207 protein-coding genes, 4 tRNA genes and 1 other annotated feature (2 of these 212 cut by a window edge) are annotated in these 230,686 nt (G+C 53.7%); of the genes, 173 read left to right on the top strand and 38 right to left on the bottom strand.

The annotated features are described in order from the left end of the window. From typA to NSQ46_RS21010, 4 genes are all read left to right on the top strand, one after another. Nucleotides 1–985, top strand: partial view of a translational GTPase TypA gene (typA, locus tag NSQ46_RS21025; RefSeq protein WP_007129439.1) — the 3' portion only. 857 nt of this gene lie to the left of the window's left edge; the window shows 985 of its 1,842 coding nt (coding positions 858–1,842); the start codon falls outside the window, past its left edge; it ends in the stop codon at nt 983–985. Between the two features lie 47 nt (nt 986–1,032). Continuing rightward, complete coding sequence (locus NSQ46_RS21020) at nt 1,033–1,326, top strand: YlaH-like family protein (protein WP_007129440.1); 294 nt, start codon at nt 1,033–1,035, stop codon at nt 1,324–1,326. 168 nt (nt 1,327–1,494) lie between these two features. Further along, nucleotides 1,495–2,598 (top strand): LCP family protein, encoded by a 1,104-nt coding sequence (locus NSQ46_RS21015; RefSeq protein ID WP_007129441.1) that lies wholly within the window; start codon nt 1,495–1,497, stop codon nt 2,596–2,598. Nucleotides 2,599–2,673: 75 nt separating this feature from the next. After that, nucleotides 2,674–2,973: a hypothetical protein gene (locus NSQ46_RS21010; protein WP_342574574.1), complete on the top strand. Its 300-nt coding sequence runs from the start codon at nt 2,674–2,676 to the stop codon at nt 2,971–2,973. A 71-nt stretch (nt 2,974–3,044) separates the two neighbouring features. On the opposite strand, the gene NSQ46_RS21005 is transcribed toward NSQ46_RS21010, so the two are convergent. Then, nucleotides 3,045–3,713, bottom strand: coding sequence for a YhcN/YlaJ family sporulation lipoprotein (locus NSQ46_RS21005; protein ID WP_040738499.1), 669 nt, complete (start codon nt 3,711–3,713; stop codon nt 3,045–3,047). Nucleotides 3,714–3,830: 117 nt separating this feature from the next. Here NSQ46_RS21005 and NSQ46_RS21000 point away from each other — a divergent pair, with 117 nt between their 5' ends. Together NSQ46_RS21000 and NSQ46_RS20995 are read left to right on the top strand one after the other, a co-directional pair. Then, on the top strand, nt 3,831–5,162 hold the full coding sequence (locus NSQ46_RS21000; protein ID WP_040738501.1) for a PhoH family protein: 1,332 nt from the start codon (nt 3,831–3,833) through the stop codon (nt 5,160–5,162). Nucleotides 5,163–5,539: 377 nt separating this feature from the next. Continuing rightward, nucleotides 5,540–6,799 (top strand): extracellular solute-binding protein, encoded by a 1,260-nt coding sequence (locus tag NSQ46_RS20995; RefSeq protein ID WP_210095265.1) that lies wholly within the window; start codon nt 5,540–5,542, stop codon nt 6,797–6,799. A gap of 222 nt (nt 6,800–7,021) precedes the next feature. Here the strand turns inward: NSQ46_RS20995 and NSQ46_RS20990 are convergent, their stop codons facing one another. Both NSQ46_RS20990 and NSQ46_RS20985 read right to left on the bottom strand, forming a co-directional pair. Continuing rightward, nucleotides 7,022–8,131: a hypothetical protein gene (locus NSQ46_RS20990; RefSeq protein WP_342574573.1), complete on the bottom strand. Its 1,110-nt coding sequence runs from the start codon at nt 8,129–8,131 to the stop codon at nt 7,022–7,024. A gap of 269 nt (nt 8,132–8,400) precedes the next feature. Next, on the bottom strand, nt 8,401–8,637 hold the full coding sequence (locus tag NSQ46_RS20985) for a DUF2626 domain-containing protein (protein WP_007129447.1): 237 nt from the start codon (nt 8,635–8,637) through the stop codon (nt 8,401–8,403). Between the two features lie 343 nt (nt 8,638–8,980). Here NSQ46_RS20985 and NSQ46_RS20980 point away from each other — a divergent pair, with 343 nt between their 5' ends. The 38 genes from NSQ46_RS20980 (at nt 8,981) to NSQ46_RS20795 (ending at nt 52,206) form a co-directional block, all read left to right on the top strand. Further along, nucleotides 8,981–9,631, top strand: a complete 651-nt coding sequence (locus tag NSQ46_RS20980) for an RsfA family transcriptional regulator (protein ID WP_342574572.1) — start codon at nt 8,981–8,983, stop codon at nt 9,629–9,631. A 152-nt stretch (nt 9,632–9,783) separates the two neighbouring features. Further along, nucleotides 9,784–10,743, top strand: a complete 960-nt coding sequence (locus NSQ46_RS20975) for a 2-dehydropantoate 2-reductase (RefSeq protein WP_210095267.1) — start codon at nt 9,784–9,786, stop codon at nt 10,741–10,743. A 13-nt stretch (nt 10,744–10,756) separates the two neighbouring features. Then, on the top strand, nt 10,757–11,143 hold the full coding sequence (locus tag NSQ46_RS20970; protein WP_007129450.1) for a DUF3397 domain-containing protein: 387 nt from the start codon (nt 10,757–10,759) through the stop codon (nt 11,141–11,143). Between the two features lie 148 nt (nt 11,144–11,291). Continuing rightward, nucleotides 11,292–12,953 (top strand): peptide ABC transporter substrate-binding protein, encoded by a 1,662-nt coding sequence (locus NSQ46_RS20965; protein WP_007129451.1) that lies wholly within the window; start codon nt 11,292–11,294, stop codon nt 12,951–12,953. A 263-nt stretch (nt 12,954–13,216) separates the two neighbouring features. Then, nucleotides 13,217–14,149: an ABC transporter permease gene (locus NSQ46_RS20960; protein ID WP_007129452.1), complete on the top strand. Its 933-nt coding sequence runs from the start codon at nt 13,217–13,219 to the stop codon at nt 14,147–14,149. A gap of 2 nt (nt 14,150–14,151) precedes the next feature. Next, a complete protein-coding gene (locus tag NSQ46_RS20955; protein WP_007129453.1) occupies nt 14,152–15,102 on the top strand; it encodes an ABC transporter permease in 951 nt (316 codons plus the stop codon). A 13-nt stretch (nt 15,103–15,115) separates the two neighbouring features. After that, the gene (locus NSQ46_RS20950) at nt 15,116–16,111 is read left to right on the top strand and encodes an ABC transporter ATP-binding protein (protein WP_007129454.1); all 996 of its coding nucleotides are present in this window, start codon (nt 15,116–15,118) and stop codon (nt 16,109–16,111) included. Beyond that, nucleotides 16,108–17,046, top strand: a complete 939-nt coding sequence (locus NSQ46_RS20945; RefSeq protein WP_007129455.1) for an ATP-binding cassette domain-containing protein — start codon at nt 16,108–16,110, stop codon at nt 17,044–17,046. The genes NSQ46_RS20950 and NSQ46_RS20945 overlap by 4 nt, the downstream gene beginning before the upstream one ends. A gap of 169 nt (nt 17,047–17,215) precedes the next feature. Further along, nucleotides 17,216–18,847: a bacillithiol biosynthesis cysteine-adding enzyme BshC gene (gene bshC / locus NSQ46_RS20940; protein ID WP_342574569.1), complete on the top strand. Its 1,632-nt coding sequence runs from the start codon at nt 17,216–17,218 to the stop codon at nt 18,845–18,847. 41 nt (nt 18,848–18,888) lie between these two features. Next, on the top strand, nt 18,889–20,157 hold the full coding sequence (locus NSQ46_RS20935) for an adenosylhomocysteinase (RefSeq protein ID WP_144878354.1): 1,269 nt from the start codon (nt 18,889–18,891) through the stop codon (nt 20,155–20,157). Nucleotides 20,158–20,366: 209 nt separating this feature from the next. Then, entirely contained in the window at nt 20,367–20,804 is a 438-nt protein-coding gene (gene mraZ, locus NSQ46_RS20930) for a division/cell wall cluster transcriptional repressor MraZ (RefSeq protein WP_007129458.1), read from the top strand. Nucleotides 20,805–20,888: 84 nt separating this feature from the next. After that, nucleotides 20,889–21,842 carry a 16S rRNA (cytosine(1402)-N(4))-methyltransferase RsmH gene (gene rsmH / locus NSQ46_RS20925; protein ID WP_007129459.1) on the top strand — a complete coding sequence of 318 codons (954 nt, stop codon included), beginning with the start codon at nt 20,889–20,891 and terminating at the stop codon, nt 21,840–21,842. A 31-nt stretch (nt 21,843–21,873) separates the two neighbouring features. Then, complete coding sequence (locus NSQ46_RS20920) at nt 21,874–22,284, top strand: cell division protein FtsL (protein WP_342574567.1); 411 nt, start codon at nt 21,874–21,876, stop codon at nt 22,282–22,284. A 17-nt stretch (nt 22,285–22,301) separates the two neighbouring features. Then, complete coding sequence (locus NSQ46_RS20915) at nt 22,302–24,602, top strand: penicillin-binding transpeptidase domain-containing protein (RefSeq protein ID WP_342574566.1); 2,301 nt, start codon at nt 22,302–22,304, stop codon at nt 24,600–24,602. 87 nt (nt 24,603–24,689) lie between these two features. Beyond that, the gene (locus tag NSQ46_RS20910; RefSeq protein WP_007129462.1) at nt 24,690–26,636 is read left to right on the top strand and encodes a stage V sporulation protein D; all 1,947 of its coding nucleotides are present in this window, start codon (nt 24,690–24,692) and stop codon (nt 26,634–26,636) included. A gap of 61 nt (nt 26,637–26,697) precedes the next feature. Then, nucleotides 26,698–28,182, top strand: coding sequence for a UDP-N-acetylmuramoyl-L-alanyl-D-glutamate--2,6-diaminopimelate ligase (locus NSQ46_RS20905; RefSeq protein ID WP_342574565.1), 1,485 nt, complete (start codon nt 26,698–26,700; stop codon nt 28,180–28,182). Next, nucleotides 28,182–29,600, top strand: coding sequence for a UDP-N-acetylmuramoyl-tripeptide--D-alanyl-D-alanine ligase (gene murF / locus NSQ46_RS20900; protein WP_342574564.1), 1,419 nt, complete (start codon nt 28,182–28,184; stop codon nt 29,598–29,600). Before NSQ46_RS20905 ends, murF begins: the two co-directional genes overlap by 1 nt. A gap of 4 nt (nt 29,601–29,604) precedes the next feature. Continuing rightward, nucleotides 29,605–30,570 (top strand): phospho-N-acetylmuramoyl-pentapeptide-transferase, encoded by a 966-nt coding sequence (mraY, locus tag NSQ46_RS20895; RefSeq protein ID WP_007129465.1) that lies wholly within the window; start codon nt 29,605–29,607, stop codon nt 30,568–30,570. 3 nt (nt 30,571–30,573) lie between these two features. Further along, nucleotides 30,574–32,007, top strand: a complete 1,434-nt coding sequence (murD, locus tag NSQ46_RS20890; protein ID WP_213614224.1) for a UDP-N-acetylmuramoyl-L-alanine--D-glutamate ligase — start codon at nt 30,574–30,576, stop codon at nt 32,005–32,007. A gap of 49 nt (nt 32,008–32,056) precedes the next feature. Then, nucleotides 32,057–33,154 (top strand): stage V sporulation protein E, encoded by a 1,098-nt coding sequence (spoVE, locus tag NSQ46_RS20885; protein WP_028406602.1) that lies wholly within the window; start codon nt 32,057–32,059, stop codon nt 33,152–33,154. Nucleotides 33,155–33,159: 5 nt separating this feature from the next. Then, a complete protein-coding gene (murG, locus tag NSQ46_RS20880; RefSeq protein ID WP_342574563.1) occupies nt 33,160–34,269 on the top strand; it encodes an undecaprenyldiphospho-muramoylpentapeptide beta-N-acetylglucosaminyltransferase in 1,110 nt (369 codons plus the stop codon). Between the two features lie 157 nt (nt 34,270–34,426). Then, on the top strand, nt 34,427–35,332 hold the full coding sequence (gene murB, locus NSQ46_RS20875; protein WP_213614222.1) for a UDP-N-acetylmuramate dehydrogenase: 906 nt from the start codon (nt 34,427–34,429) through the stop codon (nt 35,330–35,332). 16 nt (nt 35,333–35,348) lie between these two features. Then, nucleotides 35,349–36,632 carry a UDP-N-acetylglucosamine 1-carboxyvinyltransferase gene (gene murA, locus NSQ46_RS20870; RefSeq protein ID WP_342574562.1) on the top strand — a complete coding sequence of 428 codons (1,284 nt, stop codon included), beginning with the start codon at nt 35,349–35,351 and terminating at the stop codon, nt 36,630–36,632. A gap of 58 nt (nt 36,633–36,690) precedes the next feature. Further along, a complete protein-coding gene (locus NSQ46_RS20865) occupies nt 36,691–37,446 on the top strand; it encodes an FtsQ-type POTRA domain-containing protein (protein WP_007129471.1) in 756 nt (251 codons plus the stop codon). A gap of 213 nt (nt 37,447–37,659) precedes the next feature. Continuing rightward, nucleotides 37,660–38,943, top strand: a complete 1,284-nt coding sequence (gene ftsA, locus NSQ46_RS20860; RefSeq protein WP_007129472.1) for a cell division protein FtsA — start codon at nt 37,660–37,662, stop codon at nt 38,941–38,943. 57 nt (nt 38,944–39,000) lie between these two features. Further along, complete coding sequence (gene ftsZ, locus NSQ46_RS20855; RefSeq protein ID WP_007129473.1) at nt 39,001–40,119, top strand: cell division protein FtsZ; 1,119 nt, start codon at nt 39,001–39,003, stop codon at nt 40,117–40,119. A gap of 390 nt (nt 40,120–40,509) precedes the next feature. Then, a complete protein-coding gene (gene spoIIGA / locus NSQ46_RS20850) occupies nt 40,510–41,526 on the top strand; it encodes a sigma-E processing peptidase SpoIIGA (protein ID WP_342577011.1) in 1,017 nt (338 codons plus the stop codon). 144 nt (nt 41,527–41,670) lie between these two features. Next, a complete protein-coding gene (sigE, locus tag NSQ46_RS20845) occupies nt 41,671–42,393 on the top strand; it encodes an RNA polymerase sporulation sigma factor SigE (RefSeq protein WP_007129475.1) in 723 nt (240 codons plus the stop codon). Nucleotides 42,394–42,470: 77 nt separating this feature from the next. Then, a complete protein-coding gene (sigG, locus tag NSQ46_RS20840) occupies nt 42,471–43,253 on the top strand; it encodes an RNA polymerase sporulation sigma factor SigG (RefSeq protein ID WP_007129476.1) in 783 nt (260 codons plus the stop codon). Between the two features lie 162 nt (nt 43,254–43,415). Beyond that, nucleotides 43,416–43,757, top strand: coding sequence for a YlmC/YmxH family sporulation protein (locus NSQ46_RS20835; protein ID WP_028406598.1), 342 nt, complete (start codon nt 43,416–43,418; stop codon nt 43,755–43,757). Between the two features lie 113 nt (nt 43,758–43,870). Further along, nucleotides 43,871–44,728, top strand: a complete 858-nt coding sequence (pgeF, locus tag NSQ46_RS20830; protein ID WP_007129478.1) for a peptidoglycan editing factor PgeF — start codon at nt 43,871–43,873, stop codon at nt 44,726–44,728. An 8-nt stretch (nt 44,729–44,736) separates the two neighbouring features. Continuing rightward, nucleotides 44,737–45,426: a YggS family pyridoxal phosphate-dependent enzyme gene (locus NSQ46_RS20825; protein WP_040738455.1), complete on the top strand. Its 690-nt coding sequence runs from the start codon at nt 44,737–44,739 to the stop codon at nt 45,424–45,426. Between the two features lie 3 nt (nt 45,427–45,429). Then, nucleotides 45,430–45,876 (top strand): cell division protein SepF, encoded by a 447-nt coding sequence (locus tag NSQ46_RS20820; protein WP_007129480.1) that lies wholly within the window; start codon nt 45,430–45,432, stop codon nt 45,874–45,876. Nucleotides 45,877–45,884: 8 nt separating this feature from the next. After that, a complete protein-coding gene (locus NSQ46_RS20815) occupies nt 45,885–46,160 on the top strand; it encodes a YggT family protein (RefSeq protein ID WP_007129481.1) in 276 nt (91 codons plus the stop codon). Between the two features lie 6 nt (nt 46,161–46,166). After that, nucleotides 46,167–46,949 carry a YlmH/Sll1252 family protein gene (locus NSQ46_RS20810; protein WP_007129482.1) on the top strand — a complete coding sequence of 261 codons (783 nt, stop codon included), beginning with the start codon at nt 46,167–46,169 and terminating at the stop codon, nt 46,947–46,949. A gap of 172 nt (nt 46,950–47,121) precedes the next feature. Beyond that, entirely contained in the window at nt 47,122–47,616 is a 495-nt protein-coding gene (locus NSQ46_RS20805; protein WP_007129483.1) for a DivIVA domain-containing protein, read from the top strand. A gap of 64 nt (nt 47,617–47,680) precedes the next feature. Continuing rightward, nucleotides 47,681–47,960, top strand: a binding site (T-box leader). A gap of 65 nt (nt 47,961–48,025) precedes the next feature. Then, nucleotides 48,026–51,115, top strand: coding sequence for an isoleucine--tRNA ligase (gene ileS, locus NSQ46_RS20800; RefSeq protein ID WP_342574557.1), 3,090 nt, complete (start codon nt 48,026–48,028; stop codon nt 51,113–51,115). Nucleotides 51,116–51,864: 749 nt separating this feature from the next. Next, on the top strand, nt 51,865–52,206 hold the full coding sequence (locus tag NSQ46_RS20795) for a DUF5665 domain-containing protein (RefSeq protein ID WP_007129485.1): 342 nt from the start codon (nt 51,865–51,867) through the stop codon (nt 52,204–52,206). Nucleotides 52,207–52,295: 89 nt separating this feature from the next. Here NSQ46_RS20795 and NSQ46_RS20790 read toward each other — a convergent pair whose 3' ends face one another. Further along, on the bottom strand, nt 52,296–53,036 hold the full coding sequence (locus NSQ46_RS20790) for a TraR/DksA C4-type zinc finger protein (protein ID WP_342574556.1): 741 nt from the start codon (nt 53,034–53,036) through the stop codon (nt 52,296–52,298). 221 nt (nt 53,037–53,257) lie between these two features. On the opposite strand from NSQ46_RS20790, the gene lspA reads away from it, so the two are divergent. The 20 genes from lspA (at nt 53,258) to NSQ46_RS20690 (ending at nt 72,224) form a co-directional block, all read left to right on the top strand. Continuing rightward, nucleotides 53,258–53,767, top strand: a complete 510-nt coding sequence (gene lspA, locus NSQ46_RS20785) for a signal peptidase II (RefSeq protein WP_007129487.1) — start codon at nt 53,258–53,260, stop codon at nt 53,765–53,767. Beyond that, on the top strand, nt 53,767–54,735 hold the full coding sequence (locus NSQ46_RS20780; RefSeq protein ID WP_007129488.1) for an RluA family pseudouridine synthase: 969 nt from the start codon (nt 53,767–53,769) through the stop codon (nt 54,733–54,735). The genes lspA and NSQ46_RS20780 overlap by 1 nt, the downstream gene beginning before the upstream one ends. Nucleotides 54,736–54,924: 189 nt before the next feature. Continuing rightward, a complete protein-coding gene (locus NSQ46_RS20775; protein WP_007129489.1) occupies nt 54,925–55,077 on the top strand; it encodes an RAxF-45 family protein in 153 nt (50 codons plus the stop codon). Nucleotides 55,078–55,227: 150 nt separating this feature from the next. Further along, the gene (gene abc-f / locus NSQ46_RS20770) at nt 55,228–57,192 is read left to right on the top strand and encodes an ABC-F type ribosomal protection protein (protein WP_342574552.1); all 1,965 of its coding nucleotides are present in this window, start codon (nt 55,228–55,230) and stop codon (nt 57,190–57,192) included. A gap of 127 nt (nt 57,193–57,319) precedes the next feature. After that, nucleotides 57,320–58,573: an LL-diaminopimelate aminotransferase gene (locus NSQ46_RS20765; protein WP_342574551.1), complete on the top strand. Its 1,254-nt coding sequence runs from the start codon at nt 57,320–57,322 to the stop codon at nt 58,571–58,573. Between the two features lie 315 nt (nt 58,574–58,888). Further along, nucleotides 58,889–59,449: a bifunctional pyr operon transcriptional regulator/uracil phosphoribosyltransferase PyrR gene (pyrR, locus tag NSQ46_RS20760; RefSeq protein WP_007129492.1), complete on the top strand. Its 561-nt coding sequence runs from the start codon at nt 58,889–58,891 to the stop codon at nt 59,447–59,449. 1 nt (nt 59,450) lies between these two features. Further along, complete coding sequence (locus tag NSQ46_RS20755; protein ID WP_342574550.1) at nt 59,451–60,365, top strand: aspartate carbamoyltransferase catalytic subunit; 915 nt, start codon at nt 59,451–59,453, stop codon at nt 60,363–60,365. 123 nt (nt 60,366–60,488) lie between these two features. Further along, complete coding sequence (locus tag NSQ46_RS20750; protein ID WP_342574549.1) at nt 60,489–61,787, top strand: dihydroorotase; 1,299 nt, start codon at nt 60,489–60,491, stop codon at nt 61,785–61,787. Between the two features lie 59 nt (nt 61,788–61,846). Beyond that, nucleotides 61,847–62,983 carry a carbamoyl phosphate synthase small subunit gene (locus NSQ46_RS20745; protein ID WP_007129495.1) on the top strand — a complete coding sequence of 379 codons (1,137 nt, stop codon included), beginning with the start codon at nt 61,847–61,849 and terminating at the stop codon, nt 62,981–62,983. A 1-nt stretch (nt 62,984) separates the two neighbouring features. Beyond that, on the top strand, nt 62,985–66,191 hold the full coding sequence (gene carB / locus NSQ46_RS20740) for a carbamoyl-phosphate synthase large subunit (protein WP_213614212.1): 3,207 nt from the start codon (nt 62,985–62,987) through the stop codon (nt 66,189–66,191). Nucleotides 66,192–66,210: 19 nt separating this feature from the next. Beyond that, nucleotides 66,211–66,948, top strand: a complete 738-nt coding sequence (gene pyrF, locus NSQ46_RS20735) for an orotidine-5'-phosphate decarboxylase (RefSeq protein WP_028406171.1) — start codon at nt 66,211–66,213, stop codon at nt 66,946–66,948. Further along, nucleotides 66,945–67,586, top strand: a complete 642-nt coding sequence (gene pyrE, locus NSQ46_RS20730) for an orotate phosphoribosyltransferase (protein WP_342574547.1) — start codon at nt 66,945–66,947, stop codon at nt 67,584–67,586. Before pyrF ends, pyrE begins: the two co-directional genes overlap by 4 nt. A 339-nt stretch (nt 67,587–67,925) precedes the next feature. Further along, nucleotides 67,926–68,642, top strand: coding sequence for an alpha/beta hydrolase (locus tag NSQ46_RS20725; RefSeq protein ID WP_342574546.1), 717 nt, complete (start codon nt 67,926–67,928; stop codon nt 68,640–68,642). A 99-nt stretch (nt 68,643–68,741) separates the two neighbouring features. Further along, nucleotides 68,742–69,323, top strand: coding sequence for a TetR/AcrR family transcriptional regulator (locus NSQ46_RS20720; protein ID WP_342574545.1), 582 nt, complete (start codon nt 68,742–68,744; stop codon nt 69,321–69,323). Nucleotides 69,324–69,594: 271 nt separating this feature from the next. After that, nucleotides 69,595–70,359 carry a hypothetical protein gene (locus tag NSQ46_RS20715; RefSeq protein ID WP_342574544.1) on the top strand — a complete coding sequence of 255 codons (765 nt, stop codon included), beginning with the start codon at nt 69,595–69,597 and terminating at the stop codon, nt 70,357–70,359. A gap of 336 nt (nt 70,360–70,695) precedes the next feature. Then, a complete protein-coding gene (locus tag NSQ46_RS20710; RefSeq protein ID WP_007129503.1) occupies nt 70,696–70,860 on the top strand; it encodes a hypothetical protein in 165 nt (54 codons plus the stop codon). A gap of 82 nt (nt 70,861–70,942) precedes the next feature. After that, nucleotides 70,943–71,019 (top strand) — tRNA-Met (locus tag NSQ46_RS20705). A 54-nt stretch (nt 71,020–71,073) separates the two neighbouring features. After that, nucleotides 71,074–71,147: transfer RNA gene (locus NSQ46_RS20700), tRNA-Ile, on the top strand. Nucleotides 71,148–71,764: 617 nt separating this feature from the next. After that, on the top strand, nt 71,765–71,920 hold the full coding sequence (locus NSQ46_RS20695; RefSeq protein ID WP_007129505.1) for a hypothetical protein: 156 nt from the start codon (nt 71,765–71,767) through the stop codon (nt 71,918–71,920). A 115-nt stretch (nt 71,921–72,035) separates the two neighbouring features. Beyond that, on the top strand, nt 72,036–72,224 hold the full coding sequence (locus NSQ46_RS20690; RefSeq protein WP_028406165.1) for a hypothetical protein: 189 nt from the start codon (nt 72,036–72,038) through the stop codon (nt 72,222–72,224). A gap of 139 nt (nt 72,225–72,363) precedes the next feature. Here the strand turns inward: NSQ46_RS20690 and NSQ46_RS20685 are convergent, their stop codons facing one another. From NSQ46_RS20685 to NSQ46_RS20675, 3 genes are all read right to left on the bottom strand, one after another. Beyond that, nucleotides 72,364–73,572: a tetracycline resistance MFS efflux pump gene (locus NSQ46_RS20685; protein WP_007129507.1), complete on the bottom strand. Its 1,209-nt coding sequence runs from the start codon at nt 73,570–73,572 to the stop codon at nt 72,364–72,366. Nucleotides 73,573–73,745: 173 nt separating this feature from the next. Next, nucleotides 73,746–74,342 carry a TetR/AcrR family transcriptional regulator gene (locus NSQ46_RS20680; RefSeq protein WP_144866478.1) on the bottom strand — a complete coding sequence of 199 codons (597 nt, stop codon included), beginning with the start codon at nt 74,340–74,342 and terminating at the stop codon, nt 73,746–73,748. Between the two features lie 173 nt (nt 74,343–74,515). Beyond that, the gene (locus NSQ46_RS20675) at nt 74,516–75,283 is read right to left on the bottom strand and encodes a polysaccharide deacetylase family protein (protein WP_028406164.1); all 768 of its coding nucleotides are present in this window, start codon (nt 75,281–75,283) and stop codon (nt 74,516–74,518) included. A 191-nt stretch (nt 75,284–75,474) separates the two neighbouring features. Here NSQ46_RS20675 and NSQ46_RS20670 point away from each other — a divergent pair, with 191 nt between their 5' ends. The 4 genes from NSQ46_RS20670 (at nt 75,475) to NSQ46_RS20655 (ending at nt 77,888) form a co-directional block, all read left to right on the top strand. Continuing rightward, nucleotides 75,475–76,356: a glycoside hydrolase family 25 protein gene (locus NSQ46_RS20670; RefSeq protein WP_210095543.1), complete on the top strand. Its 882-nt coding sequence runs from the start codon at nt 75,475–75,477 to the stop codon at nt 76,354–76,356. A gap of 206 nt (nt 76,357–76,562) precedes the next feature. Continuing rightward, a tRNA-Leu gene (locus NSQ46_RS20665) sits at nt 76,563–76,648 on the top strand. 130 nt (nt 76,649–76,778) lie between these two features. Next, entirely contained in the window at nt 76,779–77,465 is a 687-nt protein-coding gene (locus NSQ46_RS20660) for a uracil-DNA glycosylase (protein ID WP_028406163.1), read from the top strand. Nucleotides 77,466–77,492: 27 nt separating this feature from the next. Beyond that, nucleotides 77,493–77,888, top strand: a complete 396-nt coding sequence (locus NSQ46_RS20655) for a hypothetical protein (RefSeq protein WP_007129512.1) — start codon at nt 77,493–77,495, stop codon at nt 77,886–77,888. A 102-nt stretch (nt 77,889–77,990) separates the two neighbouring features. Here the strand turns inward: NSQ46_RS20655 and NSQ46_RS20650 are convergent, their stop codons facing one another. Further along, entirely contained in the window at nt 77,991–79,067 is a 1,077-nt protein-coding gene (locus tag NSQ46_RS20650; RefSeq protein ID WP_342574540.1) for an AI-2E family transporter, read from the bottom strand. 116 nt (nt 79,068–79,183) lie between these two features. After that, nucleotides 79,184–79,522 carry a L,D-transpeptidase gene (locus NSQ46_RS20645; protein ID WP_007129514.1) on the bottom strand — a complete coding sequence of 113 codons (339 nt, stop codon included), beginning with the start codon at nt 79,520–79,522 and terminating at the stop codon, nt 79,184–79,186. A gap of 190 nt (nt 79,523–79,712) precedes the next feature. On the opposite strand from NSQ46_RS20645, the gene NSQ46_RS20640 reads away from it, so the two are divergent. The 10 genes from NSQ46_RS20640 to NSQ46_RS20595 all read left to right on the top strand — a co-directional run bounded on the left by NSQ46_RS20640 (nt 79,713) and on the right by NSQ46_RS20595 (nt 99,482). After that, nucleotides 79,713–81,536 (top strand): sensor histidine kinase, encoded by a 1,824-nt coding sequence (locus tag NSQ46_RS20640; protein ID WP_342574539.1) that lies wholly within the window; start codon nt 79,713–79,715, stop codon nt 81,534–81,536. Beyond that, nucleotides 81,529–83,040 (top strand): response regulator transcription factor, encoded by a 1,512-nt coding sequence (locus tag NSQ46_RS20635; protein ID WP_007129516.1) that lies wholly within the window; start codon nt 81,529–81,531, stop codon nt 83,038–83,040. The genes NSQ46_RS20640 and NSQ46_RS20635 overlap by 8 nt, the downstream gene beginning before the upstream one ends. Before the next feature lie 126 nt (nt 83,041–83,166). Further along, a complete protein-coding gene (locus tag NSQ46_RS20630) occupies nt 83,167–84,648 on the top strand; it encodes an ABC transporter substrate-binding protein (protein ID WP_007129517.1) in 1,482 nt (493 codons plus the stop codon). A 149-nt stretch (nt 84,649–84,797) separates the two neighbouring features. Then, nucleotides 84,798–85,727 carry an ABC transporter permease subunit gene (locus NSQ46_RS20625; RefSeq protein ID WP_167324103.1) on the top strand — a complete coding sequence of 310 codons (930 nt, stop codon included), beginning with the start codon at nt 84,798–84,800 and terminating at the stop codon, nt 85,725–85,727. A gap of 33 nt (nt 85,728–85,760) precedes the next feature. Further along, nucleotides 85,761–86,678, top strand: coding sequence for a carbohydrate ABC transporter permease (locus NSQ46_RS20620; protein ID WP_007129519.1), 918 nt, complete (start codon nt 85,761–85,763; stop codon nt 86,676–86,678). 28 nt (nt 86,679–86,706) lie between these two features. After that, entirely contained in the window at nt 86,707–89,004 is a 2,298-nt protein-coding gene (locus tag NSQ46_RS20615) for a glycoside hydrolase family 3 N-terminal domain-containing protein (protein ID WP_028406159.1), read from the top strand. A 5-nt stretch (nt 89,005–89,009) separates the two neighbouring features. Continuing rightward, complete coding sequence (locus tag NSQ46_RS20610) at nt 89,010–92,228, top strand: alpha-mannosidase (protein ID WP_342574537.1); 3,219 nt, start codon at nt 89,010–89,012, stop codon at nt 92,226–92,228. A 38-nt stretch (nt 92,229–92,266) separates the two neighbouring features. Further along, on the top strand, nt 92,267–93,586 hold the full coding sequence (locus NSQ46_RS20605; protein ID WP_007129522.1) for a glycoside hydrolase family 125 protein: 1,320 nt from the start codon (nt 92,267–92,269) through the stop codon (nt 93,584–93,586). Then, complete coding sequence (locus NSQ46_RS20600) at nt 93,583–96,720, top strand: alpha-amylase family protein (RefSeq protein ID WP_342574535.1); 3,138 nt, start codon at nt 93,583–93,585, stop codon at nt 96,718–96,720. Before NSQ46_RS20605 ends, NSQ46_RS20600 begins: the two co-directional genes overlap by 4 nt. Before the next feature lie 23 nt (nt 96,721–96,743). Continuing rightward, on the top strand, nt 96,744–99,482 hold the full coding sequence (locus NSQ46_RS20595) for an alpha-mannosidase (protein ID WP_342574533.1): 2,739 nt from the start codon (nt 96,744–96,746) through the stop codon (nt 99,480–99,482). Nucleotides 99,483–99,696: 214 nt separating this feature from the next. Here NSQ46_RS20595 and NSQ46_RS20590 read toward each other — a convergent pair whose 3' ends face one another. Then, on the bottom strand, nt 99,697–99,858 hold the full coding sequence (locus NSQ46_RS20590; RefSeq protein ID WP_007129525.1) for a hypothetical protein: 162 nt from the start codon (nt 99,856–99,858) through the stop codon (nt 99,697–99,699). 113 nt (nt 99,859–99,971) lie between these two features. On the opposite strand from NSQ46_RS20590, the gene NSQ46_RS20585 reads away from it, so the two are divergent. Beyond that, nucleotides 99,972–100,355, top strand: a complete 384-nt coding sequence (locus NSQ46_RS20585; protein ID WP_342574531.1) for a VOC family protein — start codon at nt 99,972–99,974, stop codon at nt 100,353–100,355. Between the two features lie 98 nt (nt 100,356–100,453). Here NSQ46_RS20585 and NSQ46_RS20580 read toward each other — a convergent pair whose 3' ends face one another. Beyond that, entirely contained in the window at nt 100,454–100,930 is a 477-nt protein-coding gene (locus NSQ46_RS20580) for a L,D-transpeptidase (RefSeq protein WP_007129527.1), read from the bottom strand. A gap of 227 nt (nt 100,931–101,157) precedes the next feature. Here NSQ46_RS20580 and NSQ46_RS20575 point away from each other — a divergent pair, with 227 nt between their 5' ends. From NSQ46_RS20575 to NSQ46_RS20560, 4 genes are all read left to right on the top strand, one after another. Continuing rightward, a complete protein-coding gene (locus tag NSQ46_RS20575) occupies nt 101,158–101,808 on the top strand; it encodes a TetR family transcriptional regulator (RefSeq protein ID WP_342574529.1) in 651 nt (216 codons plus the stop codon). 4 nt (nt 101,809–101,812) lie between these two features. Then, nucleotides 101,813–102,352 (top strand): GNAT family protein, encoded by a 540-nt coding sequence (locus NSQ46_RS20570; RefSeq protein WP_342574527.1) that lies wholly within the window; start codon nt 101,813–101,815, stop codon nt 102,350–102,352. 71 nt (nt 102,353–102,423) lie between these two features. After that, nucleotides 102,424–103,209: an ABC transporter ATP-binding protein gene (locus NSQ46_RS20565; RefSeq protein ID WP_028406152.1), complete on the top strand. Its 786-nt coding sequence runs from the start codon at nt 102,424–102,426 to the stop codon at nt 103,207–103,209. Nucleotide 103,210: 1 nt separating this feature from the next. After that, nucleotides 103,211–104,872 carry a hypothetical protein gene (locus NSQ46_RS20560; protein WP_028406151.1) on the top strand — a complete coding sequence of 554 codons (1,662 nt, stop codon included), beginning with the start codon at nt 103,211–103,213 and terminating at the stop codon, nt 104,870–104,872. On the opposite strand, the gene NSQ46_RS20555 is transcribed toward NSQ46_RS20560, so the two are convergent. Beyond that, nucleotides 104,838–105,128: a hypothetical protein gene (locus NSQ46_RS20555; RefSeq protein WP_342574524.1), complete on the bottom strand. Its 291-nt coding sequence runs from the start codon at nt 105,126–105,128 to the stop codon at nt 104,838–104,840. The two genes, NSQ46_RS20560 and NSQ46_RS20555, sit on opposite strands and share 35 nt — an antisense overlap. 801 nt (nt 105,129–105,929) lie before the next feature. Here NSQ46_RS20555 and NSQ46_RS20550 point away from each other — a divergent pair. Genes NSQ46_RS20550 through NSQ46_RS20540 form a run of 3 tightly spaced genes read left to right on the top strand, consistent with a single transcriptional unit; the run spans nt 105,930 to nt 107,215 of the window. Continuing rightward, the gene (locus NSQ46_RS20550; RefSeq protein ID WP_342574522.1) at nt 105,930–106,613 is read left to right on the top strand and encodes a hypothetical protein; all 684 of its coding nucleotides are present in this window, start codon (nt 105,930–105,932) and stop codon (nt 106,611–106,613) included. Next, nucleotides 106,549–107,112 carry an accessory gene regulator B family protein gene (locus NSQ46_RS20545; protein ID WP_342574520.1) on the top strand — a complete coding sequence of 188 codons (564 nt, stop codon included), beginning with the start codon at nt 106,549–106,551 and terminating at the stop codon, nt 107,110–107,112. The genes NSQ46_RS20550 and NSQ46_RS20545 overlap by 65 nt, the downstream gene beginning before the upstream one ends. Next, nucleotides 107,075–107,215 (top strand): cyclic lactone autoinducer peptide, encoded by a 141-nt coding sequence (locus tag NSQ46_RS20540; protein WP_077565134.1) that lies wholly within the window; start codon nt 107,075–107,077, stop codon nt 107,213–107,215. Before NSQ46_RS20545 ends, NSQ46_RS20540 begins: the two co-directional genes overlap by 38 nt. A 168-nt stretch (nt 107,216–107,383) precedes the next feature. Here the strand turns inward: NSQ46_RS20540 and NSQ46_RS20535 are convergent, their stop codons facing one another. Beyond that, nucleotides 107,384–107,623 (bottom strand): DUF5316 family protein, encoded by a 240-nt coding sequence (locus tag NSQ46_RS20535; RefSeq protein ID WP_232239379.1) that lies wholly within the window; start codon nt 107,621–107,623, stop codon nt 107,384–107,386. A gap of 927 nt (nt 107,624–108,550) precedes the next feature. Here NSQ46_RS20535 and NSQ46_RS20530 point away from each other — a divergent pair. Both NSQ46_RS20530 and NSQ46_RS20525 read left to right on the top strand, forming a co-directional pair. Next, a complete protein-coding gene (locus NSQ46_RS20530; RefSeq protein ID WP_342574518.1) occupies nt 108,551–109,408 on the top strand; it encodes an ATP-dependent DNA ligase in 858 nt (285 codons plus the stop codon). 329 nt (nt 109,409–109,737) lie between these two features. Next, complete coding sequence (locus tag NSQ46_RS20525; RefSeq protein ID WP_007129541.1) at nt 109,738–110,301, top strand: dihydrofolate reductase family protein; 564 nt, start codon at nt 109,738–109,740, stop codon at nt 110,299–110,301. 382 nt (nt 110,302–110,683) lie between these two features. On the opposite strand, the gene NSQ46_RS20520 is transcribed toward NSQ46_RS20525, so the two are convergent. Next, nucleotides 110,684–110,756, bottom strand: a tRNA-Val gene (locus tag NSQ46_RS20520). Nucleotides 110,757–110,897: 141 nt separating this feature from the next. Between NSQ46_RS20520 and NSQ46_RS20515 the strand changes: the two genes are divergently transcribed. Continuing rightward, nucleotides 110,898–111,161: a hypothetical protein gene (locus NSQ46_RS20515; RefSeq protein WP_007129596.1), complete on the top strand. Its 264-nt coding sequence runs from the start codon at nt 110,898–110,900 to the stop codon at nt 111,159–111,161. Between the two features lie 377 nt (nt 111,162–111,538). After that, nucleotides 111,539–111,982, top strand: a complete 444-nt coding sequence (locus NSQ46_RS20510) for a GNAT family N-acetyltransferase (protein WP_341033937.1) — start codon at nt 111,539–111,541, stop codon at nt 111,980–111,982. Between the two features lie 65 nt (nt 111,983–112,047). On the opposite strand, the gene NSQ46_RS20505 is transcribed toward NSQ46_RS20510, so the two are convergent. After that, nucleotides 112,048–112,281, bottom strand: a complete 234-nt coding sequence (locus NSQ46_RS20505; RefSeq protein ID WP_342574516.1) for a DUF3892 domain-containing protein — start codon at nt 112,279–112,281, stop codon at nt 112,048–112,050. Between the two features lie 142 nt (nt 112,282–112,423). Further along, the gene (locus tag NSQ46_RS20500) at nt 112,424–113,161 is read right to left on the bottom strand and encodes an MBL fold metallo-hydrolase (protein WP_341033936.1); all 738 of its coding nucleotides are present in this window, start codon (nt 113,159–113,161) and stop codon (nt 112,424–112,426) included. Nucleotides 113,162–113,389: 228 nt separating this feature from the next. Here NSQ46_RS20500 and NSQ46_RS20495 point away from each other — a divergent pair, with 228 nt between their 5' ends. Together NSQ46_RS20495 and NSQ46_RS20490 are read left to right on the top strand one after the other, a co-directional pair. Beyond that, nucleotides 113,390–113,944: a copper amine oxidase gene (locus NSQ46_RS20495; RefSeq protein ID WP_342574515.1), complete on the top strand. Its 555-nt coding sequence runs from the start codon at nt 113,390–113,392 to the stop codon at nt 113,942–113,944. 98 nt (nt 113,945–114,042) lie between these two features. Further along, the gene (locus NSQ46_RS20490; RefSeq protein ID WP_007129602.1) at nt 114,043–114,366 is read left to right on the top strand and encodes a DUF1292 domain-containing protein; all 324 of its coding nucleotides are present in this window, start codon (nt 114,043–114,045) and stop codon (nt 114,364–114,366) included. A gap of 170 nt (nt 114,367–114,536) precedes the next feature. Here NSQ46_RS20490 and NSQ46_RS20485 read toward each other — a convergent pair whose 3' ends face one another. The 3 genes from NSQ46_RS20485 to NSQ46_RS20475 all read right to left on the bottom strand — a co-directional run bounded on the left by NSQ46_RS20485 (nt 114,537) and on the right by NSQ46_RS20475 (nt 117,957). Continuing rightward, on the bottom strand, nt 114,537–115,373 hold the full coding sequence (locus NSQ46_RS20485) for an endonuclease/exonuclease/phosphatase family protein (protein ID WP_251536960.1): 837 nt from the start codon (nt 115,371–115,373) through the stop codon (nt 114,537–114,539). 315 nt (nt 115,374–115,688) lie between these two features. Continuing rightward, nucleotides 115,689–117,164: an aminotransferase class I/II-fold pyridoxal phosphate-dependent enzyme gene (locus NSQ46_RS20480; protein ID WP_342574512.1), complete on the bottom strand. Its 1,476-nt coding sequence runs from the start codon at nt 117,162–117,164 to the stop codon at nt 115,689–115,691. Nucleotides 117,165–117,327: 163 nt separating this feature from the next. Next, the gene (locus NSQ46_RS20475) at nt 117,328–117,957 is read right to left on the bottom strand and encodes a DUF1054 domain-containing protein (protein WP_007129605.1); all 630 of its coding nucleotides are present in this window, start codon (nt 117,955–117,957) and stop codon (nt 117,328–117,330) included. A gap of 267 nt (nt 117,958–118,224) precedes the next feature. Here NSQ46_RS20475 and NSQ46_RS20470 point away from each other — a divergent pair, with 267 nt between their 5' ends. Further along, complete coding sequence (locus NSQ46_RS20470) at nt 118,225–118,821, top strand: hypothetical protein (RefSeq protein WP_007129606.1); 597 nt, start codon at nt 118,225–118,227, stop codon at nt 118,819–118,821. Nucleotides 118,822–119,044: 223 nt separating this feature from the next. Continuing rightward, nucleotides 119,045–120,454, top strand: coding sequence for an NADP-dependent phosphogluconate dehydrogenase (gndA, locus tag NSQ46_RS20465; RefSeq protein WP_028405207.1), 1,410 nt, complete (start codon nt 119,045–119,047; stop codon nt 120,452–120,454). A 41-nt stretch (nt 120,455–120,495) separates the two neighbouring features. On the opposite strand, the gene NSQ46_RS20460 is transcribed toward gndA, so the two are convergent. Continuing rightward, complete coding sequence (locus NSQ46_RS20460) at nt 120,496–120,858, bottom strand: hypothetical protein (protein WP_007129608.1); 363 nt, start codon at nt 120,856–120,858, stop codon at nt 120,496–120,498. Between the two features lie 259 nt (nt 120,859–121,117). Between NSQ46_RS20460 and NSQ46_RS20455 the strand changes: the two genes are divergently transcribed. Then, nucleotides 121,118–121,594, top strand: a complete 477-nt coding sequence (locus NSQ46_RS20455; protein WP_083832612.1) for a shikimate kinase — start codon at nt 121,118–121,120, stop codon at nt 121,592–121,594. Nucleotides 121,595–121,718: 124 nt separating this feature from the next. On the opposite strand, the gene NSQ46_RS20450 is transcribed toward NSQ46_RS20455, so the two are convergent. Next, complete coding sequence (locus tag NSQ46_RS20450; RefSeq protein WP_007129610.1) at nt 121,719–122,024, bottom strand: rhodanese-like domain-containing protein; 306 nt, start codon at nt 122,022–122,024, stop codon at nt 121,719–121,721. A 176-nt stretch (nt 122,025–122,200) separates the two neighbouring features. Between NSQ46_RS20450 and aroA the strand changes: the two genes are divergently transcribed. From aroA to ptsP, 4 genes are all read left to right on the top strand, one after another. After that, nucleotides 122,201–123,493 carry a 3-phosphoshikimate 1-carboxyvinyltransferase gene (aroA, locus tag NSQ46_RS20445; RefSeq protein ID WP_342574510.1) on the top strand — a complete coding sequence of 431 codons (1,293 nt, stop codon included), beginning with the start codon at nt 122,201–122,203 and terminating at the stop codon, nt 123,491–123,493. A gap of 48 nt (nt 123,494–123,541) precedes the next feature. Continuing rightward, nucleotides 123,542–123,964: a CoA-binding protein gene (locus tag NSQ46_RS20440; RefSeq protein ID WP_007129612.1), complete on the top strand. Its 423-nt coding sequence runs from the start codon at nt 123,542–123,544 to the stop codon at nt 123,962–123,964. 198 nt (nt 123,965–124,162) lie between these two features. Then, nucleotides 124,163–126,046: a glucose PTS transporter subunit IIA gene (locus NSQ46_RS20435; protein WP_342574509.1), complete on the top strand. Its 1,884-nt coding sequence runs from the start codon at nt 124,163–124,165 to the stop codon at nt 126,044–126,046. Next, nucleotides 126,043–127,806 carry a phosphoenolpyruvate--protein phosphotransferase gene (ptsP, locus tag NSQ46_RS20430; RefSeq protein WP_007129614.1) on the top strand — a complete coding sequence of 588 codons (1,764 nt, stop codon included), beginning with the start codon at nt 126,043–126,045 and terminating at the stop codon, nt 127,804–127,806. Before NSQ46_RS20435 ends, ptsP begins: the two co-directional genes overlap by 4 nt. Nucleotides 127,807–128,063: 257 nt before the next feature. Here ptsP and NSQ46_RS20425 read toward each other — a convergent pair whose 3' ends face one another. Next, the gene (locus NSQ46_RS20425) at nt 128,064–128,594 is read right to left on the bottom strand and encodes a type 1 glutamine amidotransferase domain-containing protein (RefSeq protein ID WP_210095533.1); all 531 of its coding nucleotides are present in this window, start codon (nt 128,592–128,594) and stop codon (nt 128,064–128,066) included. A 297-nt stretch (nt 128,595–128,891) separates the two neighbouring features. Here NSQ46_RS20425 and NSQ46_RS20420 point away from each other — a divergent pair, with 297 nt between their 5' ends. From NSQ46_RS20420 to NSQ46_RS20405, 4 genes are all read left to right on the top strand, one after another. After that, nucleotides 128,892–129,329, top strand: coding sequence for a hypothetical protein (locus NSQ46_RS20420; protein WP_244152689.1), 438 nt, complete (start codon nt 128,892–128,894; stop codon nt 129,327–129,329). A 273-nt stretch (nt 129,330–129,602) separates the two neighbouring features. Continuing rightward, entirely contained in the window at nt 129,603–129,701 is a 99-nt protein-coding gene (locus tag NSQ46_RS20415) for a monothiol bacilliredoxin BrxC family protein (RefSeq protein WP_341341718.1), read from the top strand. A 170-nt stretch (nt 129,702–129,871) separates the two neighbouring features. Continuing rightward, nucleotides 129,872–130,882 carry a catabolite control protein A gene (gene ccpA / locus NSQ46_RS20410; RefSeq protein ID WP_007129617.1) on the top strand — a complete coding sequence of 337 codons (1,011 nt, stop codon included), beginning with the start codon at nt 129,872–129,874 and terminating at the stop codon, nt 130,880–130,882. A 117-nt stretch (nt 130,883–130,999) separates the two neighbouring features. Beyond that, nucleotides 131,000–131,701, top strand: coding sequence for a 5'-methylthioadenosine/adenosylhomocysteine nucleosidase (locus tag NSQ46_RS20405; RefSeq protein WP_210095532.1), 702 nt, complete (start codon nt 131,000–131,002; stop codon nt 131,699–131,701). 99 nt (nt 131,702–131,800) lie between these two features. On the opposite strand, the gene NSQ46_RS20400 is transcribed toward NSQ46_RS20405, so the two are convergent. Continuing rightward, complete coding sequence (locus NSQ46_RS20400; RefSeq protein ID WP_007129620.1) at nt 131,801–132,433, bottom strand: GNAT family N-acetyltransferase; 633 nt, start codon at nt 132,431–132,433, stop codon at nt 131,801–131,803. 295 nt (nt 132,434–132,728) lie between these two features. Between NSQ46_RS20400 and acsA the strand changes: the two genes are divergently transcribed. Beyond that, nucleotides 132,729–134,453, top strand: a complete 1,725-nt coding sequence (gene acsA / locus NSQ46_RS20395; RefSeq protein WP_028405213.1) for an acetate--CoA ligase — start codon at nt 132,729–132,731, stop codon at nt 134,451–134,453. A 344-nt stretch (nt 134,454–134,797) separates the two neighbouring features. Here acsA and NSQ46_RS20390 read toward each other — a convergent pair whose 3' ends face one another. Further along, nucleotides 134,798–137,872 (bottom strand): transglycosylase domain-containing protein, encoded by a 3,075-nt coding sequence (locus tag NSQ46_RS20390; protein ID WP_342574507.1) that lies wholly within the window; start codon nt 137,870–137,872, stop codon nt 134,798–134,800. 416 nt (nt 137,873–138,288) lie between these two features. After that, entirely contained in the window at nt 138,289–138,891 is a 603-nt protein-coding gene (rpsD, locus tag NSQ46_RS20385) for a 30S ribosomal protein S4 (protein WP_007129623.1), read from the bottom strand. Nucleotides 138,892–139,369: 478 nt separating this feature from the next. Between rpsD and NSQ46_RS20380 the strand changes: the two genes are divergently transcribed. From NSQ46_RS20380 to NSQ46_RS20360, 5 genes are all read left to right on the top strand, one after another. Beyond that, nucleotides 139,370–141,349: a diguanylate cyclase gene (locus tag NSQ46_RS20380; protein ID WP_007129624.1), complete on the top strand. Its 1,980-nt coding sequence runs from the start codon at nt 139,370–139,372 to the stop codon at nt 141,347–141,349. A gap of 224 nt (nt 141,350–141,573) precedes the next feature. Beyond that, nucleotides 141,574–142,428 (top strand): hypothetical protein, encoded by an 855-nt coding sequence (locus NSQ46_RS20375; RefSeq protein WP_342574506.1) that lies wholly within the window; start codon nt 141,574–141,576, stop codon nt 142,426–142,428. A 127-nt stretch (nt 142,429–142,555) separates the two neighbouring features. Beyond that, a complete protein-coding gene (locus NSQ46_RS20370; RefSeq protein WP_007129626.1) occupies nt 142,556–143,671 on the top strand; it encodes an aminopeptidase in 1,116 nt (371 codons plus the stop codon). A gap of 97 nt (nt 143,672–143,768) precedes the next feature. Then, nucleotides 143,769–144,014, top strand: a complete 246-nt coding sequence (locus NSQ46_RS20365; protein ID WP_007129627.1) for an HPr family phosphocarrier protein — start codon at nt 143,769–143,771, stop codon at nt 144,012–144,014. 148 nt (nt 144,015–144,162) lie between these two features. After that, nucleotides 144,163–144,450 (top strand): YlaN family protein, encoded by a 288-nt coding sequence (locus tag NSQ46_RS20360; RefSeq protein ID WP_007129628.1) that lies wholly within the window; start codon nt 144,163–144,165, stop codon nt 144,448–144,450. A gap of 135 nt (nt 144,451–144,585) precedes the next feature. Here the strand turns inward: NSQ46_RS20360 and cax are convergent, their stop codons facing one another. Continuing rightward, complete coding sequence (gene cax / locus NSQ46_RS20355; RefSeq protein WP_007129629.1) at nt 144,586–145,662, bottom strand: calcium/proton exchanger; 1,077 nt, start codon at nt 145,660–145,662, stop codon at nt 144,586–144,588. Nucleotides 145,663–145,852: 190 nt separating this feature from the next. Between cax and NSQ46_RS20350 the strand changes: the two genes are divergently transcribed. Further along, the gene (locus NSQ46_RS20350) at nt 145,853–146,239 is read left to right on the top strand and encodes an Asp23/Gls24 family envelope stress response protein (RefSeq protein ID WP_007129630.1); all 387 of its coding nucleotides are present in this window, start codon (nt 145,853–145,855) and stop codon (nt 146,237–146,239) included. 71 nt (nt 146,240–146,310) lie between these two features. Here the strand turns inward: NSQ46_RS20350 and ftsW are convergent, their stop codons facing one another. Next, nucleotides 146,311–147,528, bottom strand: a complete 1,218-nt coding sequence (gene ftsW / locus NSQ46_RS20345) for a putative lipid II flippase FtsW (RefSeq protein WP_028405217.1) — start codon at nt 147,526–147,528, stop codon at nt 146,311–146,313. A gap of 10 nt (nt 147,529–147,538) precedes the next feature. Continuing rightward, nucleotides 147,539–147,886, bottom strand: a complete 348-nt coding sequence (locus NSQ46_RS20340) for a YugN family protein (protein WP_007129632.1) — start codon at nt 147,884–147,886, stop codon at nt 147,539–147,541. A 257-nt stretch (nt 147,887–148,143) separates the two neighbouring features. On the opposite strand from NSQ46_RS20340, the gene NSQ46_RS20335 reads away from it, so the two are divergent. The 10 genes from NSQ46_RS20335 (at nt 148,144) to tnpA (ending at nt 157,879) form a co-directional block, all read left to right on the top strand. Further along, the gene (locus NSQ46_RS20335) at nt 148,144–148,647 is read left to right on the top strand and encodes an NUDIX domain-containing protein (RefSeq protein ID WP_342574504.1); all 504 of its coding nucleotides are present in this window, start codon (nt 148,144–148,146) and stop codon (nt 148,645–148,647) included. A gap of 33 nt (nt 148,648–148,680) precedes the next feature. Further along, the gene (locus NSQ46_RS20330; RefSeq protein WP_144866596.1) at nt 148,681–149,850 is read left to right on the top strand and encodes a M20 family metallopeptidase; all 1,170 of its coding nucleotides are present in this window, start codon (nt 148,681–148,683) and stop codon (nt 149,848–149,850) included. A 163-nt stretch (nt 149,851–150,013) separates the two neighbouring features. Continuing rightward, nucleotides 150,014–151,834 (top strand): DNA repair helicase XPB, encoded by a 1,821-nt coding sequence (locus NSQ46_RS20325; RefSeq protein ID WP_342574503.1) that lies wholly within the window; start codon nt 150,014–150,016, stop codon nt 151,832–151,834. Continuing rightward, complete coding sequence (locus NSQ46_RS20320) at nt 151,831–153,570, top strand: helicase-associated domain-containing protein (protein WP_251536956.1); 1,740 nt, start codon at nt 151,831–151,833, stop codon at nt 153,568–153,570. The genes NSQ46_RS20325 and NSQ46_RS20320 overlap by 4 nt, the downstream gene beginning before the upstream one ends. Nucleotides 153,571–153,666: 96 nt before the next feature. Next, nucleotides 153,667–154,104: a YlbF family regulator gene (locus NSQ46_RS20315; RefSeq protein ID WP_028405222.1), complete on the top strand. Its 438-nt coding sequence runs from the start codon at nt 153,667–153,669 to the stop codon at nt 154,102–154,104. A 47-nt stretch (nt 154,105–154,151) separates the two neighbouring features. Continuing rightward, a complete protein-coding gene (locus NSQ46_RS20310) occupies nt 154,152–154,415 on the top strand; it encodes a YlbG family protein (RefSeq protein ID WP_007129638.1) in 264 nt (87 codons plus the stop codon). A 363-nt stretch (nt 154,416–154,778) separates the two neighbouring features. Further along, nucleotides 154,779–155,216 (top strand): hypothetical protein, encoded by a 438-nt coding sequence (locus NSQ46_RS20305; protein ID WP_007129639.1) that lies wholly within the window; start codon nt 154,779–154,781, stop codon nt 155,214–155,216. 128 nt (nt 155,217–155,344) lie between these two features. Continuing rightward, the gene (locus tag NSQ46_RS20300) at nt 155,345–156,241 is read left to right on the top strand and encodes a selenium metabolism-associated LysR family transcriptional regulator (RefSeq protein WP_342574502.1); all 897 of its coding nucleotides are present in this window, start codon (nt 155,345–155,347) and stop codon (nt 156,239–156,241) included. Between the two features lie 65 nt (nt 156,242–156,306). Then, nucleotides 156,307–157,185: a PHP domain-containing protein gene (locus NSQ46_RS20295; protein ID WP_342574500.1), complete on the top strand. Its 879-nt coding sequence runs from the start codon at nt 156,307–156,309 to the stop codon at nt 157,183–157,185. Nucleotides 157,186–157,405: 220 nt separating this feature from the next. Next, a complete protein-coding gene (tnpA, locus tag NSQ46_RS20290) occupies nt 157,406–157,879 on the top strand; it encodes an IS200/IS605 family transposase (RefSeq protein WP_213613863.1) in 474 nt (157 codons plus the stop codon). 187 nt (nt 157,880–158,066) lie between these two features. Here the strand turns inward: tnpA and NSQ46_RS20285 are convergent, their stop codons facing one another. After that, complete coding sequence (locus NSQ46_RS20285) at nt 158,067–159,821, bottom strand: NFACT RNA binding domain-containing protein (RefSeq protein WP_342574499.1); 1,755 nt, start codon at nt 159,819–159,821, stop codon at nt 158,067–158,069. A 186-nt stretch (nt 159,822–160,007) separates the two neighbouring features. On the opposite strand from NSQ46_RS20285, the gene NSQ46_RS20280 reads away from it, so the two are divergent. From NSQ46_RS20280 to spoVM, 18 genes are all read left to right on the top strand, one after another. Beyond that, nucleotides 160,008–162,797: a calcium-translocating P-type ATPase, SERCA-type gene (locus NSQ46_RS20280; protein ID WP_007129643.1), complete on the top strand. Its 2,790-nt coding sequence runs from the start codon at nt 160,008–160,010 to the stop codon at nt 162,795–162,797. Between the two features lie 76 nt (nt 162,798–162,873). Further along, nucleotides 162,874–163,710, top strand: a complete 837-nt coding sequence (gene dapF, locus NSQ46_RS20275; protein ID WP_007129644.1) for a diaminopimelate epimerase — start codon at nt 162,874–162,876, stop codon at nt 163,708–163,710. 211 nt (nt 163,711–163,921) lie between these two features. Then, nucleotides 163,922–165,793, top strand: a complete 1,872-nt coding sequence (locus NSQ46_RS20270) for a bifunctional homocysteine S-methyltransferase/methylenetetrahydrofolate reductase (protein ID WP_007129645.1) — start codon at nt 163,922–163,924, stop codon at nt 165,791–165,793. Nucleotides 165,794–165,831: 38 nt separating this feature from the next. Beyond that, complete coding sequence (locus NSQ46_RS20265) at nt 165,832–166,719, top strand: YicC/YloC family endoribonuclease (protein WP_028405229.1); 888 nt, start codon at nt 165,832–165,834, stop codon at nt 166,717–166,719. A gap of 52 nt (nt 166,720–166,771) precedes the next feature. Further along, nucleotides 166,772–167,032: a DUF370 domain-containing protein gene (locus NSQ46_RS20260; protein ID WP_006209218.1), complete on the top strand. Its 261-nt coding sequence runs from the start codon at nt 166,772–166,774 to the stop codon at nt 167,030–167,032. A 13-nt stretch (nt 167,033–167,045) separates the two neighbouring features. Then, nucleotides 167,046–167,618 carry a guanylate kinase gene (gene gmk, locus NSQ46_RS20255; RefSeq protein WP_007129647.1) on the top strand — a complete coding sequence of 191 codons (573 nt, stop codon included), beginning with the start codon at nt 167,046–167,048 and terminating at the stop codon, nt 167,616–167,618. A gap of 60 nt (nt 167,619–167,678) precedes the next feature. Then, the gene (gene rpoZ, locus NSQ46_RS20250) at nt 167,679–167,879 is read left to right on the top strand and encodes a DNA-directed RNA polymerase subunit omega (RefSeq protein WP_007129648.1); all 201 of its coding nucleotides are present in this window, start codon (nt 167,679–167,681) and stop codon (nt 167,877–167,879) included. A 126-nt stretch (nt 167,880–168,005) separates the two neighbouring features. Continuing rightward, nucleotides 168,006–169,289 carry a bifunctional phosphopantothenoylcysteine decarboxylase/phosphopantothenate--cysteine ligase CoaBC gene (gene coaBC, locus NSQ46_RS20245; protein ID WP_007129649.1) on the top strand — a complete coding sequence of 428 codons (1,284 nt, stop codon included), beginning with the start codon at nt 168,006–168,008 and terminating at the stop codon, nt 169,287–169,289. Then, complete coding sequence (gene priA, locus NSQ46_RS20240; RefSeq protein ID WP_342574494.1) at nt 169,289–171,817, top strand: primosomal protein N'; 2,529 nt, start codon at nt 169,289–169,291, stop codon at nt 171,815–171,817. The genes coaBC and priA overlap by 1 nt, the downstream gene beginning before the upstream one ends. A 43-nt stretch (nt 171,818–171,860) precedes the next feature. Then, nucleotides 171,861–172,355: a peptide deformylase gene (def, locus tag NSQ46_RS20235; RefSeq protein ID WP_213617033.1), complete on the top strand. Its 495-nt coding sequence runs from the start codon at nt 171,861–171,863 to the stop codon at nt 172,353–172,355. After that, a complete protein-coding gene (gene fmt, locus NSQ46_RS20230) occupies nt 172,352–173,293 on the top strand; it encodes a methionyl-tRNA formyltransferase (RefSeq protein WP_342574493.1) in 942 nt (313 codons plus the stop codon). The genes def and fmt overlap by 4 nt, the downstream gene beginning before the upstream one ends. A 44-nt stretch (nt 173,294–173,337) precedes the next feature. Continuing rightward, the gene (rsmB, locus tag NSQ46_RS20225; protein ID WP_244869300.1) at nt 173,338–174,654 is read left to right on the top strand and encodes a 16S rRNA (cytosine(967)-C(5))-methyltransferase RsmB; all 1,317 of its coding nucleotides are present in this window, start codon (nt 173,338–173,340) and stop codon (nt 174,652–174,654) included. A gap of 158 nt (nt 174,655–174,812) precedes the next feature. Further along, nucleotides 174,813–175,853 (top strand): 23S rRNA (adenine(2503)-C(2))-methyltransferase RlmN, encoded by a 1,041-nt coding sequence (gene rlmN, locus NSQ46_RS20220; protein WP_007129654.1) that lies wholly within the window; start codon nt 174,813–174,815, stop codon nt 175,851–175,853. Between the two features lie 6 nt (nt 175,854–175,859). Next, nucleotides 175,860–176,636, top strand: coding sequence for a Stp1/IreP family PP2C-type Ser/Thr phosphatase (locus NSQ46_RS20215; RefSeq protein ID WP_007129655.1), 777 nt, complete (start codon nt 175,860–175,862; stop codon nt 176,634–176,636). After that, on the top strand, nt 176,633–178,786 hold the full coding sequence (gene pknB / locus NSQ46_RS20210) for a Stk1 family PASTA domain-containing Ser/Thr kinase (RefSeq protein ID WP_342574490.1): 2,154 nt from the start codon (nt 176,633–176,635) through the stop codon (nt 178,784–178,786). Before NSQ46_RS20215 ends, pknB begins: the two co-directional genes overlap by 4 nt. Nucleotides 178,787–178,883: 97 nt before the next feature. Beyond that, nucleotides 178,884–179,792: a ribosome small subunit-dependent GTPase A gene (rsgA, locus tag NSQ46_RS20205; RefSeq protein ID WP_007129657.1), complete on the top strand. Its 909-nt coding sequence runs from the start codon at nt 178,884–178,886 to the stop codon at nt 179,790–179,792. Between the two features lie 5 nt (nt 179,793–179,797). Beyond that, complete coding sequence (gene rpe / locus NSQ46_RS20200; protein WP_007129658.1) at nt 179,798–180,457, top strand: ribulose-phosphate 3-epimerase; 660 nt, start codon at nt 179,798–179,800, stop codon at nt 180,455–180,457. Between the two features lie 161 nt (nt 180,458–180,618). Then, nucleotides 180,619–180,699 (top strand): stage V sporulation protein SpoVM, encoded by an 81-nt coding sequence (spoVM, locus tag NSQ46_RS20195; protein ID WP_034273235.1) that lies wholly within the window; start codon nt 180,619–180,621, stop codon nt 180,697–180,699. Nucleotides 180,700–181,231: 532 nt separating this feature from the next. On the opposite strand, the gene rpmB is transcribed toward spoVM, so the two are convergent. After that, nucleotides 181,232–181,420 carry a 50S ribosomal protein L28 gene (gene rpmB, locus NSQ46_RS20190; RefSeq protein WP_007129659.1) on the bottom strand — a complete coding sequence of 63 codons (189 nt, stop codon included), beginning with the start codon at nt 181,418–181,420 and terminating at the stop codon, nt 181,232–181,234. A gap of 368 nt (nt 181,421–181,788) precedes the next feature. Between rpmB and NSQ46_RS20185 the strand changes: the two genes are divergently transcribed. From NSQ46_RS20185 to NSQ46_RS20170, 4 genes are all read left to right on the top strand, one after another. Further along, nucleotides 181,789–183,576: a DAK2 domain-containing protein gene (locus NSQ46_RS20185; RefSeq protein ID WP_040738474.1), complete on the top strand. Its 1,788-nt coding sequence runs from the start codon at nt 181,789–181,791 to the stop codon at nt 183,574–183,576. Nucleotides 183,577–183,623: 47 nt separating this feature from the next. Further along, nucleotides 183,624–184,481, top strand: coding sequence for a DegV family protein (locus NSQ46_RS20180; protein WP_007129661.1), 858 nt, complete (start codon nt 183,624–183,626; stop codon nt 184,479–184,481). Nucleotides 184,482–184,499: 18 nt separating this feature from the next. Beyond that, on the top strand, nt 184,500–186,551 hold the full coding sequence (recG, locus tag NSQ46_RS20175) for an ATP-dependent DNA helicase RecG (protein WP_007129662.1): 2,052 nt from the start codon (nt 184,500–184,502) through the stop codon (nt 186,549–186,551). Nucleotides 186,552–186,701: 150 nt separating this feature from the next. After that, nucleotides 186,702–186,989, top strand: coding sequence for a stage VI sporulation protein F (locus NSQ46_RS20170; RefSeq protein WP_007129663.1), 288 nt, complete (start codon nt 186,702–186,704; stop codon nt 186,987–186,989). A gap of 109 nt (nt 186,990–187,098) precedes the next feature. Here the strand turns inward: NSQ46_RS20170 and NSQ46_RS20165 are convergent, their stop codons facing one another. Beyond that, nucleotides 187,099–187,809, bottom strand: coding sequence for an SOS response-associated peptidase (locus NSQ46_RS20165; protein ID WP_028405240.1), 711 nt, complete (start codon nt 187,807–187,809; stop codon nt 187,099–187,101). 125 nt (nt 187,810–187,934) lie between these two features. Between NSQ46_RS20165 and NSQ46_RS20160 the strand changes: the two genes are divergently transcribed. From NSQ46_RS20160 to NSQ46_RS20125, 8 genes are all read left to right on the top strand, one after another. Then, nucleotides 187,935–189,236: an NCS2 family permease gene (locus NSQ46_RS20160; RefSeq protein ID WP_028405241.1), complete on the top strand. Its 1,302-nt coding sequence runs from the start codon at nt 187,935–187,937 to the stop codon at nt 189,234–189,236. A 219-nt stretch (nt 189,237–189,455) separates the two neighbouring features. Beyond that, nucleotides 189,456–189,839 carry a hypothetical protein gene (locus NSQ46_RS20155; RefSeq protein ID WP_007129666.1) on the top strand — a complete coding sequence of 128 codons (384 nt, stop codon included), beginning with the start codon at nt 189,456–189,458 and terminating at the stop codon, nt 189,837–189,839. Continuing rightward, a complete protein-coding gene (locus NSQ46_RS20150) occupies nt 189,836–191,107 on the top strand; it encodes a DNA polymerase IV (protein ID WP_007129667.1) in 1,272 nt (423 codons plus the stop codon). Before NSQ46_RS20155 ends, NSQ46_RS20150 begins: the two co-directional genes overlap by 4 nt. After that, nucleotides 191,104–191,442, top strand: a complete 339-nt coding sequence (locus tag NSQ46_RS20145) for a YolD-like family protein (protein WP_341341723.1) — start codon at nt 191,104–191,106, stop codon at nt 191,440–191,442. Before NSQ46_RS20150 ends, NSQ46_RS20145 begins: the two co-directional genes overlap by 4 nt. A 152-nt stretch (nt 191,443–191,594) precedes the next feature. Beyond that, complete coding sequence (locus tag NSQ46_RS20140; protein WP_341341724.1) at nt 191,595–192,185, top strand: YdhK family protein; 591 nt, start codon at nt 191,595–191,597, stop codon at nt 192,183–192,185. A gap of 426 nt (nt 192,186–192,611) precedes the next feature. Then, nucleotides 192,612–194,105: an arylsulfatase gene (locus NSQ46_RS20135; protein WP_342574486.1), complete on the top strand. Its 1,494-nt coding sequence runs from the start codon at nt 192,612–192,614 to the stop codon at nt 194,103–194,105. Between the two features lie 161 nt (nt 194,106–194,266). Next, the gene (gene dhaK / locus NSQ46_RS20130; protein ID WP_028405246.1) at nt 194,267–196,033 is read left to right on the top strand and encodes a dihydroxyacetone kinase subunit DhaK; all 1,767 of its coding nucleotides are present in this window, start codon (nt 194,267–194,269) and stop codon (nt 196,031–196,033) included. 332 nt (nt 196,034–196,365) lie between these two features. After that, entirely contained in the window at nt 196,366–196,554 is a 189-nt protein-coding gene (locus NSQ46_RS20125; RefSeq protein WP_007129672.1) for a hypothetical protein, read from the top strand. Nucleotides 196,555–196,753: 199 nt separating this feature from the next. Here the strand turns inward: NSQ46_RS20125 and NSQ46_RS20120 are convergent, their stop codons facing one another. The 4 genes from NSQ46_RS20120 to rocF form a co-directional block, all read right to left on the bottom strand. Next, nucleotides 196,754–198,190 carry a PLP-dependent aminotransferase family protein gene (locus NSQ46_RS20120; RefSeq protein WP_245256245.1) on the bottom strand — a complete coding sequence of 479 codons (1,437 nt, stop codon included), beginning with the start codon at nt 198,188–198,190 and terminating at the stop codon, nt 196,754–196,756. 177 nt (nt 198,191–198,367) lie between these two features. Then, entirely contained in the window at nt 198,368–199,288 is a 921-nt protein-coding gene (locus NSQ46_RS20115) for a TIGR01777 family oxidoreductase (protein ID WP_342574481.1), read from the bottom strand. A gap of 197 nt (nt 199,289–199,485) precedes the next feature. Further along, the gene (locus tag NSQ46_RS20110; protein WP_342574480.1) at nt 199,486–200,688 is read right to left on the bottom strand and encodes an ornithine--oxo-acid transaminase; all 1,203 of its coding nucleotides are present in this window, start codon (nt 200,686–200,688) and stop codon (nt 199,486–199,488) included. 93 nt (nt 200,689–200,781) lie between these two features. Beyond that, nucleotides 200,782–201,690, bottom strand: coding sequence for an arginase (rocF, locus tag NSQ46_RS20105; protein ID WP_340901013.1), 909 nt, complete (start codon nt 201,688–201,690; stop codon nt 200,782–200,784). Between the two features lie 700 nt (nt 201,691–202,390). On the opposite strand from rocF, the gene NSQ46_RS20100 reads away from it, so the two are divergent. The 7 genes from NSQ46_RS20100 to NSQ46_RS20070 all read left to right on the top strand — a co-directional run bounded on the left by NSQ46_RS20100 (nt 202,391) and on the right by NSQ46_RS20070 (nt 209,043). After that, nucleotides 202,391–203,374, top strand: coding sequence for a LacI family DNA-binding transcriptional regulator (locus NSQ46_RS20100; protein WP_251536944.1), 984 nt, complete (start codon nt 202,391–202,393; stop codon nt 203,372–203,374). Further along, complete coding sequence (rbsK, locus tag NSQ46_RS20095; protein WP_251536942.1) at nt 203,374–204,258, top strand: ribokinase; 885 nt, start codon at nt 203,374–203,376, stop codon at nt 204,256–204,258. The genes NSQ46_RS20100 and rbsK overlap by 1 nt, the downstream gene beginning before the upstream one ends. Continuing rightward, nucleotides 204,255–204,653 carry a D-ribose pyranase gene (gene rbsD / locus NSQ46_RS20090; RefSeq protein ID WP_007129679.1) on the top strand — a complete coding sequence of 133 codons (399 nt, stop codon included), beginning with the start codon at nt 204,255–204,257 and terminating at the stop codon, nt 204,651–204,653. The genes rbsK and rbsD overlap by 4 nt, the downstream gene beginning before the upstream one ends. Nucleotides 204,654–204,668: 15 nt before the next feature. Next, on the top strand, nt 204,669–206,150 hold the full coding sequence (locus NSQ46_RS20085; RefSeq protein ID WP_251536940.1) for a sugar ABC transporter ATP-binding protein: 1,482 nt from the start codon (nt 204,669–204,671) through the stop codon (nt 206,148–206,150). 1 nt (nt 206,151) lies between these two features. After that, nucleotides 206,152–207,120 carry a ribose ABC transporter permease RbsC gene (gene rbsC / locus NSQ46_RS20080; RefSeq protein WP_007129681.1) on the top strand — a complete coding sequence of 323 codons (969 nt, stop codon included), beginning with the start codon at nt 206,152–206,154 and terminating at the stop codon, nt 207,118–207,120. Between the two features lie 14 nt (nt 207,121–207,134). Then, nucleotides 207,135–208,052: a ribose ABC transporter substrate-binding protein RbsB gene (rbsB, locus tag NSQ46_RS20075; protein ID WP_210095682.1), complete on the top strand. Its 918-nt coding sequence runs from the start codon at nt 207,135–207,137 to the stop codon at nt 208,050–208,052. A 679-nt stretch (nt 208,053–208,731) separates the two neighbouring features. Continuing rightward, nucleotides 208,732–209,043 carry a hypothetical protein gene (locus NSQ46_RS20070; protein WP_213617041.1) on the top strand — a complete coding sequence of 104 codons (312 nt, stop codon included), beginning with the start codon at nt 208,732–208,734 and terminating at the stop codon, nt 209,041–209,043. Nucleotides 209,044–209,662: 619 nt separating this feature from the next. Here the strand turns inward: NSQ46_RS20070 and NSQ46_RS20065 are convergent. Together NSQ46_RS20065 and NSQ46_RS20060 are read right to left on the bottom strand one after the other, a co-directional pair. Beyond that, entirely contained in the window at nt 209,663–211,273 is a 1,611-nt protein-coding gene (locus tag NSQ46_RS20065; RefSeq protein ID WP_007133121.1) for a helix-turn-helix domain-containing protein, read from the bottom strand. Then, complete coding sequence (locus NSQ46_RS20060; RefSeq protein ID WP_007133120.1) at nt 211,270–213,018, bottom strand: sensor histidine kinase; 1,749 nt, start codon at nt 213,016–213,018, stop codon at nt 211,270–211,272. The genes NSQ46_RS20065 and NSQ46_RS20060 overlap by 4 nt, the downstream gene beginning before the upstream one ends. A 316-nt stretch (nt 213,019–213,334) precedes the next feature. Here NSQ46_RS20060 and NSQ46_RS20055 point away from each other — a divergent pair, with 316 nt between their 5' ends. The 4 genes from NSQ46_RS20055 to NSQ46_RS20040 all read left to right on the top strand — a co-directional run bounded on the left by NSQ46_RS20055 (nt 213,335) and on the right by NSQ46_RS20040 (nt 218,029). Next, entirely contained in the window at nt 213,335–214,261 is a 927-nt protein-coding gene (locus NSQ46_RS20055) for an ABC transporter permease subunit (RefSeq protein ID WP_007133119.1), read from the top strand. Between the two features lie 16 nt (nt 214,262–214,277). Continuing rightward, the gene (locus tag NSQ46_RS20050) at nt 214,278–215,198 is read left to right on the top strand and encodes a carbohydrate ABC transporter permease (RefSeq protein WP_007133118.1); all 921 of its coding nucleotides are present in this window, start codon (nt 214,278–214,280) and stop codon (nt 215,196–215,198) included. Between the two features lie 51 nt (nt 215,199–215,249). Continuing rightward, entirely contained in the window at nt 215,250–216,866 is a 1,617-nt protein-coding gene (locus NSQ46_RS20045; protein ID WP_007133117.1) for an extracellular solute-binding protein, read from the top strand. Nucleotides 216,867–216,970: 104 nt separating this feature from the next. Next, on the top strand, nt 216,971–218,029 hold the full coding sequence (locus NSQ46_RS20040) for a Gfo/Idh/MocA family oxidoreductase (protein ID WP_007133116.1): 1,059 nt from the start codon (nt 216,971–216,973) through the stop codon (nt 218,027–218,029). A gap of 52 nt (nt 218,030–218,081) precedes the next feature. Here NSQ46_RS20040 and NSQ46_RS20035 read toward each other — a convergent pair whose 3' ends face one another. Continuing rightward, complete coding sequence (locus tag NSQ46_RS20035; protein ID WP_007133115.1) at nt 218,082–219,056, bottom strand: hypothetical protein; 975 nt, start codon at nt 219,054–219,056, stop codon at nt 218,082–218,084. A 358-nt stretch (nt 219,057–219,414) separates the two neighbouring features. Between NSQ46_RS20035 and NSQ46_RS20030 the strand changes: the two genes are divergently transcribed. From NSQ46_RS20030 to NSQ46_RS19975, 12 genes are all read left to right on the top strand, one after another. Next, complete coding sequence (locus NSQ46_RS20030) at nt 219,415–221,025, top strand: cobyric acid synthase (RefSeq protein WP_040740386.1); 1,611 nt, start codon at nt 219,415–219,417, stop codon at nt 221,023–221,025. Between the two features lie 201 nt (nt 221,026–221,226). Further along, nucleotides 221,227–222,285 (top strand): hypothetical protein, encoded by a 1,059-nt coding sequence (locus NSQ46_RS20025; protein ID WP_342574473.1) that lies wholly within the window; start codon nt 221,227–221,229, stop codon nt 222,283–222,285. A gap of 17 nt (nt 222,286–222,302) precedes the next feature. Next, nucleotides 222,303–222,542: a glutaredoxin family protein gene (locus NSQ46_RS20020; RefSeq protein WP_007133112.1), complete on the top strand. Its 240-nt coding sequence runs from the start codon at nt 222,303–222,305 to the stop codon at nt 222,540–222,542. 298 nt (nt 222,543–222,840) lie between these two features. Further along, a complete protein-coding gene (locus NSQ46_RS20015; RefSeq protein ID WP_028407319.1) occupies nt 222,841–223,056 on the top strand; it encodes a hypothetical protein in 216 nt (71 codons plus the stop codon). Between the two features lie 26 nt (nt 223,057–223,082). Next, nucleotides 223,083–223,769: a hypothetical protein gene (locus NSQ46_RS20010; RefSeq protein WP_028407318.1), complete on the top strand. Its 687-nt coding sequence runs from the start codon at nt 223,083–223,085 to the stop codon at nt 223,767–223,769. Continuing rightward, entirely contained in the window at nt 223,766–224,965 is a 1,200-nt protein-coding gene (locus tag NSQ46_RS20005; RefSeq protein ID WP_341033901.1) for a glutathionylspermidine synthase family protein, read from the top strand. The genes NSQ46_RS20010 and NSQ46_RS20005 overlap by 4 nt, the downstream gene beginning before the upstream one ends. Beyond that, on the top strand, nt 224,966–225,643 hold the full coding sequence (locus NSQ46_RS20000) for a hypothetical protein (protein WP_007133108.1): 678 nt from the start codon (nt 224,966–224,968) through the stop codon (nt 225,641–225,643). It abuts the gene before it with no gap. After that, nucleotides 225,640–226,032: a DUF350 domain-containing protein gene (locus NSQ46_RS19995; protein WP_007133107.1), complete on the top strand. Its 393-nt coding sequence runs from the start codon at nt 225,640–225,642 to the stop codon at nt 226,030–226,032. The genes NSQ46_RS20000 and NSQ46_RS19995 overlap by 4 nt, the downstream gene beginning before the upstream one ends. A 38-nt stretch (nt 226,033–226,070) precedes the next feature. Further along, a complete protein-coding gene (locus NSQ46_RS19990) occupies nt 226,071–227,090 on the top strand; it encodes an ion channel (protein ID WP_342574471.1) in 1,020 nt (339 codons plus the stop codon). Nucleotides 227,091–227,181: 91 nt separating this feature from the next. Next, nucleotides 227,182–227,463 (top strand): HPP family protein, encoded by a 282-nt coding sequence (locus tag NSQ46_RS19985; RefSeq protein ID WP_342574470.1) that lies wholly within the window; start codon nt 227,182–227,184, stop codon nt 227,461–227,463. Nucleotides 227,464–228,244: 781 nt separating this feature from the next. Next, nucleotides 228,245–230,479 (top strand): hypothetical protein, encoded by a 2,235-nt coding sequence (locus NSQ46_RS19980; protein ID WP_341033899.1) that lies wholly within the window; start codon nt 228,245–228,247, stop codon nt 230,477–230,479. 48 nt (nt 230,480–230,527) lie between these two features. Then, nucleotides 230,528–230,686, top strand: the 5' portion of a protein-coding gene (locus NSQ46_RS19975) for a HEAT repeat domain-containing protein (RefSeq protein WP_342574468.1). It continues 1,035 nt past the right edge of the window; only the first 159 of its 1,194 coding nucleotides appear in the window; it begins with the start codon at nt 230,528–230,530; the stop codon falls past the right edge of the window.

Raw genomic sequence — 230,686 nt, 5'->3', positions numbered from 1 at the left:
CGGAGAGACGATCGCCGATCCTCAGCATCCGGAGGCACTGCCGGTGCTGAAAATCGATGAACCGACACTCCAAATGACATTCCTCGTGAACAACAGTCCTTTCGCCGGACGTGAAGGCAAATGGGTAACGTCCCGCAAGCTGCGCGACCGGCTGTTCAAAGAGCTTGAGACTGACGTCAGCTTGAGAGTGGAAGAAACCGACAGCCCGGATGCATATATCGTCTCCGGACGCGGTGAGCTCCATCTTGGCATCTTGATCGAGAACATGCGCCGTGAAGGCTACGAGCTTCAAGTATCCAAGCCGGAAGTTATCGTCCGCGAAATCGACGGCGTCAAAATGGAGCCGATCGAACGCTTGATGATCGACGTGCCGGAAGAAAGCATGGGTGCGGTCATGGAAAGCCTTGGAACACGCAAGGCAGAAATGGTGAATATGGTGAACAGCGGCAACGGACAGGTTCGATTGGAATTCCTGATCCCGGCCCGCGGATTGATTGGATACCGCACCCATTTCTTGACGCTGACTCGCGGCTACGGCGTGATGAACCACGCATTTGACAGCTATGGCCCGCTAGTGGGCGGCCAGGTCGGCGGACGCCACCAAGGCGTGCTCGTATCGACGGAGAACGGAACGTCGACCTTCTATGGCATGCTGTCTGTAGAAGATCGCGGAACACTGTTCCTTGAGCCGGGTACTGAAATTTATGAGGGCATGATCGTCGGGGAGCATACCCGTGACAATGACATCGTCGTTAACATCTGTAAGGAAAAGCAGCTGACGAACGTCCGCTCCGCAACGAAGGACGACACGGTGAAGCTGAAGACGCCTCGCATCTTCTCTTTGGAGCAGGCGCTCGAATATCTGAATGATGACGAATATTGCGAAATTACGCCGAAGTCTGTGCGTCTGCGGAAGAAGATCTTGAACAAGAGCGAACGCGAGCGTGCAGAAAAACATCGTAAAATGGCGCAAGCGAATCTATAATAGAGAATATGCTAAAGATTACTTGTCCTTAAAGGAGTGAGCCTGTCATGCAGGAATGGTTGGCCGCGCATCCGCTCATCTCGTATATTTTGATCTTTGTGATGATTACCTACGTGTACAACAAGGTGTTTCGGGTTAAACAGAAGCTCCCCTTGCTTAAGGAGATTCTGTTGTACTTCCTGATGCTGCTCGGATCGGCTATTCTGCTCGTGTTCCAAATCGATAAGCTGCCGATCATCCAATGTCTGCTTGTAGCGGTCGCCTTGATGTTCATGGTTCGGATACGCTATTTTGTGGAGGAACGCCAGAAGAAAAAGACGCAGGCGGAATCCAAATCGTAAAAAACGAGTGAACATTCGCGCGATTTTACGCTGATTTCGGCAACCTTTTGTCAGTCCCCGTCGTTTAATAAGAGAGAGAAGTAACCCATGGTCCGATGAATGCTCAGTCCTAAGGTCTGAGCGTTCATCGGACATTCATCTAATTTGAATGAAATCAGGTGCAATGATATGAATTCTAATCATACCAATCTCCCTCCAAGATCAAAAAGCGGGGGGAAGGGCAAGAAAACCTCTGCTCCAAAGCGAAAAAAAAGCGGTGTAAAAACATTTTTTAAAACGATTCTGATTATTTTACTGATCGCAATCCTATCCGCCGCAGGCTATGCAGGATTTTTGTTCTTTAAAGGCAATGAAGTTATCGAGAAGAGCGGAATCGACAAGCCGGTGCCTCCAGGGCAATCCGCCAAGGAAAAGCCGATCACGATGCTGCTTCTCGGAACGGACTACCGTCCGAAAACCGGAACTTATTTGACGGATGTTGTCATGGTGGTTTCGATGCATCCCGATACGAATACGGCGACGCTGGTATCGCTCCCAAGGGATACGCTCATCGAGCTTGAAGGATATGTGCCGAACAAGCTGAACTCGTATTATCCGAAGTTCAAAGCTGCCTTCAACAAGGCCGAGAAGAAGCAGCCGGGCAGCGGAATTAAGCCTGAGGATGAGATGAAGGTCATGATGAGCAAATACATGGGAGTGAACATCGATTACGTTACCGTGATCGATTTCCAGGGCTTCCGTGATATTGTTGATACCTTTGGCGGCGTTGACGTCAACGTAAAATACAATATGTGCCACAGGGACTCCGCCGATGGCACGGATATCAACCTGAAGGCAGGCCCGCAGAAGCTGGACGGCGCTAAGGCGCTGGATTATGTACGCTACCGGAAATCGATGAACTGCAACCCGAAAACCAAGGAATCCAACGATTTCGACCGCAATGCCCGTCAGAGCGAGGTGCTCCACTCCTTGCTGGACCGCATGAAGTCTTTAGGCGGGGTTACCAAGGTCGGCAACGCGCTGGATGCGGTATCGGACAATATGATCACCGATCTGGAGCAGGATCAGATCCGCAACCTGATCGCAACGTATTATGATATTAAGAAGGATGATGTACGGTTTATGCCGGTGACCGGCGAATGGCGAAGCCCGAATGTGTATATCAGTTCGGCTGAGCTCGAGAAGGCGAAGCAAGCGCTGCAGGAGGAGCTGGCCGGCAATCATAAAGCCGGGACAGCAGGGGAAGAAGGTACAACTCCTGTCTCACCGTGACAATTGAAGGCAAGTTTTACCGTGTGATATAATACAATGTAACAGATGGAGATCATTGTACAGGAGGCCTTATTTATGTCCTACCCAATGATGCACACGACACGCGCGCCGATCCGGCTTGATCAGGCTGCTGAAGCAGCTTGGGGATTTGTGCGGTCAACTTCCATCCGTATATACTCCGCAGAAGACGGCATCTGCTCCGTTTCGAAGCTCCTTCCGCCGCATGGGTCGGAATTGGATATCGAAACGGGCGGATTTTCGCTGCCGTTTCTTGAATACGCTGGCCGTTCTCCTCGATCGGCGGTTTTACTGAAGAAGGGGAAGCTATGGCCATGTAAAAAGCCCAGTGGGATTTCACTGGGCTTTTTTGTATGAAAAATGTGGAGTCTTGGCGGACAAACACGGATCTTCGTCCTAGTCTCGAATCGATTGCCGTCATGAAATGTCTATCTGCTGCGGTTGGTGTTTTGCGGTGCATTCCCTTGAGGACTGTTCGGCTGTACCGTTCGTCCTCCGTGATCTTGGGCATTACCGTTTCTAGGCGTGACATCTTTAGGCAGCTGCGGAATGATGCGTCCGACGATATCGGCAAGCTCGCTGGCCAGTCCGGCTATCGGGTGACCCTCCTGAATATGTCGGCCAAGATCGGCAATGCGGTTGGTAATGTCCAAATCGGCTGTAACGAGCGCGTTGGCTCCGGCAGGATCCTTCTGTAGAGCTTCGGCGACCGTGTATTTGATGGTACCCACTTCAGCACGGTCGAGATTTCCATCGACATTTAGTCCCACAACGGCCGTATTGCCCATGACCACACAATTGGCATTCTTGACGCCTGGTACACTTTCGGCCAACGCTTTCAAATGATTAGCGGTCGACGTATCCACACGCGCATTACCTTGGGTATTGTCAGCCGCGTCCCCCCTGTTCGTGATACCCGGGCCCCAGCCATCTACATTGTTGGTGGCAAGGCCTCTGTTACCATTCAAGCTCTGGGCTGTCGTGTTATTCGTCTGTCCATTCGTTTGATTACGAGGAGAGGGTGATGCATTGTTATTGGCAGTCCCGCAGCCTGCGAGAAGCACCATCGTCAGCACTAGGGATAGAGCAGCTTTCATATGAATCTGTCCTTTCGTCGTAAATTTCATTCGATTACTCCAGAGGCTAAGCTTATTATGTCCGGGACGAAATGGTTTAATGTGTACCTGATGATGAAGAAGCAGTGGAGGGATAAGATGAGTAAAATTTTTGTGCTGGATACGAACGTACTGCTGCATGATCCTCAATCCATTTATGCTTTTGAGGAGCATGAGGTCATCATTCCTGCGGTGGTTCTTGAGGAGATCGATTCGAAGAAGCGTAATGCCGATGAGATCGGCCGAAATGCCCGCACCGTGTCCCGGCTGTTGGATGGATTACGGGAACGGGGGCACCTGCATGACGGGGTGCTTCTGGAGAATGGCGGGACACTGAAGGTTGAGCTGAATCATCGCAGCTTCGTCAAGGTACAAGAACTGTTTAGTGAGGCTACCAACGACAATCGAATTTTGGCTGTCGCGTTAAATTATAAATTGGAGGAGGAACCGAAGGAGGACGGCAAGGCTGTCGTGCTCGTCAGCAAGGACGTATTGGTCCGGATCAAGGCGGATGTGCTTGGATTAACGACACAGGACTACTTGTCCGACCGGACGGCCGATCCGAGCGAATTGTTTCCCGGATATTCGACGATCAAGGTACACCCGTCGGTCATCGACGAGTTTTACAGCTACCGTTATCTTCCGATCAAACCGCTGCAGCTGCCTTATTTGTTGTACCCGCACGAATTCGTCATTTTGAAGGATGAAATGGGCTCGGCCAAGTCGGCATTGCTTCGCGTCAATGAGGATGCTACACGGCTTGAGCCGCTGCACTTGAGCAATGAACCGGTATGGGGAATAAGCGCCCGCAATGCCCAGCAGCGAATGGCGATCGAGCTGCTGCTTAACGACGATATCCCGCTCGTGACGATCACGGGGAAGGCGGGAACAGGGAAAACATTGCTGGCGCTTGCAGCCGGTCTGTCCAAAGTCGAGGATGAGCACCGATATAAAAAGCTGCTGATTGCCCGGCCTGTCGTTCCGATGGGCAAGGATATCGGTTATTTGCCCGGCGAGAAGGAAGATAAGCTGAGACCTTGGATGCAGCCGATATATGATAATCTGGAATTTTTGTTCGATACCAAGAAATCGGGCGATATCGATAAAATACTCATGGGGCTCGGCAGTATTCAGGTCGAAGCGTTGACTTACATTCGCGGCCGGTCCATTCCAGGGCAATTCATTATTGTGGATGAAGCGCAAAACTTATCGCGGCACGAAGTCAAGACCATTGTGTCTAGGGCCGGAGAAGGAAGCAAAGTCATTCTTATGGGAGATCCGGAGCAGATCGATCATCCGTATCTGGATGCGGTGAGCAATGGCCTGACCTATGTGGTAGAGCGGTTTAAGCAGGAGCGCCTGAGCGGTCATATCACATTAACGAAGGGCGAGCGTTCCAAGCTGGCCCAACTGGCGGCAGATTTGCTGTAGCTGATATTTCCCGAGAAATAAAGAAAAAGGGAACAAACGGCATCTCATATTTGAAAAAGGGGCGGTTCGGAAATCTTTATCATTTCCGGACCGTCTTTTCTAATATCTTCCGCAGCACTTGGGTGCGGTGCAAGAAGGGATCCCTCACTCTTGCTTGTATTGGGTTCATGCCGTATAGAGACTCCGGGGCAGTGAGCTTGCTTAATGCGTTCTGCATTCACTTGACAACATACTATACAGCTGCGCAGGGTACGGTTTCGTATAGTTCTATCTGTCTGTTCTTGCAAACCGGTGGTATAATCTATAAATGAGATAGGACAAGAGCACTAGAGGTTTGGTAAAATAAGGGCAAGTGGCTAAAGGAGTGAAGTGGGGATATGAAACGGAAAAAATATTGGTTCCTCTTTGCGGTCTTATTATTGTCTTTATCCAGTTTATCTCCCAGCTTCGACTTCACTCATTATACCAAGCGGGAGCCGCCCGGAGATGAGCCGATTCCGCCCGAACAGCGGCCGGAAACGCCGGAAGCCGACCAGGGCCCGATTCAGGTCGGGGTTCAGTTAAGCGGCGCCGAGCTGAGGAAGCTGAATGAGCTGAACGAACAGTTTATGCAGGAGTACGGCGCCGAGGTTAAGATAGTTCCTCTGGAATCGAATGATCCAGACGGGGAGGAATCCCTGGATTCCTTTATGATGCAGTTGAGCCTGGGAGAAGGGCCAGATATCCTTTTGACAGATTCGCATTATATAAAAGCGCTTGCAATGAACGGTTATTTGCTCCCGGTCGATGCCTCCCAAGCGGTTATGCCGGACGGCGAGGCCTTGAATGGCCTGCTCACGCCGCTGCAGTGGAACGGCTACCAATGGGGCTTGCCTTTCGACATCGATCCCTATGTCATGGTCTGGAACGGGCAAGGGAAGGACGAACCCTCCAAGAAGCTGCCCCGAAGCCGGAAAGAATGGAAAGAATATTTCGGCGTACATACATCCGGTGCGGTGCTGTCCTTTGACTTAAGGGACCCCTACGCCTTTGCAGCTGCGGTTCACCTCATGGAAGGAGATCCGTCCAGTCCGGATCGGGATGTTCTGGACTTGCTGCTGCGGGGCATCAGACCTGCTTCGGAGTCAATGAGCGGCGAGCAGCAGGTTCCCGGGGAAAATTCGGAACCGAGTGACGAGCCGGGAACCGTTCAGATCGGGCCCTATTCAGCCTTTGTCGATCAAGACACCGACGGTAGGACTCTTGCTCTCGCGATGGGGAATAATCATCCAAAGTCCCCTGTCGTTCGCACACGATGTCTTGCCGTAGCGGCCCAAACGGAATCTTCCGCACTCGCCATGAAATGGATAACGTACATGACGGAAAAAGAGCAGCAGCGCGAATGGAGCAAGTCGGCAGGAACGCTGCCTGTTTTGTCAGAGCTTTACGTGACCAGCAGTCACTTGCTTCATGACCAAGGCATCTGGCAAAAGGCCGCCGTTCCGGTTCAGCTGCTGCTTGCGGAGAACGAAGCTTCGGTGCTCGATTTTGGGGAGCCGGTGAACTTCCAGGCCTATGCCGAATCGGCCCGGAGCCTGTTGAGCGGAGAAATAACCATGGAGAAGTACCTGGAGCTGCATCCTCCTGAGGCGAAGTGAAACGCATAATTAGGATCAGCACGTCAAACAGCTGCCTGGAACGTTAGATTGCGAATGTTCCGGGCAGCTGTTTTTTTGTTCATCCTATGTAGTGGATAATAGAGGCGTCAATCTAATGGCAGTTAATCCATACAGCCTTAAAGATGATAGTGACCGGGGGGCGGGACTATCGGTACTGCGCTTAATTGCAGTGGTTTCTTAAGTTAAACAAGCTATAGCAAGCTATAAATCCAGCTCCATCGTAACCATGAGCCTCTGATTGGCGCTTGAAACCTCTGTTGCTTTCAGAAAGGACACCAGCTGTTTCGGATAGAAGTTCATGTCGAATTCTTCCTGGAGCGCCTGGCGCGTTGTGTCCGGCAGCTCGATCCGGTTGAATACAAGCTTGTCGACATGGAACATAATGGCGTTCTGCGGATCTTCGACAACCGTATACCGGCCTTCGATCAAAAGGGATAAATTGCCGCTTTCTCCGGATGCAATCACTTTGCCGTCATTGAAATGAAATGCGAACGAGTTGAAGAGCTCGTCCTCGGACCGGAGGAAGGCATTAAGCTCATCTTCATGAATGTTTATCGTATACACTTTCCCGTTTGTCTTCAATATGTTCTTGCTGCCCTGAACGAAATCCGGAAGATTCTCCATTGCGTTTGCCAGGGCCCGGAAATGGCGTTTCACCTCGTAGAGGCCGACGTTCTCCCAATATAAAGTAAACTCCTCAATCAGCTTTTTCATGGCTTCAGGATTGCTGCTTGTCGATACGGCGCTGTCCACCTGCTTCTCCAGCGCAAGCACACGTTCCCGCTGCCTGACCAGATTATCCTTCACTTCAACAAGCGCCGATGCATTCCGAGCGGCCTCAGCCTTGGAGGAGGCAAGCTCCTGATATTGGTTGTTATAGGCCGTTAACACGTCCCGGTCATTCTGAATGATCAAATCGTAAAAATCCAGTACACGGAAAAACCCGGCCAAGCTTTTAGCAGATAACAGCATGTAATATAACTGCTCGCGCTCGCCCATGTAATAGGAACGCAGCACAGCTCCGGCGCGCTCCTGGCGGTCACGAATCGTCAGCTCCAATTCTCCGATCTTCCCTTGAAGCTCGTCCTGCAGCGCTTCAAGCTCCACAATCCGGCTCGAAATCCGGGAAATCTCCTCATCGATCTCGACAATGGACAGACTGTCCTGCAAGATGCGGCGCGCCTCTTCCGAGTCCGGCATGACGGGGCTTGCATCCTGCTCGGAGTAAATCGCTGGAGTAAACATGAAACAGAACAACAGAAGCAGCGTGAGCATGAACGGGAGGATCGGCGTTTTTAATCGTTCAATCAACAGGAGTCCTCCTTGAATGGTTGTTTAGACGAAAGGAATCCGTCCGCTGTCCCTTCATTGTTAACCAATATATGATGATGACGTTATAAATATCAACCTTTTGGAAACTGAAAAAAAACGACCCGCAGCAAATGCTCCGGATCGCTTTTTTTTAAAGACACTGTTCACGAATCGCAAGGAAATCATCCGCACCCGTCCGCTTAGCCGGGTTGTCCAAGTTCAAGCGCCAGCGGGAGCGGATATTCGCCTGCTTGGTTTGTTGGCATTCATTAGAGCGGCTTGCCCATAACGAAGACCGTCCAGTAGCTGAAGCCTGTGAAGGTCACGATCATATAAGCCCAGAAGAGAAGAATATAGGTTCTCTCCGTGAATTTCAAATATCCCAGGATCACGAAAAATGCCGTCTGCAGGAAGAACAGCAGAGCCATTTCAATAAGATCACCGGCGAAGGCCATCAACCCGATCGTTAGGGTAAAAAAGCCCAGCACTCGAAACATCCGTGCCACGATATATCCTCCTCTCGTATGTACGCACATAATGCCGCTATTCCCATTATAGCGTTACGGGAAAATGGTGTAAACGCCTAACTCAAGAAAAACCTGCTTTATTTTTATTATGTGCCGAGAAGGCTTCGAAATAATCAGGAAGTTTTTCTAAGGTTTCGCACCATTTCCCCGCTCAAGCGTATGATCTGTAATCAAAATGGAAATACATTTTAGTATCAAATAGATTCTATGAACTCTATGAGAGGCATAGGAATGAATTAAGCAGTTTTTATACCCTATTCAGCAGCCGATTTACGGTATTGAAGACGGTTATTTTAGGATGTCGTTAGGAGGGTTTTATGGTATGTCAGCAGTAAGACAGGATGCTTGGAGCGCAGAGGATGATCTGATTTTAGCGGAGGTGACCCTGCGCCATATTCGGGAGGGCAGCACCCAATTGGCTGCCTTTGAGGAAGTAGGGGAGCGGATCGGCCGCACTTCGGCCGCCTGCGGATTTCGATGGAACAGCTGTGTGCGCAAAAAATACGAGGAAGCAATCAGCTTGGCGAAATCCCAGCGCCAGAAAAGAAGTTATTATAAGAAGCAGTCGCCGCTTAGCGGCCCGCAGGTTGCAGGCGTAGCTGCCCAGGAACTGGAACAGGAAGCCTATAAAAACGACGGAGCCACGGAAGAAACGCTGTCCATTGATGCCGTCATCCGTTTCCTTCGTCAATGGAAGGGCGGGTTGCAGGAAAGCTCACGCCAGTATAAGCTGCTGGAGAAAAATCTGCGCGAGAAAGAGGAAGAGCTTGCAAGACTTCGCAGCGAGAATGAGCGTCTCTTGAAGGAAGTCAGTGAAGTGAAAACCGATTACCATGTCGTCAATGATGACTATAAGGCGCTGATCCAGATCATGGATCGGGCGCGAAGACTGGCATTCCTGAATGAAGAGGACGAGGAGCTGAAAACTCGCTTCAAAATGGACGCCAACGGAAATCTGGAACGAATCGAATAGAAACAGGCTAGACATCCAGTGCCTAGCAGCCGTAACCCGCATTAGTGCATTTCATGCGCTTTGGCGGGTTATTTGTGCGTATATGAATTCTTTCTGATATATACTAGAGCTAGTACAGCATTTTGTTATTTCTAGCGATGATGGAGGTAAGGATGAACATACATATTTTGGGGGCCGGTTCCTTGGGCCTGTTATATGCCGCCAAGCTTGCGGCAGCCGGAAATGACATCACATTATGGTGCCGCGGCGCTCAGCAGGCGGAGAGAATCGGGACAGAGGGGATATCATTGGATAATACGGCCGGCGAACGGACGCTGGTCCAGCCGGACCGGATCAAGGCGTATCCGCTGTCTGCCTTTGCGGCTCGGGGCGGGGCGGAAGGAGCAGATGTTCTTTTTCTTATGTTAAAACAGCAGGGCATCGAGGATATGGCAAAGCAAGTGCTTCTTCCGTTCGGGCATGCGAAACGCCGGTTGATTTGCTTTCAAAACGGAACAGGCCATATGGAGCTTCTTAACCGCTACCTTCCGGCCTGGGAGCTTTACGCAGCGATAACGACGGAGGGCGCCAAGCGTACGGGTCCGGCCTCGGTGCTTCATGCAGGACATGGAACGACGACGATCGGGAGGCTGCCTCAAGCTGAGGGGTCCAGTGGGCAGGAGCAGGAAGACGAAGCCGAAATCGAGCTGGTGAAACAGCTTAACCGTGCAGGATTCGAGTCGTTTTTGTCGAAAGAAATGGAAGAGATGATCTACCGGAAGCTGCTCATGAATGCTGTCATCAATCCGCTGACGGCTTTGTGGCGGGTTCGAAACGGAGAGCTGCTGGCCTCGCCGCAGCGGGTGGCGATCATGAGGGCGCTTTACGATGAAGGAATGGCGGTATATAAGGCGGGTAATATCCCGTGCGGGAGCCATTTATGGGAGCAGATCGAGCAAGTCTGCCGGTCTACCTCGGACAACACCTCCTCGATGCTGAAGGATGTTCTCGAGGGACGCACGACGGAAGCGGCCTGGATTAACGGAAGTATCGTCCGCATGGGCAGAAGATATAGAGTAGCTACACCACACCACGAGCTCATTTTACAGCTTATTGAGGGAATGACTATATAGGAGGTACGATAGTATGGGTTTCTTGAACAATCTGCTCTTTTGGTTGAGTGTAATTCCATTCATTCCGTTTTTCCTGGTATACTTCATCGTCATTCGAAAGGGGAACAGCCGTAAGCAGGCGATTGAGCTCGCCATGGATGTGACGACCTTCTTTTTGATATTCTCGGTTTCGGCTTTGTTTAACATTATATTCCAGTCAAAATTTGGTTTTTATCTGGTTTTGCTCCTGCTGCTCATTGCGGCAGGGTTGATCGGGAGTGCGCAAAACCGCTGGAAGGGCCGGGTCAATGGGAAGAGACTCGTCAGGGCGGTGTGGCGCCTGGGGTTTGTCGCCTTAAGCGCTGGATACTTACTTTTTACATTTTTTGGACTGCTTACATACATAATTAAGGTTACATAGGGACAACTTAATCGTTAAGATAACACTTGGGGAATCTGCCAGATCTAGGATCAGGCAGATTTTTCAATTTTCTGATTTATGGATTTTTTTGACCACTGGTTGTATAATCGATAAGCATATACCTATTTTATGAGGGGGATAACGCAAGATGAAGAAACACAAGAAACTGCTGCTTCTCATGACACTGATTCTTGCCTTCAGTTCAGTGTTGGCCGCATGCGGAGCTGACAAGAATGATCAAAGTGCCAACAGCGGAACAGGGAACAAGCCGAAAGAACAAGTCTTTCGCATGAACCTTGCCTCCGACCCTCCGACATTGGATCCAGGATTGTCCCAGGACAATACATCGAATACGGTTATCAACGCTGTGTTTGAAGGTCTGGTTCGCAAAGGTGCCGACGGCACGGAAGAACCTGGCGTAGCGGAAAAATGGGACATCTCCGAAGATGGCCTCAAATATGTTTTCACCCTTCGCAAGGACGCCAAATGGAGCAACGGCGATCCGGTAACGGCCAAGGATTTCGAATTCGCGTGGAAGCGCGTGCTCGATCCTAACTTTACTCCTGCATCCCCTTACGCTTACCAGCTGTACTACATCAAGAACGCTGAAGCGTATAACAAAGGAGAAATGAAAGACGCTAACGAAGTCGGTGTAAAAGCAACCGATGACTACACGCTGGAAGTAACGCTGGAGAACCCGACGCCATACTTCCTGAGCCTCATGTCCTTCCAAACGTATTTCCCGGTTCATAAATCCGTTGAAGGCAACGCTTCTTGGGCGACGAAACCGGATACGTTGATCGGCAATGGTCCGTTCAAAGTTTCACAAATGACGAAGGGCCAAAAGATCGAGCTTGTGAAGAACGACCAGTATTGGGACAAAGCTTCCATCAAGCTTGAGAAAGTACAAATGAGCATCGTTAACAGCTCTGCGACCGAGCTTGCAAGCTACCGTAACGACGAGCTGGATTATGCCGGACATCCGACAGGAAACATTCCGACAGACCAGCTGAATGCGGTGAAGAAAGAGCTTGGCGATGAGCTTGTGATCAAGGGGATCGCCTCGACGTACTTCTATATCTTCAATACAACGGAAGAACCGTTTGATAACGTAAACATTCGTAAAGCCTTTGCGATGGCAATCGACCGCAAGGCGATCGTAGAGAAAATTACGCAAGGCGGACAGCTCCCGGCTTACGGCTTCGTTCCTCCGGGCATTAAAGGCGAGAAGGATGAATACCGTAAAGAAGTTCCGGACAACTACTTCAATGAGAATCTGGAAGAAGCGAAGAAGCTGCTCGAACAAGGCATGAAGGAAAAAGGCTATACGACTTTGCCGGAGGTTACGCTGATCCACAACTCCGATGACAACCACAAGAAGATTGCGCTGGCCATCGCGGATATGTGGAAGAACAACCTTGGCGTAACGGTTAAGGTTCAAAACCAAGAGTGGGGCGTATTCTTGAAGAACCGCACGGATCTCAACTACCAAATTGCACGTTCCGGATGGGGAGCCGACTACAACGACCCGATGACCTATATCGACATGTGGACATCGACCGGCGGCAACAACGATACCGGCTTCAAGAGCGAAGAGTATGACAAGCTTGTCAAGGAAGCTTATGCTACCAGCGACAATGCGAAGCGCATGGAATTGATGTCTCAAGCGGAGAAGATTCTCGTTCAGGACAACCAGGTTGTTATGCCGATCTACTACTACTCTAGCGTTTCCCTGGTTAAACCTTGGGTGAAGAACCTCCATCTTGATTATAAAGGCGATATCGATTTCACACGTGCGTATATCGAGTAGTCTTCTGTAATTCCTTTATAAAAGTGCATGTTCAAAAAGTCGGTTTAAAAGACGACTTTTTGAACAACCTCTAAAAGGTTGCAGTTCGGGATATATATGTGGGGCTTCTAACACCTCATATATATCCCGATTTTTTGTATGAGCGCCCGGTTACCAAATCCTGTGTCCCTTGGTGAAACTTATTGGATGCTCATTTGATTAGGGAAGACTACAATGAAATAGACGGCTTGGTATAGAACAACAGGAGCAGGAGGACGACAAGAATGCTGAGGTATGTGGCGAGTAAGTTTTTTTACATGCTTGTATCCTTGTTCATACTGATCTCAGCCACTTTTTTTCTTATGAAGGCCATACCGGGAGATCCGTTTATGGGAGAGAAAAAACCATCGCCTGAAATCTTGGCGAGGCTGATGGAGCAGTATGATTTGGATAAACCGGTTTTTCAACAATACACGAAATATTTAGGTAATATCATTCAAGGTGATTTCGGTTTGTCTATGAAGCATCAGGGGCAATCGGTCACCGATATTATAGTAGATACGTTCGGACCTTCGCTTCGGTTGGGTCTGATCGCGATTGTCGTCTCCGTAATCGTCGGTGTACTGCTGGGGATGCTGGCAGCACTTTATCACCGGAAGCTGATTGACAATCTAGCGATGATTATCTCGGTTCTCGGGATCGCGGTTCCGAGCTTCGTCCTGGCATCCATGCTGCAGTTCGTATTGGCGGAGAAAGCCGGCCTGTTCAATGTCATGGGCTTTGACGGTCCGCTCGATTATGTCCTGCCTGTCATGGCTTTGTCCGCACAGCCGATCGCGTTTATCGCCCGTTTGACACGCTCCAGCATGCTGGAAGTGCTTCATTCGGATTATATCAAGACAGCAAAAGCCAAAGGACTTAACTGGTTTGCAATCATGTTCCGCCATGTCATCCGCAACGGCATCCTGCCGGTGGTTACGTATGTCGGTCCAATGACTGCCAATATCATTACCGGTTCTGTCGTTATCGAGCAAATTTTTGGTATCGGCGGCATCGGCAAGCAGTTTGTGGAGAGCATTACGAACCGTGACTATACGGTGATCATGGGGATTACGATTTTCTACGGCATCCTGCTGATGCTGGCGCGTTTTGTTACAGACATCGTATACGTATTTGTGGATCCGCGCATTAAACTATCCGGCGGGAAGGAGGGGTAAACATGGCGACAGAACAGGGAATGCCTCATCCGGCCGCTCAGCAATTAACGCCTGAAGACTTCCGGAAGATCGGTCCGGATGAGAAGCAGTCCGAAGTCATCCAGCGGGAAAGCTTGTCTTCCTGGCGGGATTCCTGGGAACGATTGCGCAAGAATAAGCTTGCGATGACGGGCCTCGTTGTCATGATCCTGATTGTCATCATGGCGATCATCGGACCGATGATTTCGAATTATGACTATGAAACCAATGATTTGATGAATACGAACGCTCCGCCTTCCGCCGAGCATTGGTTCGGTACGGACGATCTGGGCCGCGACGTGTTTGTCCGCACATGGATGGGAGCTCGCATATCTTTGACGGTTGGCCTTGCGGCGGCAGCCATTGACCTGATGATCGGCGTTATTTACGGCGGCATTATGGGTTACTTCGGCGGGCGCGTCGACGAATTCATGAATAAATTTGCAGAAATTCTGTATTCCATTCCTTATTTGCTGGTAACGATTTTGCTTCTGGTCGTGTTTGAGCCGAGTCTTGGGACGATCATACTTGCCTTGACGATTACAGGATGGATCAACATGTCCTGGATCGTGCGAGGCGAAATTATGCAGCTGAAAAACAGGGAATTCGTGCTGGCTTCCCGGTCGATGGGCGCAAGCGCGCCGCGGCTGTTGTTCCGGCACTTGATTCCGAATGCGATGGGACCGATCATCGTTACATTGACGTTGTCGGTGCCGAGCGCGATTTTCTCCGAAGCGTTCCTGAGCTTCTTGGGTCTTGGCGTACAAGCGCCTGTCGCTTCGTGGGGCTCCATGATTAACGACGCTCTGTCGGGATGGATGTACTATCCTTGGCGGATGCTGTTCCCGGCTCTGTTTATCAGCTTGACGATGCTTGCATTCAACATTTTCGGTGACGGTTTGCGCGATGCGCTGGATCCGAAATTGAAAAAATAGGAGGTGGGAAGGTATGGAACCGATCTTGCAGGTTAAAGACCTCAACGTATCGTTTCGTGTCCGAGGCGGCGAGGTAAAGGCTGTGCGCGGCGTGAATTTTGAAGTCGGCAAGGGGGAGACGGTTGCCATCGTTGGTGAGTCCGGCAGCGGTAAAAGCGTTACCGCCCAGACCATTATGCGTTTGATTCCGTCGCCGCCCTCAGAGATCAAAAAAGGAGAGGTCATTTTCCAAGGACAGGACCTTCTCAAAAAAACGAATAAACAGATGGAAGCGATCCGCGGCAAGGATATCGGGATGATCTTCCAGGATCCGATGACCTCGCTGAATCCGACCATTAAAATCGGCAAGCAGATAACCGAGGTGCTCGTGAAGCATCAGCGCATGTCGTTCTCCGAAGCGAAGAAGCAGGCGATCGAAATGCTGAAGCTCGTCGGCATCAAGAATGCCGAGGAACGGTTTGATCAATACCCGCATGAATTTTCGGGCGGCATGCGTCAACGTGCGATGATCGCGATCGCGCTTGCCTGCAAGCCGACGCTGCTTATTGCGGACGAACCGACAACGGCGCTGGACGTGACGATCCAAGCTCAAATCATGGATGTCATGAAAGAAATGCAGCAGCGTCTCGGCACGTCGATTATTCTGATCACCCATGACCTTGGGGTCGTGGCCGGCATGTGCGATCGCGTGATCGTTATGTATGCGGGCGAAGTGGTAGAGACCGGAACGAAATGGGAGATCTTTAAAAATCCCCAGCACCCCTACACGAAAGGTCTGCTTCGTTCCATGCCGCGCCTGGATCAGAAGAAGGACGAGCCGCTCATTCCGATCATCGGAACGCCGCCGGATCTGATCAAGCCGCCTGTCGGCTGTCCTTTCTGCGCCCGCTGCGATGAGGCGATGAAGATTTGCGAACGGATCGACCCGGGAGCGACGGAATTCAGCGACACGCATATGGCGCGCTGCTGGAATTTGCATCCGATGGCGAAGGAGGCGCAAAGCTCATGAAGGATAACCATCTGATTGAAGTGAAAGGCCTCAAGAAATACTTTAATGTCGGCGGGGGCAATGTGCTCAAGGCGGTCGACAACCTGAACTTCTATATCCGCGAAGGCGAAACGCTCGGCATGGTCGGGGAATCCGGCTGCGGCAAATCTACGGCGGGTCGGACGATTCTGCGTTTGTACGAGCCGACGGCAGGCAGTGTTAACTTTAATGGTACGGACATTTACAAGCTGTCGCCGAAGAAAATGAAGGCGATGCGGCGCGATATGCAGATGATCTTCCAGGATCCGTATGCATCGCTGAATCCGAGATTTACGGTTTCGGATATTATCGGTGAAGCGCTGGATATTCACGGCATGGCCGGAAGCCGCGCAGAGCGCAAGAAGCGGATTGAGGAGCTGCTTGACATGGTCGGCCTGAACAGCGATCATGCAACGCGTTATCCCCACGAGTTCTCGGGCGGTCAGCGGCAGCGGATCGGCATTGCGCGCGCGCTTGCGGTCAATCCGAAATTCATCATATGCGACGAGCCGATCTCGGCGCTCGACGTATCCATTCAGGCTCAGGTGGTCAACCTGCTGAAGGATTTGCAGAACCGTCTCGGATTGACGTACCTCTTCATCGCTCACGACCTGTCGATGGTCAAGCATATCAGCGACCGCGTAGCGGTGATGTATCTCGGGAAAATGGTCGAGCTGGCGGACAGTGAAGAGCTGTATGCCAACCCGATCCATCCTTACACCAAAACGCTGCTGTCCGCCATTCCGATTCCGGATCCGGAAATCGAGGCGAACAAAACGCGTCTTAAAATGGAAAATGACATGCAGGGACCGATTTCGGCCGCCAAAGGAGAGGACGGAACGGTTCAGCTGGATGTGGATGATACCGAACTGGTCGAGGTATCCAAGGGCCATTGGGTTGCCAAGGCTTACGCATAATTCGGCCTTGACAAGTAGAAATAGCCGCAGGCAATCATGCCGGCGGCTATTCTTTTCCTTTGACGCACAATACCAACATTCGGTACAATCAAGAAAGGTTTTATTAGGTTAGAATAAATGATCGTACACATATTGGAATTTTGGCGACGAAAGAATAGGAGGCGACCTCATGAATATCGTTCCGGAACCATTACACCTCGCCTCGCGTCTTGCTCAGGACTATATTCACCGTTTCGATCAAGTCAGCGGATTATACGGTGGAGATTTCCGCAGCGAGCGAAGTTTTGCCGAGCGGGCAGCATGGCTGGACCTTTCGGAAGACAAGCGCACGCCGCGCAAGGCGCTGGTCAGTTGTCTTCGGGCATATAATAAGAAGCACAATAATCATCCTGCAGTACATACGTCGCTGGATTCACTGGAGCAGCAGGGTACGCTGGTGATGGTCGGCGGGCAGCAAAGCGGGTTGTTTACAGGTCCGCTGCTCGTTGTATACAAGGCCATCACGATCATCCAGTCTGCCCGGGAAGCACAGCGGCGGCTCAACCGACCGGTGGTGCCTGTATTTTGGATCGCTGGGGAAGATCATGATTGGGACGAGGTGAATCACACGTATTTCTTGTCCCCGGATCAGAGCCTTGCCAAGGTGAAGCTGGATCCGAAGGATGCACTGAGAACCTCTGTCAGCTATACGAAAGTAGACCGTGCGGATTGGGACGGGCTGCTGAACGAGCTGCAGCAGCAGCTACCTGACAGCGAACACAAGGGCGAGTTGTTGAGGCTGGTCAGCGAATCGGTCCAGGATGCCCCCTGTTTAAGCGATGCTTTTGCAAGGCTGCTCGGCGGGATGTTCGGCAAATACGGATTGATTTTACTCGATTCCGCCGACCCTGCGCTGCGGGAGCTGGAGGTTCCCGTATTCGAAGCGATGATCAAGCGTAATGAAGATTTATGCCGCTCCTACCAGGCTGCGGCTAAAGAAATCGCCGGACGGGGCTATGAAGTTCAGGCGGAGGCCGCGGAGAATGGGGCGAATCTCTTCTACGTGCATGAAGGCAGACGGCTTCTGCTGTTCCGTGAGGGGGATGTCTACACGGACCGGAAGGGCCTCGTATCCTTTACACGGCAGGAGCTTCTCGACGAGCTGCATAAGCATCCGGCCCGGTTCAGCAACAATGTGCTGACCCGTCCGATCATGCAGGACTCACTGCTCCCCGTACTCGGAACCATTCTCGGCCCAGGCGAGATTTCGTATTGGGCGATCACCCGCGACGCTTTTGCCGATCTGGGATTGCGGATGCCGCTGATCATCCCGAGAATGTCCTTTACGCTTCTGGATGGGACCGTTCATAAATACATGGATAAGTATGAGCTGACCTTCCAGGACGTGCTGCTCAATCTAGCGGAGAAGCGGGATGCGTGGCTGGCTGGCCAAGACAAGCTGAATTTGGATGAACGGTTTGCCCAAACGAAGGATGCGTTTGAGACGCTGTACCAGCCTTTGATAGAAGATATTGGTAAAATGCAGGCGGGACTGTTAAAATTAGGGGAAACGAACCGCGAGAAAATCTTGGAGCAGATGGATTTCCTGCTCAGCAGATCAAAAAGCGCATTGGCCCAGCAGCATGAAGCAGCTTTGGCGCAGTGGAAGCGGATCGAAGTGTCGCTTCTGCCTGAGGGCAGCCCTCAGGAAAGGGTGTACAACATCGTAGAATACATGAACCGCTACGGGCTGACTCTGGTGGACCGCCTGATGGAAATCCCGTATGAAGGTTCGGGCACCCATCGTGTCGTATTCATATAATAAGCCGGTATGCATTAAACAGACCATAGGAGGTTAGTTGTATGAGCTCATCTGCATTACAGAACAGCAGCATCGCCGACGTCAAGTTGGCGCCGGAGGGTCATTTGAAGATTGATTGGGTGAAGGCGCACATGCCGGTACTGAACCGGGTGCGGGAGCAGTTCGAACGGGAGCTTCCGTTCAAAGGCTTGAAGGTCGCCATCTCCTTGCATCTGGAAGCGAAGACCGCCTATCTTGCAAAAGTCATTCAGGCCGGGGGAGCCGAAGTGACCATCACCGGCAGCAACCCGCTGTCCACACAGGACGATGTGTGCGCGGCTTTGGTGGAGGACGGCATTACCGTGTTCGCGAAATATAATCCCGATCCGGAAGAATATAAACAGCATCTCATCTCGACATTGGAGACGAGACCCGATCTCATTATTGATGACGGCGGCGATCTCGTTACGATTTTGCATGCTGAGCGCACAGACCTGCTTGAAGGGGTTCGCGGCGGGGCGGAAGAAACAACGACCGGCATTCTGCGACTAAAGTCCCTGGAGAAAGAAGGGGCGTTAAAATTCCCGATGGTGGCCGTCAATGATGCATACTGCAAATATTTATTCGATAACCGCTACGGTACGGGCCAATCCGTATGGGACGGCATTAATCGGACGACGAATCTGGTCGTGGCTGGAAAAACAGTGGTTGTCGTCGGCTACGGCTGGTGCGGCAAAGGGGTTGCGATGCGGGCCAAAGGTCTTGGTGCCAATGTCATTGTTACCGAGGTGGATGCGATTAAAGCGGTTGAAGCCTATATGGACGGCTTCCGGGTGATGCCGATGCGCGAAGCGGCGAAGCTGGGGGATTTCTTCGTTACCGTAACCGGCAACCGCGACGTAATCAGCGGCGAGGACTTCGATGTCATGAAGGACGGAGCCATCCTATCGAATGCGGGACATTTCGATGTGGAGGTCAACAAGCCGGATTTGGCCGAGCGCGCCCAGTCGGTTCGCACCGTTCGCCGCAATATTGAGGAATATCATCTGAAAGACGGACGCAAAATTTACTTGCTGGCCGAAGGCCGCCTCGTCAATCTGGCAGCGGGCGACGGCCATCCGGCTGAAATTATGGATATGACCTTTGCGCTTCAGGCGCTGTCCCTGAAGTATGTAAATGAACAATATCAGCAGATCGGTACGCGGGTGCTGAACGTTCCTTATGAGTTGGATGAGCAAGTGGCGCTTTATAAGCTGGAAAGTCTAGGCATTCAAATCGACAGCTTGAGCGCTGAGCAGAAAGCTTACTTGGATAGCTGGGCCCAGCATTAAACCTATACGGCACCTTAACACTTGAGAACCTCCTTCCATTCCCGGCAGGGATTTGGAAGGAGGTTCTTTGGTGCGGTCATCTTGAGAGAAATAACCAAAAAAACAAAATCCCGCTTGAAGGAATTTGATTCTTGACGCCGAATCTATTATCCTAAAGTGGTGGAAAGTGGTGCAAAGTGGGGAAACGGGGTTAAGGGGTGGAATGCCTGATGTTTATGGGGGAGTTTCAGCATAGCATTGATGACAAGGGAAGAATCATCATCCCCGCTAAATTTCGGGAGCTCTTAGGCGCCTCGTTTGTTGTTACCCGCGGATTGGACCAATGCCTATTTGTATACCCCAGAGAAGAATGGTCCATTATGGAGCAGAAGCTCAAATCCCTGCCGCTCATGAAGTCGGATGCCCGCGCATTCACCCGGTTTTTCTTTTCCGGGGCAACCGAATGCGAATGGGATAAACAGGGAAGGGTAAATTTGCCGGGCAATTTGCGCGAGTTCGCCAAGCTGGAGAAGGAGTGCGTCGTTATCGGCGTATCCAACCGCGTGGAGATCTGGAGCAAGGAGCAGTGGCAGAAGTACTACGAGCAGTCGGAGGAGACATTCAACGACATCGCCGAGAAGCTGGTCGATTTTGATTTCGATCTTTAAACGGCTTGCAGTAGTACTTGACGATTGAGCAGCAAATGTAAACGACTAGAATGTTGAATTCAGACACAATGGAGGGCTGCAGCTTTGTTCCATCACATCACGGTGCTTAAGCAAGAAGCGACAGAAGGGCTGCGCATCAAACCAGATGGTATATACGTTGACTGTACGCTTGGAGGCGCGGGGCATAGCTCGCTCATTGCTTCCCAGCTAAGTTCGAAAGGCCGGTTGATCGCATTGGATCAGGACGATTGGGCATTGAATAATGCCCGGGAAGTAATGAAGCCTTACGCAGACCGGATTACGCTCGTCAAGACGAATTTTCGGGATCTGGAGGAGGTGCTCCGGAGCGAAACGACGCCAGGCGGGAACGAACAGCCGCAAGTTGACGGTATACTCTTTGATTTGGGCGTGTCTTCTCCCCAATTCGATGAGGGAGAGAGAGGGTTCAGCTACAATCACGATGCGCCGCTGGATATGCGGATGGATCAATCCGCCGAGTTGACCGCTGCAACGATCGTCAACGAGTGGCCGGAGCAGGAGATTTCGCGAATTTTGCACGAATACGGCGAGGAGAAATTTTCACGCCGCATCGCCAAGGTCATTGCGGAAAGAAGGGCACAGAGGCCTATTCAGACAACCGGGGAGCTTGTCGAATTAATTAAGGAAGGAATTCCGGCAGCGGCAAGACGTACGGGCGGCCATCCGGCGAAGCGCAGCTTTCAGGCGTTCCGGATTGCGGTCAATGATGAGCTTGGCGCATTCCAGGATGCGCTGCATCAGGCGGTGAGATGCCTCGCCCCGGGGGGAAGAGTGTCCGTGATCACGTTCCATTCGCTGGAAGACCGGATCTGCAAGCAGATTTTCAATTCGTATATTCCTAAATGCACTTGCCCTCCGGATTTTCCAATGTGCGTATGCGGAGGCGGCCAGGGGGATTTGAAGCTGGTGAACCGCAAGCCGATCATACCGTCGGCGGAGGAAATTGAGGGCAATCCGAGAGCAAGATCGGCGAAGCTGCGAATTGCAGAAAAACAGTAGCACACATTATACCTGAAGAAGGAGAATCGCCATGGCATACACACGCGGTAATTTGGCTGTACAGGAGAGACAGAAGGAAACGCAGTCCGCCTATCTCGAGAAGACGAAAGTCATCAAACGCCGTTCCCAATTACCCCAGAAAGAAAAGCTTCTGTATTTGTTGTCCGTGGTATTCATGGTTGTCGTCATGGGCGTGATCGGCATGAGCCATGTTCATTCCTATGACCTGAATCGGCAGATTCATGTAACGGAGAATAATATTCAGAAAGGGAAACGGACGGTTACACAGCTTCAAGTCGAGAAGCAGACGCTGGAGATGCAAATTTTGGACAAGGCAAAAGAGCTTGGCTACGTGCCCATTGATGAAACAGACGCCATTCATTTGTCGCCGGTTTCCGGACAATCCGGAACAGAGGCTTCGAAATCCGGACAAAATGATTAAAGTGTGAGGTTACGCCAATGGTTAAAAAAATCAAACTGCGCACCGTGCTAATAGGGGGATGTATAACCCTCTTTTTTGCTTTATTAATTGGTCGGGTGTTCTGGCTGCAGGTCATCGACAACGATTTCTGGAAGGCGCAAGCGATGAAGCGCTGGTCCCGCTCGCAGGATCTCCCGGCATCCCGGGGGACGATCATGGACCGGGACGGCGATATTCTGGCCATGGATGCGCCGGCCTATACCGTGGTCGTCAATCCGAAGGTCATTCAGGCGAACGGCCTGGAGGAGGATGTCGTTAAGGGGCTGCATGACATTCTCGGCAAGGATGAGGACGAGCTTCGGGAAATGGTCCGGGCCAAGAACGATAAGGGAGAATATCTGCATGGGCGCGAGGTCCGCAGCGAGGGCTGGAAGATCGACGAGGAGACCAAGGACAAGGTTGAAGAGCTGAAGAAGAGCCTGGAGCAGATGCTAAAGAAAGACGGTAAGATCGCCGATTCGGGCATCGACCTCCGGCTGGAACAGAAGCGCTACTATCCGAAAGATACGCGGGCAGCGCATGTTGTAGGATATACGGATCTCCAAGGAAAAGCGGTCGGCGGCATTGAGGCCTTTTACGACGACTACTTGCGGGGAAAGGACGGGTTTGCCTCCTACAAGAGCGACAAGAAGGGCGTCAAGCTGCCGAGCCAGGATGATTTATACCAGCCTGCCATAAATGGGAAAAATTTATTGCTGACGATCGATGATACAATCCAGTATTATATCGAGGACGCGATGCGCGAAACGTTTGACAAATACAAGCCGATCAGCATGACGGTGATCGCGGCGGATCCGAAGACCGGAGAAATCCTCGGCATGGCGAACCTGCCGACCTATAATCCCAATACATACTGGGAATCGGAATACAAGAACTTTTACAATCATGCGGTAAGATCGCGGTACGAGCCGGGGTCAACCTTCAAGATCGTCACCTTGGCCAGCGCCATCCAGGAGAAGCTGTTCAACCCGAATGCAGCTTACCAGTCAGGTACCATCCGGGCCGGGGGGCGAACCCACAAAGACATCCGTCCGGAAGGATGGGGGCCGATTACGTATCTGGAAGGCGTAAAGCGGTCGAGTAACGTGGCCTTCGTCAAGCTGGGGTACGAAATGCTTGGCAAGGAGCGGCTCACCAACTATATCAAGCAATTCGGCTTCGCGGAAAAGACCAACATCGACCTTCCGGGCGAAACCTCCAGCATCCTTAATATGACTTATGATGCGGATATCGCCTCCATGACCTACGGCTATGCCGTATCGGTCTCGCCGATCCAGCAAATTGCGGCCATCTCGGCCGTCGCGAACGGCGGCAAGCTGATGAAGCCGCATTTGGTGAAGGAGATCGAGGATCCGAACACCGGCAAGACCGAGAAGATCGAGCCGGAGATGGTCCGCCAGGTCATCTCGCCCGAGTCAGCCAGGGAAACCGGCAAATATCTCGAGCAGGTCGTTGCCGACGAAGACAAAGGTACGGGGCACGCGGCATATATCGACGGTTACCGGGTAGCAGGGAAGACAGGTACTGCCGTTAAATCCACTGGCGGTTATAAGGATACAACCAAGCAGGTTGTCTCCTTTATCGGTTACGCGCCGGTGGAGGATCCGAAGATCGCCGTCCTGGTCATTATCGACGAGCCGAACGAGGAAGTCGGTGGAGGTAAGCTCGCTGCCCCGATTTTCAAAGAGATCGTATCCAAGTCGCTGACTTACTGGGGCGTCCCGAAATCGAATGCAGAGGAGAAGGGCAAGTCGAAGGAGACCGTAATTCCCGACGGGGCTTATGAAGCTCCGAAAATGACGGGCATGAAGGTAAGCGAAGCGAAGGCCAAGCTGCTCGAGGAGGGCGTTGTATTCGAGACGCTCGGCAGCGGAAGCACCGTGAAGAAGCAGTTTCCGGAGCCAGGCACGCCGATCAGCGGCGCGCAGCGCATCTATCTCTTGACCGAGGATGAAGCAACGATGTCAATTCCGAATTTGCAGGGCGAGTCGCTTCGCGATGCGATGGAGGTTCTGACCCTGATGCGGGTCAAGGTCATGGTCCAGGGCGAAGGCTACGTTACCAAGCAAATGGAAACGAGTGAGAACGGCCAGCGGACCGTGCATCTGACACTGACGCCTGCCGAGGATAAGTCGGAGGCAAGCGACAGCGGAACCGGAGCTGAAATCGAAACCGAAACCGAAAACGAAAACGAAGCTGAATCCGGAACCGCAACTCAAGAAGAGAAGGCAACCGATGCCGCCGACCAGGCGGCGGGAAGCGAAGAGGACAAGGAATAGCTTGTTCTATCCCCGGTTTGTCCCGAATACTCATGTGATGAAGGCATTTCATGAGCTTTCGGGTTCAAACGGGGAGGGAAGCTTAAGGTGAAAGTATCCAAGGTATCACAGCGGCGCCGTCTGCTCTGGAGCCTGCTGCTGCTGCTCCTGCTGTTCTCGGCATTGATCGTCAGGCTGGGGTATGTCCAAATCGGAAAGGGCGCGGAGCTGTCAGCGAAAGCAGAGGAGCTGTGGCGCCGGGCCATTCCGTTTTCGGCGAAGCGGGGCGAGATTCTCGATAGAAACGGCACCGCGCTTGTAACCAACATCACGACGCCGACCATATGGGCCATTCCGGCGCAGATCCAAAACCCCGATGAAACAGCCAAGACGCTCTCCGGGATGTTGGGGGTAGGCGAAGCCGATGTGAAGAAGGCCATTACCAAACGGAAATCCATGGTGGAACAAATCAAACCCGGAGGGCGTAAAATTACGATGGAGCTGGCGCAGGAAATTCGTGATTTGAAGCTGCCGGGTATCGTTGTTGCCGAAGACAACAAGCGTTATTATCCATACGGCGATCTTGCCGCACATATTTTGGGATTTGCGGGAATTGACAATCAGGGACTTACCGGCTTGGAAGCGAAGCATGACGATAAGCTGAAAGGGTTCAACGGGAATATCTCGTACCTGTCGGATGCGGGGGGCAGGCTGATGCCGGGCTCCACCGAGACGTATAAGGAACCGCGTAACGGCTTGAATCTGGAGCTGACGATCGATAAATCGATTCAGTCCATTATGGAACGGGAGCTTGATCAGGCGATGGTGAAATACCAGGCCAATGGGGCTTGGTCCATCGCCATGAATCCGAAGACGGGCGAGATTTTGGCCATGGCCAGCCGTCCGAGCTACTCGCCAGCGAATTATCAGGAATTCTCCCCCGAGACGTACAATCGGAATCTTCCGATCTGGATGACGTACGAGCCGGGGTCGACCTTCAAGATCATCACGCTGGCCGCAGCGCTGGAAGAGGGGAAGGTGGATCTGAAACATGATCATTTCTTTGATTCAGGCGCAGTCGAAGTTGGGGGCGCTCGCCTCCGCTGCTGGAAGCGGGGCGGACATGGCAGCCAGACCTATTTGGAAGTCGTCCAGAACTCCTGCAACCCGGGCTTTGTGGCACTCGGCCAGAAGCTCGGCAAGGAAAGCCTGTTCCAATATATCCGCGATTTCGGCTTCGGCTCGAAGACGGGGATCGATTTGAACGGGGAGGAGAACGGCATCCTGTTCAAGCTGGACAACGTCGGGCCCGTTGAGCTTGCGACGACGGCCTTCGGCCAGGGGGTCTCGGTGACTCCGATCCAGCAGGTGGCCGCAGTATCTGCCGCCATTAACGGAGGCAAGCTCTACAAACCTTATGTGGCCAAGGCATGGATCCATCCGGAAACCGGCGAGGTGGTGGAGGAAGTGAAGCCGCAGATGGTGAGGCAGGTCATCTCGGAAGAGACGTCCAAGCAGGTCCGCGAAGCGCTGGAAAGCGTCGTGGCCAAAGGAACCGGACGGCCTGCCTTCATCGACGGCTACCGCGTCGGCGGGAAGACCGGGACGGCCCAGAAGGTCGTGAACGGACGTTATTCCTCCACCGAGCATATCGTATCCTTTATCGGCTTCGCGCCGGCGGACGATCCTGAGATCGTTGTGTATACCGCGGTCGACAATCCGAAGGGAATTCAATTCGGGGGCGTGGTTGCGGCTCCGATCGTGCAGAACATCTTGGAGGATGCGCTGCACTATATGAATATTCCGCCGCGGAAGGATCAGCTTCCCCGCGATTACAAATATGGGGAAGTGCCGACCGTAACCGTGCCGGATCTGGTTGGAGCGACGGTTCAGGAGCTCTACGAGGACTTGAACATGAACTTTAACCTGGCCAAGTCGGGGACCGGCAACACGGTCATTTCCCAGGCGCCGAAGCCGGGAAGCCGAGTGGAGCGGGGATCCACGATCCGTATCTACATGGGCGAGGCTCCGGACGAAGCGAAACACGAACATTAAGCCGTATCATCCGGATAGACGCCGTGCCGGATGATACGGATATATAGAGAGAGGGATATCCATGAAATTGAACGAATTATCATCCGTGCTGGCAGCCGCCGTGATCGACTGCGCCGGTGACGTTGAAATTACCGGAATCCAAGTTGATTCTCGGGAAGTAAAGCCGGGCGATCTGTTTATATGCCTTCCGGGTCATACCGTGGACGGCCATGACTTTGCCGCCCAGGCTGCCGAGCGGGGCGCAGTTGCCCTGGTCGTGGAGCGGAAGCTTGACATCCACCTTCCCCAGATCATCGTAAAGGACAGCCGGTTCGCGATGGCCGGGCTTGCCAATGCGTTCTTCAATCAGCCTAGCTCGCGGATGAAGATCATCGGCGTGACGGGAACGAACGGCAAGACAACGACCACCTATCTGATCGAGAAAATCATGAATGATCATGGTTTAAAGACCGGATTGATCGGAACCATTCAGATGCGATACGCCGGCAAGTCGTTCCCAATGCCGCGCACGACGCCTGAAGCGCTGGAGCTTCAGCGGAACCTGAACGAGATGGCCGAAGCAGGCATGCAGTGCTGCGTGATGGAGGTTTCCTCCCATGCGCTGGAGCAGGGACGCGTCAAGGGCACGGATTTCCGCACCGCGATATTTACGAACCTGACGCAGGATCATCTTGACTATCATCATACGATGGAAGAATACCGGGCGGCCAAAGGGTTATTTTTCTCCCGCCTTGGCAACGCTTTTCCCAAGGACGAACAGTCCCGCAAATATGCGGTCCTGAATGCCGATGACGAGGCTTCCGCATATTTTGCCAAGCAGACGGCTGCGGAAGTCATCTATTACGGCCTCGGCGAGCAGGCGGATGTGCGGGCCAGCAACATCGCGATTACTGCGCAGGGCACGTCGTTCCATGTGGATACCTTCCGAGGAAGCACGGATATATCCATCAAGATGGTAGGCAAGTTCAATGTATATAACGCGATGGCTGCCATTGCTGCAGCGCTGCTTGAAGGCGTTCCGCTTGAGGACATTAAGAGCAGCCTGGAATCCGTTCCGGGTGTCGACGGCCGGGTTGAGGTTGTCGATGAGGGCCAGCCGTATGCGGTGATCGTCGATTATGCGCATACGCCCGACGGGCTCGAAAACGTGCTGCGGACGGTCAATGAATTTGCGGAAGGACGGGTGCTGACCGTGTTTGGCTGCGGCGGCGACCGTGACCGCACCAAACGGCCGATCATGGGTAAGATCGCTGCCAAATACAGCGATATCGTGCTTGTTACTTCGGATAATCCGCGAACCGAGGACCCGGGAGCGATCCTTAAGGATATTGAGGCGGGATTGGTTGAGGACGGCGTGTCCGAAGACCGCTACAAGCTCATTGTCGACCGCCGCGAAGCCATTCAAAAGGCTATTGAAATGGCAAGCCCGGGCGATGTAGTATTGATTGCGGGGAAAGGTCATGAGACCTACCAGCTGATTGCGGGCGAAGTGCTTGATTTTGACGACCGCATCGTAGCCAAAGACGCGATAAGGGGCAGACAATAGTGATCCATAAATCATTGCGGAGCATTGCCGACATGTGCGGCGGTACGCTCTCACGAAACCAAGACAACGATATTGTAATTCAAGGAGTCGCAACCGACTCCCGCACGATACAGCCGGGCAATCTGTTTGTTCCGATTGTCGGCGAAAAATTCGACGGACATCAATTCGGGGCGGCTGTGCTTGCAGCTGGCGCCGGCGCGCTGCTATGGCAGCGGGATCATGACATGGTCCCTGACGGTCCTGTCATCCTTGTGGATGACACTCTGTCGGCTCTTCAGAAACTTGCAGCCGCTTATTTGGCAGAGAGCCGCGCCAAGGTGGTCGGCATTACCGGCAGCAACGGCAAGACAACCGTGAAGGACATGGTGACCGCGCTCCTCGAAACCCGTTACAAAGTTCATAAGACGCAGGGCAATTATAACAATCATATCGGTCTTCCGTTAACGGTGCTTGCGATGAAGGAAGATACGGATATCGCGGTGCTCGAGATGGGGATGAGCGGCCGGCATGAGATTGAGCTGCTCTCTTCGATTGCGCGCCCGGATATCGCGGTTATCACGAATATCGGCGAAGCGCATTTGCTTCAGCTCGGCTCGCGGGAAGAGATTGCCCGGGCCAAGCTTGAAATCGTGAGCGGCATGAAGCCCGGCGGATTGCTGGTATACCATGGTGATGAGCCGCTGATCGATCAGGTGCTGCAGGAGCCGGGAACGGTCAAGCCGGCGTCCATGAACACCTTTACGTTCGGCAGCCGGGACACCAATGACGCTTATCCGACAGGCATGATGTTTCACGCCCGCGGCATTGTGTTCACCTCGAACCGGTATGAGGGCGAGGGCTTCAGCCTTCCGCTGCTCGGACGCCATAATGTCATCAACGCTCTGGCTGCCATGGCGGTAGCGACCCATCTGGGCGTCAGCGACGAGGAGATTCGCCGCGGCTTCGCTGGTCTCAAGCTGACGAGCATGCGGATCGAGGCGATTGAGACGAACCATGGGGTGACGGTGCTGAACGATGCCTACAATTCCAGCCCGACGGCCGCGAAGGCTGCGATCGATGTGCTGGGCGACATGAAGGGATACCGGTGCCGCATTGCCGTTCTTGGGGACATGCTTGAACTTGGGCAGCGCGAGCGGGAATTCCACGAAGAGATCGGAAGCTACCTTTCGCCGGATCAAGTGGAGCTCGTATTGACCTACGGTCCATTGTCTCAGCACACGGCGGAGGCGGCAAAGGCGAATTACCCGGACGGGGCTGTTCTTGCGTTCACGGACAAGGAACAGCTTATAACGGAGCTGCTGAAGCGGGTGACCGAGAAGGACATCGTATTGGTGAAGGCTTCGCGGGGAATGAAGCTGGAGCATGTGGTCGATGCGCTTAAAGCCCTGCCTGGCGGCAACAACGGAGTGAGGGGGTGAGCTTATGGACTTTCAGCTGCTGTTATTGACCATCGGTGTAGCGTTTATACTGGCTGTCATTTCGGCCCCGCTGCTGATTCCGTTGCTTCGCAGGTTGAAGTTCGGACAGCAAGTGCGAAACGACGGTCCTCAAAGCCACCTCAAAAAAGCAGGTACGCCGACAATGGGCGGCGTCGTCATTCTGCTTGCGTTCACGCTGACGTTTATCAAGTTTTCGCCGGTCGATACCGATTTTTATGTGCTTCTAGTGGCAACATTGGGCTTTGGCCTGATCGGATTTCTGGATGATTATACTAAAATTGTATTCCGCCGATCGTTGGGACTGACCCCTCGGCAGAAGCTGTTCGGACAGCTTCTGTTCTCGGGGATCATGTGCTGGCTGCTCATTTCCAACGGACACAGCACGGCGATCGGGGTACCGGGGATGAACTGGTCATTCGACTGGGGGCCGTGGTTCTATTATCCGTTCATCGTTCTGATGATGATGGCCATCAGCAACGCGGTCAATTTCACGGACGGTGTGGACGGACTGTTATCCGGCGTCAGTGCGATTGCTTTCGGAGCCTATGCCATTGTGGCGATCCAGTCGACCTCTTTCGCGGCGGCCTTCTGCGCGGCGGCGATGATCGGCGCGGTGCTCGGGTTTCTGGTGTTTAACGCGCATCCGGCCAAGGTGTTCATGGGAGATACAGGCTCGCTGGGGATCGGGGGCGCGATCGGAGCCATCGCCATCGTGACGAAAAGCGAGCTGTTGTTCCTTATCCTCGGAGGCGTATTCGTCATCGAGATGCTTTCCGTCGTGCTCCAGGTCATCTCGTTCAAAACAAGAGGCAAACGCATCTTCAAGATGAGCCCGATCCACCATCACTTTGAGCTGTCCGGATGGTCGGAGTGGCGCGTCGTCATCACATTTTGGGCCGTGGGACTGGTATTGGCGGGACTCGGGCTCTATATCAACAAGGGGTTGTAGCATATGAAGCATCCAGATGAATACCGGGGAAAGACCGTCGTTGTACTCGGACTTGCCAGAAGCGGCGTCCAAGTAGCCAAAGTACTGCATAAAGCCGGGGCGGAGGTCACGGTGAATGATCGAAAAGAAAGAGAGCAGTGTCCCGAAGCGTCGGAGCTCGAAGCTTTGGGCATTTCTGTTATTTGCGGGGGGCATCCGGATGACTTGATTCATCCCGGCGTGGCGCTCCTCGTCAAAAATCCCGGCATTCCTTATTCGGTTCCGCCTGTTCAGAAGGCAATGGAGCTGGGAGTTCCGGTCGTAACCGAGGTAGAGGTCGCCTATCATATTTGTGCAGCGCCGATGATCGGCATCACCGGCTCCAACGGCAAGACAACGACGACGACCTGGGTCGGTCAGCTGCTGGAGGACGCCGGTCTGTCCCCGATCGTTGCGGGCAATATCGGCACACCGCTGTCGGAGGCCGCCCAGGAGGCGAATCCGGACAATTGGATGGTCGTGGAGCTCAGCAGCTTCCAGCTCAAAGGAACCGAGGATTTCCGGCCGCGCATCGCCGCGCTGCTGAATATAGCTGAAACGCATCTTGACTATCATGGCGGGATGGACGATTATATCGCATCCAAAGCCAAGCTGTTCGCGAATCAGACGGCGGACGATACCGCTGTGCTCAATTGGGATGATCCCGTGTGCAGGAGCCTCGTCCCGTATATCAAGGCCCGCATTTTGCCATTCTCGATGAACGAAGTCCTTCGTGAAGGTGTTTACGTGATGCCGCCATACGGGGCTGAGGGTCAAATGCCGGGTGGCGAGGAGCCGGAGAGGACTGTCGTCTATACGGACGAAAAAGGCTTTACGCATGAGATCATCCGTGTGGAGAACATCGGATTGCCCGGCAGATTCAATGTCGGGAACGCGCTCGCGGCTTCGGCAATCGCAATTACGGCCGGCGTGAGTCCGGATAGACTCGAGCCGGTATTGTCCAGCTTCCGCGGCGTAGAGCATCGGCTTGAATTCGTTGACGAGCGGGACGGCATTGCCTATTACAATAACTCCAAGGCGACAAACTCCAAAGCAACCAACATGGCGCTAACCTCGTTCAAGGAGCCCATCGTGCTCATTGCAGGCGGTCTTGACCGCGGCTCGGATTACGAGGAGCTCGTGCCTTCTCTTAGAGAGCGGGTGAAGGCTGTCGTCCTCCTAGGCCAGACGAAGGAGAAAATCGCGGCTGCGGCGGAAAAAGCCGGGTTAAAGCAAATTATCCTCGTCGATAATGGAAAGGACGCCGCCGATACATTGACTATGGCTGTCCAGGAGGCGGCCCGGCTTGCCGAGCCCGGCGATATTGTCCTTCTGTCGCCGGCATGCGCCAGCTGGGACATGTTCCCTTCCTTTGAAGTCAGAGGACGCATTTTTAAAGAGGCGGTGCATAACCTTTAAGTAGGGGGGTGGATAAGCCCCTACTAAGGATGTACGAGGTGGCCTTTCCATGAACAAGAACCGCCAGGCGCCCGATCTGTGGCTGCTTATATGCATTTTGGCCCTGCTGGCCATCGGGATCGTAATGGTATACAGCGCAGGCTCCGTGCTCGCCTTCCATGATTACGGCGATAAGTTTTATTTTGTGAAACGGCAGGCGTTTTTTGCTTGCCTCGGGCTTGCGGCCATGTATTTCACTTCCAAAATCGACTATAAAGTATGGATGAAATACAGCAAGCTGGTGCTGCTCGTCTGCTTCTTCCTGCTCGTTATCGTTCTGATCCCGGGGATCGGGGTCGTTCGGGGCGGCGCGAGAAGCTGGCTCGGCATCAGCTCGTTCGGCATTCAGCCTTCCGAGTTTATGAAACTAGGGATGATTCTGTTTCTATCTCGGTGGCTCAGCAAACAAGACTATGATATTACTTCATTCAGCAAGGGGCTGCTCCCGCCGCTAGGTTTGATCGGCCTTGCTTTCGGATTGATCATGCTGCAGCCGGATCTCGGCACCGGCGCGGTTATGCTCGGGGCTGCCATGATGATCGTGTTCACTGCCGGTGCGCGAATGAAGCATCTGGGATTTCTTGCTTTAGGCGGTGTCGCGGGCTTTGCCGGACTAATCCTTACGGCTCCGTACCGGTTGAAGCGGATTACGGGCTTTCTAGATCCATGGTCGGATCCGCTCGGGACCGGCTACCAGATCATTCAGTCGCTGTATGCAATCGGCCCCGGCGGCCTTGGCGGCCTCGGTCTTGGCATGAGCCGCCAGAAATATGCTTATGTGCCTGAACCGCAAACCGACTTTATCTTTTCCATCTTGGCCGAAGAGCTCGGCTTCATTGGCGGGCTGATCGTGCTGCTGTTGTTCGCGGCTTTGGTATGGCGAGGCATGAGGGTCGCCATGACGGTTCCGGACGGCTTCGGCAGCCTGCTCTCCGTAGGGATTGTCGGAATGGTCGCGATTCAGGTTGTCATTAATATCGGCGTTGTCATCGGAATGATGCCGGTAACCGGCATTACGCTGCCGCTGATCAGCTACGGAGGAAGCTCGTTGACACTGATGCTGACCGCGCTCGGCATTCTATTAAATATTTCCCGTTATGCGAGGTGAACAGTATGCGTGTCGTATTAACAGGCGGCGGGACGGGTGGGCATATCTACCCGGCTGTCGCCATTGCAAGGCAATGTGAATTGGAAGATCCGAAGACGGAATTTTTATATATCGGCGGGGAGCGGGGCCTGGAAAGCAAGCTGGTGCCCCAGGAGAAGCTCCCGTTTGAAAGCATTGATATTACGGGCTTTCGGCGCAAGCTGTCGTTTGAAAATGTGAAAACGATCATGCGCTTTTTCAAAGGCGTCCACCGATCGAAAGCGCTGCTATCGCAGTTTAAGCCCGATGTTGTGATCGGCACCGGCGGCTACGTATGCGGACCGGTCGTATACGCAGCTGCAAAATTAGGGATTCCGACCATGATCCATGAGCAGAATGCGATTCCCGGGCTGACGAATCAGTTTTTGAGCCGCTACGCGGATACGGTAGCGGTGAGCTTCGAGGGCTCCGAAAAGGCCTTCCCCAAAGCTAAAAGAGCGGTGTATACAGGGAATCCACGCGCGACGACGGTCCAATCCGCCAATCGTGAGCGTGGATTTGCTTCGCTTGGCATCCCGATGGACAGTCAGGTCGTTCTGATCGTCGGCGGAAGCCGGGGGGCCAAGGCGATCAATGATGCCATGATCGGCATGGCCTCTCATATCGGCCGTCTGCCAGGTATTCATTTTGTGTTCGTAACGGGCGATACTTATTTTGAGCGCACGCGTGAGGAGATACGCAGCCGCCTCGGCACGATGCCGAACCATCTTCATATCATGCCTTATGTTCATAACATGCCGGAAGTGCTTGCTGCGACTTCCCTGATTGTAAACCGTGCCGGAGCTTCCTTTCTGGCCGAAATCACTTCGCTCGGCATTCCTTCGGTCCTCATACCGTCACCCAATGTGACCAACAATCATCAGGAGGCCAATGCCAGACAATTGGAGGATGCAGGCGCATCGAGGATGATCCTTGAGAAGGACCTTACCGCGGAAACTTTGTTTGGGCGGCTTGAGGAAATCATGACAAGCCCCGATGTCCGGAAGTCGATGTCCGAGGCTTCCCGAAAGCTCGGGAAACCGGATTCCGCTGTCGTCATTGTGGAGGAAATCCGCCGGCTTACCGGTAAACGCTAAATCGGCTGGGCGATTGTCACACACCTATGGAGCCTGACATAAGATACTCTATAATCGTGACACACCCATGAGGCCGGCATTACAGACAGCGGCCATCTTCCCGCCAGTTTCGGGGGAATGGCCTTTTGTTTTGAAAGTCAAGGGAGGTTTATTTACAATGCAGCAGTGGAAATCGCTACTATCTGAAGCCAATGTCGGAGCCGTCTTATGGAATGAACCGCTGGCCAAATACACAACTTGGAAAATAGGCGGACCAGCCGATTGCCTAGTTGTTCCCGAGAATAAAGAGCAGCTCGCTGAGCTGGTCGCCCTTCTCCATGCCCATCGCATTCCTTGGACACAACTGGGACGCGGCTCGAACATGCTGGTATCCGATAAGGGCATTCGGGGAGCGGTGATCAAGCTGGGCCAGGGCTTCGAGGAGTTTCGTTTCGAGGGGGAGACGGTGACGGCAGGCGGCGGCCTGTCGCTCGTCAAGCTCAGTGTTCTGGCCGGGAAACAAGGATTATCGGGTCTTGAATTCGCCGGAGGCATCCCAGGATCGGTCGGAGGGGCCGTTTACATGAATGCAGGCGCTCACGGGTCTGATGTGTCACGCATATTTAAGTCCGCTGACATTGTACTGGATACAGGGGAATTGGTTACGTATGCTGCCAAAGATATGGCGTTCGATTACCGGCACTCCATTCTGCACGAACGAAAAGGGATTGTGACGGAAGCGGTATTTGAGCTCCAGTATGGGGACCGCAAAGAAATTTCAGCTCGGATGGCTTCCTATAAGGACCGCCGCCGGCGCACGCAGCCGCTCCAATCGGCAACGGCAGGCAGTGTATTTCGCAACCCGCCCGGCGACCATGCCGCGAGGTTGATCGAAGAAGCGGGTCTTAAGGGGCTGCGGATCGGAGGGGCGGAAATTTCGTTGCAGCATGCCAATTTCATCGAAAACACCGGTCAAGCGACAGCAGAGGACGTGCTCGCCTTGATTGAGCATATCAAGGAGACCATTGCGAAGAAGAACGGAATTCATATGGTACCCGAGGTGTATGTTCTAGGCGAGCGGTAAACTCGGAGGTGATACATTGGACAAATTGGTGATTGAGGGTGGAAGGCCCCTATCAGGAACCATACGTATCCATGGTGCGAAAAATGCAGCTTTGCCTATTTTGGCCGCAAGTCTGCTTGCAGAGGGGACCGTGAAATTAAGCAACGTCCCGCATCTGCTGGACATTGAAGTGATGCTCAGCATTCTCAGCCGTCTCGGTTCCAAATGCAAGCACGAGCTGGAGACGGTTACCGTGGATACCTCGTCTGCCAATTCGTTTCATGTCCCGGAAGATTTAATGAAGCAGATGCGATCCTCCATCTTCTTGATGGGACCTCTGCTGGCCCGTTTCGGTGAAGTTACCATTTATCAGCCAGGCGGCTGCGCGATCGGGGAGCGGAAGATCGACCTTCACCTGCAAGGGCTCCAGGCGCTGGGTGCGCAAATCGAGGAAAGCAGCGATAAAATCCATTGCAGAGCCAGCCGGCTGGTTGGAACGGATATTCATCTGGATTTTGCCAGCGTCGGAGCAACCGAGAATATCATGATGGCAGCGGCAACGGCGCACGGCACAACGGTCATTTCGAATGCCGCAAGGGAACCGGAAATTCAGGATCTTCAGCATTTTCTGAACAAAATGGGTGCTAACATCATCGGAGCGGGAACCGATACCATTACGATCCACGGCGTGGAGCGCCTGACGCCTTGCGAATACGAGATTATTCCCGACCGGATCGTGGCGGGAACCGTTATGATCGCCGCTGCCGTCACCCGGGGGAGCGTAACGCTGACGAAGACGAATCCGTCCCATCTGACCTCCCTTATGCATGTGCTGAAGCGCGCCGGTGTTCAAACCAGTATATGCAATGATATAATAAACATAAGCTGCATGAGCCGTCCAAAAGCGGTGGAACGAATCGTGACTTCGCCGTACCCTTCCTTTCCTACCGACCTGCAGTCCCAGGTGATGGTGCTGCTGTCTGTAGCGGATGGTTTCAGCGTGATGAAAGAAACGGTATTTGAAGGACGATTTAAGCATGTGGAGGAGCTTTCCCGGATGGGAGCCGATATCTCCACGGATATGAACTATGCCTTTATACGCGGTGTTCAGCGAATTTATGGAGCGACCGTAGAGGCAACCGACCTGCGGGCAGGTGCGGCTCTAGTCATCGCCGGATTGGCTGCGCAGGGGACGACGGTGGTTGAGCAAGTGCACCACATCGACCGCGGTTATGATCGGATTGAAAACATGTTCCAAGGCTTGGGAGCGCGTATTTACCGCCAGACTTCCGTACCGAAGCCGCTTGATTTAGCCAATTGAGGTCCTGGTCATCCCCTCCTTGCGGAGGGGGTGGCAGGTCTTTATGGAGAGAGAGGATATGTCTAATACTCATATACCTGTCCTGAAACAGGACAAGCCCAAACCGAGGGCGGCGAGAAAGATTATATGGATTCTGCTGCTATTGTTCATAGCCCTGCTGACGATTCTATTCTTTCGCTCGCCGATCAGCCAGGTTTCTGAGATTCAAATCAAGGGCAATACACTGAATACCAAAGAGCAGCTGATGGAGCAAAGCGGACTCCGGATCGGAGAGCAGTATTTCGGAGTCGATCCCGATGAGGTCAAGCAGCGATTAGCCGAGCTCGGCACGATTAAATCCGCTGAGGTGAATAAGAGCTTTCCCGGCGAGATCAGCATCGTGATCACCGAGTATCCTACAGTCGCCTATGAGCTGTCCGCCGACGGCGATTTTCAAGCTATCCTGTCCAGCGGGACTTCGGTTCCCGTTGCGGCCAGCGGAATCGCCGTAGAAAAGCCGATTCTGACCAAGTGGGACCCGGCCGATCCGAACAAGGCGAAGCTCAGCCAGGTGCTGGCCGAAATACCGAGCAGCATGACCTCCGACATTTCGGAGATTATGCCTTCGCCCACGCTTTCCTTCCCGGACAGGATCAAGCTGTACACGCGCTCCAAGTTCGAAGTCATCACCTCCATTTCGCTGCTTCGGGATAAGGTGGAGTATCTCAATCAAGTGACGGAATTGGAACAGCCGGGTATCATAACGATGCTGGAAGCTGACTCCTACGTGCCTTTCGAGGAAGAAGTTGAAGAAGAGGCTCCGGAAGGGGAATAACCCCCTACTCAGGCGTAGGAATAAATGGTACAATTGAAAGTATTGACAACATTGGGCTCTCATTTATATTTTATGTGTTTTACGGCTCTCAATAGTAAATGTTGGCAGTAAAAATAATGTAGAAAAAAGAGGGATAGCCCCTTCCATGTTGAATAAGTAAAAATGTAAATCTTGAATGACGACTTTATTTTGTTAAACAGGAGGTGCCAGAGCTTGAGCAACAATGACATCATTGTTAGTTTGGACATCGGTACATCCAAAGTTCGTGCTATTATTGGGGAAGTTAATAATGGAACCTTTAATATTATTGGAGTTGGATCTGCCGACTCGGAGGGAATTCGTAAGGGTGCAATCGTAGATATCGACCAGACCGTACAATCCATTCGCAACGCTGTTGATCATGCGGAGCGTATGGTCGGTATTCAAATATCCGAAGTATATGTCGGCATATCCGGTAATCATATCGGACTTCAATCCAGCCACGGCGTTGTGGCAGTATCGAACGAGGATCGCGAGATTGGGGAAGAAGACATCGACCGCGTGCTGAAAGCCGCGGAGGTTGTGGCGCTTCCTCCCGATCGGGAAATAATCGATGTAGTGGCAAAGCAATTCGTAGTAGACGGGTTAGAAGGAATCTCCGACCCTCGAGGCATGATTGGTGTAAGGCTTGAGGTTGAAGCGACGATCATTACCGGCGCGAAGACGGCAATACATAATCTGCTCCGATGCGTGGAGAAATCAGGCTTGAAGGTCAAGGATCTTGTGCTGATTCCGCTAGGCGCCGGCCAATTGGCTCTCTCGAAGGACGAGAAGACGATGGGCTCGGTGCTCGTGGACGTAGGCGCAGGATCAACGACGCTTGCGGTGTTTGAAGAGGGAAGCATTGCAGCGACCTCCACGCTGCCGGTAGGCGGAGATTTCGTGACGAATGACATTGCGTACGGATTGCGGACGTTAACCGATCAGGCGGAGAAGGTCAAGCTGAAATACGGCTGTGCGCTCATGGAGAGCGCTGCGCCTGAAGTTACGTTTAAAGTAACGAGGATCGGAAGCAATGTGGACAAGGAGTTTAACCAAGAGGACCTGGCCGCCATCATCGAGCCTCGGGTTCAGGAAATATTCCAGCTGGTGCGTCAGGAAATCAAACGCCTGGGTTACAATGAGCTTCCGGGTGGTTATATACTTACCGGGGGCACGATGTCCATGCCTGGTGTGCTGCAGGTGGCACAGAACGAGCTGGCGACTTCCGTTCGGATTGCCGTTCCCGATTTTATCGGCGTGCGTGATCCGGGATACTGCAGCGGAGTCGGCATCCTCCATAATGCAATCCGGAATGTCCGAGTGCGCAGCAGTGCAGGAGGAAGCAGCAACAGCGGAAATAGCAAGAAACCGGTGAACCGCGCTAAGCCGCAAAATCCTGTCGCAGCAACTCAGGAGACCAGCCAGAAGCCGGGATTTATTGAACGCTTGAAAAAAATGTTCAGCGAGTTTATATAGCGGATTCATTTGACTGTGGACGTGCCATCCACGCACATTGAGGGGGAGATGGAATAGATGTTGGAATTTGATTTCGAAATGGAGAGCTTAGCTCAAATTAAAGTAATCGGTGTTGGCGGCGGCGGAAGCAATGCCGTCAACCGAATGATTGAAAACGGCGTGCAGGGCGTTGAGTTTATTACGGTAAATACGGATGCCCAAGCGCTCCATCTTGCTAAATCCGAACACAAGCTGCAAATCGGGGACAAGCTGACTCGAGGACTCGGAGCCGGCGCCAACCCGGAAGTAGGCAAAAAAGCCGCTGAGGAATCCCGCGATTTGATTATGAACACCTTAAAAGGTGCGGATATGGTATTCGTGACCGCCGGTATGGGCGGAGGCACGGGTACCGGAGCTGCTCCTGTCATTGCTGAAATCGCTAAGGAATGCGGAGCATTGACGGTCGGCGTCGTAACCCGCCCTTTCACATTTGAAGGACGCAAGCGTTCCTCTCATGCAGAGCTGGGCATCGAGGCTTTGAAGGAGAAGGTGGATACGCTTATTGTCATTCCAAACGACCGGCTTCTCGAGATTGTAGACAAGAAGACTCCGATGCTGGAAGCGTTCCGTGAAGCGGACAACGTTCTCCGCCAAGCGGTTCAAGGTATTTCCGACTTGATCGCGGTACCGGGTCTCATCAACCTCGACTTTGCCGACGTGAAGACGATTATGACAGAACGCGGATCAGCCCTGATGGGAATCGGAATGGCGACCGGCGAGAACCGCGCATCCGAGGCGGCCCGCAAGGCCATCATGAGCCCGCTGCTGGAAACGTCCATCGAGGGCGCACGCGGCGTCATCATGAATATTACCGGAGGAAACAATCTCTCCTTGTACGAGGTCAATGAAGCGGCCGAGATCGTAACCTCCGCTTCGGATCCGGAAGTGAACATGATCTTCGGTGCCATCATCGATGATAGCATGAAGGAAGAAATCAAGGTAACGGTGATTGCGACCGGTTTTGAGAGCAAGCCGATGCCGACACCGCCGGGACGGCGCCCAGCGATGCCGCAAAGCGAACAGCAGCCGGCCTCCGACAAGGGCAATGTGAATCTGAGACCATTCGGGAATCAGAGCACCAATGACCAGCTTGATATTCCTACATTCCTTCGCAATCGTTCGCGTAATAATGATTAATACGAATAAGCCTGCGCTTGTTGCCCCTGCGGCTAAAGCGCAGGTTTTTTTTGTTATGAAATCCGCCGCAAGTTTTAGGGAAGAGCCCTCCAGTGTCAGACTTTCGCGAATATCGCTTATACGAGATCATCCGGCTCAAAGCGCCGTCCCAGAGCAGCTTGTAACGCCGTCCACCCGGCATTGGCGGGGCGGGCTTCCCGTGCACCGTTCCCCTGTCTCTAAAAACTGCCCTCCATCGACAAAAAAAGTCTGCGAACGGCCCACAGGTTTAGACAGACTTTGATCCCTATTCTTCTTATACTAGTAGCATCTCCCAAAGCCTTGAAAAGAACAGACGCATCCGAGCGAACAAAGAGCGAAAAAGGAATTCAGACTAGGCGGGTGAAGATCCTGGTTGTTTATATCGATCTGATTTTTATCGTGAACCTGCTGATTGACGGGGTCCTGCTGGCCCTGACGGCCTGGATGCGAAGGACCAAGCTCAAGTGGTGGAGGCTTGCCTTGTCATCCGCGGCAGGGGCTCTCTATGTCGTCATGATGTTTGTCCCGGAGCTTTCCTTTCTGTACACCTTTCTGATCAAATTTGGACTGTCCCTGCTGATGCTGTGGATCGCATTCGGCTTTACCAGCCTGCAAAGCTATATTCACCATTTAGGCGCCTTTTACATGGTCAATTTCGCTGCGGCCGGGGGAATTATCGGCGTTCATTATTTGGTTCAGAATTCGGGGGAGCTGTTTAGCGGGATATGGTATACGGCAACCGGGGGATTATCGTTCGAGCTGAAAGTGGGGTTTTGGGCTGCGTGTATTACCTTTTTTGTAGTTGTATTCGGGTTTAAGGCCGTTCAGACCACGAAACGCAAAATGGAGAGCAGGGAAACGCTCCTGGGAGAGGTAACGGTATGGATCGGAAGCGAGAAAATAAGCTGCAGAGGCCTACTGGATACCGGCAATCAGCTCAGCGATCCTTTGACTCGTACACCCGTAATGGTCATGGAGGCCTCGCTCTGGGAATCGTTCCTGCCGGAGGGATGGAGCGAGCGGCTGGTAGAAGGAGAGCCTGACCGGCTGATTATGGATCTGGGGATGGAGGAATTTGAATGGCAGGATCGCCTGCGGCTCGTTCCTTATCGCGGCGTGAACCGCGGAGCAGCCTTCATGCTCGCCTTGAAACCGGATGCAGTCCGAATTGAGCTCGGCGGCATCGAATATACGACTACCAAAGTACTGATCGGTGTAGACGGAGGCACCCTGTCCGGGGACAGAGCCTATCGGGCTATTATCCACCCGGCGCTAACGGAAGGTGAGGGAGCTCCGAATACTTCTTCGAATGCCGCAGCAGATGCGGCAGCAGCGGTAGGGAGCACCCATGGCGCAGGACCGGAGCAAGCCAAGCCGGCAGGATGAGCTTATGAAGGAGTCTTTGAAAACTTGGGTGTATACCGCTTTCTATGAAACCTATGATTCATGTCCGTTTTCCCTTCGGGAAAGCCCGCAGGCATAGTATCAAACGTTCGTTTCCCATCAGGAAAACTTTTAGGAGGATAAGAGATGCCCGTAAAATGGAGATTAGCGCTGCAGCTTCAATATTATCGCGTATTGTTTTTGCTAGGCTTGAAAAGTCAGGAAATCTACTATATCGGAGGAAGCGAGGCCCTTCCGCCTCCGCTTACGAAAGAGGAAGAAGAATACCTGCTGAAAAAGCTGCCGTCAGGCGATGCGGCAACCCGGGCCATGCTGATCGAACGCAATCTTCGTCTTGTCGTGTATATTGCCCGCAAATTCGAGAACACGGGCATCAATATCGAGGATTTGGTGTCGATCGGCGCCATCGGATTGATTAAAGCGGTCAATACATTCGATCCCGAGAAAAAAATCAAGCTTGCCACTTACGCCTCCCGCTGCATCGAAAACGAGATTTTGATGTATTTGAGGCGCAACAATAAAACGCGGAGCGAGGTTTCCTTTGACGAGCCGCTCAATATTGACTGGGACGGCAATGAGCTGCTGCTCTCCGACGTGCTCGGCACCGAGAATGATACCATCTACCGCAACATCGAGGAGCAGGTTGACCGAAAGCTGCTGCAAAAGGCGCTGGATAAGCTGAGCGACCGGGAGCGGATGATTATGGAGCTTCGATTCGGCCTCCAGGACGGGGAGGAAAAGACGCAAAAGGACGTTGCCGACCTGCTTGGCATCTCGCAATCCTACATTTCCCGATTGGAGAAGAGAATTATAAAGCGGCTCCGGAAGGAATTCAACAAGATGGTGTAACTGGAAAAGGCAAGGAATAAAATAACCCCCCTCGGAGATAATGTACAGTAATGTTTCTCCTTGGGAGGTTAGTCATCATGACGCGAAACAAAGTTGAAATTTGTGGTGTGGATACGTCGAAGCTGCCGGTTTTGACGAATGTGGAAATGAGGGAGCTGTTCCATGATCTGCAGCAGAACAACGAACGGTCAGCTCGAGAAAAATTGGTGAATGGAAATTTGAGGCTGGTCCTCAGCGTCATCCAGCGTTTTAACAATCGGGGGGAATTTGTTGACGATCTGTTTCAGGTCGGCTGCATCGGTCTGATGAAAGCCATCGACAATTTCGATTTGTCGCAAAACGTAAAATTTTCCACGTATGCCGTACCGATGATTATCGGAGAAATACGCCGTTACTTAAGGGATAACAATCCGATTCGCGTCTCGCGCTCCCTGCGTGATATCGCCTACAAGGCGCTGCAGGTCAGAGACCAGCTGACGAATGCGAATTCGCGCGAACCGACCATTTTTGAAATTTCCGAAGCGCTGAACGTGCCCAAGGAAGATGTTGTATTTGCACTTGATGCCATTCAAGATCCTGTCTCCTTGTTCGAGCCGATCTACCATGACGGCGGCGACCCGATTTATGTGATGGACCAGATTAGCGACGACAAGAACAAGGATATTTCCTGGATCGAGGAAATCGCGCTCCGGGAAGCGATGCATAAGCTCGGACAGCGCGAGAAAATGATTTTGTCCATGCGTTTCTACGAAGGGAAAACCCAGATGGAGGTCGCCGACGAAATCGGCATCTCGCAGGCGCAGGTGTCCAGACTGGAGAAGTCAGCGATCAAACAGATGCAGAAGCACGTAAAAACTTAAAGTTGTACCGCTATCAAACCCAAAACATAACGATCCCCATTTACGGGATCGTTTTTTTTAATGAAAATAAGCTATTTTACGCGTTTTGCTCATATAGTATACCAAGGGATTCCAGAGGGCTTTGATTGAGCTCCGATTAAATACATCTAAGGTGTGATGCGGATGATACCAGATAATCAGATGGTGGGGAAAAAGATGAAAATATCCGATTTTCAAACGAAGGATGTTATTAATATTATCGACGGGAAGCGGCTAGGCCAGATCAGCGATCTGGAGCTTGACCTGCGTCAAGGACGGATCGAGGCGATCGTGGTGCCCAGCTACGGAAAGTTTATGGGATTGTTCGGGGGCGGAAGCGATCTGATCATTCCTTGGCGCAATATCGTAAAGATCGGGTCGGACGTTGTCCTGGTTAAAATGGAGGAGCTTAGACGCGTGCCGGAGGAAGAGGGCGCGGTGGAATATTTGGACCGGCCGAACGGGCATGACAGAAGAAATTTTTGAACATGTCAGAAAGGAAATGGATTATCCTATCCAGCGATTTGCAAATGCAGCAACGGATAGCGGTGTCTCCGGGCTGCGTTTTCTGTTACACTGGGATAGAGGTGAGTGATTCGATGGAACCTTTCGTAAAACAACATCAGCAGGAATGCGGACGGTTTGTGCTGGAAAGCTGGGAGCGCGGTGCGCCGGACGGTAGGCTCGCCGCGGGGTTTACCGGGCGGCATGGCGGGGTCAGCGCGAAGCCCTATGACAGCCTGAATTTGGCATTTCATGTAGGGGACGTTCCCGAACATGTCATTGAGAACCGGAGGCGGATAGCCGGAGCGCTTGGCTTCTCCCTGGAAGACTGGACGTGCGGCGAGCAGGTCCACAGCGGGGATGTCGCGATTGTCCGGGCAGGGGATCGGGGAAGAGGCAGCCTCGACCGTGATTCCGCCTTTCAGGATACGGATGGACTGGTTACGAACGTGCCGGGCATTCTATTGACATCCTTTTACGCGGATTGCGTACCGCTGTATTTCTGGGACCCGGCAACGGAGGCGGTCGGTCTTGCCCATGCCGGTTGGAAGGGTACGGTCGCCGGCATTGCCGGGAACATGGTCAGCGCGATGACAAGCGAATATGGCAGCGATCCGAGCCAGATTCGGGCTGCGATCGGCCCCTCGATTGGAGCCTGCTGTTATGAGGTCGATGATCGCGTCATGGAGCGCGTAAGACAGCTGCTCCTGTCGCCGCAGGATTCCGAGGAGAACCCGCAATCTGCCATGTATATCGACAAGGGAAACGGGAAATACATGCTGAACTTGAAAGAAATAAACAGACGCATTATGATTAAAGCAGGAATATTGGCGGAACATATCGAATGTACAACATGGTGTACAAGCTGTAATAACGACTTGTTCTTCTCGTATCGCAAGGACGGGGGAACGACAGGTCGTATGGCAAGCTGGATCGGGATGAGAAAGAGGTGAGTCGTCCCTTGAGTTTGAAGGAACGTATCGATCAGGTAGAACAGCGAATCACGGAGGCATGCGCGCGCAGCGGCCGGGACCGGAGTGAGGTCAATGTCATCGCCGTAACGAAGTATGTCTCCTTGGATACGACAGCTTCGGTACTGGATCAGGGGCTCCGGCATATCGGCGAGAACCGCTGGCAGGATGCCCAGCACAAATGGCAGGCCCTTGGAGACCGCGGTACATGGCATTTTATCGGCCATCTCCAGACGAACAAGGTCAAAGACGTGATCGATAAATTTCAATATATTCATTCACTGGACCGCTTATCGCTGGCGAAGGAGCTTAACAAGAGGGCTGCAGCCCTGGATCTTCAGGTATCTGCGTTCATGCAGGTGAATATCTCGGGCGAGGAATCGAAATACGGCCTTCCTCCCGAGCAAGCGGCAGATTTCTTGAAGGGGATCGCGGATTTGTCCCATGTAAAGGTCATCGGATTGATGACAATGGCTCCCTATGAATCATTGGCGGAGCATACGCGTCCCGTATTCCGCGGCTTAAGACAACTAAGAGATGAGCTGAATCGGCAGGCGCTGACGAAGGAGCCGTTGACGGAATTGTCTATGGGCATGTCAAACGATTTTGAAGTGGCTGTTGAGGAAGGGGCGACCTGGGTGCGTCTCGGCTCGATTTTAGTAGGGAAAGAGGAGGAGTGAGGGATGGGCGTGATGAACCGGTTTATGAATTTCTTGGGATTGCAGGATGAGGAAGAGGTTGTGGAGCGTGAAGTGCTTGCCGCACAGGACGAGCCGGTGGAGCCGACGCCGTTCGAGCAGCGCAAAAGCCAAAAGGGCGGCAATATCGTCAGCATCCATTCCCAGAAGAATGTTAAGGTAGTATTAGTCGAGCCTCGTTCATATGATGAAGCACAGGAGATTGCAGACCATCTCCGATCCTTCCGGACCGTCGTCGTGAACCTGCAGCGCGTCCGCAACGATCAAGCGCTGCGCATCATTGATTTTCTTAGCGGGACGGTGTACGCGCTGAGCGGAGGCATATCGAAGGTAGGCGGCAATATTTTTCTGTGCACCCCGGATACGGTTGAAATCCAGGGCTCCATCTCGGAGATATTGGCAGACGAGCATGACTATACGAGAATGAGGTGACCTAGACTTTGTCAGTGGAAATTTTCCAAATTGTACGTACGCTGTTCCAAATCTATTTTTATATGATTTTGATCTATGTGTTAATGTCATGGCTTCCGAATGTGAGGGAGAGCTTTGTCGGGGAGCTCCTGGGCAAGCTCGTGGAGCCGTATCTGTCCCCGTTTCGCCGGTTTATTCCGCCGATCATGGGCATGATCGACATCTCCCCGATCATTGCATTATTCGTCCTGCAGCTAGCCGAGCGGGGAGTTTATGCTATTCTGGAATTCTTTCTTAGCAGGTGACGAACGATGAAACCGGGCATCTATGAGCATTTTCACCAAGACGAGCGCGAGTTCGTCGACCGGGCCTGGGAATGGGTCGCCAACGCAGGACAGTATCACGAGGTGAAGCTGACGGACTTTCTCGACCCTCGCCAACGCTTCATTCTGGAGACGCTTGTGAACCGGCACCCTGACGTCCATGCCGCTTTTGAGGGCGGCTATGCGGATGCCGAGCGGGTACGCGCAATCATTGCGCCCGATTACCGCGAGCTGGACGGCGAAGACTTCAAAATCAAGGTGCTCAGCATCACGTCGGGAGATCAGAAGCTCCTGGAGCTCGAGCACGGGGATTATATGGGCTCGATTCTCGGCCTCGGCATCAAGCGTTCGAAAATTGGAGATATTCATGTCATCGAAAGCGGATGCCATGCCGTCGTATCGGAGGAGATCGGCTCTTTCCTGAACTTAAACCTGAGCCAGGTGCACAGGGTGCATGTGATGACTGAGCTTCTGCCGATGGACAAGCTGCAGGCAGCCGAGACGAAGCTTGAAACGATGGACATTACGGTATCCTCGCTTAGACTCGACGGCATTGCCAGCGATGCACACCGGATCAGCCGGACGAAGATCGTCGTTCCGATCAAAGCCGGACGGTGCCGGGTGAACTGGAAGGTAGAAGAGGATCCGTCAACCAATTTAAAAGAAGGCGATGTCGTCTCCATACAGGGAATGGGCAGATTTGCCGTACTGGAGATCGGCGGCCTGACGAAGAAAGGGCGGTACCGTGTCAAGGTTGGTAAATATGTCTGACCTTTGAAGGAATTGCCGTTTTTTTGTCGAAATCATTTAGGACGTACATTCAAAATGCGGAATGAATTGCCGATAAATCAGAATGACCGCTATTGTCCTCATGGACGGGTGGTCTGGCTTATACAGCGGATAAACCGTCTTGTGAGGCCCATATATTTAGGAGGTGCACACCATGCCATTGACACCGCTTGATATACATAACAAAGAATTTGCCCGTCGAATTCGCGGTTATGATGAGGACGAGGTCAACGAGTTTTTGGACCAGGTCATTAAAGATTACGAGAGCGTCATTCGGGAGAATAAAGAGCTCGGAAATCAGCTGATGGCGATGCAGGAGAAGCTGGATCATTTCGCCAACATCGAAGAAACCTTGTCCAAGACAATCATCGTAGCCCAAGAGGCTGCCGATGAGGTAAAGAATAATGCGAAGAAGGAAGCGCAGCTTATCGTGAAGGAAGCGGAGAAGAACGCGGACCGGATCATTAACGAGGCGCTCGGAAAATCCCGTAAAATTGCGTTGGAAGTAGAAGAGCTCAAGAAGCAGGCGTCGATCTACCGCACCCGGTTCCGTTCTCTTGTGGAGGCTCAGCTGGAGCTGCTGAAGCAGGACGGATGGGAGACCTTAGAAAGCCGCGAACCGAGCCTGGAGCCTAAAGAGGTGTACTAGGCGGGGCGGCCTTGACTTTTCCCCTGAAGTCGTCTATAACTAATATCATATTCTTGATTATGATGAAAATTTGTTGATGGGAACAGTAGGCAGAGGAATTGTCCTTCAGAGAGCCGGCATTTGCTGAGAGTCGGCGGTCAGTCCTGGGCTGAAGATCATCCCGGAGAAGCGAAGCTGAAGCGTGATCGTAACGTGCGTAAGCTGAGCCGTCCGCCGAACGTTATATCGGACCATGCCGGTAGTTATAGGCATGGACATTGAGGTGTCGCCCGGGACAGTCGTTCACGGCTGGGTTTGCGGGCGGAATTAGGGTGGTAGCGCGAGAACAGGTTCTCGTCCCTTTCGGGATGAGGGCCTTTTTTTATTCCCTTGAGGAACTTTACTCACATTAGTGAAAGGAAGATCTGCAATGAACAGAGTAGACGTGAAAGAGAAGGCGCGGGCCAGAGAGCTTCGCATCCTCGACAAATGGAATAAGGAGAACACGTTCAAGAAGTCGATCGAGCGCCGGGCGGGCAAGCCGAACTATGTTTTCTATGAAGGGCCGCCGACAGCTAACGGTGCACCGCATATCGGCCATGTGTTAGGCCGGGTAATCAAGGATTTCGTAGGCCGATACCAAACGATGAAGGGCTTCCATGTTGTCCGCAAAGCGGGCTGGGATACGCACGGGCTTCCGGTTGAATTGGGCGTTGAGAAGCAGCTTGGCATTTCCGGCAAGCAGGAGATCGAGAATTACGGCGTAGAGGCGTTCATCAAGAAATGTAAAGCCAGCGTGTTCGAATATGAGCATAAGTGGCGCGAGCTGACTGAAGCGATTGCCTACTGGACCGATCTGGACCACCCTTACATTACGCTGGAGAACAACTATATCGAGAGCGTATGGAATATTTTGGCGACGATTCATGACAAGGGGCTGCTGTACCGCGGCCACCGCGTGAGCCCGTACTGCCCTTGCTGCCAGACGACGCTGAGCTCCCACGAAGTGGCCCAGGGCTATGAAGATGTGAAGGATTTGAGTGCAACGGCGAAGTTCAAGCTGCATGACAGCGGTGAGTACATCCTTGCATGGACGACGACGCCATGGACCCTGCCATCCCACGTCGCGCTTGCGGTGAACCCGAATATGGAATATGCACGTGTCCAGCAGGAGGACGGCATCTACATCGTGGCGAAAAACCTGGTGGAAGACGTCATGAAGGGCGAGTACACCGTCCTGTCTACGCTCCAAGGCTCCGAGCTGGTCGGCCAATCTTATACACCTCCTTTCACCTATGTGAAGGCCGAAAAGGCGAATATCGTTGTCGGAGCATCGTTTGTTACGGATGCAAGCGGTACGGGGATCGTGCACATGGCTCCGGCCCACGGGGAAGACGACTACCGCGTATGCCGTGAGAACGGCATCAGCTTCGTAAGCGTCGTAAACGGTCAGGGACGGTATACGGACGAGGTCACGGATTTTGCCGGACGCTTCGTGAAGGATTGCGATCTGGACATCGTGAAGACCCTTTCGGAGAAGGGGCTGCTGTACAGCAAAGAGAAGTACGAGCACAGCTATCCGTTCTGCTGGCGCTGCAAATCGCCGCTGCTCTACTATGCAATGGAAAGCTGGTTTATCGAAACGACCGCGGTCAAGGATCAGCTCATCGCGAACAACAACGAGGTGACCTGGTATCCTGGCCATGTGCGCGAAGGCCGCTTTGGCAAGTTCCTTGAGGATCTGGTGGATTGGAATATCAGCCGGAACCGGTATTGGGGAACGCCGCTGAACGTGTGGGTGTGCGGAACATGCGACGGACAATTTGCGCCGCACAGCATCGCGGAGCTTCGTGCCCAAGCGGTAGGCGAGGTCTCCGAGGATCTGGAGCTGCATAAGCCGTACGTGGATGAAGTCAAGGTGAAATGCCCGCATTGCGACGGCGGCGTCATGGAACGGACCTCCGAAGTGATCGACGTCTGGTTTGACAGTGGATCGATGCCGTTCGCGCAGTACCATTTTCCGTTCGAGGATAATGAGAAATTCGCGCAGCAGTTCCCTGCCGATATGATCTGCGAAGGGATTGACCAGACACGGGGCTGGTTCTACAGCTTGCTCGCGGTATCGACGCTGTTTACGGGCAAGGCGCCATATAAGGCGGTTATGGCTACGGGGCATATCCTGGACGAGAACGGGCAAAAAATGTCCAAATCCAAAGGAAACGTCATCGATCCTTGGGAAATCATCGAGGAATACGGCACCGACGCGTTCCGCTGGGCACTGCTTGCCGACAGTGCGCCATGGAACAGCAAACGCTTCTCCAAGGGCATCGTAGGGGAAGCCAAGTCGAAGGTCATCGATACCCTTGTGAACACCCATGCCTTCCTGACGTTGTATGCCGGAATCGATGGCTACAATCCGGCGGAGCATCCATTCAAGGGCTCGGACAACAAGCTCGACCGCTGGATTCTGTCCCGCCTGAACAGCTTGATTCAAGTCGTGGACAAAGGGCTGTCGGTGAACGACTTCTTGAATGCGGCGAAAGCGATCGAAGCGTTTGTCGATGAGCTGAGCAACTGGTATATCCGTCGTTCGCGGGACCGCTTCTGGGGCAGCGGCCTCGGTGAAGATAAGCTGGCCGCCTACGGAACGCTGACCCATGTGCTGCTGACGGTTGCCAAACTGATGGCTCCGTTTACGCCGATGCTGTCAGAGGATATTTTCGTAAACCTTGGCGGCGGAGAGAGTGTGCATTTGGCCGACTTCCCTGAAGCGGACGAAGCGTTGATCGACAAGTCGCTCGAGCAGGACATGGAGACGGCAAGACAGATCGTCGAGCTTGCCCGCAATGTCCGCAACGAGACCGGCATTAAGACACGTCAACCGCTCTCCGAGCTGATTATCTCGATGGATCGCCAATTTGATCTTGCCGGGTATGAGGCGATCATCAGGGACGAAATCAATGTGAAGTCAATCATCGTGGAAACGAGCGACAGCGGCTTTGTTGATTTTACCTTGAAGATGAACCTGAAGGTGGCGGGCAAAAAGTACGGTAAAAATGTCGGCTTCCTGCAAGGCTTCCTGAAGGGCATGAGCAGCGATGAAACGCGTGCGGTCGTTCAGAACGGCGGCGTGAACGTCACTTCGCCGGATGGGGAAGAGCTGCAGATTACGTCGGAAGAGCTGCTGATCGAGAAAAAAGCGAAGGAAGGCTTCGCTTCCGCGTCCGGCTATGGATTGACGGTAGCCCTCAACACCGACATTACGCCTGAGCTTGAGCAGGAAGGCTGGGTGCGCGAGGTCGTGCGGGCCGTGCAAGACACCCGGAAGAAGCTGGACCTCGCGATCGAGAAGCGTGTCAATCTGACGCTGGATACGGATGAGGAACTGAAGGCGGCGATTACGGCATTCGAACAAGTGCTGCGCGAGAATGTGCTCGTCAATGAGCTGCATTTCGGCAAAGCGGGCGATATGGAACGGGTTGAGCTCGGTGGAAAGACAATCGGGATTTCCATTGCTTAAATCCGGTATGAAGGCGAAAGTCCTGATGATTGCGAGATTCCGGATGATTACGAAATTCGGGATGATTGCTTAAATTCGGATCAATAAGACAGGGCAGTATCGCCAAGAGCTTATAATCCTGAACGCGAATCTTTATAAGAACGACAAGACCATGGAGCGGCAAAGCGGCCTCCATGGTCTTTTTTATATTGGAGCCTAAAAGAACTTGTATTGGCTGAACTGGGCAAATGTGAGCGATTGTTCGCACCAGAAGTACCTAAAAGGGACTTGTTTGGTCCAGAGAGGGCGGTTTCCGTATCAGAAGTACCTAAAAGGGACTTGTTCCGGTCAGAGAGGGCGGTTTCCGCACCAGAAGTACCTAAAAGGGACTTGCTCGGTCCAGAGAGGGCAGTTTTCGCACCAGAAGTACCTAAAAGGGACTTGCTCGGTCCAAAGAGGGCGGTTTTCGCACCAGAAGTACCTAAAAGGGACTTGTTCCGGTCAGAGAGGGCGGTTTCCGCACCAGAAGCCTAAAAGGGACTTGCTCGAACAACGAAGGCGGTTTTCCCCTCCAGAAGTAACCTCTTGTTTTGGTTCGCTGCCGGCAATCTTTGAAGAATGATACGGTTGCAGCGGACGTATACTATCCATGTATTTTTTGTGGGATGCGACGAATACGACGAGCATGTTATGCACTATTTTGGGAACAAGGGAAACGACTAAGCCCGCAATAGCCGAGGCTGTCCAGTGTATAAGGAGGTAGCGGTGTCATGGCGGAACGCAAGGATACGAAGGATCCAGCGGAGCATGCGGAAATGAACGAGGAGGAGCGCTTGAACGCCATCCACCGGATGCTTACGGATATCGCACAGCAGCTTGAAAAGTCGAGGATCGCGGATTATACGCAGCTTCTGAATCGGCCATGGCGGCTGATCGGAACCAACTTGCTGGCGGGGACGGCACGCGGGGTGGGAATTGCGCTTGGGTTTACATTTTTCGCCGCTACGATCATTTATGTGCTTCAAGCCCTTGGCGCGCTAAATCTCCCGATTATCGGGGACTATATAGCGGATATTGTGCGCATTGTGCAGCGGCAGCTGGAGCTTCGGTAAGGCGGCGGGCATTAGGAGGCTTGGGCGTATGTACAGACCGGCAGCCAGAGGTATTCCGTAAGCTTGCTGCCGGTCCCGCTCACGAGCAATTAGATAAGCGAATCGTCGTCGGACTCCGCATGAGGATCCAGCAGGTAGCTTCCTTCGCCCCGATTCAGGTAGTCGATGTACTGCGGACTGCGGACGATGAACACTTCCGACCCGTCGATGTTGGTGGCCACGAAGTTTTCATACACTTCAACAAAACCGCCCAAATCATCCTCATGCTCAATATCCATTTCGTTATAACTGTCAATATTATTCCCTTCCGCTAAAGCAGGCGAGTTTGAGTTCCCCCAGCTCTCAACGATCTGCCAGGCATCCTCGCCGTCGAAGGCCGCATACTCATGCTCGTCCATGCTGGACTTGCCGAAGGCGGGAGCCAGCACCTCTTCTTCAACCTGGCGGTCTCTGGAAATTTCCGTTTTCGGTGTATGCTCGACGCAATATTTGGTATCGGGAAGCACTTCAAGCCGTTCATACGGAATCGGCTGACCGCAGGTCTCGCAAGTACCGTATCGCCCGTGATGGATGGCTTCAAGCGCGAAAATGACGCGCTGCAGCTCAAGATCCACCCTGTCCTGAAGCGCAAGGTCCTTCCCCCTTTCGTAGACCTCGGTGCCCAAGTCTCCGGGATGGTTGTCGATATGGGATAACTCGCCCGTATTATCCCGCTCCGATTCGCCGAGCCCATGCTGGTCGTTGTGTACCATCCGTGATTCGAGCTCAGCCTTCCGTTCCATCAGTTTCTGCTGCAGGGTCCTTAGTTGTTCCTGAGTAAGATGCGACATGTTAGGCTCCTCTCCGGTCCGAAGTTGACCTTCTTGTTCTTACCTATATAGTGCGCTGTGCGGGTTCGTTTTACTGACGGAAAATGTTCACCCCATTGGAGAGGAATGGACGTTGTCCGAGCCCCTGTGCTACAATAAGACGAGTTACTGTCCGGTCCTGCGGGGAGCTTGTCGACCCAGGGACGAACCGGCAGATGTAAAGATCGGAGTGACATAAACGAGTGGTGTATTATTTGATTGCATTGGTAATGTTTCTTATCGATCAGGGCACTAAATATCTGATCGCCTCGAGGCTGGAAATGTATGAGCAGATCCCGGTTATCGGCAATTTCTTCTTGATTACATCCAGCCGGAACCGTGGAGCCGCATTCGGTATTCTACAGGACCAGCTGTGGTTTTTTATCGTCGTAACGATAGCTGTCGTGGCCGGTATTGTATGGTATCTGCGCAAAATGACGAAGGAAGGCCGCAAATTGCTGCCGACAGCGCTTGCGCTTGTGCTCGGCGGTGCCTTGGGGAATTTTATCGACCGTCTGCTGATGGGCGAGGTTGTCGATTTTCTGCAATTCAATTTCGGCAGCTACACCTTCCCGATATTCAACATTGCCGATTCCTGTATCGTGATTGGCGTTGGCCTGATTATTCTGGATACCATTCTGGATGGAAGACGGGAGAAGCTCAATAAGCTCAATACATCAAGAGAAGTTTCTGGCACGGAAGGGAATGAGTAATGTTGCAGGACGGGCAGCGTACAGATCATGTGGTAGATTCGGACGAGCAGGAGCAGGACGTTCAGGAATGGATCGTCGACGCCGAGTCCGCCAAGACCCGGATCGATAAATACATCACCGATGGACTGGCTGAGGATGTGTCGCGATCTCAGGTCCAGTTGTGGATTGCCGATGGGCATGTCCTAGTCAATGATTCGCCGGTGAAAGCCAATTACAAGGTAAGCCAAGGAGACCGGATTGCGCTGACCATACCGGCCCCATCGGTCGTCGAGATTGTTCCGGAGGATATTCCGCTCGACATTGCATATGAAGACCGTGACGTTATCGTGGTCAACAAGCCAAGAGGGATGGTGGTTCATCCGGCCCCCGGCCATGTATCAGGGACCTTGGTGAACGCACTGATGCATCACTGCAAGGATCTATCCGGCATTAACGGCGAGCTCCGTCCGGGGATCGTCCATCGGATCGATAAGGACACCACAGGGCTGATCATGGCCGCCAAGAATGATAAGGCGCACGCGTCTCTGGCCGCACAGCTGAAGGAGCATAGCGTGAACCGGCGCTATCTGGCACTGGTGCATGGCAACATCAGCCACGATCAGGGAACGATCGATGCGCCGATCGGCCGGGATCCGCAGGATCGCAAAATGTATACAGTCACGGACCGGAACAGCAAGCATGCGGTGACGCACTTTACCGTTGTTGAGCGATTCGGCGATTACAGCCTGCTCGAGCTGAAGCTGGAGACGGGGAGAACGCACCAAATCCGGGTGCATATGAAATATATCGGCCATCCCCTTGTTGGAGATCCGGTATATGGCAAGAGCAAGGGAATCAAGCTGAACGGACAAGCGCTGCATGCGGCCGTGCTCGGCTTCGTCCACCCTGCAAGCGGACAATATTTGGAGTTCTCGGCACCTATGCCGGAGGACATGGAAGAACTGCTGACGATTTTAAAGAGCCGTTAGCGGTTCTTTTTTTGTTGGTTCCTGCGGTGCTCCCAAAAAAAGATCAAAAGGTCAATGACAGTACAGACGCTGCCGGGGTCAGTGTCCAGGCTTTTTACCCTATTCGGGCAGCCGTTCATACACAGACTTGCGCTATCATTTGGCAATATGGTATATTGTCGATAACTTGAATGAAGGAGGTGAGGCAGGATGAATATCGAGATGGTGAACAACCGTATTAGCCAGCTACCTATGGCAATGGCTGGCATTGTTCATGCTTTTTCCGACAACGGGAGAGGTCTGTCCATTTTTAAGCATACGGAATTCACCATCGAGAAGTCACCTGCCTGCCTGTACGGATGAAGCCTGTTTAATCGGGCTGTTTAGTATCCTTAGGTCTCGCGGAGCTTGCTCTGCGGGACCTTTTTGCATTCCGGGCGAGGTCTTCTCCAAAATACGGATTCGGCATGGCTTTATCATTACAGGTCATGCCGGTACAGGAGGAAGCCTAGAATGAATATGATTGATGCACAACAGTTAACTTATTACCATGGCGCCAATCTGGTGCTGGACCATATATCGTTTGAAGTCCGCGATGGCGAGAAATTAGCGCTGATCGGACGAAACGGCAGCGGGAAGACAACCCTGATGCGTCTTCTGGCCGGAATCGAGCAGCCGAGTGAAGGGCGTTTAGCGATCAAGAAGGATGCAAAGGTAGGATACCTGGAGCAGATTCCAAAGGATACGAAGGATTGGACGGTGTGGGATGTCCTGTCCTACGGCTTGCGGTCTTTGAAGGAATGCAAGTCGGCGATGGCCGAGCTGGAGTCTCGGATGAGCGATCCGGCGGCTGCCGGGGATGCCCAAGAGCTGGAGCGGCTGCTCCGGCGGTATGCGGTGCTCCAGGAGCAGTTTGAACGCGGGGGCGGCTATGAGATGGAGGCGAGCATCGACAGAATCGCATCGGGGCTCGATATTTCCCAGTCGATTTATGATCTTCCATTCAGTGCCTTATCGGGCGGGGAGAAGACCCGGGTGATGCTGGCTTCCCAGCTTATCGTGAAGCCTGATTTGCTCCTGCTTGACGAGCCGACCAATCACCTGGATTTGCGGCGCATCGAATGGCTTGAATCATTTTTGCGTGATTATTCCGGCACCTGTGTCGTCATCTCGCATGATCGGTACTTTTTGGACCGCGTGGCGACGCGAACCATAGAGCTGGAAGATGGGGAGGCCTTTACGGCCGCTGGCGGCTATACGGCTTATATGGAAGCGAAGGAGGCAAGGCTGCTCCAGCAGTTTGAGCAGTACCAAGAGCAGCAAAAGGTCGTCAAGAAGATGAGGGAATCGATTCGGCAGCTGGAAGAGTGGGGACGGATCGGCGGAAACGAGAAGTTCTTCAAGCGGGCTGCCTCGATGCGCAAGGCACTGGAGCGGATGGAGCCGGTCAAACGGCCGGTACTGCAGCGCAGATCGGCCGATTTTGACCTGAATCCTGAGGAACGGACGGGACGCCGGGTGGTGAGCTTTGAGCAGGTTGTTCACGCTTATGGTGATGAGCCTGTACTGCAAGGCGTATCGGGGCTGTTGGAATTTGGGGAGAAAATCGTGCTCATGGGGGCGAACGGCAGCGGAAAAACGACACTGTTCCAGGTGCTGCTCGGCAAACTCACCCCTGCTCAGGGCTCCGTTGAGTTGGGGGCCCGCGTAGACGCAGGTTATCTTGCCCAGGAAGAGAAGCCGGAGAATCCGCAGGAAAGCGTCCTCGAATTCTTCCGGCAGCATGCCGGGATCGGTGAAGGGGAGGCACGCGGCAAGCTAGCCCGTTTCCTGTTCTACGGTCCGGCGGTTTTCAAGGCGGTGGGCCAGTTATCCGGAGGGGAATGGACGAGGCTGAGGCTGGCTGTACTGATCCATCGAAAGCCGAATCTGCTGCTCTTGGATGAGCCGACCAATCACCTCGACATCGAATCCCGGGAGGCGCTGGAGGATGCACTGCAGGAATTCACGGGCACCATTCTTGTCATCTCCCACGACCGGTATTTCGTCAATCGGATCGGCGAGAAGATATGGGAGCTGGAAAATGGCCGTTTGACTGCCTACCTAGGGAGCTACGATGATTTCCGTGCCAAGAAGGAGCAGCTTGCTTTGGTAAAAGCGGAAGGAACCTCAAAGACAGAGGCAAGCGATTCGGTGAAGCAGCCGGCGCAGCAGCTGTCCGCCGAGGATCGGCGCAGAAAGAAAGCTTCAACGGCTAATTCAATTATAGAGCCGTCTGCTATGGACCGAATGAAGCGGTTGGAGAAGGAAATCGCGGAGCTCGAAACGCGAATCCAGCGTCTGGATGAAGCGATTGAAGGAGAAGCTAATCCGGAGAGCGAGGAGGACTTCGCAACATTGGAGGAACGCTGGAAGGAGCGGGAGTCTTTATCGGCGATGCATGACCGTCTGCTGGCAGAATGGCTTGAGCTCTCGTGATGCTGAAGCATTTTCCCAATTAGAAAAAGTACAAATCATCTGATACAAAATACATGGCTCCAGCAGTCCATTTACGGCATATTTAAATTAAAAATTGGATTGTATGAGCAGGAGATGAGTACAAACGATGAGCATCGATAAATATCAGGAAACGTATATTCAACAAAACTTTGCCGATCGAATCGGCGGTGCTAACTACGGTAAAGACACAGCCATTTATAAATTCGAGAAGATCAAAAGAGCCAAAGCTGCCGCGAAGCTGGAGCATCCCGATACGGAGCTGATCGATATGGGCGTCGGCGAACCGGACGAGATGGCTGACGCCGGGATCGTAGCGAAGCTGGCCGAAGAAGCGGCTAAGCCGGAAAACCGCGGTTACGCCGATAACGGAATTGCCGAGTTCAAGGAAGCCGCTGTCCGCTATTTGAAAAACGTATTCGGTGTGGAAGGGATCGACCCGGCCACGGAGGTGCTGCATTCCATCGGCTCCAAGCCGGCGCTTGCCATGCTGCCGTCATGCTTTATCAATCCCGGTGACTTCACGATTATGACCGTTCCGGGATACCCTGTGCTCGGTACGCATACTAAATATTTGGGCGGCGAAGTATATAATGTAGAGCTGAAGAAGGAGAATGATTTCTTGCCGGACCTCAGCTCCATTCCGGAAGATATCGCACGGCGGGCGAAGCTGCTTTATCTGAATTACCCGAATAATCCGACGGGGGCAAGCGCAACCTATGAATTTTTCGCCGAGGTCGTTGAGTGGGCCCGCAAATACGGCGTTGTCGTGGTGCATGACGCTCCATATGCTGCGCTGACCTTTGATGGCCTGAAGCCGCTCAGCTTCTTGTCGGTGCCGGGGGCGAAGGATGTCGGTGTGGAGCTGCATTCCTTGTCCAAATCCTATAACATGACCGGCTGGCGCATCGGATTTGTTGCCGGTAACCCGCTTGTCGTCAAAGCGTTTGGCGATGTAAAGGACAACAACGACTCCGGCCAGTTCATCGCGATTCAGAAGGCTGCCGCTTACGGCCTGGACAATCCGCAAATTACGGAGAAGATCGCAGAGAAGTATTCCCGCCGTCACGATATGCTGGTGGACATGCTGAACGAGCTTGGCTTTACGGCCGAGAAGCCGAAGGGTTCCTTCTTCCTATATGTTGAAGCCCCTAAAGGCATTAAAGGCGGACGCCGCTTTGAATCCGGCGAAGACTTCTCACAATATTTGATCCGCGAAAAGCTGATCTCGACGGTACCTTGGGATGATGCCGGCCATTTCGTACGGTTTTCCGTAACCTTTATCGCGAACGGGGAAGAGGAAGAACGGCGCGTCATCTCTGAAATCCGCAGAAGGCTCAGCGACGTCGAGTTTGAATTCTGATTGGTAAAATTTTGGGTTTGATTCATGACTTTATTCGACATGATCGTAGTTGACAACTCTTATGGGGTCTGTCATAATGAGATCAATCGAATAGCACCTTTAAATCAGTCCCGTGAGGCTGGCAAGGTAACGTGAACCGAGGTTCATTTTTGTGGAGGCATAGCTCTGTCTGCGGACGGTTGCTGCTGCCTGCCTATCTCTGTGAGATCAACTCCTTGCCCAGCGGGCAAGGAGTTTTTTTGTGTGTATGAATCTGGTTGATTTCAACAGACTGGTTAAGGGCTAATCCAAGAAGTGAATAAGGAGGAAACAAGGATGAGCAGTGAACAGCATGTCATTATGGACGAGACGGCGATCCGCCGTGCGCTGACAAGAATTGCCCATGAAATATTGGAAAAGAACAAGGGGATTGAGGATTGCGTGCTGGTCGGTATCCGTACGCGCGGCGTTTTCCTGGCGCAGCGAATTGCTGAGCGGATGAACGACATTGAAGGCACCCCGATTCCTTGGGGGGAGATCGACGTTACCTCTTACCGGGATGACCGTGACAGCAAAGGAGCGGCTGCCGGCGCAGGCGAAGGGGCCAAGCAAAGTTTGGCGCATCTGGACATTCACGACAAGAAAGTGATTCTGTTTGACGATGTGCTGTACACCGGACGGACGATCCGGGCAGCGATGGACGCCTTGATGGATTGCGGCCGTCCGAGAATGATCCAGCTGGCGGTGCTGGCAGACCGCGGTCATCGCGAGCTGCCGATTAGACCGGATTATATCGGGAAGAATGTTCCGACCTCCAAGCAGGAGGAAATTACGGTGTCGCTGAGCGAAATCGACGGCAAGGACGAAGTGACCATCAGCCACAGAGAGGAACGATAATATGACGACAACGGCCATTTCTTTGAAAGAACGCAGCCTGCTGGGATTAAAGGATATCAGCCGGGATGAGATCGCATCGATCCTGGACCGTGCAGCTTACTGGGAAGCGCAAACGGACAAAGTGATTCCGGTTCTCCAATCGAAATTTGCAGTGAACATGTTCTTCGAAAACAGCACGAGAACGAGATTTTCCTTCGAAATGGCCGAGAAGCGTCTTGGGGCCGAGGTGATGAACTTCGCGTCGGCCGCTTCGAGCGTCGAGAAGGGAGAATCCATCTACGATACGGTACGCACGCTGGAGTCGATGGGTGTCGACGCGGGGGTGATCCGGCTGAAGCCAGCAGGCGTTCTGCAGGAGCTGGCCGAGCGGGTATCGATCCCGCTCGTCAATGCCGGCGACGGAAACAATGAGCATCCGACGCAGGCTCTGCTGGATCTGTATACGATGCGAAAGTGCTTCGGCGATCTGAGAGGGCTGACCGTATCGATCATCGGCGACATCAAGCACAGCCGGGTGGCCCGCTCCGACCTATGGGCCCTGCAAAAATTCGGCGCGAGCGTACAGTTCTGCGCACCCGAGTCGATGCAGGCTCCGGAGCTTGCGCAATATGCGCCTTACGTTTCGATGGAAACGGCGCTGAAGGCCGACGTGGTCATGATGCTGCGGGTTCAGCTGGAGCGTCACAATGAAGGGCTGTTCAAGTCGAGCAGCGAATACCGGGAGCAATACGGGCTGACGGAAGAGCGGGCCGCGCAGCTGGCCGGCCATACCATTATCATGCACCCGGCACCGGTCAACCGGAATGTGGAGATCGACGATGCGGTGGTGGAAAGCCCGAGATCGATGATTTTCAAGCAGATGTCCAACGGGGTTCCGATCCGGATGGCGGTTATGGAACGGGCGATGAAAGGGTAATTGAAGCGGCATAAAACGGTAAGAAATGAAATCGGGATTAATAAATATACACAAATATGAATTTTTATTATACAATATACAAAGAAGCGAATCGAAGCTTCGCTTTCGGAGGGGAATCTTAAGATGCAGATGCAAGTCATTAAAAATGCAAATGTGATCAATGAGCAGGGGCAGCTGGAACTTAAACATATCGTAATTGCAGGCGGGTTGATTGAAGCGGTGGTCAGTGAACTGGCGGATCTGCCGCAAGATTCCCGCGCACAAATCATCGATGCGGAGGGCAAGCTGGTCACGCCGGGATTCATCGATATGCATGTGCACTTAAGAGAGCCGGGCTATGAGCATAAGGAAACGATCGAAACCGGCAGCCGCTCGGCGGTTAAGGGCGGATTCACGACGATCGCCTGCATGCCTAATACAAGACCGGTAACCGATACGCCGGAGACGGTGAAGCTGATCCTCGATAAAGCGCGCGAAGCGAATCTGGCGAAGGTGCTGCCATACGCGGCCATCACGAAGAACGAGCTTGGACGCGAGCTGACGGATTTCGAAGCCTTGAAGGAAGCCGGGGCCATCGGATTTACGGATGACGGCGTCGGCGTTCAGAATGCGCAAATGATGAAGGATGCGATGAGAAAGGCCAAGGCGCTCGGCATGCCGGTCATCGCCCACTGCGAGGATGACTCGCTGGTGAAAGGCGCTTGCGTAACCGAAGGGAAGTTCGCTGAGCGCCACGGGTTGAAGGGAATCCCGAACGAATCGGAGGCGATTCACGTCGGGCGCGACATTTTGCTGACGGAAGCTACGGGCGTGCACTACCATGTGTGCCACGTGAGCACGGAGCAATCGGTCAGATTGATCCGCCAGGCGAAAGCGATCGGCATTTCGGTAACGGCCGAGGTCTGCCCGCACCATCTGGTGCTCTCGGATGAAGATATTCCGGACCTTGACGCGAACTGGAAAATGAATCCCCCGCTGCGCTCGCCGCGCGATGTAGAGGCTTGCATCGAAGGGCTTCTGGATGGAACGCTGGACATGATCGTAACCGATCATGCGCCGCACAGCGCCGAGGAGAAAGCGAAGGGGATGGAGCTGGCACCGTTCGGCATCGTCGGATTCGAAACAGCCTTCCCGCTGCTCTACACGAAGTTCGTCGCCACGGGGAAATGGGATCTGTCGCTCCTGGTACGCCGGATGACCAGCGACCCGGCTCGCGTGTTCGGACTGGACAGCGGCGTGCTGAAAGCCGGCGCCGCTGCGGACCTGACCATGATCGATCTGAATGCGGAGAAGGAAGTGAACCCTGAAACGTTTGCGACGAAAGGCCGCAACACCCCGTTTACCGGATGGAAGCTGAAGGGCTGGCCGGTTATGACTTGGGTCGACGGCGAAGTGAAGTGGTCCGAAAGAGGCGGGTTTTAGTAACACTTAGGCAATTGACCTATAAAATATATTACACATAGATGACAGGAGTGATCGGGATGCAGGCAAGATTGTTACTGGAGGATGGAACGCTGTTCGTCGGGAAGTCCTTCGGCGCGGATGCTGAGATGACCGGAGAGGTCGTATTCAATACAGGAATTACAGGATATCAGGAGGTGCTGAGCGATCCTTCGTACTGCGGACAGATCGTTACGATGACGTACCCACTGATCGGAAACTACGGCATAACGCGGGATGACTTTGAATCCATTCGGCCGTTCGTGCACGGATTCGTCGTTCGCCGACATGAGCCTGTTCCCAGCAACTGGCGCGCAGAGTACAGCGTCGATAATCTGCTGAAGGAATACGGCATCCCAGGGATCAGCGATATCGACACCCGGATGCTGACCCGGATTATCCGCCACCACGGTACGATGAAAGGGATTCTGACCACGTCCAGCAAATCGGTGGAAGAGCTGAAGGAAATGCTCGGACTCACCACGATCGATGAACTGCGGAATCAGGTAGCCAGAACATCCACGCCGCAAATGTTCTCGAGCCCGGGCTCCAAGGAGCGGATCGTCCTGGTCGACTTTGGGGCAAAAAGCGGGATCCTGCGCGAGCTGACCTCCCGCGGCTGCGATGTGATCGTGGTCCCTCATGATACGACCGCCGAGGAGATCCGCAGACTGCATCCGGACGGAATTCAGCTGTCCAACGGTCCTGGGGACCCGAAAGACGTTCCTTATGCCGTGAACATGGTGAAGGAGCTGCTCGGCGAATATCCGATCTTCGGCATCTGCTTGGGTCATCAGCTGTTCGCGCTGGCAGCCGGCGCCGATACCGAGAAGCTGAAGTTCGGGCATCGCGGCGGCAACCACCCGGTAAAAGATCTCGCCAGCGGCCGCTGCTACATCACATCGCAGAACCATGGCTACACGGTGAATGAAGAATCCGTCAAGAGCACGGAGCTCGAAGTGACTCACATCAACAATAACGACAAGACGATTGAAGGCTTGAAGCATAAGAAATTCCCGGCTTTCTCCGTACAATATCACCCGGAAGCTGCACCTGGACCGCACGACAGCAGCTACTTATTCGATCAGTTTCTTGAGATGATTCGAGAGCACAAGCAGAACGAAGTCCGGAAACCGCGCCAGGCGGTTCTGGCCGCAGCCGTGAAAGGAGCTCGCTAATATGCCAAAAAATGAATCCTTGAAAAAAATACTCGTCATCGGCTCCGGTCCGATCGTAATCGGTCAGGCCGCAGAATTCGACTATGCCGGCACACAAGCTTGCCAGGCGTTAAAGGAAGAGGGCATCGAGGTTGTGCTGATTAACAGCAACCCGGCCACGATCATGACGGATACCAACATGGCGGATAAAGTATACATCGAGCCGATCACGCTGGATTTTGTAACCCAAATCATCCGCCAGGAGCGTCCGGACGGCCTGCTGCCAACGCTGGGCGGCCAGACCGGCCTTAACATGGCGGTGGAGCTTGCACGCGCCGGTATTTTGGAACAGGAGAACGTGAAGCTGCTTGGAACGCAGCTGGAATCGATCGAGAAAGCGGAGGACCGCGACCTGTTCCGCGAGCTGATGCGCGAGCTGGAGCAGCCGGTGCCGGAAAGCACGATCGTCACGACGCTTGAAGAAGCGCTGGCATTTGCCGACGAGATCGGATACCCGGTCATCGTACGTCCGGCTTATACGCTGGGCGGCACGGGCGGCGGGATCTGCGCGAATGAGGAGGAGCTGCGGGAAACGGTGAGCTCCGGTCTTCGCTACAGCCCGATCAGCCAGTGCCTGATCGAGAAGAGCATTGCCGGCATGAAGGAAGTGGAGTATGAGGTTATGCGCGATGCGAACGATAACTGCATCGTCGTCTGCAACATGGAGAACTTCGACCCGGTCGGCGTTCATACGGGAGACAGCATCGTAGTTGCGCCGAGCCAGACGCTGTCAGACCGCGAGTATCAAATGCTCAGATCCGCTTCGCTTAAAATCATCCGCGCCTTGAACATTGAAGGCGGATGTAACGTACAGTTCGCGCTTGACCCGAACAGCTACCAATACTATGTCATCGAGGTTAATCCGCGGGTCAGCCGCTCCTCGGCGCTGGCTTCGAAAGCGACGGGCTATCCGATCGCGAAGATGGCGGCCAAAATTGCCATGGGTTATACGCTGGATGAGATCGTCAATCCGGTAACAGGACAAACCTATGCCTGCTTCGAGCCGACGCTTGACTACATCGTCAGCAAAATTCCGCGCTGGCCTTTCGATAAATTCACGCAAGCGAACCGGAAGCTTGGAACGCAGATGAAAGCAACGGGTGAGGTCATGGCGATCGGCCGTACCTTCGAGGAGTCGATTCATAAAGCGGTCCGCTCGCTTGAGATCGGCGTTCACCGCCTCTACCTGAAGGGTGCGGACGAGCTGAGCGACGATGTCCTGAAGCAGCGCCTCGTCAAGGCCGATGATGAACGTATATTCCTGATCGCGGAAGCGTTCCGCCGCGGCTACGGGCTGCAGGAAATTCAGGATCTGACCCATGTCGACTGGTGGTTCCTGGACAAAATCGAGCGCTTGATCAAATACGAAGACCATATCCGCCAGGAGGCTGCGCTGACCTACGAAACCTTGTTTGAAGCGAAGCGTCTCGGCTTCACGGACCGCGCGATTGCAGAGCTTCGCGCCGAAGGCAAGGCGAGCACGCATACGACCGAGGAATCGATCCGCTTCCTGCGCCGTGAGCACGGACTGCGTCCGGTATACAAGATGGTTGACACCTGCGCAGCCGAGTTCGAAGCATCGACACCTTACTATTACTCGACGTACGAGACGGAGAACGAAGTGATCGAATCCTCCAAAGAGAAGGTAGTCGTTTTGGGCTCCGGCCCGATCCGTATCGGTCAAGGCATCGAGTTTGACTACTCCACGGTGCACGCCGTATGGGCGATCCAAAAGGCCGGTTACGAAGCCGTCATTATCAACAACAACCCGGAAACGGTATCCACGGACTTCAACACGTCCGACCGTCTCTACTTCGAGCCGCTCTTCTTCGAGGATGTCATGAATGTCATCGAGCAGGAGAAGCCGGTCGGCGTTATCGTGCAGTTCGGCGGACAAACGGCGATCAACCTGGCTGCTCCGCTCGCGAAAGCCGGCGTCAAAATTCTCGGCACAAGCCTCGAGAGCATCGATGAGGCCGAGGACCGCAAGAAATTCGAGGCGCTGCTGTCCAGACTGAACATTGCCCAGCCGAAAGGCAGCACGGTAACGTCGGTGGATGAAGCTGTAGGAACTGCCCAATCCCTTGGATATCCGGTTCTTGTTCGACCATCGTATGTACTAGGCGGACGCGCGATGGAGATCGTTTACTCCGACAGCGAGCTGCTGAGCTACATGGAGCAGGCCGTGAAGATCAATCCGGAGCATCCGGTTCTGATCGACCGCTACATGCTCGGCAAGGAAGTCGAAGTGGACGCGATCTGCGACGGCGACACGGTACTGATTCCGGGAATCATGGAGCATGTGGAGCGCGCAGGCGTTCACTCCGGCGACTCGATCGCGGTTTACCCGCCGCAATATTTGACGCAGGAACTGAAGGATAAGATTGCGGAAATTACGATCAAGATCGCGAAAGAATTGAATACCCGCGGATTGGTAAACATCCAGTTCGTTATCTATAAAAACGATGTGTACGTCATCGAAGTGAATCCGCGCTCTTCAAGAACGGTGCCTTTCCTGAGCAAGGTAACCGGCATCCCGATGGCTAACCTTGCAACCCAGGCTATCTTGGGCGGCAAGCTGAAGGATCTCGGCTACGAGGAAGGCATGTGGCCGGAGAGCGAGCATGTATCCGTTAAGGTACCGGTCTTCTCCTTCGCGAAGCTGCGCCGGGTTGAGCCTACGCTCGGTCCGGAAATGAAGTCGACCGGCGAGGTGATGGGCCGGGACGTGAAGTATGCCAAAGCGCTGTACAAGGGCTTGATCGGAGCCGGAATGAAGATTCCGTCCACCGGCGCGATCATCGCAACGATTGCAGACAAGGACAAAGCCGAAGCGGTAGATCTTCTGAAGGGCTTCCATAAGCTAGGTTACAAGATTGTGGCTACCGGAGGCACGGCAGCCGCACTGAAGGAAGCCGGACTTGATGTGACGACCATCAATAAGCTGTCCGAAGGCAATCCGAATATCCTTGACATGATCCGGACGGGCGAAGCGAACTTCGTCTTCAACACCCTGACAAAGGGCAAGACGCCGGAACGTGACGGATTCCGGATCCGTCGGGAAGCCGTTGAGAACGGTGTAGTATGCATGACCTCGCTCGATACGGTTCGCGAGCTTCTGACGATGCTGGAGACGATCAACTTCTCCTCTGAAGCGATGCCGGTCTAAAGTCGGGAGGAGGAACTAGATGAACGCCAGCTATCAAGAAATGGCGGGCCGCCTGATGGTGGCCCTGGATTTTCCGGATGCCGCCCGCGCAAAGGAACTGGTGCGCCGGTTGGAGGGAGTTCCATGTTACATGAAGGTCGGCATGCAGCTCTTCTACGCTGCAGGTCCGGACTTCATAAGAGAGCTGAAGGCAGCAGGATACTCCGTGTTCCTGGATGTCAAGATGCATGATATTCCGAACACCGTTAAAGGCGGCTCGCACAGCGTTACCCGGCTTGGCGTGGATATGTTTAACGTCCATGCCGGCGGCGGGCTGGCGATGATGCAGGCGGCAATAGCCGGGGCGGAAGCCGCAGTGGCGGACACCCCGGGCCTTGCCATGCCTACGATCATCGCGGTAACGCAATTAACGAGCACGAGCCGGCAGGTGATGAACGAAGAGATCGGTATCGCAGGTCCGGTGGAAGACACCGTCGTCCGATACGCAGAGCTTGCCCGCCAAGCCGGACTTCACGGCGTTGTCGCTTCTTCGCTCGAAGTAGAGGCCATAGCCGCTGCCTGCGGGAAGGCGTTTAAGACCGTGATCCCGGGCATCCGGCCGGCAGGCTCGGATGTGGGCGATCAGAAGCGGGTGCTGACACCGGGAGAGGCGATCCGCAAGGGCAGCCACTATCTGGTTGTCGGCCGTCCGATTACGGCTGCTTCGGATCCGCGGCAAGCCGCCGAACAAATTATAGAGGAGATGATTCAAGCATGAGCACACTCGCGAATATTCCACAACAGATCGCATCCTATTTGCTGAAGATCGAGGCGGTATCGCTTCGTCCGCATCAGCCGTTCACATGGACATCGGGCATCAAATCCCCGATCTACTGCGACAACCGGCTGACGATGTCCTATCCAGAGATTCGCGAAACCATTGCTGAGTCATTCGCGGCGGTCATCCGGGAGCAGTATCCGGAGGCGGAAGCGATCGCGGGAACCGCAACGGCAGGCATTCCTCACGCTGCATGGGTATCCCAGAAGCTGAATCTCCCCATGTCCTATATTCGCGACAAAGCGAAAGGCCATGGCAAGGGGAATCTGATCGAAGGCCTGATCAAGCCCGGCCAAAAGATCGTTGTCATCGAAGACCTCATCTCCACCGGCGGCAGCTCGCTGAAAGCTGCGCAAGCGGTGAAAGATGCAGGCGCACAGCCGCTGGCTGTACTGGCTATCTTCAGCTATCAGCTGGATAAAGCGGTACAAGCCTTCGCCGAGGCAGACATTCCGATGCAGAGCTTATCGAACTACACGGCGCTGATCGATGTAGCGCTTAGCGAGAATCGGATTCAAAAGGAAGATGTGGAGCTGCTCAAGTCTTGGAGAGCGAATCCGTCGTCCTTCGGAGTATAAATGCAATCGTTAATGCCTTCAGGGGCTGTTCCGGGTCAGTAGACTTGGGGGCAGCCTTTTCTTTTGCTTTCACGATATTGAGCTCCTCTGTTTCAACGTTGATCTACCCTAGTTGGAGTATTTTATAGCTAGCAAAAAATAGACTATCCTATTTAAAGAAGTATAAAATAATTGTAATCACTCGATGATTATTCGAAATAATTGTACTATAATTGAGTTATAAGTACATTTTTGGAGTTGGATATGGGGGGTGGGGAGTCTGAACCTGTACGTTAAGGAAAGCGGCAACCAAGACGCTTCGCGGATGATGGTGTTCTTACATGGGGGCGGCGTAAGCGGGTGGATGTGGAACAAGCAGGTATCTTTTTTAAGGACAGCTGGTGCTTGGTCCCTGATTTGCCCGGCCATGGCCGGAGCACGGGAGATCATGTCTCTTTTTCCATAAAAGAAACCGCGGAACAGATCTGTGATCTCATTTCGGCAAAGGCGGACGGCAGAGAGGTTGTTGTTGTCGGCTTTTCATTAGGTGCGCAGATCCTTGTGGATATGCTGTGCCAGAACCCTGAGCTTATCCATTATGCCGTCGTAAACAGCGCATTGCTGCGTCCGATGCCGGCAGCCCTTCGGATGATCGTACCGTCCGTCCGGCTCAGTTTCCCGTTGATGAGAAGAAGATGGTTTTCCAAGCTGCAGGCCGGTACGCTGTACGTTGGCGAGGATGATTTCGAGCAGTACTACGCCGAATCGCTTCAGATGAACCAGAAGCTGCTCGTTTCCGTGCTGACGGAGAATATGTCCTATTCGCTCTCGCCGAAGATCGCAGAGTCGAATGCGAGGCTGCTGGTTACCGTCGGTGAGAAGGAGCGGGGCATCATGAGAAAATCGGCGGAGGATCTGGCAGGGCACTTCGACCGTGCTGTCGGCGTCGTGTTTCCCGGCATCGGGCACGGCATACCGCTCGCCAATCCCGAGCTGTTTAACCATGTCGTTGACGGCTGGCTCGGCACGGGGGCCGTCTCTTCAGATGTAGACTCCATCCGGGCGAATCCGCGATAAGCACAGTCAGATGATATCTGGGTACCTAGAGGTTACTGAAGGCGTTTAATACAGGGAGTATTTTAAAGCGCATTACGAAAGAGGAGGGCAAGCAGCTTTATGAAGGCGAAGAAAGAAGCTGTGCTTGAAGCGGGGAAGCGGTTATTTTTAGAGCAGGGGATCTTGCAGACGAGCATGGAGCAAATTGCCGAAGCCGTTCCGGTGTCCAAAATGACCCTCTATAACTATTACCACAGCAAAGAGGGGCTTCTGGATCAAGTCGTAGACCGGCTGATTGAGGAGATGATGACATTATACCGCGGCGTGATGGACCAGGCGGAGAATCCACTAGAGGCGTTGACAAGCTTGTATCAGGATCAGGAGGCATTCCGGAAGATTGCCTCGCAGAAGTTTGTCACCGACCTGGCCAAGTTTCCGGATCAAATGGAGAAGTTGAGGGAGTTCAATGACAAGCATGTTGTGCCGGAGTTTGAAATGCTGATCTTTAAAGGCCAGCAGCTGGGACAGATCCGGAAGGATATCTCGCCGCAGGTGCTTGTTGCTTTTCTGGCCTTCATTAAGGAGTTCTCCGCCCGTACGGAGTGGTACGCCGGTCTGGGCAGCTTGAACGCGATCAGCGAGCAGCTGATGACGATTCTGTATTACGGAATCATTCAGAGAGACGGGCCGCAAGAACATTGAACGAGCAAAGAACATTCAGGAAAGGTACTCTTCACGGGATGTTGTTTCGCGGCGTCTCGCGCTGGGCTCGTTAATCGACCGAGTGAAATGCTAGTTTCCTTGGAGGATTATCAGAGATGACGAAAATACGTGCAGTGCCTGAAATATTAAGCCGGCAAGGAGCGGAGACGGAAAGAAGGATACCGTGACCGAAGGCTTGAAGAGGGGGGCGGAGAAGATCGGTTCAACGATGGCCGGCTGGTTCAAATAACTATGGGGAGTGGATGAGGAGATGAACATTTCAGAGGAGGAACGGTTTCATTTTCGGCTCATTCCGGCAGAGCAGATCCGTGGAGGCATCGTATGCTTTCTGTTCATTCTGCTTATTCCGGCTCTCGTAACGCTGGCGTCGCCGATAATGTCGCCTTACTTCTATGCGGCTTGTGCGATCTGGGCTGTGATGCTTATATGGGGAATCGGGCTCGGGAGCAATCCTTACAGATCGGAGGTCGCGTTTGTGCTTTTCATGGGCGTATTCGGCCTGGCGCTGGCGTTTACCTGTCAAATTGCTGTTCTTAAAATGATGTACGATCTGGCCGGATTGACCGGCATCGGTTATGGCGCAAGTTCGCTTGGCGGTATGGTGCTGCTGTTCGGCGTGTTCTATACGCTGCACTTCAGGGCTCTACAGAAAGGTGCTTACCAATCGATGGAACGAAAGGGCGGAGTCGGCAAGGCGGGGAGAGTGGCTCTGCTGTGTGCGGGCATCGGCTATGCGGCTTACTATATCGCAGTCGCTGTCATCGGGGATATCGGCAGCTTTGTGATGGGGATGGCCGGCTTCACGGTGCTGCTGGTCCTTGGCATCTATATGGCGGTCGTCTTTATTCACCGCTATCTCTTTATCCGGCAGCATATGGATAAGCTGAAAGCCCACTACCCCGTTCTGGGAATGCCGAAAGAGCAGCGCGCGGCGGCGCATTTGACGAAGATGAACGGTGGGAGCGGTCAGCAGCCGGCTCAGCGTACACGCAAAATAAGGAGGGGATCGAGATGAAGGAGCAATCCCTGCTTCCGAACGGCTCTATCGTCATTTGAAGGAAGGCGAAGGCGGAGCCGATGAATTTGATAGCGATGATGCGTCCATGGAACAGGAGCTGATAAGCATAGAAGCCTGGTTAGCCGAGGCTGACGGTCAGCGATAGCGTAAACTAATGGAAAAGTCCTGAATTGCAGCCGTCATCCAATAATCGCGCCGTAAGGCATGTGCAGCGGTTAATGTGATGATGGTTTTTGTCCGTGCACTCGCTTTTGGCGATACAGCGGTTTTTTACAGGACAACTGGACATAATATACTTTGTCTAGATGATCTTGGGAAAAGGAGCAAGCGTAGATGAACTGGGTATATTATGGAAAGCTCTATACGAGCAAATTTCAAGCCGGCTGCTTTGCCAAACGGCTGGAGCAGGATGCATGGCTGTTCGGCTATAATGATCCCCGTATCGTTGAAGTGTATCGATCCAAAAAAGGCCGCTATGGGGTCCGCTTCCTCCCTTGATGAAAATTCAACCAAAAGATACTTGACGAGCGCCAGTGAAATAGTGTATATTTATTCTTGTCGCTGTTTATGACAGCATTGTCGCGGGGTGGAGCAGTCCGGTAGCTCGTCGGGCTCATAACCCGAAGGCCGCAGGTTCAAATCCTGCCCCCGCAACCAATTTATATCATTCGATGTATGACGTCCTTATGAATACGTGTACATGATTACTCAGGGCCCTTAGCTCAGTTGGTTAGAGCGGTCGGCTCATAACCGATTGGTCACAGGTTCGAGTCCTGTAGGGCCCACTCACACAAAACCCTTGCGCAGCAAGGGTTTTTTTCTATTTTCAGAGATAACCTTCGTGGACTGACAATTTAGGCTTCGCAGGATGTAAGTAAGGAGGCGAATGGATGGAACGATTGGAGACGACGACATCCTTTATGAAGCAAGGACTTTATTCTGCATATGACGGGTTAGCCTCTATTTAAACAAACAACCATTATCCCGTAAGCCAAAATACCGCATCCCACGATAAGATACAGCCAGCCGATCCTTCTAATCATTAGGATATATTCCGGGTCTGGCGACGTGTCCCCCTGCTTCAGCTTCCATGCTTTATACCTCGTGCTCCAGGCGGGGCGCCATATTCCCAACCAACCGCGAGCGATAAAAAAGATGGCAAACAGAATCATCGCGATAACAGACATGGTTCACCTCTCTATATAAAATGCAGCCTTAGCCTACATAACGGCAATACAAAACCCAAGCGCATTTCTTATCTGAAATTATACCATGATCTGGAAGTCCTGCGGAGCTTTCGTGACAAACGGGTCGTCTATGAATCGAAATCCTGCCGCCCGATGCAACGGTTGATCCCAATGCTGCGTATAAACCATAAAGAAGCCTGAGGGAGGAGACTTTGATGGGCAATGAGTTTTATGTAGGCTGGGGCACGCTCGCCTTGATCAACGCCGGGCTGGCCCAAGGGAAAAATCGAAGCGGCCTGAACTGGTTTCTTTTATCCTTATTCCTGGGACCTGTCGCAACTTTTCTTATTGTTATCATGGGTAAGGAATAACGGGTGTTTCATCCGCTCGCCGATACCCCCAAAAATTTGAAATTGTGGACAGCTTACGTTACATTTTAAAAGGGAAAATGGAAAATCATACAATGAACGGGACGGGGGATCAAGCGTGTCAGAATGGCTGCTTAATCAATCGTGGGGGCTGCCGGTGTTGGCGGCTTTCCTGGCGGTTGTGCTGGTGTTCGAGATAAGGAAGGCCATCAAGGCCTTTAAGGAGAAGAAACGATTTGAGCTCGGGATGGCGGTAGTGTTTGCGGTAGTCGCAGGCTTGGCCTTATTTGTTTTATTTTATTTTTAGGTTGTTCGGTTGTCCGATCAAGATCATATCGTTGCAAAAAAAACAAGCTGCCTGAGGATTTGTCCTCGGCAGCTTGCTTAGGTTTGATGTTATTTCGCTTCGGGTACCCCAAAGCTCCCGACAGGAAGCCTAGCCTGGGTCATCCGCGTTCCTGAACTGCGGTTTCTGTCGCCGTCCAGGCTCTTCCGGCTCTCATAGCAAGAATGAAGCATAGGATCAGGACAATCGATGCCGAAATATACGGATAATTGATATCAAGGTCGAATAAATAACCTGCGACCAGAGGCCCTGCAATATTGCCGAGACTGGTGTAGGCCGAGTTCAGACCGGCCACATAGCCTTGCTGGTCGCCGGCCAGCTTCGACATCTGCGTTCCGATGGCCGGACGCAAAATATCGATGGACAGGAATACAAGGAACGTCACCAGGAAAATGAGCCAGTACTTGTGCACAAACAGCGTGAGCAGGATGCAGATGCCGGCTGTAATCAGACTGATCGTAATAACTCTCTTCTCGCCGAACCGGTTCAGAATCCAGCCGAAGATGGTCGCCTGGACAACAGCCCCTGAGATCGATCCGAATGTAATGATCATGGCGATATCCGTCGGCGTGAAGCCGAACTTATGGTCGACGAACAATCCGAATACCGTTTCGTAGTTGGCAAGACCAAAAGACAGTACGAATACGATGATAAGACTCAGGAAATACGGCTCCCGGTAGGAACGCGCCAACTGGACCGCAAGGCTAGGCTGCTTTTGCCCAGGCGAGGCTTGTACCTGCTTCTGAGCGGCCGATTCCGGCAGCATCAGCAACGTGATCAAGGCGGCAACCGCGCCTGCAACGGCAGCGGCATAGAATGGCACGCGAATGCCGAATTCGGCGATAAAGCCGCCGATGCCGGGACCGATGATGAATCCGGTCGTAATGGCAGCGTTGATGAAGCCCATGCCTTTAGCCCGTTCTTCTTTCGATGTAACATCGGCCGTATAAGCCATAACGGCAGGCATAATCAGCGCTGCGCCAATCCCCCCCAGCATTCTCGAAGCAAACAGCAATACAGGCGAATTTGCGACCCCGAACAGCCATTCCGAAAGGGCGAACACGAGCATTCCGGCAATAATGATTCTTTTGCGGCCCATATTGTCGGACAGCCTTCCGGCGAGCGGAGAGAACAGCAGCTGTGTGAGTGAGAAGGCGGCAACGAGCATGCCTACCGTGCCTCCGCTGATATGCAGCTCCGACATGTAGGTCGGCATGATAGGGATGACAAGCCCGATGCCGGTAAAAACAAGAAAGATATTAAACATGAGGAGCAGAATGGCTCCATTATGACGTAGTAACAATGACATGATGACATTTCCTCCAAAAGTTGAAAATTCCAGTGTGCATAAAATGGTTCCTTTTTATATACTGACTGTTCGGTTTGTATGAATGTGTAACCGGGTGCCTGAAATAAACCGACTGTGCTTGTAAGAGACAAGGGAAGCAGCCCGCCTGTTTGACGATCGCCACAGCGGCAGAGCTATTTCTTGGAAATTCCGTGCAGAAATACATGCATGGCCGAGTGATATACCGGAAGCGCGTCGGACAGCTTGGTGATGCGGGTTAACTGGCACAAGCCGGCGAGCAGGCTTTCGAAAATGATGGACAGATGCTCGACATTATGTTTCTCGAACTCGCCCGACTCAATTCCCTGCAGCAGCAATTGTTGATTGAATTCCAGCCGCTTATTGAAAATATCGGAAATCTTCTGTTCAACGTCTTCGGTCGCAGCTTCATTATTCGTTATAAATTCATCGAGCGCCTTGGTGAAGGGATGGTTAAGGTCATCCTTCACCAGCTGCTCCGCCATGCGGAACAGTTTATCCATGGTGGTCGTGTACTGCTCTTCCGTGCTCATCCATTTCTGAAACCATTCCAAGTCCCATTCCTCTATAAGATGAAGAAAGAGGCCTTCCTTGCTCTTGAAATGATAATAGATATTTCCTTTGCTGCTTCCGGTCGCGTCAACAATATCCTCGATGGACGTGGATTTATATCCTTTTTGCATAAACAGGGCTTTTGCGGCTTCCGCAATCCGTCGCTTGGTATCTTCGCTTTGCTGCTGCTTTTTGTTCATTGGCGCCTCCCTGTATGAATTCAACGATTATTTTATTATACTGAACGTTCGTTCTGTATCTTATCACGAGGTACGGGGACATTCAAGAGAAAAGTGTACGGCCAGCGTCCCGAATGTAAAAAACCGCCATCATGGATGGCAGCGTCACGGATTGCGGCATATCGTCCTTGGACTTAATGGTTTACCTCAATATGCTTATGCGATTTTTCGTGGTAGGACAACAGTTCGGTTACAGTAACAAACGAAAAGCCCCGTTCCTTAAGCTCCGGCAGAATCTTTTTGAGCGCTTCGACCGTCTGGTCGCTGCCCGGTACGAAATCATGCATGAGTACGATGTCGCCGTTGCGGGCGTTCTTCAAGACTGTCCGCACGATGGCATTCGCGCCAGGTTTGCGCCAATCCAGCGTATCCTGATGCCAGGACCACAGGACGGTAAGCATTCCGACCTCCTTGCTCGCGCTGACGATTGCATCGTTATATCGTCCTCCGGGCGGGCGAAACAAGACAGAGCGGATCCCCGTCGCTTGATAAATGGCATCCTGTGTCTTGGTCAATTCCTTCCTCAAGGCATCTGCCCCAATATTATAGAACGGAGGATGGGAGTAGGAATGGTTGCCGATCTCATGACCTTCATCCAGCGCACGGGCAACGATTTCGGGATGCTTCTCGACGCGGCTGCCCACCACGAAAAATGTCGCTCTGGCATCGTACTGCTTGAGCAGGTTGAGAATTTGTTCCGTATGCTCCTTATCAGGGCCGTCGTCAAAGGTAAGGGCGATTACTTTATTGCTGGTCGGCACCTCCCATACAATATCGCCGCGCTCCTCGTAGTAATCCCTCTTCTTGGCCGAGGAAGGCATTTGATTGGCATCGGCATGACCGTGAATAACGCCGAATGCTGCGATCAAGGTTAGAAGTAAAGCAATGGCTTGTCTGTTCATGATGTCCCGTTTCCTTTTCTATGCATGTATTCTTGGCATCTGGCAGCGGGCTGCAATTCCTCCTTATCCTTTGGAGAATCTGCTCAAAATATTCCGGCACCCGTCATAACCCGGCGGCAAAAAATCCCGAATGGTGCTCGCCCTATCCGGTGCTTCAGCATATGGTAATAGGAGAGAAGGAGTGATGACCGATGCAATCCAGAAGCGTTTCGCATGCGCGAGGAATCGATGTAAGCCGGTGGCAGGGAAGCATTGATTGGAAGCAGGTTCGGGAAGCTGGGATATCATTTGTTTTCATCAAGGCCTCTCAAGGGAGCTCGCTGGAGGACCCGAAATTTGCAGAAAATGTGCAGGGAGCTAAGGCCGCGGGCTTGCTGGTCGGTGCCTATCATTTTCTAGGGGCGGCGAGCGCTGCGGCGGCAAGGCAGGAGGCGAAGCATTTTGTGGAAACGATGAAAAAAGCAGGCCCGCTAGCCTGGTTCGATCTCCCGCCGGTGCTTGATTATGAGAATAATCCGGCAGGGATCAGCCGCGCAGCCATCAATCAAGCTGCCGCTGCCTTCCTTGAAGAAGTGGAACGATTGACAGGAAGGCAGCCCATTCTATATACCGGCAACGCGTTTGCGGCCAATTTCGATGAGTCTTTGGGCAGGTATGACCTGTGGATTGCAAGGTACAGTGAAACCCGAGTCCCGGATGACCGTCCCGCTTGGAACAAGTGGACCTTCTGGCAATACACCGATTCCGGACGGATTAACGGCATAACGGGAAAGGTCGACCTCAATGTTTATGCCGGCACCTTGTCAGATCTGAAAGCGTACGCCTCCCAGGGGAACACTGGAAATGGCGCGGCAGGCTCGTTTGGAGGGATTCGTGAAGTCAGTCCTTGGGCTGAAGCGAGCTGGCGGGAAGCGGTGGAGAACGGCTTTTTCGACGATGCCCGTCCCGGTGACCCGATGACGCGTGAAGAGGCAGCCGTTCTGGTGAACCGGCTGCTGCGCGAGCTGCGGCAGCGGATTGAGGCACAGGAGAGACGCATCGAGTCGCTTAAACGGGGAACAGACATATTATAAGGAAAACATCGTTGAAAAGCAGGTGATGCGTAAAATAATAGAGTTCATATATTGACATCATATGGTTAGGCATGGTATTATCATTTTTGTCGCTGAGACGAAAAACTCGCACGAATAATGTATGAAACTTCCGTTGTTCGGCATGAATCCCATGCGGTGATTCGGCATTAAGCGAAGTTAAATCGCTTGACAGCGCAGCAATATTTGCCGGGGTGGCGGAATTGGCAGACGCACAGGACTTAAAATCCTGCGGTAGGTGACTACCGTACGGGTTCGACCCCCGTCCTCGGCATTATGACTCAACGCCCGAGTATTTATGAGAATAAGTCGGCCCCCTGCAGGGTGCCGGCTTATTTTTTAAGATACCCATACACATATTTCGAAGTCCAGCCCAGGGATGTAGGGAGAGTAGGAGCATGCGGTTGTTTAATAATGATTGGGACCTGATCCTGCAGGAAGAGACGGACAAGCCGTATTTCAAAGAACTGCTTGAACGGATCGACGAGGAGTATCGGCTGCATACGGTCTATCCGCCGAGGGATGAAATTTTTCGTGCTCTTCAGGAGACGCCATATCAGTCCACCAAAGTGGTCATTCTCGGACAAGATCCATATCACGGACGGGGACAGGCGCAAGGACTTAGCTTTTCGGTCCGGCCAGGAGTTACAATCCCCCCATCACTGCGCAACATTTACAAAGAGCTGGCAGCCGATCTGGATGCCCCGATTCCGGATCATGGATCCCTGATCGCTTGGGCCAAGCAGGGCGTTCTATTGTTGAACGCCGTGCTCACAGTCAAGGAAGGAGAGCCCAACTCCCATAAAGGGCTAGGTTGGGAACAGTTCACGGACGCGGTCATTTCGAAATTGAATGAACGGGAGCAGCCAACGGTTTTCATTCTTTGGGGAAGCTATGCGCAGAAGAAAGGGGCGTTTATCGACCGAAGCCGGCACCTCGTTCTGGAGAGCGCCCATCCGAGCCCCTTTGCTGCACGTAAAGGTTTTTTCGGTAGCCGTCCATTCTCAGCTTCAAACGCATATTTAATCCAGCACGGGATGGCCCCGGTCGATTGGGTCATTCCTAGCACCACGGACATTGGGGATGAATAATCCGTAAGAGATGAAGAGGTGACCTTCATGAAGCATTGGATTGGCCGTCATGTAGTCATTGAGCGTTTAGATGGGGGCAGAACGACGGTGGAAGGCATTCTGAAGGGGTGGGATCCGGTGCAGGAGAAGGCGATCCTTGGACCGGACGAGCTCGCGATTCCGTTTCGCGCCATTCACCGTATCATGCCCAAAACAGCTTATCCGGTGTTGAATTCCATCGGGTATTCGGTGCATCATACCATTCAATTCGATAATGCCGTATACTTCGGATCATGCGTCATGGTGTGGAGAGGGAACCGGCTGATCCATCCGAAGGCCGTTCTCGCATCCCATGACGAGGAAACCGTGACGCTCACAAGCGGACAGCGGCTCCGCAAGGACGAGCATCACTTCGTTGTCCGCTCTCTCCGGGGCAACGCGTAAGCGGTACGCAGATTACGAAATGAAACGAAAAGATGTCCCCCAGGCCCTGATTTCCTAAGTGGAATAAGACCTGAGGACATCTTTTTTTGCGTGCGCGGGGCTCTATAATTCATCCACTTTCTCGGCCAAGAACATTTCATAAATCCGCACCACAATGATCTTGATGATCATATAGGCTGGGATGGCGAGCAGAATGCCGAGGATGCCGAAGAAGTCGCCGCCGCCGAGTATAAGAACAATGGTTGTCAGCGGATGGATATCGAGCTGCTTGCCATAGATCACCGGCGTCAAAATATTATCCTGAATCTGTTGAGCAATAATAATGACGACAAGGGACCAGATGGCAATGGAGGGCGATTCGATAAACCCGATAATGACGACGGGGATGCTTGCAAGCACCGCGCCGATGTATGGAATGAAATTCAGGAAGAACGAAACGACCGTCAAGAGCAGCGAATAAGGAAGACCGATGATCAAAAATCCGATATACATGAGCAGGCTCAGAATAAGATTCAAAATCACTTTACCGATAATAAAGCTGCTGAGCGCGCCGTCGATCTCGACGAGAACCTCCTGCCCGTCGCGCCGGTAGCGTCTTGGCAGCACGCTGAGCAGTTTAGGGGGGAGCTTCCCGCCTTCCTTCAGCATGTAATACAGAATAATCGGGATCGTTGCAATGATGACAAGCACGCTGGACACAACGGTAACCAGATGATTGACAGAATTGCTGACCCAATTAATGATTCGGTTCATGTATTCGGTCAAGGATGTCGCGAGCTCCGATTCGGTCGGGATAAAGCGGGACCAGTACGGCGCCTGCTGCAGCTGGTCAAGCTGATCCTGCATGTCCTCGACCAGAAACGGCATATGGCTGATGAAATTCTCGATCTGCTCCCGCAATGTCGGCCATACGACGATGCCGAAGATGGCCATCAGGCCGGCGAATACGAAGTACAGCATGAGCACGCCGATCGATCGTTTGATTTTGCGCCGTTCCAGGTAGTCCACAATCGGCCTAAGCAGGTAGTAGAAGAAGCCGGCGATTGCCACCGGAAAGATCAGCATATTGAACATGGAAACGATCGGGCGGAACAGGAAGCTGACTTTGGAGCCCAAGTAAATGATCAAGAGCAGGGCGATTATACCGAGGCATGTACGAAAATATTTGCTCTGCATCATGGCAATCCCTCCATAACGGCGAATAATAGTTAAGGTAAAGTACCGTTTAACAGTTGTATTTAACCCATTTGGCGGGATTTGAAATCATCGGAGGATTGCCGCTTGTTATTCGTAAGCTATTTTCGAATGGTGACACGGGTATGGACAGGCACGAGGGAAGCGAGCTCAAGCACATCCTTGTTATACATACGCACACAGCCGTGGGAAACCGATCTGCCGATGGATGAGGGATCGTTCGTCCCGTGGATGCCGTAATGCGGCTTGGACAGTCCGAGCCAGTAGGCGCCATAGGGCCCGCCGGGATTGGGCTGCTTGTTCACGATCGTATAATTGCCCGGGGGCGTCTGGGTTGCCAGCTTTCCGAGAGCCACCGGGTACGTATGCACGACGATATCTCCGTCCAGCAGATGCAGCCGGTAATCGGATATATCCACGATAATGCGATATTTCGGCATCAGCATTCTCCTTTCTTCTGATCATGCTATGAGAGCAAGGGTGCATCCGCCCCTCGAAGCCCCAAAATAGGCAAATGCTGACTTCACCGAATTGGCGAATATTTCAATTATTGTGCTTTCCCTGCCGATGTTATAGTAAGTACAGATAGACCATGCAAAGGCGCTAATTTCACAGGAAGGGGATCACCTCATGTCTCCTGCAGGATTGTACCGGAAATATATTAAAAACAATATGTTCACCAAAATATTGCTGCTGATCGCCGTGATTGCGGTCATTACGATCGTGGCCTTATCTTATTTAATGTACTATTTCTTGTTTCAGTCTGCTGTCCGCAGCGAGCTGGACGTTCAGCGTGGAGCTGTGGAGCGGGTCGAGCGGTATGTCGATCAAAAGTACGAGAACGTGCAGTCCTATGTTAATGAGCTGTACCGGAACAGCTCGCTCGGTCTGGACGCTTCCTATTTCCTCATGAGTTCGTTTAACGAGTATATGGCGAAGCGGATGGACCGGATCGTCGACAGCACCCAGTCCAATACGGACAGCGTGCTGGCATACTTCAAGCAGAGGCTCGACGATGATCCGGATATCCAGAACATCATGCTGTACAGTGCCGAGGAGCAGTATGTATACGTCTACAAGCAGGGTAGCATGACCCGGCTATATCAAGCCAACGCTACGCGATCCTATATTCCTGATGTGATGGCGATGGAGACCCAGAGCGTCACGCTGCCGAATCTGTGGCTGCGGAAGCTGACCGGAGATGCCAGCGTGCCTTTGATATCCATTCGCAGTCCGATCAATGACATGACGACGTACAAGAATCTGGGCCAGCTGCTTGTGCTGTATCGGACAGAGGCGCTGGATAAGGTCCTGCGAAGCAATGAAACCGAGATGAAGGGCTATGTCATGATCCTGTCGGGGGACGGCCAGGTCATGTTCGACTCTTCGGGAAAATATTACGGACAGAAATATCCTTACACGGACCAATTGGGGAAAGTGAAAGATACCGCTGCGCTGGAAGAGGAATCGTATGTGACCACAGCCGTGCACAGTCAAGCGGGATACACGGTCGTCGGCATTACGCCCAAACGCGAAATTGCCGGTGCCTTCGAAGGACTGCGGAACACGATCATTGCGACGGCGCTGCTGTGCATTGTGGTTGCCGTGTCCATTCCGTCGCTCATGATCGTCAACTACTCGAAGCGCACCAATAACATCATCCGGTTCATGCGCAAGGTCGAGAAGGGCGATTTTGTGGCCCGGATCCAGGATGCGAAGGAGGATCAGCTCGGACAGATTTCCAGCAGCTTCAACGAAATGCTAGACAAGCTGACGAGGTATATCGACCAGGTCTATAAAGCCGAGATCAACCAGAAGAACGCCGAGCTGTCGGCGCTGCAGGCGAGAATCAATCCGCATTTTCTATACAATACGCTTGAAGTGATCCGGATGAGGGCCTTGTCGCAAGGGGCTCAGGATGTCGGGGACATGATCTACAGCCTATCTATGCTGTTCAAGAATATCGTTCAGCATAAAACCAGATACACGCTCAAGGATGAATTGGAGGCATGCCGGCTCTATCTGGAGCTGTTCCGCATACGGTACAAGGACAAATACATTTATAAAATGTACTGTGACGAGCAGATCAAGGATGTGCCGATGATCAAAATGTCGCTGCAGCCGCTGATCGAAAATTATATTGTCCACGGCCTCCGGAGCGAGCGGGACGACAATGTCCTCTCAATATCCGCGGAGCTGAAGGATCAGGAGATTTGGATCGAGATTCGGGATAACGGTAAAGGAATAGAGCCGGAGCAGCTCGAGGAGATCAAATCCCGGCTTGCGCTGGCCGAATCGAGCGGGGAGTCATTCGGTCTGCGGAGCGTGAACGATCGTTTGAAGCTGACGTATGGACAAGCCTACGAAGTGGACATCCAAAGCGAGCCGGACGAAGGTACGGTCGTAACGATCCGTATTCCGGTTACAGAAGAGGAGCTGAACCGAGTTGTATAAAGTTTTTATCGTCGATGATGAGCCGTTTATTATTGAAGGATTATATGATGTCGTGGATTGGTCGAAGTATGGAATTGAGATTGTAGGGCATGCGGAGAACGGGCGCCAAGCGCTGGACAAAATGATGATTATCCCGGTCGACATCCTGATCACGGACATATCCATGCCCGTCATGACCGGACTTCAGCTCATCGAGGAGGCCAGAAAGCTCAATCGCAATCTGAAAGTCATCATCCTAAGCGGCTTTGACGATTTCGCTTACTTGAAGGAAGGGATGCGGCTCGGCATCGAAAACTACTTGCTGAAGCCGATCAATCTGAAGGAGCTGGAGGAGACGATTGCCAGCACGATCGACAAGATGAACAACGCCCGCAGGGAGATGCGGCTTGACGAATATGATATGAACATCCTGCGAAGCAATATATTGTATCGCTGGATTACGGATCGCATCGAGCCGGAGGAGCTAAACGAGCGGGCAACCCTGCTCGGTTTGAACCTGAATATGCCTTACCTGATGGTATCCATCCTAAGGGCGGATTTCCCTCCGCTGGAGACGATGCTTCGCGATTTGATGGAACGGGAACAGGGCGTGATGTACTTCCGCGACAATGACGGGGACCATGTCTTGATCTTCATGATGAGAGACCCGGATACGGAAAAGGCAAGGGCGGTCCGGCTGCTTCAGCAGGTGCGGGAGCAATGCTACGACGAGGAAATCTGCATCTCGCTCGGGAGCGTGCAAAGCCTCGGCGCAAATTACCCGGACAGCTATCTCCATGCCAAGGAGGCGCAGGAATACTATTTGCTGCTGGAGCAGCCGGCTTATGTGGACTACGTGGATGTTCAGCTGAAGAAAGGAGAGGCCTCCGAATCTTATAACGTGCAGTGGCCGGAGTATGCCAAGGGCATCGCGGCAAGGGATAAGGATACGCTGTTCCGTCTGATCGACACGGATTTTGAAGGGCTCCGTCACACGCAGGGAATGAATCCGGCAATTTTGAAGAGCATTGCTGTCGAGATGGTCATTCGGCTCAAGCTGGAGCTGAACGATATTCAATATACCGCTGCACCCGATTTTGTGAAGAATACGGTCCATGAAATTATGGAGTCCATCTCGATCGATGATCTGATCGCGGCCGTCAAGGGCGGAGTCGGCGGTCTCGTCGATTCGCTTACGAATGATGTGAAGAGTCCGGTCATCCAGCAGATTCTTCATCATATCCAGCTGCGGTACAATGAGGATCTGTCCCTCAAGGTGCTCGGTGCCCAGTACCACATTCATCCCGTTTATTTGGGCCACCTATTCCATAAGGAGACGGGTGACAGCTTTACCGAGTATATTAACCGGTACCGGATCGACAGAGCGAAGGAGCTGCTGCGGACAACCCCGATGAAAGTCCAGGATATTGCGAAGCAGGTGGGCTATTGGGAAACCGGTTACTTCTATAAACAATTCAAAAAATTCGTTGGCGTATCGCCAAGAGATTTTAGAGGAATGCTCTGATTGATCGAATCAGAGCTTTTTCTTTATTTTCACCAGTAATCCTTTAATTTTTCGCCTATATGAAACTGCTTTCATCAGATAATCTTAATGGTGTAGAGATACTGAGATTCAAAAGGGAGGATTCACATGAGTAAATCGAAGAAAAAATGGCTCTTGCCGCTGACGCTTTTGTTATCCGCTTCAATGCTGTTGTCGGCATGCGGAGGCAAGAAAGAAGGAAGCGCTGGCAGCACTGAAGGAACGGCCGAAAAGCCGGTTGAGCTGATCTGGTACACGATCGGAACGCCGCAGAAGGACGTCGACAAGGTTGAAGCTGAGATCAACAAATATACAGCTGAAAAAATCGGCGTTACGATCGACATGAAAATGATCGATTTCGGTGACTACAACCAGAAGATGCAGGTTATGGCAGCATCCGGCGAACCGATGGACATCCTGTTCACAAGCTCCTGGGCATTCGATTACGTGCAAAACGCGCGTAAAGGCGCATTCCTTGAGCTCGACGAGCTTCTGGAAACCCATGGCAAAGGCATCAAAGAAACGATTGACCCTGCGTTCCTGGAAGGCTCCAAGGTCGATGGCCACAACTACGCGATCCCTGCCAACAAAGAGCTTCCAGCACAAGAGGCATGGCGCTTCAACAAAACGCTGCTTGATAAATACAATCTCGATATCTCCAACGTAAGATCGATGGAAAGCCTTGAGCCGCTGCTCAAAACAATCAAGGAGAACGAGCCGAACGTCGTTCCGCTGGCGATCAGCAAAGACTTCGGACCACTGCTTCCATTCGATTACATCATCGAGAAAATGCCGATGGCCGTTTACCTGGATGACAAGGAAGAGCTGAAGGTTGTAAACTTCCTTGAAATGCCGGAAACGTTGGAAACGCTCAAATTGATGAACAAGTACTACAAAGCGGGATACATCTCCCCTGAAGCAGCAACAACGACTTCTACGCAGGATCTGATGACATCGGGCAACTGGTTCGCCGACCGTGCCGCTACACAGCCGTTCGCGGACAACCTGTGGAGCCAAAGCTACGGCTATCCGGTCGTATCGACGCCTGCCGGCGATGCCACGATCTTCAACTGGTCCGTTATGGGCTCCATGCAGGCGATCTCGGCCAACTCCGAGCATCCTGAGAAAGCGATGGAGTTCCTGAACCTGCTCAACACCGACGTATATCTTCGCAACCTGGTGGATTCCGGTATTGAAGGCGTTCACTACAAGAAGCTTAGCGAGAACGTAATGGAGAACCTGCCAGAGTCGAAAAACTACGACATGCCGACCTTCTCCCTCGGTAACGTCATGCTGACGTACCTGAACCCTGAAGATCCTGAGAACAAATGGGAAGAGTTCAAGAAGTTCAACGAGTCCGGTAAGCCTGCACCGCTGCTTGGTTTCAACTTCGACCCAACCAAAGTGTCCACAGAGCTCGCTGCAGTCAACAACGTAAAAGAAGAGTTCTGGGCGCCGCTGATGACAGGCACGGTTAACCCTGAAGAGTACCTGCCTAAAGCGAACGAGAAGCTGAAAGCTGCGGGTCTGGATAAAATCATCGCCGAGGCGCAAAGCCAAATCGATGCATGGAAAGCAAACAACAAGTAATAGAATTCCCTCGGCCTTCCGGCCTGCTGTTCGCCCCTTGATGGGCGGCAGGCCGGCCTTAAGGGCCGAAACACTGGACGGGGCGGCGGAATATGACCGCCCTTCTTTTGTCATTTCATACTTCACGAGGAGGGGTAAGCGTGAGAGCAATCGGACAGTTTTTCAAAAATCTTATGACAAACAAAGCCATGTTGTTCATGGTTTTGCCGGGGACGCTGTGGTTCCTCTTATTCTCATATTTGCCCATGTTCGGGACGATTATTGCGTTTAAGGAATACCGCTTCAGCCGGGACGGCTTTTGGGCCAGTATCGTAAACAGCGAATGGGTCGGATTCCAGAACTTTAAATTTTTGTTCAGCACAAACGATGCGTACATTATTACACGGAACACGGTGCTGTATAACTTTGTCTTTATCATTCTTGGGCTGCTCTTCTCGGTGGCGCTGGCCATCGTGTTGTCCGAAATCGTCAACAAGCGTCTGGCGAAGGTGTACCAGACCGGCATGTTCCTGCCATACTTCCTGTCCTGGGTTATCGTAGGATACTTTGCGTTCAGCTTCCTGAGCATGGACAAAGGGATGCTCAACCAAATTCTCGGCTGGTTCGGCATGGAACCGGTGCAATGGTACTCCGAGGCCAAGTATTGGCCGATCTTCCTGACGCTGATCAGCTTGTGGAAATCGGTAGGATATAACAGCGTCGTGTATCTCGCTGCGATCATGGGGATTGACAAGTCTCTGTACGAAGCAGCCATGATTGACGGCGCGAACAAGTGGCAGCAGATCAAGGCGATCACGATCCCGATGCTGAAGCCGCTGATGACCATTCTGACGCTTCTTGCGATCGGCAAAATATTCTACGCCGACTTCGGTCTGTTCTACCAGGTGCCGAGAGATTCCGGAACCTTGTATTCGGTAACGAACGTAATCGATACGTATGTATACCGCGGTCTGAAGACGACCGGAGAGATCGGAATGAGTACGGCTGCAGGCCTGTACCAATCGGTTGTCGGATTCATCCTCGTCCTCGTATCCAACTATATCGTACGGAAATATGACCGGGATAACGCATTGTTCTAAGACTCGCAGCTTTCAAAGAAGGAGGTATGTAATGTGTTTAAAGCAAGAAGCAAGATGAAGGATTTCCACCACCTGTCCACCGGATGGAACGTTGTGTTCAACTTGATCGCCGGCATCTTCTCGTTCCTGTGCGTGTTCCCGTTCCTGTTCGTCATGATCATTTCGTTCACGGACGAGGCGTCGCTGGCGCGGAACGGTTATCAGATTTGGCCGGAAAAATGGAGCCTGGAAGCCTACAAGTACGTATTCCAAACAGGGGATACGCTGCTCCGTTCCTACGGCGTAACGATCTTCGTAACCGTTGTGGGCACGCTGATCAGCTTGTTCATTATTTCGCTCTATGCCTATGCCATTTCCCGCAAGAGCTTCAGATATCGTAATTTCTTCTCGTTCTTCGCATTTTTCACGATGCTGTTTAACGGCGGCCTGGTGCCGACCTATATCGTGGCGACCCAGCTGCTGAACCTGAAGGACACGATCTGGGCGCTGATTCTGCCGCTGGCGCTGAACGCCTTCTATATTATGATTCTCCGTACGTTCTACAGCACGAGCGTTCCGGACGCCATCATTGAATCCGGAAAAATTGACGGTGCAAGCGAGTTTAAAATATTCTATAAACTGGTGCTGCCGTTGTCCTTGCCGGGCTTGGCCACCATCGGCCTGTTCAGCACACTGGGCTATTGGAACGACTGGTTCAATGCGCTTCTGTATATCGATGACCCGAATCTGGTTCCGCTGCAATCGATGCTGATGCGGATCGAAACCAGCATGCAGTTCATTTTGCAAAATTCCCAAAATTCATCGCTGAGCATGGCTGCACTTCAGAGCATGCCGCAGGATACGTCGCGGATGGCGATGGTCGTACTGGCCACGGGCCCGATCATTCTCGCCTATCCTTTCTTCCAGCGTTACTTCATTCAAGGTCTGACGATCGGCGCGGTGAAAGAGTAAACTACTGGACGCGAGCGGAGGAGATAAGATGAGTTATAAAGATCCCAGCAAGCCTATTGCCCAGCGGGTAGAGCATCTACTAAGCCTTATGACGGTGAAGGAAAAGGTCGGTCAGCTGGTCCAGCCCTTCGGCTGGAAAACGTATGAGTCGAAGGATGGCAAGATCACGCTGGCCGAGTCGTTCAAGGAGCAGGTGAAGGAAGGGGGCGTCGGTTCCTTATACGGCACGCTGCGTGCCGACCCATGGACCGGCGTCACGCTGGATACGGGCCTGTCCCCGCGTGAAGGAGCAGAGGCTGTGAACGAAATCCAGCGCTATGCGGTCGAGCATTCCCGGCTCGGCATTCCGATCCTGATCGGGGAGGAATGCTCGCATGGGCATATGGCGATCGGGGCGACGGTATTCCCTGTTCCGCTGTCGCTCGGCAGCACGTGGAACACCGAGCTGTATCGCGAGATGTGCCGCGCCGTAGCGCTTGAAACGCGCAGCCAGGGTGGGGCGGTGACGTACTCGCCGGTGCTTGACGTCGTGCGTGATCCGAGATGGGGACGTACGGAGGAGTGCTTCGGCGAAGATCCGTATCTGATCGGGGAATTCGCTGCCGCATCGGTTGAAGGGCTGCAGGGCGAATCTCTTGACGGAGAGGCCAGCGTGGCAGCCACCCTGAAACATTTCGTCGGCTACGGAAGCTCGGAAGGCGGCAGAAATGCCGGCCCTGTCCATATGGGAACGCGCGAGCTGATGGAAGTGGACATGTATCCGTTCAAGAAGGCCGTTGAAGCTGGCGCTGCCTCCATCATGCCGGCTTATAACGAAATTGACGGCGTTCCTTGCACCGTGAACGAGGAGCTGCTGGATGGCGTGCTCCGCAAGGAGTGGGGCTTCGACGGCATGGTCATTACGGACTGCGGCGCGATCAATATGCTGGCTGCGGGACATGATACGGCCGAGGATGGCATGGACGCGGCCGTTTCGGCGATATCGGCCGGCATCGATATGGAGATGTCCGGCGAGATGTTCGGCATGTATCTTGAGCGTGCGGTCCAAGAGAAGCGGCTGGACGTTTCGGTGCTGGATGAGGCTGTGCGACGGGTATTGACGCTGAAGTTCAAGCTTGGCTTGTTCGAAAATCCTTATGCTGACCCGGCGCGGGCGGAGCAGGTGATCGGCTGCTCCCGTCACCGGGAGATGGCCAGACAGCTCGCGGCCGAAGGAATCGTGCTGCTTAAGAATGAAGGCAGCACGCTGCCGCTCTCCAAAGAAGACGGCGTTATTGCCGTCATCGGACCGAATGCCGACCAGGGCTATAATCAGCTCGGGGATTACACCTCGCCTCAGCCTCCGTCCCGCGTCGTAACGGTGCTGGAGGGCATCCGCGCGAAGCTTGGAGGGGACAAAGGGCGCGTGCTGTATGCGCCCGGCTGCCGGATCAACGGGGATTCCCGCGAAGGCTTCGAGCTGGCGCTTTCCTGCGCCGGGCAGGCCGATACGGTTGTATTGGTGCTCGGGGGCTCAAGTGCCCGCGATTTCGGCGAAGGCACCATCGATCTGCGGACAGGTGCCTCCAAGGTTACAGGCAATGACTGGAGCGATATGGACTGCGGGGAAGGCATCGACCGGATGACGCTCCAGCTGTCCGGCGTCCAGCTGGAGCTGGCCCGGGAGATCCACAAGCTTGGGAAGCGTCTGGTTGTCGTTTACATCAACGGGCGGCCGATTGCCGAGCCGTGGATCGACCGGCATGCAGATGCCATTCTGGAGGCTTGGTATCCGGGGCAGGAAGGCGGCCACGCGGTCGCGGACATTCTGTTCGGGGACGTGAATCCGTCCGGAAAGCTCACGATTTCGATTCCGAAGCATGTCGGGCAGCTTCCCGTGTACTATAACGGCAAGCGGTCCCGCGGCAAGCGATACCTTGAGGAGGATTCACAGCCGCAATACCCGTTCGGTTACGGACTCAGCTATACGGAGTTCCGGTATTCCGATCTTCAGGTGACCCCGCAAGCGATAAAAACGGGCGAAACCGCGGTCGTCACGGTGAATGTGGAGAACAGCGGCAGCGTAGCCGGAGCCGAAGTCGTGCAGCTATACATTAATGATGCGGCAAGCCGATTTACAAGACCGGCCAAGGAGCTCAAGGGCTTCCGTAAAATATACCTTGAACCCGGAGAGAAACAGCGAATCGAATTTACTGTCGGCCCCGAGCAGCTTCAGTATATCGGGCAAAACTATCAACCCGTCGTTGAGCCCGGCTTGTTCCGGGTCATGGTCGGAAGGCATGTGAACGACACGCTCAGCGCGGATTTGACCGTGCAGGAGGACTGATGCCCATGGAGAGAATCAGACGGTTTATTCGCGAATTGTCGGAGCGGCAATGGCTGGAATCCGTTTCGTTGAGAGATTGGAGCATTACCCGGTCCACCTACGTGGTGCCGGGGGTGTACGAGAATTCGGCGCCTTACACGGAAGGCGAAGACTTCGATCGGTTTCCGAGCAAGCAGGGAACGACATATTTCTTCCGCCGCAGACTGGAGCTGCCGAAGGAGTGGCTGGAGGAAGCGGGAACGGTAGGGCTTATATTCGAGTCCGGCGGTGAGGGCCTGCTGCGCGTAAATGGAGCGTCTTATCAAGGCCTGGATCGCAACCATACCTTGGTCACCCTTGATCCCCAGCGGACGGGCACCCGGATGGAGCTCGAAATCGAGCTGTACGATCCGATTCCGGAGCCGGTTGACCCGCTGAATCAGCAGGCGGTTATTCAGCCGCCGATTACGCGCGTGTCAAGCCAGCTCGTGAAGGTGAACCGGCCGGTCCAAAGCTTGATGTACACCGTTACCATCGTGAGAGATTCGCTCAGGCTGCTGCCGGAGTCCGATATGCGGCGCATCCGGCTTATGGAAGCGCTGCATGCGTCCATGGACGCCTTCGTCAGCATGGATGAAGGCTCAATCCGGGAAGGTGCCGCGGTAACCGAGCTGGAGCAGGAGCTTGTCCGGAGGGTCAAGCTCATCGGAGGGAACAGTGAGGGCACCGAGCATATGGTCGGACAGTCGCACATCGACATCGCCTGGCTGTGGCCGGTCCGCGAAACGGTGCGTAAGACGAGCCGGACCTTCTCGACGGTCGATGCGCTTATGAACGAATATCCGGAGTATCGTTACGCCCAGAGCCAGCCGCTGCTCTATCAGTTCCTGAAGGATCATGATCCCGAGCTGTACGAGCGGGTGAAGGCCAGAATTAAGGAAGGACGCTGGGAGCTTGTCGGCGGAATGTGGGTCGAGCCCGATCTCAACATTCCGAGCGGGGAGTCGCTGATGCGGCAGATGCTGTACGGCCAGCTCTTTTACCAGGAGGAGTTCGGCAGACGCTCGCATATCGAATGGCTCCCGGACACGTTCGGTTACTGCGCCTCCTTGCCTCAGATTTTGAAGCATGGCGGCATCCGTTACTTCATGACAACGAAGCTCGGCTGGAATGATACGAACGTTTTCCCGTATGACCTGTTCCACTGGGTCGGCATTGACGGAACGCCGATGCTGTCCTATCTGAATCACGGCGTGAACGAGAACACGCTGCCGAAGGACGTGCACGATCATTGGCAGTCCTACCGGCAGAAGGCCGTTCATCCCGAGCAGATGCTGCTCTACGGGCATGGCGACGGCGGAGGCGGCGTAACCCGCGAGATGCTGGAGAACATTCAGCGAGCCGACCTGATGGTCGGGCAGCCTGCCAGCAAGTACAGCACGGCAGCGGAATTTTTCGATGGTATCGAAGAGCGGCAGCCGAAGCTCCCGAAATGGCGGGGAGATCTGTATCTTGAGCTCCATCGCGGTACGTACACGACGCATGCCCGCAACAAGCGGCATAACCGCAAAGCCGAAATCCTGTACCGGGAGGCGGAGCTGTGGGGCACCATGGCATTCCCTGCACTGAATTCAGGCGAGCGCAAGGGCATGCTCCGCTCGCTGCATGAAGGCTGGAAGCTGATTCTGCTTAACCAGTTCCACGATATTATTCCGGGGTCGGCGATAACGGAATCGTATGTCACGTCGGAGAAGGAATACAAAGAGGTATTCAAGCTCGGACAGACAAGCCTTCATACAGCTGTGAAGGCGGTAGCGGAACAGATCAATACTGATGGGGAAGGCATCCCTTATGTTGTATTTAACGGGCTCGGATGGACCCGGGATGCCGTCATATCCTTACAGGAGGATGAGGCGTTTGCCGGACTTGCACCGCATGATGCGGACGGAACGCCGCTTCTGTACGATATGATCCCCGGGGAGTCGGATGCAGAACCGAAGAGCATGCATGTTTACGTTCCCGCCATTCCGGGCTTTGGATACACAACGATTTGGCTCAAGGCTACCGGCGCTAACGGATCCGGCGAAGGCTCGAATGATGACTTGATCAATGGACGGAACGATGATCGGAACGACAAGCCGAACGATGGACCGGATGGTGGAGATGCGGGTTCGGCGCTTGCAATAGCGCAGATTCAGCTTGGCGATGTTTGGGAGACGAAATATTACCGGATCAGGTTCAATGACCGCGGCGAAATTACGAGTCTGTGGGACAAGGAAGCGCAGCGTGAAATCGTAAAGCCGGGCGAGTCGGCGAACCGCTTCCATTTCTTCCATGACCGTCCGACGCTGTGGGATGCGTGGGATATCGATACCCGCTATGAAGATCAGCCGGCCGGCGACGCCGAACTGATCGGAAAGCAGCTGGCGCATCAAGGTGACGTTCAGGACGTGCTGCGCTTTAGCTGGCGCATCCATGAATCTGTCATCACGCAGGACATGATCCTGTATCACCATGACAAGCGAATCGATTTTCAGACGCATGTCAGCTGGAACGAATCGCACAAGCTGCTGAAGGTCAGCTTTCCGATCGACGTCGTGGCCGACAAGGCGACCTATGAAATCCCGTTCGGCACGATCGAACGCCCGACCCACCGGAATACGAGCTGGGAACAGGCTCAATATGAGGTGTGCGGCCACCGGTTTGCGGACGTATCCGAGCATGGATACGGCGTCAGCTTGATCAATGACTGCAAGTACGGCTATGACATCCAGGACAGCACCATTCGGCTGTCGCTCCTAAGAGCACCGAAATGGCCGGATCAGACGGCCGATCTGGGCGAGCATGTATTCACTTATTCGCTCTATCCGCATGAAGGAGATTGGAGACAAGCAGGAGTTGTACGCAAGGCTGCCGAACTGAATCACGAGCTCCCTTGCTTGAAGACGAGTCCGAAGAAAGGCACCCTTGCGCCGGTTCATTCATGGATCGAGCTGGAAAGCGTGCATGTCGTGCTGGATACGGTTAAGCCGGCAGAGGACGGCAGCGGTTATATTCTGCGTCTCTACGAATCAGCCGGAGGCCGGGAGGAAGTGAGGCTTGGATGGCCTCACGCTTATGAAGCGGCGTACCTTTCCAATGCGCTTGAAGAGGAGCTTGAACCGATCGTTTGCGAAGCCGGCAGCTTGAAGCTTGAATTTAAGCCGTACGAGATCCGAACGATCAAATTAAGAACTATGAACTAGGAACGACACATTACTGAACAAGAAGGAGCCAGAACAACATGGAACAATTCAGACTCCCCAAAATCCCGATGCCTGCACTCGAGCTGCCGGCATCAATCCAGGCCGTGCTAGAGGAAGCAGAGGAGAAGCTGGCGCACCGTCCGAAGCTGCTGCGCCTCTTCAAGAACTGCTTTCCGAACACGCTGGAGACGACCACGAAGCTGATGGACGACGGCACGACCTTCGTCATCACTGGCGATATCCCTGCGATGTGGCTGCGCGATTCGGTGGAGCAGGTCGTCCACTATATCCCGTTTGCGAAGGAAGATCCGCAGCTCCAGCGTATATTGAGCGGGTTGATCAAACGTCATTTTCAATATATTCATATCGATCCTTACGCGAATGCTTTTAATGAGTCGGCCAACGACTGGCATTGGAACACGACGGACGTAACCGACATGTCGCCATGGGTGTGGGAACGGAAATTCGAGATCGACTCGCTTTGCTTCTCCGTCCGCCTGGCCTATCTGTATTGGAAAGAAACGGGACTTACGGACGTGTTCGACGCGAACTTTAAATCCGCAATGCTGAAAATCGTGGAGCTGTTCAAAACCGAGCAGCGCCATTTCGAAAAGTCGCCGTACCGGTTTACCCGCAACAACGGCATCCCGACGGATTCTCTTCGCAATGATGGTCTAGGCATGCCAGTCAATTATACGGGCATGATCTGGTCCGGCTTCCGCTCCAGCGATGACGCATGCGATTTCCACTACAATATTCCGGGCAATATGTTCGCGGTCGTTGCCCTGCGCCAAATGCAGGAGTTCGCCGAGTGGGTGTTCCGGGATATGGCGCTCCTGGACGAGCTGAAGCGCCTTGAAGCCGACGTTGACCACGGCATTCAGCTGTACGGGATTTACCGTCATCCGGAGTTTGGGCCGATCTACGCCTACGAAACCGACGGATTCGGCAATTACTGCCTCATGGACGATGCGGGAACGCCGGGCTTGATGTCAATTCCGTATCTTGGATACGTTACGGCGGATGATCCGATCTATCAGAACACCCGCCGGTTCGCGCTTAGCAAAGAAAACCCGTTCTATTACGAGGGCACCGCGGCCAAAGGCATCGGCAGTCCGCATACGCCGCCGGGCTATATTTGGCATATGGCATTATCGATGCAGGGGCTGACGGCACAGACCGCCGAAGAGAAGCTGGAGATGATCGCGCTTCTTGAAGCGACGGATGCCGATACGGGCTTCATGCACGAAGGGTTCCATGCCGATAATCCGTCCGAATTCACCAGATCATGGTTCGCCTGGTCCAACAGCCTCTTCTCGCAGCTGGTCTATCAGGCGATGAAGGCGGGGATTCTATGAGCGGGCGTCTGATCGTATTGTATGATCCGGCATTTCCGGCGGCGGAAGCCGCCGGGCTGCCGGCTTCTGCAGCAAGTCTGGAATCGTTTGGCCTCGTGTGCCGTGCCGATGAGCTTGCGGAAGCGTTGTCTGCAGCGGGACCGGGGGCAAGCCTGGTCAACCTGCACGCTCCGTATTTTCCGAAATCCGCATGGCGCTCCATCCTGGATTTCCTTCGGAACGGAGGCGGTCTCGTAAGCATCGGGGGCGCGCCTTTCAAGCGCCCGGTACGTTTCGAGGACGGCCGCTGGATAATCGAGCATGAGCAGACGGCCTATCATCAGCAGCTGCATATCCATGAAGCGCTGCCGGTCGATTGCGGGCGCGTGGACCGTTTGGAAGCCAGCGACGAGATTCCCTTGATGGAGAACAGCCGGGAGCTGCTGCAGGTAGCGGATACATGGAACCTGGTTCCGCACGTAACCAAGAGCAGCGACCTTCCGCATCAAATGGGTTCGGCAGGCCCGATGGACACCCGCATTTATGCGCTGCTTAAGGGAATGACGGCCGAGGGCCGCGATGTCGCCGCTCCTGCGGTGCTGTGGGAGCATGTAGGCGGCCCGTACGCCGGCGGCCGCTGGCTTCTGGTGAACCAGCCCCTCTCCCCTCGCTTCTGGGAAGAGGGCGGGGGAGAGGAGGTACGTCGGTGGGCTGCATTCACGGCTGCCGGCGTGACGGAGCTGTGGATCAAACCGAACTACGCTTCGTATGAAGCCGGCGAGCGCGCCGTCCTTACACTGCAGACGCAGAGACTGGGACGCGCTCTGCCTATCGCCGAGCCGCAGGATTGGACATTCCGCATTACGGTGACCCATGAGCAGGATGAAGCATTGCGCTGGACCCGGGATCATCAAGCAGGCGTTAACGGTCAGTTCCATGTGGAGCGGATTTCGGTTCCGCTTGATATCAAGCCGGGCGCTTATCGCGTCGTATGTGAAGCCCAAGGTCCGGACGGTGAGGTTCGCAGGCTGAAACAGGGCTTCTGGGGAGCGGATGCGGAGCTGCTTCAGGCAGGAACGCCGGTCAGCTGCAACCGGGATTATTTTATCAAGGACGGACGTCCGCTGCCTGTGGTGGGCATGACCTACATGACCTCCGATGTGGCGCGGAAATTCCTGTTCCTACCGAATACCGACGTCTGGGACCGGGATATGGCGCAGATGAGCAAGGCCGGCATTAACTGGATTCGCACGGGCATCTGGACGGCCTACCGGAACGTGATGCAGGTCGACGGACATGCATCCGAAGAGGTGCTGCGCTCGATCGACGCATTTTTGATGACGGCGAAAAAGCATGATTTGCAGGTGACCTTCACCTTCTTCTCCTTTACGCCGGAGACATGGGAAGGCACCAATCCTTATTTGGATCCGCGCAGCGTTGAAGCGCAGAAACGGTTTATCCGCTCGATTGTGTCAAGACATAAGAATACGAAGAACGTGGACTGGGACTTGATCAACGAGCCGTCCATGTTCGATCCTCCGCGCATCTTCTCGGATGGGCCGCGTTCCGCGCGGGATTCCTATGAGCGGCAGGCCTTTGCCGAATGGCTGAAGGAGCGTCACGGCTCGATCGATCGGCTTCAGGAGCGTTGGAATATGACGCCTGAGCAGCTTCCTTCATTCGAAGCGGCGGCTGTGCCGGAGCCCGAGGAGATCAACTTCGATGTGCAGGATATGCACCAAGGCAAGAAGGGCACGCGCTGGCTCGATTATGTGCTGTTCTCCATGGAGATGCACAACCGCTGGGCCAAGAAGCTGTATTTGACGATCAAGGATGTATGCCCGAACCATATGGTGACCGTGGGGCAGGACGAGGCCCTCGGCGCGCAGCGGCCGTCCCCGTTCTTCTATGCGGAAGCGGTGGATTACACCACGGTGCATTCCTGGTGGCTGAACGATTATTTGATTTGGGACGGCATTTTTGCCAAAACGCCGGATAAGCCCAATCTGATTCAGGAAACGGGCATTATGTATGTTGAAACCCCTGACGGCCGGGCGAAGCGGAGCGAAGCCGAGCTGCGGAACCTGCTTGAGCGTAAATACGCATACGCATTCTCCACGGGAGGTGCGGGGGCGATCCACTGGATCTGGAATACGAACTTCTATATGGATAATGCGAATGAATCCCATATCGGGGCGCTGCGCGCTGACGGCACGGAGAAGCCGGAGGCGGACGTCTCCTATGACTTCGGAGCGTTCATGGCCGGAATCCGGGATCTGTTTACCGGCCGGAAGCTGGAGGAGACCGCCGTGGTATTCCCGTACTCGAACGATTTCTCGAACCGCAAGCTGGCCTTCGAGGCAACGACCAAGGCGACGCGGGCACTGGCTTATGAGCTGAACGCGCCGTTCCGCGCCGTCGGCGAATACGATCTTAGCTCCCTGCGGGATCAGCCGGTGAAGCTGATCATTCTGCCAAGCGCCCATAATGTGGACGACCAGGCTTTCGACGAGCTGATCGACATCGTTAAAAGTACGGGTGCAACGCTTCTGGTAACCGGTCCGATCGGGCTGGACGCATATTGGCATCCCGTGAACCGTCTAGCCGACGAGCTCGGTGTACGTGAGCTGGCTAACGTCCGCCGCGAGGAAAGCGTCCGCATCGGCGATCGGCTGATGGCCGTATCCTACGGCCACCGAAAGATTGCCGAGCTGGCGAAGGAAGTGCCGGCCGCAGGCATTGCGGGCAGCACTTCAGGTTCGGCTGCCGGATATCCGGTGCAGGAAGTGAAGCTCGGACAGGGACAACTCCTCTGGTGTCCGCTGCCGGTAGAACTGAATGACCGAACCGATACGCTCGTTGCGCTGTACCGATATGCGCTGGAGCTGTCCGGTCCGGATACGGGACTGGTATGGAAGCAGGGCGGCGAGTGGTCCGGCGTTTATGGCCGGAAGCTATCGTTTGATAAAGGTGCGCTCTTCGTATTCGGATCGGAGCAGTCGTGGGACGCTCCGGTTGAAGTGATGGATCCGGCTACCGGACGCAGCTATTCGTTTACGCTTGAGGCGGATCGTTCGGTATTGTTCGCGGTCGATGCAGCCGGCGCGCTGCTGGCAGTCTATCGGGAACGTGAAGTTGAAATTACCGTATCCTAGCGGTAACAAGGGGGACGCGAGAGATGGAACAATCGAGAAAAGCACATATCATTTCACATACGCACTGGGATCGAGAGTGGTATCTGCCGTATGAGAAGCATCATGTCCGGCTGATTCAGCTGATGGACAGCCTGCTGGAGACGATGGAGAAGGATTCCGAGTACCGCAGCTTCTTCCTTGACGGCCAGACCATCATCATCGAGGACTATCTGCAGGTTAGACCCGAGAAGAAGGAGCAGCTGCTGAAGCTGATCGCGGACGGCCGCATCATCATCGGCCCGTGGTATATTCTGCAGGATGCGTTCCTGACAAGCAGCGAAGCCAACGTGCGGAACATGCAGATCGGGCACCAGGATGCGGAACGCTACGGCTCGGCGGCTAAAATCGGCTATTTCCCGGATACGTTCGGGCTGACGGGACAAATCCCGCAGCTGATGCGTCAATCCGGGATCGACAATGCCTTTTTCGGACGCGGCGTGAAGCCGACGGGCTTCAATAACACCGTCTCCGACGGCGGCTATGAGTCGTCGTTCTCCGAATTAATGTGGGAGAGCCCGGACGGCTCCAAGGTGCTGGGCATTCTGTTCGCGAACTGGTACAGCAACGGAAACGAGGTTCCCGTGGATGAAGAGGAAGCCCGCAAATTCTGGGACCGCAAGCTGGCAGATGCCGAGAAATATGCATCGACACCGGAGCTGCTATACATGAACGGGTGCGACCATCAGCCGATCCAGCGCGATCTTGCGGAAGCGATCCGCACGGCAAGAAAGCTGTATCCGGACACGGAGTTCATCCATTCGAACTTCGACGATTATTTGAAGGCATTGCGGGACAAGCTGCCTGAGGATTTGTCCTCCGTGAAGGGCGAGCTGCGCAGCCAGCGGACGGACGGCTGGGGCACCCTGGTCAACACTGCCTCGGCGCGCGTCTACCTGAAGCAGATGAACCAGCGAGGGCAGACTTTGCTTGAGAAGGTTGCGGAGCCGCTTGCATCCCATGCAAGCCTGCTCGGCCTGGAGTACCCGCACCACCTGTTCACGTATGCCTGGAAGACGCTGATGCAGAATCATCCGCATGACAGCATCTGCGGCTGCAGCGTGGACGAGGTTCACCGCGAAATGGTGACGCGCTTTGAGAAGAGCCGTCACGTGGCGGAATCGATCGTAGCGGACAGCGTGCGCGTGATTGCGGATTCGGTGGATACATCGGCTTTCACGCAGTATGGCGAGGATGCACTGCCGCTGGTCGTATGGAATACGACCGGCTGGAGCCGCAGCGGCACGGTTACGGTCGAGCTTGATGCGAAGCGTCTCTATTTCCGCGAAGGCTTTACGCTGGAAGAAACGAGCCGCCGGATGAAGGAACTGGACCTGTCGGGCCGCGTACTCGTTAATGACAAGGGCGAGGCATTGCCTTGCACGGTGGAGGATCTCGGCGTGCAGTTCGGCTACGATTTGCCGGACGACCGGTTCCGTCAGCCGTACATGGCGCGCAGGGTCAGATTGACCTTCGAGGCAAGTGAAGTGCCAGCTGTCGGCTTCGCTACGTACGCTTGGGTCAAGTGCGGTGCAGCCGCTCCGGAGGGAGCTTCGCTGATCAGCGGAGAGAACGTATTGGAGAACGCATGGCTGAAGGTTGAAATTGCTGCAGACGGATCCTTTACCTTGACCAATAAAAAGGGCGGACAGGTGTACCGCGACCTCGGCGTTTATGAGGATACCGGGGACATCGGCAACGAATACATGTACAAACAGCCGAACGGCGAAGCAGCGCTTACGACGAAAGGTCTTCCTGCGCAGATCCGGGTGGTAGAGGATACGCCGTACCGGGCTGCCATCGAGATTGTGCATGACTGGGAAGTCCCGGCATCGGCGGACAGCAGATTGGAAGCGGAGCAGATCGAGCTTGTATACTACCCGCAGCGCAAGGCACAGCGGGTCACCGAGACGGTTCCGATGAAGATCCGTACCGTCGTTGCTCTGAACAAGAGCGGCCGCGGGGTTGAAATTGAGGCCACCCTCGATAACCGGGCGAAGGATCATCGCGTGCGCGCCTTGTTCCCGACCGATCTAGAGACGAAGACCCATTTGGTCGACTCGATGTTCGAGGTTGCCGAGCGCAGCAATGTGCCGGCAGAGGAGTGGACCAATCCGAGCAATACGGCCCACCAGCAGGCATTTGTCGATGTAAGCACTTCGGAGGCCGGACTTACCGTGGCGAATCAGGGCTTGAATGAATACGAGGTGCTGCGCGACGGGCGCAACACGATTGCGGTGACGCTGCTTCGTTCCGTAGGCGAGCTTGGCGACTGGGGCTACTTCCCTACGCCGGAAGCCCAGTGCATCGGCGAATTCACCGTTCGCATGGAGGTCATCCCGCATCAGGGCGATGGCATCGGCCCCGGCGCCTACGCCGAAGCATACCAGTTCCAGGTGCCTTGGACGGCCGCACAGACCAGCATTCATGAAGGATCGATTCCGACGACGTACGCGCCGCTCGGCTGGAGCCGCAGCGACCGGGAGCTGGCCTTCTCTTCGATGAAGATCAGCGAACGGACGGGCGACCTGATGCTGCGCTGGTTCAACATGGCCGGTACGCAAGCAGAGCTCGGGCTGCAATCCGAACTGGCTTGCGAAGGCGTCTATAAGAGTACGATTCTGGAGGATGAGGGCGATGTTCAAGCCTTCAGCGCAGACAGAAGCTATTCCATGACGGTCAAACCTTATGAAATCGTCACTTTGGGCATAAAGACCGCCCGCTAAGCAAGAAACTCATCGTTGAGCATGAAGCGATGCGTTGTCAAGGGCAAGGCCCGGCTGCGAATGCAGGAGCTCGGGCTTTGCCGCATATGAATAAAGGAGCTGTCCCTATCCGGGTTTCGTAAAACCTGGCTTAGGGGCAGCTCCTTATTCGTTAAACGGGACGGATTTTTCAAAAGCTCTTATGGTTCAGCTCGTCTCTTAGGACAAAATAAGCCTACTGCTGTTCGCTGCCGTCCTGCTTTTTCTCGTAGGCGATCAGCGTAATCTCCTTGCCGGTGAGCTCCGCAATTTTCGTTTCCGCATCTTCAATCGCCTTCAAGGTGCCTTCGTTTCCGTTTAACGCAGCGATTTTATATTCATTCGTGTGAATATCCATCTACTCGCTCCTCCTCTGTAATTCCTTTGCGGGTCATTAACGTTATATAAGTTTTCCTGTACAATGAACAATCATACAATCAAATGCACAATTGCAAGGAGGGGATATCATTCATGATTCAATTCGAGCGAATTCATCATGTCAGCTTGGCGGTCAGGGATTTGGACAAGGCAAGGGCATTCTACTCGGATATCCTGAAGTTCCGGGAAATCCCGCGTCCGCCGTTTCAATCGAAGGGAATATGGTATGAGGTTGGCGATCAGCAGCTGCATTTGCTGGAGCATCCGATCAGCGATACGCTGCGGGAGCGGGGGATGGATACGACGGACGGCCATTTTTCCATCTGGGTGAAGAGCTATAGCGAAACCAAGGCGTGGCTTGATCGGATGGGCGTTGAATATGTGGCTAGCCCTGATAGCGTAGCAGGTTTTGCCCAGATCTTCGTATTGGACCCGGACCGGAACATCATCGAATTCGGAGCTGAATACGGCTCCTAGGCACCAGCCTGGAATGCGAAGCGGGCAAAGCAGCATCAACATATTTAAAAAGCCGTACGCGATTACAGGTCACGTCCGGCTTTGGGGTAAAAACGGTATTATTTTTGAATGAGGACGGGCGTGCTCATCTTAACCCGGTCATACAGCCAGATGACGTCTTTATTGTGCATGCGGATGCAGCCTGCGGAGACGTACTTGCCTATGGAGCCGGGGTTATTCGTTCCATGAATCGCGTATGCATAGCTGACTTTTCCGTTTATTTTTACATTAATGCCAAGCCAGCGGGCTCCGAGCGGATTCCGCGGATCGCCGCCCTTGATGCGTTCCTTGTAATAGGGGCGGTTCTTCACCTTCTCGTGAATCTTGAACAGGCCTTCCGGCGTATAGGAGGGCTTTTTTCCTGTGGCTACGGAAAACGATTTAATCAGCTTGCCTTTTTCGTAATACATCAGTTTGTTGCTGGATTTGTCAATGACGATGAACTGTGCGTACCGGGTGTATTTGCTGTCCAGCTTCTGCCCGGAAGCGGCGTGGGCTCCTGACGGGAGAAGAAAAATCAGCAGAAGCGCAAACACGAGTACGCGGTAGATCCCCCTTATGATGTTGCATCACCTCTCTTCGCTCTCCCCCATATATATGCAGCATTTCGCGAATGTTGACGGATATGTCGGAAGCCATTCATAGAACAAGCCGTTTTCAAAGAATGGTCCGTTCTTGATTGAAAACGACATCAATGTCGTTTATACTGAATACAAATAACGACAATAATGTCTATTTTAAAAAAACGGAGATGATATTTCCCATGTGCCCGAGGGTCAGCGACGAGTACAAAGAAACGAAGAAGCGGGAGATCGCGGCTGCCGCAAGACGCGTCTTCATCCGGAAAGGCTTCGCCCATGCCGTCATGCAGGACATTACGGATGAGGCCGGCATATCGCGCGGTGCGCTGTATGCTTATTTTGACAATCTGGAGCATGTCTTCATGGAAGTGCTGCGATATGACGATGAGGAGCTGTTTCAGTGGACCGGGCCGGAACTGCAGTCCCCGGTATGGGGGATGCTCATGAAGTGGCTGGGTGAAATCGAGCAGGATCTGATGAAGCTTCAGCATTCGCTGGTGCGGGCGCGGGCAGAGTTCTTTCTCTCCTCCGCCTATGTGAAGGACAAGAAGCATTATCCGTATATCCGGCAGCGTTACGAGAATGCCGTCGATGCGATCAGCCGGGTGATTCGGGCCGGGGAGGAGCGGGGGGAGTTCCAGCCGCTGCAGGATGCGCGGAGCCTTGCGGGGTATATCCTCTCTTTTCTCAACGGCCTGATGCTGGATACGTATCAGCTTGGACCGGATGCGACCTGGGCGGAACAGCAGCTGGATGTGTTCCGGAACATACTGAAGCTAATGCTGAAGCCCTCGAGTACGGATGGTTATCCCGATTTATCCATAGGAGAGTGAAAAAATGCTATTCCAATCCGAACGTTTGGTTTGCCGAAAAATGACCATGGAAGATGCCGAGCTCTATCATGCATGGAGAAACGACCAGGAGGTTATGAAATCGACGAGTCCATTCCTGGACGCGTATACGATGGAGGAAACCAGAGATTTTGTGCAGCATGTCATCATGGGCTCAGCCTCGTCGAAAAGCTATCTGCTCCTGCTGAAGGAGTCGGGCAAGCCGATCGGCATCATGTCGCTTATCCAGATCGACCTCAAGAACCGCAACGCGGAATGCATCCTCGACATCGGAGACAAAGACTGCTGGGGGCAGGGGTACGGCGCCGAAGCGATGCGGCTCCTGCTGGATTATGCCTTCCTTGAAATGAATCTGCACCGGCTGGGGTTGCGCGTATTCTCGTTTAATCAACGGGCGATTCGTTTGTACGAGAAGGCTGGCTTCACGCGTGAAGGCAGTGCGAGACAGAGCCTGTTCCGGGGCGGGAACTGGCATGACATCATCTATATGGGAATTTTGCAAAGCGAATATGTCAAGAAAGGTTGATTTTGACCATCTTCCATAATAAGGTAAAGGCATGCGTTAAAAATTATGGGGGAACAGGAGAACGAAAAATCATGTCTACGGAAGAAGTGCTGTCGATTCAGGATCTGAGGATGAAATATGATGGACGCTACGTGCTTAACGGAATTGATCTTCATGTGCGCCGGGGCGAGATGATCGGGTATATCGGTCCGAACGGGGCCGGGAAGAGCACTACCGTCAAGATTATGCTTGGCTTGGTGGAGGGATATACCGGAACGGTCCGGATCTTTGGGCAGGATATTGCCGATGGCAGCGTCGAGTACAAGCGGAGAATCGGATATGTGCCCGAGGTCGCGGAGCTGTACGATCAGCTGACGCCGGCGGAGTATTTGACGTTTACCGGCGAGCTGTACGGGCTTTCGTACGAGGAAGCCTATGAGAAGGCAGGAAGGTTGATGGAGTGTTTTGATCTGGGAAAGGTCTATCACTCGCGGATTGCTACCTTTTCCAAAGGGATGCGCCAGAAGGTGCTGCTCATATCCAGCCTTCTTCATGACCCGGATCTGTTGTTTCTGGATGAGCCGCTGAGCGGCTTGGATGCGAACAGCGTCATGGTGGTCAAAGAAATTTTGGCCAAGCTGTCGGCCGCGGGCACAACGATATTTTACTCCTCTCACATTATGGACGTCGTGGAGAAGATCAGCAGCCGGATCGTGCTGCTTGCCGATAGCCGCGTTGTAGCGGACGGAACGTTTAAGGAGCTGCAGCAGCAGTCGCAGGAAGGTTCCTTGGAAGAGGTGTTCAACCAGCTGACCGGATTCCATAACCATGGAGCGATTGCGGACCGGTTCGTTTCGATCATTCGGGAGGGCTCTTGATATGCTGCCGCAGGAACCGTCCTTTCGGACGCTGCTGCTGCTGGATAAATTCAAAGGGATCCTGACCCGAATGGGTGCCGATTACGGGATGCTGCGCCGCATTTTGCAGGTGAAGCTGCTGATGGATTCGCGCCGGGTGCCCATCATCTTATCGAATACGAACCGGAAGGAGGAAGATGCGGATAAAAACCTGTTCATTCGGTCATTGTGGCTGTACGGCTTGATGGGGATCGTACTCGCGCCGTTCGTGTACATCAGCGATCCAAACTATATGATGGCAATGAGTGTCGTGGCTGCCATCCTCATGTTTTTCATTATGACCTCCATGATTTCGGACTTTTCGTCGGTGCTGCTGGATGTGCGCGACCGGAGCATACTCATGACGAAGCCGGTAGACGGGCGTACGGTCGGCCTTGCAAGATCCATCCATGCGGGCATTTATATGCTGCTGCTCACAGCCTCGCTGTCGGCCGCTTCGCTCGTGACCGGCTTATTGATCAACGGCGTGATGTTCTTCCTGATTTATCTTATCGAGCTTATTCTGATGAATCTCCTCATCTTGGCGGTTACGACGCTTGTTTATCTGCTGCTGCTCAAGTACTGGGACGGGGAAAAGCTCAAGGATTTGATCAATTACGTTCAGATTGGCCTGTCCGCGGTCATAGCCATCGGTTATCAGTTCGTGATCCGTTCGTTCGAGCTGGTCGATTTCAATATTTCATTTACGCCGGCTTGGTGGCAGCTGCTGCTTCCACCGGTTTGGTTCGCGGCCCCGTTTGCGTGGCTGCTTGGCGGGGAAACGGACCCTTGGATTATCGCTTTCTCGCTTATGGCCGTAGCTGGCCCTGTCGTGCTGCTGCTTATCTATCTCCGCTATATCCCGTCATTTGAATTATTTCTGGAGAAGCTGTCGCACAGTGACGCGGGATCGGGAAAGGAACGGGGACGCGCGGACCGGGCGCTTGCCAGATGGTTCTGCAGGACGCGTGAAGAACAGGCATGCTTCCGATTGTCGGCCAGCATGATGAAGAGCGAACGGGAATTTAAGCTTAAGGTTTATCCCTCGCTCGGCTTATCGATGATTTTGCCCTATTTGTTTTTCTTTACGGCGCTCAGGGGCTCGACACTGGCGGAAATCCGATCAGGCTCGTCTTTTTACGTCCTATACGCCATGCTGGTCATGATCATAACGACCGTGATGATGCTGAAATACTCCGGTAAACCAAAAGCGTTCTGGCTATTTCGCGCAGCACCGCTCTCATCGCTGGGACCTCTCTACAGAGGAACGCTCAAGGCGTATGCCGTGAAAATGTTTTTGCCGCTGTTTGCGGTCAATGCTGCGATCTTCCTGAGCCTGTTCGGCATGCGGATCGTTTGGGATTTGGTCATCATCCTGCTGACCGGGCTTGCGCTCATTCCTGTAGCTGCCAAAGCCATGCTGCGGACGCCGCCGTTTGCGAGAGCCTTTAGCGTTACCCAGCAAAAAGACGGCTGGATCGTGTTGCTGTCATTTCCGGTGCTGGGCGGACTTGGAGGATTGCATTATGCCAGCAGCACGGTTCCGTTCGGAGCTCCGGCCTATATCCTTCTGCTGCTGTTCGCGAACGGATGGCTGTGGACGAAGCTTTTCACCAAGGCCGGCCGAACAAGCATTCTTGAATGAAGATCAGAATGGGATGGAAGGTATATTTCATGAGTTCGGGCAGGAAGAGGGGAGCATCCGGAGTAAATCCGAAGTCACCCTCGCTCCGGACGCTGGGCAACAGGTCCTCTGTCGGTGCCTCCAGGTTATAGGCGTCACGGAGCCTCTGTTCCGTTTCGTTGTCGATCGGTCGGGAATCCATGGCATAGCTTGTTCCGATGCCGGACAGGAGAATGGCCAAGAGAAAAAGGACGGCGGCGGATTTTCGGTAACGCATATGTGAACACGCCTTTCAAATGGAATCGGGTGTCCTAGAAGCAGAGTCGTGCTTCAGGGCACTTTTTCTTTTATATCGTAACTGATAAATGGGATAAGCGATACTAAGCTATCTCCTATCCACCGGGCTGAACGCAAGCCGAGAAGCCCATCTCGGCGGTAGTTATTGTGCAGATACGGTATTTTCCAGATGTGAAATTGTTTGTGCAAAAAGATTGAATAGGATTGAATGGGAACACATGTTCTTGTATAATAGGTATAAGGATATCCTGCTAAGTCTCTTGCAACCGGTTTGCATCTTTTATATTTACCAACTTCATATCACGCTCCATGGTTTCAGCCTTCACGAAATCATCTTCTTTGTCTTCCGAGAGGGATACATTTCTACAGATTGCTCTTCTGACGCCACATTTGTATTAAATTACCTGTTAAATCTGCAGCATTGCCTTATATAATCATACTTAGATTTTCACAGTGAATGAAGTGAGGGTCGTCAGGGTCAGTTCAATGGAATATGTTCTGGACAAGCTAACATTTATGCCAAACTTCAACATCGATACATGTTTATTGATTTGTGCTTTCCATCAGAGATTCCCGGCATTTTTAAGAAAGCGGTAGTCGCCACCGGAATAGGCCTCAAGAACATGCATCATATGTGACGTCTCGATTCGATATCCACATGTTTTCTTCAGCCGGCATCACGAATTCGGTGGTGGGATTGTTGGCAGGCTCCAGGGTTCGGGTTGAGGAGTGGCGTAGAATCATTTAACCATTCTTAAGCTGCAAGGAGGAATTGTCCTGTATGGAAGCTGTCTTATTTATGTTTTTTTCAACATTAGAAACACTGGCGATTCATTGGCTGATCATGAGCCTGCTGCGGATCCCCATATCCCAGCACCTGGGTCAAGCTCTGCTGGTTATGACCTTGGCGAATGTTCAAAGCCTGATCTTGCGCAATGAGTATCATTTGGATTTTCTAGTTCCGTTAATTACCCTTCTGATCTTCCTGTTCTTATACTCGACCATTATCAAGATTCCTGTTATCTGGTCTGCCGTTTGCACGATGATCGGTTACATGCTGTATGCCGTGATTCAGGTTGCCTATTTGTCCTTGATATTCGGCTCGGTTGAGACTGTGCAAACCGATCATGTTGACGGATACATTCTTCAGGTGCTGAGTGCAGGAACAGGACTGTTGGCCGCCTGGGTCATGTATAAACTCGGTATCGGCTTTCATTTTAATATCGAGAGGACACGTTTGAAATTCGAGCATGTTCTCTTGATTGTCCTCATCGCGATCGTGCTCGTCTTGGTCGCCATCTTGTTTTATCTGAACCATTTGTGGCTTCATTTTGTTTTCTTTGCCAGTACTTTTGGAATCTTCTTGTACTATGCCATCCAATCGGAGGAGCGGGATCGCCATGTTGTTAGAGGAAACCGCCAAACGGATCGCAGAGAGGATCAAACGACAAGTCCCCGACCATAAATCGACTCTCCCCGTCTTGGCACATGCTGTTGCCATTGTGTTAAATGTGGTGCTGATCGTATCGCTAACGATGCTGATCGCATGGTTTACCGGCAATACGGGGAAGGCGGCTCTATCCCTGATCGGCTTTGCCGTCCTGCGGCAGTTCTCCGGAGGGATGCATTTGAAATCCGGAGCCGCATGCATTGCCGTGACAACCGGATTGTTCACCCTGGTGTCCTTTCTCGAGCCGGGCCTTTTATACATACAACTTCTGAACTTGGCAAGCTTGCTGCTTGTCATCCGCTTTGCCCCGAGCCGAATTAAGGACCAATCCCGTATATCCAGCGTGCATTACCCTAAACTTCGCCTGATCAGCTGTTTGATTGTGGCGGTGAATATTGTGATTCAATCTCCAACGTTAGCGATCGTATTTTTCATCCAAGCGGTCAGTTTAGTTCAATGGAGAGGAGGAGGCTCTTATGTCCCGGATCGGCAAAGCGAAACACCGCTTCTATAGCGGTGTCGCATCGGCCCTGACGATGGTTGCGGTGTTTGTTGTCAATTCCGCAAGCCCTTTATTTGTGTACCGCGGCGAGACACCGGAAGAATTGCTGAAATGAAGTGACGGCAGGGGACTCCTGCTGTCTCCCCTTGAAACATCCTGACAAGGAGCCGGATGCATGTATCCGGCTCCTGTTTGTTATGGATACACCTAACAATCTTTTTTTGAAGGATCCATAATAGGCTGGAAAGTAGGTGAGGAGCAGGATCGTTGGAACATTAAATGGTTATGTGGAAGCGGGGGTGCTTTTATGATCACTTAAAAAGATACACAATCCCGGCCGCTGATAGTAATACGATCCCGGCTCGGCTATAAAGAACCCATTGGCCGCTTTCTTTTTTGATGTCCGATCATCCTTCGAATCCGCATAAAAGTTCCCCCTTTGCTGGTATCCCGTCGTCCATGCGCCAGATAAGAGCCCCGTTACCAGGATGCAAGCAATACCTGCATATAAGAGCAGATCCATGATTGAGTTCCTCCCGCCATACTCTTTATCGTTTAGAACGCCTGTTAAGCGGGATTGGTTATGCATTTTTGAGGAAGTTGTTTCGGTGATTAATAATGGATGCAGCCTTGCCGTCAGATTTCTTGAGGAAGGGCGATGTGAAGGAAGAAGAATAAGGATTAGGAAGCTATAAGAAGGGGGATAAGGGTTAGAGCGTTTAAGAAACGGTTTTGCATGGGATTTTTCTTCTAATTATTGACCCATCGGAGGGATAGAAAGGAGTCACTTTTGGAGAGCTGTACAGGACAAAGAAATAGTTCATGGTCATAGCTACATACGAATAAGTACCCCGTCGGGATGGTTCAGTTGTGAGTTTTTTATTTTTTCATGCGCTTTAAGAGGATCATAACAATCCATACGAGCAGTATCGTGGCTATAAATGGAAAAACCAGAGTGATAAGTTTCATTTTGAGAAACCTCCAGAATTATCTTTGGATTCGGATTCAATTACTATAAGGTAATTATAACAGCTACGAAGGTATATACGGCATTCGGTATGATACTAGACGCATAGGAATGAGGGCAGATGAGTCCAAAGAAAATGGATCAAAAAGGAGAGCAGAGCCGTCTTTTGTTACCCTCTTGTCCCTAAATCCCTATCAACTGTGAAATGGGGGATATGAGCACGTGCCAACAAATCTTTGTGATCATTAATGTATAAACTTAACTCCGTATACTTCTTCAGTTTCCTGCTGCAAGTGTGGTGTGAGAATGACGGTCTAGCCTCTTTATACTTGATCCCCCCGCTGAAAGGATTGGTTAAAGATTGTCGTCCATTCGTGCCGTTCCCGAACAAAGAGTTTTGGATGATATTCATGTTGTGATTTACAATACTTACCGCCTCTCATAGAACATGCCAAAAGGTATAATCGATGGAGAGGTGTTCCTATGTTTATTAGCCCGATGTTATTAGAGACAGCAAGTGGCCCATTTAGCCACAATGATTATATATTTGAGCCCAAAATCGACGGGCACCGGCTCCTGTTCTCCCAGGAGGACGGCCGAATCCAGTTGTATACCCGGCATGAGACATGCTGCACGCGGCAGTATCCCGAGCTTCTGAAGCCGTTTGAACATGATATCCTTCTGGATGGTGAGGTTGCTTGTACCGATCGGCAGACGGGGCTGGTTGACTTCGAAAACGTCATGACCCGGTTCCAGGCCAAGAAGGAGCAGCGTATCCGGGAGCTAATGGACATATCGCCAGTGACCTATGTTGCGTTCGACATCCTGAGATACAAGGGGCAGGACCTTCGAGAGTTGCCCCTGCTGAGGCGTAAAGAGATTCTGGCAGGCATCAGCATGCCGAACAGACACTTCGGTATCATACCCTTTGTGGAGGGAGCAGGAGAGGCACTGTTTGGGCAAATGAGGGCCCAGGAGCTCGAGGGGATGGTCGGGAAGCTTCAGGGCAGCCGGTACGAGAGTCGCCGATCACCGGCCTGGCAGAAGGTCATCAATTGGACCTATGCCGAAGTGTTTATCACCGGCTACCGGAAAGAAGAATTCGGTTGGTTAACGTCTGTGATGACGGAAAACGGGCGTCTGCGGCCGACTGGTATTGTCGAGCTGGGCGTGCCGCCGAAGGCCAAACGAGCCTTTTACGGAGTGAGCCAGCAGCTTGTAACGGGTGAGGATAAAAATTTCGTTCACCTGAAACCACGGATCCGGGCGAAGGTGAAAACCCGGAACTGGACCAAGGCAGGCATGCTGCGGTCGCCGGCGTTTGTTGAATTTGTCATTTGAATAGCAGAAGGAAAATCCCCTCTTCTTATCAAACCCATGGCTGTAAGGAAAAATAGAAGGGATTACTTGACCTGAAATAACTTATAACGGAGATACAACTGAAGGAGATTGAAAGGATAAAAAGCTGCCCTTAGGCGGCTTTTTCTTTTACATAAGAACGCAGGAAGAAGGTGTATGATATGATTCCGTTGCCGAAGAGCGTTGGGTTTATAATTTTTTTGGGAAATGCAGGGATCGACTTCTCGATGTCGAAATACCAAATACCAATGAGTGAGAATCAAATCGGCTCCATGGTGTGGAAGTACTGACCATTAGAAGGGTGGTATCCTATGATTGAACTGGTGTATCATGTTGCCGTAACTGCTGATCTGTTCATTGCGGACAAAAATGGCGTTGCGGATGATTCCGTATTTCTGTATGCGGATGACGGCGGTGATTTCTTCGAAAGTGTCCGGCAGTATCATGCTGTATTGATGGGTAGAAAAACATATGAATATGGATTTCAATATGGATTGAAGCCGGGTGAACCTTCCGGAATTGCGCAGGCGGCTCATCCTGGACTGAAGCATTATATTTTCTCGAATCAAATGGAATTTGAATCCAATGAGCAAGTGGAGCTTGTCAAAGAGGATGTGGTGTCGTTTTGTACGAGGCTAAAACAGGAAACTACGGATCAGCAGAAAAAAATATGGTTATGCGGAGGAGGAAATCTGGCCGGAAAGCTCCTCGACCACCAATTGATTGACACGTTGATTTTGAAGGTCAATCCCATCATTCTTGGTGAAGGCATTCCGTTGTTTGGAGCCAGCAAGAAGAAAATCAATTTGAAATTAACTGACATCAAGTCTTATGAAAGCGGAGTGATCGTGCCTACTTATCAGATTATATATTGAGAGTCTGTATGCACCAGAAAGAGCTGCGCTATACTTACGAGTGCTGAATTTGTAAATACAAAGGAGGTACAACTTTAGCTTTATCTAGTGCCCTTCTACTCCTTGACGGGAAATCGTGTGTCATATACGAAAAGCACCTAATCGGGTGCTTTTTTTATGGGATTTGATTAACGGGATGAGTGATGTGTCAACTTACAGCGCAAACATATCAGGAAAAGAACCTGCCATTCACCCGGATCGACAAATTTGTTTGAGATATGGGGTAAAGCCCAATGACAACAGATTTACTTTACCCTCAATAAAGGGCACCAAATCGATTCCTGGAATGGTGAGTGAATGAGACAAAACAAAAGAACCCTTGCTACGCAAGGGCTCTCGGTGATGATCTGTAGTGGGCTCGAACCACTGACCCCCACCCTGTCAAGATGGTGCTCTCCCAGCTGAGCTAACAGATCAGAAATAAAATATAAAATTGAGGTAATTCATATATTACCAGCAGACAAGCTGGCTGTCAACGGTTTTTTCGTTATAAAATAGAACGTTTCGGTTCAGACTAGGGAAAGTGCCATTTTTCCATAAACAGGAGCGTGAATTCCATGAAACAAGCAGCTTACTTCAGCATGAATCGAATCGCGGTTGCTGCTGTAACCCTAACCACCATCGCAGTCGTCAGCGGATGCAGCGTTCCGGAACGGACGTCGGTTCAGCTTGAGCCCTTGAACTCGCCTTCGGCTCCCGTTCTGCTGGATGTATACAGCCGTTCGGTTCAAAACGAAGTATATTCAAGGGATGGGGAGCTTCGTCCTGAACCGATGTCAACGCTTGAATCCGATCCAACGCTGCCCGAGCTGACCCATTGATTCCGTTTGGCATCAATCGTTCATCAGAGGAGCGGTAGTCCCGCTACTCGATCGGTTCCTTGTCATAACGTGCAAGCGCGGATGTTCGGTAACCGCCGGCCACAAGGCTGGCGGCCGCAATTTAACCAAGTTATCTATTCCTCATCCCATTTGCGGGAATAGCCCTTCTTAATCGCCCAGAATACAGGATAAATGATGAGGACGGCAATGATAGCGGCTACAAAAATCGTGCCTCCGATTCCCATGCTCGGCCTAGCTCCTTTCTAAGAAGACGTTAGCTTCTACTATACAGGAAATCAAAACTTTTGTATAATATTTCGATCTGATAAAGATAGAGGGTTCCGATAGACGAATCTACATAAAGAGGTGTGAATCAAGTGGCAGCAGAGATTATTAATGTGACGACCGAAGAGCAGCTGGAGCAAGCACTGGACATCCGTAAAGATGTATTCGTGCTGGAGCAGAAGGTGCCGATTGATCTGGAGATTGACGATTATGACCGGTTGGATGCGGAGGCCTGGCATGTATTGATCAAATCGGAAGGGCAGTATGCCGCAACCGGCCGTTTGACCTATTATAATAAGGATTCGGCGAAAATGCAGCGGATCGCCGTCCGCAAGCCGTTCCGCTCCAAAGGCATCGGCCGGGTGCTGATGATGGCATTAGAAGCGCAGGCTCGGGAGCTGAAGCTGCCTTATGCAGTGCTGGATGCCCAAGTACAAGCAGAGCCGTTTTACCGTAAGCTCGGGTATGAGACGATATCGGATGAACCGTTCGACGATGCGGGGATTCCCCATGTTCGGATGAAAAAAGAGCTGTAATCCTGCTCATCCCAAGCATGAAGAAGAGGCACAGCGTTGGATCGCTGGGCCTCTTTATCGATCTTTTAGAATGTCGGCAGATTGTCCAAATTGTTGCTTGGATCGCCATCGGCATTCGAACGGAGATGCTCGTCACCGTCACGTCCCCGAAATACATTCACATTCTTGATTTGTTTATTTTTCGCCATTTGCTGGGCTGTTTTGTAATCGACGACCGTTCCGTCCTCCAGCTTCAGCTCGACGATATCGCCATCGCCGTTTTTCCGTACGCCTACGACTTCTTGCGAATTGTTATTCATGATATATCGCCTCCCGGGTATAGAGTTCCCGGGTCCGATCCTATCTATGCACCCCAAAACCATGCAGTGTTCTGAATCTTCCGTCGGTCTGCTGCGGATATTCAAGCCTCGGACAGCTTGGAATCTCTTTTCCCGTTTCGACCTATAACTCGTAGATGCGCTGCTGCTCCAGAAATTCCATCAATCCGGTCTTGCCGATATAATCTTTGGCATTGTCCCCATAGTGCATTAGATAAGTGCGTTCTTGAATATTCTCCGGCAGACTAAGCAGCTCCTCCAGCGTGGTATGGACCTCGCCCGGCCCCTGCAGCTGACACTCATGCAGAATTACCTCGCACCCCCGGTCCTGTACCAGTGTACGAAGCAGCGCAGGATCGAATACCATATCGGCGCTGTAAAAAATCCGTTCATTCAAATAAAGCGAATAGCTGCTCTTCCCCGGGATATGCCGGGTTTGAATCAGCTCCACGGACAATCCGGACGAAATATCCGTCTTTACCCCCGGCTTCAGCGGACGGACGTCAAAGATATCGTCCAGCGAGGTGATTTGACCTTCTTGATACATGCCGCCCCGCAAGGTGTTCTCCCACAGCGGCTGGACAAGCGCTTCGCCGATGTAGAGCGGAAGCTTGCGCTTGTATTGCAGCTTTGTGATAAAAGCAAGCTCCTCCAAACCGCCGACATGGTCCCCATGAATGTGGGTGATCAGCACCGCATCGATGTCATTGAACGTAGCCCCGAGCTGGTGCAACGCCATAGGGGCTGTAATCCCGCAATCGACCATCAGCGTATACCCGTTGTCATCAATCAGCGCGTTATTGTTGTAGTACTGCTTGGCAAACGCACCGCCGGTGCCAAGCATTTGCAATTTCAAAGTCAATGTGCGTAACCTCCTGATGTATGATGTGAAAATCCTGGCAAGCTACTTTATATTGTACCGAAACCAGGGCGGAAGTACACGGTCTTTAAATACCTTCTTAGGCGGTAGTTTCATCAACAAAATCAGACAAATTTTTTTCCACAAACTGCTGGACAGAGCGCAACTTGTTATTTGGGTTGTAGTATACACATATAACAACATGATGAGCTATTGGGGGGAACGGATAAGATGAAGTGGAAGAAAGTGATGGCGTGCGTTCTGGTCCTTTCGTTAATGGGTGGCAGTACGCTTTTATTTGCGGATTCCGTCCAAGAGCGTGTTCGGGTATGGCTCAACGGACGCGAATTAAAGGACGGCGGTTATGTGATCGACGGCAAAACCTACGTGCCGGTGCGGGAGTTTGACGGTGCCGTGGACTGGAATTCGAAGACAGGCAATGTCGAAGTGATTAAACCTAATGTGCATATTTTCCTGTTCAAAGGGGACACTGTATTCGGGAACGTCAACAGGGGCAAGCTGAAATTCAACGTATTCAGCCAGGTCGACAGCCTGAATAACGATATCCATGCGGTGAAGGTTGCGATCGAAGACCCATCCGGCCATGTCAAGGATATTCAATCCCAGGTCGTTCAAGACCGGAAGGACAATTTTTGGTTCCGCACCTATGATTTTACGTATGACTTTAAAACGTCAGGCAAATACTCGGTCGGCTTTTATGTCCAGGTTGAACCCGATTCCGGCTTCGTCAAGGTTGCCGAAAAGGTGATCACGGCGCTGAACTAAACGCAGGTTGTGGCCGCCTCAGGAAAAATTGACCTGAAGAAGCCTTACGTGATACGATACGAAAGTATGATAATTTAACCCGAAGTGAGGTTTTTTCAATGAGCGAACACAAACACGAACACGGAGATGCTTGCGGCTGCGGTCATGATCATGACCACGACCATGATCATGAGGAGTTTGTGCTTACATTGACGGATGAGCAGGGCAAAGAAGTGGAAATGGTTCTCGTAGAAACCTTTGATGTGGGCGAGAAGCTTTATGCACTGCTGCTTGAGCGCGACAATCCGGAAGCGGACGGCGTCATCCTGCGTATGGAAGAAGAGAACGAGGAAATGGTTCTTTACAATATCGAGGACGAAGCGGAATGGAACGAAGTAGAGGCCGCTTATAACGAGCTGGTCGCTGCAGCGAATCAGGAATAATATCCGCATAGGAGCAAGAAAGCAGGCTGCCTCTGGGAGATCTCCCGGAAGCGGCCTGTTTTTGCGTTCGATAAAGGAACCGGATTTCATCCTGGTATGCGCCGCTCTATGCGTTCACTCCATCAGGTTAGTGATAAGTATTTGTGCCACACCTCCAGATTACAGTATCGTTAACGGCCGCCCTTTCTTGCGAAGACGACCTCCGTCACGATCGGCAAATGATCTGATGCCTCTGTGTGGATGACACGCTGGTTTGCGTGCGAAACGCCGGGAGAGGTTAAAATATAGTCAATCGTCACCGACGGGTTGCGAACCGGAAAAGTATAGGCGTCCTCGATGCCTTGGAAGCTGTCGACGAATAAGCCGCTGTTCAGCAATAGCCCAACTTCCTCGCTTGCAGGCTCGGCGTTCAGATCACCAAGCAGCAGGGCCGGACCATCGGAGGCGGAGGTCGAAGCGAGATCGACGATTTCCTGCGCCTGCGCCAATCGGCTCGTTACATCAAGGCCAAGGTGCGTGTTATATACATTGACATGGACTCCCCGTACATTGATCACGGCATGCAATACACCGCGTTGCTCCTTGCCGAAGCTGCTAAGCCACACGTTTTCGGACTTCAGGATCGGATATTTGCTAAGAATCGCGGTTCCGTACTGACGGTTCTCAGTCTGTCCTTCGGCTGGAGCCAAATCCAGGTTTGCCCCGTAAGCATAATGATAGCCCAGCATTTCAGCCAATTCTTTGGCTTGATCCTGGAAGCCGCTTCGCTCCCCATAGAACCGGTCCACTTCCTGCAGACCGACGATGTCCGCTCCGGCATCCCGGATGACTCCTGCAATCCGTTCGAGACTTAATTGATTATCCAGGCCGACGCCATGGTGGATGTTGTACGACATAACGGTTGCCGGCACCTTGCCTCCATATCCGTTGTCCGCGGCCTGAGCGCCGAATGGAAGCATGGACATAAGCAGCAGGGCAGTGAAGAGCGAAACTACTTGTTTTTTCATCAACAAATCTCCCTTCTATGAATAGATGCTGGAAGAACAAATAACCATGATATGGATGGATGAAGCGGTTCCAAACTTATTATACATCGCTACTGTAAATGCCGGATGAAATTGGATTGAGGGAGGGGAAAATTGAGGAGAAGGACATAGCCTTCCGTTAAGCAAAGCCCTCGGGTGATTCAAACGGCCAGTGTCATTAGACCGTGTTATTTGCAAAAAGGAGAGACCATGGTCCCTGATCGACCATCGCAAAACCAAAAACCCGGAGCAAACCTGCTCCGGGTTAGACTAGCGTAAAATAAGTTTAACAGATCTTTAGAAGATCGGATCGGCTTCTACAATAACCTTAACATTCTGAATGCTGCGGTCCTCAGGGCCTTTCACCGGGAGTCCGACCTCGACGTGATCGATAATGTAGTCGATGTTTTCCTGGGAAATAACTTCACCCGGCAGCAGGATCGGGATTCCCGGCGGATAGACATAAATAAATTCGGCGATGATCCGTCCGGCCGATTCTTTAAATGGAATGATCTCGGTGTCCCCGTAGAAGGCATCGCGCGGGATAAGCGACAGCTGCGGAATCTCCGGTGTCTTCACAACAAGCTCATTGATTTCATTCACATGAATATATTCGTTGGACAGCTCGCGCAGAGCGGTCAGCAGCGTATCGATCGTATCCCGGTTATCCCCCGGGGTAATGAGGCACAGGATGTTGTACATATCGCTGAGCTCCACCTCGATATTGTAATGAGCGCGGAGCCAGTTCTCGGTCTCGTACCCGGTAATGCCCAGATGGCGGACATGGATCGTCAGCTTGGTCGGGTCATAGGAGTAAGTCGCCTCGCTGCCCAGAATTTCATCCCCGAAGCAATATAGCCCCTCAATCTCGTTGATCTGACGACGGGCATACTGTGCGAGCTCGATCGTTCTCGCAGCCATTTCCTTCCCGTGCAGCGCCAAATTGCGGCGTGACGTATCCAGCGATGCAAGCAGGATATAGGAGGTCGAGGTCGTCGTCAGCATGCTGATGATGGTCTGCACCCGATACGGATTAATATAGCCGTTCTTCGTGTTGACGTTCAGCACCGAGCTTTGCGTCATGGAGCCGCCGAGCTTATGGACGCTGGTCGCAGCCATGTCGGCGCCTGCTTCCATAGCGGACATCGGAAGCTCTTCATGGAAATGGATCAGCACGCCATGTGCTTCGTCCACCAGAACCGGCACGTTGTAGCTGTGGGCAAGATCGACAATTTCCTTCAGATTGGCGCTGACGCCGAAATAGGTCGGGTTGATGACTAAGACGGCTTTGGCGTCCGGATGGCGCTTCAGTGCTTTGCGCACCGAGCTGATCGTAATCCCGTGGTCGATCCCGACGTTGGGATCCTGGGCCGGGGATACGAATACGGGCTTGGCCCCGGTGAAAATGATGGCGGACAAAACGGATTTATGCACGTTGCGGGGAACGATAATTTTATCCCCCGGGGCACATACGGACATGATCATGGTCATGATCGCCCCGCTTGTCCCTTGTACGCTGAAAAACGTATGGTCCGCGCCAAAGGCGTCGGCGGCCAGCTTCTGGGCCTCTTCGATAACACCGGTAGGCTGATGCAGGTCGTCCAGCGGCGCGATGTTGATCAGATCTATGGAAAGGGCGTTATCCCCTATAAATTCTCGAAACTCGGCATCGGTGCCTAAGCCCTTCTTATGCCCCGGAATGTGAAATTGAACCGGGTTTTTGGCCGCGTGTTCCTTGAGTGCGGTGAAGAGCGGTGTACGGCTATGGTCCATTGACGCTGTCACAACCTTTCCTTATGTGTATGGTTAATATTTGTCGGTTACTGCTTTTATATAAGCAAAATTGAGTATAGCAAAATGGGGGGGGAATGCAAGAAGTTTTCAAGCACGAAAAAAAGAGCTGCTCAAGCAGCCCTTTCGAATGATGATCCTGCGATCAAAACGACATTTTGTAAAGCGGCAGAAGCGTCTCGAAGGTCTCCTGGACCTTCTCCAGCAGCTTGTCCCCGCTCAGCTTGACCGCTTCCTCGCGCGGGATGCGAAGTCCGCACATCACTTCAGCCTTCTTGACCTCCTTCAGCTTATGAATAAGCTTCTCGAAGTCGCCTTGGCTCATCGATTGATGGGGCGTTCCCTCGGGGTTCATATGGTCCATAGACCAATAGAAATGACCCGGCAGCGCTTTGATCGTCTTCTTCAGCTTCGCTTCAAGGTTGGCTGCGAACACGGCTTTGTTCGGGCTTTCGTAAATGATCGCAAAAATAACAAACAGATGCGTGCCGAAAAGACCCACTTCAAAATGAGGGAGCGCTTTGTAGCCGCGCTTATTGGCAGCCCAGGCGACCCATGTATCGATCGGGGGGTTAACCTTGCGTCTGGCATGCTTCGCAACATGAACGAACATGTCCTCGCCTGCGAGAGCGGAAACAAGGGGGGCCAGCTCCGCTCCGATCAACTCCAGCTTTGGCCGAACGTGCTCGATGAGCGCTTCCATTCGAGCTTCGAGCCCAGGGACGGAGAATACGTCGAAATCTTGATCGTTAAATCCTGTGAACGCTGTTGTCATCTATGTGAAATCCTCCTGTTAAGTATCTTCATATGACCTATACTAGCTCTTTCCAATACCTTATTATACCATAGCTGACCCGTACTTCCCGCATGATGGGCATAAGTTTCACTGTAATTTCATCTGGGGAAAAATAGTCAATAAACCAAGTTACCGTTACATAAGATGGAGTATAAGATATAGATAAGACAACGTCAAAAAGCTGTGCAAGAGGGGGAATCTTCACCGTCGTTTTGTGATCGGTAGTAAACCGGAGGAGGGAGTGCCGTGAATAAGAGCGAGGAAGTGGAGTATTGCAACCTGGAGCTCCGGTTTGATCGCCGGCATATCCAGGACCTGATCAAGGAACTGATCCAAGAAGGATACTCACTGTATTGGAGCGAGAATGAGTCGCAGTTTATCATATCAATCCGGACAGGACGCAAGCTGGTAAAGCTTCGGTTTCAGCGCACAGGCAGCGGGTTTAAACTGGTCGGCGATTACATGATCCGGGATCCGAGGCTGGCGGAATGGATGGAGAAGCTGATCGAGAATACCCGAGGGCACGCTGTCGTCAAACGCTTCAAGGACCGGCAAATTTTAATCGAAAATATACTGTTCGGCGAAGTTATCCGCCTTGTGGAGATTACGGGCTATCGCCAGCGCGTCCTGTTCCAGAAGGGGACGCCGATGACAGAGCAGGAAATGATGCGATTATTCGAATCGGACGAAGGGGAACGAAGACTGCTGCTGTGCAGGCTGGAGACCGATGATGAGCTGGAGAAGCTGTATGAAGCGATGCAAGCGGGTGACAAGGAGAAGATCATGAGCTGCAAGCAGAGATTGAAGGAGCTTGCCTTAGAGCTGATGAGGCTTGAGTGGTAAGTCCCATTTTCATAGTTGCATGCCAAAAGCACGAACAACACTCCGAGTCAAAAGGGGTGTTTTCGCGCGCGTTCGCAGGTGATCCCCTTGAAGCCGGCGATCGACGTTTTTGTTACAGGGGTTCACTTCTCCACAGAAAAACGTTAAAATGAGAATAATGTAATCATCCCGATAGGGATTGGGTTGCTTATAAAATATACTGGAGTAAAGGATGGAGAACCAGATGTCAAAACAACAAATCGGTGTCATCGGCCTTGCTGTCATGGGTAAAAACCTGGCCTTGAACATCGAAAGCAAAGGTTTTACCGTTTCTGTATATAACCGCTCTCCGCAAAAAACGGAGGACATGCTGAAGGAAACCGTCGGCAAGCAGGTTAAAGGCACCTATTCGATCGAGGAATTCGTGGATTCCCTTGAGAAGCCCCGTAAAATTCTGATTATGGTTCAAGCCGGACAAGCTACGGATGCTACCATCGAGCAGCTGATCCCGCACTTGGACAAAGGCGATATCATTATCGACGGCGGTAACGCCTACTTCCCGGACACGCAGCGCCGCAGCAAGGAATTGGCCGAGAAAGGCTTTAACTTCATCGGTGCAGGGGTATCCGGCGGCGAAGAAGGCGCCCTGAAAGGTCCATCGATCATGCCTGGGGGACAAGAAAGTGCATACAAGCTGGTTGAGCCGATCCTGACGGCCATTTCGGCTAAAGTGAACGATGAACCTTGCTGTACATATATCGGTCCTGACGGTGCCGGCCATTATGTGAAGATGGTTCACAACGGCATCGAGTATGGAGATATGCAGCTGATCTGTGAAGCATACCAATTGCTGAAAGACGTGCTTGGTCTGAATGCGAAGGATCTTCATGAAATCTTCACGGAATGGAATAAAGGCGAGCTCGACAGCTATCTGATCGAGATTACCGCCGACATTTTCTCCAAATACGACGAAGAAACCGGCAAGCCGATGGTGGATGTCATCCTGGATACAGCCGGACAAAAAGGCACGGGCAAATGGACAAGCCAAAGCTCCCTGGATCTTGGCGTGCCGCTCTCTATGATTACGGAATCCGTATTCTCCCGCTTCCTTTCCGCGATGAAGGACGAGCGCGTTGCGGCAAGCAAAATTTTGAATGGTCCGAAAACCGCTCCATTCGACGGCGACAAAGCGGAGTTTATCGAAAATGTCCGCAAAGCGCTGTTCGCAAGCAAAATCGTATCTTACGCGCAAGGCTTCGCCCAGCTCCGCGTTGCATCCGATGAGTACGGCTGGAATCTGCAGTACGGCAATCTTGCTAAAATCTGGCGCGGCGGCTGCATTATCCGCTCCCGCTTCCTGCAGAACATCACGGACGCTTATGAGAACAATCCGGAGCTGAAGAACCTTCTGCTCGATCCGTTCTTCAAAGAAATTATCGAATCGTACCAAGATGCATGGCGTAAAGTCGTGGCATCCGCGGTATCGCTCGGTATTCCTGTTCCCGGCTTCTCCAGTGCGCTGGCTTACTACGACAGCTACCGTACGGCGAACCTTCCGGCGAACCTGCTTCAGGCTCAGCGCGATTACTTCGGGGCGCATACGTTCAAGCGTGTAGACAAGGAAGGAACGTTCCACTACAACTGGATGGAGTAATTGTCATGGCAAGATGAGCTTGTCGTCTCACCAGGAGGAGGTCAATTCCCCTCCTCCGCCGGAGGGAGAAGCTGAGGTTTGCGGACCGGAGAGGGGGCTAACGCCTCCTGCAGCTCCGAAAGTCCGTGCATGGCCTCCAGCAGGCAAGTGCGAATGTCGCCGCTTTGGGCGTGGACATGGCTTCCGCTTCCGAACAGGAGCAGTGCGGCTTCGCAATAGCTGTAGAAGTTTTGCAGCAATCGTGGCTTTGAAAGATCCAGCAGGGCTGGATCCTTCGAAGCCACTTTTTTTTGTACAAAATGCAGCACCCAAACCACATCCTCTCTGCATAGAGGATAGGAGGGATCGAGGATCCGGCGGATACGCAAGGGCGCCGAAGCGATCGAGGAACGGTGGTCGGACATATGGACGCGGTTCCTCCTTTCTTTCATTCTTGTATTCTTCCATTTCAGTATATGATCCGGATGTCCAAACTAGACTTTCTGTTAGATTTATCAGTTACCCTTACTAAAGCGGCGTGTTGTTCAGTAAGCCAGTAAGCCAGTAAGTCAGATCCATTGTCGAAAGTTTTCGGGCTATGGTATGATATGAACAACTTTATAGTGAAGCAGCAAATGGGGTGTAGCATTGAATACAAGGAGCGGGAACATCATCTTGATCGGGATGATGGGAACGGGGAAGTCAACCGTAGGGCGTCTCGTCGCCGATCATCTGAACTATTCGCTGGTCGATCTTGATGCCGAGATTGAGAGAATGGCCGGTAAAAGCATTCCGGATATATTCGCAGCGGACGGAGAGGGCTGTTTCCGGGATATCGAGACGGCGGCGCTTCGCGAGGTGCTGCATCGGACGAGCCAGATCATCGCTACCGGAGGGGGAGCGGTGCTCCGTCCCGAGAATTGCGAGGCGATGAAGCGGGGAGGCTGGGTCGTCGCATTGACGGCGGATGCCGATACGATTGTGGAACGGGTCCGGGGCGATGCCAACCGGCCGCTGCTTGCGGGCAATGTAGAGGAGCGAGTGCAGAGCATCCTAATGGAAAGAGCCGATAAATATCGTTTTGCCGATCTGATGGTGGATACCGCAGGGCTGACGGCGGATGAAGTCGCGGCTGAGATTTTAATGCATTACCGCGGCTAAGATGATCAGTGCTGGTCGGATGATAAAGAGCCTGTTCCAGGGAAAATGTGAAGTGTTCTAGCGGGAGAGACAACAAGGCGGGGGAAACTGTAGCTTCCCCCGCCTTCCTGCAGACAATGAGCGGCTACTCCTCTTCATGCCACTGAAGCATGCCGCCTTTCAGGTTGATCACATTATGAATTCCTTGATGGCTCAGAAATTCGCACACATGCTGGCTGCGTCCGCCGCTGCGGCATATAATGACGACCTCTTCATTTCGAGGGATCTCATCGAGCCTGGCGGGGATTTCGCCCATCGGGATATGCTTGGCGCCGTTGATCATGCCGGCTGCCACTTCCTCGTCTTCCCGGACATCGATCATGTACACTTGCTCGCCGTTGTGAAGACGGCGTCTAAGCTCAGAAGTTTCCATCTGGGGAATCGGTTTCATCAGTTGACCTCTTTTCTGCAAAATGATAACGTCCCGAGCAAACGGGCCGCCGGAAAATTTAAAAGTGATATGAACAATGATAACCAAGCGGCGATTTCTCTGTCAATCGACTGCCTTAGGATCATTTGGAAAACAGCGTACAAGCGCTATACTATATACAAGGAGAGATACATATTATGGATATCATTGTAAGGCCTACTCCCAAACTACAAGGCGAGATCGGGGCGTTGTCGTCCAAAAACTACACGACGCGCTACCTGCTTGCAGCCGCGCTGGCCGAAGGAACGAGCACGGTTTATTATCCGGCTCACAGCGAGGACAGCGATGCGATGAGACGCTGCATCCAAGATCTTGGAGCCGTCCTCGAGGAGGACGATGAGAAGGCGGTCATTACCGGCTTCGGCAAATCGCCGCGAAACGTGAAGGAATTGAATGTAGGGAATGCCGGAGCGGTGCTGCGTTTCTTAATGGGCGTAGCGGCTTTGTCCGAAGAGGTTACGTTTGTAAACACATATCCGGAATCGCTAGGGAAGCGTCCGCATGATGACTTGATCGATGCGCTCGGGCAACTGGGCGTACAGGTGGAGCATAATGACGGGAAGCTGCCGATCACGATTCGCGGAGGCAGCCCGAAGGGCGGACGCATTACCGTCTCCGGCGAGGTCAGCTCGCAGTATTTGAGCGCCCTGCTGTTCCTGACGCCGCTGCTTACCGAGGACAGCGAGATTACGGTGACCGGGGATCTGAAGTCGAAGGTGGTTGTCGGTCAGACGCTGGAAGTGCTGGAGCAGGCCGGGATTACGATCCATGCGGACGAGGACTACATGTTCTTCCGGGTTCCGGGCGGCCAGTCCTACAAAGCGCAGGTCTACACGGTTCAAGGCGACTATCCGGGTTCCGCCGCAGTCCTTGCCGCAGCAGCAGTAACGGAATCGGATGTAACGATCCGCAACCTCGCGGAGGACAGCAAGCAAGGGGAGCGCGCGATCATCGACGTGCTCCGCATGATGCAGGTTCCTCTTACGCACGAGAACGGCAATGTGCGCGTCCAAGGGAACGGGCGGCTCAAAGCGCTGGAATTTGACGGGGACACGGCGACGGACGCGGTGCTGGCGATGGTGGCGGCCGCCGTGTTTGCTGAAGGCACCTCCCGTTTTTACAATGTTGAGAATCTTCGGTACAAGGAATGTGACCGAATTACGGATTATTTGACGGAGCTGCGAAAGGCAGGCGCTAATGTGGAAGAACGTCAAGCTGAGATTATCGTTCACGGCCGTCCGGAAGGCGTCGAGGGCGGTGTCGAAATTAATGCCCACTACGATCACCGCGTAATTATGGCTTTGACGGTGGTGGGGCTTCGCTCCAAGCAGCCGCTGCGAATTCAGGACGCGCATCATGTCGCCAAATCCTACCCGCAGTATTTCGATCATCTGAAGGCGCTTGGGGCCGATGTGGAATGGGTAAAATAAGGGTAGCAAAGAGCCATTTGAAAAACTCCGAAAGGTGGTAACCATCCCATGGCATTTGAAAATCCGAGCCGCGAGCAAATTGCGGATATCTTGAAAAATGCAGGCAACATCGCCGTAGTCGGCCTGTCCGACCGCCCGGACCGCACTTCCCATATGGTAGCTGCGGCTATGCAAAGCCGGGGGTACCGGATCATTCCGGTAAATCCCGGAGCAGACGAAATTCTTGGGGAGAAATGCTATCCTTCCTTGAAGGACATACCGGAGCCTGTAACGATCGTGAATGTATTCCGGCGGAGCGAATATTGCGCCGACGTGGCACGGGAAGCTGCAGAGATCGGCGCCAAAGTGCTCTGGCTGCAGCAGGGCATCATCAGCGAGGAGGCGGCAGCGATCGCCGAGGAGAACGGCATGATCGCGGTCATGGACCGCTGCATTAAGGTAGAGGATTCGATCGCCCTGCGCGGCAAATAATTTTTTTATTTCGAGTGGATGGAAGAAGGGCAAGTCTTGCGAGAGAGTAACCGGCAGTCAAGGATGCGGCACAATCGCGAATCCTGATTGTTTTTGGTTCGATCAAGCAGGACTTGCTTTTTCGTGTGGGGGTGCGGTTTTCTTTTTGACAAAAAGAGGTGGAACGCTTACCATCAAGGATAGAAAGGAGGGCTCGCCTTGAATTGGTTGGGATCGTTGCAGCAGCTGGGCAGAGCCGTTATGCTCCCTACAATGGCGCTTCCGGCCGCAGCTCTCCTGCTTAGCGTGGGCAGTCTGCCGTGGGCGGCCTGGGGCTTCGGAACTTTGGGCGAGATTGCCCAAGCGGCGGGACACGGCGTGTTTTATTATATGCCGTATTTATTTGCCATCGGGGTTGCCTGGGGGCTCTCGAACCAGGGAGGGCCTGCAGGTCTTGCGGCTCTGGCCGGCATGTTTATATATAATCAGGTGATTTCCCGTCTGGGGGATGGAGGCGTTCAGCCCTCCACCTTGATCGGGATCATTTTTGGTGTGCTATCCGGATATGTCTATAACCGCTTCAAGCATATTAAATTGCCTGAGGCGATCCAATTCTTCGGAGGATCCCGCTTCGTGCTGTTGTTCATGGGGCTGTTCTCCGCCGTGTTCGCATGGTTCATGCTGGGGATGGCTCCGATCGTGCAGCGCGGTCTGGACTCCTTCTACGAGCTGACGGTGCATATGGGCGCTTTCGGTTTGTTCCTGTACGGCATCCTGTACCGGGTGCTAACGGCATTCGGCCTGCACCATTTGCTGAATAATGTATATTGGTTCCAGCTTGGAACGTACGAGACCAGTGACGGCACGATTGTTCAAGGGGATCTGCCGCGGTTCTTCGCCGGCGATCCGACGGCAGGCGATTTCATGGCCGGACTGTTTCCGATCATGATGTTTGCGCTGCCGGCTATCGCATTCGCAATCATCCAGGAGGCGCGCGAGGATTTAAAGCCGAAGGTAAAGAAAACGTTTATGCGTTCGGCCCTCGTCTGTTTTTTGACCGGGGTATCGGAGCAGATCGAGTTCGCGTTTTTATTCGCCTCTCCTTATCTGTATGTGCTGCACGCACTGATGGCGGGCTTCGCCATGGTGCTTACGTACATGTTTGATATCCATCACGGCTTTTCGTATTCGGCAGGCTTCATCGACTATGTGCTCAACTACCACCTGTCACAGAATGCCTGGATGATCATACCGATCGGCATCGTATACGGGCTGGTCTATTATTTTCTGTTCCGCTGGGCGATTCGGACCTTCGAAATTCCGACGCCGGGGCGCGAGGAAGGCTCGGCTCTGGAAGGACGGGCCGGAGATATTCCGTATCAGGCGCCACTCATTCTGGAAGCGCTGGGGGGCAAGGACAATATTGTACAGGTTCAGTCCTGCATGACCCGGTTAAGATTGACCGTGTATAATGACCGCCAGATCGATTCCGACGCGCTCAAGCTGCTTGGCTCGGCAGGCATTATCAAGCTTGGCGGGGGCAATGTGCAAGTGGTGTTCGGGACCTACTCCGAGCTGATCCGCGAGGAAATTAACAAGCTGATGCAGCAGGATCTGCCGCGGGTGCTGTTCAGCGCTCCGGTACAAGGACGCATGCTGCCGATTGACGAAGTGCCGGACGATATTTTCGCCGCCAAGCTGGTTGGCAACGGGGTGGCATTTATACCCGAGAAGGGGGAGCTCGTCTCTCCGGTATACGGTACGGTGATGCATGTGTATCCGACGATGCATGCCATCGGGATTTCCACCCCGGATGGTCTTGAGGTGTTGATCCATATCGGCATCGATACCTCCCAGCTGAAGGGGCCGTTTACGGCTGTCGTCAGCGAAGGGGATACGGTCGAGCCCGGCCAGCTGCTGGTCAAATTCGACCTGGCGTATCTGAAGGCCCACGCCGCATCGCTGGCTACGCCGATGGTGATCACGAATCCGGATAAGGTCAGATCCTGGAGCTATGCTCCGTTCAAATCGGTCAAGAAAGGACAGTCATCCGTCATGTCCGTCGTATTAAATGAGAGTAACGCTGGGGGTAGAGAAACATGATACAAGGCATTGGCGCAGCAACAGGCGTAGCGATCGGAAAGGCTTTCGTATTGCCGCATTGGGAGCTGGATCTTCCGGATTCCGAATTGGACGCCGTCGATTTGGCCAAAGAGTTCGAGCGTCTATATGAAGGCATACGAACCTCCAAGAACGAAATCGAATACATCAAGAATGAATTCAAAGAAATGGTGGGGCACGAGGAGTCGCAAATTTTTGACGCGCATCTGGCCATCCTGGACGATCCGGTGTTCATGAACGAAATCCAAGGGATCATCGAACGTCAGTACAAGGCGGCCGAAGTGGCGGTTAAAGAGGCGATTGACCATTTTGTCTCCATGTTCGATTTGCTTGACGACGAATACATGAAGGAACGGGCGCTGGACATCAAGGATGTAGGCAACCGGCTGTTGAAGCATCTGCTCGGTGCGCCGGAGGTTAAGCTGCCTTCCGACACGCAGCCTTATATCCTGGTTGCCAAGGAGCTCTCGCCGTCCCAGCTGGTTCATCTCAATCCGTCCCATGTTCTCGGGATTGTCACCTTGAACGGGGGCAAAACCTCCCATTCTGCAATTATGGCCCGTGCCCTCGGCATCCCGATGGTATCCGGCATCGAGAACAAGCTGGAGAAGCCGATCCAGACCGGTGAGCTGCTTATTGTGGATGGGGATGCAGGGCATCTTTACCTTGAACCGGATCCGCTGACTTTGGAGCGTTATGAAGGCATTCGCGACGAGCAGCGGAAGCGTAAAGAGCAGCTCCAGCTGCTGGCCACGGTGGATGCCGTCACCAAAGACGGGACGTTCTTTAACCTGGCTGCCAACATGAGCTCGGTGAAGGAGCTTGATATCGCTCTGCAGAACGGGGCTAAAGGAGTGGGCTTGTTCCGGACGGAATTTCTGTATATGGACCGCCACAGCTTCCCGACGGAGGAGGAGCAGTTCGAGGTCTACCGTCATGTTGTGGAGAAGGCCGGGCAGTCCTCCGTCGTCATTCGCACCTTTGATATCGGCGGTGACAAGCAGCTTGATTATTTCTCGCTGCCGGAGGAGGATAATCCGTTCCTGGGCTACCGCGCCATCCGGATCTGCCTGGATCGCACGGAGCTGTTTCAAACCCAGCTGGCTGCGATTCTTCGGGCCAGCGCCTTCGGCAATGTCAAAATCATGTATCCGATGATTTCGTCGGTCGAAGAGATCCGTCAGGCCAACGGGATTCTCCATCAAGCGATGGCGGATCTTGACCGCCGTGGCATCGCTTATGATCCGAATATCAAAGTAGGCATCATGATCGAAGTGCCGGCAGCGGTGGCCATTGCGGATCTGTTGGCGGAGGAAGCGGACTTCTTCAGCATCGGCACGAATGATTTGGTTCAATATGTGTTGGCCGTGGACCGGATGAACGAGCAGATCGCCCATATGTACCATCCGTTTCATCCGGCTGTCTTGCGCATGCTCCGGACGACGGTTGAAGCGGCGCATCAGGCGGGGATTCCGGTCAGCGTATGCGGGGAGCTTGCCGGAGATGAGCGGGCGATCCCAATCTGGCTTGAGCTGGGCGTTAAAGACCTCAGCATGTCGCCGCAATCGCTGCTGCGCGTGAAGCACCGTATTCTGAATACCAATGCGGCGGAGGCGAAGAAGGAGGCGGCTGCCTGCTTCAAGCTGCGGACCAACACGGCTGTGGAGGAACGGCTGAATGCATTTGCCGAGCGATGCAGCTTTGCAAGCGGAGGCAGCGGCACCGACAGTTCGGCTTCATAGGAGCTTCCCTGCACGTTGTCCGGCTCTATCGTGCGACTCTTTTTTCGAAGGACAAGCTATAACGGACATACGGAAACCTTAGGGCATAGGGAGCGTAGTCCAGGATATAGAAGCAAATGGAGTCATTAGAGCATATCCGATCAAAACGAGTATATCGCGGCTATAATAATCAAAAGCCGCCTGTTTCATGCGATTTTCAAGAAGGGAATCGCATTCGAAACAGGCGGCTTTAGTGTTTAGGGATAGATGGACGAAGCTTACCCGCGTTCGGCGAGCGCATCGCAAAAGGCCTTGCCGTATGGCGGCAAATCCGGCGGGCGGCGGGCGGATATGATGTGGCCGTCAGTCACGACCGCTTCATCCTTCCAGATCGCGCCGGCGTTCTCCATATCATCCCGGATCCCCGGCGTGGACGTGACGGTGACGCCGTTTAATATTTTGGCAGAAATGAGGACCCAGCCCGCATGGCAGATCTGGCCGATCGGTTTCTTGGCCGCATGCATTTCCTGAACCAGCTGGAGCACTTTTCCATAACGGCGCAGCTTGTCCGGCGCCCATCCGCCCGGTACGAGGATTCCGTCGTAATCGCTGCTGTCCAGCTCATCGAAACCGTATTCGGCTGTGGCAGGCACGCCATATTTGCCGATATACGTTTTTCCTTTTTCGGCACCGGCAAGATGGACCTCGGCCCCTTCCTCACGAACCCGGTATACCGGGTACCATAATTCCAGATCCTCGAATTCTTCATCCACAAGCGCAATGACTTTTTTTCCTGATAGTCTTGTCATCGTTATAAGCTCCTTTCCCGTGTGCACCTCTTGACTTCAGCACAGGCTGCGATCTCTTCATCATTGTAACAAAGATCGGCTGAGGTTTCATGGAAACCATCACGTCCGCACACCGATTAAGAAATCGGATACATATTTGGTAAATAAAGCATTATCACATTTTTGAAGGAATCTCTGGTATGATAGTCGAATAGAACTAATTTAGGTGACAGATTTGTGACAATAGAGTTTGAAAAAGATTATGTTGTTAGATTTGGGGTGGGCGATTTGTTCAAAACCTGTAACTGCGGACAATCGATGAGGTTGGAACTGCGAAAGCTGATTCATGAAAAAAGGATCCGAATATGCCATGTACCAGTATACTCCTGCCAGGCCTGCAAGAAGTATGAGCTGCTTCCACTGATTAAACCGCATCTGCTTCGATATATTGCATCACTGGGCCATGGCGCCGAGAGACTAAGGGTTTCGTTCGCGGACGTTAATGAAGCGGCTTACGTTCTGCGGGAGGTGTTCCGTACATACGTGGATGAATCAACGGTGGATGAAGAGGACCAAGAGCTGCAAGCACGCTGCAGGGAGGCTTTTGACGAAAGGATCAATATGCTGCTGGACCTGTTTTGCTGTGCGCAAGGAATGAAGGATGAGGAGTGGATGAAGCAAATCGAGGGACGTTTGGAGCAACTTAGCGCTTTGAAAACGCTGATTCCTGAAAATTCAGGCTATTTCGCCAGATAATTTTCAGAAAATTTTCGTGGTTGTTGGATTTTTCACGCACTTTTTGTTAGGATAGAGGGTAGGAACTTCAATACAATGATAGGGAATGTATATCCTACGGCGTCGTTGTCGAAAATGACTACTATTAAACAATTACGCGCCGCGCTTGATTCTACGGATAGAAGACCCTTGCTATTGTTCAAGCATAGTACCGGATGCCCAATTGTGTGCGTGAATCTACGGGAAGCGGAGGCAGTCTTGCTTTAGCGTCCCAGCGGGCAGCATGGCTATGTTTTGACTAGGCCACCCGCGATCCGTCCGGTATCGTATCAGGCAGCAGAGGATCTTGGCATCCGACATGAATCGCCTCAAGTTCAAGTTATACTTGTGTAGAAGGAGCGCCAGTCTGGCATACATCCATTCCCATATTACGACTGAAGCGCTGACCACCCGATTGAAACGGCATGAATTGCCGTGTCATTGCATGAAGCAGTAATTTGTCGTATCATAAATTCAATTGGTATTGAACGAATGAAAATCTATTGGCAATGGAGAGAAGGAATTTGACGGTAACCATTTACGATGTTGCGCGCGAAGCAGGCGTTTCCATGGCGACGGTATCCCGGGTTGTTAACAATAACCCGAACGTAAAGCCTCAGACCCGGAAGAAAGTTTACGAAGCGATTGAACGTTTGGGATATCGTCCGAATGCGGTAGCCAGAGGCCTGGCGAGCAAGAAGACGACAACCGTAGGCGTTGTAATCCCTGATATTTCGAACTCGATCTTTGCGGAAATTGCCCGCGGTATCGAGGATATTGCGAATATGTACCACTATAATATCATCTTGTGTAATGCCGATAAGCGGAAGGAGAAGGAGATCCGCGTCATTAACACCTTGCTCGAGAAGCAAGTGGACGGGCTCCTGTTCATGGGCGGAACCGTGACGGACGAGCATATCCAGGCGTTCCAGACCTCCGCTGTTCCGATTGTCCTGTGTGCCACCAGCGATGAGAAGGGCTCCTATCCGTCGGTAGATATCGACCATGAGCAGGCTGCATTTGATGCGGTGAACACCTTGATCCGGCACGGACATCGTGAGATCGCGATGATCAGCGGCACCCTTCAGGATCCAGCGAACGGCTATGCCCGCTTCCAGGGATACAAGAAGGCGCTGGAAGCTGCCGGTATCGAATATCAAGAGGATTTGGTCCGTATCGGCAACTATCGCTATGAATCCGGCGTTGAAGCGATGAAATATTTCCTCGGGCTGAAGAAGAAGCCGACGGCTATTTTTGCGGCTACCGATGAGATGGCGATCGGCGCCATCCACAGCATCCAGGATGAAGGCTACAAGGTTCCGGATGATTTCTCGATCATCAGCGTGGACAATATCCGTATGGCCTCCATGGTTCGTCCTCAGCTGACAACCGTGGCTCAACCGATGTATGATCTTGGTGCGGTGGCGATGCGGCTGCTGACCAAACTGATGAAAAAGGAAAATGTGGAGAATCCACGCGTGATTTTGCCGCACGAGACGATTCTGCGTCTGTCGGTAAGCCATGTAAACGAGTAGGCTTGAAATGGATGCATCGGATCGAAGCATCCATAAATTTGAAAAAAAGCTCCTGAAATCAAGGGGCTTTTTTCTGCTGAAAGCATTTTCGAATATCATTTGCGGAGGGGTACAGGAATGTCAACACAGGTAATCGGCCTGATCGGGGCCATGGACGAAGAAATCGAATTGCTGCTGCAGCAGCTGGAGAATAAGGATACAACGGTGAAAGCAGGCGTTTCCTATGCCGCCGGGACCATTCACGGCAAGCAGGTGGTCGTATGCAAGAGCGGCGTCGGCAAGGTGAACGCTGCGGTTACAACCCAAATCTTAATCGATGCCTTTGGCGTGTCGAAGATTGTGTTTACCGGTGTTGCCGGTGCCCTCCACCCGGAGCTTAACATAGGCGATATCGTCATTTCGTCCTCATGCATGCAGCATGATATGGATGTGACGCCGCTCGGTTATTCGAAAGGGGTCATCCCTTACCAGGAGGTGTCCGATTTCCCGGCGGATCAAGCGCTGATAACGCTTGCCGAGGAAGCGTGCAAGGAGCTGGCGGGCGGGCATTATATCGTCGGCAAAGTCCTGTCCGGCGACCAGTTTATCGCAAGCCGGGATACCGTGCAGATGCTGTACAGCGAGCTTAACGGGGCGTGTGCGGAAATGGAGGGCTCTGCGGTAGCTCAAGTATGCCACATGAATGCGGTGCCGTATGTTGTCATTAGATCGATGTCGGACAAAGCCGACGGCTCGGCCCACGTCAATTTCCCGGAGTTTACGGTGAAAGCTTCCAAGCGATCCCACGAGATTGTAAATCATATGCTGTCGAGGCTTTAAGAAGCGTGAGGTCTCTTAGCTTAGGCTAGGATGAACGCAGCGGACCTGCCCGCAGAATCAATATCCCCGAGGGTAAGCCCCCGGGGATATATTGGTTTCTTAGTACATAAAGCGCTGCCTGAAGCGAATGCGGTCGAACTGCTCCTGCGATGACAGCGGGACTTGTCGGCCGATCCTTACCATAAGACAGTTGGCAGGATGGGAGCATATTTCCGGATCGTCGGTCGCGTACCATTCCATATCCACTACCTTCATCAGCCGTTCCATCATTTTGCGGTAGTCCCATACGTTCAAGCCGCTCCCCTTAAGATCCCAATGCCAGTAATATTCGGTCGTAAATACGATATACCGCTCCATCTGGTCTTCCTCGAATGCGGTTTTGATCATCTGCTGGCCGAGGCCCATCGAGCGATAGTCACTAGCGACTTCGATCGCCCCCAGCTCAATTAAATCTTCCATCTTCCCTTCAGACCACCGTTCTTGCTCATCGGGGTAATGGAAGGTTACATATCCTACAATCCTATCGCGGTCCCGCGTGATAATAATTCTGCCCTCGGGGAGGCCTGCAATTTCCACCAATGCCTCATGCTGCTCCGCAGGACGGCGAAACGCCTTTAGATCAGGGTGCATCGTAAGCTTGGATAACTGCTCGGGAGGTACAGGTCCTTCGATGATCAGGCGGCGGTCTTCAGGAAACAAAACATGAGACTGGTAAAGCTTGCAGTGTTCCATCCGTTACGCTCCTTTCATTTCCATACCCTACTTATAGCAAAAAAATAAAAAAATGAAAAGCAATGACAGGAAAACATAACATATGATATAATCACTTCGACATAAAACCTTCACAATTATAACATTGACAACAGGAGTTGGCTTAACGAATCCCTAGGGTTAATTGCTCGATAATCGGAGGCAACGTGACGACCCGCCGCAAGCGCAATGTGCAACTTCCAATGTTTCATTCAATTCAATTTGAAAGCGCTGTCCACCAGGACGAGACTGATTTGAGAATGAGGAGGATGTTATGATGAATCAGACGCATAGCGAAATTTTACCAAGTGAAGTCTCGCATTCCAATATGAAGAGCTACGAGGAAGCACGTTCCGAGTTTTCATGGGATACGATCGAGAGACATTTTACATGGTACGAGACGGGGAAAGTCAACATGGCTTATGAAGCCATCGACCGTCATGTAGCGGAGGGAAAAGGGGATAAGATCGCGCTTTTGTACAGCGATGCGACAAGAGACGAAGCGATTACCTATTCCGAGATGAAAGAGCAGTCCGACAAATTTGGCAATGTACTTCGTAAGTACGGGATCGGAAAAGGTGACAGAGTCTTTATTTTCATGCCGCGGAGCCCGGAGCTCTACGCGAGTCTGCTGGGAATTCTGAAGGTCGGCGCCGTAGTAGGGCCATTGTTCGAAGCCTTTATGGAGACGGCGGTGAAGGACCGGCTGGAGGACAGCGGTGCCGTAGCCTTGGTCACGACGCCTGCCCTTCTGCCGCGCGTAAAGCGTGACGAGCTGCCTGAGCTGAAGCATATCTTCGTGGTTGGGGATCTGGAGGAAGAGGATCCGCAGCTGATCTCTTATTTCCGGGAGATGGAATCCGCGTCCAGTGAGCTCGAGCTCGAGTGGCTGGAGCGGGAAGACGGATTGATCATGCATTATACTTCGGGCTCGACGGGGAAACCAAAAGGCGTCTATCATGTGCAGAATGCCATGATTCAGCATTATTATACCGGCAAGGTCGTTCTGGATCTGAGAGAAGACGATATATACTGGTGTACGGCTGACCCGGGCTGGGTAACAGGTACCTCGTACGGCATTTTTGCACCGTGGCTGCACGGCGTTACGAATGTGATCCGCGGCGGCCGGTTCAGTCCGCAGGACTGGTACGGCACGCTGGAGAAGAACAAGGTGACGGTGTGGTACAGCGCCCCGACCGCCTTCCGGATGCTCATGGGAGCAGGCTCGGATCTCATCGACCAATTCGACCTGAGCCATCTGCGGCACGTATTGTCCGTAGGAGAGCCGCTGAACCCTGAGGTGGTACGGTGGGGCTATAAAGCTTACAAGCAGCGGATACACGATACATGGTGGATGACCGAGACCGGCGGGCAGCTGATCTGCAACTATCCGAGCATGGCGATCAAGCCGGGATCCATGGGGCGTCCGCTTCCAGGCATTACAGCCGCGATTCTGGATGATCAGGGGAACGAGGTTGCTCCATATACGATGGGCAATCTGGCCATCAAGACGCCTTGGCCGTCCATGATGAGAAAGGTCTGGAACAACCCGGCCAAGTATGAAGAATACTTCCGCATTCCGGGCTGGTATATCTCCGGCGATACGGCGTATATGGACGAAGAAGGCTACTTCTGGTTCCAAGGCCGAATCGATGATGTTATCAATTCTTCCGGCGAGCGCATCGGGCCGTTCGAGGTCGAGAGCAAGCTGGTTGAGCATCCGGCCGTAGCGGAGGCGGGCGTCATCGGGAAGCCGGACGTAACCCGCGGCGAAATCATTAAAGCGTTTATCTCCCTGCGCGAAGGATATACGCCTTCCCAGGAGCTTAAGGATGAAATCTACCGTTTTGTAAAAGAGGGACTGTCCGCTCATGCCGCTCCGCGCGAGATTGAGTTTAAGGATAAGCTGCCGAAGACACGGTCAGGCAAAATTATGCGCCGGGTATTGAAAGCCTGGGAGCTGGATCTGCCGACCGGGGATTTGTCCACCATCGAGGATTAATATCATAACCTAATGCACAACAGGCTGACTTGCCACTGATCCTACAGTGGGAGTCAGCTTTTTTTGATCTGAACCGTGAATCGGACAATGGATGCCGAATTTTCGCGTCCCGAACGGGGGAACGGGGAGGTGATTGCATGAAAAAAAGGAGGCCCCCCGAGGCAAATGAATTGAAATGTGGTCCGCTGTCTGCAGTAACACGTCTAGGCTTGTCGTCCAAGCGAGACGCTGAGCATCGTGGAGCAGTCATCATGACACATTGCACAGCATAAAAAAACCGCTTCTAACGAAAGCGCACCCGGAAGGATGCGGTTCTTTCGAAAGAAGCGGCTTGGTTGATGTCTTTATTCGGTTTTCTCAAAATAGACGGTTGGCGAAGGGGCTGATTCCCCGGCCGAATTCACGGCAGTCACTCGAAACGTACCGCTCATCGGCCCGCCTACGTAATAATAGTCGGTGCTTTTGCTTGTGCCGAGAACTTGATAGTTCCCGTCACTGTTCGGACTGTAGTAAATGTTATAGGCGATGACCTCTTCCTCCGGCGCATTGCCGCTCCATTTGGCCGTGAAGCCATCCGGCGTAGCGGTTATCGTTGGCTGCCCGGGAGCTGCCGGAGGAGCAGTAACGCCTTCGGAGCCCAGGTCGTCCTCCGGAACCTCTTCGGTTAGCCCTTCATCCGTGCCGAGGTCTTCTTCCGGATCCGCCTCTTCCGAGGTGGTAAAGCCCGGAGCGCCGGTACCTACGATCGTGCTAGGCTCGGAAGCATTACCGGCCACATCCACCGCCACTACGTAATACGAGGCAAACAGGCCGTCGGATCCCAGGCCGGAGAAGACGTAATTGCCATCGGCCAGAACAACCTGGCCTTGATGGGTGAACGGGCTGCCGTTGACCGATTTATAGAGGCGATAGCCTACGACGTCCGGCGAGCCGCTCGCGCTGAAGCTGATCGCTCCGCTGCCGATGTTGTAATGAACGTTTTTCGGCGGCGTAGGCGCCCTGCCGTCATCTTTTCTCGGATCGATCTTGGTCGGCATGCCTTTCTTGGCGTCTTGCGGAAGATAGTATTCCAGCGGTCTCCGTTCTCCCTTCATCACCTTCAGCGCATTCTCGAGCTCTTGGATCAGCTCATCGATCGGCTTCTCCCGTTTAACGACGATCTGCTCTTTGAGCATATCGAGCGGAGTTGCTTCCTGCGGAATGTAATTCACGCCGCGATAGGTAATGTATTTAGCCTTGGCAATGCCATCGTCCGGCTCGGTCGGTACATATTTGGCGTTGAAAATATCCGTAACGAATCGGTCGGTTAGCGCCGTAGGCACTTTCCCGCTGTACGCGGATACGGTCTTGGAGATGATACCCTCCGGCTTCTCAAAGCTCTTCGTTGGGAACAGCTCAGGCTTAACGTCGGTGACCTCATTCATAATTTTCGCCCAGATGCTCTGCGCATGCTTCCGCTGATCTCCGACGAGCACATGCTTTTGCTCCTTGTAGCCGACCCAGACGCCCAACGTGATGTCAGGCGAATAGCCCATGAACCAGACATCACCGTAGTTCTGCGTAGAGCCGGTTTTGCCGACAATCGGAATTTCATTGAATTTCTTATACGTATCCCGGACCTTGCTTCCGGTACCGTTCGTAATGACGGTACGCATCATGTCGGTCATGAGATAGGCTGTTTGCTCGGAGAACACTTGCTCCGGTTTCACTTCGTGCTTGTAGACGATATTTCCTTTGGAATCGACGATCTTCTCGATCATAAAAGCATCGTTGAATTTTCCTTTATTGCCGATGGAGCTGTATGCATTCGTCAGCTCTTCGACGGTTACACCCCGACTAAGGCCGCCCAGTACGCCCGTCGCTGCGGAGTAATCCTTCTCCTCCAGCGTGGTGATGCCGAGCTTTTTGGAGAATGCCCAGGCATTGTCGATACCGACGGTGTTGTTGAACAGTTTCAACGCGACCGTGTTGGTGGAATCGTTCAGCGCTTGCCGGGCCGTCATCAGGCCTCTGTAGCCGGTGTATGCGTTCTTCGGTATATGATACACTTTCGAGTAATCTTTCAAAATGATGGGTGAGTCATCCACAACGCTGGCCGGCTGAATCGCTCCGGATTCAAGCGCCGGCAAATAAGCGGCGATCGGCTTCATGGCCGAGCCCGGCTGTCGTTTCATCTGGGTGGCGTGGTTCATCTGCTCGATGTTGAAATCACGCCCTTCGATCATGCCGAGGATGGCTCCGGTTTTGTTGTCGATCATCATCGCGCCCGTTTGCTCCACGCCCTTCTCGCTGTCCGGGAAGAAGTTGCTGTCATCTTCCGCAATGGCGCGCATCGTGCGGTATACCGTGCGGTCAATCGTTGTATATACTCGATACCCGCCGGTCAGCAAATCCGGTGTTTCCTCATCTTTTTTCTCTTTGCGGTCATTGGCAGAACCCTCGAGTTCCAGCTGTGCCAAAATATCGGATGCCTGGCGTTCCACTTCCATCATGAGATACGGATAAGTCACATAAGCCTTCTGCGTCCGCGGTGCCAGCGCTCCCTTAATATCGAAGTCCAGCGCTTCGCGATATTCCGCCTGCGTAATTTTGCCTTCCTTGAGCATGCTGTCCAGCACCCGATGCTGGCGATCTATCGCCCGTTTGAAGGCCTTTTCATCAAATTCGCCCTTCCCGTTAAAGGCAGAGTAGGAGGATGGAAGCTGCGGCAGGCCGGCAAGATAAGCAGCCTGGGCGATATTCAGGTCCTCCAGCTTGTTGATGTTGAATATCCCTTTAGCGGCAGCTTTGATACCGAACACCTGGTAACCGCTTGAACCGTTGCCGTAAGGCACCTTGTTCAAATAGGCGGTCAAAATCTGATCCTTGCTTAGAAACCGCTCCATACGCATCGCCAGCAGCATTTCCTTCACCTTCCGGTTATCCGTGCGGTCACGGCTGAGGAAGGTCAGTCTTGCAAGCTGTTGGGTCAGCGTGCTTCCCCCGGTCTGGACCGGCTCGTTCAGCAAACGTTCTTTAACTGCGCGCGCAGTGCCTTTTATGTCAACACCCTTATGTGTATAAAAACGGTTGTCTTCTATGGATATGACGGCATCTTTAACGATTTGGGGAATTTCTTCAAATTCGACAGGTCGTCTGTCTTCTTCCGTCCTGAGCTGCCCGATCGGCGAGCCGTCACGGAAGTAGGCAAACCCGGTAATGGCATTATCGTTCATCGTCTTCTCGATGAGTGCCCGCGACCTTACAGGCTCATCCTTAACGATCGAGGTGACATAGCCCGCAACGGCTCCTCCGGCGAACAACACACCTGTCAGGCCTATAATAAAAAGCCATCCGATGACAGATCCGAAAACCCGCAGAAAGGAACGTTTTCGCGGTTTTTTCTGTTTTCCGGAACCCTGTTTTTTCTCCTCAACCATGAATGATACTCCTCCTTTTTAACGCACCTATTATAGCATAAATCGAAGGGTTTGAATCATTTGTCCTTTATAGAATGTCCTTTTTTAAAGAAGAATGATTTATTTTGGAATGCTTAAATGCTGGATGCATTTATTACCACACCAAGGAGGCTTCAAGGAGGCGCTGCTAGCGGCCGATCGCGGAGCAAACAGACGGGGAAAACGGTTAACGCGAGCAGTCGCCTCAGGCCGCATGAACCGCCAATCAACAGCTCCTGACTCAAAATACGGACGGAGAGGGCAGGGGAAGGCTCGAGAGGATCGTGGGCGGCGGCAGCTTCGACGCTCCATATTGAGGTAATGATGGGAAAGCCGGCAACAAAAAAAGAAACCTGAAGGCCGCTATGGCTTTCAGGTTTCTTAGGCTCCGCAGAATCTTAGCGGTTGTAGAATTCGACGATTTGCTTCTCGTCGATATCTTGGGAAAGCTCGGAACGCTCTGGAAGACGGATATATTTCCCTTCCAATGCAGTTTCGTCGAACTCAAGGTAAGCAGGCAAATGTACGCGGTTAGCCAGTGCTTCTTTAACGGAAGTAAGGTTGCGGCTTCTTTCACGAAGACCGATTACATCGCCGATGCTTACGGAGTAAGAGGCGATATCAACTTTCTTGCCGTTTACAGTTACATGACCGTGAGCAACGAGCTGACGGGCACCTGCACGGGAATTGCTGAAGCCAAGACGATACACGAGGTTGTCCAAACGGCTTTCAAGCAGGAACATGAAGTTCTCACCCGCGATCCCTTTCATGCTGGTTGCTTTATCGAACAGGGTGCGGAATTGCTTCTCGCCCAAGCCGTACATGTGGCGCAGCTTTTGCTTTTCTTGAAGCTGCATGCCGTAGTTGCTGACTTTTCTCCGTTGGTTAGGACCATGTTGTCCAGGAGGGAAAGGGCGTTTTGCTAATTCTTTACCTGTACCGCTCAGGGAGATTCCCAGACGGCGGCTTAATTTAAATTTAGGACCGGTGTAACGTGCCATTGTTATATAGACTCCTTTTTTAAATAAATTTCATTAGGGCTCTATTTGCGCCGTATTTGTTTGCTCTAACCAGTTAAGCCCGGAAGATCTGCCAGGAAAGTTCAGCCGCTGTCCCGACAGTAACAAATAACGTGAGGGTGACACAACGTTTCCGCCCAAATTCATCGAATGCATTGCATTCTTACTCAACAATAAATATTATATGAAGTAATGACTTAAAGTCAAGCTTAACCTATCGAAAAGGTTGAATGGAGTTTGTCTAATTTTGTCGATAGGACCATGGACCTAAAAATATTGCGATGAATGCAGAAAAGTTAATGCAAAAATGGGTAGAAAAGAGTAATATAAGATTGGATTATGTAGTCGTTTATATCTAGATGTCTTTCAGCAAGAATGGAATCCTTACATATATTAAATACAATTTATGGACGCCAATGTCTTAGACAGGCCTTTATAATGGTACAAAGGAGCGCCCAATATGTCAGAGGAACAACCGAAAGTGTACGAAAGACCGCCCGGTTATGCGGACATGTTCAATGATGCCGGGCGTAACGCTGGAAGCAAGTCCGGTCTGTCCCTTCAGGGATTGGATATAACCGCTTATGATTATCCCTATCTTCAAACGCTAATCGAAAAGAGCTATTCGGAGTGGCAGAAGGAGAACGCAGGTGCAGAAGCATTAAAGAAGTTCAGGTGGGCCGTTCTGTCTCATCAAGGGGCATGGCTGTCAGGAGATTCTGAGCTTAGGGAATATTTTGCTGCCGGAGAAGACGGAGCCGTGCACCGGTCATTGAGCGACAAGATGCCCGCATCCGGAATGAATCCCGGCCTGTACGAAGGCAGTGTCGTATGCTCGGTGCCGCTGTTTACACGAAGCGAGGGCGACTTGTTCGCTGTGATGGTCAGCGTGTCGCCCGGCTCTGCGGGGGAAGAGCTGGCGCTGATGGTGACGGAGTCCCAGGCGCTTCTGTTTCGGACATGCTTCTACCGGAAATTCGAATCCATGTTTGTTAATGATCTTGTGCGGGTTCATGACCATGCCAAGCTTGAAGCTTACCGTCGTTCGGTGCTGTTTCAGTACGTGAAGCGCATGCATGTCCAGATCGATGTTCACAGCGTGTTAAGCGAGGCGATCGAAAGCGTGCTTGCGTTGTATCCGGAAGCGAAAGTGGAGCTGTTCATGTCCCAGGACCATGAGAGCAGCCATCCGCTCGTCCGACCCCTGCTTCTTCAGCATTGGCAGGAGGATGTATATGTCCGGACCTTTATGGAGGGCACCCTAACGATCCGCGAGCATCCCGAGCCGCAGAACACCGTCGAGATCGGAATACCGATGGGCGGCAAGCAGGGGGTTTACGGGGTTCTGCATATCGAGGTGGACAAGCCGGTGCTGCCGGATATGGACCTTGAGCTGCTGGGGATGATGGCCGACGCTGCGGGGACCGCGTTTGAGAATGCTAAGCTGTATGAGCAGTCCAACCTGATGATCCATGAGCTGCGGATGATCAATGAGCTGACGCAGAGGCTGAACAAAAGCCTGCATTTGGCGGAGATATTCCAATTCGCGAACCATGAGCTGCTTAAGATCCTTGAGGCGGACTATTGCTGCATTCTAATATACAATGCGGAGCTCGGCGGCCTTGAAGTGGTGTCCTGCAATGCGGAATGGCTGGCGAAGGAAGTCTTCGAGAAGGATTATGGCCTCGGCGGCCTCGTATATCATTCGAAGGAGCCGCTGATTCTATCGGATTACAATGAAGAGCGGCCGGCCGAATCGAAGCTGATGGAGACCACGAACTCGAGCTCGATGATTGCGACGCCGCTAACGGTGAACGGCGAGGTTCGGGGCGTCGTGCTGCTGACCCATGCCAAACGGCATTATTTTTCCTATGACAGCTACCGCCTGCTTCAGGCGCTGACCAGCCACATCGGCCTGGCGATCGGGAATGCCTTCCTGCACGCCGAGGTCCGCAGAATGGCGAACCGGGACATGCTGACTGAGCTGTATGCAAGGCATTATCTCGACGAAGTGATCTATGAATGCCAGAACCGTGATTTTTGCGGAGCCCTCATCGTTATTGATATCGACCAGTTCAAACAGGTGAATGATACATTCGGCCACCAGCGGGGCGACAAAATATTGAAGCAGGTCAGCAACATCGTCAAGAGCACGATCCGTCACAGCGACATTCCGGCCCGTTGGGGCGGAGAGGAGCTGGCGGTATATCTGCCCGGCATCGAAATTCAACAAGCCGTGCAGGTGGCGGAGCGGATACGCACCAGGGTTGCCGAGGAAACGGATCCGAGAGTGACGGTGTCCTGCGGAATTTCGGAATGGAACTGGACGAACAACAAGATCAGCGTGGAATCATTGTTTTATAGAGCGGATATGGCTTTGTATGAAGCCAAGAAGAACGGCAGGAATCGCATTGTTGTCGAGAAAGCCGAAACGGTATGAACGAGGCTGTCCCGTAAGAGGGGATAGCCTCGTTTTATTATCCTCCTGACATTCAGGAAGTTCAGGCCCAGACCAACGGTCCCGAAAGCTCTTTTAACAACCCGGCCGCTAATGGGTATACCGGTCTGTTAATAAGATGCAAGGCTGCGCTTTTGATTCACGGCTGCATAATGTCGTGCCCTGCAAGATAGCCTAAGAGCATGACAAATGAAAGGCTGATGATCATGTGGAAAAAACTGCGGGTCGTGCGGGGCATGCTCTGTACCGCCCTGTTGCTGTTAAGCCTGCCTGCCTGCGCATGGCAGGATAGTCTAAGTCCGGAGGATTCTTTCAAACGGGCATTGGCTGGGTTATCCGGGGTTGATAATTTCGCTTTTAAAGGGGAGGCTGCGATCCGGACGGAGGAGAGCGGCTTGTTCCAGCAGACGCTTGCTTTCGAAGGCAAGCTGCAGAACCATACGAATTTAACGTTGTCCTCGAGAACACCGGGGCGTACGATACAGGATAAGACTTCGAAAGGGAGTCTACAGCAGGCGACAGGCGATTCGGTTTATTCGACGGATGGAATGACCGTCTCACTGAAGCGCAAGGAGGGCAAATGGAATGCGCTTACCTCCGGGCAGGCGGAGGAGTTGTGGATGACCCGGCTCAATCCGCTGGAGCAGCTTGAATATATTGGAGAATCTGATAAGAAACTATCTGCGGAGCTGGGCGCGGCCAGGGGGACGAAGGTGCTCCGGATTGAGCTGTCGCCGGAGGCCGCGGCCAATATGACGAAGCGATCGCTTCAAGGACAGATGAAACTGCTTCTCGAGCGAATGCAGCGGAAGGGTGACCCGCTGTACAGTGAGGATCCCAAAGTCCGGGCCCGGCTGAAAGCCGTATGGGAGCGGGACCATGAGGAATTGACCCGAATGCTTGATCAAGCGGAGGCTGCCTCTATCTGTCATCTGACGATCGATAAGCGGTCACAGCTGCCGATCCGCATGACGATGGAGAGGTCGGTGTCCTATGTGGACCGGTCCGGCAAGGCGAGAACCGAGGCGCTCTTATCCGACGTTACATTTATTGGCTATTGATATGCGGGAAGAGCAGCAATTCTGCATCCTATAGCTGACGGAGGGCGGCAGTGCGTGCTACAATGAGGTATAAATTTACCGCTGTTCAATTTTTGGCAGCGGTCTCAACATAAGGAGGACTAGACATATGCGTGACCCCAGAATTCAGAAGCTGGCTCATAACCTCGTGACCTACTCGGTCGACATGCAGCCGGGTGAAAATGTGCTGATCGAAATGATCGGCTCGGAACGGGATTTGCTGAATGCAATCATCGAAGAGGTATCCAAGCATGGTGGACGTCCGTTCGTGCAATTGACCGACCGTACCGTTCAGCGCGCCATGCTGAAACATGCAAGCAAGGAGCAGCTTGAGCTGTGGGCGGAGTTCGATGTCGCCCGTATGAAGAAGATGGACTGCTACATCGGGATTCGGGCAGGCGAGAACGTGAACGATTTGGCCGATGTGCCTGAAGAGAATATGAAGCTCTATAACGCACTATATTCACATCCGGTACATAGCGAAGAGCGCGTCAAGCACACGAAGTGGGTGGTGCTCCGATATCCGAACGCCAGCATGGCGCAGCTAGCCAACACCAGCACCGAGGCGTTTGAGGACTTCTATTTCGACGTCTGCAACCTGGATTATTCCAAAATGGACCGCGCCCAGGACCCGCTTGCAGAGCTGATGAGAAAGACCGATAAGGTCCGCATCGTTGGTCCGGGCACGGATCTTACCTTCTCCATCAAAAATATCGGTGCCGAAAAGTGCTCCGGCCAGAAGAACATTCCGGACGGAGAAGTATATACCGCGCCCGTACGGGATTCGGTAAACGGGACGATCGCATACAATACTCCGACGTTGTATAACGGCGTCACCTTTGAAAACATCAAATTCCGTTTCGAAAACGGTAAAATCGTAGAGGCGACGGGCAGCGACACGAAGCGCCTGAACGAGATTCTGGATTCGGATGAAGGGGCGAGATACATCGGAGAATTCGCCATCGGCTTCAATCCGTATATTTTAACGCCGATGAAGGATATTCTGTTCGACGAGAAAATCGCCGGCAGCCTGCATTTTACGCCGGGGCAGGCATATGATGTAACAGACAACGGCAACCGTTCCTCCATTCACTGGGACCTTGTGCTGATTCAGCGTCCGGAGTACGGCGGCGGTGAAATCTATTTCGACGATCGGCTGATCCGCAAAGACGGATTGTTCGTCATTCCGGAGCTGGAGGCGCTAAATCCGGAAAATCTTAAATAGATTGGAAAATAGGTTGCATAAGAAAACGGATTCAATGTATCATGAAGGTGCAATGTGAGATATTTTTTCAGATCCTAAAAGTTACGGAGGGATTCGTATGTCCAATAACAACACAGCGATCGTAGAAATTTCGCAAACGGCCAGTAAGTTCTCGTCCTCCATCGTCTTGCAGGCGGAGAACAAGTACATCGATGTGAAGAGTATTTTGGGCCTGTTCACCACGCTGGTGAGCAACCAAAGCTACGAGCTGCATGTACACGGACCTGATGCTGACGAAGCTAAACAAGCAATGATCGACGTATTTAACAAGCATGGCTTGAATGTCTCCGTCGTGGCTGAATAACAGCCGAAGAACACCCTTCCACCGAATGGAAGGGTGTTTTTTCGTTAGCAGGGGGTCTATTTTTTTCAGGTCCTTGTATTGCTCCGCGATTTCGACTAATATTAAAGATAGTAACTGTGCTGTGATTTTGGACATAGGGGGGAAGATCATGACTTCATCTGATCTACAGGAACAGCTGAATCTTAAAGCGATCAGTCTTCTACATGAAGATGCAGATAAAATCCTAAAGCTTATTGAAGTACAGATGGAGAATCTGGCGACCCGTTATTGCCCTCTCTATGAGGAAGTGCTGGATACCCAAATGTACGGTTTTTCGAAAGAGGTCGATTTTGCGGTACGGGCCGGACTTCTTCCGGAAAGTACAGGGAAGCAGCTGATCAGCAAGCTCGAACGCAATCTGGCGCTCCTGTACGAAGCCATGAATCAATCCGAATAGCCTGTACTTGTACAGGCGCATACATAGAAGAGGCTGTCCGAATGGTCTATTGACCCGGACAGCCTCTTGGTATGTTATGGGACGTTAGTTAACGGCGGAGAATCCTGCGGCCAATCAAATGACGCGTCCCAAAGGCTATACTAGGAAGAAGGACACGCCAAGGATGATATAGACAGCTAATAGCAGCAAGCCCTCGTACCAGTTGGAGGCGCCGTCCTGGGTGATGGATCTGGCTATGAATACGGCAACGCCGATGGCCACAAGCTCGAGCGTCGTGAATACGAGATCCATGGTGTCGCCCATAAAGAAGCTGACGAACACAAGGACAGGGGCGACAAACAGGGCGATTTGCAGGCTGCTGCCGACCGCAATTTCCACGGCGGCGCTGATCTTGTTCTTCAGTGCCAGCATGATCGCTGCGCTGTGCTCAGCCGCGTTACCGATGATGGCTACCAGAAATGCACCGATAAACAGCTCGCTGAGACCGTATTCGTGGCTGATCGGCTCCAGCACGCCGACAAGCCATTCACTGACGAAGGCGACCATAACCGTTGCAATGATGAGATACAGAACGGAGCGTCCTTTCGACCAGGTCGGTTCTTGTTCATGTGCAAGCGCATCCTGATCGCTCTTATCTTCGCTGACATCCGCCAAGTACTCCTTATGCGTGATCATGGAGAAGCCGAGCCATGCTATGTAGGAGACGATCAGAATTCCTGCGACGATCAGGCTGAGCAGCTTCGTTTCGTCTTCCGTAATCGAATGGGTATTCAAGAAGACAGCGGGAACGAATAGTGCGATGATGGCCAGCGTCATAAGGGAGCCGTTCAGCCCTGCCAGCGTCATGTTGAATTTCTGGATTTTAAACTTGAGCCCTCCCGCAAACAGGCTCAGACCGAGTACAAGCAGCAAATTGCCGATGATCGAGCCGGTGATGCTCGCCTTAACCATGTCGTACAGGCCTTCACGAATCAGCAAGATCGCGATGATCAGCTCGGCGGCATTGCCGAAGGTGGCGTTCAGGAAGCCGCCAAGGCGCTGGCCGGCATAATGGGCGACGCTTTCGGTCGCTTTGCCCAGAAAGCCGGCGACAAAGATGACCGAAATGGAAGAAAGGATGAACTGGAGGGTAAAATTCCACCCTGCATAATGACCGATTGCGCTGAGCAGAAAGGTCACGATGAGAAGCGCCGGGCTCAACCATTTTTTCATAATGTACACCTGCCTTTTGTATTGTCATTCGAAGAAGCGATCGTACGAGCCGAAACGACGATTCTCGGGGTTCTTTTTACAATATACCCATTTTGTTTGAAAAATTATCCGGTGTTTGTGATGCGGGCATTTGCTTTTTGGGCCTGTTAGGATTTACAATAACGGATAATGAGGTGAAGGAGGATTTGGCATGACGGAACAACTTCAACTGGATAACGGTTTAATTCGGATATCGGATGATGTCGTATCGAAAATTGCCGGACTGGCAGCCTTGGAGACACCAGGAATTGCAGCGATGTCCGGCGGATTGTCGGAGGGCTGGGCCAAGCGGCTTAGCGGTAAAAATGTGCAGAAGGGTGTTACGGTAGAGGTAGGGCAGCTCGAGGCCGCAATCGATTTGCGCATCATTGTGCTCTATGAGACGCCTATACATGAAGTGTGCCGCATGCTTCAGCAGAATGTCCGCGAAGCGGTCGAGAGCATGACCGGCCTTCGTGTCGTTGAGGTCAACGTCAAGGTCGAAGGCGTGGCGTTCAAGGATGACGAAATCGACGATCTTCCGCAGCGCGCGAAATAAGTCGATACGCTTGGGAGGGGAAGCGGCTCTCCCTGCTAGCAATGAACACAATGGATTGTACATAAAAAAGACTACCGGGCTGTCCGGTAGTCTTTTTTAATGACGGATTTGACCTGTTCCTGCTTCGCCGGCCGGTTGCTGTCCCTTGAGATGCTGAGGACAATCCCCATGCTGAGCATCATGACGAGCAGGGATGAGCCGCCGTAACTGATAAACGGGAGGGTCACGCCGGTAATCGGAATCGTGTTGGTCACGCCGCCGATATTGATAAAGGCCTGAATGGCGATGAGGCCCATGATGCCCACGCCCGTCAGCGTCCCGAAAGGATCGGAGCATCGGAGCGAGACGATAATGCCTCGGATAATGAAATACAAGTAGAACAGTAAAAATAATGCCGTGCCGATAAAGCCGAATTCCTCGCCGATGACGGAGAAAATAAAGTCGTTGTAGGGGTTCGGCAAGTAATGCAGCTTCTGCACGCTTTCGCCGAAACCTGCTCCGGTGACACCGCCTTGGCCGATGGCAATCAGGGATTGAACCAGGTTGTAGCCCGTACTCGATTCATCCTTGAAGGGATCCAGAAACGCCTCGATCCGTCCGACCTTATAGTTCTTGGAGGCTTGCTCGGGAGTATCGTCCGAGTTAAAGAGCGAGCCGACGCCGAGCGTAAGCACCAAACCGAGCGCGACGAGCGAAATACAGCCGAGAATATGCTTGAGGTTGGCACCGCCCGCATAGATGAGCAGCCCGCAGGTCGCGACCAGAATGAAGCAGGAGCCGAGATCCGGCTGCAGCATGATGAGTCCTGCGACGATGCCCACGATGATCAGGACGGGGAAGAATCCGCCCTTCCATTGACGGATGCGTTCCCCTTTCTTCGTGATCAAGGCTGACAGATACACGATCGTAGCGATCTTGGCAAGCTCGGTAGGCTGAATGCCCAGGGATCCGAGCTGGAACCAGCTGACGGCGCCGTTGGTCGTCTTACCGAGCATTACGACCAAGATAAGCAGGATCAGTGTTAGAAAAAATACAGGAAGAAACAGCTTCTTGTATTTCTTGTAGTTGATGTTCATTGCCACGAACATGACAAAGGTACCCAGAACGGCAAAGGCGGCCTGACGCTTCGTGAAGTAAAGCGGATCGTTGTTGAATTTCTCATTGAAGACGGTCAAGCTGGAGCTGGAACTGAACACCATAATCAGTCCGAATCCCACCAGCAGCAAGGTCATGATGAGCAGCTGGAAATCAGGAGTGCCTCTCTTCGGCTGAGGTTTGGTCGTATTCATGGCGTAACCACTACGCTTCCAGCAGAGCTTTCAGCTCCTGAATCTTCTTGGTGGCCACATTCATAACCGGCTGAGGAGCCATGCTCTCATACTCCAGACCGTGAGGGAAGGTAGCCTTGCCCATGTAGACCGCTTCAATCTTAAGAATGGTGTCAGGCTTCTCCAGCTTGCCTTCCACGGCGCGGGTGTTGATGCGCAGGAAGTATTCTGCCTGGTTCTTTTTATCTTCGATTTTCAAATCGTATGTAGCGCGGTAGTATTCCCACTGCCAGCGAATGAACCCTACCTTTTCCGCACATTCGTCGAGGTAAGCCAAATCGCTGTGTAATCCGTCTAAGCCTGTATTTTCAAAAATCATGTGGTCATAAACCCCCTTAATATTCCTAGCAAAGTTCTTTAATATGATAGTATGTTTCAGGAACTTCTGCAAGCCTGTAGCGCCCGTCCGGCCTCAATTTGAGACCATGTATCCAGAAGATATTTTGGTGACGACAGGCATTCCTCTTTTCTGTTAGAATAAAACGAGGAGCAAATCGGTTTTGAAATGTACGCTTTCCATCCGCGCGGTTATATATTCATATGGTTTATATCATACAGCGAAAGGGGGAGGGCCAAATGAACCGGACCGTGTACAAGACGGAATATTATGCAGTCGAGGTGAACGAGCAGCACGAAATCGTTGTATTCGACCAGCTGCCGGAGTCAGCCTCGGTGGTAGCGATGCATGAAGGCTGCCTGCTGCTGGTTCGCCAGTATCGGGAAGCGGTGGACGAGATAACCTGGGAGCTTCCCGGAGGGACCGTCCGTCCCGGGGAAGAGGCTGCTGCGGCCGCCCGGCGCGAACTGGAGGAGGAAGCGGGCATACGATGCAAGGATCTTAGCTATATGGGCAGCGCTTACCCGATGGCTTCGCTTGCGAACCGGAAGGTGCATTATTATTTTACAGATGTGTTGGAGCCGGCAGGCGGTTTGGACCGCCGTCCGGACGATGACGATGTGGCCGCCGCATGGGTTCCGCTTCGGGACGTGTTCCGAAAGGTTCAGCAAGGCGGCGTAGACGCCATGGTCGGACATGGCCTGCTTCTGGGGAGCCTTAACGGTTATTTTTCGATCGAATGATCGTTCATAGTTCGGGGAGGATGATGAAGCTTGATGAAGGAAGCATTTTGGGAACAGTGGTTTCCGCGAATGGTAGAGTGGCGACGTCATTTACATATGAATCCGGAAGTATCGTTTCATGAGAAGGAAACCTCGAGATTTGTTGCGGACCGGCTGCGGGAGCTCGGCCTCGAGGTAAAGACCGATGTCGGCGGTCACGGCGTCATTGGCATTTTAAGAGGCGACAAGCCGGGAAAAACGATCGTGCTGCGGGCGGACATGGACGCCCTGCCGATCGAGGACGGCAAGAGCTGTGAATATAAATCCAGAGTTCCGGGGGTAATGCATGCCTGCGGGCATGACGGCCATACCTCCATGCTGCTTGGAGCGGCCGCTTACTACAGCACGTACCGGGAGGAGCTTCCGGGCGAAATCCGGTTCATGTTCCAGCCTGCGGAGGAGGTGTGCCCCGGCGGGGCGATCGAGATGATCAAGGACGGCGCCATCGAAGGCGCCGATGTGGTCTACGGGCTTCACCTGTGGACACCGCTCCCGGTCGGCACCGCAGCGAGTGCTCCGGGTCCGCTCATGGCCGCAGCCGATGAATTCTTCATCGATATTACCGGTCGCGGCGGTCACGGCGGGATGCCGCATGTAACAGCTGATGCGCTTGTAGCCGGGGCCGCGCTTGTCATGCAGCTGCAGACGATCGTGAGCCGAACGGTCGATCCGCTTCAGCCTGCGGTCGTCACGATCGGTACGATGCAGGCAGGCACAGCGCAGAATGTGATCGCATCGTCCTGCCGGATTACGGGAACGGTGCGCACGTTCGACGAGGCTACGCGGACGCTGATCCGTGAGCGGATCGAAATGATGGCCCGCACCGTATCCGAGACCTATGGCACGGAATCGTCGGTCCGTTATCTGATTGGCTATCCGGCCCTGGTGAATGATGAGCAGGAGACGGCCCGATTCTTCCGTACGGCGCCGAAGGTGTTCGGAGACGAGTTTGTGCAGCTGTCGCCGAAGCTGATGCCGGCCGAGGATTTTGCTTACTACCTACAAGAGCTTCCGGGCTGCTTCATGTTCGTGGGCGCAGGGAACCCGCAGAAGGAAGCGGTATACCCGCATCACCATCCGATGTTTGATTTCGATGAAGAGGCGATGCGGTACGGCGTTCGGCTGCTCGTGGAGATGGTATCAAGCTGCCGGGAGGAAGGCTAGAGAATCTGCCTTCTTTGACGGCAGGCGCATGAATGGACGTTTTTTGGCAATCCTATAGATTATAAGGGGAAGTTCAGATCCAATGTTTGTTTGGATGTGGACTTCCTTTTTTTAGGAGCCGGAAGACCCTTGCCGCAAATTCATGCAAAAGGAGGAGTAGACGATGAACCCAAAGCCATGCATCGTCCAAAGGGATCGGACCATTCTGCTTGAGACCGCACACCCCGAATTCGAGCAGGCCCGCCGGCAGCTGTCGCAGTATGCCGATCTGGTCAAAAGTCCTTCGTCGTTTCATACATATCGCATTACCCCCTTATCGCTCTGGAATGCCGCCGCCAGCGGAATGAGCGCCGAAACGATCTGCTCCAGCCTGCAGGGGCTGGCCAGATGGGAGGTTCCGGTACAGGTTCTGGCCGAAATTCGTCAGCTTGTCAGCCGTTACGGGCAGCTGTCGCTGCTGCCGCATCCGGACAAGGAGCAGCACCTGCTTCTGCGCAGTGACAGCGAGTCGCTGCTGAACGAGCTGCGGAGCCTGCGCACGCTGGCGGACATCGGGCTCGTCTTCCGTTCATCCAAGGAGGCGGAGGTCCCGGCGGACCGGCGGGGCTTATTGAAGCAGGAGCTGACGCGTCTCGGCTATCCTGTCCTGGACCATGCGGGGTATCAGGACGGGCAGTATTTGGACATCCGGTGGCGGGGAGAAACCGATCCGTTGGCCGCAACTCCAGGCAACGAAAGCCTGCCGGAAGCTTCCGATCCCCGGAAGGAGGAGAAGGTGCAAGGCTTTCGGCTTCGCGATTACCAGCGTGAGGCGGCCGCATCCATTCGGGATGCCGGGGGTTCAGGGGGCAGCGGCGTGATCGTGCTGCCTTGCGGGGCGGGGAAGACGGTGATCGGCATGGCGGCAATGCGCGAGCTGCAGTGCGAGACGCTGATCCTCACGTCCAATACAACCTCGGTCAGGCAGTGGGTCGATGAGCTGTTAAGGAAAACGACGCTGACCCCGGAGGACATCGGCGAATATTCCGGACATCGGAAAGAAGTCCGGCCGGTCACCGTCGCCACGTATCAGATATTGACGCATCGGCCGGGCAAGGGGGACGAGCAGCTCCATATGAAGCTGTTCAATGAGCGCCGCTGGGGGCTGATCATATACGATGAGGTTCATCTGCTGCCCGCCCCGGTATTTCGAGCTACCGCCGATATCCAGGCCACACGCCGTCTGGGTCTGACCGCGACGCTGATTCGGGAGGATGGACGGGAGCATGATGTATTTTCGCTGATCGGTCCGAAGCGGTATGAGATGCCGTGGAAGGAGCTCGAGGATCAGGGGTGGATCGCCGAGGTGGACTGCCTGGAGGTTAAGGTGCCGATGACTTCGCATCTGAAAGAGAAATACCTGGCTGCAGGAAAGAGAGAGCAGTATCGGCTCGCGGCCGAAAATCCGTCCAAGCTGTCAACCCTTATCCGGCTTGTCGAGCGCCATCCGGGGGCACAGATCCTCATCATCGGCCAGTACCTGGATCAGCTGAAAGCCATTGCCGATCGGCTGCAGGCGCCGCTCATTACCGGGCGGATGGCGCAGAACGAACGGCATGCCTGGTATGCCGCTTTTCGCAGCGGGGAGACCCGGCTGCTCGTCGTCTCCAAGGTTGCCAATTTTGCGGTGGATCTGCCGGATGCGTCGGTGGCTATCGAGGTTTCCGGCAGCTACGGCTCGCGTCAGGAAGAAGCCCAGCGTTTGGGGAGACTGCTGCGGCCCAAGCAAGGTGAGAATAAGGCGCATTTCTATACGCTCGTAACGGAGGACAGCCGTGAGGAGTTTTTTGCGCTGCGTCGCCGTATGTTCTTGATTGAGCAGGGCTACGAGTATCGGACGATGACCGTCATGGAGGGGGCGGTCCCCGCCCCTGTGCATGCGAAGCAGACTTCGGGTCGCAAAGAACCGAGACCGGCGGGCAGAAGGGAGGCGTCAAGCCCATGACGGCGATGGGGGATCATGAAAGGGGAGGAACGGCCAGCCTGGATCAGCTGCGTCCCCTGGAGCGCACAGTGCTTTCCTTCATTTGGCGCAGGTTCGCCGGGAGGCCATTTAGCGACGACCATTTGCGCACGCTGATCATTCCGCGTTTGAGCGGCGCGGAGGTGCAGCTTGGGGTGCTGCTCTTACGGAGGCGGGGATGGATTAAGGCGGCAAGCAAAGGATGGAACGAGTGGGAGTACTGCATTCCGTTTCATAAGCTCGGATTCCTTCAATCGTCGTTTGGCGGTTTGCAGGCAGTTCCGTCCGCGGGAGAACCTTCCAAGCTGCTGCAGGAAGGAAGAGCCGGCATATCGCTTGATGTATTCAATACGCTGGTATATGCGGAGAAAACCTCTTTGGCCGTTACTTCCCGTGGCGTGCTGCACAAAAAGCATATCCGGCGGCTGGAGGAGATCGCAGCCCTTTCTCCAAACGATTTGGATCCAGCAGTGCTCCGGTTCACTCAGCATGAAGCGTATCCGCCTCAAATAGCGCTTATTCTTGACCTGCTCCAGTCTCTCGGGCTTGCCGCCATCCAGCGGCACGGGCTGATCATTGATCGCCGGGCTCTTGGAGAATGGCTGGAGCTTTCGCGCGAAGCGATGGATAACAGGATCCTCTTCATTCTTATGGAGCGCTGCACTCCGGAGAATCCGGCCTACCAGCATTTCGTCTGGCGTCTGTGCGATCCGTCCTTGACTTGCGGGCGGTGGATCGATCCGGGCCTGCTGCTGTCGGACAGCCATGACGGCAGTCAGAAGGAAGATGGTGCCGGCACCATTAGCCGTTTACACGCCGGGGAAGCCTTCCCATGGCTTCGTTTGCTGGCAGGCTGCGGGTACATCGACCTCGGAGAGAATGATGACGGAAGGATCGTGTTTCGATGGCGCATGACGCCGCTCCCTGCGTTATTCGGAGGTTTCGCAAACAGCGAAGCAGGAAGCGGCCGGTTGTATATTCAGCCCGATTTCGATATCCTGATCCCGCCCGACGTTCCTTATACGCTTAGATTTCAGGCTGCGCTGTTTACGGAACGGTTATCGGATGACGTCATGTCCGTTTATCGGCTGACCCGCGACTCGGTCATGGAGGCCGCAAGGGCAGGCATCGGCCCGGAGCAGATCATCCAACTGCTCGAGAAAGGGGCGGCGGCCGGATTCCCTGACCATGTCCGGACCGCGATCGTCCAGTGGGGCATGGGAGCGGACGATTCGGAAAACCGCCCGGGCCACCGGCTTCAGCTGGGTAACGCGGACCTTGCCGATGGTGCCGATGGTGGGAGCAGTCGATATCCGCTGCCTTGGTCCCTTGATTCCGCAGCGGCTGTGATCACGGAGCGGGCTGGCAGCATTGGCGAAGCGGAGAACGAGCCTGACGAGGTGGATGAGCGGTTGCCGGATATTCGCTCTCTGCTCCCGGATTTGACGCGGATTCCTGCCATGTGGACGAAGGATTGGCGGGCTTACCACAGCTCGACGGCCAAGCAAATGATGGAGCAGGCGCTCGCTTTATCCGTAAAACTGGAAATTTCCATCAACGGCAGACGAATGGAATTCATTCCGCGCGAGCTGGGGCGAAACCCCTGGACAATAACAGGCGCCCTGTTTCCCCCTGGCGCTGACGGCCCGGAGTCGATCGTGCAGCTTAGCGAAGGACAATGGAGAGAAATGCGCTTGCTTATCCCTGGAAGCGTATGAATTCCCCCTTCTTAAGAGACGCACGTTATGCTATGATGGAAGAGTCCACGAATGCACAAGCAAGGGACGAATCTAATAGAGAAGCGGGATGAGTTCATGAGCGTATCGGAAATAAACACGATCGATATGGCCGAGGTGCTCACCTATGCCTACGAGATCGGCGATATGATTAATGCTTCCGTCGAAGTGGCGGATTACTTATATTGGAAGCAGGCGGTTGAGCGAGACCCGGCCATCCAGAGCCTGATCAAGAAGCTGGAAGCCAAGAAGGAGCTGTTCGAGGAGACGCAGCGGTTCGGTCACTTCCATCCGAACTACCATTCAGCGAAGGATGAGGTCAGCAAGGTGGAGGCGGAGCTGGAAGCCTTTGAGCCGGTCGCCCGGTTCAAACAGGCGGAGAAGAATCTGGATGATCTTCTGCACTCAATGTCCGAGCGAATTGCCTTCTCGGTTTCGAGCAGCATCAAGGTCCCTAGCAACGATCCTCTTCCGAAGAAGGGCTGCGGCAGCGGCGGCGCCTGCCAGTGCGGCTAAAGCGCTGCGAGCCGATAAGAGAATGAAAGCGAGGCGAGGACCTTAGGATGTTGGCGGAACGTACCGGTTTTATTATATGGGTCAGCGATGTCAAGGCAGCGAGGAATCTGGAGAAGTACGGCAGCGTGCATTATATTTCACGCCGGATGCATTACGTTGTGATGTACGTCAACGCGGACCGTGCCGAGGAAACGATGAAGAATATCCGGAGATTATCTTACGTACGTAAGATCGAGCGCTCTTACCGGAACGAGATAAAGACGGAATATAACAGCAAAGGTCCTGACAAGGCGAAGTTCTACGGTCCATAGACCGGAGACGAAGCTTGCAGGCGCAGTTTGAGGACAGAAACGACATAAGGCAACCACTGGTTGCAACAGCAGCGGATTAGCGGCCCTCCGGGGCCGTTTTTTTTATTGTCCGGCGGGGAAGACGATGATCCGACGTGAACCCGCGTTTTCATTTTTATAAAAATTATCGGCAAAAGCTAGAAATCAATTGGAATAAATCGGAATCTCCGGCGATAATATAGATACAACTAGAGGAATTACTAAATTTTCGGTAAATGTTCACAAGAAGCAAGGTTTCAATCTTGTGAATCCTAGTGGAATGATGTAATATGTTGGGTATATATACATAGATATAAAGACCCATTTGGTGGAGAGTGATATTCCATGCGCGACAAAGGGACTGAGCGTTGGAGCACATACGAGCCGTTTTATATTACATTGAATGATAAAAAAGTGGCCGACATCGTCGTTACCAATCATGCGAGAAGCCGGTATACGGATCGGGTAAAGGGCGACGACACGACCCATGAGGAAATCGGGGCCTGGATGTGGGAATGCCTGAAGCAGAACCGGATCGTGCCGTACTATCGCAATGAACAGGACGTTTATTTAATTGACGACGATTTGGTCGTGGTAGCGGAGTTTTCGGAGCTGGAGGATGAGCGTGATCTTATCGGCAACCCGCTGCATCGGATGATTATCGTGACTTTTTTGGGGCGCATGTCGGAGACGATTGAGCTTCGCGACCTGAAGTCATATTATTCGTGGCTGCGCCATTCGCGGCGCATGACCTTGATCAAGAACAGTCGTAAACGAAAATAATTTTAAAAAATAATAGATAGAAATCCACATTGGCATGCGAGCGATCTGCGCGGATGTCTTTTTTGTGCGTTTGCCGGCAATCGGCTACAATGGTGTTGAGCCAGGCAGCGAGAGGGGTAACGATCGTTATGAAATTTCATCAGCTACATATTTTTTATACGGTGGCGGAGCGGGGGAGCTTCTCGGCGGCCGCTCAGGCGCTCCACATGAGCCAGCCTGCGGTCACGATGCAGATCCAGGCTCTGGAGGAGCATTTCGGCACGAAACTGCTGAACCGCTCCACGAAGCGCATCGAACTAAGCGAGGCCGGTCGGATTCTGCTGCCCTATGCCCGGAAGATCCTCGAGCTCTCGCGGGAAACGGATGCGGCGATGGCGGCCTTTTCCAATATGCTGCTCGGAAGGCTCCAGCTCGGCGCAAGCCTGACCATCGGCGAATATGTGCTGCCGCGCCTCCTTGGACCGTTCGGGCGGGCGTATCCCGACATATCGATTATGCTGAAGGTGATGAACACATCGCAGATTCTCGAGGAGATCGCGGGCCATCAATTGAATTTCGGGCTGATCGAAGCGCCGGTGGAGCATCCGGATATGGTGCTTGAGCCGGTCATGGAGGACGAGCTGAAGCTGATTGTCCCATCGGGGCATCCGCTTGCGGAGAGACCGGATCCAATCGAGCTGAGTGAAGTGCTGACTTATCCGTTTGTGCTTCGAGAGAAAGGCTCCGGTACCCGGAAGGTGATGGAGGATGTGTTGATAGAGCGGGGAATTGACCCCGGGGCGATTCGGACCGTCATGGAGCTCGGCAGCACCGGCGCGGTCAAATCGGCCGTGGAGGAGGGGCTGGGGATCACTATGCTCTCCACCTCAACCGTCAAGCACGAAACCGCGCTTGGGCTGGTCAAGATGATTGATATCGCGGATGCATCGTTCAAACGCAATTTCTATGCGATTCAGCTGCGGTCCGCCCTGCTGCCGATGTCCGCGACAACCTTCCTGACTTATTTGAAAGAGCAGCGGCAGTAACCAGAGGCTTGTTGAGAGCGGCTGCAAGCTTTGTGGTTATGGTCAAACGCGAAAGGAGAATGGAAATGCCCATACGATTACCGGATGACGTAAAGGGAGGCTGTGATTTGCATACGCACACACAGGCTTCGGATGGAATGAATCGTCCCTCTGAAAATGTACAGCTCGCATTCGAGCGCGGCTTAAACGCGCTGGCCATTACGGATCATGACACGGTCGCCGGCGTTGAAGAAGCTCTCCTTGCCGGACAACGTCTCGGCATTGAGGTCGTGCCCGGCGTGGAAATCAGTACCATGGCCGGCGGCAAGGACATTCATATCCTGGGGTATTATGTGGATATCCATGACGAAGTCTTTCTCGGACGCCTGGCGGAGCTCCGGCGAACGAGGGAGCTGCGCAATGAGAAGATTTTAGCGAAGCTTAAGGAACTCGGGATCAGCATCACGATGGATGAAGTCATTCGAGGATTGGGGCGGGAGCTTGCTCCCGATGAGAGCATCGGCCGACCTCATATCGCCGATGCGCTAGTCCGCAAGGGACATGCCGGCAGCATGCGCGAGGCGTTTGACCGCTATCTTGCGCAAGGGGCGGCAGCCTATGTGCCTCAGGAGCGGATTCATCCGTCGGCGGCTTGCGATTGGATTCGCGATGCCGGAGGCGTGCCCGTGCTCGCCCACCCGGGCATTTATGAGGACGATGAACTGGTGGAAACGATCATTCGGGAGGCCGGGCCGAGGGGAATCGAGGTGTACCACTCCGACCACGGAGCGGACGATGAAACCCGCTACCTGGCCATGGCCCAGCAATACAGCCTCATCGTGACCGGCGGCTCGGACTATCATGGCGTGAGGCAGGGCGAGGTGTTTCACGGAGACATCGGTGCAAGGCGCGTAGCGGCCGAGGTGCTGGAGCAGCTGCGGAATTCGCAGGGATCCGTACAGTGAACGGACATGGATCAGACATATAAATAAAAACGGGTATCCCCGATTTTCGTTTTCATGGGGGATACCCGTTTTTTTATTGCGGCTTTAGCCAGTTGAGCTCGCGAAGCGTGCGAAACAAAAAACCACCCGCTATGCGGGTGGAGGGATCGAGGTTTGACCAACAAGACCATTCCGATAAAATTGAGATGTTCAGGCTCAATAATGAAAGGAATGGTCTTAGATGGCAAACAAGAGCTATAGTTTAGCTCACACGAAGTGGATGTGCAAGTACCACATTGTGTTCACCCCGAAGTATAGACGGAAAGAGATTTATAATCAAGTGAGGAAAGACTTAATCGAAATTTTCAAACGATTATGCAAATACAAGGGAGTGGAGATAATCGAAGGTCACATGATGCCCGATCATGTACATATGTTGGTAGCAATTCCCCCAAAAATCTCAGTATCATCATTTATGGGATACCTGAAGGGGAAAAGCTCACTCATGATATTCGAGAAGCATGCTACCTTGAAGTATAAATATGGTAATCGAAAATTTTGGGCGGAGGGATACTACGTCAGCACAGTGGGCTTGAATGAAGCCACCGTGGCAAAATATATCCGTGAGCAAGAAGCACACGACCAGGCAATTGATAAACTGAGTGTGAAAGAGTATGAAGACCCATTCAGCAAAAACAGTAGCAAGAAGAAGTAAACCAGTTTAACTGGTAAGTGAAAGTGACAAATTACACTGAGCCTGAACAATTTTATTGTCAGGCTAGCGTCTTTAGGCGCAGTTTGGCAACAAGGGGTTATACCCCAAGAGCAAACCACCCGTTTGACGGGTGGTTCTGATTGTCTTGGTTCTTATTTGTTCCAGGCAGCCCAGATAAGGACCGGCGCTATCGGTTGTTTTTCACGGTGCTCGGCAGTCCCTTGATCAGCTGTTCATCCGGCGTGACGAACAACGTCTTCTGATTGTCGTAGATCACATATCCCGGCTTCGCCCCGCTTGGCTTGCGGACATGCCGGATCAAGGTGTAGTCGACGGGCACGCTGCTGGACTCCTTGGCCTGGCTGTGGTAGGCCGCCAGCTGCGCCGCTTCCTGCAGCGTCGCCTCCCCGAATTCGCTGCTGCGGATCACGACGTGCGAGCCTGGAATATCCTTCGTGTGAAGCCAAGTATCATTAGGGGATGCAAGGCGGTTGGTCAGGTACTCGTTCTGCAGATTGTTCTTCCCGACGTACAGCTCGATGCCCTCCGATGATGTGTAGACATGAAGCGTAGGCTTGTCGTTCTTCTTCTTTTTCTTCGTCTTGCGGCTTCGGTCCCGGAGGTACCCTTGCTGGATCAATTCTTCCCGTATTTCGTCAATGTCGTTCAAGGTGGCATGGTCCAGCTGCTGAAGGAGATTGTCGAGATAGCCGATTTCCTCGCGGGTTTTGATCAGCTGCTCGTTAATGACGGCCAGGCTGTTTTTATATTTGTTATACTTTTTAAAATAGCGCTGGGCATTATCCGATGGCGTCAGGAGAGGGTCCAGCGGAATGGTGACGAGCGCCTGCTCTTCATCGTAATAGTTGACGAGCCGGACTTCCCGGTCCCCCTTCTGAATTTGGTGCAGCGAGGCGAACAGAAGCTCGCCGAAGATCCGGTAACGGTCCGCATCGCCGGCTTCCTCCAAATCCTCATGCAGTTTATCGAGCTTCTTGATATTCTTGGTCCGCTCGTTCTGCAGAAAACGCAGAAGATCGCTTACCTTCTGCTTCACGGCGTCGCGCTGGGCTTTATCGCCGTAATAATCCTCCATGCACTCGCTCACCGAGCCATAGGTCTTGGTCTCTTCCGCCAGATGGGTGAGCGGAATGACCGAGAACACTGACTTTCCCTTTGCATTAAGTCCGGATACGGGGCTGTACCGATGATGGCGCACCATATCCATCACCTCGTTGAATGCGCTCCACAGGCTGCCGCAATTTTTCTCGGACTCTCCGCCGGAGGCATCTTCCGCTCCGGCCCGGTGCGTGATCTCTTGGGCGGCGAGCGGGCTCAAACCGCTGAAGGTGCCCACAAGCCATGAAACTGCCGGCTCCTCGCTGAGCAGGCATGCCTCGCGGAAAGCCTCTTGTCCCGTTTCAAGTGGATTCTGCTTGAACTGCTCGGGCGGGCTCGTGTAGGCAAAGCCCGGCATGACAACTCTGTAGCTGCTGATCGCCGGCGTGACATGGTGAATGCCGTCCAGGATCGTGCCCGTGGCCGGATCGAGCAGAATGATGTTGCTGTGCCTGCCCATCAGCTCAACGATGATTTTTTTGGTGGATACATCGCCCAGCTCGTCGCGCTGCCGGACCTTGATCTCGATAATCCGCTCCATGCCGACCTGCGTTATGTCCTCAATGATGCCGCTCTCGCAGTGCTTCCGCATCACCATGCAGAACATGGGCGCTTCCGCCGGATTGACGAACGCTTCGCCGGTAAGATGCACCCGGGGATACGTCGGGTTCGCGGACAGCAGCAGCTTCGCATTGCCTTGCTGCGTGCGGATATGCAGGACGATGTCCCTCTCATTCGGTTGATATATTTTATTGATCCGCGCGCCCCGGCATGATTGAAGCTCATGCACGAGCGCACGTGTAACGATTCCGTCCAGTGCCATGAATACATTCTCCTTCTGTCTCTTACCCTTCCTATCGTACTTCTCTATGATGCCATATTTCCCGTAAAAACTTAATAGCCCCTTCTGTGATAATTCAGGTTTTGTCCGAATACATTTACGTAGCAGGGGTGGAAAAGCTGTCAATCCGCCGGAACTTGCGTAAAACAACCGGGAGGGAAAGGAAGCATGGAACAAAAGCAATGGCACCAGATGGATGTGGATGAATTGCAGCAGGTGCTGCATTTGCGTCCGGAGCAGGGCCTCACGGAAGAGGAAGCCGGGGAAAGACGGAAAACCAGCGGTTATAACGAGCTCTCCGAGGGGGCGAAAATTTCCCCGCTTGTTCTGTTTTTGAACCAATTCAAGGATTTCATGGTGCTCGTGCTCCTTGGGGCGACCCTGATCTCCGGATTGCTTGGGGAGTATCTGGATGCCGTAACCATCGTGGCGATTATACTGATAAACGGGATACTCGGTTTTGTCCAAGAGTTTAAAGCGGAGCGGTCGCTGCGGGCTCTGAAGCAGCTGTCCGCCCCGTCCTCCAAAGTGCTGCGGGACGGTAAAGTGGTGCATCTGGCGGCCAGGGAGCTGGTGCCTGGAGACGTGGTGCTGGTGGAGAGCGGCGACCGCATTCCGGCCGACGTCCGCTGGCTGGAGACGAGCAGCTGCAGCGTTGAGGAGTCGGCATTAACCGGGGAGTCGATGCCGGTGAACAAGCATGCCGAGCCGATCCCCGAGGCGGATGTGCCGCTTGGCGACCGCAAAAATATCGGCTTTATGGGCACGATGGTCACCCGCGGTTCCGCCAAGGGCGTTGTCATCCGGACTGGAATGGATACCGAAATGGGCAAGATCGCCGATCTGATCCAGAGCACCGAATCCCAGGAAACGCCGCTGCAGCATCGTTTGGAGCAGCTAGGGAAAATATTGATCGGCGTTTCGCTCGCGCTCACGGTTCTGGTCGTCGTGGCGGGCATCCTCCACGGGCAGCCGGCGGCAGGCATGTTCCTGGCAGGTGTCAGCCTTGCGGTTGCAGCCATTCCGGAGGGGCTTCCGGCCATCGTAACGATCGCCCTGGCGCTCGGCGTCCAGCGGATGATCAAGCGCAAGGCCATTGTGCGGAAGCTGCCTTCGGTCGAGACGCTTGGCTGCGCCTCCGTCATCTGCTCCGACAAGACAGGCACGCTGACCCAGAATAAAATGACCGTCACCCGGATCTGGCTTGGGGGCCGCATCTTGGAGGTGACCGGACAAGGGTATGATCCGACTGGACAAATCCTCCATAAGGGCAAGCCGGTCGAGCTGCGGTCCGATCAAGCGCTGCGCCGGCTCCTGCAGATCGGGGGACTGTGCAACAACGCCGAAATCGTCGAGACTATACAGCAAGATACGCGTAACAAGCGCAAAGGCAAAGAGGAGCCTGCGGCCCCTTCCGCTTGGGAATTGAAAGGGGACCCGACCGAAGGCGCCCTGCTGACCCTGTCGTCCAAGATGGGTTTGACCAAAGCAAGCTTGGCATCCGTGTACCAGCGGGATAAGGAATTTCCGTTCGATTCGGAACGGAAGCTGATGTCCGTCATCGTCAGCCATCAGGGGGGACGCCTGCTCTGCACGAAGGGCGCGCCGGATGTGCTGCTTGAAGCCTGCACGTATATTTTATGGGACGGAAACGTCGTGCCGCTGACACCCACGCTGCGCCAGAAGGTGCTGGCCGCGAACGAAGGCATGGCTTCCGAAGCGCTCCGGGTGCTCGGCCTTGCATACCGCGATCTCCGGCCTTACGACAAGCCGGAAACGGACAAGGAGGCGGAGGGCCAGCTGATCTTCGTCGGATTGGCAGGGATGATCGATCCGCCTCGACGCGAGGTGCGCGACGCGATTGCAACCTGCCGCCGGGCGGGCATCAAGACCGTGATGATTACCGGCGACCACAGGACCACCGCCGAAGCGATTGCCGGCCAGCTTGGCATCATGCCGAGGAACGGCTTGTCCTTGACCGGGCAGGAGCTGTCTCGGATGGATGACAAGGAGCTGGACGCCAAAGTGGACCAGACCTTCGTCTACGCCCGCGTATCCCCGGAGCATAAGCTCCGAATCGTCAAATCGCTGCAGCGCAAGGGCCATGTGGTAGCGATGACCGGCGACGGGGTCAATGATGCGCCGGCCATCAAGGCGTCGGATATCGGCATCGCGATGGGCATCACTGGCACGGATGTGACCAAGGAAGCCTCATCGCTCGTGCTCAGCGACGACAACTTCTCGACCATCGTGTCGGCCATAGAGGAAGGCCGGAGCATCTATGAGAACATACGCAAGTTCATTCGCTATTTGCTGGCATCGAATGTCGGGGAAATTCTGACGATGTTCTTCGCGATGATGCTTGGCCTGCCGCTTCCGCTCGTGCCGATTCAGATTCTATGGGTAAACCTCGTGACCGACGGGCTTCCAGCGATGGCGCTTGGCGTGGACCAGCCGGAGAAGGACCTGATGGAGCACAAGCCGAGAGGGGCCAAGGAGAACATTTTCGCCCGCCGGCTCGGCTGGAAAATTATCAGCCGCGGCGTTTTGATCGGCCTTTGTACGCTTGGAGCCTTCTGGATTACGCTGTCCGGCTCGCCAGACGATTTGGTGAAAGCCCAATCGGTCGCTTTTGCCACGCTTGTGATGGCGCAGCTGATCCACGTGTTCGACTGCCGCAGCTCACGCTCCATTTTCCACCGTAATCCGCTGCAAAACAAAGCGCTGGTGCTGGCTGTGCTCTCTTCGATCCTTCTGATGCTGGGGGTTATGTACATCGAGGTATTCCAGCCGATCTTCAAGACGGTTCCGCTCGGACTGAAGGAATGGGCGCTGGTGCTTGTCGCCGCCGGAATCCCGACCTTCCTGATGGGAGCCGGCAGCGTATGGGGTGGACGAAGAAACCGCAACCGGAGCCGCCGCAGCATGATGCCGAAGAGTGCAAATATTTCGGCATAAAGTCAATGGGTGAGCCCATCCGATCTAGTATATGCTAAACTCAAGTTTTGCTATTGCAGAGGAGATGGGTTTGACGATGGAATTTACAAAAATGCACGGACTCGGCAACGACTTCGTTGTCGTGTACGGAGAACAGGAATTGCCTTCGAACGCCTCCGAGCTGGCTGTGAAGCTGTGTGACCGCTTCTTCGGCATCGGCGCGGACGGACTCGTATATATATTGCCTTCAGCCAAGGCGGATTTCACGATGCGGATCATGAACTCCGACGGATCCGAAGCGGAGCAATGCGGCAACGCGATCCGCTGCGTTGCGAAGTACGTTTACGATCATGGCCTGATCGACCGCACGGAGATGACGATTGAGACGCTGGGCGCGGGCGTGCAGAAGCTGCGCCTTACCGTCGAGGCAGAAAGGGTCGCCAGCGTGCGGGTCGATATGGGCGAGCCGATCCTGGATGGACTTCGCGTGCCGACAACGGTGGATCAGCATCCGGTGGTGAACCATCCGATCGAGGTTGACGGGCGGGAATTTCGCTTTACGGCCGTGTCGATGGGGAACCCGCACTGCGTAATCTACGTAGACGACGCCGTCAGCTTCGATCTCGGCACCTGGGGGCCGAAGCTGGAGGTTCACCCGCTGTTCCCGCGGAAGACGAACGTCGAATTCGCGACGGTCAACTCCCGGAATCAGATCGATATGCGGGTATGGGAGCGCGGGGCAGGACCAACGCTTGCTTGCGGCACCGGCGCCTGCGCCACGCTTGTAGCCTCCGTCCTGAACGGTGCGGCTGACCGCAGCGCGACCATTTCCCTTAAAGGGGGAGACTTGTTCATCGAATGGGATGAGCGTGACAATCACGTATATATGACCGGGCCTGCCGAAGTTGTGTATACAGGAACCGTTGTCCTGTAATATGATTCCTGAAAGGCTGCTGAAGCGTTGATATCGGAATCGTTAGATCGAACTGGATATACCGCTATTTGCGGCATTATCTGTCCATTGCCTGGAATTACAAGAAGGAGACCTGAAGGAGACCTGAACGGGTCTCCTCTTTGTCTCTTTATCTTTAGGAAGGTTTTGTGATACATTAGTGAAAATATTAGTCAGGTGGAGGGAAGGCACAGTGAAACCGGATCTAAGGCAGGCGTGGGAGAATCAGGTACTGATCGGGGACGGCGCCATAGGTACCTATCTATATCAACTAGGGTTCCCCGTAGGGATATCATATGAGGAGCTGAACCTGACCTCTCCGGAGGTTATCGGAAACGTTCACCGGCAGTATGTTGACGCCGGCGCGCAGTTGATCGAAACGAATACATTTTCGGCCAACTACGACAAGCTGTCCAAATACGGCCTGGAGTCCAAGGTCGGGGAGATCAACCGGGCAGGCGTGCGCATTGCCCGCGAGGCCGCAGGCCGCGACGGCTATGTCGTCGGCGCTGTCGGCTCCATTCGGGCCGGCCGCAGAAGCAACATATCGACTGGCGAGCTGAAGCGGTACTTTGAGGAGCAGCTCAGCGTTCTATTATCCGAGGGCGTCGACGGCATCCTGCTGGAAACCTTCTATGATGTCGAAGAAATCCAGCTGGCGCTGCAGCAGGTCCGCAAGCTGACCGACCTGCCCGTCATTTGCCAGTTCGCGGTCGAGAATATCGCCCGGACGCTCGACGGCTTCTCGATGCAGGACGCTTATCGGATTCTCAGCCAGGAAGGGGCCGACGTGATCGGTTTCAACTGCCGGACGGGACCGAACGGGATCATGCGCGCATTGGAAACGCTAAGCGGGGTTATGAATCTGCCGGCATCGGTCTATCCTAATGCTGGGATCGCCGATTACGTGGACGGGGAATTCCGTTACGGCGCCAGCCCTGAGTATTTCGGTCAAATGGCGGTGCCGTTCGCGGACCTCGGCGCCCGGATTATCGGCGGATGCTGCGGAACGACGCCGGCTCATATCGCGGAGATCGCTTCGGCGTTATCCGGTTACGTGCCATCGCCTCTGCCGGAGGTTGAACCGGCCGAAATCAACCGGATCGTGATTCAGGAGCCTGCGGAAGGCAATCAGCCGGAGCGCTCTTCCGAGCCTTCCCTCGTCGATCTTGTGAAGGAACGCCACACCGTCATTGTGGAGCTGGATCCGCCGCGCGACCTCGACATCACGAAGTTTATGAAGGGGGCCGAGGCGCTGAAGAACGCGGGAGCGGATGCGCTGACGCTAGCCGACAACTCCCTCGCGGTCACCCGGATGAGCAACATGGCGCTGGGGCATCTTGTACAAGCCAGAATCGGCCTTCGGCCGTTGATTCATATCGCCTGCCGTGACCGGAACCTGATCGGGACCCAATCCCATATGATGGGCTTTGACGCGCTTGGCATCGACCATGTGCTTGCAGTTACGGGCGACCCGGCCCGTTTCGGCGACCTTCCGGGCTCGAGCTCGGTTTACGATATGACCTCGTTCGAGATCATTCGGATGATCAAGCAGCTGAACGAAGGCATCGCCTTCTCCGGCAAGCCCTTGAAGCAAAAAGCCAAGTTCGTTGTCGGGGCTGCGTTTAATCCGAATGTGCGCCATTTGGATAAGGCGGTTGCGCGCCTGGAGAAGAAGATTGCGTCCGGCGCGGACTATGTAATGACGCAGCCGGTATATGATCCGGAGCTGATCGTTCGGCTAAGAGAAGCAACCGCTCATCTGGATATCCCGATTTTTATCGGCATTATGCCGCTGGCCAGCGGACGGAACGCAGAGTATCTGCACAATGAGGTGCCGGGCATTCAGTTGTCCGATGAAGTACGCAGCCGCATGGCAGGGCTGGAAGGGGAAGCCGGACGAGCGATGGGCGTCCAAATCGGCAAGGAGCTGCTGGATGTCGCAACCAAGCATTTCAACGGCATTTACCTGATGACGCCGTTTATGTTCTACGAAATGAGCGTGCAATTAATGGAGTACGTCTGGGAGATATCGGGCCGCCGACTGTCCCCCTTGTTTCATTAATAATTATCAATTACAATAGTGTAATGGATGTGATTCCGATGTCATTGAGTATGACCGGATATGGACAGTCCGCCGTCGATTTTCAAGGGTATCATGTGTCAATAGAAGTGAAGTCGGTCAATCACAGGTATTGTGAAGTCGTGTTCAGAATGCCTCGTGAATGGTCCCGCTTTGAGGATTCGCTTCGGAGGGCCGTGCAGACCCGGATCGGCCGCGGACGGGTTGATGTTTACATTAACAAGGAAAATAACGGCGAGTCCCCGGATGCGGTGCTGAATCATGCCATGGTAAAAGCATACTTGCAGGCTGCAGAGGAATTGAAACCTTACGGTATTCAAGGAGAATTGACGGTACGCGACATGCTGTCCCTGCCGGATGTCCTCGTCAGTCCCGGGGGGCTTCCAATGGATGAAGCGCAGCAGCAGGAGTGGCATGATGCGCTTCTTCAAGGTCTCAACAAGGCGCTTGACGGCTTGGTGCAGATGCGGAGCAAGGAAGGGGCATTCCTGGTGAAGGACATCGAGGAGCGGCTTGGCCGTCTTGAATCGCTTCACAGCGAAATGGCCGAGCTGGCGCCTGAAGTGCCGGAGGAATACCGGAAGCGTCTGAGACAGCGCATTGAGTCGCTCGATGACGGGTCGCTTGCCGTTGATGAACATATATTCGGTATGGAAGTGGCTTTGTTTGCCGAACGCTGCAACGTCGAGGAGGAGCTGATCCGTCTTCGCAGCCATTTGGAGCAATGCAGGGAATTGCTTAATCAGAAAGGCCCTGTTGGCCGCAAACTTGATTTTCTGATTCAGGAAATGAACCGAGAAGTCAATACGATTGGATCGAAGGCCAATCATCTGACTCTGGTAAACCGTGTTGTCGAAATGAAAGCGGAACTGGAGAAGATTCGTGAACAAGCCGCCAACGTGGAATGAACTCGGCTTAATCGGCAAATAGAGTCAAATGTATAGGGGGAGCAGTCGCACTATGGCAATCAAACTTATTAATATTGGCTTCGGAAACATCGTATCGGCCAATCGGATCATTTCGATCGTGAGCCCTGAATCGGCGCCGATCAAGAGAATTATCCAAGAAGCACGGGACCGTCATATGCTGATTGACGCTACATACGGCCGAAGAACGCGGGCTGTTATTATTACCGACAGCGACCACGTGATTTTATCGGCCGTGCAGCCAGAAACCGTGGCGCACCGTCTATCCAGCAAAGATGACGACAACGACGAATAAGATGAGGAGTACTATGTCTAGAGGATTATTGATTGTATTATCCGGTCCATCCGGGGTAGGGAAGGGAACCGTCTGCACCGCTCTTCGGAGCCGTGTTCCGGAATTGGTCTATTCCGTGTCGGCCACGACACGTTCGCCTCGCCTCGGCGAGGTAAACGGCGTAAACTATTTTTTCAAAACCCGCGAGCAGTTCATGGAGATGATTGAGAACGATCAGCTTCTGGAGTATGCGGAATATGTCGGGAACTACTATGGTACTCCGCGGGATTTCGTGGAGGAGACGCTCGCCCAGGGCAAAGACATCATCCTGGAGATTGAGGTCCAGGGCGCTCTGAAGGTGAAGGAGAAATTTCCGGACGGAATCTTTGTGTTCCTGATGCCGCCGTCGCTTGAGGAGCTGAAGGACCGAATTCAGGGCCGAGGCACGGAAAACCAGGCAACCATCGAGCACCGCATGTCCGTTGCCGTCGATGAGATCAATTTGCTTCAGCATTATGACTATGCGGTCGTAAATGACGAGATTAATCTCGCATGCGAGAGAATAGAAGCTATTATTATAGCCGAGCATTGTAAAGTGAGAAAATAAATCTTGCCAGCCCATATCGGCTGCGAGATTTCTAGTATAGAAAGAAGAGGTGTTAGAGCTATGTTATACCCATCCATTGATGAAATGATGAACAAAGTCGACAGCAAGTACTCGCTCGTTGTTGCGGCTTCCCGCCGTGCACGTCAGCTCCGCGAGGGTCAACCGAGCGAACTCCAAAATCCGAAATCACATAAATTCGTAGGCGTTGCGCTTGAGGAAATCTACGGCGATTATGTGAAGATTGAACGGGAAGAAGCTTAAACGGCTTCTCCTACATCTGAATAGGAATGCGTTCGCGCAAAAAAATGTGACAACCGAAAGGTTGTTATTTTTTTGCGGGAGTGATGATAGGGTACCTTCAGACCAATCGAAAGCGGGGGAATTGTCATGTTGAACGGGAAAGTCATCGTCCTTGGCGTAACCGGCGGCATTGCCGCTTATAAAGCGGCCACGCTGTGCAGCCGGCTTGTTCAGAGGGGAGCGGACGTGCATGTCATAATGACGGAGTCCGCGAAGCAGTTCATTACGGAATTGACGCTCCAATCCCTGACCAAAAACCCGGTATATTCCGATACCTTCGACGAGAGGGATCCTTCGGTCGTTTCGCATATCCATCTCGCCGATATGGCGGACCTCTTCCTCGTTGCGCCAGCGACGGCCAACGTGATCGGCAAGATGGCCCACGGCCTGGCGGACGATATGCTGACAACGACGCTGCTCGCCACGACGGCGCCTGTCATGATCTCGCCGGCGATGAACGTCCATATGTATACGCATCCGGCGGTTATGGCAAATTTGGAGACGCTGGCTTCACGCGGCGTTGGCATGATCGAGCCGGGCGAAGGGCTTCTGGCTTGCGGCTATGTCGGCAAGGGAAGGATGGAGGAGCCGGATACGATCGTGGAGGTCGTGGAGCGTTTTTTCCAAGAACAGGACAAGCAGGGCGGCCCATCCTTAAGGGTTGACGGAATGCCCGGGTCTTCAGCCGACCATGCAGCGAACGGATCGCATGGCTTGCTGAGCGGCAAGAAAGTCGTCGTTACGGCGGGCGGCACGATCGAGCGGATTGATCCGGTCCGATATATTACGAATGATTCTTCCGGCAAAATGGGATTTGCGATTGCCAAAGCCGCGAAAGAGCTTGGAGCCGAGGTCCATTTGATCGCTGCTCATACCGACGAGGCGCCGCCCGAAGGGATCGAGACGGAAAGGGTGGAATCCGCGGAGGATATGTACCAGGCGGTGCTGCGCGCGTTTCCTGACAGCGATATCGTGGTAAAGGCGGCGGCCGTTGCCGATTACCGTCCACGGGAGGCGGCTTCGTCCAAAATCAAGAAGCGCGGCGATACGATGACGCTGGAGCTGGTGAAGACAACGGATATTTTGGAGAATTTGGGACGCCGAAAGACGACCCAATTCCTGATCGGCTTTGCAGCCGAAACCGACTCCGTAGAGCAGTATGCCAGAGAGAAGCTGAAGCGGAAAAATTGCGATTTGCTCGTAGCCAATGACGTCACGGCAGCGGGCGCGGGATTCGGCACGGACACCAACCTCGTCCAGATTTATGACGCAGAGGGGCTCGTCGAGCGGCTTCCGCTCATGTCCAAGGAGGAAGTGGGCCGGCGGCTGCTGACGCTGGCGGCCGAGCGGCTGTCCGGGAGGTTTTCTTAATGGAAATGGCACGGGTTATTGTGGACGTGCCGTCCAAGGATACGGACCGTCCATTCGACTATTTGATTCCGGAGCGGCTCCGTCCATGGATCGAGGTCGGCAGCAGGGTCGGCGTCCCATTCGGCCACCGGACGCTGCAGGGCTTCGTCGTATCCCTTCATCCGCGTCCGGAAATGGAGACGTCGAAGATGAAGCCGATCCAGGAAATATTGGACGTTATGCCGCCCCTGTCGCCAGAGCTGATCGAGCTTGGCGAATGGATGAAGGAGCGCTACGCCTGCCGGCTGATTACGGCGCTGCAATCCATGCTCCCGACGGCACTGAAGGGGAAAGCGGAAAGGTATATCTCGCTTGGGGACGGCAGCGGGCTGGAAGCCGAGCAGCCGGACAGCCTGTTTGCGCTGCTGCCGGAGAGTGAGCTGGAGCAGCAGCTGATCGCTTTTGTATCCCAGCGGGGCGAAGTGTCTCTGCAGCAGCTCACCCGCGCGTTCCCGGATGCCGCCCAAGCTATCAAGGGGCTGATTGAACGCGGAAGGCTGAGCGAGCATCAGCAGATTAAAGATAAATTGCAGAAGAAAACATTGAAGGCGGTTGGTCTTGCCGTTACGGCAGAGGAGGCGGAAGGGATCCTGGCTTCGTTTCCGGCAAAGGCTCGGAGGCAGAAGGAGATTCTGCAGCATTTGCTTGAAATGGAGCCCTTCCTGCCGCTCCCGCTGAAAGACCTGCTGCAGACGCTTGGCGTTACGGCGGGGACGGTCAAGTCGCTTGCCGATAAGGGCTGGGTCACGCTGGAGGATGTGGAGGTGTTCCGCGACCCTTACCGGGGACGGAATTTCAAGCCGAGCGAGCCGCTGGCGCTGACGCCCGAGCAGCAGCATGTTTACGACAGAATTGTTCGTACGCTGGATGAGCGTGCGCACGGCGTGTTCCTGCTGCACGGGGTAACCGGCAGCGGCAAGACGGAAATCTACCTTCAGACGATTGCCAGATGCCTCGATCAGGGGCGCCAGGCGATCGTCCTGGTGCCTGAAATTTCGTTGACGCCGCAGATGGTCGAGCGCTTCAAGGGGCGCTTCGGAGACCGCGTAGCCGTCATGCACAGCCGCCTCTCGGACGGGGAGCGCTACGACGAGTGGCGCAAAATCCGGGAAGGCCGGGCTTCGGTCGTGGTCGGGGCAAGATCCGCGGTGTTTGCTCCGTTCGATAATCTCGGACTCATCATCATGGACGAGGAGCACGAAACTTCCTATAAACAGGAGGAAACGCCGAAATACCATGCGAGAGACGTGGCGATCCACAGGGCCCGTCGCACCGGCGCCGCCGTCATTCTGGGCTCGGCGACGCCTTCGCTGGAGAGCTATCATGCGGCGAGATCGCAGGCGCAGGATGAATTTGCCCCGGTTCTGCTGGAAATGCGGGCCCGGGCGCTCGGGAACAAGCTGCCGGCGGTCCGCGTGATCGACATGCGCGAAGAGCTTCGCGAAGGCAATCGCTCCATGTTCAGCCGGCCGCTGCACGAGGCGATTGCCGGTCGGCTTGAACGGGGAGAGCAGACGGTGCTGCTCCTGAACCGGCGGGGATACTCCACCTTCGTGATGTGCCGGAGCTGCGGTTATGTGGCGGGATGTCCGGAGTGCGACATCTCGCTGACGTATCACCAGAAATCGAACAATCTGCGGTGTCATTACTGCGGATATGCCGCCAAGACGCCGGAAGTGTGCCCGGATTGCGGCAGCGAGCATATCCGCTACTTCGGAACGGGCACGCAGCGCGTGGAGGAAGAGCTGGCTAAGCTCTTTCCCGGCATTCGCGTTATCCGCATGGACGTGGACACAACGACCGAGAAAGGCTCGCACGAGAAGCTGCTGAAGCAGTTTAGGGAGAAGAAAGCCGACGTGCTGCTTGGCACCCAAATGGTAGCAAAGGGGCTCGATTTTCCCGATGTGACGCTGGTTGGCGTCATAACCGCCGATTCCGCGCTGAATCTGCCCGATTTCCGGGCGGCGGAGAAAACGTTCCAGCTGCTTACGCAGGTTGCCGGACGCGCGGGTCGGCATCAGCTGCCGGGCGAGGTGGTCATACAGTCCTACACGCCGGAGCATTATTCGATCGTTCATGCAAGCGGTCATGATTATTTATCCTTCGTCAAGGACGAGCTGAAGCACCGCAAAGCGCTTCATTATCCGCCTTACTGCAGGCTTATTCTGGTGACGCTGTCCCATGAGCAGCTGCCGCTGCTCGTGCGCATGGCTGAAAATTTTGCCGCGGGGATCAAGGCCGAAGCCGACCGGCGCGGGTGGTTCGGGAGCCTGGACCGCTTCGACGCAAGCGCGCTCGACATTCTCGGACCGGTGGCTTCGCCGATCCCAAGGCTTAAAAATAGATACCGATTTCAATGTATGATAAAATGGCGGGGAACGATGGACGCCGTCTCGCTGACGCGGTCCGTGGCCGAGCAGCTTCAGGACTCGGCTCGGGACAGTACGCTTCAGATCAGCATTGATGTCGATCCGCAAATGTTAATGTAAACCCGCATATACTGATGAAAAGCACAAGGATGGTGTCGTTGAGATGGCAATTCGCTTGATCGTAAAGGAACCGGATGAGGTTCTTCATAAAAAAGCAAAGGAAGTTACGAAAATTACGCCGAACGTTCAGAAGCTGCTGGACGACATGGCCGATACGATGTATGACGCGGACGGCGTCGGCTTGGCAGCTCCCCAGGTCGGCATTCTGAAACGGCTGATCGTTGTGGACGCAGGCGATGAGCACGGATTGATCAAGATGATCAACCCGGAAATCATCGAGAGCGAAGGCGAACAGTTCGGTCCTGAAGGCTGCCTCAGCATTCCGGGCTGGAACGGGGATGTGCGCCGTGCGGAGAAGGTTACCGTCAAAGGACTGGACCGGGAAGGCAATGAGCTCGTCGTGACCGGAACCGGGCTTTTGGCTCGCGCGTTCCAGCATGAGATTGATCATCTGAACGGGGTGTTGTTTACCGATATCGCCGAACGGGTGTATGAATATACGCCGGAGCAGCCGAGAAAAGAGCTGGAAAACCGATGAATATCGTATTTATGGGAACCCCTGCATTTGCCGTACCGAGCCTTGAGATGCTGATCGAGGAAGGGTATAACGTCGCAGCCGTCGTTACCCAGCCGGATCGTCCCCAAGGCCGCAAAAAGGTGCTGACGCCGACGCCGGTCAAGGAAGCCGCGCTTCGCCACGGCATCCCGGTGCTGCAGCCGCAGCGCTTGCGGAACCCTGAGGCTGTAGCGGAGCTGGCGGAGTATAAGCCGGATCTGATCGTTACGGCGGCGTACGGCCAAATTTTGCCGAAATCGGTGCTCGATATGCCGCCGCTCGGCTGCCTTAACGTGCACGGCTCGCTGCTCCCGGCTTACCGGGGAGGCGCGCCGATTCAGCGCAGCATAATCAACGGCGAGAAGGTTACGGGCATTACGCTGATGTACATGGCGGAAGGGCTGGATACCGGCGATATGATCGCCAAAGTCGAGGTTCCGATCGAGGATGAAGATACGGCCGGGACGATGTTCGACAAGCTGAGCATGGCCGGCGCGAGACTGCTGAAGGAGCAGCTGCCGACTTTGGTTCAAGGCAAGGTTGCGGCCGAGCCGCAGGACGAGTCCAAGGCGACCTATGCACCGAACCTGACCCGGGAGGACGAAAAGATCGATTGGTCGAAAACCTCCCGTCAAATCTATGATCAAATCCGCGGCCTGGTTCCGTATTCGGGCGGCTTCACGCTGTGGAACGGGGACGTGTTCAAGGTGTGGGCCTGCGCCAAGCCGGATAAAGGCGACCAAGGCAAGGGCGATGGAGAGCCTGGAACCGTACTGGAAGTTAGTGAGAACGGCATTGTGGTCAAGACCGGCGACGGCGTGTTGACCCTATTGACGGTGCAGCCAAGCGGCAAGAAGGCGATGGACGCAGCCCAATTCGCGCGGGGGACGAGCCTTGCGCCGGGGACGGTGCTGACGTGAGCGGCAGCCCGAAGGGACGTCCGGCGTCGCCGCGGGAGCTGGTGATGCATGTGCTGACACAGGTTGAGCAGGAGGGAGCGTACAGCAACCTTCTGCTCAACACCGCTTTGCAGAAAGCAGCCCTGTCCAAGAGCGATGCGGGTCTGGCCACAGAGCTGATCTACGGGACGATTTCCCGGCTGAACACGCTGGATTATTTTTTGGACAAGTATGTGAATAAAGGCACCCGCAAGCTCCAGCCTTGGGTAAGGGCCTTGCTGCGGCTGAGCCTGTACCAGATTATCTACCTGGACCGAATCCCGGATCATGCGGTGGTGAGCGAAGCGGTCAATCTGGCGAAGCGCCGGGGGCACCAGGGAATCTCCGGGATGGTCAACGGCGTGCTCAGAAATATACTGCGCCAGAAGGAAAGCTTGGCGATCCCTGCCGATCTGCCGGCCGCGAAGCGGATCTCGCTTCAGCATTCGCACCCGGAGTGGCTGGTCGAGCGCTGGATTTCCCAATATGGCCGGGAGACGGCGGAGGCGATCTGCGCGGCCAACAATGAACCGCCGGCGGTCAGCGTCAGAGTAAATACGACGATGATCAGCCGGGAGGAGATGCTGAAGGAGATGGAGGGCCACGGCTTGCAGGCCGCCCCCTCCTCCCTTAGCCCGTACGGCATCGTCGTGAAGGGCGCCGGCAATATGGCCCTGACCGACTGGTATCGTGAAGGCATGATCTCCATCCAGGATGAAAGCTCGATGCTGGTCGCCGAAGCGGTCGGTCCGGAGCCCGGCATGCGGGTGCTGGACTGCTGTGCCGCCCCTGGGGGGAAAAGCGCCCACATGGGGGAATTGATGAAGGACGAAGGCTCCATTGTAGCGAACGACATCCATTCCCACAAAGGCAAGCTGATCGCAGATCAGGCGGCACGGCTGGGGCTGGACTGCATCCGTACGGTAACGGGCGATGCGCTTGAGCTCCCCGCCCGGTTCGAGCCGGCTTCCTTTGACCGGATTCTGCTGGATGCCCCGTGCTCGGGGCTGGGCGTGATCCGCCGGAAGCCCGACCTGAAATGGGGGAAGACGGAGGAGGATATCCGCGAGATCGCGGCGCTGCAGTCGAGGCTGCTGGATTCCGTCTCGGCATTGCTTCGCCCCGGCGGGGTGCTGGTCTACAGCACCTGCACGATCGAGCCGCAGGAGAACGAAGGCGTGGTGACGTCCTTCGTGAACCGTCATCCCGAATTCGAGCTCGATGAAACGGGCAGCCTGTCCCGGCTCAAGGACAACGCGCTTGTCCGCGGCGGCGGCATTCAGATTCTGCCGCAGCACTATCATAGCGACGGCTTCTACATCGCAAGACTGCGAAGACGCTAAAACGAACCCGCGCGCCAGCCCGGCAAGAGGCCCTGCAGCCGTATCTCGCCCGCCGTGCTCTCCGGCGGGTTTTCTCTTTTACCGTCTCTTTTATTTATGGTAAAATAGGAAGAATGAAAAAAGAGTTGCATATGAATGAAATAGACAGGTGTGGTGAAATGAAACCCTTTATATACGATTTTTCGTTGGAAGAGCTTCAGGCATGGGCCCAGGAGCAAGGCGAGCCCGCGTTTCGCGGCTCCCAGATTTACGATTGGCTGTACGTTAAGCGCGTCGATTCCTTCGAGGAGATGACGAATCTCTCCAAGGAGCTTCGCTCGAAGCTGGATGCGTCGTTCAGCTTTGTAACCTTGACGGAGATTACCAAGCTTGAGTCGAAGGACGGCACGGTCAAATTTCTGTTCGGCCTTCATGATGATCATGCGATTGAAACGGTCATCATGAAGCACAACTACGGCAACAGCATTTGTGTTACGACGCAGGTGGGCTGCCGGATCGGCTGCACGTTCTGCGCATCGACGCTGGGCGGCCTGAAGCGGAACCTGACGTCCGGGGAGATCGTCGCCCAGGTGGTTCAGGCGCAGAAAATTCTGGACAAGACGGGCGAGCGCGTCTCCAGCATCGTGATTATGGGCTCGGGCGAGCCGTTCGAGAACTATGATGCTACGATGAAGTTTTTGCGCACGATGATTCACGAGAAAGGACTGAACATCGGACAGCGCCACATTACCGTGTCGACGAGCGGCATCGTGCCGAACATTTATAAATTCGCCGAAGAGGATACGCAGATCAATCTGGCGATTTCGATTCATGCGCCGAACGATAAGCTGCGCTCGAAGCTGATGCCGGTTAACCGCCGCTTCCCGTTCGACGACGTCATTGAAGCGCTGCGCTTCTATCAGGCCAAGACCGGACGGCGCATTACGTTTGAGTACGCGCTGATCGGCGGCGTGAACGACCAGGTCGAGCATGCCGAGGAGCTGGCGGACGTCATCAAGGATATGAACTGCTTCGTCAACCTGATTCCGGTCAACCATGTGCCGGAACGCAAATACGTTCGAACATCGCGCAATGACATTTTCAAGTTTCAACGTGCGTTAGCAGACAAGGGGGTCAATGTGACCATCCGTCGTGAACAAGGCCACGATATCGCTGCCGCTTGCGGACAGCTCCGGGCCAAGCATATGGAGTTGAGGTGAGAAGCTTTGATCAGAACGGTTCATGTCAGCCATGTCGGACGCGTTCGTCCTGTCAATGAAGATTCTGTGTTTGTGAGCACGCTGGAGCACGGTTATACGCTGGGTGTGGTCGCTGACGGCATGGGAGGCCATTTGGCAGGCGACACGGCCAGCCGGCTTGCGGTCGATACGGTAGCCGCGGATTTATCCTCCCTCGAGCCGGGGATTCCTTTGGAAGGGATTCGTGCCGCCCTCGGGGATGCGATTCTGCATGCCAACGAAGTGATCTATCAAGAGGCTTCGTCCGATGAGCGGCTTCACAATATGGGCACGACGATTGTAGCGGTGCTGCTCAGCGGCTCTGAAGGCTATATCGGGCACATCGGGGACAGCAGAGCTTATAAGGTTGCTTCCGGGCAAGTGACGCGCCTTACGGATGACCACACACTGGTGAACGAGCTGTATAAAAGCGGACAGATCACCGAAGATCAGCTGGAGACCCATCCCCGAAAAAATGTGCTGAGCCGTGCGCTCGGAACGGATGAGGATGTGACGGTTGAGCTTACGCCGGTATCCATTTCGGACGGCGAAGTGCTGCTTCTGTGCAGCGATGGACTCAGCAACCGGGTAAGCCGCGACCTGATTGGTCAAATTTCCGGCTCCCTTGACCTTCCTCTGGAGGAACGGGCGGATCGCCTGCTTCAACTGGCGCTTCTCGCCGGCGGCGAGGACAACATTACAGTCGCTATGTTTGAGCATCAAGAAGAGGTTGTCGGGCAACGTAAAAAGGGGTGGGATTCATGATCGGGCATGAATTGGCTGGTCGTTACAAAATTATAGAACGCATCGGCGGAGGCGGCATGGCGCTCGTCTACAAGGCTCAGGATATCCTGCTGAACCGGAATGTAGCGATCAAGGTGCTGCGCCAGCAGTTCGTCCATGACGAGGAATTTATTCGCAGATTCCGGCGCGAGGCGCAATCGGCCGCATCGCTGTCCCATTCCAATGTGGTCAGCATTTACGATGTCGGCCAAGAGGAAGACGTGCACTATATCGTCATGGAATATATCGAAGGTCAGAATTTGAACGAGATCATTAAAGAGCGGGCGCCGCTGCAGGTGGACGAAGCAGTGCGGATCGCCACCCAGATCTGTGATGCGCTGGATCATGCCCATCATAACCAGATTATTCATCGGGACATCAAGCCGCATAACATTCTGATCGGACGGAACGGACGGGTGAAGGTGACCGATTTCGGGATTGCCCGGGCCGTGACGTCGACGACGATTACGCAAACCGGATCGGTTGTCGGATCCGTGCATTATTTTTCGCCCGAGCACGCCAAAGGCGTCGTGACGGGTGAAAAATCGGATTTATATTCCTTAGGTATCGTGTTATATCAAATGCTGACCGCCCGTCTGCCGTTTCTCGGCGAGAGTCCAATCAGCGTTGCGCTGAAGCATCTGCAGGAGGAGTTCGACGAGCCGCGGGAGGTCAATCCGCTTATTCCGCAAAGCGTGGAGAACGTCATTCTGAAATCGATGCGCAAAAATCCGGAGGAGCGCTACCAGTCCGCTCAAGAAATGATGGCTGACCTGGAGACATGCCTTCTGCCTTCCCGCTTGAACGAGCCGAAGATGGAGTTCGAGGAGGACGAGGATTCCACGCGGGTGATGCCGGCACTCAAGACGATGCAGCGCAGCAGCCATCATCCGGACGATGAGCCGGATGAGGATGACGAAGAGGATGATGATGAGGACCGGACGCCGGGCAAGCCGAAGAAGAAATGGGTGAAGCCGACGGTCATCGTCGCTTCGGTGCTGCTGTTCCTGGGAATCATGGCCGGTGTGGTCATGTATGTGAACAACATGCTTGAGGTTCCGGAGGTTACTGTACCTGGGGTAATTGGCATGACCGAGGAGGAAGCCATCCGGACGCTGGAGGGCGAAGGATTGACGGTGGATCCGGAAGTGATCCGCGAATACAAGCCGAACGTTACGGAAGGCGAAGTATTTGACCAGAGTAAGCCGGAGGGCACGAAGGTGAAGAAAGACTCTCCGATTCAGTTGTCCGTAGGGGCGGCGAAGCCGCTTGAGAAAATGCCGAACCTGAGCGGGAAAACGTATGAGCAAGCCGTCGAGGCTTTGACCGCGTTGGGCATTCCCGCAGAGGCAATAAATAAGTCTGAAGAAAACCATGACGAGATCGAAGCGGGTATGATCATCAGCCAAAATCCATCTCCCGATACGGACCTCGATCCTGATAAGGCCGCAGTCAGTCTGGTCGTCAGCAAAGGCAAAAAATTTGTCAAGATGCCGGCTCTCGTCGGCATGACCGAAGAGCAGGCCAGAGATGCGATCGAATCGCGGGGCCTGGTCGTTGATGCGGTCAAGCAAAAACCGAGCTTCGAAGTCAAACAGGGCATCGTGATGGAGCAGTGGCCTTACGAGGCGAACGCAGAAGTCGCCCCTGGGGAGAAAATTACATTTTTCGTCAGCTCCGGCTATCCGCCCGAGGCGCTGGAATACAATTACAGCGTTCCGATTTCTCCGGCTTACGAAGGGCAAGAGAGCAAAATTCGCATCGTGTTCTCGGACGCGCTGGGCGACAACCAAGAGGCCGTAAACAAAACGATTACGACCTCGGAATGGGTATCGGTGAAGCTGCTGCTCGCACCGGATAAGCACGCAACCGTCCAAATTTTCCGGGATGGCCGTCAGGTGGAAACGTACAGCGTCAGCTACAGCGACGTCAAGAACGGAACCGTGCCGCAGCCGACGATGGAACAGCCGCCTTTACCGCCGGATATGCAGGTTGATACGAATCCGGATGAAGGCACCGAAGGAACCGATGGCGGTGAGGAAGGCTCGGACGCGGAAGACGATTCCGCTTACGAGTGGGAGCCGGGCAACGGCAATGGAAATGGTCATGGCCGGGGCAAGGGCAATGAATGATCAAACGGTTATTCGATAGCAGCCGGTCTGGAATATACCATCGTGAAAACCAAATGAAATACATCCAAATTTCAACAAGAAAGGTGAGGCCTATTTTATGCTCGAGGGACTGATCGTGAAGGCACTAAGCGGATATTACTATGTGAAACCATTGCGAGATAACCAGTTGATATCCGGGGAGGACCAAGCGGTTCAATGCAGAGCCCGCGGCATTTTCAAAAAGAGAGGCATCTCTCCGCTCGTTGGAGACCGCGTCATGTATTCATTGACTGAGAATGGAGAGGGGACCGTGGATGAAATTCTTCCACGGTCTTCCGAATTAATTCGCCCGCCTGTCGCTAATGTCGACTTGGCGGTGCTCTTGTTTTCGGTTAAGGAGCCGGATCTGAACCTGCTCCTGCTGGACAAGTTCCTCGTGCATATTGAGCATGCGGGGCTTGACGCCGTCATCGTTCTGACCAAGCAGGATCTGACGGACGCTTCGGACGAATCCGCGGAAAAGGTGAAGCGGATGTACGAAGAGATCGGCTACGAGGTGATGATCACCAGCTCGCTCCAAGGCATTGGCGTCCAGCAGGTGAAGGATCGCCTGGCAGGCGAGATCAGCGTGTTCTCGGGGCAATCCGGGGTCGGCAAGTCGACTTTGCTCAATGCCCTGATGCCGGGGCTGGCGCTGGAAACGAGCGAAATCAGCCTGCGCCTCGGGCGCGGCCGCCATACGACGCGGCACGTCGAACTGATCGAGCTGGATAACGGCGGGTATGTAGCGGATACGCCGGGCTTTAGTCAGCTGGACTTTCTGGAGCTTGGCGTCGAGGAACTGTCCAGCTGCTTCCGGGAATTCGCTCCGCATGCGGCGGAATGCAAATTCAGAGGCTGCAGCCATCTGCATGAGCCAGGCTGCCGGGTGATCCAGGCCGTAGAGGATGGAACCATCCAAGCCGGCCGCTACGAGCACTATGTGGAGTTTTTTACGGAGATGAAAGACAAGAAGCGGAGGTATTAAGCGATATGATTAAAATAGCGCCATCGATATTGTCGGCCGATTTTGCCAAGCTAGGGTCCGAAATCAGGGAGGCGGAGGCAGCCGGAGCGGACTGGATTCATGTGGACGTCATGGACGGCCATTTTGTTCCCAATATTACGCTCGGGCCACCGATCGTTCAGGCGATCCGGCCGCATACGACGCTGACGCTCGACGTGCATTTGATGATTGAGCAGCCGGAGCGCTACGTTGCCGATTTTGCCAAGGCCGGAGCGGATTTGATCACGGTTCATGCCGAAGCCTGTCCGCATCTTCACCGCGTCGTTCACCTAATCAAGGAGCAGGGGGTAAAAGCTGGGGTTGCCATTAACCCGGCCACACCGGCGCATGTTCTGGAGGAAATTCTTCCGGATCTCGACCTCGTGCTGGTCATGACCGTCAATCCGGGCTTTGGCGGACAAGCCTTTATCGAACGGACGGTAGGCAAAATCTCGCAGCTGCGGGCACGCGCCAATGAACTCGGCCTGTCTTCCCTTCATATCGAAGTGGACGGCGGCATCACGGCGGAGACGGCGCCGCTGGTAGCGGGCGCGGGTGCGGATGTGCTGGTGGCGGGAAGCGCGGTATTCGGCAAGGCCGACCGGGCCGAGGCGATTGCCCGAATCCGGAACAGCGCAACATCTTAATCCGGAAGCGGCAGTCCGAATGTCATAGGGCGGAGAATTTCCGCATAAATATGGTTACATGAGCTGGGTTCTCATGTAGCCTTTTTTGTCTGTGTTCACATCTATGGGCTTGGTGCATAACATAGTCTAGGAAGGCATGAGAATGATGGGGAGGGTGAGACATGAAATTCTATACGTTCAAGCTGCCGAAGTTTCTGGGAGGTTTTGTGAAGGCGATTCTCAACACGTTTCACAAGAGCTGACAGCTTGTCCCGGCGTAACACAAAACCTCCGCCCGGGACGGCCGCGCCATGCCGGTAGGGGAACAGGCAGGATGCAAACCGATGGAAGTGCCCGAGCGAACAAGACATACTGCAGCTTAAGGGGCTGTTCTTGCGCGGCGCAAAGGAGTGCAGGCTTGGCAGCGGGCCGGCCTTAGCTTCTTATGCGCGGTTAAAGAGGCCCAGGACATAATGAACGCCATATGGAGCCCGTACCTAAACCGGAAGTTTTTCTTGCATACAGAACAGAATGCATATCTTTCGGAAGACCCGGCATTAAGGGCATTCGCTTATCTTTGCCGCTGAAGGCTTGCTAACGGGGATTTCGCGATACAGACGGGGAGGAGCTGCTTTCTCCCACTAAAAAAAGCACCTGCGATCCGTTGAAGGTGCTTTTTGTTTAGGAGGATATATGTATCGTAAACGCAAGAAAAACTTCCTTGTCCCGATGCCGCCCATATCTTTGGAGCGCCTTGGAGATTACAGAAGTTTTTCTTCATATAACATGAGATGATTATACGCGAGTCACTTTACCGGATTTCAATGCGCGAGTGCTGACGTATACACGCTTAGGCTTGCCATCCACGAGGATGCGAACCTTCTGAACGTTAACGCCCCAAGTACGCTTGTTGTGGTTATTAGCATGGGAAACATGGTTACCGCTGCTTGGTTTCTTGCCAGTTACATAACATTTGCGAGCCATCAATTACACCTCCTTGTTCCTAAACCCTGCATGAAACAATACTTAAATATAATATCACAGTAAAAATTGCCGCGTCAACTGCCCTAAAAACATTTATTTCTCTTTCTTCTTATAGTACAATGTTGATTAGTCCATAATATTCGAAAGACAGTGTATTGTGGGCTGGTCGGCATGACTCCGTAAGCATCTGGAGACTGCCCGAGACGAGAGGAGACGAGATCAGCCCATCAGCATGTTGCGATCGGTTTAATCATAGAAAGTCTATTATTTATCGCTTTGGGCATTTCGTCGGCTATTAGCTATCAAATAGAGATAACAGTTTTCGTAAGAAGGTTTAAAGGGTATCAAGCCAGGAAGGGGAATTCTCATTGAGTAAGCGTTCTTTGAATGGAACAGAATTTACCGCGATGGTCCTAGCCGGAGCGGAGCAGCTGCAGCAGCATGCGGAACATGTCAACTCGCTGAACGTGTTTCCGGTGCCGGACGGCGACACGGGAACGAACATGAATTTGACCATGACCGCTGGGGTTGCCGAATTAAAGAGCAAGCACTCGGAATCCGTCGGACACAGCGCCGGTGTACTGTCCAAGGGGCTTCTAATGGGCGCGCGGGGGAATTCGGGGGTTATTCTGTCCCAGTTATTTCGCGGCTTCAGCCGGTATGCGGCGCCTTATACAGAGCTGAACGCGCATCAGTTCGCGGCTGCATTACAGACCGGGGTCGAAGCTGCCTATAAAGCCGTAGTCAAACCCGTTGAAGGAACGATCCTTACCGTTGCCAAGGAAGCGGCCAAGCATGCCGTCTATTATTCCCGCCGCAGCAGCGACATCATCGAGCTGATGGAGCAAGTGCTGGCTAAGGCGAAAGAGACGTTGTCGCAAACTCCGGAAATGCTTCCGGTGCTGAAGCAGGTCGGCGTCGTAGATTCGGGCGGACAGGGTCTTGTGTATATTTATGAAGGATTCTTGGAAGCGCTCCGTAGAGAGGATGCACCCGGCACGTTCGCTGCCGCAGGGGGACAAGCCGCAACGGTCGCAGCCAAGGCTGAGCCTATCAGCACCCCGGCTCCGAGCCTGCAGACGGTTACCGCACCTCCGTCATCCGCTCAATCCCAGTTGTCGACGGAAGATATCGAGTTCTTGTATGATATGGAATTTTTCATCAATCGTCAGCTTGGTGATGGAGCACGTGCCGAATTTGATGAGGATCAGTTCCGGAAAGCGCTTGCTGTTAATGGGGATTCGATCATCGTCATCTCCGATGACGAAACGATTAAGGTTCATGTTCACTCCAAAGCTCCAGGTGATGTGCTGAATTTGGCACTGCTTTATGGCGAGATCACCCAGATTCATATTTTGAACATGCGTGAGCAGCATCGCGAGCTGCTGACGACCGGCATGGATATCGCGCCGATGCCGGAGCTGTTTGCCGATATCCCGGCCGAGCCGAAGACTCCGGAAGCTCCGGCCGTGCCGCCGGCGGATGAGATTGCGCCGTACGGATTCATTGCCGTATCCTCGGGGGACGGCATTTCGGACATCTTCAAGAGCTTGGGCGTTGACGTCGTGCTGTCCGGCGGACAGACGATGAATCCGAGCACGGAGGATTTCGTGAACGCGATCTCCTCGATCTCGGCACAGCAAATCTATATTTTGCCGAACAATTCCAATATCGTGCTGGCTGCCCAGCAGGCTCGAGAGCTGCTGGAGGGCGAGCGTCAAGTGACGGTTATTCCAAGCAAGACGATTCCGCAGGGGATTGCGGCCGCGTTTGCTTTCCAAGAGGATGAGAGCACGGACGTGAACACGGACAACATGCTGGATGCGATTTCCCGTGTGCAATCCGGGCAGGTGACTTATGCGGTACGCGACACGACGATCGACGATTTGGAGATTAAGGCGGGACAGTTCATCGGAATCCGCAACTCCAGCATTGTGGCAGCGACCCCTGATCTGATTACGACGTCCCAGGAGTTGCTTGGCAAGATGCTTCAATCCGGAGACGAGATCGTCACGCTGCTTACGGGAGCGGACGCGTCGGAGGAATCAACGAACGCATTGACGAGCTGGCTTGAAGAGCAGTATCCGGATGCGGAGGTCGAGGTGCATTACGGCGGACAGCCGATCTATGCCTATCTGTTCTCCGTAGAATCTTGATCAATTAACCGGTGTTAATATGAAGGTATTTTTTAGGAGGGGTTCCGGTGAATAAGACCGTGATTGTGACAGACAGCACAGCGGATATTCCGGCAGACCTGGTGAAGCAGCACAACATTCATATCGTGCCGCTGAGACTGATGTTCGGGGAAGAGACCTATTTGGACGGTGTTGAAATATCGGCAGGGGAATTCTACAAGAAGCTGATACAATCAACGCAGCTGCCGACCACCTCCCAGCCGTCGCCGGCGGATTTCGTTGCCGTGTATGAATCCATTCTGGACCGGTATCCGGGCTGCTCGATTATATCAATACACATTTCATCGGGACTGAGCGGCACCTACCAGTCCGCTTTGCTCGCGACCTCGCTCATTGAGCGGGATGCGGATATAACCGTATGGGATTCCAAGTCCGCCTCCTACGGCTTCGGCCTGTTTGTCGTACATGCGGCAAGGCTTGCCGAAGAGGGAGCGGCGGCTGCGGATATCGTGGCCTCCTTGGAGGAGCTGCGCAGCAAACGGAGACTGTATTTCCTGGTCGATACGCTGGAGTACTTACAGAAGGGCGGAAGGATCGGCAAGGCTTCGGCCGTGCTCGGTACGCTGCTTAACATCAAACCGATCTTGTCCATTGATGATGAAGGCATTATTTTTCCGGTAGAGAAGGTTCGCGGACGCAAGAAAGCGACCGCCCGCATGATCGAGCTGTTTCAGCAGGATTTGCCGGGAGTTCGTCATATCAAGGTGGCTGTGGGACATACGGCCGACCGGTCTCTGGTGGAGGATTTCCTGCAGCAGCTATCAGCGGTGTTCACGGTGGAGGATGTCGTATATTCCGAAATCGGACCCGTGATCGGCACGCATGTCGGGCCGGGAACGATTGCAGCTTATATTTGGCCTGCTTAAGTGAGGTAGATGATAGATATGAGTCTCAAACTCGATTCCATATCCGTCAGACAGATCAACGGCGTGAGCGCTCTGAAAGAAGGGGAGCTTCACGCCTTTGGCGTCTATACGGTTAAGGATTTGCTCGAATATTATCCGTTCCGGTATGAGGATTACCGGCTCCGGAGTTTAAGCGAAGTGAAGGACGGGGATAAAATCACGATCCAGGCGAAAGTCGCCAGCGTTCCCGTTCTGCAGCGTTACGGGCGAAAGTCCCGTCTGACCTGCAAAATGCTGGCTGAGAGCTGGATGTTTACGGCGACCTGGTTCAATCGGCATTTTCTGAAGGACCAGCTGACCGCCGGGCGGGAAATCGTGCTGACCGGGAAGTGGGATCAACGGAGAATGCAGCTGACCGTCTCCGAGTCCGAATTCCCTGATAAAGGGGCATTCCGCAGCGGCACACTGCAGCCCGTCTATTCCATCGGCGGGAAAATTACGCAGTCCTGGATCCGCAAGACGATGGGACAGGCATTGGAGCAGTACGGGGAGATGATCCCTGAAATTTTGCCGAAATCGCTGCTGCAGAAGTACGATCTGATGCCGCGGAAGCGTGCGATTATGACGATCCATCAGCCGGTCGATTCCAGGGAAGGACAGGAAGGCCGGCGCCGGATGGTATATGAGGAGCTGTTTCTGTTCCAGCTGAAGATGCAGGCGTTCCGCGCATTGAACCGCGGCCGGATGGACGGGGTGGTTCATACGGCCGATAATGCCACCATCCGGGAATTCGTGCGCAGTCTGCCGTTCGAGCTGACCGATGCGCAGAAGAAGGTGGAGCTGGAGATTTTGCATGACATGCGCTCTCCTTATTGCATGAACCGTCTTCTTCAAGGAGATGTCGGCTCGGGAAAGACGGTCGTTGCGGCTATCGCCTTGTATACGACCGTGCGATCCGGCTTTCAGGGGGCCTTGATGGTGCCGACCGAAATTTTGGCGGAGCAGCATATGCGCTCCCTGCAGAAGCTGTTCGAGCCGTTCGGCATTACGGTAGGCCTGCTTACCGGAAGCGTGACGGGGAAAAAGCGCAAGGATCTGCTGGCCTCGCTCCAGATGGGATTGACGGATGTCGTTGTCGGCACGCATGCTCTCATCCAGGACGATGTATTTTTCCGGCAGCTGGGTCTTGTCGTCACCGATGAGCAGCACCGGTTTGGGGTCAATCAGCGGAGCATCCTGCGCCGTAAAGGCTACAATCCCGATGTGCTTACGATGACCGCAACGCCGATACCGCGGACGCTGGCTATTACCGCCTTCGGCGATATGGATGTGTCGACGCTGTCGGAGCGTCCGAAAGGGCGCATTCCGATCACCACGTATTGGGTCAAGCATGATCTGATGGACCGTGTGCTTGGCTTTATCTCCAGGGAAGTGGATCAGGGCCGGCAGGCGTATCTGATCGCGCCGTTGATCGAGGAGTCGGATAAGCTGGATGTGCAAAATGCGATCGATCTGCATGTCCAGATGCAGCAGGCGTTCCCGCGCTATCGGGTCGGCTTGCTGCACGGGCGGATGACGCCCGCCGAGAAGGATGAAGTGATGCGCCAGTTCTATGAGAATGAAGTGCAGCTGTTAATTTCGACCACGGTCGTGGAGGTCGGCGTCGATGTGCCGAACGCCACCCTGATGGTCATCATGGACGCCGACCGCTTCGGCTTGTCGCAGCTGCACCAGCTGCGGGGCCGGGTCGGCCGTGGTCAGCATGCGTCGTACTGCGTGCTGGTCGCGGATCCGAAGTCCGAGGTAGGGCAGGAGCGGATGCAGGTGATGACCGAAACGGAGGACGGCTTCGAGGTGTCGCGGCGGGACTTGGAGCTGCGGGGTCCGGGGGATTTCTTCGGAACGAAGCAGAGCGGTCTGCCGGAATTCCGTCTGGCCGACATGGTGGCCGATTTCAAAGTCGTGGAGGAGGCAAGGGATGATGCGGCCGCTCTGGTGAGCGACAGCTCCTTCTGGACCTCCCCCGAGTACGAGCCGCTGCGGGATTATTTGCAGCAGGAGAAGATTTTTCAAGGCGATATTATGGATTAATCCTAAGAGCTTACAAGCTCGAAGAAGAGAAGCAGCCCCGGCCGGGAGCGGGAGCAGGAGCAGGATGCGGGAATCCGTTGGCACAATGGACGGGCCTTCGTCATATACTCAAAAAAGGCGACAGCAATTATTACGGGAGGTGCCTTACCATTGAGTTATCAGCAGTACGGGATTAGTCCGCAGCTGGTGGAACGCATCAAGCTTAAGATGAAAAACCCGCTCGTCAAAGAAAGAATCAAGGGCCTGACGCAGGGCTTGACCAAAGCGGATCTGCAGAACAGCATGAAGGTGCATCAATTGGTGCGAACCGCCAGCGGCATCTTAAATGAAAAGCTGAGCTCCGTACAGGAACAGCAGATCGTTCAATTCGTGCTTGCACAGCGCATCGATCCGAACAATACATTTCATTTAATCAAGCTGTGGGGGATGTTCCGTTAAAAACTGAGCATGCATCGGGAGATTTCAGCATAAGAAGAAGCCCCCGCAGGAGGGTCTCCTCCTGAGCCGGGGGCTTCTTGCGCGTTTGGATCCATACGCTGCGGGGATGTCAGCTGCTTGTTATCGAGCGGATGCATTCCTCCGTATCATTCTTGACGGAGTTGACGATGGTGCTGACGGGATGGGCCTCCATCTCCTCAGCGGGATAGGGCCTCAGGAGCGCACGAAGCGATTGGAGCGCGGAGGATGCGCCTGCATCGCTTCCCTCCGGGGCGGCGCTCCGGTCAAGCCATAGCGCTTCGTCTTCTTGGCGGAGAATGACAGGCATCCGGTTATGAATGGGCTCCATCAGCGTGTTGGGCTCTGTCGTAATGATGGTGCAGGTGCTTAATTTCTGCCCGTCCGGCGTGATCCACGTGTCGTAGAGCCCGGCCATGCTGAAGATGCGGCCGCTGCGCATGCTGATGCGAAGCGGCTGCTTTCCTTCGCCGGTTTTCTGCCATTCGTAAAATCCGTCGGCAGGGATGAGGCATCTTTTCCGATAAAAGGGTATCCTATAAGCAGGCTTCTCCTCAAGCGTTTCACTACGCGCATTGATCATCTTGCTGCCGGCGGAGGGGTCCTTCGCCCACGATGGGACGAGCCCCCATTGCAGCTGGCCGATCCGGTTGGACCGCCCGTCATGGATGATGGCCGTTACCATTTGCGTCGGGGCAATATTGTAGCGCGGCATGTGAAAGGGAGAGACGGACTCGGGATCGAGCATATACCTCATCATCAGCTCTTCCCAGGTGACGGTGAGCGTAAAACGTCCGCACATTGGTTATTTCGGCCTCCTCAACTAGCGAATTCATCGGTTTGAGTTGAGTATACCATGCAGGGATCGCATTCCCAAGAAGCTCCGGCTTCTCTCATGTTACGAGCATTAGAAATGGAGGATATTTTGTGTTTGATTTAAAAGCTAATGGCACCTCGGTAAAGACCGAAGTGGTTGCCGGTATTACGACCTTTTTTACAATGGCTTATATTACGGTGGTGAACCCGCTCATATTGTCTGAGGCCGGTGTGCCGTTTGAGCAGAGCTTTACGGCGACGATCATTGCTGCCGTGATCGGTACCCTGCTGATGGGGCTTGTTGCGCGCTATCCGATCGCTGTTGCACCCGGGATGGGGCTGAATGCGTATTTTACATACTCGGTCGTTCAGGGGCATGCGGGACTTGGGTACATCGAAGCGTTCTCGGCGGTGTTCATTGCGGGCATCCTGTTCCTGCTGCTGTCCATGACGACTCTTCGGCGCAGGCTGATCGAGATGATCCCGGCGAATCTGAAGCATGCGATAACCGTCGGAATCGGGTTGTTCATTGCCTTCCTCGGCTTGCGGATGAGCGGTATCATTACAGCGCATCCGGATAATTTGGTGGCGCTCGGTGACCTGCATCAGCCCAGCGTGGTGCTCGCACTGGTTGGTTTGGTCGTAACTTTGGTGCTGTTGTCCCGCGATGTGAAGGGCGCTTTGTTTATCGGGATGATTATTACGGGAATCATTGCTTATTTTGCGGAAATGCTGTCGTTTACGAACGGTGTCGTGTCGGCGCCTACGCTCCCTGAAGGGATTCTCGTATGGAACCCGATCACGGCGGCTTCCGATGTTATTTCCCACAGCCTGTATGCAGTCGTATTCTCCTTCCTGCTCGTCACGCTGTTCGATACGACCGGAACGGTCGTCGGCGTTGCCGAACAGGCCGGCTTTATGAAGGATAACAAGCTGCCCCGTGCCGAGCGTGCGATGTTCTCGGACTCCGTGGCGACCGTTGCCGGCTCGATGGTCGGCACCAGTCCGACAACCGCCTATATCGAGTCGGCGGCTGGCGTTGGCGCAGGCGGGCGGACCGGCCTTACGTCCGTGGTCGTGGCGCTCCTGTTCGTGGTGGCGGCCTTCTTCAGTCCGCTCATCGGTGCCGTCGCCGGCTTGTCCGCGATTACGGCGCCTTCGCTGATCGTGGTCGGATGCCTGATGCTGAGCAATGTCCGCCATATCGATTGGAAGGACTTTGACGAGGCGTTCCCGGCTTTCCTCGTTATTCTCACGATGCCGCTCACGTCCAGCATTGCGACCGGCATTGCGTTCGGGTTCATTTCGTACCCGCTGATGAAAATCGTAAAGGGCAAGTGGAAAGCCGTTCACCCGCTTATGTATATTTTTGCCGTGCTGTTTGTCCTGCAGCTTGTTTTTGTTCCGCATTGACTTCTTGCCCGGCAGGACCACCTTGCTTGATGGTCCGTTTGTCTTAACCAAGCCCCTTCGGCCTTGCGCGCCGGAGGGGCTTCGTTCGTTGCGAAAGTTTAATATATCCCGCTAAAGTTCCGGGGCGCTTGGGGGACAACAGGGTTAAATTTACATTGATAAAAGAACGAATGTTCGCATATAATACAAACAAACGTTCCCGTTACGAGGTGGATAGTGATGTTGAGTATTGGGCTAAAGTCAGACGAAACCAAGCTGGTAAAGGACTACGCTCTATTGCCGTTATTGCTCGATGTGCTGGAACATGACCGGGACATTCTGTTCCGGTCGGATCTAAAGACCTCAGAGCTGACCAAGGTTATGATCGAGCGCATAGAGAGGGCGGCATTGGCCGATTTAACGGCAGCTCGAAGGAATATGCGGGAGATCGGCTTAAAGGTGTACGACAACCGAAAGACCCGACTCGGGATTGAAGTGGAATTTATGTGCAGAGGGTACCGCCATAAGCTGTCCATGCTGTGGGGGCTGATCGAGGCGGAAATCGAGGAACGGTCGTACAGCTACCTGGGCTTGAAAATCGCAGACAAGGGGTGTCTGTCATGAAGCCGGCCAAACGGGTTGTCATGTTGGCGGACTGCCAGTCGTTTTACGCGAGCGTGGAGAAGGCGGAGCATCCGGAATATAAAGACCGACCTCTAGTCGTTGCCGGCGATCCGGAAAGACGGTCCGGCATCGTGCTGGCGGCATGCCCGCTTGCTAAGAAGAGAGGCATAACGACAGCCGAGAGGCTCGGGGAGGCGCTCGCGAAATGTCCGGACGTCGTCGTTATCAAGCCGCGGATGCAGAGGTATATCGATGTCTCCATGCAGATCACGGAGATCTATAAGTCCTATACCGATTTGGTCGAGCCGTACAGCATCGACGAGCAGTTCCTTGACGTGACGGGCAGCTTGCATTTATACGGCTGTACGCCGGAGGAGCTTGCCCGAATGATTCAGGATCATGTCCAGGATGCGACAGGGGTGTATACACGCTTTGGAATTTCCGAAACGAAAATCCTCGCCAAGACCGCCTGCGACAATTACGCGAAAAAATCCGCATCCGGAATCTACACCCTGCCTAAAGAAAATCTTGCCGAAACGCTGTGGAAGCTTCCCGTAAACCAGATGTTTATGGCCGGCAGCAGGATGACCCGGCATTTCAATGTCATGGGGCTGCCGACGATCGGCAGCGTTGCCCAGACCCCTCTCCCTAAGCTCAAGCAGATGATGCGGCGGAAGTTCGGGAAAAACTCGGATATCCAGGCTGAATTGTACTGGAGAATTGCCAACGGGATCGATGATAGTCCCGTACGTCCGGGGACGCACCAGGTTGATCCTAAGTCGGTTGGTCATATGATGACCCTGCCCCGCGATTACGGCAGGCTGGAGGAGATTAAGGTCGTGCTGCTCGAGCTGACGGAGCTTGTATGCCAGCGATGCCGCGGACTCGGCTTTATGGGCCATGTCGTAACCGTCGGCTGCATGGGAGCGGACTTTGACCGCCCTACGGGATTTTCGCGGCAAATGAAGATGGAGGATCCCTCCAACATTACGAATCAAGTTTACCGCTGGGCGTGCAGGCTGCTGGAGAAGTATTGGGACGGCCTGCCGATCCGCAGGGTGGGCGTCAGTTTATCGCAGCTTACCCCGGATACGGAATATCAATTGTCCCTGTTCGATATGGGGCGCGAGAAATCGATGGCGCTTGAGCGGGTGACCGATGCCTTAAAGCGCAAGTATGGGGATAGCATCGTCATTCGGGCCGTCTCCAAAACGGAGGCGGGCCAAGCGCTGGATCGTTCAGCTAAGATAGGAGGACACTTTAGATGACAACACGAAAAAAGCTGGAAGGCAACGGGCTGTGGGAATCCAGCCGCATGATGCTGCCCGAGCACAAAGCGACGATTATTCGGCAGCAGCTTGAAGAGGGAAGAAAGGATAAGCCGAACCTGGATCCGCAGGAAATGGAGCTGATCGAGCGCATGCTGGCCGAGTCTTTCCATGAGCACCGGACCATTACGTTACAGCTTTACGATGAATACGAGGATGTTGAGCTCACCGGAGTCGTTACAACCGTGCTGACTCAAAGACGGGAGATCAAGCTGGCCCTCGGACCCGGGGAGTGGGAATGGATAAAGATCGATGAGATCGTATCCGTCAGATAGGTTGGTTTGGGACGGCGGCAGATTACCTTCCGCCGTTTTGGGTATGACTAGAATTATAGCGGGCAGAAATGAAATTGAACGAGCTACACAGGTTCTTCACAACTGGTTGATATGATCGTAAGCATCACGGATCGAAAGGAGTTTTTGGAACCATGTTCAAAAAAGGATTAAAACCGATGATTGTAGGGCTCATTGCCGCTTTCTTGCTCTTGGCCCTGGGAGCTTGCGGCAACGCAAATACGAACGGCGAAACGAGCAATGCAGGAAAGCAAGACCATGCGGGGGAGATGGACCACAGCAAAATGAACCATTCCGGTTCCGGCGAGGTGCCTGAAGGCTTGAAGGAAGCCAAGAATCCGACTTATGGCATAGGAACGCAAGCCGTGATAGACTCCGATCACATGGCGGGCATGAAGGGAGCAACGGCAACGATTGTCGGTGCTTACGACACAACGGTTTATACGATTTCGTACACGCCGACCACCGGCGGAGAAGAAGTCAAGAATCATAAGTGGGTCATTCACGAAGAATTGCAGAACCCGGGAGCGCCACCTTTGCAGCCAGGCACGGAAGTCGTTGTCAATGCAGACCACATGGAAGGGATGAAGGGCGCAACCGCGAGGATCGATTCGGCCGAGCAAACGACGGTGTATATGGTTGACTTCACGCCAACGACAGGCGGCGAGGAAGTGAAGAATCATAAATGGGTGACGGAAAGCGAATTATCGCCGGTCCAATCATGATTTGGCATGCTCAGAAGCATGGCGGAAGTCCCGGCATGTGATGAGGTAATATGTATTCCTGAATGGAAGTCATCGATAGTAAGGGCGTGGCAAATGGGTTGTCATTGCAGTCAATTGCAGTCATTTGCACGCCCACGCTCTAGGAACGGGCTCGCTGCGGCGTGTCCGTTTTGTTCGTTTACCAGCTCGTTGACACCTCCCGAGTCCGTCACCTTAAAGCCGATATTTCCGGAGGCCGTTGGAAGCTAGACGCCGGACGAGGATGGAACCAAACCAAACAGCTGCTGCGTCACGAAAAGATCAGGAAGCACCCTAGGTCACGGCAAGATCAGGAATATAGGTTTACTTTTCATCCAAACGAAGGTTTAATGAAGGTGAATGAAATTGAAAGCGTTTTAGAAGTACATACGCGAGGGAGGTAATGGAATGCATTCGAGCCAAAGCCAAGAAAGACCTAATATTTTGTTGATTACGGTAGATCAGATGCGTTTTGATTGTCTTAGCATTGCAGGCCACCCCATCGTCGAGACGCCCAATCTGGACGAGCTCGCCCGAAACGGCGTACGGTTCAGCCGCGCCTATTCCGCTACGCCGACCTGCGTGCCTGCACGTGCAGCCATCTTTACCGGACAATCGCAGCGAACTCACGGCCGCGTCGGATATCAGGACCGTGTCCCTTGGAATTATGAGAGAACCTTGCCTGGAGAACTGGCGAGAGCGGGTTATCATACGCAGTGCGTCGGTAAAATGCATGTGTATCCTGCGCGCAGCTTGATGGGATTTCATAACGTAGTCCTCCACGACGGGTATCTGCACCATAACCGCAACAATCACAGCATTCCGATGCGGGAGCACTACGATCAAGTCGACGATTATGTTCCGTGGCTTCGCGAGCGGGTACCCGGTGCGGATCTGATCGATCTCGGCCTTGACTGCAACGCATCGACGGTCGCCCGGCCTTGGCATCTGCCCGAAATGCTGCATCCGACCAATTGGACGGTCACGCAATCCATTGATTTCCTCCGGCGCCGGGACCCCGGGAAGCCGTTCTTCCTGTGGATGTCCTTCGTGCGCCCGCATCCGCCATTCGATCCCCCGCAGGCCTATCTGGACCTGTATGAGGAAGCCGAAATACCGGAGCCGCCGGTTGGAGATTGGGCAGAGAAGGAGGATGTCTCTCAGGCGGGGCTTTCCCCGGTCACGGGGCGGGGAATCGTGCCCAAACGGCGTCTGCGTAAAGCAATGGCGGCCTATTACGCCCTGATCACGCATTTGGATCATCAGATCGGCCGTTTCCTTCAAGCGCTGCACGAATATGGGAAGCTGAACAATACGGTGATTGTGTTCACCTCCGACCATGGCGAGCTGCTCGGGGACCACCATTTGTTCCGAAAATCTCTGCCGTACGAAGGAAGCGCCCATGTGCCGTTTATCGTAAACGATCCGGGGAACCGGTTGGGATTAAAACGCGGCCTGGTGGCGGATCAACTGGTGGAGCTGCGGGATATCATGCCATCGCTGCTTGAAGCAGCCGGTGCGCCTGTCCCGGATACGGTGGAAGGACAGAGCATCTGGGGGCTCGCATCGGCAGAACAGGGAGGGAAGGAAGGAGCCGTGGCCTGGCGCAGCCACCTGCATGGAGAACATGCTCAAGGGCTTCAGTCGAGCCACTGGGTCACGGACGGGAAGGAGAAGTTCATCTGGTATTCCCAAACCGGCGAGGAGCAGTTCTTTGATCTGGAGCATGACCCGCAGGAGCTTCACAATGCAATCGAGGATGAACCGCATCAGGAGCGCATCAATCATTGGCGATCCGTCCTGGTTCGGGAGCTGGAAGGGCGCGAAGAGGGCTATACGGATGGCCGGAAGCTCATTGCAGGCCGCCAGCCGAAAGCCGTGCTGTCGCATATCCGGGTGTGAGGTTGAATGCCCGCATGTTTTCGAATCCGTCATCCGAAAATGACGCAAAGTCGTGAAGGGTTCCCTGGGCCTGCACGCACTTCAGGTATACTTTATGTATAATGACAGTATGGTCATGTCGCTTGGAGCAGCTGAATTTCGATAGAAAAGGATGCGATACAATGAAAAAGATCATGAACAAACCGGAGAACCTCGTCAAGGAAATGTGCAGCGGTTTTGTCATGGCTCATCCGGAGCTGGAGTTTGACCCGAAATATACGTTCATTAAGAAAAGGGAGCTTAATCAGGATAAAGTCACCCTGATCAGCGGCGGGGGCAGCGGCCATGAACCGGCGCATGCCGGCTTTGTAGGGAAGGGAATGCTGGACGCGGCCGTCTGCGGCGACGTGTTTGCTTCGCCATCCCAGATTCAGGTATATCAGGCGCTCAAGTCAACGGCAAGCCGCAAGGGAACGCTTATGATCATTAAAAATTACAGCGGAGACATGATGAATTTCAAGAATGCCGCTCATCTGGCCGGCGAGGACGGTCTTCAGGTCGATTACGTCAAGGTTGATGACGACATCGCCGTGGAGGACAGCCTGTATACCGTAGGGCGGCGAGGCGTGGCAGGAACGGTGCTGGTACATAAAATCGCCGGTGCAGCCGCTGAGGCCGGGCTGTCTCTGGAAGAGGTCAAGGCCGCGGCGCAAAGCGCGATTGCCAACGTCAAAAGCATCGGCTTCGCGCTCACCTCATGCACGGTGCCTGCCAAAGGCACTCCGACCTTCTCCATTGGCGGTGAGGAGATGGAATATGGGGTCGGCATCCATGGCGAGCCGGGGATCCGGCGGGAAAAGATGCTGTCCGCCGATGAGCTGGCGAAGCGGATGGTAGCGGAGCTGCTGGAAAGCCTGCAGGCCGGGGGCGCTTCCGTGAAAGAGGTTGCCGTGCTGGTCAACGGATTCGGGGGAACCCCGGTCCAGGAGCTTTACTTGCTGAACCATGCGGTTATGCGGGAATTGCATCGCCTGAATGTGGCGGTATACCGGGTTTTTGTCGGGAACTATATGACCAGCATTGATATGGCAGGCGCTTCGCTATCCATCATGAACTTAAATGATGAACGGAAGCGCTGGCTGAGCGCGGAATGCAGCACGCCGGCCCTCGTCGTCCGGGAGCTGCATGATCATTATCCGGTCCGTTACATCGGAGAAGCGGCGGAGAAGGACAGCACGAAGCCGGTATCGTTCCGGACGATAACCGACGAGGCATATGCGGTCATTCAAGAAGACCGTCTGTCGCTTCACAATCTGATCTATGCAATCGATAAAATGAGCGAAATCATTATTGAGAATGAAGTTCCGTTCTGCGAGCTGGATGCCCATGCAGGTGACGGCGACTTCGGCATGAGCGTGGCCAAAGGCTTCAAGCAGCTCAAAACCGAATGGGACGATCTGCTATCCCAGGCGAAAGATATGGGAAGCTTCTTGGGGGCATGCTCGCTGGTCATTATGGAGCACTGCGGAGGAGCATCCGGTCCGATATGGGGCTCCGCCTTCCGCGCAGCGGGCAAATACGCCGGCAGCCGTACGGAGCTGACCGTATCGGAAATCGCCGATATGCTGGCTGCGGTCGTTCAGGGCATCCAGGAGACGGGGGAACGATCCTTCGGCAGAGGAGCCGTCGTCGGCGACAAGACGCTGATGGATGCCCTGATCCCTTATGCGGAGTCCTGGAAGGCGAGCGCAGGCTCCGGCGAGGATTTGATCGAAGCCGGCGTGAATGCGGCCCGGGCTGCGGTGGAAGGCGCGAAGCGGACGGAAACTTTCGCAGCGCGGATGGGACGGGCCGGCACGGTCGGCGAGCGGAGCATCGGGTATCCCGACGCTGGTGCCCATGCGCTCGGCGTCATATTTACGGCGCTCTCTGAGTCTTTTCGGAAATAGCCCCTTGCAGCTTCTCCCAGGCATGGAAAGACGACCTCGGCTCTTTAATTTCTTGGGGTTGAGCATGTATTCTTCCGGGGCTGGTATTTATCTGCTGCCGGGCCGAAACGAAAAATCCCAAGGAAGCAGAGCGCTGGATGCATGGGGACGGTGAGCACAATAGGCCGGGCACAATTGGATGGGAGCAACTGCCTGGCAATTGGATGGTGTGCGGGTCCCGTTTGTTCATTATAATGAAACTTGAAAGTAAATCGCCGGATCAACTCATGGAGCCGCTCCATGGGGGGTTAGGTCACAATGAATAATCGAATGGGGTTGTATGGGGATTGGTTATGTACATCATCGTGATCGCCCTGGCAATCATCGGGGGCGTATCCACGCTGCTGGTGGGATTGTCCAAGGAAAACCAGAAAGAAAATCCGAACTATATGCGCAAAACCCGAAAAAATCTAACGAAGCTGCTCATTATCTATCTGGCTTCCATCATTGCGTTCATCGCGATATGGCTGATCTTTAAATGACGATAGGCGCGCAAGGCTCCCGGTCAAGCACCGGGAGCCTTTTGCGTGGTTACGTCATTGCGTGGTTACGTCATTGCGTGGTTACGTCATTGCGTGGTTACGTCATTGCGTGGTTACGTCATTTGCGTGGTTATATCGTTGCGTTGGTTACATCATTGCGCGGTTACTGTAATGCGTGGTCAGCGTAGTAGGCGAGGTCTCAGTTTAAGATGGACCTTAAGGCAGCGGCGAACCGGGAGATGCCCTCCGGGATATCCTCCGTATTCGCCCGGCCGTATGTGAAGCGCACGTGGCCGGAGGCAGATCCGTAGACACTGCCCGGAACGAAAACCATGCCGCGCTGAATACAGGCTTCAAGGAGCTTGCCGTCATTCACCTCGGGCGCGATGGTGCACCACAGATGCAGTCCGCCCTCCGGGTGTCTCCAGCGAATCATGCCGGGGAGCTCACGCTCCAGTGCGGCGATCGTTAAATTGCGTTTATGGCGCAATCTGGACCTCAGCCGGTCGATGTGGGGGAGGAAATAGCGGGAGTTCAAAAATTGGGCCGCTACCTGTTGGGGGACGACGCTTAATCCGAAATCCATCTGCTGCCTCGCGTCGGAGAGCCGTTTGACGATCGAATGGGGGGCCACCATCCAGCCGACGCGCAGTCCGGACGCCGCCATTTTCGAGAAGGAGCCGATGTAGAGAACGGAGCCGGCGCGGTCGGCAGATTTCAAAGAGGGCGCTGGCTTTCCGTCATAAGCTGTCATGCTAAACGGATCATCCTCAACGATCGGCAGTCCGAGCTCGCCTGCAATATGCAGCAGCCGCTCCCTTCTTTCCGGAGAGAGCAGGGCCCCCGTCGGATTCTGGAAGTTTGGATTGAGAAAAATCATTTTGATGCGGTGTTTATGATACAGCTCGTAAATGTCATCCGGATGGATGCCCTGTTCGTCGACGGGAAGCCGGAACAAGCGCAGCCCGGCCGATTGGAACATAGGCAGGGAGTAGCAGTACGAAGGATCTTCGATAGCAACCGCATCCCCCGGCGAGAGCAAGCATTGCGTAATGAGATACAGCGATTGCTGGGACCCTGATGTAATTAAAATGGACGATGCCGCCGTATGGATGCCCCGGTATTCCCGCAAAAATGAAACGAGCGTATCCCGCAGCGGCTCATAGCCCTGCGGGTTGTCGTATCCAAGATACATCACGGGCCATTTCTCGCTCATGATGGCATGAAGCTCCTCGAGCGGCGACAATTCGGCGGCAAGCTCGCCGCCTGCAAAATCGATCATCGAAGGATCGAGCTCAAGCGCCTCGCGGATTCTGCGCAAAAAGGGCGGGCTTGGAAGAAAGCTGCCGCCTTCGGCATAACGGTGCCAATTCGGCGTATGCTTTGGCGTGACGCCCCACTTCGTGACGCTGACTCGCGTGCCGCTGCCTGGACGGCTCTCCAGAATTCCCAGCGAGCGAAGCTCCGAATAGGCCAAGACCACGGTGCTGCGGTTGACACCGAGCTGATCCGCCAGCTTTCGTTCCGACGGAAGCACGCTGCCGGCCGGGAACTCGCCGTAAGCGATTTTTTGCTCCAGTTCATCGGCGATCTGTTTATAGAGAGGTTTGGCACTGGTCCGATCAAGTTCCCACAAATTGTTCATCCTTTCGGTTGAAGATGGTTGCGGCGCTTTTGTTATCATACCATCCTTCGCAAGCCTCATCGCTTTTCAATATGTAACATAATGATGACAAATTCCATATAGGTTGCTGCATATTGGCTGGCCTCATAGGTACGCGCTTGGTAAGTTAGACGATGAGCAGGGAGGAAGCTATTTCTGCGCCTTTAACTGCGTTAGGGCCGCTTTAAGCTCGGGATACCGGAATCGGAAGCCGTGGTTCAGCGCTTTTGCCGGTACGATGCGCTGGCCCTTGAGCAAAATGAGCGACATTTCGCCGAGGGCCCCCTTAAGCAGAACAGCAGGGAGGGGAAACCAATGCGGCCGGCGGTACACGCTGGCGACCGTTCGCCCGAACTGGTCATTCGTGACGGCATGCGGCGAGGCGGCATTAACCGGGCCTGATATATCGTCATGGCGGATGCAGTAATCAATCAAGCCAACCATGTCGTCAATATGAATCCAGGAGAACCACTGCTTGCCGTTTCCGATTTTGCCGCCTGCCCCGAGCTTATAGGGAAGCAGCATCTTCGGAAAAGCGCCGCCTTCATTGCCGAGAACGACGCTGATGCGAAGCTTGATCAAGCGCTCGGCAGGAATGCGGTCCGCTGCTGCTTCCCATTGCTGTACGACACGGGACGGGAAATCCTGAACGGCAGCAGCGCTGGTTTCATCGAATGTCAACGTTTCAGATGTGCCGTAAATGGCCATGGCCGAGGCTTGGACAACGACGGACGGCTTATGCTTCAGGCGGTGCAAAAGTTCAGCCACGGTCAAGACGGTCTGCTGCCGGGAATCCATAATCCGTTTCTTCCCGCGTTCCGTCCAGCGCTGGCTGAGCGATGCTCCGGCCAGATTAATCAGCGCATCCAGATGCTCGAACCGCTCCGGGCTGTCCTTCATATTATCCCAGGTGAGATAAGACAATTGCCCTTGATTGTGCTGAATCGGTAGCTGGCGTCCCGCGTCAGGGAGCGATCTCGTAACGATGATAACCTCATGTCCTTCGCTTAACCAGCGTCTGGATAACGCTTGCCCGATAAAGCCGGTGCCTCCGCATATTGCATAACGCATGAATTTCCGCCTCCTTCATCTGACCCTTATCGATCTGATTTCATCATAGATGACGGCGGGGATGCAATCAACCGCGGCAGGCCCGTCCGCCAGCCCGTTAGGTCGGCGAGGTTGCTTGCGAACGGGCTGCATTTTGCAAAGGCAAAAGGCAAAGGCGTGACGCGCTAACGGCAAAGCTTGGCGGTGCGCCTTCAAAATTATGGGGTCGTATCCTGAAAGGCCTGTCTGACACATTCAAATGCCTGATCCAGCTCGGACTTTCGTATGATGAGCGGCGGAGCGAAGCGGATGGTATGCTCATGGGTTTCCTTGCACAGAATGCCAAGCTTCATGAGCCGTTCACAGTACGGCCGTGCAGGAACGTTAAGCTCCATGCCGATGAACAGGCCTCTTCCCCGTACTTCCTTTAAATCGGGATGCTGGATTGTGCGCAGCCTGCCGGCAAAATATTCGCCAAGCTCCCGTGACCTTTCCGCGAGCTCTTCCTGTTCAAGGACATCCAGCGCAGCGATCGCCACGGCGCAGCCCAGCGGATTTCCGCCGAAGGTTGAGCCATGGGAGCCGGGCTCAAAGACGCCAAGCACGTCTTGATCCGCTGCAACGGCTGAGACGGGAAACACGCCGCCGCCTAACGCTTTGCCCAGGATGTAAAGATCCGGCTCCACCTGCTCCCAGTCGCAGGCAAACCGCTTGCCCGTCCGGCCGAAGCCGGTCTGGATCTCATCGGCGAGCAGAAGGACGCGATGGCGGCTGCATAGCTCCCGTGCTTCCCTTAAGTAGCCGTCCGGCGGGATGATGATGCCGGATTCGCCCTGGATCGGTTCCACCAGAAATGCGGCGGTATTCGGCGTGATGGCCTGCTCCAAGGCATTCAGGTCGCCGTAGGGTACCGGCTTAAATCCCGGCGTAAACGGGCCGAACTCCTTCCGGTATTCCTCCGACGAGGAGAAGGAGGTGATGGTGATCGTCCGGCCGTGGAAATTGCCTTCACAGACGACGACCTCGGCCTGATCCTCGGGGATGCCCTTGTTCCGGTACGCGTAACGGCGGGCTGCCTTAAGGGCCGTTTCCACCGCTTCCGCTCCGGTATTCATCGGAAGAATCAAGTCTTTGCCGGTATAGCTAGACAAACGTTCATAGAAGAAGCCGAGCTGATCATTATAAAATGCGCGCGAGGTCAGAGTCACTTGATCCGCTTGGTCCTTAAGCGCCTGAATGATCCGGGGATGGCGGTGACCGGCATTTAGGGCGGAGTATGCGCTAAGCATATCGATATAGGTATTGCCATCGGCATCGGTGACGTGAACGCCTTCCGCTTTCGTCACGACGACGGGAAGCGGGTGGTAGTTGCGGGCGCCGAACCTTTCGGACCGCTCGATATGGGATATACTGCGGTGCATGCTTTTTCGTCCTCCTTCGGGCCATAAAGAGCATGCAGACGGTCAGTGCCAGCCTGCATACACTTACTTCTCCGGTGTAATACGTCGTAAAGCTTATAGAATTCGTTCCCCCAGCAGGGAGGATATGAGTCCAACCAGGAGCCGGGACGTACGCTGGCCGGAGTCCAGCAGCGGATTGCTCTCCACGAACTCGGCGGAGACGAGGATTCCGGCTTCATGCAGCGTTTCCAGCGCAAGATGTGCCTCCCGGTAGCTGAGGCCGCCCGGCACCGGCGTCCCGGTCCCCGGAGCGATCGATGGGTCGACGCTGTCAATGTCAAAGGAGAGGTGGACGCCATCCGTTCCGGAAGATGCGATGCGAATCGCTTCCTCCATGACACGAAACATGCCCAGACGGTCGATATCCTGCATCGTGTAGCAGGTGATGCCCTCGCGGCGGATCAGCTCCCGCTCGCCCTGGTCAAGAGACCGTGCTCCGATAAGCACAACATGCTCAGGCGATATAAAAGAGCCGTAGCCGCTGATTCCGGTCAGCCGGGCGTCGCCTTTCCCAAGGCCGACAGCCAGCGACATGCCGTGAATATTGCCCGAGGGCGTTGTGTCCGGCGTGTTCAGATCGGAATGCGCATCCATCCAGATGACCCCCAGCTGACGATAGTGCCGGGTTAATCCGGCAAGGGTGCCGATTGCGATGCTGTGGTCGCCGCCGAGCACAAGGGGGAAGTGGCCGGCTTCCGCTGCAGCGTGGATTCTGGCGGTCAGCGCTTCGTTTACGGCGAGGACCTCGTGTAGATTTTTTAGCCGGGCGTCTCGTGCCGTGCCTTTAGCATGCGGCGGCGGAGCAAGCCGTTCGGCGATATATTGGACGCCAAGCGCCTGGAGCTTGCGCGCCAAGCCTGCCCGGAACAGGGCCTCCGGTCCCTGGGCGGCGCCCCTGCGTGCGGCACCCCGGTCGAACGGAACGGAAAAGACGGATACTTGGGAGAATCGATGATTTGTCATTCAATGCTCACCTCCCGTCATGAGTGATACGGTTTTTGGTTTTGGCTGGTTCTGAGGGTCAAGACGCCTTGATCGCTGTTTGCACCCCGCGATGACCAGCCTTGGCAGCGGCATGCTGCGGCCCAACGTCGGGTAGCATACGTATGCTGCACCAAGCCCGCATCCCGCAGCAGAAATTTAAGCGCCCCTGAGTCGTTTGATTCGGTCATCCTCCGGTTCGCTCGAAGCGAATCCGAAAAAATGAGTAAGGTGGTACATGCGAGCAGACGAGCAGTCACGGAAATGGGACGGGGATGCAAGAGCGGGATGGAATGCTGCCTGTCATGCATCATATGCTTTGGCCTAGCTGTATGGCTTGGGCGGTTAGTCAGGCGAAAGGACAAATATGGCGACAGCCTAAAGGACGATCGAAGTTGGCGACATCGCAGATAGGCGACGGTGGGGAGCAAGACAGAAGGCGATGATGAGGGAACAAGACGGAAGGCGACTGCCGGTAATCCATGGAGAGGAAGCAGGACGGGAGATGATTGCAAATAAACAATGGTGAGTGAAGCAATGCGGGAAATAGTACATTTCCAATAGACTGAAATCGCTGTAAAAAAATCCCGGAGTTAAAATGCTTGCGCCATGAAAGCGTTTGTGATATTCTATACCTGTAACCGGTTACACATCGGTTTACATGGATGAGGTGATGACGCAGATGACGACCATTCGAGATGTGGCCAAGCACGTTGGTGTTTCGGTCGCTACCGTTTCACGGGTTTTAAATGGAAACGGTTACGTACATGAGGATACCCGCTCCAAGGTGGAGCAGGCGATCCGCGAGTTGAATTATACGCCCAATGAGGTGGCAAGGTCTTTATATAAACGAAAATCGAAACTAATCGGATTGCTGCTTCCGGATATTATGAACCCGTATTTCCCGCAGCTCGCCCGCGGTGTCGAGGATGAGATGCAGGAGAACGACTACCGGTTGATTTTCGGGAACAGCGATGAAAGCAAGAAGAAGGAAATGGAGTACATCCAGACCTTTATCCAGAACAACGTGGTGGGGGTCATTTCCTCAACCAATGATCCTGACGCCGACATGTATCAGGATTTGAACATACCGGTCGTATTTTTGGACCGGACATCCAATGACCGGCCGTCGGTATATGCCGATGGACGTGAGGGCGGACGGATCGCGGCAAGGGAAATCGTGCGCCGCGGCAGCAAGGCAATCACCTTGATGCAAGGTCCGGCGAACGTGCGGCCGGCGCAGGAACGCTTTGAGGGGGCAGCCGAAGCATTGGCGGAGCAAGGCGCATCGTTTCAGGTGCTGAAGACGACATCCTTTTCGTTATCCCGCGCAGAAGGCTTTGCCCAGGAAGTGTTCCGGCAGTATCCCGATACGGACGGCGTCATTGCAAGTAATGATATCCTGGCATCCGCCGTATTAAAGGAAGCGCATCGGCTGGGAAAGAGAGTGCCGGAGGACGTGCAGATCATCGGCTTTGACGATATTTTGCTCAGCAGCCTGCTGTACCCTTCGCTGTCGACCATTCATCAGCCTGCTTATGAAATGGGCCGGGAGGCGGCCAAGCTGCTGATCGGACTGATTGAGGGAGAACGGATGGAGCGAAGCAGCGTCGAGTTTTCCGTCACATTTATGGAGCGCCAGACAACGAGAAAGGTGGAATCATAATGGCTAAAATAACGGTAATCGGAAGCGCATCCATGGACCTGGTGGTAACGTCCGCCAAGCGTCCGGGAGCAGGCGAAACCGTGCTCGGGGACAGTTTCAAGACGGTCCCCGGCGGAAAGGGAGCGAATCAAGCGGTTGCTGCAGCAAGGCTTGGCGCCGAGGTGACCATGATCGGCCGCGTAGGCGACGATTCGTTCGGCCAGGTCATTTTGAACAATTTGAAAGCGAACGGTATTGTTGCCGACTATGTGGAACCGGTTACAGATATGGAGAGCGGAACGGCTCACATTATTTTGGCCGAAGGGGATAACAGCATCGTTTTTGTGAAGGCAGCGAATGACTTGGTAACGCCGGACTACGTTGACCGGGCCGCCGAGGTTATTCAAGGATCGGATATCGTGCTGATCCAGCAGGAAATTCCGGAGGAAACGGTCGTGCATGTCAGCGATTTGTGTGCGAAATACGGCGTATCGCTTATCCTTAATCCAGCACCAGCCCGGCCGGTGCCGCAGTCGGTCATCGAGAAAGCTGCTTATATTACGCCGAACGAGCACGAAGCGTTGGTTCTGTTTGGCGAAGAGCCTCTCGGCGAGGTGCTGCGGCGTTATCCGAACAAGCTGATTGTGACCGAAGGGAAGAAGGGCGTACGCTATTACGACGGTTCGCAGGAGGTTGTTGTTCCCGGCTACAAGGTCGAAGCGGTCGACACGACGGGCGCGGGCGACACGTTTAACGGGGCGTTCGCGGTGGCCCTTGCCGAAGGCATGAGCCTTTCGGACAGCCTGGATTTTGCCAATCGGGCGGCTGCCTTGTCGGTAACGAAGTTCGGGGCACAGGGCGGCATGCCGACCCGCCGCGAAGTGGAAGGGGGCAGCTTGCGATGAAGAAGAACGGCATGCTGAACAGCCATATTGCGAAGGTGCTGGCCGATCTGGGACATACGGACCGTATCGTTATCGGCGATGTCGGGCTTCCGGTGCCGCCGGGAGTTCCGAAGATCGATCTGGCCTTGCGTCTAGGCACCCCGGGCTTCAAGGAGGTCGTGGATGCCATCGCGGAGGACATGGTCATCGAGAAGGTAGTGATCGCCGAAGAGATGAAGGCTGAAAATAAGGAAACACTGCAATATATACATGATACATTCCGGGATTGCGAGATTGAAGCTTGCCCGCATGAGCGGTTCAAGCAGCTGATGGGAGACGCGAAGGCGGTCATCCGCACGGGTGAAGCGAAGCCGTATGCGAATTGCATTTTACAGGCGGGGGTTCATTTCGGTTAATAAGGAGGTTGCACCATGAACATTGAGATGAAGAATATTCATAAGTCCTTCGGGACAAACCGGGTGCTGGCAGGCGTGGACTTTGATCTCCGGGAAGGAGAGGTCCATGCCCTGATGGGAGAGAATGGTGCGGGTAAATCGACACTAATGAACATCCTGACCGGGCTGCACAGCCGGGACGAAGGCACGATCGTCATCGATGGCCAGGAGACGTACTTCAGCAGCCCGAAGGAAGCGGAAGAGAAGGGCATCGCTTTCATTCATCAGGAGCTGAACATCTGGCCTGAGATGACGGTGCTGGACAACCTGTTTATCGGCAAGGAGCCGACGTCGGGTCTTGGTTTTTTGAACATGAAGCAAATGAAGGCGCTTGCGAAGGAGCAGTTCGGCAAATTATCCGTGAAGATTCCACTGACCCAGGAGGCCGGTGAATGCTCCGTCGGCCAGCAGCAAATGATCGAGATCGCCAAAGCGCTGATGACCAAGGCGAAAGTCATTATCATGGACGAACCGACGGCGGCGCTGACGGAACGGGAAATCGAGAAGCTGTTCGAGGTCATCCGTTCGCTCAAGAAGGAAGGCGTCTCCATCGTCTATATCTCGCACCGGATGGAAGAGATCTTTACGATATGCGACCGGATTACGGTCATGCGCGATGGCAAATCCGTTGATACGAAGCCGATTCCAGATACGAACTTCGACGAGGTTGTTCGCAAGATGGTCGGACGGGAGCTGACCGAGCGCTATCCGGCCCGGCATCCCGTTCCAGGCGATGTGGTGCTGGAAGTGAAAAACATCAGCAGCAAAGGTAAATTCGAGAACGTAAGCTTCTCGGTAAGAGCCGGCGAAATCGTCGGAATGTCGGGACTGATGGGCGCAGGACGCACCGAAATGATGCGGGCCATCTTCGGACTGGATCGGCTTGATAGCGGCGAGATCTGGGTGCGCGGCAAGAAAGTCAATATCCGAAAACCGGATGACGCGGTTAAGCACGGGATCGGTTTTATTACCGAGGACCGAAAGGATGAGGGCCTAGTGCTGGACTTCTCCGTCCGCGAAAATATGGCGCTGACGAATCTGTTCAGCTTCTCGTCCAAGGGGTTCATATCGGCGAAGAAAGAGCTGGATTTTGTGGACACGCTGACCAAGCGCCTACAGATCAAGACCCATACGACCGAGACGCCGGCCCGGAACCTGTCGGGGGGCAATCAGCAGAAGGTCGTCATCGCCAAGTGGATCGGCATTGGTCCGAGCGTGCTCATCCTGGACGAGCCGACACGGGGAGTGGACGTCGGAGCCAAGCGGGAAATATACCAGCTGATGAATGAGTTGACCGAACGCGGCGTAGCCATTCTGATGGTTTCTTCAGAGCTGCCGGAGGTGCTCGGCATGAGCGACCGAATCCTTGTCGTTCACGAGGGCCGGATTTCCGGAGAAGTGAGCGGAGAGAACGCAACGCAGGAACAGATCATGACTCTAGCTACAGGAGGACAATAATATGACAACCATTCATGATGCGAAGGCGGGAAAAGGCTTTAATGTCTCAGGCTTCACGCAAAAGCTCGGGCCGCTGCTCGGACTGATCATTCTCATCGTCATCGTTTCGGTTCTGAATCCGAGTTTTTTGGAACCGCTCAATATTCTGAACCTGCTGCGCCAGGTATCCATTAACGCCCTGATTGCATTCGGGATGACGTTCGTCATTCTGACGGGAGGCATCGACTTGTCGGTCGGCTCCATTCTGGCACTGTCCAGCGCATTTGTCGCCAATATGATGGTGGCGGGCTTCGACCCGATTCTGTCGATTATTATCGGGGTGGCACTCGGCGGTGTCATGGGGATGATTAACGGCCTCATGATCACGAAAGGAAAAATGGCTCCGTTTATTGCAACATTGGCGACCATGACGATTTTCCGGGGGCTGACGCTCGTCTATACCAATGGGAATCCGATCACGGGTCTAGGCGACAGCCTGGCGTTCCAGCTGTTCGGCCGCGGTTATTTGCTGGGCATTCCGGTGCCGGCCATTACCATGATCATCACGTTTGCTGTACTGTGGGTAATTTTGCATAAGACATCGTTCGGACGCAAAACCTATGCGATTGGCGGCAACGAAAAAGCTTCGCTTGTATCCGGTATTAAGGTTTCACGAGTGAAAATTATGATATATTCCCTGGCAGGCATGCTGTCCGCCCTGGCGGGTGCGATTCTGACATCCCGTCTGAACTCCGCCCAGCCGACGGCAGGAACATCGTACGAGCTTGATGCCATCGCCGCAGTCGTGCTTGGCGGTACGAGCTTGACCGGCGGACGGGGACGGATCGTCGGCACCCTGATCGGTGTGCTGATCATCGGTATCCTGAATAACGGACTCAACTTGCTCGGTGTCAATTCCTTCTATCAGATGGTCGTGAAGGGCGTCGTCATTGCGATTGCCGTTCTGCTCGACCGGAAGAAATCGGCTTAAGGGAGAGAGGAACTATGAAAAAAATAACGCTATTGCTCATGTCGCTCATGCTGGTCTTCATCACCGGCTGTTCCCTGGAGCCGCCGGAATGGGCGAAGCCGAAGCGGAGTGGAAACATTGAAGATATGAAGATCGGCCTGTCGATCTCCACGTTGAACAATCCGTTCTTCGTATCGTTGAAGGACGGAGTCGTGGAAGAAGCGGCCAAGCAGGGAATCGAGGTCGTTGTCGTGGATGCGCAGAACGACTCCGCCAAGCAGAGCAACGACGTGGACGATCTGATTCAGCAAGGGGTCGACGCGCTGCTGATCAATCCGACGGATTCTTCCGCCATCTCCACGGTGGTGCAGACGGCGAACAGCCTTGACATACCGGTCGTAACGCTGGACCGCTCTGCGGATAAAGGCGAGGTAGCGGCGCTGGTCGCATCCGATAACGTGAAGGGCGGACAGATGGCTGCGGAATTTATCGTGGAGCAGCTGGGCAAGGACGCCAAAGTCATTGAGCTGGAAGGCGTTCCGGGAGCATCGGCAACGCGTGAGCGCGGCAAAGGCTTCCACGTCATCGCGGATGAGCAGCTGAACGTAGTTGCGAAGCAGGCAGCTGATTTCGACCGGACGAAAGGTCTGACCGTAACCGAAAACCTGCTGCAGGGCAATCCGGATGCAAAAGCGATTTTCGCCCATAACGACGAGATGGCGCTCGGCGCAATCGAAGCGATCCAAAGCTCCGGCAAGGATATTATGGTCATCGGCTTTGACGGTAACGAGGATGCGTTGAAATCGATCGAGGCCGGCAACATGACGGCAACGGTGGCGCAGCAGCCGGAGCTGATCGGTCAGCTTGCGGTTCAAGCGGCGAAGGATGTGCTGCAAGGCAAAGAGGTGGAGAAAAACATCGCCGCTCCGCTGAAAATGGTCGTGAAGGAGTAGTTGTGCAATACGCGTGGCTGGCTAAAGCTTGGTGTGCGTATAATGCCGCTGTGCTGAAGGATTAGAAAGAAGCATGGCCAGCTCAAGTGGGTTTGAAGGCATAAGGAGCGAGGGCCGCAGAAACTGATCTTTAAGAAATTAGGACAGAACGAACGCGGCTCACAGATCTGGCTCAAAGAAGGAATATAGATTTAACGCGGTCCTGGTTGAAAAGCCGGGAGCCGCGTTTTTTTATTGGCTTTTTCCAATGAGAGGCCTTCTGAGAGGATCGTTTGGCCGCAGTTAGGGAGAATCGGTCGGTAAAGTCGCTATGAATGCTCGCTGCAGGGCGAGGGTGAGTCCGGAAGGAGCGAACAAGTCCCGGAAAAGTACTTGTGGAGCGCAAAACGAGCCTGAGAAGGGCGAACAAGTCCCGAAAAGGGACGTGTGGAGCGCAAACGAGCGTAAGAGGGGCGAACAAGTCCCGAAAAGGGACGTGTGGAGCGCAAACGAGCGCAAGAAGGGCGAACAAGTCCCGAAAAGGGACATGTGAAGCGATAACGAGCGCAAGAAGGGCGAGCAAGTCCCGAAAAGGGACGTGTGGAGCGCGACCGAGCCTGAGAAGGGCGAACAAGTCCCGAAAAGGGACGTGTGAAGCGATAACGAGCGCAAGAAGGGCGAGCAAGTCCCGAAAAGGGACGTGTGGAGCGCAAACGAGCGTAAGAGGGGCGAACAAGTCCCGGAAAAGTACTTGTGGAGCGCGACCGAGCCTGAGAAGGGCGAGCAAGTCCCGAAAAAGTACTTGTGGAGCGCGACCGAGCCTGAGAAGGGCGAGCAAGTCCCGAAAAAGTACGTGTCGAGCGCAAACGAGCGCAAAAAGGGCGAGCAAGTCCCGAAAAGGGACGTGTGGAGCGCAAACGAGCGCAAAAAGGGCGAGCAAGTTCCGAAAAGGGACGTGTGGAGCGCGACCGAGCCTGAGAAGGGGGAGCAAGTCCCCAAAAGGTACGTGTGAGCTGCGTGCAGGCAGCGTATCTGAGCTGCCATAAAGTCACTGATCCATCCTTCAATCCCGCAAAAAGGCTTCAACGGAGCAGGCGGAATCATGCCGGAAAAGCGGAGCGTTCTCCTTTGTCCTCTAATTTTAACTACAGATAAGATCATTCCAGAAAATTAGAGGACAACAGAGATTGGAGGCATGATCCGCATGCGGAGTGATGACACACAAGAGGAGACAAGATCCGCATGCAGAGTAATGGCAAACAAGAGAAGGTATGATCCGCATGCGGAGTGATGACACACAAGAGAAGGCATGTTCCGCGTGCGGAGTAATGGCATACAGGAGGAGGCATGATCCGCATGCGGAGTGATGGCACACAGAAGGCGGTATGATCCGCATGCGGAGTGATGACACACAAGAGGAGACAAGATCCGCATGCGGAGTAATGGCACACAGAAGGCGGTATGATCCGCATGCGGAGTGATGGCACACAGAAGGCGGTATGATCCGCATGCGGAGTAATGGCTCACAGAAGGAGGCATGATCCGCATGCGGAGTGATGACACACGGAAGGAAGCATGACCCGCATACTTTTTATAGGACATGGAGCTGCCGCGCAGCATGCTCTTCGCCCTCACCCCAACACGCGCTGCCCCTCGGCCACCGCCCGGCGGTAGTCGCTCGGCGACCAGCCGGTATCCTGCTTGAACAGCTTCGAGAAATAAGAATAGTTCGAATACCCGACTTTGGCCGCGATCTGATAGACCGAGAGCGAGGTCGTTTCCAGCAGCTGCCGGGCCGCTTTGATGCGGACCTGAATGATGTAGGTGCCGAGCGATACGCCGGTTTCCTTCTTGAATACGCGGGCCAAGTAATCCGGATTCAGATAGACGATTTCCGCGAGGCTGGCGCGTGTCAGATCGTCCCCGTAATGGCGGTGGATGTACTGCCGGATTTCCTCAACGACCGTAGGAGAGGGATCGCCGAAAAAGTGATAGTCCGCCGCGGTTTGCACCAGATACGCGATATATTTCTCCATATCCTCGATCGAGTTCAGCGATTGCAGGAACAGCTGGTCATGCGTCTTGCCGCTGTACAGCTTGTGCGCCTGGATTTCCCGGCTCTTCAGATAGGCGTACACCAGCTGCACGATGTCAATCCGGAACTGCCTCAGCACGGAGGCATTGCAGACGCCTTGGCGGGCAAGATTCCGCAAATAACCGCGAATCTCATTCAGAAACGCCGCCGGGTCATTCTGGTGCAGGAGCGCCTCCCATGAAGCCGAATCGGGCGGAGAATAAGCGGTTTCCTCCAGCGGATGATGCGCCAGGAACATGATTTGATTGCGCTTCTTGATCAGATCCTCGTTCATCTGCAGCAGCTCCCGGATGGAGCCTGGAACGCGTCCAAGCTCCGCGGTATCGGCGATGCAGCAGCAGGCATCGCTCTTGAGGAATTTGTTGGCTTGCTGAATGAACGAGAGGAACGCCGACTCGATCGCCGCAGGATCCGAAGCCTGGCTCCATTTCAGCACAAGGATCCAGTTATAATCCCTAAACTCCTGGATCGTCTCCACCGAGAAGCGAGGATCATCCAGCAGCTCGCTAAGCACATTGAGCAGCGCGTAGTCGAACAGATCCTTGTCTTCCTTCCCGAGGCTCCGATCGTACGGGAAAATGGTCAGGTGGACCGGAGTAAACAGATCGGACGTGAGATAAGACACATCATGCTCGGCGGCTGATTCCGCGATGGCGGCGGCGTCCACCGAAGGCCTTTTCTCGTGTATCCATTTGCGCCAGAATTGCTCCTGCAGCTTACGCTGATTTTTTTTCCACAGCTGTCCTTCCTTCAGCGCCTCCTGATAGCTTTGCTGCTCCTTTGCTTTGTATATCGCTTTGGAGATGATCAAGGTGAGCTTATCGAACTCGATCGGCTTCAGGAAATAATCGAAGCTCTGCAGCTCGATCGCTTTCTGCGCGTAGTTGAAGTCCGCGTAATTGGTCAGGAAGATGGTCTGCACGGCGTACCGCTCCTCCCGGATCCAGCCTAACAGCTCAAGGCCGCTGCCCTGCGGCATTTCGATATCGCAGATGAGGATCTGCACGGCATGCTGCTGCAGGATCTCCCGGGCCTGGGCGACATTATATGCGGTAAACACCCCCTCAATCGAGAGCGCATTCCAATCGATCTTCTGCTGCAGGGCGGCTACGACAAATACATCATCATCCACAAGCAATACGTTCATCGTTCGGCTCCTTTCAGGGTTGCGTTGGATAGCAGCAGCGGCAGCTCAAGGATGATCCGGGCGCCGCCGTCCTCGCGGTTATCGAAAAACGTCCGGGCCCGGCGCTGGTAGAGGAGCTCCAGCCGCTGCAGGGTGTTCATGATGCCAATGCGTTTTCCGCCAGCTTGCTTAAGCGGCCGCCCGTTCTGAAGCTGCTCGAGGATGTCCGGCGGGAACCCGGGCCCGGTATCGGAAATTTCGATGCAGAGCCGGGGATGCTCTCCCTCCGTTAGCAGAGAAACGTCAAGGCTTATTAACAGCGTCTGGGTGCGGGATACGGCATATTTGACGGCATTTTCAATGAAGGTTTGAAGCAGCAACGGCGGGATTTTCAGCCCGCTCAAATCATCGGTCATTCCGGTAATCCGGTACATGAACGCGTCCTGGTAACGATGCTTTTGGATTTCCAAATAAATGCGGACATGCTCAATCTCGTCGCCCAGCCTGACCAAGTCATCGCCGCTTTGAAAGATATAGCGGAAGTATTTCGATGTGGACAAGGACATGTACTCGATCTCCTTATGCATCTGCATCTGCGCCATACTGTAAATATTCGTCAAGCAATTCAGGAAAAAATGAGGGTTGATCTGCAGCTTCATATAGTTCAGCTGGATCCGCTGCTTCTCCAGCTCTTGCTCGTACATTTCGATCTTGAATTTCTTGATCTGTTCAATCAGATGCTTGAACTGGGAATTGACCTGTTCCAGCTCGGTGATCTCGCTGCTTCGAAAATCGAGGCTTTCGCTGTCCTCATGAATGCGCCTCAGATTTTCCGAGAAATTCTGAATGGGCTTCAGCACCTTTTTCTTGAAGTACAGCATGACGACGCTGAGCGTGCAGGTCAGCACAACGAACAGCAGCATGATGAGCAGCTGGGCGATCATGATTTTCTCGAACATGCCGAATTGGATCACCAGCTGCACATGAAAGGACGCATTGGAGAACGCTTTGGTCACAGTGGTTGTTGAGGGCGGGAACCTCAGCAAGGAAGCGGCCGCGCCGCTGACGCGGGTACGCGGATCATCGTCCGCTGCCGGGCCCGATATAGCTTCTCCGTTTGATCCGATCAAGGAAACGTAGCCTTCCTCGCCCAGGTTCAGCTCGCGCAAGGGCCGGATCAGGTCGTCGGCGGAAATGAGGCAGATCAAGTAGCGGTTATGATAGGGTACGATATTCACGATGTAGTGGGTATCCCGGACGCGGATCGGCTTCCAATTGGAGTAGAAGGTCTCATAGACGTTTTTGCTATCGGTTAAGGAAACGATCTGCTCCTTGATCTCAAGAAACTCCGAATACGTCACGGACATCGGGGCGTAGTTTTGGAAGAAGTCCTGCTCCTTCAGATAAAAAAAGAAATTGTAGCCCTGGCCGTAATTTTTTTGCAGCTCGTTAAATCGTTTATGAACGCGTTCGCTTGCTTCAATGAAATCGACGTATTCGGTATCCTTGTCATCCAGCGTCTTCACGCTTTCGTCGTTAGCCAGCGTCCATCCCATGTAATGATTGATATAAGCGAAGTCATGGTTGATCTGCTGGATATACAAATTCGCCGTATCCTGCAAATACCGCGTGGACTGCTGCTTGACGATGAAGATCGAAGCGAAGCTGATCACGAGATCGACGACAAGGGCGAAGATCGAGATGAAGAGCATGATTTTGACATAATGCCGAATCGGATAAGGCTTGTTATAAAGCGACTTGACCATCGGAATTCTCCAGTTCCTTTCGCGAACGCCTTGAAATGAAAGCGTTTTAAGGATAGTAAGGCTATTATAAAACGAAAGACGCAAAAAAACATGGCGTTCCTGGAGGCCTCCCGCGATAAAGTCCGGATATTGCCGGTTTAAGTCCGGATAACGGCAGGACATTGCCGAAACCGGGGCCCCAAGTCTCGGTAAGGGTAAAAGAAAGGTCCGATTAGCGTTTCACAAGGTCCGGTTAACGCTGCTCCGCCGGAGTATACTGAAGCTGTTCGATTCAACCTAACGCTTTGGAAGCGGCGGGAGAGAAAGGGGGATTCCATTGAAAGCAGGCCAACTGAACGACTCCCGGCAGCTTATTTCGAGAATCAAGAAAAATTGGGGGCTGTACCTGCTGCTGCTGCCCGCGGTGGTGCTGGTCCTGTTGTTTTCCTACGTGCCGATGTACGGCATCCTGATCGCCTTTAAAGATTACAGTCCTGCGGCAGGCATTATGGACAGCCCGTGGGCGGGGCTGAAATACTTCGAGAAATTTTTCCGCTCCTATCAATTTGAGAGCACGATCAAAAACACGGTCGTCATCAGCCTCTACAGCGTGGCTACGTTTCCGATTCCGATCATGCTCGCATTGATGGTCAACCAGATGCGTCCCAACCGGTTCAAGCGGTTTTTCCAGACGGTGACCTACATGCCGCACTTCATATCGACGGTGGTCATGGTCGGCCTGATGCTCATCCTGTTCTCGCCCAGCACGGGCTTGATCGGCAACCTGTTCCGCCTCTTCGGTGCCGAGGCGCCGAATCTGATGGGCTCGGCCGGGTGGTTCAGCAGCGTCTATGTGTGGTCCGACGTGTGGCAGCACATGGGCTGGGACAGCATCATTTATATCGCGGCCCTGTCGGCCGTCAATCCCAGCCTGTACGAGGCGGCGACGATGGATGGCGCGAGCCGTTGGCAGAAGATCCGGTACATCGATATCCCGATGCTGATGCCGACCATGATCACGCTATTGATCCTTCGAATCGGAAATCTGCTTGGCGTCGGCTTCGAGAAGGTGTATCTGATGCAAAACAACCTCAATATCACGTCCAGCGAGGTGATCGCGACCTATGTGTACAAAATCGGGATGCTGAGCAGCCAGTACAGCTTTTCCTCGGCCATCAACCTGTTTAACACGGTCATTAATTTCGTGCTCCTGATCATGGTGAACTACATTTCCAAGAAGTACAGCGAGAACAGCTTATGGTAGAGAGAGGAGGGTTTCAATGAGCGGAATGGAAGCAAAAACGAAAAAAGGGGCGCGCGCCGTCTACACCCGTTCCTCTGACCGCATCCTGGAGATTGCCATGTACATCTTCGCCGTCCTCTTGTTGATCGTTCTGATCTATCCGATCTATTTTATCGTCATTGCCTCATTCAGCGATCCGGCAGCCGTTGCGAACGGGCAGGTGTGGCTGTTTCCGAAAGATTTTACGCTGGCGGGCTATCAGGAATTGCTGAAGCATTCTAATATATGGGTGGGGTACCGTAATACGATCCTGTATACCATCGTGGGAACGGCGATCGGCCTGGCGGTCAACATTTCGGCAGCCTACGCGCTGTCCAGACGGGATTTGGTCGGCGGCAAGTACATTTCCCTGCTTTTTATATTCACGATGTTCTTTAACGGCGGCCTGATCCCTACCTTCATGACGATCCGGGATTTCCAGCTGTACGATACGTTTCTCGTCATGGTGCTGCCGTTCTCGGTGGCGGTATTCAACATTATCGTAGCGCGGACGTTCTTCAAGACGAGCATCCCCGAGGATTTATGGGAGGCGGCCCAGATCGACGGATGCGGGAATCTGAGGTATTTTGTCCAGATCGTCATCCCGCTCTCGAAAGCGGTAATCTCGGTCATCGCCTTATGGACGGCCGTCGGCCATTGGAATTCATATTTCAACGCGCTGATTTATTTGAAAGATTCGAATCTGTATCCGCTGCAGCTTATCCTCCGAAACATTCTGGTGACGAACCAGATGCAATCGGCCCTCGGAACGGGGGAAGCCGCAGCCGTCGCGCTGCGCTTAGCTAACCTGATGCGGTATGCGGTCATCATTGTCGCTACGGTTCCGATCATGTGCATTTACCCGTTTGTGCAGAAATATTTCAACCAGGGGGTGATGATCGGAGCCGTAAAGCAATAATGTTCGATTCAATGCATGTCCTGTCATCAAAAAGCTTGGGGGGATTATGGAATGGTAAAGGGCTTGAAGCTTAAGGCATTTCCGGTCAAGACGGCGGTTTCGATGCTGCTGGCTCTGATGCTGGTGTTTAATCTGGCGGGGTGCAGCGGCGGCGGCAAGGAACCGGCGGCGGAGCCGGATGCGGCTTTTAATGAAGAAGGGCTGCCGATCGTGAATGAACCGATCACGCTGGACGTGTTGACCGTTCGATGGGGGAATATGGGGGATACGTTTCTTCAGAATCAATGGCTGAAAGATCTGGAGAAGCAAACCAACGTGAAAATCAACTGGCAGATCATGTCCTCGAACGACTGGGGCGAACAGAAATCGATCATGCTGGCAAGCGGGACGCTCCCGGACATCATTTTCGGGGACATTGTGTTCAGCGATTCCGATATCGTCAATAATCTGTCCTACTTCCGGCCGCTCGACGACTACATCGACCGGTACATGCCGAATTTAAAGGCAGCGATGGAAGAGACGCCGGAGATGAAACAGATGAGCACCTTCCCGGACGGAAAGATCTACTCCCTTCCGGCACGGCTCCCGTCCAGACCGGAATCGTCGATCCAGCCGATCATCAACAAGACCTGGCTTGACAAGCTTGGATTGGACGTACCGGACAATACCGAAGAGCTGTACCAGGTGTTCAAAGCGTTCAAGGAACAGGATCCGAACGGGAACGGAAAAGCCGATGAAATCCCGGTCAGCGGTTCCGGGGATATCAGCGTGGATTTATACAATCCGTTCGGCATCACCGACATCAATGCCAACAGCATGATGGTGGTGGACGGGGAGCCCGTGTACTATCCGATTACGGAAAATTATAAAGAAGCGATAAAATGGGCGCATCAGTTGTACGCCGAAGGTCTGATCGACCAGGAGGTGTTCACCCAGGACAACACCATGCTGACGGCCAAGCAGCAGAATCCCGATGCTCCGCTGATCGGCTTCTCCAATCAGTGGGTACCCGATGCCGTGTTCGGGAAGTGGAAGGATCAATACATCGCCATTCCACCGATCGCCGGTCCTGACGGAAAACGCTATCAGGGCGGAGAGCCGGGCGGCTTGAGCCTGCGGCGGAACCAGCTGCTCATTACGACCTCCAACGAGCATCCGGAGGTATCGGCGCGCTGGGCGGACCAGTTCTATACCAATGAAGCCAGCATCCAGAATTTCTGGGGCGCGATCGGCACCGTCATTAAGAAAAACGACGACGGTACGTACACGCTGATGAATCCGCCGGAGGGAACGAGCGCGGATGCTTGGTACTGGGAGCAGTCGGTTCGCGATTTTGGACCGAAGTACGTCAGTCCGAGCTTTGAGCGCAATATCATCCTGGACGAAACGACAGGAGACGGCTTGAAGCTGGTCATCGATAAGCTGGGCAGCGATTATGTGACCACCCCGTTCCCGAACGTCATGTACAGTGCGGAGGAATTCCAGGAGCTGCCTACGCTGACGACCGATATCGACGGTTATGTCAGCACGACCCGGGCAAAATGGATTACGGAGGGCAACATTGATCAGGAATGGGACGCTTATGTGAATAAGCTGAACGAAATGGGACTGGAGCGGCTGCTCCAGATTCGCAAGGATGCTTATAAACGGTATACCAGCGCAAAGTGATGCCAGTATAAGGCGAATGCGGCCCTGCAGATGCGAATAGGCAGGGCCGCCGCCGTTTTGCTTGGGGCAATCTACATTTTAAGAACAAGAGGAGAGCGTTAGGCATGAACAAGTTTCGGATCGGTTTGATTGGACTCGGCGGCATGGCGCAAGAGCATATCCGCTGGATGAAAGCAGAGAATGTGTATGAGTTTGTTGCCGTCAGCGATGTGAACGGGGACGCGATGGCGAGAGTCGGCGATCAGCTCGGCATCGAAGACGGCAAGCGCTACGCGAATTATAAGGGACTGATCGAAGACCCGGATGTGGACGCGGTCGTCTCGGTGACGCCGAATAACGTGCATGCCGACATCATGAGTGCATGCCTTCATGCGGGAAAACCCTTTTTGGCGGAGAAGCCGTTTACGCGGATCTTCGAGGAGGCTGTGCCCTTGCTGGAATTGTACGAGAAACATCCGGTCCCGGTCATGATCGGCTTTACGTATCGTTATACGCCGGCATTCCGCTATGCCCGGGAGATCGTGCGTTCCGGGAAACTGGGCACGGTCCGGCATTTCTCCCACCAATACCTCCAGGGCTTTGGCGTCCCGCATCAACAGGTCCCGTATATGTGGAGGTATAACAAGGCCGTCACCGGGACGGGGGCTCTGGGCGATCTCGGCTCGCATATGATCGACATGGCGCGCTTTCTATTCGGAGAGTTCGAGGAGCTGACCGCCCAGCTGCAGACGATCGTTCCGGAACGCCGCGATCCGGTCACGGGAGCGATGGCGAAGATTGAGGTCGATGATTTCGCAAGCTTTCAGGCCCGGATGACAGGGGACGTTATGGGCGTGTTCCAAACGTCGCGCAATGCATTCGGCTCGGGCAACCAGCATGAAGTAACGATCTACGGCGATTTGGGGACGGTTCATGCGGGAACGCTTGACCCGGACCACATCGTGTGGATCCGTGAGGAAGAGGGCGGACAGCTGGCGAGAGCACTCGTCGAGGTGCCGGCTCATTGCAAGGTCACGCAGTATGCCGATTTTGCCGCCGTTTTAAGAGGGACCCCGGCAGACGGCGCGCCCGGCTTTATGGACGGGTACCGGAACCAGGAGGTGCTGGATGCCGTCGTAAGAGCAAGCGAGTCCAAGTCTGCCGTGCGGCTTAGGGCGGATTGAGCGTATCCCGACCGGTTTAAGCGTGTGTGACTTATCGTGCGCTGATGCCCGCTCACCATGCTTTCCCCATCCAGATATACAGCGGCATTAAAACAAACAGGAACAAGCAAAAGTTAACGGTTACAAAAAGGTATCTGAGTATGGGCTTACGGTGGAATTCCACAGGTGTGCGTAAACCTCCGGTGCCCTCGATCACGAACAGGATCAGCAGCGTGTGGATGATCGTATGGCCGATCACCTCGATGTGACCGAATACAAGGCTTGTCATGAAGAAGATTCCGGTGACGAGCAGTGCGGTGAAGCGGTTCATAATTCCCATGATAAAGGCCCATGCCAAGCCGATCTCAACGAAGGCGCTGATCAACACGAATTGCTCGAGGGTAAAACCGAAGGTGGGAAGTCCGTAGCTGCCCATGACGGAGCAGGCAAGCGCTGGCATGGTCAGCTTTTCCATGGCTAGCCAGGACAGGGAGAACCCCATACATATATAGAGGACGGCGGGAGCGGTTCTCATGAAAGGCGTGTCATAAACGAACAGGCAATAAACGATCCCCACATACATCAAATAATCCAAGGCGTGAAAAACCCCGTATTCCAGCGAAGCTTGGATATACAGCAAGAACAGAATGGCACCGCTTACTTTTAACGTTTTCGTATTGGCCAGACAGGCGGCGGCAATGAATAGCCCAAGGACGATCCACATCGATTTGATGGTGAATTCGGGGGCAAGGTAAGACCCGCTGAATAACTGCAGCAGAAGCCCGATGCCAAGGCCGGTTCGCAGGATGAGCTGGGTGTGCTGCTTCATTCGGCATAGCCATGTATGAATTCGCAGGATCGGACGCGCACGGCTGATCGGCCCGGAGACGGCGCAGGCGAGCCAGAGCATCAGGACGGTAAACGCTAGCCAGAACAGGAAGGACGGGGTGACGATGCGGGAGAAAGGCAGGGGGTCCCATTCGAAGCTATCCGTAAACCATTTTACGTGCACATAGAAGTTGCTAATCTTGGAGAAATGCATTACCATTCACTATGTTCCTCCCTTAACCACTCTAATCACCTATCCAAGATAATACAAAATTAACGTAAAAAGTATATTCTGGACGAATATATCCCTCCTTGTGAAAAATTTATCCCATAAAGAACGGTCAGACGGACGAACCTATCGTTTCTTCAGACGCGAAAGATGGAGCGATCCTAAACGCTGTTTTGTTATAATGGTCCTAACCTAAGTTTAATAAAGGAAAAGAGTGACACAGATGAAGCAAAGCGATGTGGGAGGACCTCGACCGTTCGAGGACAAGACTCGCCGTGACTACGATCATCCCGAGACACAGCATGAGAGCGGCGATCTCAAATACATAACGGAAGCAGCGGGTACGCCCATGAAGGGGCGTGAAGAGCGGGGAGCCGTGCTTATGCTGCAGGGAACGGCCTCGGATGTCGGGAAAAGCATTGTCACGACGGCATTGTGCCGCATTTTTCTCCAGGACGGCTACCGGCCGGCTCCATACAAATCGCAAAACATGGCGCTTAATTCGTACGTGACGCCAGACGGAAAAGAGATTGGGCGGGCACAGGGCGTTCAGGCTGAAGCCTGCGGCATCGCTGCCACGACCGATATGAATCCGATTTTGATCAAGCCGGTGAAGGACATGACGTCCCAAATCGTCATTCATGGCGTGCCTGAAATGCAGATGAGCGCGATGGATTATAGGAATCGGTTCCTGCCGAAAGCAAAGGACATTGTGCTCGAGGCACTTGAACGACTGCGCCGGCAGCATGACATTGTCGTGATGGAGGGAGCTGGGAGTCCGGCAGAGATCAACCTGAAGGACCGGGACATCGTCAATATGAATTTAGCGGGCTGGGCCGACGCCCCGGTAATCCTCGTTGCGGACATCGACCGCGGGGGCGTGTTTGCCTCTATCGTCGGTACGCTCGAGCTGCTGGAGCCCCATGAGGCAGCGCGGGTGAAGGGCTTCATCATCAACAAGTTCCGAGGGGATGTTGCCTTGCTTAAGCCGGGCCTCGATTGGCTCGAAGAGCGCACAGGCATTCCGGTGCTCGGGGTTCTGCCCTACATTCCGGACATGCGCATTGAGGCGGAGGATTCCGTCGTGCTGGAGAAGCTTGCGCTTCGCTCAGGACCGCGGAAAGAGCTCGATATCGCGGTCATCCGGTATCCGCGGATCTCGAATTTTACCGATGCGGATGCATTGGCCGGCGAACAGGACGTCCAAGTCCGCTTTGTAAGCTCGGCGGATGATTTGGGCGAGCCGGATGTCATCATCCTGCCGGGCTCGAAGGATACGATCGGCGATCTGGAATTTTTGAGGGAGCAAGGCTTGGCACAGTGCATTATGGACCGGGCGCGGGAGAGAAATGTACAGATTGTCGGCATTTGCGGCGGCTACCAGATGATGGGCAAGCGTCTATCCGACCCGGATGCGGTGGAAGGAGGCGCACGTGAAGCGGAGGGGCTCGGGCTGCTGCCGCTGACGACGATCTTCAGAAAAGAGAAGAGAACCGTTCGGGTCCGGGGAAAGCTGGCGCAGGGGCATCCCTTAGCACTGGGCACTCCGGTTCCCGCTGCCGATACGCCCATTGAAGCGTACGAGATTCATATGGGGATCAGTGAATGGAGCGGGTCAAGCGAGGATGGAGCGTATGCACCGCTGTTCATCATGGGACCCGGCCCCGATGGGAACGCCGATTCTTATCCGATGGAAGGTCACTCGGAGGGACTGGGCACTGCGGACGGTTCGGTATGGGGCAGTTATTTGCATGGCCTGTTTGACAATGACGAGCTGCGCAGGGCATGGCTGAACGGCATCCGGCTGAAGAAAGGGCTGGCCCCGATCGGGGAAACCTTCAACGCACGCAGCCGCAAGCTAGAGGAATTCGACCGGGTAGCGGGCATCGTGCGAAGCCATCTGGATATGGACAAAATCTATGCGATGAGCGGATTAAGGCAGCGGGTCATCCAGGAATAAATGGATTTTCAAACGGGAATATAAATAATAAAGTTGGAGTGGCACCATGCCGACGGCATGGTGTTATTTTGCGTCGATTTTCAATTTTTTGCTCCCCAAATGAACATTACCCTTGATTAAATATAGGATAGGGGGGTATACTAACTACAAGCAAAGAAGCATTCATGCAAGTGTACACCTACAGGATTGGAGTGATCGCGGATGAGTAAGAAAATGGCTTTTCTGACATTAACAACCCTGCTGGCTTTCGGTTTCTTCACGGGATGTGATGATCCGAAAGGGGGAGACTCAAGTTCCGGAAACCAACGATCCCCGCAGGATAAGGCCGGCCGTGAGGCGCAGCTTGACGGGCAAGGCGAGCATGGAGCGCATGAAGCCGAAGAAGCTTCAGCACATGGCATACAAGATGTGCAAGAGCCGCACGAGGCGCGAGGAAGTCATAGAACATCAGAGGCTCATGGAACGCATACGGCAAACGCATCACATGGAGCACATGCAGGACATGGAGCACATGCAGAGCATGGGGCAGGACATGGAGCACATGCAGAGCATGGGGCAGGGCATGGAGTTTCGTCGGACGACTACAAGGCGGCCTTCCAATTCAACGGGGCGCTGAACGCAGGCAGCGACACGGAGCTGACCATCAAGATTACCAACAAGGATGGGCAGCCGGTGCAGCAATTCGATGTTAATCATGAGAAGCTGATGCATCTGATCATCGTCAACCACGATCTGTCGTACTTTGAGCACATTCATCCCGATTATCTGGAGAACGGCGTCTTTACCGTGAACACAACATTTCCGGCAGGCGGGAAGTATAAGCTGTTCGCGGATTTCGTTCCCCAGGGCGCTCATGGGGCAACACTTAGCGAGTGGGTAACGGTCGCAGGAGAGGAACAGGCGCATGCACCGATCAAGCCGACAAACCTCGTGCAGCAAGTGGACGGCAAGCGGGTCGAGCTATCGCTCAGCAACACGCTTTCGAATGAAGAGGCTGTGCTCGCCTTCGAATTTCAGGATGCGGAAACCAAGCAAGGCATCGATAATTTGGAGCCGTACCTGGGCGCAATCGGCCATGTCGTTATTTTGTCGGCCGATGCGGAGGAATACATTCACGTGCATCCGGTGGATGAAGACGGAACCGGACCCAAGGCGGAGTTCGCTACAATCTTTCCGAATAGCGGCATCTACAAAATCTGGGGACAATTTCAGCATAAGAACGAGGTCTTTACGACTGCGTTTGTGGTAGAAATCCAATAAATCAAGGAGTGATCGATATGTCCGAAGCGGTAAAAATATATACGATACCAACGTGCAGCGACTGCAATTTTGCCAAACGTTATTTGAAGGAACGGAACGTCCCGTATACGGAATACAACTGTGAAGAAAATCCGGCTTACGCCGAAGAAGTACGGGAGCTGACCGGAAAATCAATCGTACCGACGATCGTGATCAACGGCCGGGTGTTTATCGGCTTTGCCGACAACCTGGACGAGATTCGAAAGCTGATTCCATAAAAAAACTGTTTCACCCATGGCTGGTGGGGGAAGAAGCGCAGGCGATCCTACAAGGATTGCCGCGCTTTTTTTCGTTGCGCCGGAGCAGATGGAGCGGTCGCTTTCGTGCTTACCGCCGGGAAAATTTTTCGAAGTTTAATCCAAATTCACAGGTGTCAAAAATCAGTAGGGGTGTTATTATATGGTTTGTGTCTTTCTTAGGAAAACGGCGATTGATCATGGATCGAGAGGAATCATGAAACGATCGGAGATATGTCACGTATCAATATTCACCAAGCTTTGAAGGAGGGAGATTATGTTGGATAACGGCATGAATGTCATTCTGTTCGAGAAGAAGCCGGACGGAGAGCTCCGGCAGATTGAGGAGCGGACATGGACGATGAACATGGTGACGGCGCTCGAACACGTGAATTATATCGTAGCGGGCGGCCAGGAATATGAGACGATTGAAGGCAGGCTGAATGTAGATTCCGGAAAATTGGAGCTGCTGCTCGTTCCGATGCGGAATGTGTGAATCTTTGTCCGAAAGGAGCAATCATGTTGAGTAATGAAAAAGACAAACAGGAATCGCCGGCATCCAAATGGCTGACGCCGGAAGGCAAGCCGATTCGCGTCCTGTCGAGCTCGCTCGGCATCGCGCTGCTCGCCAATGCGTTTCTGGTATCCGGAGCCACCGCAGCCGGCAACCCGAACGAACTGGCCTCGGAAGCCGTATCTTCGGCTGATGAGCCGAAGCTGGTCTCATGGTCGACCGAGGAAGTGAAGAAATATTTCGATAAGCATACCGACTGGAACATCCCGTTCCCGGAAGAGGAGGATTTCCAGAAAGCCGAGGAAGGCTCGACGGGGTCGGGCTCCGGCGGCACGACGGTCATCAATAACTACAGCGGATACAATGCCGGCTTCGGCTGGGACGATCTGCTGCTCTACCATATGCTGTTTAACAACGGGTCCTATTACTCATCCAGAGGCTGGTACGATAATCACCGAGGCTATTATGCCAACACCGGCAAGCCATACAAGCCACGCACGTACACAAGCGGCGCCTTTCAGAACAAGCCGGTGGTCAACTCCAACGTACGTCCTAAGACCTCGACCTCGTCTTCCGGGACGATCGTTCGGCGCTCGACCTCTTCCAAATCCGGAGGAATCGGAGGCAAGTCCAGCGGCTTCAGCTCGTCGTCCAGCTCGAAATCCAGCTCAAGATCGGGCGGGTTCGGCGGATGACCGATTCGGGCGTGTTTGAAGTCGCAGGACAGCCGGCCCATAACCGGAGCGAGCGAGTGAAGCAGCTTGCCGAGCTCGGGTTCACGTGGGCCGATCTGGAAGAGGAGCCGTACTGGATCGACCAGATCGTGACGATGAACGAAGACGTTTACAATGAGCTCGAGGCTGCGGCCTCCATGCTGTGGCGGATCGTGGACAAGACCGTTCGCTATATTCACGGCAATCATCATATTTACCATCTGATCGGCATCCCGGAAATTCTATGGGAAATGCTCGATCGATGCCCCATACCGGAAGAAGGGCTGATCAGCCGCTATGCCCGATTCGATTTTGCGGTTTCGCATGACGGTGCGATCAAGCTGCTCGAGCTGAATGCCGACACGCCTACCGGTTATGTGGAGGCCTCCATTGCCACCCCTTGGCTATGCCGTCAAGCAGGCATCCGATCCGTGAATGACCGGATGGCTGGACTGGTTGCAGAGGCTTGGGGCGTGGAGCGGCCGGATACGGCAGCCTGCATCGGCTATGGCGAGCACCTGGAGGATTCCGGTACGATTGAGGCTTTGGTCCGGCACAGCGGATTGGACGTCCGATTGGTGGATTGCCTGGATCTGTGGGTGGACGAAGGCGTTTTGAGGGACGGCGACAACCGGGAAATCCGCAGGATGTTTGCATTGTATCCAAAGGAGTGGATGTCCGTCGATGAGGGCGGTGACGCACTGGCCTACGCGATTGAGACCGGAAACCTTGCGCTGTTTAATCCGCCGCACAGCATTCTGATGCAGTCCAAAGGTCTGATGGCCGCGATCTGGGGCATGTTCGAGCTGGGACTGCTGTTCGGTCCGGAGGAACGGGAGGCCATTGAGAAATACATGCTCCCGACCTATAACAAACCGGTATTCTCCGGCAATTTCGTCTCCAAGTCGATGTTCGGCAGGGAAGGCGGCTCGGTAAAGCTGTACGATAACTCGGGGGAGCTGGAGGTAGAGGATCAGGACGGTTACGACACCAGTGTAATGTTCCCGACGGTCTATCAGCAGCGAGCCGAGCTGGCCCGAATCCGCACAGCGGAGGGCGAGTTTCATCTATTAACAGGCTTGTTCATCCTGAATGGCACGCCTTGCGGGCTGCTGGGACGGGCGGGCGGTCTGATTACGGGAAATACGAGCCATTTTATCGCAATAGGAGTGAAGTAAATGGAATGGAATGAAGGAAAGGAGCACCAAGCTGCGCCTCGCAGGAAACGCAGATTCTCGCTTGCCGCATACGGATGGCTGGCGGCAAGCCTGATGCTTTTATTCGTGCTGAGCGCGTGCTCCAGCAGCCAGACGGTGTTTCATACCGGGAGCTCGGGGGAGGAATCCATTTCTACGGCAAGAGTGCCTTGGGATTACCGGATTGTCGAGGGCACCGTGGGTGATCTGATCGGCGGGGATATGACCGTGCTGCCGGATAATGAGCTGCTGCCCAACGACGGCAACTATGCGACCGGGGACAAGATCTGGACGCTGCAGTTTATGGACGCCGAGCTGACGACCGACGAGAACCAGCGGAATAATATCCGCTTATCCTCTTGGCAGACGATCAAATCCTACAAGGATGAGAAATCGGCCCAGGCAGATCTGACCAACCTCAAAGTCATCGTCAAAACGGATGTGGAGCTGGTAGGCGTGTACGCAACGACGCATAAAAACGAAACAAGACGCTTTGCCGTAATCGAGCTGCCGACGGGGAACCGGATCAAGCAGCCGATCGACGAGAAGCGTTATACAGCAATGGAAAAAGAGAAGACGGTTGATGTTGTATTGGAGGAAGTACATGACTTCGCCGATTACGACTTGGCCTATGCAAAATTTCGGGGGTGGGCGGAGTGACGGTTGTTATCAATATCGCAGTTAGCGTGGTGTGCATGATTTTGCTTCAATTGCTGGGGATGCTAGTATTCAGCTGGATGACCCGGTTTAACGACATGGAAGAGCTGAAGAAGGGGAACGCGGCCGTAGGGCTGGCCTTCGGCGGCAAGTTTATGGGAACGGCGATCATCTTGGGCGTCTCCGCCTATACGAATTCATCGATCTGGCACATGATGCTGTGGTTTGCCGTCGGGTATGTGTGCCTGATCGTCGTCTATTGGGTGTTTGAGCTCGTAACGCCGGGCCTGAATATTTCCGAGCATTTGCAGAAGGGGAATATGGCCATCGGCATTTTGCTTGCGATGGTGTTTATCGGCACGGCTTTTGCTGTAAGCAGCCTGATCATCTAAAGCTTCGTGCAGCAAATGCGGGAGAGGAGCAGTAGTGGGTGCATTTTATCCTAAAATGGTCTTTAAAAATGATGCGTCTGCGCAAAACCACCATCACCTGCATCGTGGTGCTGTTTGTCGCATTGAGCGCAACCGCCGCCTATTTGCTGGAGCCGGATACCTATAAAACGTGGTTCAACGCGCTGTACTGGGTGCTGACCACGATGGCAACGGTAGGTTATGGCGATTATTATGCCGTCACCGTACCGGGTAAGGTGCTGACGATATTTTTGTATATTTTCGGCATCGGGATCCTCAGCCTGGTGATCGGGAAGATCGTAGAAGCTTTCGGCAGCGTGCAGCGACAGAGAGGAGCGGGCAGATTGAATTATCGCGGCAAAGATCATGTCATCATTATCAATTGGAGCAAAAAGGCACAGTCCGCCATCGATGAAATATTGTCCTATGATTCGGCACCGGGCATCGTCGTTATCGACGAATCCGGACGTCATCCGGTTGAGCATCTCGAGCAGGTGCATTTTGTTAGCGGGGACCCGGCTGCAGATGATACGTTATCCAGAGCCAATATCCATGAGGCGAAAGCGGCGATCATCTTTGCCGATTCGCGGATTGACGAGGCTTCGCTGATCGATGGGAAGTCGCTTCTCATCGCCTCGAGCATCGAGCGGCTTGCGCCCAAAGTGCATACGACGGTTGAGATCGTGCAGGAGCAGAATGTTCAGAATTTTCGTCATATTGATGTGAATGAATTTGTGCTGTCGCACGATGCCGTTTCCCGGTTAGCGGTCCGCGCCGCGCTGCAGGAAGGCAACTCGGATGTACTGATGCAGCTGCTGAGCCGCTCGTTTGGCGATGACATTTACGAGATTCCGGTGAGCAGCGTCTGGAAGACCTATGGCGATGCTTTCCAGGATTTGCTCCGTCAAGGCGCAACGCTGATCGCCGACCGGAGCGATCTGGGAATCAACCGCAAGCTGGGACAGCCGATTCCCGGGGATGCACGGCTCTATATCGTTTCGGATGAGGCGACATATCGGAGAATCGCAGATAAAGAATAAAGGTAAAGGCTCGTAAGCCCTCGCGCTCAAGATGACAATCTTGCCGGCGGGGGCTTTTTTTAGGTCCATTTTCGGGATGAAAAGGACGTCATTGGCCCGAAAGGTCCATGAGCAGATGCTCACTGCTTCTCTCCTGCTTCATAGGAAATCGCTTAAGCTTTATAGGAGAGAGGGCCTCTGCTTCATAGGCCGCCGCCCCGATCCCGACCGTACGGCCCATCCTCCGGCAAGCGTTGCCCCGCTGGTCGTCATGAAGGCCGGAAGCGGCTGGTCGTTTCTGCTGACCTCGGTGCTGGCCGGAGCAATCATCATTGTGCCGGTTGCCCTTCTGGCCAATCATGCGGTAAAGCAGCGGAGATATCCAGCTTTTTGAGGGTACATCCTTTTTTTGCTTTGTTAAATTAATGGATGCACAGGCAATATATATCTTTATATTGGAGGATCAGTTCCATGGACATGCGGCGACCGGGAATGGATCCTTTCTTTGTTGCGGCGGCGATAATTAAGAATTTGTAACTAATACATATACCATAAAAAGCGGATTTCGAAACAGCATCCCGGAAAATTAGGATAGGATTACCACTTGAACCTGAGTTGTAAAACTATAGAATAAAAACCAACCCGGTACGGGACTCTATTCTTATTTTGTAGATATGGATAATATTTACAAACCTTGATGGAATGCGGTTCTCAGCCGTTTTTTTATAAGACTAAGGTATCAATTTTGTAATAACTATGGATAAAGATGTAAAAACGACCGGAACTTTAGCAATTTTTCTGCGTTTATATTAACGATTCACGAAAATTTTCAGAAAACCTTCGTGATTACGCTGAACTCATCTCATGTACTGCTGTATAGGGATTCTTCGGGTTAAACAGCGTCCAATTTTTTAGACACGCAGCGAGCTAACATTCGGATGCAATCTTGTCAAACAGCACGGCTGAGAGAAGAGCAAAGCATGCTTCGGGGAGAACCACGAATGATTGAAGGTTTTACTTCTTTATGACTACTATTCCAATAGGAAAAGTTAGTAAAGAAGAAATATGGTATCGGGCGTGTATCGGCCGTAGAATGACGAGTAGCAGCTCCGTCTTCACGAACAAGCCGGTACGCAATCATTATGGATTGAAAGGGCAGGTGAACGAAGAAGACGATGAGCAGACGAAAATGGTGGGTTGCCGCAGCACTGTGCACTATAGTGCTTCTGAGCGGTGCCGCTGTAATACTCGGAAACTTCCGTCCGGTCATAACGACGTATGCGGGAGCGGACGGTGTGAAGATGAAATTCAAAACGGAAGGCACTTCTTTCCTTGTGTACGGGGAAGATGAGAGCTGGCGTGAGATATTCGCCAAGGGCGTCAATCTCGGCGCGACCGTTCCGGGACATTTTCCGGGTGCGTTGCCGGCAACCGAAGAAGACTACTTACGTTGGTTCAAACAGATTGATGATATGGGAGCAAACGTCATTAGGGTCTACACCGTACACAATCCGGTCTTCTACTCGGCCCTGGTGAAGTACAACCGGGACAAGGGTGAGGATCCCCTCTATTTCATGCAGGGGATATGGTCTCCGGAAGAGCAGCTGATCGAGCGTCGGGATGCATACGACGAAGAGATTGTGCAGACGTTTAAAGCCGAGATTTCCAAGGCGGTTGCGGCTGTATACGGCGATATTACCGTAGAGCCGAAGCATGGACAGTCAAGCGGCGAGTATAAGACGAATGCGGGCAAATATTTGATGGCCTGGCATTTGGGAACCGAATGGGATCCGTCCATGGTCGACAACACGAACAGGGTACATAAGGATGCTCCAAGATACGACGGGGCATTCTTCTCCGGCACAAAGGATGCGAGTCCCTTCGAGAACTGGCTGGCCTCATTGCTGGATTATACGGCTCAGCAAGAGCAAAAGTACGGCTGGCAGCATCCGATGACCTTTACGAATTGGGTCACGACCGATGTGCTGGAACATCCGGGTGAGCCGCTGTTTGAAGAGGATCTGGTGTCCGTCGATGCCCGGCATATTGAACCGGTTAACTGGAGTGCCGGATACTTTGCGGCCTATCACGTGTATCCTTACTATCCGGATTTCTTCCGTACCGACAAAACCTTGCAGACGATTCCGGACGGGAATGGAGGTTATAACACCTACAAAGCCTACCTCCGCAAGCTGAAAGCGGAATATGACGATATGCCGATCATGGTTACCGAGTACGGCGTGCCATCATCGATCGGCGTCTCGCACCACGGCCCCGGCGGTCGGGATCAAGGGGGGCATGATGAAGCCGAGCAGGGCGAAATTAATGCCTCACTGACCCAGGAGATATTCGATGAAGGCTATTCCGGGGCGATATTGTTCATGTGGCAGGACGAATGGTTTAAGAAAACATGGAATACGATGCCTTTTGAAATACCGGCAGACCGGCGGGCATTCTGGTTGAATGTGCTGACGAACGAGAAGATGTTCGGCGTTCTCGCCATGCAGCCGGGAAAAGAAGGGCAGATTTCCATTGACGGCGATTTGGCCGATTGGGATAAGCTTCCTGAGGGAGAGGTCAAACAGTGGGAAGGGACGGCCCCGGGCGTTAAGGGAATGAAGCTTACGCATGATGAAGCATACCTGTATATCGGGATGGAGCTTGAGGAAGCCTTCGATCCGGAAGATTCCAAGCTGTTCATCGGAGCGGATACGATTCCCGGCGGGGATATTCCCAAGAAGGAGCTTGCTGGAAGATCGCTTACAGGGGGCGAACTGGAGACGCTCATCCAGCTTGGTCAGGATGACGAATCCCAGGTAAGCATCGCGCCGTCCTATGATTTCCACAGCCGTTTGTACGGCAAGGACGGATATTGGATGCTGCCGGAGAAACCGAAAGCCGGGAGCAAGGATGATCCGATCGTCCCAGGCGGCACGTTCCATGCCTGGAAGCTGGCGATCAGTCTGATGATGAACCCGCCGGACACACGGTTTGCACACCCGTTCATTGACGAGACGGTGGGCATGCTCAAGCGGGGCAGCAGTGATCCGGAGTCCCCGGATTTCAACTCTCTGACTGCTTGGCAGTCCAAGGACCGATTCGTGGAGATGCGCATTCCTTGGATGCTGCTGGGCTTCGGAGACCCTAGCTCTCTTCAGGTGGTCGATTACAGTCCGCTCAAAAATAAACGGGAGTTTTCGACCGTGACAACCGAAGGAATAAAACTTGCTCCATGGATCGCGAAGCGGTCGGAGCTTGACGGGTCGGCAGACCCTGCGGCGGACACCCGGGAGATCGATCTCGGGAAGATTCAGCCGTACACCTGGGAGCTGTGGGAAACGCCTGTGTACAGTGAGCGCTTGAAGCAAAGCTATTACGATATGCAGGAAATATTCACTCGTCTGCCTTAAGTTCTCGAGGGCGGCCAGATGCTAAATACAAAGAGGAGGCACTCGATTATGTTTTCAAATTTAGCCTTGGCCTACGGATTTATCTATGTTTGCCTTGGCCTGATTGCAGCCGGAATCATTGTGCTGTTCTACATGAAGATCAAGCATAATGCCGAGCAGCGGGAAATGGAGCATTATGCTGCCAAGCATCACGATTACTTTGTTTAT

It is taken from the genome of Paenibacillus sp. FSL M8-0142 (genome assembly GCF_038597315.1).
In the GTDB taxonomy this organism is placed as follows: domain Bacteria; phylum Bacillota; class Bacilli; order Paenibacillales; family Paenibacillaceae; genus Paenibacillus_AQ; species Paenibacillus_AQ lactis.
This window is presented reverse-complemented; position numbering and strand designations above follow the sequence as displayed.

What these genes read in the sequence shown, in the direction of transcription:
- murB (WP_213614222.1), top strand. Translation starts at nt 34,427, where the DNA reads ATGCAGCAGTGGAAATCGCTACTATCTGAAGCCAATGTCGGAGCCGTC.
- NSQ46_RS20560 (WP_028406151.1), top strand. Translation starts at nt 103,211, where the DNA reads ATGCTGCCGCAGGAACCGTCCTTTCGGACGCTGCTGCTGCTGGATAAA.
- NSQ46_RS20515 (WP_007129596.1), top strand. Translation starts at nt 110,898, where the DNA reads ATGAAACAAGCAGCTTACTTCAGCATGAATCGAATCGCGGTTGCTGCT.
- rocF (WP_340901013.1), bottom strand. Translation starts at nt 201,690, where the DNA reads ATGACAAATCATCGATTCTCCCAAGTATCCGTCTTTTCCGTTCCGTTC.
- NSQ46_RS20060 (WP_007133120.1), bottom strand. Translation starts at nt 213,018, where the DNA reads ATGGTCAAGTCGCTTTATAACAAGCCTTATCCGATTCGGCATTATGTC.
- NSQ46_RS20835 (WP_028406598.1), top strand. Translation starts at nt 43,416, where the DNA reads ATGATACCAGATAATCAGATGGTGGGGAAAAAGATGAAAATATCCGAT.
- cax (WP_007129629.1), bottom strand. Translation starts at nt 145,662, where the DNA reads ATGAAAAAATGGTTGAGCCCGGCGCTTCTCATCGTGACCTTTCTGCTC.
- pyrE (WP_342574547.1), top strand. Translation starts at nt 66,945, where the DNA reads ATGAGCACACTCGCGAATATTCCACAACAGATCGCATCCTATTTGCTG.
- NSQ46_RS20995 (WP_210095265.1), top strand. Translation starts at nt 5,540, where the DNA reads ATGAAACGGAAAAAATATTGGTTCCTCTTTGCGGTCTTATTATTGTCT.
- NSQ46_RS20945 (WP_007129455.1), top strand. Translation starts at nt 16,108, where the DNA reads ATGAAGGATAACCATCTGATTGAAGTGAAAGGCCTCAAGAAATACTTT.
- NSQ46_RS20000 (WP_007133108.1), top strand. Translation starts at nt 224,966, where the DNA reads ATGGAATGGAATGAAGGAAAGGAGCACCAAGCTGCGCCTCGCAGGAAA.
- NSQ46_RS20155 (WP_007129666.1), top strand. Translation starts at nt 189,456, where the DNA reads ATGTTGAGTATTGGGCTAAAGTCAGACGAAACCAAGCTGGTAAAGGAC.
- murD (WP_213614224.1), top strand. Translation starts at nt 30,574, where the DNA reads ATGAAGCATCCAGATGAATACCGGGGAAAGACCGTCGTTGTACTCGGA.
- NSQ46_RS20365 (WP_007129627.1), top strand. Translation starts at nt 143,769, where the DNA reads ATGTCCAATAACAACACAGCGATCGTAGAAATTTCGCAAACGGCCAGT.
- rbsB (WP_210095682.1), top strand. Translation starts at nt 207,135, where the DNA reads ATGAAAAAAATAACGCTATTGCTCATGTCGCTCATGCTGGTCTTCATC.
- NSQ46_RS20610 (WP_342574537.1), top strand. Translation starts at nt 89,010, where the DNA reads ATGGAGAGAATCAGACGGTTTATTCGCGAATTGTCGGAGCGGCAATGG.
- NSQ46_RS20655 (WP_007129512.1), top strand. Translation starts at nt 77,493, where the DNA reads ATGAAGCATTGGATTGGCCGTCATGTAGTCATTGAGCGTTTAGATGGG.
- ptsP (WP_007129614.1), top strand. Translation starts at nt 126,043, where the DNA reads ATGATACAAGGCATTGGCGCAGCAACAGGCGTAGCGATCGGAAAGGCT.
- dapF (WP_007129644.1), top strand. Translation starts at nt 162,874, where the DNA reads ATGGAATTTACAAAAATGCACGGACTCGGCAACGACTTCGTTGTCGTG.
- NSQ46_RS20025 (WP_342574473.1), top strand. Translation starts at nt 221,227, where the DNA reads ATGAGTAAGAAAATGGCTTTTCTGACATTAACAACCCTGCTGGCTTTC.
- NSQ46_RS20935 (WP_144878354.1), top strand. Translation starts at nt 18,889, where the DNA reads ATGAGCTCATCTGCATTACAGAACAGCAGCATCGCCGACGTCAAGTTG.
- NSQ46_RS20710 (WP_007129503.1), top strand. Translation starts at nt 70,696, where the DNA reads ATGAACTGGGTATATTATGGAAAGCTCTATACGAGCAAATTTCAAGCC.
- NSQ46_RS20350 (WP_007129630.1), top strand. Translation starts at nt 145,853, where the DNA reads ATGACGGAACAACTTCAACTGGATAACGGTTTAATTCGGATATCGGAT.
- NSQ46_RS20475 (WP_007129605.1), bottom strand. Translation starts at nt 117,957, where the DNA reads ATGACAACAGCGTTCACAGGATTTAACGATCAAGATTTCGACGTATTC.
- recG (WP_007129662.1), top strand. Translation starts at nt 184,500, where the DNA reads ATGAGTCTCAAACTCGATTCCATATCCGTCAGACAGATCAACGGCGTG.
- NSQ46_RS20555 (WP_342574524.1), bottom strand. Translation starts at nt 105,128, where the DNA reads ATGCGTTACCGAAAATCCGCCGCCGTCCTTTTTCTCTTGGCCATTCTC.
- rbsK (WP_251536942.1), top strand. Translation starts at nt 203,374, where the DNA reads ATGGCTAAAATAACGGTAATCGGAAGCGCATCCATGGACCTGGTGGTA.
- NSQ46_RS20955 (WP_007129453.1), top strand. Translation starts at nt 14,152, where the DNA reads ATGGCGACAGAACAGGGAATGCCTCATCCGGCCGCTCAGCAATTAACG.
- dhaK (WP_028405246.1), top strand. Translation starts at nt 194,267, where the DNA reads ATGAAAAAGATCATGAACAAACCGGAGAACCTCGTCAAGGAAATGTGC.
- sigG (WP_007129476.1), top strand. Translation starts at nt 42,471, where the DNA reads ATGACGCGAAACAAAGTTGAAATTTGTGGTGTGGATACGTCGAAGCTG.
- NSQ46_RS20765 (WP_342574551.1), top strand. Translation starts at nt 57,320, where the DNA reads ATGAGCATCGATAAATATCAGGAAACGTATATTCAACAAAACTTTGCC.
- NSQ46_RS20535 (WP_232239379.1), bottom strand. Translation starts at nt 107,623, where the DNA reads ATGGATCTGCTCTTATATGCAGGTATTGCTTGCATCCTGGTAACGGGG.
- NSQ46_RS20285 (WP_342574499.1), bottom strand. Translation starts at nt 159,821, where the DNA reads ATGGCACTGGACGGAATCGTTACACGTGCGCTCGTGCATGAGCTTCAA.
- NSQ46_RS20495 (WP_342574515.1), top strand. Translation starts at nt 113,390, where the DNA reads ATGAAGTGGAAGAAAGTGATGGCGTGCGTTCTGGTCCTTTCGTTAATG.
- NSQ46_RS20020 (WP_007133112.1), top strand. Translation starts at nt 222,303, where the DNA reads ATGTCCGAAGCGGTAAAAATATATACGATACCAACGTGCAGCGACTGC.
- NSQ46_RS20970 (WP_007129450.1), top strand. Translation starts at nt 10,757, where the DNA reads ATGGGTTTCTTGAACAATCTGCTCTTTTGGTTGAGTGTAATTCCATTC.
- NSQ46_RS20615 (WP_028406159.1), top strand. Translation starts at nt 86,707, where the DNA reads ATGAGTTATAAAGATCCCAGCAAGCCTATTGCCCAGCGGGTAGAGCAT.
- priA (WP_342574494.1), top strand. Translation starts at nt 169,289, where the DNA reads ATGGAAATGGCACGGGTTATTGTGGACGTGCCGTCCAAGGATACGGAC.
- NSQ46_RS20980 (WP_342574572.1), top strand. Translation starts at nt 8,981, where the DNA reads ATGTCAGCAGTAAGACAGGATGCTTGGAGCGCAGAGGATGATCTGATT.
- NSQ46_RS20265 (WP_028405229.1), top strand. Translation starts at nt 165,832, where the DNA reads ATGTCATTGAGTATGACCGGATATGGACAGTCCGCCGTCGATTTTCAA.
- NSQ46_RS20720 (WP_342574545.1), top strand. Translation starts at nt 68,742, where the DNA reads ATGAAGGCGAAGAAAGAAGCTGTGCTTGAAGCGGGGAAGCGGTTATTT.
- NSQ46_RS20540 (WP_077565134.1), top strand. Translation starts at nt 107,075, where the DNA reads ATGTCCCGGATCGGCAAAGCGAAACACCGCTTCTATAGCGGTGTCGCA.
- gndA (WP_028405207.1), top strand. Translation starts at nt 119,045, where the DNA reads ATGTCAAAACAACAAATCGGTGTCATCGGCCTTGCTGTCATGGGTAAA.
- NSQ46_RS20045 (WP_007133117.1), top strand. Translation starts at nt 215,250, where the DNA reads ATGGTAAAGGGCTTGAAGCTTAAGGCATTTCCGGTCAAGACGGCGGTT.
- ftsZ (WP_007129473.1), top strand. Translation starts at nt 39,001, where the DNA reads ATGTTGGAATTTGATTTCGAAATGGAGAGCTTAGCTCAAATTAAAGTA.
- NSQ46_RS20775 (WP_007129489.1), top strand. Translation starts at nt 54,925, where the DNA reads ATGAATATCGAGATGGTGAACAACCGTATTAGCCAGCTACCTATGGCA.
- abc-f (WP_342574552.1), top strand. Translation starts at nt 55,228, where the DNA reads ATGAATATGATTGATGCACAACAGTTAACTTATTACCATGGCGCCAAT.
- NSQ46_RS20570 (WP_342574527.1), top strand. Translation starts at nt 101,813, where the DNA reads ATGCTATTCCAATCCGAACGTTTGGTTTGCCGAAAAATGACCATGGAA.
- pgeF (WP_007129478.1), top strand. Translation starts at nt 43,871, where the DNA reads ATGGAACCTTTCGTAAAACAACATCAGCAGGAATGCGGACGGTTTGTG.
- NSQ46_RS20135 (WP_342574486.1), top strand. Translation starts at nt 192,612, where the DNA reads ATGCATTCGAGCCAAAGCCAAGAAAGACCTAATATTTTGTTGATTACG.
- pyrR (WP_007129492.1), top strand. Translation starts at nt 58,889, where the DNA reads ATGAGCAGTGAACAGCATGTCATTATGGACGAGACGGCGATCCGCCGT.
- NSQ46_RS20400 (WP_007129620.1), bottom strand. Translation starts at nt 132,433, where the DNA reads ATGGAACACTGCAAGCTTTACCAGTCTCATGTTTTGTTTCCTGAAGAC.
- NSQ46_RS20525 (WP_007129541.1), top strand. Translation starts at nt 109,738, where the DNA reads ATGATTGAACTGGTGTATCATGTTGCCGTAACTGCTGATCTGTTCATT.
- NSQ46_RS20695 (WP_007129505.1), top strand. Translation starts at nt 71,765, where the DNA reads ATGGGCAATGAGTTTTATGTAGGCTGGGGCACGCTCGCCTTGATCAAC.
- rpsD (WP_007129623.1), bottom strand. Translation starts at nt 138,891, where the DNA reads ATGGCACGTTACACCGGTCCTAAATTTAAATTAAGCCGCCGTCTGGGA.
- bshC (WP_342574569.1), top strand. Translation starts at nt 17,216, where the DNA reads ATGAATATCGTTCCGGAACCATTACACCTCGCCTCGCGTCTTGCTCAG.
- NSQ46_RS20575 (WP_342574529.1), top strand. Translation starts at nt 101,158, where the DNA reads ATGTGCCCGAGGGTCAGCGACGAGTACAAAGAAACGAAGAAGCGGGAG.
- NSQ46_RS20810 (WP_007129482.1), top strand. Translation starts at nt 46,167, where the DNA reads ATGAAACCGGGCATCTATGAGCATTTTCACCAAGACGAGCGCGAGTTC.
- NSQ46_RS20685 (WP_007129507.1), bottom strand. Translation starts at nt 73,572, where the DNA reads ATGTCATTGTTACTACGTCATAATGGAGCCATTCTGCTCCTCATGTTT.
- NSQ46_RS20440 (WP_007129612.1), top strand. Translation starts at nt 123,542, where the DNA reads ATGGCATTTGAAAATCCGAGCCGCGAGCAAATTGCGGATATCTTGAAA.
- NSQ46_RS20390 (WP_342574507.1), bottom strand. Translation starts at nt 137,872, where the DNA reads ATGGTTGAGGAGAAAAAACAGGGTTCCGGAAAACAGAAAAAACCGCGA.
- NSQ46_RS20360 (WP_007129628.1), top strand. Translation starts at nt 144,163, where the DNA reads ATGACTTCATCTGATCTACAGGAACAGCTGAATCTTAAAGCGATCAGT.
- NSQ46_RS20915 (WP_342574566.1), top strand. Translation starts at nt 22,302, where the DNA reads ATGGTTAAAAAAATCAAACTGCGCACCGTGCTAATAGGGGGATGTATA.
- NSQ46_RS20310 (WP_007129638.1), top strand. Translation starts at nt 154,152, where the DNA reads ATGTTGGCGGAACGTACCGGTTTTATTATATGGGTCAGCGATGTCAAG.
- NSQ46_RS20335 (WP_342574504.1), top strand. Translation starts at nt 148,144, where the DNA reads ATGAACCGGACCGTGTACAAGACGGAATATTATGCAGTCGAGGTGAAC.
- NSQ46_RS20950 (WP_007129454.1), top strand. Translation starts at nt 15,116, where the DNA reads ATGGAACCGATCTTGCAGGTTAAAGACCTCAACGTATCGTTTCGTGTC.
- NSQ46_RS20005 (WP_341033901.1), top strand. Translation starts at nt 223,766, where the DNA reads ATGACCGATTCGGGCGTGTTTGAAGTCGCAGGACAGCCGGCCCATAAC.
- NSQ46_RS20795 (WP_007129485.1), top strand. Translation starts at nt 51,865, where the DNA reads ATGGCGGAACGCAAGGATACGAAGGATCCAGCGGAGCATGCGGAAATG.
- NSQ46_RS20110 (WP_342574480.1), bottom strand. Translation starts at nt 200,688, where the DNA reads ATGCACCGCAGTATATCCCATATCGAGCGGTCCGAAAGGTTCGGCGCC.
- spoVE (WP_028406602.1), top strand. Translation starts at nt 32,057, where the DNA reads ATGAACAAGAACCGCCAGGCGCCCGATCTGTGGCTGCTTATATGCATT.
- NSQ46_RS20145 (WP_341341723.1), top strand. Translation starts at nt 191,104, where the DNA reads ATGACAACACGAAAAAAGCTGGAAGGCAACGGGCTGTGGGAATCCAGC.
- NSQ46_RS20605 (WP_007129522.1), top strand. Translation starts at nt 92,267, where the DNA reads ATGGAACAATTCAGACTCCCCAAAATCCCGATGCCTGCACTCGAGCTG.
- rsmB (WP_244869300.1), top strand. Translation starts at nt 173,338, where the DNA reads ATGCATGTGCTGACACAGGTTGAGCAGGAGGGAGCGTACAGCAACCTT.
- mraY (WP_007129465.1), top strand. Translation starts at nt 29,605, where the DNA reads ATGGACTTTCAGCTGCTGTTATTGACCATCGGTGTAGCGTTTATACTG.
- NSQ46_RS20405 (WP_210095532.1), top strand. Translation starts at nt 131,000, where the DNA reads ATGTCAACACAGGTAATCGGCCTGATCGGGGCCATGGACGAAGAAATC.
- NSQ46_RS20480 (WP_342574512.1), bottom strand. Translation starts at nt 117,164, where the DNA reads ATGGACCATAGCCGTACACCGCTCTTCACCGCACTCAAGGAACACGCG.
- NSQ46_RS21010 (WP_342574574.1), top strand. Translation starts at nt 2,674, where the DNA reads ATGTCCTACCCAATGATGCACACGACACGCGCGCCGATCCGGCTTGAT.
- NSQ46_RS20115 (WP_342574481.1), bottom strand. Translation starts at nt 199,288, where the DNA reads ATGCGTTATGCAATATGCGGAGGCACCGGCTTTATCGGGCAAGCGTTA.
- NSQ46_RS20960 (WP_007129452.1), top strand. Translation starts at nt 13,217, where the DNA reads ATGCTGAGGTATGTGGCGAGTAAGTTTTTTTACATGCTTGTATCCTTG.
- NSQ46_RS20820 (WP_007129480.1), top strand. Translation starts at nt 45,430, where the DNA reads ATGGGCGTGATGAACCGGTTTATGAATTTCTTGGGATTGCAGGATGAG.
- NSQ46_RS20565 (WP_028406152.1), top strand. Translation starts at nt 102,424, where the DNA reads ATGTCTACGGAAGAAGTGCTGTCGATTCAGGATCTGAGGATGAAATAT.
- NSQ46_RS20125 (WP_007129672.1), top strand. Translation starts at nt 196,366, where the DNA reads ATGTACATCATCGTGATCGCCCTGGCAATCATCGGGGGCGTATCCACG.
- NSQ46_RS20745 (WP_007129495.1), top strand. Translation starts at nt 61,847, where the DNA reads ATGCAGGCAAGATTGTTACTGGAGGATGGAACGCTGTTCGTCGGGAAG.
- NSQ46_RS20140 (WP_341341724.1), top strand. Translation starts at nt 191,595, where the DNA reads ATGTTCAAAAAAGGATTAAAACCGATGATTGTAGGGCTCATTGCCGCT.
- NSQ46_RS20630 (WP_007129517.1), top strand. Translation starts at nt 83,167, where the DNA reads ATGAGTAAATCGAAGAAAAAATGGCTCTTGCCGCTGACGCTTTTGTTA.
- NSQ46_RS20715 (WP_342574544.1), top strand. Translation starts at nt 69,595, where the DNA reads ATGAACATTTCAGAGGAGGAACGGTTTCATTTTCGGCTCATTCCGGCA.
- NSQ46_RS20680 (WP_144866478.1), bottom strand. Translation starts at nt 74,342, where the DNA reads ATGAACAAAAAGCAGCAGCAAAGCGAAGATACCAAGCGACGGATTGCG.
- NSQ46_RS20585 (WP_342574531.1), top strand. Translation starts at nt 99,972, where the DNA reads ATGATTCAATTCGAGCGAATTCATCATGTCAGCTTGGCGGTCAGGGAT.
- NSQ46_RS20315 (WP_028405222.1), top strand. Translation starts at nt 153,667, where the DNA reads ATGAGCGTATCGGAAATAAACACGATCGATATGGCCGAGGTGCTCACC.
- aroA (WP_342574510.1), top strand. Translation starts at nt 122,201, where the DNA reads ATGGATATCATTGTAAGGCCTACTCCCAAACTACAAGGCGAGATCGGG.
- spoVM (WP_034273235.1), top strand. Translation starts at nt 180,619, where the DNA reads ATGAAATTCTATACGTTCAAGCTGCCGAAGTTTCTGGGAGGTTTTGTG.
- NSQ46_RS20595 (WP_342574533.1), top strand. Translation starts at nt 96,744, where the DNA reads ATGGAACAATCGAGAAAAGCACATATCATTTCACATACGCACTGGGAT.
- NSQ46_RS20455 (WP_083832612.1), top strand. Translation starts at nt 121,118, where the DNA reads ATGATGGGAACGGGGAAGTCAACCGTAGGGCGTCTCGTCGCCGATCAT.
- NSQ46_RS20530 (WP_342574518.1), top strand. Translation starts at nt 108,551, where the DNA reads ATGTTTATTAGCCCGATGTTATTAGAGACAGCAAGTGGCCCATTTAGC.
- NSQ46_RS20965 (WP_007129451.1), top strand. Translation starts at nt 11,292, where the DNA reads ATGAAGAAACACAAGAAACTGCTGCTTCTCATGACACTGATTCTTGCC.
- NSQ46_RS20975 (WP_210095267.1), top strand. Translation starts at nt 9,784, where the DNA reads ATGAACATACATATTTTGGGGGCCGGTTCCTTGGGCCTGTTATATGCC.
- sigE (WP_007129475.1), top strand. Translation starts at nt 41,671, where the DNA reads ATGCCCGTAAAATGGAGATTAGCGCTGCAGCTTCAATATTATCGCGTA.
- NSQ46_RS20370 (WP_007129626.1), top strand. Translation starts at nt 142,556, where the DNA reads ATGCGTGACCCCAGAATTCAGAAGCTGGCTCATAACCTCGTGACCTAC.
- ileS (WP_342574557.1), top strand. Translation starts at nt 48,026, where the DNA reads ATGAACAGAGTAGACGTGAAAGAGAAGGCGCGGGCCAGAGAGCTTCGC.
- carB (WP_213614212.1), top strand. Translation starts at nt 62,985, where the DNA reads ATGCCAAAAAATGAATCCTTGAAAAAAATACTCGTCATCGGCTCCGGT.
- pyrF (WP_028406171.1), top strand. Translation starts at nt 66,211, where the DNA reads ATGAACGCCAGCTATCAAGAAATGGCGGGCCGCCTGATGGTGGCCCTG.
- rbsC (WP_007129681.1), top strand. Translation starts at nt 206,152, where the DNA reads ATGACAACCATTCATGATGCGAAGGCGGGAAAAGGCTTTAATGTCTCA.
- tnpA (WP_213613863.1), top strand. Translation starts at nt 157,406, where the DNA reads ATGGCAAACAAGAGCTATAGTTTAGCTCACACGAAGTGGATGTGCAAG.
- NSQ46_RS21020 (WP_007129440.1), top strand. Translation starts at nt 1,033, where the DNA reads ATGCAGGAATGGTTGGCCGCGCATCCGCTCATCTCGTATATTTTGATC.
- rpoZ (WP_007129648.1), top strand. Translation starts at nt 167,679, where the DNA reads ATGTTATACCCATCCATTGATGAAATGATGAACAAAGTCGACAGCAAG.
- NSQ46_RS20920 (WP_342574567.1), top strand. Translation starts at nt 21,874, where the DNA reads ATGGCATACACACGCGGTAATTTGGCTGTACAGGAGAGACAGAAGGAA.
- NSQ46_RS20450 (WP_007129610.1), bottom strand. Translation starts at nt 122,024, where the DNA reads ATGAAACCGATTCCCCAGATGGAAACTTCTGAGCTTAGACGCCGTCTT.
- fmt (WP_342574493.1), top strand. Translation starts at nt 172,352, where the DNA reads ATGAATATCGTATTTATGGGAACCCCTGCATTTGCCGTACCGAGCCTT.
- def (WP_213617033.1), top strand. Translation starts at nt 171,861, where the DNA reads ATGGCAATTCGCTTGATCGTAAAGGAACCGGATGAGGTTCTTCATAAA.
- ftsW (WP_028405217.1), bottom strand. Translation starts at nt 147,528, where the DNA reads ATGAATACGACCAAACCTCAGCCGAAGAGAGGCACTCCTGATTTCCAG.
- NSQ46_RS20320 (WP_251536956.1), top strand. Translation starts at nt 151,831, where the DNA reads ATGACGGCGATGGGGGATCATGAAAGGGGAGGAACGGCCAGCCTGGAT.
- NSQ46_RS20295 (WP_342574500.1), top strand. Translation starts at nt 156,307, where the DNA reads ATGCCCATACGATTACCGGATGACGTAAAGGGAGGCTGTGATTTGCAT.
- NSQ46_RS20460 (WP_007129608.1), bottom strand. Translation starts at nt 120,858, where the DNA reads ATGTCCGACCACCGTTCCTCGATCGCTTCGGCGCCCTTGCGTATCCGC.
- NSQ46_RS20380 (WP_007129624.1), top strand. Translation starts at nt 139,370, where the DNA reads ATGTCAGAGGAACAACCGAAAGTGTACGAAAGACCGCCCGGTTATGCG.
- rpe (WP_007129658.1), top strand. Translation starts at nt 179,798, where the DNA reads ATGATTAAAATAGCGCCATCGATATTGTCGGCCGATTTTGCCAAGCTA.
- NSQ46_RS21005 (WP_040738499.1), bottom strand. Translation starts at nt 3,713, where the DNA reads ATGAAAGCTGCTCTATCCCTAGTGCTGACGATGGTGCTTCTCGCAGGC.
- NSQ46_RS20065 (WP_007133121.1), bottom strand. Translation starts at nt 211,273, where the DNA reads ATGAACGTATTGCTTGTGGATGATGATGTATTTGTCGTAGCCGCCCTG.
- NSQ46_RS21000 (WP_040738501.1), top strand. Translation starts at nt 3,831, where the DNA reads ATGAGTAAAATTTTTGTGCTGGATACGAACGTACTGCTGCATGATCCT.
- mraZ (WP_007129458.1), top strand. Translation starts at nt 20,367, where the DNA reads ATGTTTATGGGGGAGTTTCAGCATAGCATTGATGACAAGGGAAGAATC.
- pknB (WP_342574490.1), top strand. Translation starts at nt 176,633, where the DNA reads ATGATCGGGCATGAATTGGCTGGTCGTTACAAAATTATAGAACGCATC.
- NSQ46_RS20040 (WP_007133116.1), top strand. Translation starts at nt 216,971, where the DNA reads ATGAACAAGTTTCGGATCGGTTTGATTGGACTCGGCGGCATGGCGCAA.
- NSQ46_RS20485 (WP_251536960.1), bottom strand. Translation starts at nt 115,373, where the DNA reads ATGAAAAAACAAGTAGTTTCGCTCTTCACTGCCCTGCTGCTTATGTCC.
- NSQ46_RS20490 (WP_007129602.1), top strand. Translation starts at nt 114,043, where the DNA reads ATGAGCGAACACAAACACGAACACGGAGATGCTTGCGGCTGCGGTCAT.
- NSQ46_RS20340 (WP_007129632.1), bottom strand. Translation starts at nt 147,886, where the DNA reads ATGATTTTTGAAAATACAGGCTTAGACGGATTACACAGCGATTTGGCT.
- NSQ46_RS20375 (WP_342574506.1), top strand. Translation starts at nt 141,574, where the DNA reads ATGTGGAAAAAACTGCGGGTCGTGCGGGGCATGCTCTGTACCGCCCTG.
- NSQ46_RS20550 (WP_342574522.1), top strand. Translation starts at nt 105,930, where the DNA reads ATGGAAGCTGTCTTATTTATGTTTTTTTCAACATTAGAAACACTGGCG.
- rpmB (WP_007129659.1), bottom strand. Translation starts at nt 181,420, where the DNA reads ATGGCTCGCAAATGTTATGTAACTGGCAAGAAACCAAGCAGCGGTAAC.
- NSQ46_RS20670 (WP_210095543.1), top strand. Translation starts at nt 75,475, where the DNA reads ATGCAATCCAGAAGCGTTTCGCATGCGCGAGGAATCGATGTAAGCCGG.
- NSQ46_RS20030 (WP_040740386.1), top strand. Translation starts at nt 219,415, where the DNA reads ATGAAGGGGCGTGAAGAGCGGGGAGCCGTGCTTATGCTGCAGGGAACG.
- NSQ46_RS20790 (WP_342574556.1), bottom strand. Translation starts at nt 53,036, where the DNA reads ATGTCGCATCTTACTCAGGAACAACTAAGGACCCTGCAGCAGAAACTG.
- NSQ46_RS20425 (WP_210095533.1), bottom strand. Translation starts at nt 128,594, where the DNA reads ATGACAAGACTATCAGGAAAAAAAGTCATTGCGCTTGTGGATGAAGAA.
- NSQ46_RS19980 (WP_341033899.1), top strand. Translation starts at nt 228,245, where the DNA reads ATGAGCAGACGAAAATGGTGGGTTGCCGCAGCACTGTGCACTATAGTG.
- gmk (WP_007129647.1), top strand. Translation starts at nt 167,046, where the DNA reads ATGTCTAGAGGATTATTGATTGTATTATCCGGTCCATCCGGGGTAGGG.
- NSQ46_RS20590 (WP_007129525.1), bottom strand. Translation starts at nt 99,858, where the DNA reads ATGGATATTCACACGAATGAATATAAAATCGCTGCGTTAAACGGAAAC.
- NSQ46_RS20865 (WP_007129471.1), top strand. Translation starts at nt 36,691, where the DNA reads ATGTCTAATACTCATATACCTGTCCTGAAACAGGACAAGCCCAAACCG.
- NSQ46_RS20050 (WP_007133118.1), top strand. Translation starts at nt 214,278, where the DNA reads ATGAGCGGAATGGAAGCAAAAACGAAAAAAGGGGCGCGCGCCGTCTAC.
- NSQ46_RS20150 (WP_007129667.1), top strand. Translation starts at nt 189,836, where the DNA reads ATGAAGCCGGCCAAACGGGTTGTCATGTTGGCGGACTGCCAGTCGTTT.
- NSQ46_RS21015 (WP_007129441.1), top strand. Translation starts at nt 1,495, where the DNA reads ATGAATTCTAATCATACCAATCTCCCTCCAAGATCAAAAAGCGGGGGG.
- NSQ46_RS20650 (WP_342574540.1), bottom strand. Translation starts at nt 79,067, where the DNA reads ATGATGCAGAGCAAATATTTTCGTACATGCCTCGGTATAATCGCCCTG.
- NSQ46_RS20805 (WP_007129483.1), top strand. Translation starts at nt 47,122, where the DNA reads ATGCCATTGACACCGCTTGATATACATAACAAAGAATTTGCCCGTCGA.
- NSQ46_RS20305 (WP_007129639.1), top strand. Translation starts at nt 154,779, where the DNA reads ATGCGCGACAAAGGGACTGAGCGTTGGAGCACATACGAGCCGTTTTAT.
- NSQ46_RS20675 (WP_028406164.1), bottom strand. Translation starts at nt 75,283, where the DNA reads ATGAACAGACAAGCCATTGCTTTACTTCTAACCTTGATCGCAGCATTC.
- murG (WP_342574563.1), top strand. Translation starts at nt 33,160, where the DNA reads ATGCGTGTCGTATTAACAGGCGGCGGGACGGGTGGGCATATCTACCCG.
- rsgA (WP_007129657.1), top strand. Translation starts at nt 178,884, where the DNA reads ATGCTCGAGGGACTGATCGTGAAGGCACTAAGCGGATATTACTATGTG.
- NSQ46_RS20165 (WP_028405240.1), bottom strand. Translation starts at nt 187,809, where the DNA reads ATGTGCGGACGTTTTACGCTCACCGTCACCTGGGAAGAGCTGATGATG.
- NSQ46_RS20280 (WP_007129643.1), top strand. Translation starts at nt 160,008, where the DNA reads ATGGAACAAAAGCAATGGCACCAGATGGATGTGGATGAATTGCAGCAG.
- acsA (WP_028405213.1), top strand. Translation starts at nt 132,729, where the DNA reads ATGAATCAGACGCATAGCGAAATTTTACCAAGTGAAGTCTCGCATTCC.
- NSQ46_RS20035 (WP_007133115.1), bottom strand. Translation starts at nt 219,056, where the DNA reads ATGGTAATGCATTTCTCCAAGATTAGCAACTTCTATGTGCACGTAAAA.
- NSQ46_RS20300 (WP_342574502.1), top strand. Translation starts at nt 155,345, where the DNA reads ATGAAATTTCATCAGCTACATATTTTTTATACGGTGGCGGAGCGGGGG.
- NSQ46_RS20505 (WP_342574516.1), bottom strand. Translation starts at nt 112,281, where the DNA reads ATGAATAACAATTCGCAAGAAGTCGTAGGCGTACGGAAAAACGGCGAT.
- NSQ46_RS20780 (WP_007129488.1), top strand. Translation starts at nt 53,767, where the DNA reads ATGTTGCAGGACGGGCAGCGTACAGATCATGTGGTAGATTCGGACGAG.
- NSQ46_RS20905 (WP_342574565.1), top strand. Translation starts at nt 26,698, where the DNA reads ATGAAATTGAACGAATTATCATCCGTGCTGGCAGCCGCCGTGATCGAC.
- rbsD (WP_007129679.1), top strand. Translation starts at nt 204,255, where the DNA reads ATGAAGAAGAACGGCATGCTGAACAGCCATATTGCGAAGGTGCTGGCC.
- NSQ46_RS20325 (WP_342574503.1), top strand. Translation starts at nt 150,014, where the DNA reads ATGAACCCAAAGCCATGCATCGTCCAAAGGGATCGGACCATTCTGCTT.
- rlmN (WP_007129654.1), top strand. Translation starts at nt 174,813, where the DNA reads ATGAAACCCTTTATATACGATTTTTCGTTGGAAGAGCTTCAGGCATGG.
- NSQ46_RS20420 (WP_244152689.1), top strand. Translation starts at nt 128,892, where the DNA reads ATGAGGTTGGAACTGCGAAAGCTGATTCATGAAAAAAGGATCCGAATA.
- NSQ46_RS20330 (WP_144866596.1), top strand. Translation starts at nt 148,681, where the DNA reads ATGAAGGAAGCATTTTGGGAACAGTGGTTTCCGCGAATGGTAGAGTGG.
- NSQ46_RS20260 (WP_006209218.1), top strand. Translation starts at nt 166,772, where the DNA reads ATGGCAATCAAACTTATTAATATTGGCTTCGGAAACATCGTATCGGCC.
- NSQ46_RS20100 (WP_251536944.1), top strand. Translation starts at nt 202,391, where the DNA reads ATGACGACCATTCGAGATGTGGCCAAGCACGTTGGTGTTTCGGTCGCT.
- coaBC (WP_007129649.1), top strand. Translation starts at nt 168,006, where the DNA reads ATGTTGAACGGGAAAGTCATCGTCCTTGGCGTAACCGGCGGCATTGCC.
- NSQ46_RS20640 (WP_342574539.1), top strand. Translation starts at nt 79,713, where the DNA reads ATGTCTCCTGCAGGATTGTACCGGAAATATATTAAAAACAATATGTTC.
- NSQ46_RS20750 (WP_342574549.1), top strand. Translation starts at nt 60,489, where the DNA reads ATGCAGATGCAAGTCATTAAAAATGCAAATGTGATCAATGAGCAGGGG.
- NSQ46_RS20545 (WP_342574520.1), top strand. Translation starts at nt 106,549, where the DNA reads ATGTTGTTAGAGGAAACCGCCAAACGGATCGCAGAGAGGATCAAACGA.
- NSQ46_RS20645 (WP_007129514.1), bottom strand. Translation starts at nt 79,522, where the DNA reads ATGCCGAAATATCGCATTATCGTGGATATATCCGATTACCGGCTGCAT.
- NSQ46_RS20085 (WP_251536940.1), top strand. Translation starts at nt 204,669, where the DNA reads ATGAACATTGAGATGAAGAATATTCATAAGTCCTTCGGGACAAACCGG.
- NSQ46_RS20755 (WP_342574550.1), top strand. Translation starts at nt 59,451, where the DNA reads ATGACGACAACGGCCATTTCTTTGAAAGAACGCAGCCTGCTGGGATTA.
- NSQ46_RS20600 (WP_342574535.1), top strand. Translation starts at nt 93,583, where the DNA reads ATGAGCGGGCGTCTGATCGTATTGTATGATCCGGCATTTCCGGCGGCG.